Origin of the sequence: Sediminibacterium sp. KACHI17, assembly GCF_040362915.1 — a bacterium.
Classification (GTDB): domain Bacteria; phylum Bacteroidota; class Bacteroidia; order Chitinophagales; family Chitinophagaceae; genus Sediminibacterium.
Genome location: NZ_AP029612.1, coordinates 865,071 through 1,095,756, shown reverse-complemented (window position 1 = coordinate 1,095,756; position 230,686 = coordinate 865,071). Strand labels below are relative to the sequence as shown.

204 protein-coding genes, 2 tRNA genes and 1 other RNA gene (1 of these 207 running past the window's edge) are annotated in these 230,686 nt (G+C 40.5%); 112 read left to right on the top strand and 95 right to left on the bottom strand.

Translation table 11 applies throughout. From position 1 onward, the window contains the following. The first annotated feature begins 41 nt into the window (after positions 1-41). The 5 genes from ABXG83_RS04745 to ABXG83_RS04725 are packed head-to-tail and all read left to right on the top strand — an operon-like array spanning position 42 to position 3,749. On the top strand, positions 42-545 hold the full coding sequence (locus ABXG83_RS04745) for a hypothetical protein (RefSeq protein WP_353550341.1): 504 nt from the start codon (positions 42-44) through the stop codon (positions 543-545). Between the two features lie 4 nt (positions 546-549). After that, entirely contained in the window at positions 550-1,101 is a 552-nt protein-coding gene (locus ABXG83_RS04740) for an NUDIX hydrolase (protein ID WP_353550340.1), read from the top strand. 14 nt (positions 1,102-1,115) lie between these two features. Then, positions 1,116-1,865 carry a 23S rRNA (guanosine(2251)-2'-O)-methyltransferase RlmB gene (gene rlmB, locus ABXG83_RS04735; protein WP_353550339.1) on the top strand — a complete coding sequence of 250 codons (750 nt, stop codon included), beginning with the start codon at positions 1,116-1,118 and terminating at the stop codon, positions 1,863-1,865. Positions 1,866-1,877: 12 nt separating this feature from the next. Continuing rightward, positions 1,878-2,738: a hydroxymethylglutaryl-CoA lyase gene (locus tag ABXG83_RS04730; RefSeq protein WP_353550338.1), complete on the top strand. Its 861-nt coding sequence runs from the start codon at positions 1,878-1,880 to the stop codon at positions 2,736-2,738. Between the two features lie 6 nt (positions 2,739-2,744). Beyond that, positions 2,745-3,749 (top strand): GSCFA domain-containing protein, encoded by a 1,005-nt coding sequence (locus ABXG83_RS04725; RefSeq protein ID WP_353550337.1) that lies wholly within the window; start codon positions 2,745-2,747, stop codon positions 3,747-3,749. A 5-nt stretch (positions 3,750-3,754) separates the two neighbouring features. On the opposite strand, the gene ABXG83_RS04720 is transcribed toward ABXG83_RS04725, so the two are convergent. Continuing rightward, on the bottom strand, positions 3,755-4,363 hold the full coding sequence (locus ABXG83_RS04720; RefSeq protein ID WP_353550336.1) for a tRNA-(ms[2]io[6]A)-hydroxylase: 609 nt from the start codon (positions 4,361-4,363) through the stop codon (positions 3,755-3,757). Positions 4,364-4,476: 113 nt separating this feature from the next. Between ABXG83_RS04720 and ABXG83_RS04715 the strand changes: the two genes are divergently transcribed. Then, positions 4,477-5,523 (top strand): aminotransferase class I/II-fold pyridoxal phosphate-dependent enzyme, encoded by a 1,047-nt coding sequence (locus ABXG83_RS04715; protein ID WP_353550335.1) that lies wholly within the window; start codon positions 4,477-4,479, stop codon positions 5,521-5,523. Positions 5,524-5,525: 2 nt separating this feature from the next. Here the strand turns inward: ABXG83_RS04715 and ABXG83_RS04710 are convergent, their stop codons facing one another. Further along, a complete protein-coding gene (locus tag ABXG83_RS04710; RefSeq protein ID WP_353550334.1) occupies positions 5,526-6,707 on the bottom strand; it encodes a cytochrome c peroxidase in 1,182 nt (393 codons plus the stop codon). A gap of 153 nt (positions 6,708-6,860) precedes the next feature. On the opposite strand from ABXG83_RS04710, the gene ABXG83_RS04705 reads away from it, so the two are divergent. The 5 genes from ABXG83_RS04705 to ABXG83_RS04685 all read left to right on the top strand — a co-directional run bounded on the left by ABXG83_RS04705 (position 6,861) and on the right by ABXG83_RS04685 (position 14,505). After that, positions 6,861-9,323, top strand: a complete 2,463-nt coding sequence (locus tag ABXG83_RS04705) for a penicillin acylase family protein (protein ID WP_353550333.1) — start codon at positions 6,861-6,863, stop codon at positions 9,321-9,323. A gap of 10 nt (positions 9,324-9,333) precedes the next feature. Next, positions 9,334-9,687 (top strand): hypothetical protein, encoded by a 354-nt coding sequence (locus ABXG83_RS04700; RefSeq protein WP_353550332.1) that lies wholly within the window; start codon positions 9,334-9,336, stop codon positions 9,685-9,687. A 112-nt stretch (positions 9,688-9,799) separates the two neighbouring features. Beyond that, positions 9,800-12,268 (top strand): DUF5686 and carboxypeptidase regulatory-like domain-containing protein, encoded by a 2,469-nt coding sequence (locus tag ABXG83_RS04695; RefSeq protein WP_353550331.1) that lies wholly within the window; start codon positions 9,800-9,802, stop codon positions 12,266-12,268. 65 nt (positions 12,269-12,333) lie between these two features. Further along, a complete protein-coding gene (locus tag ABXG83_RS04690; protein ID WP_353550330.1) occupies positions 12,334-13,281 on the top strand; it encodes a tetratricopeptide repeat protein in 948 nt (315 codons plus the stop codon). A 189-nt stretch (positions 13,282-13,470) separates the two neighbouring features. After that, positions 13,471-14,505, top strand: a complete 1,035-nt coding sequence (locus tag ABXG83_RS04685) for a rhodanese-related sulfurtransferase (protein ID WP_353550329.1) — start codon at positions 13,471-13,473, stop codon at positions 14,503-14,505. Between the two features lie 24 nt (positions 14,506-14,529). Here the strand turns inward: ABXG83_RS04685 and ABXG83_RS04680 are convergent, their stop codons facing one another. Continuing rightward, the gene (locus ABXG83_RS04680) at positions 14,530-15,462 is read right to left on the bottom strand and encodes a phosphoribosylaminoimidazolesuccinocarboxamide synthase (protein WP_353550328.1); all 933 of its coding nucleotides are present in this window, start codon (positions 15,460-15,462) and stop codon (positions 14,530-14,532) included. A gap of 144 nt (positions 15,463-15,606) precedes the next feature. Between ABXG83_RS04680 and ABXG83_RS04675 the strand changes: the two genes are divergently transcribed. The 4 genes from ABXG83_RS04675 (at position 15,607) to ABXG83_RS04660 (ending at position 23,020) form a co-directional block, all read left to right on the top strand. Next, entirely contained in the window at positions 15,607-18,525 is a 2,919-nt protein-coding gene (locus ABXG83_RS04675; protein ID WP_353550327.1) for a TonB-dependent receptor, read from the top strand. Between the two features lie 194 nt (positions 18,526-18,719). After that, the gene (locus tag ABXG83_RS04670; protein WP_353550326.1) at positions 18,720-19,706 is read left to right on the top strand and encodes a pyruvate dehydrogenase complex E1 component subunit beta; all 987 of its coding nucleotides are present in this window, start codon (positions 18,720-18,722) and stop codon (positions 19,704-19,706) included. A 74-nt stretch (positions 19,707-19,780) separates the two neighbouring features. Beyond that, a complete protein-coding gene (locus tag ABXG83_RS04665; protein ID WP_353550325.1) occupies positions 19,781-21,835 on the top strand; it encodes a TonB-dependent receptor in 2,055 nt (684 codons plus the stop codon). A gap of 33 nt (positions 21,836-21,868) precedes the next feature. Further along, on the top strand, positions 21,869-23,020 hold the full coding sequence (locus tag ABXG83_RS04660) for a sigma-54 dependent transcriptional regulator (RefSeq protein WP_353550324.1): 1,152 nt from the start codon (positions 21,869-21,871) through the stop codon (positions 23,018-23,020). Positions 23,021-23,177: 157 nt separating this feature from the next. Here ABXG83_RS04660 and ABXG83_RS04655 read toward each other — a convergent pair whose 3' ends face one another. Then, positions 23,178-24,053, bottom strand: coding sequence for a MerR family transcriptional regulator (locus ABXG83_RS04655; protein WP_353550323.1), 876 nt, complete (start codon positions 24,051-24,053; stop codon positions 23,178-23,180). Between the two features lie 145 nt (positions 24,054-24,198). On the opposite strand from ABXG83_RS04655, the gene lepB reads away from it, so the two are divergent. Both lepB and ABXG83_RS04645 read left to right on the top strand, forming a co-directional pair. Then, positions 24,199-25,707 carry a signal peptidase I gene (lepB, locus tag ABXG83_RS04650; RefSeq protein ID WP_353550322.1) on the top strand — a complete coding sequence of 503 codons (1,509 nt, stop codon included), beginning with the start codon at positions 24,199-24,201 and terminating at the stop codon, positions 25,705-25,707. 196 nt (positions 25,708-25,903) lie between these two features. Further along, positions 25,904-26,389, top strand: a complete 486-nt coding sequence (locus ABXG83_RS04645) for a cytidine deaminase (protein ID WP_353550321.1) — start codon at positions 25,904-25,906, stop codon at positions 26,387-26,389. A 245-nt stretch (positions 26,390-26,634) separates the two neighbouring features. Here ABXG83_RS04645 and ABXG83_RS04640 read toward each other — a convergent pair whose 3' ends face one another. Next, entirely contained in the window at positions 26,635-27,132 is a 498-nt protein-coding gene (locus ABXG83_RS04640) for a methylated-DNA--[protein]-cysteine S-methyltransferase (protein ID WP_178889932.1), read from the bottom strand. Positions 27,133-27,196: 64 nt separating this feature from the next. After that, entirely contained in the window at positions 27,197-27,526 is a 330-nt protein-coding gene (locus tag ABXG83_RS04635) for a tRNA-binding protein (RefSeq protein WP_353550320.1), read from the bottom strand. Positions 27,527-27,561: 35 nt separating this feature from the next. Here ABXG83_RS04635 and ABXG83_RS04630 point away from each other — a divergent pair, with 35 nt between their 5' ends. Beyond that, positions 27,562-27,972: an OsmC family protein gene (locus ABXG83_RS04630; protein WP_353550319.1), complete on the top strand. Its 411-nt coding sequence runs from the start codon at positions 27,562-27,564 to the stop codon at positions 27,970-27,972. 196 nt (positions 27,973-28,168) lie between these two features. Here the strand turns inward: ABXG83_RS04630 and ABXG83_RS04625 are convergent, their stop codons facing one another. Continuing rightward, positions 28,169-29,041, bottom strand: coding sequence for a transglutaminase family protein (locus ABXG83_RS04625; RefSeq protein ID WP_353550318.1), 873 nt, complete (start codon positions 29,039-29,041; stop codon positions 28,169-28,171). A 222-nt stretch (positions 29,042-29,263) separates the two neighbouring features. Between ABXG83_RS04625 and ABXG83_RS04620 the strand changes: the two genes are divergently transcribed. Next, positions 29,264-30,340 (top strand): acyl-CoA desaturase, encoded by a 1,077-nt coding sequence (locus ABXG83_RS04620; RefSeq protein ID WP_353550317.1) that lies wholly within the window; start codon positions 29,264-29,266, stop codon positions 30,338-30,340. 206 nt (positions 30,341-30,546) lie between these two features. On the opposite strand, the gene topA is transcribed toward ABXG83_RS04620, so the two are convergent. Both topA and ABXG83_RS04610 read right to left on the bottom strand, forming a co-directional pair. Continuing rightward, entirely contained in the window at positions 30,547-33,108 is a 2,562-nt protein-coding gene (gene topA, locus ABXG83_RS04615; RefSeq protein WP_353550316.1) for a type I DNA topoisomerase, read from the bottom strand. Positions 33,109-33,468: 360 nt separating this feature from the next. Beyond that, the gene (locus tag ABXG83_RS04610) at positions 33,469-34,329 is read right to left on the bottom strand and encodes an alpha/beta fold hydrolase (RefSeq protein ID WP_353550315.1); all 861 of its coding nucleotides are present in this window, start codon (positions 34,327-34,329) and stop codon (positions 33,469-33,471) included. 11 nt (positions 34,330-34,340) lie between these two features. On the opposite strand from ABXG83_RS04610, the gene ABXG83_RS04605 reads away from it, so the two are divergent. The 7 genes from ABXG83_RS04605 (at position 34,341) to ABXG83_RS04575 (ending at position 40,047) form a co-directional block, all read left to right on the top strand. Further along, positions 34,341-35,111 (top strand): DUF2520 domain-containing protein, encoded by a 771-nt coding sequence (locus ABXG83_RS04605; protein WP_353550314.1) that lies wholly within the window; start codon positions 34,341-34,343, stop codon positions 35,109-35,111. A gap of 95 nt (positions 35,112-35,206) precedes the next feature. Further along, entirely contained in the window at positions 35,207-35,542 is a 336-nt protein-coding gene (locus tag ABXG83_RS04600) for a 2Fe-2S iron-sulfur cluster-binding protein (RefSeq protein WP_353550313.1), read from the top strand. Between the two features lie 297 nt (positions 35,543-35,839). Continuing rightward, positions 35,840-36,079, top strand: coding sequence for a Fe-S cluster assembly protein IscX (iscX, locus tag ABXG83_RS04595; protein ID WP_178889627.1), 240 nt, complete (start codon positions 35,840-35,842; stop codon positions 36,077-36,079). A gap of 384 nt (positions 36,080-36,463) precedes the next feature. Continuing rightward, positions 36,464-36,979 carry an HAD family hydrolase gene (locus ABXG83_RS04590; protein ID WP_353550312.1) on the top strand — a complete coding sequence of 172 codons (516 nt, stop codon included), beginning with the start codon at positions 36,464-36,466 and terminating at the stop codon, positions 36,977-36,979. Between the two features lie 47 nt (positions 36,980-37,026). Then, positions 37,027-37,959, top strand: coding sequence for a geranylgeranylglycerol-phosphate geranylgeranyltransferase (locus tag ABXG83_RS04585; RefSeq protein WP_353550311.1), 933 nt, complete (start codon positions 37,027-37,029; stop codon positions 37,957-37,959). Positions 37,960-38,158: 199 nt separating this feature from the next. After that, entirely contained in the window at positions 38,159-38,737 is a 579-nt protein-coding gene (locus tag ABXG83_RS04580) for a Maf family protein (RefSeq protein ID WP_353550310.1), read from the top strand. A 53-nt stretch (positions 38,738-38,790) separates the two neighbouring features. Continuing rightward, a complete protein-coding gene (locus ABXG83_RS04575) occupies positions 38,791-40,047 on the top strand; it encodes a DUF2851 family protein (protein WP_353550309.1) in 1,257 nt (418 codons plus the stop codon). Positions 40,048-40,199: 152 nt separating this feature from the next. Here the strand turns inward: ABXG83_RS04575 and ABXG83_RS04570 are convergent, their stop codons facing one another. Next, positions 40,200-40,607 carry an OsmC family protein gene (locus ABXG83_RS04570; RefSeq protein WP_353550308.1) on the bottom strand — a complete coding sequence of 136 codons (408 nt, stop codon included), beginning with the start codon at positions 40,605-40,607 and terminating at the stop codon, positions 40,200-40,202. Between the two features lie 45 nt (positions 40,608-40,652). Between ABXG83_RS04570 and ABXG83_RS04565 the strand changes: the two genes are divergently transcribed. Then, positions 40,653-41,474 (top strand): hypothetical protein, encoded by an 822-nt coding sequence (locus ABXG83_RS04565; protein ID WP_353550307.1) that lies wholly within the window; start codon positions 40,653-40,655, stop codon positions 41,472-41,474. Positions 41,475-41,541: 67 nt separating this feature from the next. Beyond that, positions 41,542-42,480: a lipoyl synthase gene (gene lipA, locus ABXG83_RS04560; RefSeq protein WP_353550306.1), complete on the top strand. Its 939-nt coding sequence runs from the start codon at positions 41,542-41,544 to the stop codon at positions 42,478-42,480. Between the two features lie 16 nt (positions 42,481-42,496). On the opposite strand, the gene ABXG83_RS04555 is transcribed toward lipA, so the two are convergent. The 4 genes from ABXG83_RS04555 to ABXG83_RS04540 are packed head-to-tail and all read right to left on the bottom strand — an operon-like array spanning position 42,497 to position 48,321. Then, positions 42,497-44,788, bottom strand: a complete 2,292-nt coding sequence (locus tag ABXG83_RS04555) for a DUF2357 domain-containing protein (protein WP_353550305.1) — start codon at positions 44,786-44,788, stop codon at positions 42,497-42,499. 3 nt (positions 44,789-44,791) lie between these two features. Continuing rightward, positions 44,792-46,789: a hypothetical protein gene (locus ABXG83_RS04550; RefSeq protein ID WP_353550304.1), complete on the bottom strand. Its 1,998-nt coding sequence runs from the start codon at positions 46,787-46,789 to the stop codon at positions 44,792-44,794. Then, positions 46,786-47,892, bottom strand: coding sequence for a DNA (cytosine-5-)-methyltransferase (gene dcm / locus ABXG83_RS04545; protein ID WP_353550303.1), 1,107 nt, complete (start codon positions 47,890-47,892; stop codon positions 46,786-46,788). The genes ABXG83_RS04550 and dcm overlap by 4 nt, the downstream gene beginning before the upstream one ends. Beyond that, positions 47,893-48,321 carry a very short patch repair endonuclease gene (locus tag ABXG83_RS04540; RefSeq protein ID WP_353550302.1) on the bottom strand — a complete coding sequence of 143 codons (429 nt, stop codon included), beginning with the start codon at positions 48,319-48,321 and terminating at the stop codon, positions 47,893-47,895. A gap of 823 nt (positions 48,322-49,144) precedes the next feature. Here ABXG83_RS04540 and ABXG83_RS04535 point away from each other — a divergent pair. Continuing rightward, positions 49,145-50,101: a phosphodiester glycosidase family protein gene (locus ABXG83_RS04535; protein ID WP_353550301.1), complete on the top strand. Its 957-nt coding sequence runs from the start codon at positions 49,145-49,147 to the stop codon at positions 50,099-50,101. A 1,325-nt stretch (positions 50,102-51,426) separates the two neighbouring features. Continuing rightward, the gene (locus ABXG83_RS04530) at positions 51,427-51,714 is read left to right on the top strand and encodes a GIY-YIG nuclease family protein (RefSeq protein ID WP_353550300.1); all 288 of its coding nucleotides are present in this window, start codon (positions 51,427-51,429) and stop codon (positions 51,712-51,714) included. A gap of 676 nt (positions 51,715-52,390) precedes the next feature. Here ABXG83_RS04530 and ABXG83_RS04525 read toward each other — a convergent pair. Together ABXG83_RS04525 and ABXG83_RS04520 are read right to left on the bottom strand one after the other, a co-directional pair. Beyond that, complete coding sequence (locus ABXG83_RS04525) at positions 52,391-53,368, bottom strand: ROK family protein (RefSeq protein WP_353550299.1); 978 nt, start codon at positions 53,366-53,368, stop codon at positions 52,391-52,393. Between the two features lie 25 nt (positions 53,369-53,393). Continuing rightward, a complete protein-coding gene (locus ABXG83_RS04520; RefSeq protein ID WP_353550298.1) occupies positions 53,394-55,085 on the bottom strand; it encodes an MFS transporter in 1,692 nt (563 codons plus the stop codon). A gap of 127 nt (positions 55,086-55,212) precedes the next feature. Here ABXG83_RS04520 and ABXG83_RS04515 point away from each other — a divergent pair, with 127 nt between their 5' ends. The 9 genes from ABXG83_RS04515 to ABXG83_RS04475 all read left to right on the top strand — a co-directional run bounded on the left by ABXG83_RS04515 (position 55,213) and on the right by ABXG83_RS04475 (position 65,502). After that, positions 55,213-56,628 carry a glycogen synthase gene (locus ABXG83_RS04515; RefSeq protein ID WP_353550297.1) on the top strand — a complete coding sequence of 472 codons (1,416 nt, stop codon included), beginning with the start codon at positions 55,213-55,215 and terminating at the stop codon, positions 56,626-56,628. Between the two features lie 156 nt (positions 56,629-56,784). Then, positions 56,785-58,068: a glucose-1-phosphate adenylyltransferase gene (locus ABXG83_RS04510; RefSeq protein ID WP_353550296.1), complete on the top strand. Its 1,284-nt coding sequence runs from the start codon at positions 56,785-56,787 to the stop codon at positions 58,066-58,068. Positions 58,069-58,164: 96 nt separating this feature from the next. After that, a complete protein-coding gene (locus ABXG83_RS04505; RefSeq protein WP_353550295.1) occupies positions 58,165-59,553 on the top strand; it encodes an MFS transporter in 1,389 nt (462 codons plus the stop codon). Positions 59,554-59,780: 227 nt separating this feature from the next. Further along, positions 59,781-61,649: an alpha-amylase family glycosyl hydrolase gene (locus ABXG83_RS04500; RefSeq protein ID WP_353550294.1), complete on the top strand. Its 1,869-nt coding sequence runs from the start codon at positions 59,781-59,783 to the stop codon at positions 61,647-61,649. A gap of 5 nt (positions 61,650-61,654) precedes the next feature. After that, on the top strand, positions 61,655-62,041 hold the full coding sequence (locus tag ABXG83_RS04495; RefSeq protein WP_353550293.1) for a VOC family protein: 387 nt from the start codon (positions 61,655-61,657) through the stop codon (positions 62,039-62,041). A gap of 288 nt (positions 62,042-62,329) precedes the next feature. Further along, positions 62,330-63,535, top strand: coding sequence for a cation:proton antiporter (locus ABXG83_RS04490; RefSeq protein ID WP_353550292.1), 1,206 nt, complete (start codon positions 62,330-62,332; stop codon positions 63,533-63,535). Further along, a complete protein-coding gene (locus ABXG83_RS04485; RefSeq protein WP_353550291.1) occupies positions 63,516-63,878 on the top strand; it encodes a hypothetical protein in 363 nt (120 codons plus the stop codon). Before ABXG83_RS04490 ends, ABXG83_RS04485 begins: the two co-directional genes overlap by 20 nt. A gap of 10 nt (positions 63,879-63,888) precedes the next feature. Then, positions 63,889-64,824 carry a hypothetical protein gene (locus ABXG83_RS04480; protein ID WP_353550290.1) on the top strand — a complete coding sequence of 312 codons (936 nt, stop codon included), beginning with the start codon at positions 63,889-63,891 and terminating at the stop codon, positions 64,822-64,824. 108 nt (positions 64,825-64,932) lie between these two features. Next, on the top strand, positions 64,933-65,502 hold the full coding sequence (locus ABXG83_RS04475; RefSeq protein ID WP_353550289.1) for a PepSY-associated TM helix domain-containing protein: 570 nt from the start codon (positions 64,933-64,935) through the stop codon (positions 65,500-65,502). Between the two features lie 85 nt (positions 65,503-65,587). Here the strand turns inward: ABXG83_RS04475 and ABXG83_RS04470 are convergent, their stop codons facing one another. Together ABXG83_RS04470 and ABXG83_RS04465 are read right to left on the bottom strand one after the other, a co-directional pair. Then, positions 65,588-66,325: a GLPGLI family protein gene (locus ABXG83_RS04470; protein ID WP_353550288.1), complete on the bottom strand. Its 738-nt coding sequence runs from the start codon at positions 66,323-66,325 to the stop codon at positions 65,588-65,590. A gap of 12 nt (positions 66,326-66,337) precedes the next feature. After that, positions 66,338-69,106 carry an outer membrane beta-barrel family protein gene (locus ABXG83_RS04465; protein WP_353550287.1) on the bottom strand — a complete coding sequence of 923 codons (2,769 nt, stop codon included), beginning with the start codon at positions 69,104-69,106 and terminating at the stop codon, positions 66,338-66,340. A 120-nt stretch (positions 69,107-69,226) separates the two neighbouring features. Between ABXG83_RS04465 and glgB the strand changes: the two genes are divergently transcribed. Together glgB and ABXG83_RS04455 are read left to right on the top strand one after the other, a co-directional pair. Then, positions 69,227-71,254, top strand: a complete 2,028-nt coding sequence (gene glgB, locus ABXG83_RS04460) for a 1,4-alpha-glucan branching protein GlgB (protein WP_353550286.1) — start codon at positions 69,227-69,229, stop codon at positions 71,252-71,254. 95 nt (positions 71,255-71,349) lie between these two features. Beyond that, positions 71,350-72,018, top strand: coding sequence for a head GIN domain-containing protein (locus ABXG83_RS04455; RefSeq protein WP_353550285.1), 669 nt, complete (start codon positions 71,350-71,352; stop codon positions 72,016-72,018). 127 nt (positions 72,019-72,145) lie between these two features. Here the strand turns inward: ABXG83_RS04455 and ABXG83_RS04450 are convergent, their stop codons facing one another. Next, entirely contained in the window at positions 72,146-72,667 is a 522-nt protein-coding gene (locus tag ABXG83_RS04450; RefSeq protein ID WP_353550284.1) for a GNAT family N-acetyltransferase, read from the bottom strand. 101 nt (positions 72,668-72,768) lie between these two features. Between ABXG83_RS04450 and ABXG83_RS04445 the strand changes: the two genes are divergently transcribed. Next, positions 72,769-73,077 (top strand): hypothetical protein, encoded by a 309-nt coding sequence (locus tag ABXG83_RS04445; RefSeq protein ID WP_353550283.1) that lies wholly within the window; start codon positions 72,769-72,771, stop codon positions 73,075-73,077. Here the strand turns inward: ABXG83_RS04445 and ABXG83_RS04440 are convergent. Both ABXG83_RS04440 and ABXG83_RS04435 read right to left on the bottom strand, forming a co-directional pair. Then, positions 73,034-74,206 carry a HAMP domain-containing sensor histidine kinase gene (locus tag ABXG83_RS04440; protein WP_353550282.1) on the bottom strand — a complete coding sequence of 391 codons (1,173 nt, stop codon included), beginning with the start codon at positions 74,204-74,206 and terminating at the stop codon, positions 73,034-73,036. The genes ABXG83_RS04445 and ABXG83_RS04440 overlap by 44 nt on opposite strands. Positions 74,207-74,461: 255 nt before the next feature. Further along, positions 74,462-75,436 (bottom strand): hypothetical protein, encoded by a 975-nt coding sequence (locus ABXG83_RS04435; protein ID WP_353550281.1) that lies wholly within the window; start codon positions 75,434-75,436, stop codon positions 74,462-74,464. A gap of 42 nt (positions 75,437-75,478) precedes the next feature. Between ABXG83_RS04435 and ABXG83_RS04430 the strand changes: the two genes are divergently transcribed. The 3 genes from ABXG83_RS04430 to ABXG83_RS04420 all read left to right on the top strand — a co-directional run bounded on the left by ABXG83_RS04430 (position 75,479) and on the right by ABXG83_RS04420 (position 77,855). After that, positions 75,479-76,192: a ribonuclease H-like domain-containing protein gene (locus tag ABXG83_RS04430; protein ID WP_353550280.1), complete on the top strand. Its 714-nt coding sequence runs from the start codon at positions 75,479-75,481 to the stop codon at positions 76,190-76,192. Between the two features lie 161 nt (positions 76,193-76,353). After that, a complete protein-coding gene (holA, locus tag ABXG83_RS04425) occupies positions 76,354-77,352 on the top strand; it encodes a DNA polymerase III subunit delta (protein WP_353550279.1) in 999 nt (332 codons plus the stop codon). Between the two features lie 62 nt (positions 77,353-77,414). Next, entirely contained in the window at positions 77,415-77,855 is a 441-nt protein-coding gene (locus ABXG83_RS04420; RefSeq protein ID WP_353550278.1) for a YHS domain-containing (seleno)protein, read from the top strand. Between the two features lie 12 nt (positions 77,856-77,867). Here ABXG83_RS04420 and ABXG83_RS04415 read toward each other — a convergent pair whose 3' ends face one another. Further along, positions 77,868-78,812 carry a bifunctional riboflavin kinase/FAD synthetase gene (locus tag ABXG83_RS04415; protein ID WP_353550277.1) on the bottom strand — a complete coding sequence of 315 codons (945 nt, stop codon included), beginning with the start codon at positions 78,810-78,812 and terminating at the stop codon, positions 77,868-77,870. 256 nt (positions 78,813-79,068) lie between these two features. Here ABXG83_RS04415 and ABXG83_RS04410 point away from each other — a divergent pair, with 256 nt between their 5' ends. Next, positions 79,069-80,247, top strand: coding sequence for an AIR synthase related protein (locus ABXG83_RS04410; RefSeq protein ID WP_353550276.1), 1,179 nt, complete (start codon positions 79,069-79,071; stop codon positions 80,245-80,247). A gap of 73 nt (positions 80,248-80,320) precedes the next feature. Further along, complete coding sequence (locus ABXG83_RS04405; RefSeq protein WP_353550275.1) at positions 80,321-81,007, top strand: ATP-binding cassette domain-containing protein; 687 nt, start codon at positions 80,321-80,323, stop codon at positions 81,005-81,007. A gap of 66 nt (positions 81,008-81,073) precedes the next feature. On the opposite strand, the gene ABXG83_RS04400 is transcribed toward ABXG83_RS04405, so the two are convergent. Both ABXG83_RS04400 and ABXG83_RS04395 read right to left on the bottom strand, forming a co-directional pair. Continuing rightward, positions 81,074-82,207, bottom strand: coding sequence for a glycosyltransferase family 4 protein (locus ABXG83_RS04400; RefSeq protein ID WP_353550274.1), 1,134 nt, complete (start codon positions 82,205-82,207; stop codon positions 81,074-81,076). Next, positions 82,208-83,287, bottom strand: coding sequence for a glycosyltransferase (locus ABXG83_RS04395; RefSeq protein WP_353550273.1), 1,080 nt, complete (start codon positions 83,285-83,287; stop codon positions 82,208-82,210). A 239-nt stretch (positions 83,288-83,526) separates the two neighbouring features. Between ABXG83_RS04395 and smc the strand changes: the two genes are divergently transcribed. Both smc and ABXG83_RS04385 read left to right on the top strand, forming a co-directional pair. Further along, positions 83,527-87,048: a chromosome segregation protein SMC gene (smc, locus tag ABXG83_RS04390; protein WP_353550272.1), complete on the top strand. Its 3,522-nt coding sequence runs from the start codon at positions 83,527-83,529 to the stop codon at positions 87,046-87,048. A 90-nt stretch (positions 87,049-87,138) separates the two neighbouring features. Then, entirely contained in the window at positions 87,139-87,576 is a 438-nt protein-coding gene (locus ABXG83_RS04385) for a hypothetical protein (protein ID WP_353550271.1), read from the top strand. An 11-nt stretch (positions 87,577-87,587) separates the two neighbouring features. Here ABXG83_RS04385 and ABXG83_RS04380 read toward each other — a convergent pair whose 3' ends face one another. Beyond that, on the bottom strand, positions 87,588-88,421 hold the full coding sequence (locus tag ABXG83_RS04380) for a hypothetical protein (RefSeq protein WP_353550270.1): 834 nt from the start codon (positions 88,419-88,421) through the stop codon (positions 87,588-87,590). A gap of 112 nt (positions 88,422-88,533) precedes the next feature. On the opposite strand from ABXG83_RS04380, the gene ABXG83_RS04375 reads away from it, so the two are divergent. The 3 genes from ABXG83_RS04375 to ABXG83_RS04365 are packed head-to-tail and all read left to right on the top strand — an operon-like array spanning position 88,534 to position 94,192. Then, a complete protein-coding gene (locus ABXG83_RS04375; protein WP_353550269.1) occupies positions 88,534-89,658 on the top strand; it encodes a DUF3667 domain-containing protein in 1,125 nt (374 codons plus the stop codon). Between the two features lie 17 nt (positions 89,659-89,675). Beyond that, positions 89,676-90,452: a nucleoside triphosphate pyrophosphohydrolase gene (mazG, locus tag ABXG83_RS04370; protein ID WP_353550268.1), complete on the top strand. Its 777-nt coding sequence runs from the start codon at positions 89,676-89,678 to the stop codon at positions 90,450-90,452. Beyond that, positions 90,449-94,192 (top strand): HAMP domain-containing sensor histidine kinase, encoded by a 3,744-nt coding sequence (locus ABXG83_RS04365; RefSeq protein ID WP_353550267.1) that lies wholly within the window; start codon positions 90,449-90,451, stop codon positions 94,190-94,192. Before mazG ends, ABXG83_RS04365 begins: the two co-directional genes overlap by 4 nt. Before the next feature lie 35 nt (positions 94,193-94,227). On the opposite strand, the gene ABXG83_RS04360 is transcribed toward ABXG83_RS04365, so the two are convergent. The 4 genes from ABXG83_RS04360 to rplU all read right to left on the bottom strand — a co-directional run bounded on the left by ABXG83_RS04360 (position 94,228) and on the right by rplU (position 96,894). Then, the gene (locus ABXG83_RS04360; protein WP_353550266.1) at positions 94,228-95,904 is read right to left on the bottom strand and encodes a helix-hairpin-helix domain-containing protein; all 1,677 of its coding nucleotides are present in this window, start codon (positions 95,902-95,904) and stop codon (positions 94,228-94,230) included. 95 nt (positions 95,905-95,999) lie between these two features. Beyond that, positions 96,000-96,194 carry a hypothetical protein gene (locus ABXG83_RS04355; protein ID WP_353550265.1) on the bottom strand — a complete coding sequence of 65 codons (195 nt, stop codon included), beginning with the start codon at positions 96,192-96,194 and terminating at the stop codon, positions 96,000-96,002. 73 nt (positions 96,195-96,267) lie between these two features. Further along, positions 96,268-96,534 (bottom strand): 50S ribosomal protein L27, encoded by a 267-nt coding sequence (rpmA, locus tag ABXG83_RS04350; protein ID WP_178889867.1) that lies wholly within the window; start codon positions 96,532-96,534, stop codon positions 96,268-96,270. A 54-nt stretch (positions 96,535-96,588) separates the two neighbouring features. Then, positions 96,589-96,894, bottom strand: a complete 306-nt coding sequence (rplU, locus tag ABXG83_RS04345) for a 50S ribosomal protein L21 (protein ID WP_353550264.1) — start codon at positions 96,892-96,894, stop codon at positions 96,589-96,591. Between the two features lie 266 nt (positions 96,895-97,160). Between rplU and ABXG83_RS04340 the strand changes: the two genes are divergently transcribed. From ABXG83_RS04340 to rseP, 3 genes are all read left to right on the top strand, one after another. Beyond that, positions 97,161-98,657: a GH3 auxin-responsive promoter family protein gene (locus ABXG83_RS04340; RefSeq protein ID WP_353550263.1), complete on the top strand. Its 1,497-nt coding sequence runs from the start codon at positions 97,161-97,163 to the stop codon at positions 98,655-98,657. Between the two features lie 158 nt (positions 98,658-98,815). After that, on the top strand, positions 98,816-99,973 hold the full coding sequence (locus ABXG83_RS04335; RefSeq protein WP_353550262.1) for a 1-deoxy-D-xylulose-5-phosphate reductoisomerase: 1,158 nt from the start codon (positions 98,816-98,818) through the stop codon (positions 99,971-99,973). 82 nt (positions 99,974-100,055) lie between these two features. Then, positions 100,056-101,408 (top strand): RIP metalloprotease RseP, encoded by a 1,353-nt coding sequence (gene rseP / locus ABXG83_RS04330; RefSeq protein WP_353550261.1) that lies wholly within the window; start codon positions 100,056-100,058, stop codon positions 101,406-101,408. 49 nt (positions 101,409-101,457) lie between these two features. Here the strand turns inward: rseP and ssrA are convergent. Continuing rightward, positions 101,458-101,830: a transfer-messenger RNA gene (ssrA, locus tag ABXG83_RS04325) on the bottom strand. A gap of 119 nt (positions 101,831-101,949) precedes the next feature. Continuing rightward, the gene (locus ABXG83_RS04320) at positions 101,950-102,552 is read right to left on the bottom strand and encodes a polymer-forming cytoskeletal protein (RefSeq protein ID WP_353550260.1); all 603 of its coding nucleotides are present in this window, start codon (positions 102,550-102,552) and stop codon (positions 101,950-101,952) included. 216 nt (positions 102,553-102,768) lie between these two features. Between ABXG83_RS04320 and ABXG83_RS04315 the strand changes: the two genes are divergently transcribed. Together ABXG83_RS04315 and ABXG83_RS04310 are read left to right on the top strand one after the other, a co-directional pair. Then, a complete protein-coding gene (locus ABXG83_RS04315; protein ID WP_353550259.1) occupies positions 102,769-103,200 on the top strand; it encodes a polymer-forming cytoskeletal protein in 432 nt (143 codons plus the stop codon). Between the two features lie 9 nt (positions 103,201-103,209). Then, positions 103,210-103,710 carry a cupin domain-containing protein gene (locus ABXG83_RS04310; protein WP_353550258.1) on the top strand — a complete coding sequence of 167 codons (501 nt, stop codon included), beginning with the start codon at positions 103,210-103,212 and terminating at the stop codon, positions 103,708-103,710. A 4-nt stretch (positions 103,711-103,714) separates the two neighbouring features. Here the strand turns inward: ABXG83_RS04310 and ABXG83_RS04305 are convergent, their stop codons facing one another. Continuing rightward, entirely contained in the window at positions 103,715-104,074 is a 360-nt protein-coding gene (locus tag ABXG83_RS04305; protein ID WP_353550257.1) for a hypothetical protein, read from the bottom strand. Then, positions 104,074-104,637, bottom strand: a complete 564-nt coding sequence (locus ABXG83_RS04300; protein ID WP_353550256.1) for a sigma-70 family RNA polymerase sigma factor — start codon at positions 104,635-104,637, stop codon at positions 104,074-104,076. The genes ABXG83_RS04305 and ABXG83_RS04300 overlap by 1 nt, the downstream gene beginning before the upstream one ends. A gap of 71 nt (positions 104,638-104,708) precedes the next feature. On the opposite strand from ABXG83_RS04300, the gene ABXG83_RS04295 reads away from it, so the two are divergent. After that, the gene (locus tag ABXG83_RS04295) at positions 104,709-105,470 is read left to right on the top strand and encodes a C40 family peptidase (RefSeq protein WP_353550255.1); all 762 of its coding nucleotides are present in this window, start codon (positions 104,709-104,711) and stop codon (positions 105,468-105,470) included. Positions 105,471-105,518: 48 nt separating this feature from the next. Here ABXG83_RS04295 and ABXG83_RS04290 read toward each other — a convergent pair whose 3' ends face one another. The 4 genes from ABXG83_RS04290 to ABXG83_RS04275 are packed head-to-tail and all read right to left on the bottom strand — an operon-like array spanning position 105,519 to position 107,141. After that, complete coding sequence (locus tag ABXG83_RS04290; RefSeq protein ID WP_353550254.1) at positions 105,519-105,671, bottom strand: hypothetical protein; 153 nt, start codon at positions 105,669-105,671, stop codon at positions 105,519-105,521. Between the two features lie 43 nt (positions 105,672-105,714). Then, positions 105,715-106,155 carry a sulfite exporter TauE/SafE family protein gene (locus ABXG83_RS04285; RefSeq protein ID WP_353550253.1) on the bottom strand — a complete coding sequence of 147 codons (441 nt, stop codon included), beginning with the start codon at positions 106,153-106,155 and terminating at the stop codon, positions 105,715-105,717. Positions 106,156-106,161: 6 nt separating this feature from the next. After that, on the bottom strand, positions 106,162-106,710 hold the full coding sequence (locus ABXG83_RS04280; protein WP_353550252.1) for an inorganic diphosphatase: 549 nt from the start codon (positions 106,708-106,710) through the stop codon (positions 106,162-106,164). 29 nt (positions 106,711-106,739) lie between these two features. Then, positions 106,740-107,141 (bottom strand): hypothetical protein, encoded by a 402-nt coding sequence (locus ABXG83_RS04275; protein WP_353550251.1) that lies wholly within the window; start codon positions 107,139-107,141, stop codon positions 106,740-106,742. Positions 107,142-107,272: 131 nt separating this feature from the next. Between ABXG83_RS04275 and ABXG83_RS04270 the strand changes: the two genes are divergently transcribed. The 3 genes from ABXG83_RS04270 (at position 107,273) to ABXG83_RS04260 (ending at position 109,476) form a co-directional block, all read left to right on the top strand. Then, the gene (locus tag ABXG83_RS04270; protein ID WP_353550250.1) at positions 107,273-108,274 is read left to right on the top strand and encodes a fatty acid desaturase; all 1,002 of its coding nucleotides are present in this window, start codon (positions 107,273-107,275) and stop codon (positions 108,272-108,274) included. Between the two features lie 188 nt (positions 108,275-108,462). After that, entirely contained in the window at positions 108,463-108,666 is a 204-nt protein-coding gene (locus tag ABXG83_RS04265) for a hypothetical protein (RefSeq protein ID WP_353550249.1), read from the top strand. Between the two features lie 96 nt (positions 108,667-108,762). After that, positions 108,763-109,476 (top strand): TlpA disulfide reductase family protein, encoded by a 714-nt coding sequence (locus ABXG83_RS04260; protein ID WP_353550248.1) that lies wholly within the window; start codon positions 108,763-108,765, stop codon positions 109,474-109,476. Here the strand turns inward: ABXG83_RS04260 and ABXG83_RS04255 are convergent, their stop codons facing one another. Further along, the gene (locus ABXG83_RS04255; RefSeq protein WP_353550247.1) at positions 109,477-109,923 is read right to left on the bottom strand and encodes an acyl-CoA thioesterase; all 447 of its coding nucleotides are present in this window, start codon (positions 109,921-109,923) and stop codon (positions 109,477-109,479) included. It abuts the gene before it with no gap. A 53-nt stretch (positions 109,924-109,976) separates the two neighbouring features. On the opposite strand from ABXG83_RS04255, the gene ABXG83_RS04250 reads away from it, so the two are divergent. Continuing rightward, positions 109,977-110,426, top strand: coding sequence for a DinB family protein (locus tag ABXG83_RS04250; protein ID WP_353550246.1), 450 nt, complete (start codon positions 109,977-109,979; stop codon positions 110,424-110,426). 18 nt (positions 110,427-110,444) lie between these two features. On the opposite strand, the gene dnaG is transcribed toward ABXG83_RS04250, so the two are convergent. Further along, a complete protein-coding gene (gene dnaG / locus ABXG83_RS04245) occupies positions 110,445-112,379 on the bottom strand; it encodes a DNA primase (RefSeq protein ID WP_353550245.1) in 1,935 nt (644 codons plus the stop codon). 154 nt (positions 112,380-112,533) lie between these two features. Between dnaG and ABXG83_RS04240 the strand changes: the two genes are divergently transcribed. From ABXG83_RS04240 to ABXG83_RS04225, 4 genes are all read left to right on the top strand, one after another. Next, positions 112,534-113,280, top strand: coding sequence for a DeoR/GlpR family DNA-binding transcription regulator (locus ABXG83_RS04240; RefSeq protein WP_353550244.1), 747 nt, complete (start codon positions 112,534-112,536; stop codon positions 113,278-113,280). Between the two features lie 371 nt (positions 113,281-113,651). Then, complete coding sequence (locus ABXG83_RS04235) at positions 113,652-116,792, top strand: SusC/RagA family TonB-linked outer membrane protein (protein ID WP_353550243.1); 3,141 nt, start codon at positions 113,652-113,654, stop codon at positions 116,790-116,792. A gap of 38 nt (positions 116,793-116,830) precedes the next feature. Beyond that, positions 116,831-118,474: a SusD/RagB family nutrient-binding outer membrane lipoprotein gene (locus ABXG83_RS04230; protein WP_353550242.1), complete on the top strand. Its 1,644-nt coding sequence runs from the start codon at positions 116,831-116,833 to the stop codon at positions 118,472-118,474. Between the two features lie 22 nt (positions 118,475-118,496). Further along, a complete protein-coding gene (locus tag ABXG83_RS04225; protein ID WP_353550241.1) occupies positions 118,497-119,285 on the top strand; it encodes a DUF4397 domain-containing protein in 789 nt (262 codons plus the stop codon). Positions 119,286-119,335: 50 nt separating this feature from the next. Here the strand turns inward: ABXG83_RS04225 and ABXG83_RS04220 are convergent, their stop codons facing one another. Together ABXG83_RS04220 and ABXG83_RS04215 are read right to left on the bottom strand one after the other, a co-directional pair. Next, the gene (locus ABXG83_RS04220) at positions 119,336-119,968 is read right to left on the bottom strand and encodes a DnaJ domain-containing protein (protein ID WP_353550240.1); all 633 of its coding nucleotides are present in this window, start codon (positions 119,966-119,968) and stop codon (positions 119,336-119,338) included. 84 nt (positions 119,969-120,052) lie between these two features. Continuing rightward, positions 120,053-120,451 (bottom strand): STAS domain-containing protein, encoded by a 399-nt coding sequence (locus tag ABXG83_RS04215; RefSeq protein WP_353550239.1) that lies wholly within the window; start codon positions 120,449-120,451, stop codon positions 120,053-120,055. A 91-nt stretch (positions 120,452-120,542) separates the two neighbouring features. Between ABXG83_RS04215 and ABXG83_RS04210 the strand changes: the two genes are divergently transcribed. Further along, positions 120,543-123,095 carry an ATP-dependent Clp protease ATP-binding subunit gene (locus ABXG83_RS04210; RefSeq protein WP_353550238.1) on the top strand — a complete coding sequence of 851 codons (2,553 nt, stop codon included), beginning with the start codon at positions 120,543-120,545 and terminating at the stop codon, positions 123,093-123,095. Between the two features lie 128 nt (positions 123,096-123,223). On the opposite strand, the gene ABXG83_RS04205 is transcribed toward ABXG83_RS04210, so the two are convergent. From ABXG83_RS04205 to ABXG83_RS04195, 3 genes are all read right to left on the bottom strand, one after another. Further along, on the bottom strand, positions 123,224-123,790 hold the full coding sequence (locus ABXG83_RS04205) for a UbiX family flavin prenyltransferase (RefSeq protein WP_353550237.1): 567 nt from the start codon (positions 123,788-123,790) through the stop codon (positions 123,224-123,226). A 162-nt stretch (positions 123,791-123,952) separates the two neighbouring features. Further along, on the bottom strand, positions 123,953-125,605 hold the full coding sequence (gene glgP, locus ABXG83_RS04200; protein WP_353550236.1) for an alpha-glucan family phosphorylase: 1,653 nt from the start codon (positions 125,603-125,605) through the stop codon (positions 123,953-123,955). A 194-nt stretch (positions 125,606-125,799) separates the two neighbouring features. Next, positions 125,800-126,750 carry a hypothetical protein gene (locus tag ABXG83_RS04195; protein ID WP_353550235.1) on the bottom strand — a complete coding sequence of 317 codons (951 nt, stop codon included), beginning with the start codon at positions 126,748-126,750 and terminating at the stop codon, positions 125,800-125,802. Positions 126,751-126,853: 103 nt separating this feature from the next. On the opposite strand from ABXG83_RS04195, the gene ABXG83_RS04190 reads away from it, so the two are divergent. The 3 genes from ABXG83_RS04190 to ABXG83_RS04180 all read left to right on the top strand — a co-directional run bounded on the left by ABXG83_RS04190 (position 126,854) and on the right by ABXG83_RS04180 (position 130,720). Beyond that, positions 126,854-127,513 carry a metal-dependent transcriptional regulator gene (locus ABXG83_RS04190; protein ID WP_353550234.1) on the top strand — a complete coding sequence of 220 codons (660 nt, stop codon included), beginning with the start codon at positions 126,854-126,856 and terminating at the stop codon, positions 127,511-127,513. Position 127,514: 1 nt separating this feature from the next. Then, positions 127,515-129,395, top strand: coding sequence for an Nramp family divalent metal transporter (locus ABXG83_RS04185; RefSeq protein ID WP_353550233.1), 1,881 nt, complete (start codon positions 127,515-127,517; stop codon positions 129,393-129,395). A 92-nt stretch (positions 129,396-129,487) separates the two neighbouring features. Continuing rightward, complete coding sequence (locus ABXG83_RS04180; protein WP_353550232.1) at positions 129,488-130,720, top strand: NADP-dependent isocitrate dehydrogenase; 1,233 nt, start codon at positions 129,488-129,490, stop codon at positions 130,718-130,720. Positions 130,721-130,795: 75 nt separating this feature from the next. On the opposite strand, the gene smpB is transcribed toward ABXG83_RS04180, so the two are convergent. The 4 genes from smpB to ABXG83_RS04160 form a co-directional block, all read right to left on the bottom strand. After that, on the bottom strand, positions 130,796-131,236 hold the full coding sequence (gene smpB, locus ABXG83_RS04175) for an SsrA-binding protein SmpB (protein ID WP_250685852.1): 441 nt from the start codon (positions 131,234-131,236) through the stop codon (positions 130,796-130,798). Positions 131,237-131,262: 26 nt separating this feature from the next. Continuing rightward, complete coding sequence (gene accD, locus ABXG83_RS04170; RefSeq protein WP_353550231.1) at positions 131,263-132,180, bottom strand: acetyl-CoA carboxylase, carboxyltransferase subunit beta; 918 nt, start codon at positions 132,178-132,180, stop codon at positions 131,263-131,265. Positions 132,181-132,309: 129 nt separating this feature from the next. Further along, positions 132,310-133,377 carry a class II fructose-bisphosphate aldolase gene (fbaA, locus tag ABXG83_RS04165; protein ID WP_353550230.1) on the bottom strand — a complete coding sequence of 356 codons (1,068 nt, stop codon included), beginning with the start codon at positions 133,375-133,377 and terminating at the stop codon, positions 132,310-132,312. A 138-nt stretch (positions 133,378-133,515) separates the two neighbouring features. Beyond that, the gene (locus tag ABXG83_RS04160; RefSeq protein WP_353550229.1) at positions 133,516-134,313 is read right to left on the bottom strand and encodes a helical backbone metal receptor; all 798 of its coding nucleotides are present in this window, start codon (positions 134,311-134,313) and stop codon (positions 133,516-133,518) included. A gap of 157 nt (positions 134,314-134,470) precedes the next feature. Between ABXG83_RS04160 and ABXG83_RS04155 the strand changes: the two genes are divergently transcribed. Continuing rightward, positions 134,471-136,897 carry an outer membrane beta-barrel protein gene (locus ABXG83_RS04155; RefSeq protein WP_353550228.1) on the top strand — a complete coding sequence of 809 codons (2,427 nt, stop codon included), beginning with the start codon at positions 134,471-134,473 and terminating at the stop codon, positions 136,895-136,897. A gap of 67 nt (positions 136,898-136,964) precedes the next feature. Here the strand turns inward: ABXG83_RS04155 and ABXG83_RS04150 are convergent, their stop codons facing one another. From ABXG83_RS04150 to ABXG83_RS04130, 5 genes are all read right to left on the bottom strand, one after another. Then, entirely contained in the window at positions 136,965-138,320 is a 1,356-nt protein-coding gene (locus tag ABXG83_RS04150; protein WP_353550227.1) for a pyridoxal-phosphate dependent enzyme, read from the bottom strand. 188 nt (positions 138,321-138,508) lie between these two features. Continuing rightward, positions 138,509-138,694 (bottom strand): hypothetical protein, encoded by a 186-nt coding sequence (locus ABXG83_RS04145; protein ID WP_353550226.1) that lies wholly within the window; start codon positions 138,692-138,694, stop codon positions 138,509-138,511. Positions 138,695-138,990: 296 nt separating this feature from the next. Continuing rightward, entirely contained in the window at positions 138,991-139,935 is a 945-nt protein-coding gene (gene plsX / locus ABXG83_RS04140; RefSeq protein WP_353550225.1) for a phosphate acyltransferase PlsX, read from the bottom strand. A gap of 34 nt (positions 139,936-139,969) precedes the next feature. Then, complete coding sequence (gene rpmF / locus ABXG83_RS04135; protein WP_078830450.1) at positions 139,970-140,164, bottom strand: 50S ribosomal protein L32; 195 nt, start codon at positions 140,162-140,164, stop codon at positions 139,970-139,972. A gap of 28 nt (positions 140,165-140,192) precedes the next feature. Beyond that, positions 140,193-140,738 carry a DUF177 domain-containing protein gene (locus ABXG83_RS04130; protein ID WP_353550224.1) on the bottom strand — a complete coding sequence of 182 codons (546 nt, stop codon included), beginning with the start codon at positions 140,736-140,738 and terminating at the stop codon, positions 140,193-140,195. Between the two features lie 123 nt (positions 140,739-140,861). Here ABXG83_RS04130 and ABXG83_RS04125 point away from each other — a divergent pair, with 123 nt between their 5' ends. Further along, on the top strand, positions 140,862-141,983 hold the full coding sequence (locus ABXG83_RS04125) for a DUF3810 domain-containing protein (RefSeq protein ID WP_353550223.1): 1,122 nt from the start codon (positions 140,862-140,864) through the stop codon (positions 141,981-141,983). Then, positions 141,970-142,443: a TspO/MBR family protein gene (locus tag ABXG83_RS04120; protein WP_353550222.1), complete on the top strand. Its 474-nt coding sequence runs from the start codon at positions 141,970-141,972 to the stop codon at positions 142,441-142,443. Before ABXG83_RS04125 ends, ABXG83_RS04120 begins: the two co-directional genes overlap by 14 nt. Before the next feature lie 131 nt (positions 142,444-142,574). On the opposite strand, the gene dcd is transcribed toward ABXG83_RS04120, so the two are convergent. Further along, positions 142,575-143,111: a dCTP deaminase gene (dcd, locus tag ABXG83_RS04115; RefSeq protein ID WP_353550221.1), complete on the bottom strand. Its 537-nt coding sequence runs from the start codon at positions 143,109-143,111 to the stop codon at positions 142,575-142,577. 70 nt (positions 143,112-143,181) lie between these two features. Here dcd and ABXG83_RS04110 point away from each other — a divergent pair, with 70 nt between their 5' ends. Further along, positions 143,182-143,805 (top strand): 4'-phosphopantetheinyl transferase superfamily protein, encoded by a 624-nt coding sequence (locus ABXG83_RS04110; RefSeq protein ID WP_353550220.1) that lies wholly within the window; start codon positions 143,182-143,184, stop codon positions 143,803-143,805. Between the two features lie 50 nt (positions 143,806-143,855). Here ABXG83_RS04110 and ABXG83_RS04105 read toward each other — a convergent pair whose 3' ends face one another. The 4 genes from ABXG83_RS04105 to argS all read right to left on the bottom strand — a co-directional run bounded on the left by ABXG83_RS04105 (position 143,856) and on the right by argS (position 148,406). Further along, on the bottom strand, positions 143,856-144,962 hold the full coding sequence (locus ABXG83_RS04105) for a hypothetical protein (RefSeq protein ID WP_353550219.1): 1,107 nt from the start codon (positions 144,960-144,962) through the stop codon (positions 143,856-143,858). After that, positions 144,955-146,208: a DUF2130 domain-containing protein gene (locus tag ABXG83_RS04100; RefSeq protein ID WP_353550218.1), complete on the bottom strand. Its 1,254-nt coding sequence runs from the start codon at positions 146,206-146,208 to the stop codon at positions 144,955-144,957. The genes ABXG83_RS04105 and ABXG83_RS04100 overlap by 8 nt, the downstream gene beginning before the upstream one ends. A gap of 259 nt (positions 146,209-146,467) precedes the next feature. Continuing rightward, positions 146,468-146,553: transfer RNA gene (locus ABXG83_RS04095), tRNA-Leu, on the bottom strand. A gap of 74 nt (positions 146,554-146,627) precedes the next feature. Beyond that, a complete protein-coding gene (gene argS / locus ABXG83_RS04090; RefSeq protein WP_353550217.1) occupies positions 146,628-148,406 on the bottom strand; it encodes an arginine--tRNA ligase in 1,779 nt (592 codons plus the stop codon). Between the two features lie 56 nt (positions 148,407-148,462). Between argS and ABXG83_RS04085 the strand changes: the two genes are divergently transcribed. Continuing rightward, positions 148,463-148,957, top strand: a complete 495-nt coding sequence (locus tag ABXG83_RS04085) for a GtrA family protein (RefSeq protein WP_353550216.1) — start codon at positions 148,463-148,465, stop codon at positions 148,955-148,957. Here the strand turns inward: ABXG83_RS04085 and ABXG83_RS04080 are convergent. Further along, entirely contained in the window at positions 148,947-151,160 is a 2,214-nt protein-coding gene (locus ABXG83_RS04080; protein WP_353550215.1) for a right-handed parallel beta-helix repeat-containing protein, read from the bottom strand. The genes ABXG83_RS04085 and ABXG83_RS04080 overlap by 11 nt on opposite strands. 200 nt (positions 151,161-151,360) lie before the next feature. Here ABXG83_RS04080 and dnaK point away from each other — a divergent pair, with 200 nt between their 5' ends. Next, complete coding sequence (gene dnaK, locus ABXG83_RS04075; protein WP_353550214.1) at positions 151,361-153,274, top strand: molecular chaperone DnaK; 1,914 nt, start codon at positions 151,361-151,363, stop codon at positions 153,272-153,274. 53 nt (positions 153,275-153,327) lie between these two features. Here dnaK and ABXG83_RS04070 read toward each other — a convergent pair whose 3' ends face one another. Together ABXG83_RS04070 and ABXG83_RS04065 are read right to left on the bottom strand one after the other, a co-directional pair. After that, positions 153,328-153,561: a hypothetical protein gene (locus ABXG83_RS04070; protein WP_353550213.1), complete on the bottom strand. Its 234-nt coding sequence runs from the start codon at positions 153,559-153,561 to the stop codon at positions 153,328-153,330. Between the two features lie 109 nt (positions 153,562-153,670). Then, positions 153,671-154,621, bottom strand: a complete 951-nt coding sequence (locus tag ABXG83_RS04065) for a class I SAM-dependent methyltransferase (RefSeq protein ID WP_353550212.1) — start codon at positions 154,619-154,621, stop codon at positions 153,671-153,673. 98 nt (positions 154,622-154,719) lie between these two features. Between ABXG83_RS04065 and ABXG83_RS04060 the strand changes: the two genes are divergently transcribed. Continuing rightward, positions 154,720-156,351 carry a M14 family metallopeptidase gene (locus ABXG83_RS04060; RefSeq protein WP_353550211.1) on the top strand — a complete coding sequence of 544 codons (1,632 nt, stop codon included), beginning with the start codon at positions 154,720-154,722 and terminating at the stop codon, positions 156,349-156,351. A gap of 20 nt (positions 156,352-156,371) precedes the next feature. After that, on the top strand, positions 156,372-158,117 hold the full coding sequence (locus tag ABXG83_RS04055; RefSeq protein WP_353550210.1) for a M14 family metallopeptidase: 1,746 nt from the start codon (positions 156,372-156,374) through the stop codon (positions 158,115-158,117). Between the two features lie 54 nt (positions 158,118-158,171). Here the strand turns inward: ABXG83_RS04055 and ABXG83_RS04050 are convergent, their stop codons facing one another. Together ABXG83_RS04050 and ABXG83_RS04045 are read right to left on the bottom strand one after the other, a co-directional pair. Next, positions 158,172-159,362, bottom strand: a complete 1,191-nt coding sequence (locus tag ABXG83_RS04050) for a pyridoxal phosphate-dependent aminotransferase (RefSeq protein WP_353550209.1) — start codon at positions 159,360-159,362, stop codon at positions 158,172-158,174. Between the two features lie 164 nt (positions 159,363-159,526). Beyond that, entirely contained in the window at positions 159,527-160,777 is a 1,251-nt protein-coding gene (locus tag ABXG83_RS04045) for a serine hydrolase (RefSeq protein ID WP_353550208.1), read from the bottom strand. Positions 160,778-160,901: 124 nt separating this feature from the next. Here ABXG83_RS04045 and ABXG83_RS04040 point away from each other — a divergent pair, with 124 nt between their 5' ends. Then, positions 160,902-162,329, top strand: a complete 1,428-nt coding sequence (locus ABXG83_RS04040) for an L-serine ammonia-lyase (protein ID WP_353550207.1) — start codon at positions 160,902-160,904, stop codon at positions 162,327-162,329. 54 nt (positions 162,330-162,383) lie between these two features. Here the strand turns inward: ABXG83_RS04040 and mqnE are convergent, their stop codons facing one another. Then, the gene (gene mqnE, locus ABXG83_RS04035) at positions 162,384-163,535 is read right to left on the bottom strand and encodes an aminofutalosine synthase MqnE (RefSeq protein WP_353550206.1); all 1,152 of its coding nucleotides are present in this window, start codon (positions 163,533-163,535) and stop codon (positions 162,384-162,386) included. Positions 163,536-163,769: 234 nt separating this feature from the next. On the opposite strand from mqnE, the gene ABXG83_RS04030 reads away from it, so the two are divergent. Further along, positions 163,770-165,089, top strand: a complete 1,320-nt coding sequence (locus ABXG83_RS04030; RefSeq protein WP_353550205.1) for a nucleoside permease — start codon at positions 163,770-163,772, stop codon at positions 165,087-165,089. A gap of 102 nt (positions 165,090-165,191) precedes the next feature. Here the strand turns inward: ABXG83_RS04030 and trxA are convergent, their stop codons facing one another. After that, on the bottom strand, positions 165,192-165,509 hold the full coding sequence (gene trxA / locus ABXG83_RS04025; protein WP_353550204.1) for a thioredoxin: 318 nt from the start codon (positions 165,507-165,509) through the stop codon (positions 165,192-165,194). 281 nt (positions 165,510-165,790) lie between these two features. On the opposite strand from trxA, the gene ABXG83_RS04020 reads away from it, so the two are divergent. The 4 genes from ABXG83_RS04020 to ABXG83_RS04005 all read left to right on the top strand — a co-directional run bounded on the left by ABXG83_RS04020 (position 165,791) and on the right by ABXG83_RS04005 (position 168,641). Beyond that, positions 165,791-166,855: a nickel-binding protein gene (locus tag ABXG83_RS04020; RefSeq protein WP_353550203.1), complete on the top strand. Its 1,065-nt coding sequence runs from the start codon at positions 165,791-165,793 to the stop codon at positions 166,853-166,855. A gap of 102 nt (positions 166,856-166,957) precedes the next feature. Next, positions 166,958-167,356, top strand: coding sequence for a DUF4242 domain-containing protein (locus ABXG83_RS04015; protein WP_353550202.1), 399 nt, complete (start codon positions 166,958-166,960; stop codon positions 167,354-167,356). 109 nt (positions 167,357-167,465) lie between these two features. Then, on the top strand, positions 167,466-168,134 hold the full coding sequence (locus tag ABXG83_RS04010) for a DNA alkylation repair protein (RefSeq protein WP_353550201.1): 669 nt from the start codon (positions 167,466-167,468) through the stop codon (positions 168,132-168,134). Positions 168,135-168,290: 156 nt separating this feature from the next. Then, entirely contained in the window at positions 168,291-168,641 is a 351-nt protein-coding gene (locus ABXG83_RS04005) for a VOC family protein (RefSeq protein WP_353550200.1), read from the top strand. Between the two features lie 80 nt (positions 168,642-168,721). Here ABXG83_RS04005 and ABXG83_RS04000 read toward each other — a convergent pair whose 3' ends face one another. Together ABXG83_RS04000 and dnaE are read right to left on the bottom strand one after the other, a co-directional pair. Beyond that, a complete protein-coding gene (locus ABXG83_RS04000) occupies positions 168,722-169,969 on the bottom strand; it encodes a DUF418 domain-containing protein (protein WP_353550199.1) in 1,248 nt (415 codons plus the stop codon). 121 nt (positions 169,970-170,090) lie between these two features. Beyond that, on the bottom strand, positions 170,091-173,762 hold the full coding sequence (gene dnaE / locus ABXG83_RS03995) for a DNA polymerase III subunit alpha (protein WP_353550198.1): 3,672 nt from the start codon (positions 173,760-173,762) through the stop codon (positions 170,091-170,093). A 284-nt stretch (positions 173,763-174,046) separates the two neighbouring features. Between dnaE and ABXG83_RS03990 the strand changes: the two genes are divergently transcribed. After that, positions 174,047-174,772: an NlpC/P60 family protein gene (locus ABXG83_RS03990; RefSeq protein ID WP_353550197.1), complete on the top strand. Its 726-nt coding sequence runs from the start codon at positions 174,047-174,049 to the stop codon at positions 174,770-174,772. Between the two features lie 32 nt (positions 174,773-174,804). Here ABXG83_RS03990 and ABXG83_RS03985 read toward each other — a convergent pair whose 3' ends face one another. Further along, positions 174,805-176,070, bottom strand: coding sequence for an aspartate kinase (locus ABXG83_RS03985; protein ID WP_353550196.1), 1,266 nt, complete (start codon positions 176,068-176,070; stop codon positions 174,805-174,807). A 184-nt stretch (positions 176,071-176,254) separates the two neighbouring features. Between ABXG83_RS03985 and ABXG83_RS03980 the strand changes: the two genes are divergently transcribed. The 6 genes from ABXG83_RS03980 to ABXG83_RS03955 all read left to right on the top strand — a co-directional run bounded on the left by ABXG83_RS03980 (position 176,255) and on the right by ABXG83_RS03955 (position 180,417). Beyond that, positions 176,255-176,752: a CAP domain-containing protein gene (locus ABXG83_RS03980; RefSeq protein ID WP_353550195.1), complete on the top strand. Its 498-nt coding sequence runs from the start codon at positions 176,255-176,257 to the stop codon at positions 176,750-176,752. Between the two features lie 174 nt (positions 176,753-176,926). Next, entirely contained in the window at positions 176,927-177,931 is a 1,005-nt protein-coding gene (gene fbp, locus ABXG83_RS03975) for a class 1 fructose-bisphosphatase (RefSeq protein ID WP_353550194.1), read from the top strand. A gap of 173 nt (positions 177,932-178,104) precedes the next feature. After that, entirely contained in the window at positions 178,105-178,509 is a 405-nt protein-coding gene (locus tag ABXG83_RS03970) for a hypothetical protein (protein WP_353550193.1), read from the top strand. A gap of 2 nt (positions 178,510-178,511) precedes the next feature. Continuing rightward, complete coding sequence (locus ABXG83_RS03965) at positions 178,512-179,276, top strand: ABC transporter ATP-binding protein (protein WP_353550192.1); 765 nt, start codon at positions 178,512-178,514, stop codon at positions 179,274-179,276. A gap of 56 nt (positions 179,277-179,332) precedes the next feature. Continuing rightward, the gene (locus ABXG83_RS03960) at positions 179,333-179,860 is read left to right on the top strand and encodes a YfiT family bacillithiol transferase (RefSeq protein ID WP_353550191.1); all 528 of its coding nucleotides are present in this window, start codon (positions 179,333-179,335) and stop codon (positions 179,858-179,860) included. Beyond that, positions 179,860-180,417 carry an NUDIX hydrolase gene (locus ABXG83_RS03955; RefSeq protein WP_353550190.1) on the top strand — a complete coding sequence of 186 codons (558 nt, stop codon included), beginning with the start codon at positions 179,860-179,862 and terminating at the stop codon, positions 180,415-180,417. Before ABXG83_RS03960 ends, ABXG83_RS03955 begins: the two co-directional genes overlap by 1 nt. A gap of 15 nt (positions 180,418-180,432) precedes the next feature. Here ABXG83_RS03955 and ABXG83_RS03950 read toward each other — a convergent pair whose 3' ends face one another. The 9 genes from ABXG83_RS03950 to ABXG83_RS03910 all read right to left on the bottom strand — a co-directional run bounded on the left by ABXG83_RS03950 (position 180,433) and on the right by ABXG83_RS03910 (position 189,500). After that, complete coding sequence (locus tag ABXG83_RS03950) at positions 180,433-181,728, bottom strand: folylpolyglutamate synthase/dihydrofolate synthase family protein (RefSeq protein ID WP_353550189.1); 1,296 nt, start codon at positions 181,726-181,728, stop codon at positions 180,433-180,435. A gap of 87 nt (positions 181,729-181,815) precedes the next feature. Beyond that, complete coding sequence (locus ABXG83_RS03945) at positions 181,816-182,697, bottom strand: hypothetical protein (protein WP_353550188.1); 882 nt, start codon at positions 182,695-182,697, stop codon at positions 181,816-181,818. Positions 182,698-182,902: 205 nt separating this feature from the next. Continuing rightward, entirely contained in the window at positions 182,903-183,670 is a 768-nt protein-coding gene (locus ABXG83_RS03940) for a TSUP family transporter (RefSeq protein ID WP_353550187.1), read from the bottom strand. A gap of 25 nt (positions 183,671-183,695) precedes the next feature. Further along, positions 183,696-184,898 (bottom strand): MFS transporter, encoded by a 1,203-nt coding sequence (locus tag ABXG83_RS03935; RefSeq protein ID WP_353550186.1) that lies wholly within the window; start codon positions 184,896-184,898, stop codon positions 183,696-183,698. A gap of 8 nt (positions 184,899-184,906) precedes the next feature. Next, positions 184,907-185,824 (bottom strand): DMT family transporter, encoded by a 918-nt coding sequence (locus ABXG83_RS03930; protein WP_353550185.1) that lies wholly within the window; start codon positions 185,822-185,824, stop codon positions 184,907-184,909. Between the two features lie 23 nt (positions 185,825-185,847). Further along, complete coding sequence (locus ABXG83_RS03925; protein ID WP_353550184.1) at positions 185,848-187,161, bottom strand: radical SAM protein; 1,314 nt, start codon at positions 187,159-187,161, stop codon at positions 185,848-185,850. A gap of 81 nt (positions 187,162-187,242) precedes the next feature. Next, on the bottom strand, positions 187,243-187,815 hold the full coding sequence (locus ABXG83_RS03920; protein ID WP_353550183.1) for a hypothetical protein: 573 nt from the start codon (positions 187,813-187,815) through the stop codon (positions 187,243-187,245). Between the two features lie 4 nt (positions 187,816-187,819). Then, complete coding sequence (locus ABXG83_RS03915) at positions 187,820-188,854, bottom strand: agmatinase family protein (RefSeq protein ID WP_353550182.1); 1,035 nt, start codon at positions 188,852-188,854, stop codon at positions 187,820-187,822. A gap of 109 nt (positions 188,855-188,963) precedes the next feature. Beyond that, a complete protein-coding gene (locus tag ABXG83_RS03910; RefSeq protein WP_353550181.1) occupies positions 188,964-189,500 on the bottom strand; it encodes a hypothetical protein in 537 nt (178 codons plus the stop codon). 103 nt (positions 189,501-189,603) lie between these two features. Here ABXG83_RS03910 and ABXG83_RS03905 point away from each other — a divergent pair, with 103 nt between their 5' ends. From ABXG83_RS03905 to ABXG83_RS03895, 3 genes are all read left to right on the top strand, one after another. Next, a complete protein-coding gene (locus tag ABXG83_RS03905) occupies positions 189,604-190,023 on the top strand; it encodes a cytochrome c maturation protein CcmE (RefSeq protein WP_353550180.1) in 420 nt (139 codons plus the stop codon). Positions 190,024-190,070: 47 nt separating this feature from the next. Continuing rightward, entirely contained in the window at positions 190,071-192,527 is a 2,457-nt protein-coding gene (ccsA, locus tag ABXG83_RS03900; RefSeq protein WP_353550179.1) for a cytochrome c biogenesis protein CcsA, read from the top strand. Between the two features lie 178 nt (positions 192,528-192,705). After that, complete coding sequence (locus ABXG83_RS03895) at positions 192,706-193,287, top strand: DUF4294 domain-containing protein (protein WP_353550755.1); 582 nt, start codon at positions 192,706-192,708, stop codon at positions 193,285-193,287. Positions 193,288-193,360: 73 nt separating this feature from the next. Here ABXG83_RS03895 and aat read toward each other — a convergent pair whose 3' ends face one another. From aat to ABXG83_RS03875, 4 genes are all read right to left on the bottom strand, one after another. Beyond that, positions 193,361-194,005, bottom strand: a complete 645-nt coding sequence (gene aat, locus ABXG83_RS03890) for a leucyl/phenylalanyl-tRNA--protein transferase (RefSeq protein ID WP_353550178.1) — start codon at positions 194,003-194,005, stop codon at positions 193,361-193,363. 97 nt (positions 194,006-194,102) lie between these two features. Further along, complete coding sequence (locus tag ABXG83_RS03885; protein WP_353550177.1) at positions 194,103-194,408, bottom strand: ATP-dependent Clp protease adaptor ClpS; 306 nt, start codon at positions 194,406-194,408, stop codon at positions 194,103-194,105. A gap of 330 nt (positions 194,409-194,738) precedes the next feature. Next, positions 194,739-194,813 (bottom strand) — tRNA-Val (locus ABXG83_RS03880). Positions 194,814-194,882: 69 nt separating this feature from the next. Beyond that, a complete protein-coding gene (locus ABXG83_RS03875; RefSeq protein WP_353550176.1) occupies positions 194,883-195,173 on the bottom strand; it encodes a hypothetical protein in 291 nt (96 codons plus the stop codon). A gap of 135 nt (positions 195,174-195,308) precedes the next feature. Here ABXG83_RS03875 and ABXG83_RS03870 point away from each other — a divergent pair, with 135 nt between their 5' ends. Further along, the gene (locus ABXG83_RS03870; RefSeq protein WP_353550175.1) at positions 195,309-195,641 is read left to right on the top strand and encodes a DMT family protein; all 333 of its coding nucleotides are present in this window, start codon (positions 195,309-195,311) and stop codon (positions 195,639-195,641) included. A gap of 70 nt (positions 195,642-195,711) precedes the next feature. Here the strand turns inward: ABXG83_RS03870 and ABXG83_RS03865 are convergent, their stop codons facing one another. The 3 genes from ABXG83_RS03865 to ABXG83_RS03855 are packed head-to-tail and all read right to left on the bottom strand — an operon-like array spanning position 195,712 to position 197,412. Then, positions 195,712-196,095, bottom strand: coding sequence for a hypothetical protein (locus ABXG83_RS03865; protein WP_353550174.1), 384 nt, complete (start codon positions 196,093-196,095; stop codon positions 195,712-195,714). Between the two features lie 56 nt (positions 196,096-196,151). Then, positions 196,152-196,361 carry a hypothetical protein gene (locus ABXG83_RS03860; protein ID WP_353550173.1) on the bottom strand — a complete coding sequence of 70 codons (210 nt, stop codon included), beginning with the start codon at positions 196,359-196,361 and terminating at the stop codon, positions 196,152-196,154. 4 nt (positions 196,362-196,365) lie between these two features. Next, positions 196,366-197,412, bottom strand: a complete 1,047-nt coding sequence (locus ABXG83_RS03855; RefSeq protein ID WP_353550172.1) for a YCF48-related protein — start codon at positions 197,410-197,412, stop codon at positions 196,366-196,368. Between the two features lie 140 nt (positions 197,413-197,552). Between ABXG83_RS03855 and ABXG83_RS03850 the strand changes: the two genes are divergently transcribed. After that, positions 197,553-198,284 (top strand): tRNA threonylcarbamoyladenosine dehydratase, encoded by a 732-nt coding sequence (locus ABXG83_RS03850; RefSeq protein ID WP_353550171.1) that lies wholly within the window; start codon positions 197,553-197,555, stop codon positions 198,282-198,284. 114 nt (positions 198,285-198,398) lie between these two features. On the opposite strand, the gene ABXG83_RS03845 is transcribed toward ABXG83_RS03850, so the two are convergent. Continuing rightward, positions 198,399-199,565, bottom strand: a complete 1,167-nt coding sequence (locus ABXG83_RS03845; protein ID WP_353550170.1) for a DUF1343 domain-containing protein — start codon at positions 199,563-199,565, stop codon at positions 198,399-198,401. Between the two features lie 74 nt (positions 199,566-199,639). Then, the gene (locus ABXG83_RS03840) at positions 199,640-200,209 is read right to left on the bottom strand and encodes a YkgJ family cysteine cluster protein (RefSeq protein WP_353550169.1); all 570 of its coding nucleotides are present in this window, start codon (positions 200,207-200,209) and stop codon (positions 199,640-199,642) included. A gap of 130 nt (positions 200,210-200,339) precedes the next feature. On the opposite strand from ABXG83_RS03840, the gene ABXG83_RS03835 reads away from it, so the two are divergent. From ABXG83_RS03835 to ABXG83_RS03820, 4 genes are read left to right on the top strand one after another with little or no spacing between them, the layout of a single operon-like run. Beyond that, positions 200,340-202,229, top strand: coding sequence for a DNA topoisomerase IV subunit B (locus ABXG83_RS03835; protein ID WP_353550168.1), 1,890 nt, complete (start codon positions 200,340-200,342; stop codon positions 202,227-202,229). Between the two features lie 22 nt (positions 202,230-202,251). Further along, positions 202,252-203,094 (top strand): DUF1835 domain-containing protein, encoded by an 843-nt coding sequence (locus tag ABXG83_RS03830; protein WP_353550167.1) that lies wholly within the window; start codon positions 202,252-202,254, stop codon positions 203,092-203,094. Positions 203,095-203,138: 44 nt separating this feature from the next. Continuing rightward, positions 203,139-203,510, top strand: coding sequence for a hypothetical protein (locus ABXG83_RS03825; protein WP_353550166.1), 372 nt, complete (start codon positions 203,139-203,141; stop codon positions 203,508-203,510). Between the two features lie 34 nt (positions 203,511-203,544). Further along, positions 203,545-206,058 carry a DNA gyrase/topoisomerase IV subunit A gene (locus ABXG83_RS03820; protein ID WP_353550165.1) on the top strand — a complete coding sequence of 838 codons (2,514 nt, stop codon included), beginning with the start codon at positions 203,545-203,547 and terminating at the stop codon, positions 206,056-206,058. A gap of 91 nt (positions 206,059-206,149) precedes the next feature. Here the strand turns inward: ABXG83_RS03820 and ABXG83_RS03815 are convergent, their stop codons facing one another. Beyond that, positions 206,150-207,055, bottom strand: a complete 906-nt coding sequence (locus ABXG83_RS03815) for a hypothetical protein (RefSeq protein ID WP_353550164.1) — start codon at positions 207,053-207,055, stop codon at positions 206,150-206,152. Positions 207,056-207,181: 126 nt separating this feature from the next. Here ABXG83_RS03815 and ABXG83_RS03810 point away from each other — a divergent pair, with 126 nt between their 5' ends. Next, on the top strand, positions 207,182-208,021 hold the full coding sequence (locus ABXG83_RS03810; RefSeq protein WP_353550163.1) for a S1-like domain-containing RNA-binding protein: 840 nt from the start codon (positions 207,182-207,184) through the stop codon (positions 208,019-208,021). 23 nt (positions 208,022-208,044) lie between these two features. On the opposite strand, the gene ABXG83_RS03805 is transcribed toward ABXG83_RS03810, so the two are convergent. After that, entirely contained in the window at positions 208,045-208,464 is a 420-nt protein-coding gene (locus ABXG83_RS03805) for a hypothetical protein (protein ID WP_353550162.1), read from the bottom strand. A 101-nt stretch (positions 208,465-208,565) separates the two neighbouring features. Between ABXG83_RS03805 and ABXG83_RS03800 the strand changes: the two genes are divergently transcribed. Next, the gene (locus ABXG83_RS03800) at positions 208,566-209,756 is read left to right on the top strand and encodes an acetyl-CoA C-acyltransferase (protein WP_353550161.1); all 1,191 of its coding nucleotides are present in this window, start codon (positions 208,566-208,568) and stop codon (positions 209,754-209,756) included. A gap of 4 nt (positions 209,757-209,760) precedes the next feature. Then, the gene (locus ABXG83_RS03795) at positions 209,761-210,285 is read left to right on the top strand and encodes a GNAT family N-acetyltransferase (RefSeq protein WP_353550160.1); all 525 of its coding nucleotides are present in this window, start codon (positions 209,761-209,763) and stop codon (positions 210,283-210,285) included. Positions 210,286-210,303: 18 nt separating this feature from the next. Here the strand turns inward: ABXG83_RS03795 and ABXG83_RS03790 are convergent, their stop codons facing one another. Together ABXG83_RS03790 and ytxJ are read right to left on the bottom strand one after the other, a co-directional pair. Continuing rightward, positions 210,304-210,948 carry an NAD(P)H-binding protein gene (locus ABXG83_RS03790; RefSeq protein ID WP_353550159.1) on the bottom strand — a complete coding sequence of 215 codons (645 nt, stop codon included), beginning with the start codon at positions 210,946-210,948 and terminating at the stop codon, positions 210,304-210,306. 41 nt (positions 210,949-210,989) lie between these two features. After that, the gene (gene ytxJ, locus ABXG83_RS03785) at positions 210,990-211,328 is read right to left on the bottom strand and encodes a bacillithiol system redox-active protein YtxJ (RefSeq protein ID WP_353550158.1); all 339 of its coding nucleotides are present in this window, start codon (positions 211,326-211,328) and stop codon (positions 210,990-210,992) included. A 288-nt stretch (positions 211,329-211,616) separates the two neighbouring features. Between ytxJ and ABXG83_RS03780 the strand changes: the two genes are divergently transcribed. The 4 genes from ABXG83_RS03780 to ABXG83_RS03765 all read left to right on the top strand — a co-directional run bounded on the left by ABXG83_RS03780 (position 211,617) and on the right by ABXG83_RS03765 (position 215,577). Continuing rightward, positions 211,617-212,993 carry a Mur ligase family protein gene (locus ABXG83_RS03780; protein ID WP_353550157.1) on the top strand — a complete coding sequence of 459 codons (1,377 nt, stop codon included), beginning with the start codon at positions 211,617-211,619 and terminating at the stop codon, positions 212,991-212,993. A 23-nt stretch (positions 212,994-213,016) separates the two neighbouring features. Continuing rightward, entirely contained in the window at positions 213,017-213,787 is a 771-nt protein-coding gene (locus ABXG83_RS03775; protein WP_353550156.1) for a 3'-5' exonuclease, read from the top strand. Positions 213,788-213,888: 101 nt separating this feature from the next. Further along, positions 213,889-214,635: a polyprenol monophosphomannose synthase gene (locus ABXG83_RS03770; RefSeq protein ID WP_353550155.1), complete on the top strand. Its 747-nt coding sequence runs from the start codon at positions 213,889-213,891 to the stop codon at positions 214,633-214,635. Between the two features lie 57 nt (positions 214,636-214,692). After that, positions 214,693-215,577 carry a DMT family transporter gene (locus tag ABXG83_RS03765; RefSeq protein WP_353550154.1) on the top strand — a complete coding sequence of 295 codons (885 nt, stop codon included), beginning with the start codon at positions 214,693-214,695 and terminating at the stop codon, positions 215,575-215,577. A 1-nt stretch (position 215,578) separates the two neighbouring features. On the opposite strand, the gene ABXG83_RS03760 is transcribed toward ABXG83_RS03765, so the two are convergent. Further along, positions 215,579-216,913: a PAS domain S-box protein gene (locus tag ABXG83_RS03760; RefSeq protein WP_353550153.1), complete on the bottom strand. Its 1,335-nt coding sequence runs from the start codon at positions 216,911-216,913 to the stop codon at positions 215,579-215,581. 270 nt (positions 216,914-217,183) lie between these two features. Here ABXG83_RS03760 and ABXG83_RS03755 point away from each other — a divergent pair, with 270 nt between their 5' ends. Next, positions 217,184-220,102: a prolyl oligopeptidase family serine peptidase gene (locus tag ABXG83_RS03755; RefSeq protein ID WP_353550152.1), complete on the top strand. Its 2,919-nt coding sequence runs from the start codon at positions 217,184-217,186 to the stop codon at positions 220,100-220,102. A gap of 98 nt (positions 220,103-220,200) precedes the next feature. Here ABXG83_RS03755 and ABXG83_RS03750 read toward each other — a convergent pair whose 3' ends face one another. From ABXG83_RS03750 to ABXG83_RS03740, 3 genes are all read right to left on the bottom strand, one after another. Continuing rightward, positions 220,201-220,920 carry a hypothetical protein gene (locus ABXG83_RS03750; RefSeq protein WP_353550151.1) on the bottom strand — a complete coding sequence of 240 codons (720 nt, stop codon included), beginning with the start codon at positions 220,918-220,920 and terminating at the stop codon, positions 220,201-220,203. Between the two features lie 143 nt (positions 220,921-221,063). After that, positions 221,064-222,542, bottom strand: coding sequence for a dihydrolipoamide acetyltransferase family protein (locus tag ABXG83_RS03745; protein WP_353550150.1), 1,479 nt, complete (start codon positions 222,540-222,542; stop codon positions 221,064-221,066). A gap of 210 nt (positions 222,543-222,752) precedes the next feature. Beyond that, on the bottom strand, positions 222,753-224,009 hold the full coding sequence (locus ABXG83_RS03740; RefSeq protein WP_353550149.1) for a competence/damage-inducible protein A: 1,257 nt from the start codon (positions 224,007-224,009) through the stop codon (positions 222,753-222,755). 42 nt (positions 224,010-224,051) lie between these two features. Here ABXG83_RS03740 and dacB point away from each other — a divergent pair, with 42 nt between their 5' ends. Next, positions 224,052-225,440, top strand: coding sequence for a D-alanyl-D-alanine carboxypeptidase/D-alanyl-D-alanine-endopeptidase (dacB, locus tag ABXG83_RS03735; RefSeq protein WP_353550148.1), 1,389 nt, complete (start codon positions 224,052-224,054; stop codon positions 225,438-225,440). A 51-nt stretch (positions 225,441-225,491) separates the two neighbouring features. Next, positions 225,492-225,920 (top strand): DUF6526 family protein, encoded by a 429-nt coding sequence (locus tag ABXG83_RS03730; RefSeq protein ID WP_353550147.1) that lies wholly within the window; start codon positions 225,492-225,494, stop codon positions 225,918-225,920. Here ABXG83_RS03730 and ABXG83_RS03725 read toward each other — a convergent pair. Next, complete coding sequence (locus ABXG83_RS03725; protein WP_353550146.1) at positions 225,917-226,330, bottom strand: thioesterase family protein; 414 nt, start codon at positions 226,328-226,330, stop codon at positions 225,917-225,919. The two genes, ABXG83_RS03730 and ABXG83_RS03725, sit on opposite strands and share 4 nt — an antisense overlap. A gap of 161 nt (positions 226,331-226,491) precedes the next feature. Here ABXG83_RS03725 and ABXG83_RS03720 point away from each other — a divergent pair, with 161 nt between their 5' ends. Together ABXG83_RS03720 and ABXG83_RS03715 are read left to right on the top strand one after the other, a co-directional pair. Next, positions 226,492-229,533 carry a tetratricopeptide repeat protein gene (locus ABXG83_RS03720; RefSeq protein ID WP_353550145.1) on the top strand — a complete coding sequence of 1,014 codons (3,042 nt, stop codon included), beginning with the start codon at positions 226,492-226,494 and terminating at the stop codon, positions 229,531-229,533. A 10-nt stretch (positions 229,534-229,543) separates the two neighbouring features. Continuing rightward, on the top strand, positions 229,544-230,686 hold the 5' portion of the coding sequence (locus ABXG83_RS03715) for a hypothetical protein (RefSeq protein WP_353550144.1). The gene runs 600 nt beyond the window's last position; only the first 1,143 of its 1,743 coding nucleotides appear in the window; it begins with the start codon at positions 229,544-229,546; the stop codon falls past the right edge of the window.

The following is a 230,686-nucleotide window of genomic DNA, read 5'->3' as shown; positions in this document are numbered from 1 at the left end:
TGCGGAGGTTTTTTATATTTAGGATATCTAAAACCATCCTAATGAAGAAATCATCCCTATACTTTTTGCTTGCATCTCTTTTTTCCATCATCATGATCATTGTTTTAAGATGGCAAGGAAAAGAACTGATACAGCCTTCTACACCTTCCGGAATATTGGCATTGGAGTTTGCCAATACACCTGAAAAATTAAGCACAGTTTTATCGGTATGGAATAAAGAAATGGTGCGGAATAATATTTTACTTGATTTTATTTTTATTGCTGCCTATACCTGGTTTTTTGTTGTAGGGGTTGCCAGGAGTACGGCTCAATGGACCCATCGATTCATGCAGCAATTGGGTGCTGCAGGTATTCGAATGGCTTTTCTTGCAGCAATATTGGATATCACAGAAAATATATTAATGCTGCAGTCTATCAATGGGTATCATTCAGTATCATCATTACAATTAACATGGTATTGTGCGGCCATTAAGTTTATGATCGTAGTGATCTTACTTTTGTTCATGATAGCGACAGTCATTCGCCGACTCATTATCAGAAACTAGCTATATGGAAAAGAATCCCTGGAAGATCATCAGTGAAAGAAATATCTATGAAAATAAATGGATAGGACTAACGGAATATGCGGTGCTTAATCCATCAGGTGGCCAAGGGATTTATGGAAAGGTCCATTTTAAAAATACAGCAGTAGGTGTGGTAGCATTGGACAAGGATGAGCAGTTATGGCTGGTAGGTCAATATCGTTTTACATTGGATCAATATAGTTGGGAAATTCCAGAAGGGGGTGCGCCGATCGGTACGGATCCACTGGACAGTGCGAAAAGAGAGCTAAGAGAAGAAACGGGGCTCTCCGCTACAACTTGGCAGCATTTACAGACCATGCATTTATCTAATTCGGTATCCGATGAATTGGCGATCATTTATTTGGCGACGGGGTTAGCGCAAGGGGAGGCAGAGCCGGAGGATACAGAGGAGTTACATTGCAGGAAAGTATCATTGGATGAAGCATGGCAGATGGTTGACAAGGGCATCATCACTGATTCAATGTCCGTTGCCGCTATTACAAAAATTAAATTGATGAAGGTTTTGGGTCAGCTTTAGTAATACCTTTGCAGATGCCTGTTAAAAAGAGTTCATTGATCATTGGTCGCCAGCCTTTATTGGAAGCGCTGGAAACGGGAAGACCGATCGATAAAATTTTATTCCAAAAAAATATATCGGGAGAAGCCATTGCTGAGATCCGTCAACATGCAAGGGAAAAGAATATCCCGATACAGTTGGTTCCCCAAGAGAAACTGCATGGCATGACTCGTGCCAATCACCAGGGTGTGATTGCATTTGCAGCCTTGGTTCAATACATGGACCTACAACAAGTGATCGATCATGTAGTATCCAAAGGTGAAGTGCCTTTGTTTGTGATGTTGGATGGTGTGACAGATGTAAGAAATATTGGAGCCATTGCTCGAAGCGCGCTTTGTTGCGGGGCTCAGGCTTTGATCATTCCTGATAAAGGAGTGGGTGCTTTGAATGAGGAAGCAATGAAAAGCAGTGCCGGCGCATTGGAACATATTCACGTCTGCAGGGTCAATAGTTTATTGAAAGCCGTAGATACACTACACTTGAATGGCATTCAGGTATTTACCAGTGAAATGCGTGCGGATAAAAAAGTATTCGATCTTACATTCAATGATCCTTGTTGTGTCATTATGGGTGATGAAGGCAAAGGCGTACAGCCTTATCTCGCAAAAGCAGCCGACGCATTTTTTACCATTCCAATGGCTACCAAATTCGATTCGTTCAATGTGTCGGTAGCAACCGGTATCATTTTATACGAAGCAATGAAACAGCGATTGCACTCATCATAATAACAGCTTTACATGTCTTTTGATCGTCAAATACAATTGGTGGAATGCCCTCGTGATGCCATGCAAGGTTGGAGTCATCAAATTCCAACATCGGTGAAGGTGAATTATTTGAATGCATTGCTGAAAGTTGGGTTTCATACACTAGACTTCGGAAGTTTTGTATCACCGAAAGCCATACCGCAAATGGCTGACACCAAAGAAGTGATTCCTCAACTGGTAATCAATGATCGTACAAAGTTATTAGCCATTGTTGCAAATCTTCGCGGTGCTGAAGAAGCAGCTGTATATGATGAGATCAGTTATCTTGGATTCCCTTTTTCGCTTTCTCCCACCTTTCAGCAGCGCAATACCAATAGCACTATGGAAGAAAGCATGGATAGAGTCAAAGCGATTCAGGAATTGTGTGTAAAGACCCAAAAAAAATTAGTAGTATACCTTAGTATGGGATTTGGTAATCCATATGGAGATGTATACAATGAAGATATATTACTCCATTGGACAGAAGTGATGGTCAAAGAGGGAGTTGAAATTATTTCCTTAGCAGATACTGTTGGACTGGCCAGCCCGGAACAAATACGTTTTGCATTGACAACATTGATTCCTCAATATCCTGAAACTACTATTGGTGTTCACTTGCATTCTACTGCAAAGAATTGGGAAGAGAAATTATTAGCCGCGTTCGAATCAGGCTGTAATCGCTTTGATGGGGCGATGAAAGGAATCGGAGGTTGTCCGATGGCGCAGGATGATCTGGTCGGTAATATGGATTCAGAAAAAATGATCCCTTTCTTTCAGTCAAAGCAATTATTACAAGACTTAGATCCGGATGCACTGATGCGAAGTAGCAACATGGCATTACAGGTGTTTCAATAAACAGGTATGAAATTTCATTACGAATTCGATATTCAGTCTCCCGACAAACTGATCAGTCATCAGCAACAGTTGCTATTGATCGGTTCTTGCTTTACAGAAAATATCGGAGAGAAATTATCAAAACATAAGTTCACCGTATTAGAGAACCCGAATGGAATACTATTCAATCCGGTAAGTGTATCAGAAGCTATTACTCAATACATCGAAAACAAAACCTTTGCTGTCGAGGATCTTTTTACACTCAATGAAAGTTGGCATAGCTGGAAACACCATAGTCGTTTTTCAGGCATCACACCGGAAGACGCAATAGAGAAGATCAATCAATCAACAAAAACAGCTCATGAATTTTTAAAGCATGCCGATCAGGTTATGATCACACTCGGTTCTGCATGGGTCTATACCTTAACCGAAAAAGCAGTGAATACAAGAAAGGGAGCAGTTGCAGCCAATAACCACAAAGCTCCTGCAGATTGGTTCGCAAAGAAATTATTGACCACTGAAGAAGTATTAAGTATGCTGGATCATATGATCCATCGCTTGTTTCACTTCAATCCTAAACTACAGATCATATTCACCATCAGTCCGGTGCGACATTTGAGAGAAGGGGTGATCGAGAACAATAAAAGTAAAGCGGTATTGATTCAGGCCGTACATCATTTGGTGGAGAAATTTGACAGGTTGTATTATTTCCCGGCTTATGAATTAGTGATCGATGACCTGCGCGATTATCGTTTTTACGCTGAAGATCTTGTTCATCCAAACTATCATGCTACACAATATGTATGGGAGAAATTGGTGAATGCATGTATGTCTGAAGAAACAAGAAGCTTACTCAAGGAAATTGATGCGATCAGATTAGCAGCACAACATAAACCTTTTAATCCTTCTACACAGCAACATCAGCAGTTCCTGCAAACATATTTGAACAAAGCGGTGCAGATGGAGAAACAATATCCATTTATCAGTTGGAAAGATGAGATAGTTTATTTTGAATCTTGTTTAAAAAAATAAAGCAGCTAGTGAATTCTATCTCCTCTGAGTTCCAATTCCTGCATGATCTCTGATTCATAATCCAGCCATTCCTTCCAGCGTTTACGAACAATGGCTTTATCAATGTATAGCTCTGATAATTCGATGAACAAAGTATAGTGACCTGCTTCACTTTCCATGAAGCGGCGATAAAAATTACGGAGATATTCATCTTGTAATCCCTCGCTTAATCTTTTGAACCGTTCACAGCTTCTGGCTTCGATCAATGCCATCGTGAGCAGTTGATCTAAAAATCTTCCTTCTTCACTGCCACCTTTTTTTTGAAACTCGATCAGTTTGTTTACATACAGGTCTTTTCGCTGGGTCCCCAATTGTAAGCCTCGCTTATGTAATTCATGCAATACCAACCTGAAATGTCCCCATTCCTCCGTAACGATCGGAGAGAGTTGTTTCACCAGTTCTACACGCTGAGAATAACGCTGGATCAGTGAAATACAGGTCAGTGCAGCTTTTTGCTCGCAATAAGCATGATCGGTAAGTATATCTTCTAAACGAATGCTCGCCAGATCTACCCATCGTGGGTCAGTCGGTAATTGAAGTCCTAGTATATTTTTTGTATGCTCAGATAATTCCATGCTGCATCATTTCACCTGCAAAGTAAATACTTGAAGCGGTTAGATTTTCTTTTTGCCTTAGTTTTACTTTCATGTATCCTGATGATTTTCTCCGCCGGAAACTAGATGAACGTGTGTCCAAGCAGTCATTACGCCAGCTTCAGCAACATGCCGGTGCTATTGATTTTTGCTCCAATGATTATTTAGGGATCGCTACCCATCATTTGTTGAATCAAGGATCGAAATCACAAGCTTCCGGTTCTACAGGGTCAAGATTGCTCGCAGGTAATTACCCGCTGATCAATGAAACCGAAAAAAAGATCGCCCTGTTTCATGAAGCAGCAACGGCTTTGATCTTCAATTCTGGCTATGACGCCAATGTCGGACTCTTGTCTTGTGTTCCGCAAAAAGGCGACACAATATTATATGATTACCTCTCACATGCTTCTATAAGAGATGGTATTCGTTTATCTTTTGCCCGTTCTTTTTCCTTTGCACACAATGATTTGAATGATCTTGAAGCAAAACTGAAACAGGCTACCGGTACCATTTTTATTGTTACTGAATCTGTTTTTAGTATGGATGGAGATACTTGTCCACTAGAAGCATTGATCCATCTCGCACAACGTTATGAGGCACATCTCATTATTGATGAAGCACATGCCACAGGTGTGGTTGGTGATAAGGGTGAAGGGTTGGTACAACAACTGGGATTTGCATCACAGGTTTTTGCACGCATACATACATTTGGAAAAGCATGTGGATGCCATGGTGCAGCGGTGTTGGGTTCGGAACAATTAAGAACCTATCTCATCAATTTTGCCAGAAGTCTGATGTACTCCACTTCATTACCCGAGCATGCTGTAGCAATGATCAGTAGATCTTATGATGTCTTTCCAGCGATGCATCAAGAAAGAGCCTATCTGAAAAGCCTTGTAGAACTGTTTCAATCCTCAGATATACGCTATGAAAAATTGATCTCTCATACACCGATACAAGGGGTTGTAGTTCCGGGAAATACAGCGGTAAAAGAATTGGCAACACAGTTACAATCCCATCATTTTGATATTCGCCCCATCTTATATCCAACAGTACCGGAAGGGAAGGAGCGGCTTCGATTAGTGCTCCATTCATTCAATACGATCGATCAAGTGAATCAGTTGATCCAACATCTGAGTTGAGATCATTTAAATGGGTTACTCCATTTTTTATCGGTGTACAGATTCGTTCCGGTCAATGTTCTTAAAAATGCCATCACTGCATTCACTTCAGCGGCGGTAAGATTCAATTGTTGACCATTACCATTCGGTCTGAGTCTGGGATCTAGTCTGTTATTGCCTGGAGCAATATTGATATTGCCATAGTGACCTATCACAGATTGTAATGAAGTCAGTGAAGCAGTATGCATCATATTTCCATTGAGCGAGCCGTTTGGATTTACCAAATCTCTCAGTGATGGTGCTTTTGTGTTCGTAATATCAATGCCTGTACCACTGATTCTTCCGATGATACCATTATTACCACTATTGGGGTCGATATCAAATTCAGGAGCTCTATGACAACCGCCACATCCCAGACCACCACCGGTTCTCACACCATTCTGATCGAATGCCGGAGGTGCTAGGAATAAATTTTTACCCTGATTCTCCTGTGCCGTAAAGTTGGGGAAGTTTTGATTCTCATTATTCACCTGCGCTCTACCTGCATCATACTTTGAATCAAAGGATTGAATACTTCTGATGAATTGAGCCAGACATTCCTGCAACTTCTGTTCAGTAATGGTTGTATTGCCATACGCAAATTGGAAAAGATCCTGATAATAATTGATGCCCTGAAGCTTAGTCAGCAAGGCTCCGATGGCCGGTCTTCCATTCTGTCCACTGAAACCCATTTCCGCATGATCTTGTATGGGTTGTGTGGTTTGCAGTTCTAAAGTGCCTGCTCTTTCATCCCAGAAGAATTTAGCCTCAGCAGAAAATCTTGCATTGACCAAACGCATGGAATGTCTGCCCGTAAGTCCACCACTAACCCCATTACTGGCTATTGCCGTATCACTAAATGCAAATTGCTGCTGATGACATGAGGCGCATGAAATAGTATTATCGATACTTAAATTTTTGTCATAAAAAAGAACCCGGCCAACAGTTGCTTTAGCATTGGTAATCGGATTTCCTGCTGTATTATCTTTTGTGATATAGGCCGGAACTGCCTGGGAAGCATAATTCTCAAGTTGATTGAGGTTGATGTTGGTGCCAAATGCATTGGTGACAGATTCATACGTGGGAGCAGCGCTGTCCTTGCTTTTGCAGAATTGGAGTAAGGTGATCGATACGATAAACAATCCAGTAATCAGGGCTTTTTTCATGTCAGGGCTTTTGGGTAAGACCCAACGAATACCAATAGGTTTAATCGAAAGAATCTTTCTGGCTTATTTTTATGATCTTATAGCGGAACCTTAGATGCATCGCCTGAACAACTATGCCCTAAATCCCTTAAATTCATCACTCAAATTGATGCTATGCGAATTGTTCCTATGTTGGTTTCGGTGATTGCCACAACCGGACTTATCATCACCCTCAATACCCAACTTCCAGTAGGGGGTAGTAAAACACCTCGACTAGGATATTTTCTCTCTCCTCAAAAAGGTTTCTGGCAAAACGCAGAACCCGCTGATGCTTCTCATAATGCAGAGATCACTTTAACGGGGATCAAATCAAAAGTAGAAGTGTTCATGGATGAACGACTTGTGCCGCATATCTATGCAGAGAATGATGCGGATGCTTATTATGCACAAGGATATCTTCATGCAAAATACCGTTTGTGGCAAATGGAATTTCAAACCCATGTTGCCGCTGGCAGATTGAGTGAGATCGTTGGCCCTGATCGCATAGATACCGATAAATATTTTCGCAGAATGGGCATGGTATACGCTGCTGAAAAAACCATGCGCGAAGCTTCAAAGAACAAAGATATCACAGCAGCTATGGAGGCTTACGCCAACGGAGTGAATGATTATATCCGTTCACTCGAACCCCATGAAATTCCTTTTGAATACAAGTTATTGGACTATCAACCGGAAGAATGGACACCGTTCAAAACCTATCTTTTCCTGATGTTCATGTCCTATGATCTTACCGGAAGAGGCATTAGTAGTGATCTTCAGATGACCAATGCAAAAAACTATTTTGGGTATGAAGATTTTGATCAACTGTTTACCAATGTTCAAGACTCTTTAGATCCGATCATACCCAAAGGAACAGTCTACCCAGCCGCCGCCATACCGGTAACCGCACCTGCTGATGTGGATTCTGTTTATTTAGGCAAGACCAATACATTCAATACTGCAACACCACCCATGATTCCGGATAAAAATAATGGAAGCAATAACTGGGCGGTTTCAGGAACTAAAACCAAAAGTGGCAGACCAATATTGGCGAATGATCCTCACCTTGGTTTAAATCTTCCTTCACTTTGGTATGAGGTACAGATCACAACGCCTACACATAGTACTTATGGCGCAAGCTTTCCGGGTTCTCCAGCAGTGATCATCGGATTCAATGATAGTATCGCCTGGGGTGTGACCAATGCCGGTAGAGATGTGATCGATTTTTATGACATGAAATTCAAAGACAGTACCCTTGAACAATATTGGTATAATGGATTATGGAACAAAGCGGATATCAAAGAAGAAGTGATCAAAGTAAAAGGGCAGCCCGATATCATTGATCGCGTTGCATATACAGCCCTGGGTCCGGTGATGTATGATGCTTCTTACAAGAATGATAATACGGTTGGTAAATATTTAGCTGTTAAATGGACGGCACATGATGGCGGACAAGGTCTACAGACATTTTATGAATTGAATCATGCAAAAAATTTCGATGATTATTTGAATGCCATTAATAAGTGGACTTGTCCGGGACAAAACTTTGCTTTTATTTCCAAAACCGGAGATATTGCTATTAAACAACAAGGTGCATTTGTTGCGCGATGGAAGCGACAGGGAGATTTCATCATGCCCGGTGATGATACCAGATACATGTGGCAGGGAATTATTCCGAACGAAGAAAATCCAATGCAGAAGAATCCGGAGCGTGGCTTTATCAGTAGTGCCAATCAAAGATCAACAGATGATACCTATCCCTATTATTTAGGAGCAGCTGCTGATTTTCCATTGTATCGTGGCATCATCATTAATAAGCGATTGGCTGCGATGAGTAATATCACTGCAGAAGATATGCAGCGATTGCAAACTGATAACTACAACGTTTTTGCTGAAATGGCAAGACCTGCCTTGATGAAGTTTGTAAATGAAGCCGCCTTAGATGCTGATGGAAAAAAGTATCTATCTATCCTCAAAGATTGGAACCTGCGTAATGATATTGGAGAAAAAGGCGCCACTGTTTTCCGTGCTATTTGGGATAGCCTTGAAACTACAGTTTGGAAGGACGAGTTTGAAAAATCAAAACTGGCATTACCATGGCCTGATGAACCTGTTTTATTGGAAGTGATGTTACGTGATAGTGTTTACTATTTCGCAGATAATGCCAATACGCCTGATAAAACAGAAACCTTGTATGATGCTGTAATGACGGCGATTAAAAAGGCAAGTATCAAATGCAAAGAATTGGAAAAAAAGAATGAACTGGAATGGGGTAAGTTCAAAGACACACGTGTGAGTCATTTATTGAAAATTGATCCCTTGAGTAGATTGCATCTTCCTATTGGCGGAGGCGTACATATCATCAATGCTACAACCAAAGTACATGGTCCAAGTTGGCGCATGATCGTGCATATGACGGATGATATTGAAGCGTATGGTGTATATCCGGGTGGACAAAGCGGTAATCCAGGTAGTAAGTATTATGATAGTTTTGTAGATAGTTGGGCAGCGGGTAAATATTATCGCATACTGTTTCTTAAAAAAGAAGCCGCTGAAAAAAGTAATCAAATCAAGTGGCGTATCACTTTCAACAATTAAATCTGATGCAATGAAATTTTTATCTGCTGTAATATTAACCGCATTATTGGCATTTGCTGCCGGCTTGTATGGCATGTTACCTTGGTGGACTTTCTCCATCACTTCTTTGATCGTAGCAGTGACCATTCATCAGAAAGCGGGAAGAGCTTTTCTGGCTGGGTTCACCGGATTATTCTTGTTATGGTCAATCTTGGCATTGCTAAAGGATAGCGCCAATGAACATTTGCTGGCTACCAAAGTAGCTCAGATACTACCATTAGGCGGATCTTATATTGTATTGATATTATTGACCGGAGTTATTGGTGGACTGGTATCCGGTTTGGCTGCGCTTACAGGTAGCTATCTTCGTCAAACGAACAAGTAGCTTGAATACTGAGCTGACTTTTTCATTAATATTTAGTTAAAGCCCCTTAATTGGGGCTTTTTGTAATGAATAAGGGATCAGTGCTACTTATTTTCGTTAGAACTTAACCTGTATGAGAGCAATTTTATCCGCAATTATTTTGATTGTAACGCTGATCGATGTTAAAGCACAAACGATCACGGGAACGATCACAGATCTGAATAAAGAAGTTTTACCTTTTTCTTCTGTGCTGGTAAGAGGCACCACACAAGGTGTTTCTGCAAATAGTAAGGGATATTATAGTATTCAATTGGCTCCCGGGAGTTACACATTGGTTTGTCAATACATAGGCTATCGATCAACCGAAAAAAAGATCGTTGTAGAACGAGGAGTGAATCAGGTGATAGATTTTCAGTTAGAGCAGCAACAATATAATCTACAGGAAGTAATGGTGAATTCTGCAGGGGAAGATCCTGCATATGCGATTATCCGAAAAGCAATTGAGAAAAGAACCTATCATCAGAAGGAAATCAAAAAATTTACTGCGGATGTATATCTAAAAGGACAATTGCAATTGCGTGATTATCCCAAACGATTGTTTGGTCAGAAAGTAGATTTTGAGGATGGGGATACCAGTAAAAGAAAAATGCTATTCCTCTCAGAAACCATTGCCAAGTATTCTGTTGAAGAACCAAAGAATGAAAAGATAGAAGTGCTCTCAAACAAAGTGAGTGGCAGAAGTGATGCATTTGGGTTTAGTAGTCCGCAAATCATTTCATTTTATAATAATACCATACAAGTAGGAGAGAACCTGAATCCCAGAGGGTTTATTTCCCCGATCGCAACCAATGCGATCAGTTTTTACCGATATAAGTTTGAAGGAACATTTTATGAAAATGGGGTAGAGATCAGTAGAATCAAAGTGATCCCGCGTAGAAAATATGAGCCCCTTTTTCATGGCTATATCAATATCATCGAAAATGAATGGCGCATTCATAGTTTACGATTGAATTTGGTAAGAGATCAGCAAATGCAATTATTGGATACGCTGACCATTGAACAACTGTATGTTCCTGCCTCCAATCTTTGGGTCATAAAAAATCAGGTGATCTATCCTTCCGGTAAATTATTTGGCTTTGATTTTTTTGGAAGTTTTGTTCAGGTCTATGATCGCTTTGATTTGAATCCGGTATTTGCCAAAAAGTATTTTGATAATACGATCATTAAAGTATACGATAGTGCCAATAAAAAACCGATGACTTATTGGGATAGTATTCGACCACTCCCTTTATTGAGCGAGGAAGCGCTTGATTATAAAAAGAAAGATAGCCTGGAGCAAATACGAAAAGATCCCAAGTATCTCGATTCTATTGACCGAAAAAGAAACAAGTTTTCGATCAGCGGATTATTGCTTACCGGACAATCGATCAGTAAGCAGAAAAAGAAAACATTCATCAATTTTGATCCACTGATCAATACACTGAACTATAATACGGTAGAAGGTGGGGTACTGCACTTCTCGCCAACATGGCGTAAAAATTATGAGGGTAGAAAATCGTTACAAATCACACCTTATTTCCGATATGGTTTTGCAAACCAACATTTTAATAGTCATGTGACAGCCCGTTATAATTTCGGGAAAAAGTATTTTAATAATTTCAGTTTCGCAGCCGGTAGAAGAGTGTTTCAATATAACAATGCGCAGCCTATTACATCCAGGATCAATACGTACACAACTCTTTTGTACGAGAATAATCATCTAAAGATCTATGAAGCGAATTTCTTTAGGATCGCACATTCAGCAGGTATCGGAAATGGATTAACTGCTGCCTGGAGTTTGCAGTTTCAGGATCGATTTGGGTTGAATAATTTAGCTGATCCTGTGAGCTGGAAAAATATAGCAGGAAGAGTTTTTACGCCTAATTATCCGGTTGAACTTACCAATACAGTTATGCCGAGAAATCAGGCAACAACGCTGACCGCTTCTTTGAATTGGCGTCCCGGTGGTAAATACATAGAACTTCCTGATCGCAAAATCGGAATCGGATCTGATTATCCCAACTTCAATTTGGCAATCACACAAGGTATCAAAGGTCTTTTTGGAAGTGATGCAGACTTTACCAAATGGCGTTTGACCATCACCGATGATCTGGATATGAAATTGGGTGGTGCATTCAGCTATCGTGCAACGGTTGGTGGATTCCTGAATGCAAAACAAGTATTCATACCAGACTATCAGCATGTGCTGGGTAACCAAACTGTTTTAGCGAATGATCCTTTATCCGGATTTCAGCTTGCACCTTATTACCGGTATAGTAACACGTCAAAACTTTTTGTTACCGGACATGTGGAATATCATTTGAATGGATTGTTGACCAATAAAATACCGGGTTTCAAAAAACTCAATTGGTTTCTTGTAACAGGTGCCAATCTATTGCACACACAAAAAGGTAAAAATTATTACGAAGCTTTTGTCGGATTGGAGAACATACTAAAAATCATGCGAGTAGATTTTGTAAAGGGATATGAAACGAACGGTCCATCACCAACCGGTATCAGGATCACTGTTCCTTTTTTTCTGGAGAGCAGGAACGATGACTGATGAATAAGTGTTTGAAAGGATAGCAGGATGTTTTATCTTTCCTATTCATCCTTACACGCACCATCATGAAAAAAAGGGATTGCTTTTTATTATTTGCAGTTACATTTCTATTCGGTTGTAAACAAGTATCAAAAACGGATACGGATCTTCTATTTACACCTTTATCCGATAGTGCCCAGGCTGTTTCTTTGATGGGAGATACTTTGTATCCCCATTCACCTTATGAGAATGTTTTGCTGAAGTTTGACAGTGCCCGCCTCGCGTATGAAGCATCTCCTGGTGATGCAGATAAAATCATCTGGTACGGTCGATGGGCAGGATACAAAGGTGATTTCAGAAAAGCGATCACGATTTTCTCAGAAGGGATTGAAAAATTTCCTCAGGATGCAAGGATGTATCGTCATCGTGGACATCGCTATATTTCAATCCGCGAATTTGATCGGGCTATTGCAGATCTTGAAAAAGCAGCAACATTGATTCAAGGAAAGAAAGACGAGATAGAACCTGATGGACAACCTAATGCACTGAACATTCCTATCAGTTCATTACACTCTAATATTTGGTATCATTTGGGTTTGGCATATTATCTGAAAAATGATCTGTCAAAAGCGTTGCCTGTTTATGAGAGAGCGGTGAAAGAATCGGAGAACGATGATAAACTGGTATCAACCACTCATTGGTTATACATGGTGTATAGAATGACAGGCAATGATTCCGCAGCACAACGCATCCTAAGTCCGATACAAAAGGAGATGAAGATTATTGAAAACAATGCGTATCAAAAGTTATGCTTGTTATACAAAGGATTACTTCCTGTTGATTCCGTTTTGATGGTAAACGGTAGTGTCACGAGTAATGATGCAGTGACATACGGTGTAGCCAACTGGTACCGATACAATGGTGAAACAGAAAAAGCAAAGACCTACTATGAACAAATACTAAAAGGAAAAGTATGGGCATCCTTCGGCTATATTGCATCTGAGGCTGATTATGTGAGGTACTATAAAAAGTAATACAATTTTATGGCAGATCTCAGATGGCAGATGTCAGATATATTTTACATCTGAGATCTGCCATCTGACATTAGAAATATCCTCTTATCTTCGCACCGATTTTGACCACCCTGCAAGTGGTTCCATTGTTCATGGATCCTGTTTCGGCTCGTTTTAAACGAGAAGAGATGGGGCTGAAATTTGAAAATTATGCCTGTTTTACACAACCGTGTATCCAACGAAGAGTTGAAGCAACGTTTGATGGAAGAGACTTTCCATCGTGTCACCATTAGTTTCTACCAGTATTTTCCGATTAAGAATCCGCAAGAGTTCAGAGATCACTTGTATAAGCAATTGAATGCTTTAGGGGTCTTTGGCAGAATCTATGTGGCAAAAGAAGGGATCAATGCGCAGATCAGTGTGCCAGAGCACTATATGGAAGCATTCAAAAGTTTTTTATATGGTATTGAACCACTGAATGGACTTCGTCTCAATATAGCAGTTGATGATGATGGAAAAAGTTTCTGGGTGCTAAAGATCAAAGTGCGTGATAAGATCGTGGCGGATGGTATTGATGATCCTGATTTCAGCATGGAAAGAAAAGGACGTTATGTGAATGCTGAACAAATGAATGAATTGCTGAAACAGCCGGATACGATCGTGATCGATATGCGTAATCATTACGAATATGAAGTGGGTCATTTTGTGAATGCGAAAGAAGTTCCATCCGATACTTTCAGAGATCAATTGCCGATGGCGGTAGATATGATGAAGGGAAATGAAGACAAGAACATTATCATGTATTGTACCGGTGGAATTCGATGTGAAAAAGCAAGTGCTTACATGTTGCACAAAGGATTTAAGAATGTTTTTCATCTGGAGGGTGGTATCATCAATTATGCACGACAGGCAAAAGAGAACGGATTGGAAAGCAAATTCATTGGAAAGAACTTTGTTTTTGACAATCGTTTAGGTGAACGTATCACTGAAGATGTGATCGCAAAATGTCACCAATGTGGGAAGCCGGCTGATACACATACCAACTGTAAAAACAATGGTTGCCATCTGTTATTCATACAATGTGAAAGCTGCGCTGCTGCTTATGAAGGCTGTTGCAGTCAGGAATGCAAAGACACCATACACATGCCCGTAGAGCGCCAAAAAGAATTACGCAAAGGCATTGAGAACGGACAAAATATTTTCAATAAAAGTAGGGTGAGGTTGAGGCCGAGGTTGGGGGAGTAGTCACCATTCACTATTCACCATTCACTACTTTGCCCCGATCTTATTCAATGCCTCTGACACCAAGGTCACGATTTCATCATCAGAGGGTTGTTCGGGGATAAAGGTTTTACCGGTTACTTTTTCGAATAGTTCTATATATCTTTTGCTGATGGTGTCAATCCATTCATCAGACATTTCAGGAACAGATTGTCCTTCTTTGCCCATGAAATTATTGGCGATCAGCCATTCTCTTACAAATTCCTTGCTCAGTTGTTTTTGTTTTTCGCCGCTGGCTTGTCTTTGTTCAAATCCATCTGCATAGAAGTAGCGTGAAGAATCCGGTGTATGTACTTCATCCATTAAATAAATGGTATCACCGATCTTGCCGAATTCATATTTCGTGTCAGCGAGTATCAATCCTCGACGTGCAGCAATTTCTTTGCCTCGAGCAAACAATTGTAAGGCATATGATTCGAGTACCTCCCAGTCTGCAGCACTCACCAATCCCTGGCGAATGATCTCTTCTTTGGAGATGTCTTCATCATGTCCCTCCGCTGCTTTGGTGGAAGGGGTGATAATAGGTGATGGGAAAAAATCATTTTCTTTCAACCCTTCAGGCATGGTAACTCCGCAAAGTGTTCTTTGACCGGAGCTGTACGTGCGCCAGGCATGTCCTACAACATTGCCTCTTACTACCATCTCGATTTTATAAGGGGTGCATTTTTTGCCGATGGATACATTGGCGGCGGGTACATCAACGAGCCAGTTCGGGCAGATATCCTTCGTAGCCTCCAGCATAAAAGCCGCAATTTGATTTAAGACCTGCCCTTTATAAGGGATGGGTTTGGGTAATATTACATCAAAAGCAGATATGCGATTACTGGCTACCATTACCAGCCAATCCTGACCAATGGTGTATACATCTCTTACTTTTCCATGATAAACATTTGTCTGCTGAGGGAACTGGAGGCTCTTCATGGCGTAAAATTAGCCAGTGCATTGAATAATAAAGCTGAATACCATTCGTTTTTCTTAACAAAGCATTGATTTTGTGGACAAATTAAATTTTCAGATAAAACTAACAATTGCTATTTTGCTCTATAATAACTAAATCTTGCCAATATGAGAAGATTCTACAGTAAATGTCTGTCTGTGGCCCTAGCCTCTGCCATTACTATCCCTGTTATGGCACAACAGACAACTACCGTTTCCGGTAGTGTAAAAAATGCCAGCTCCAAGGAAGCGCTTTCTGCTATCTCTGTCACTATCAAAGGAGGAACAGTTGGAACCTTTACTGACGATAAAGGTAATTTTCGTTTTACTACCGTTCAGAAACCACCGTTCACTTTGGTGATATCTTCTGTTGGTTATTCAAGCAAAGAAGTTACTGTAAAAGGTAACAATGAAGTTGTAAATGTGGATCTGACTCCTGCTTTTACATTGGGGGATGAAGTTGTAGTTGCAGCATCAAGGGTTCCGGAACGTATTCTGGAATCTCCGGTTTCTATTGAAAGAATCAGTACTGCTGCGATCAGAAGTACTCCGCAAGCGAACTATTATGACATGTTGACCAACCTGAAAGGTGTTGACGTTGTAGCTGCGAGTCTTACATTCAGAAGTGTGGGTACACGTGGGTTTAATAGTAGTGGTAACACTCGTTTGAACCAGATCGTGGATGGAATGGATAACCAAGCTCCTGGCTTGAACTTCTCCGTTGGTAACGTGATCGGTTTAAGTGAATTGGATGTTGAAAATATGGAATTACTTCCCGGTGCCTCTTCAGCACTGTATGGTCCGGGTGGTATGAATGGTACTGTATTGATCAATAGTAAAAACCCTTTCAAATATCAGGGATTGAGTTTCCAGATCAAGCAAGGGGTGAATCATATTGACTCAAAGCAACGTCCTACTGCTCCTTTTTATGACTGGAGTCTTCGTTGGGCGAAGAAAGTAACAGAAAAGTTTGCTTTCAAAATCAATGCTCAGTTTGTACAAGCACAAGACTGGTTGGCAAATCAGGGCGAAAACTATTCTCGTATCATTGGTACTCCTAACGGATTCAAAATTCCGGGAGACAGAAATACCGATCCTAACTACGATGGTGTTAACTTTTATGGAGATGAAACATCGCTGAGTATGTCAGCGATCGCATCTCAGGTATTTGCAGCTGCAGGTCTTACTTCAGGACAACTGGCCGCTTTCAATGGCTTCTTAGCAGCGAATCCGGGTGCACGTTTGGCTCAGTTCAATCAGTTCTTGACACTTGCTGGTGCGGGTGCATTAGTAAATGCAGGGGTATCTCCATTGATTTATGGTGCATCTCCTTCAAGAAACTTATTGGGCAATCAGTTTGTTAGCCGTACCGGTTATTATGAAAGTGATGTGGTGGATCCAACTACTGTCAATGTAAAATTAACAGGTGGCCTGCATTACAAACTGACCGATAAAATTGAAGCTTCTTTCAATGCTTATTTCGGAACCGGTAATACTGTTTATACAGGTAGCGATCGTTACTCATTAAAAGACCTGCGTATCGCTCAGTTTAAGTATGAACTGAAACATAAGAACTGGTATGCTCGTTATTATTCTACACATGAAAATGCGGGTAACTCATTCAACGCAACTATTACCACTCGTTTGTTCAATGAAGCATGGAAACCAAGTTCGGCTTGGTATCCTCAATACATTGCTACTTATGTAACATTCATGGACGGCGGTGGGGACTTTAATACATCAAACAATTTGGCAAGAGCATTTGCAGATCAAGGTCGTCCAACCGGCTTTATCGGTAACAACCCATTGTTCAAATCTGTAGCAAGAACTCCTATCTCTAAAGGTGGTGGTTTATTCTTAGACAGATCAAGACTAAAAGTATTTGATGGTCAATACAATCTTACTGAAGATCTTGGTCTCGCTAAAACAAATACTGATTGGTTGATCGGCGTAAGTGCTAAACAATATGTACTGAATTCAGAAGGTACTTTATTTGCAGATACTGCAGGTGTGATCAGAATCAATGAATTTGGTGCTTATACACAAATTTCTCAGCGTCTTTTTAATGATGTACTTAAGTTGACCGTTTCTGGTAGATATGATAAAAACACCAACTTCAAAGGTCGTTTTACACCAAGAGCATCAGCGGTAGTTAAATTGGCAAAAGATCATAACCTCCGTTTCTCTTATCAAACAGCTTACCGTTTCCCAACCACTCAAAATCAGTGGATCAATTTAACGGTAGGTGGTGGTACCAGATTATTGGGAGGTCTGCCTCAATTACGTAATTTCTACAAGTTCAGCACAAACCCTGTTTTCACATTGGCAAGTGTGCAAGCTTTCGGAGCTAGTGCTTTAGCGGGTGCACCAAACCCTGCACTGTTACAACAACAGACTTTCGGTGAATTCAAGCCTGAATCTATGAGATCTTTCGAAGTAGGTTATAAGGGTCTTGTTGCACAGAAATTATTGATCGATGTATATGCATATTGGGGTCGTTATAAAGATTTCTTGAGTGGTGTTACAGCTATTCAATCAAGAAATGCTACTACGTTCAACCCTGCTGATTTACTCAATGCAAATACAAGAATCGCGTACAGCATTTCTGTAAACGCTCCGGGTGAAGTAAAGACTTCAGGTTGGGGTGCTTCAGTTGAATACTTGTTACCAGGTAACTTCTCTTTCTCTGGTAATATTTATCATGATGAAATCGGAGATGTACCAACCGGATTTGTATCTTATTTCAACACACCAAAATACCGTGTAAATGCTGCCCTGAATAACTCAGGTTTTGGTAAGGGTAAGCGTTATGGTTTCAATATCCAATACAGATGGTCTAATTCTTTCCTGTATGAAGGTACTTTCGGGACAGGTGTAGTACCATATATGAGAACGGTAGATGCAGTATTGAGCTATAAATTACCTGCTACTAAATCTATGATCAAGATTGGCGGTACCAATATCTTCAATAACTACTATCGTACCGGATGGGGTAACCCACAAATTGGCGGATTGTACTATGTAAGCTATGGCTGGAATGTATTCTAAGCCCTAGTCGTTACCAATATTGTTATTCAATAAGGAGTGAGAAAGTGAAAGCTTTCTCACTCTTTTTTTGGGGCATATACCCGGCTTTCCGCCCCTTGCTTCTTGTTACTTGAGCCTTGTTTCTTCATTTGGGTTTCTTTTTTCTGATTCCTTAGAATCTGCTATTTTTGCTCCTCATTTAACAAACAGACAATATGCGTTCAATTGCTTTCAGAGAGGCTTTAAGAGAGGCCATGAGTGAAGAAATGAGAAGAGATGAAAGGGTGTTTCTGATGGGTGAAGAAGTAGCTGAATACAATGGTGCTTACAAAGTGAGCCAAGGAATGTTGGCCGAATTCGGAGCCAAAAGAGTGATCGATACCCCTATCGCAGAACTTGGTTTCGCAGCGGTTGCTGTAGGAGCAGCTCAAAATGGACTTCGCCCGGTAGTTGAATTCATGACCTGGAACTTCGCCGTATTGGCAATGGACCAGATCCTTAATACTGCATCTAAGATGCTGGCGATGAGCGGTGGTCAAATCGGCTGTCCGATCGTATTCCGCGGCCCTAATGGTAGTGCCGGTCAATTAGGCGCGCAACACTCTACTGCTTTCGAAAGCTATTATGCCAATATTCCCGGTATCAAAGTAGTATCACCTTCCAATGGTTATGATGCCAAAGGGTTGTTGAAACAAGCCATCCGTTATGAAGAAGATCCTGTGATGTTCATGGAAAGTGAAGTGATGTATGGCGATAAGAGTGATATTCCTGATGAAGAATATTATATTCCACTCGGTAAAGCAGATGTGAAAAAATCAGGTCGCGATGTAACCATCGTATCATTCAATAAAATGATGAAAGTAGCATTAGGTGCTGCTGCTGAACTGGAAAAAGAAGGCGTAAGCGCTGAAGTCATCGATTTACGCACCATACGTCCACTTGACTGGATGACCATCCTTGAAAGCGTGAAGAAAACCAACCGACTGGTGATCGTGGAAGAGCAGTGGCCATTTGCATCTGTTTCTTCTGAGATCTCATACCGCATACAGAAAGAAGGATTTGATTATTTAGATGCTCCGATCCGTCGTATCACAAGTGCAGATGCACCGATGCACTATGCACCTAACTTAACATCACTGGCAATTCCGGATGTTGCGCGTACTGTGAAACTGGTGAAGGAAGTGATGTACATGAAAAAGTAAACAAGGATATTTATGATAAAGCAAACCCAGAGTCTACAAACTCTGGGTTTTGTTTGTAAGTACAAAAAGTTGATATGAAGCGTATAAAACTTTTATTACTGGCTTTAGGATCTGTAATAACAGTTGCGTTATCAGCACAAGATTTTATAGATACATCTTCCGTACTAAAGGAGGTGGTGGTACAGGCATTTCATGGTAAAGCCGGATGGAAAGAATTACCCGCATCCATTGCCATCATTCAGAAAAATGAACTTCGCAATAGTCCTTTGCCCAACTTCATCCCTGTCTTCAATGCGATTCCGGGAATTCGTATGGAAGAACGCTCGCCCGGTAGTTATCGTTTATCTATAAGAGGAAGTTTACTTCGCTCTCCTTTTGGTGTTAGAAATATTAAAGTCTATTGGAATGGATTGCCATTAACCGATGGAGGCGGTAATACCTATTTGAATTTGATCGATATCACACAAGTAACCGGTGCTGAAATTTTGAAAGGTCCAGTGGCTGCTGCTTATGGTGCAGGAACAGGGGGAGCTGTATTATTAAAAACCAATCCATCAGAAAATATACAGGGGAAGCATCATTTCTCCGGTGGATTATCAGGTGGCTCATTTGGATTGTTTCAATTGCAGGGTGGTTGGGAATACAAATCCGGTTCATTCAATAGCACGATTAAACAGATACACTTGCAATCTGATGGATATCGTCAGCAATCAAGAATGAGAAGAGATGGGTTTAATTGGCATGCCAGTTGGCAAAAGAAAAAGCAAGTGTGGCGATTGTTGGCAATGTATACAGATCTTTTTTATCAAACACCCGGTGGTATCAATGAAGCCCAGTTCAATATGAATCCTCAGCAGGCCAGACAGCCAGCAGGAACATTGCCCGGAGCTGTACAACAGCAAACAGCCATTTATAATAAGACAGGTTATGTTGGTGTACATCATGAATGGACAGTCAACGAGAGCAATACCATTCGATCTTTTGTAACAGGTAGTTTAACCGCATTCAAGAATCCCTTTATCACCAATTTTGAAGAACGTGCAGAAGATAATGCAGGAGCGGGAACGCAATGGCAGTATAAGTGGGGCAATGATATACATCAGTTACAATGGAACACAGGAATCGAATGGCAATATCAATTTGCAAACATTGATAATTTTGGAAACAGAAGAGGCATAAAAGATACTTTGCAATATAGTGATCGGGTGCATGCTTCACAATGGTTTGTATTTACACAACTGCAGTATCGCTTCAATCATAAATGGATGCTTCAGGTGGGTATCAGCTCTAATGAACAATCATATCGTTATAAGCGTGTCAATATTGCGAATACTGATTATACCCAAAAAACCATACGATCTGTAGTAACTCCCCGTATTGCATTGTCTTATCAAATAACACCCTCCACAACATGGTATGCCCTTGCTGCAAAAGGTTTTTCTGCACCTACATTGGCAGAGTTTCGTCCATCAGACGGAAATTTTTATGGTGATCTGAATGCAGAAACAGGATGGAATTTTGAAATAGGATGGAAGGGATATGCTTTCAATGAATATCTGCAATTTGATCTATCCTGGTATCGCTTTCGATTGAAAAATGCCATCGTTAGAAGAAATAGTGCTGGCGGAGCAGAATATTTTGTGAATGCGGGAAGTACTATGCAGCAAGGCTTTGAAGGAATGCTGAAAGCTAAGCTGATAGCAAGAAGAACCAAAGGGATCAGTCAACTATATCTCACATCATCCATTAGTTATCAGCCGTATCGTTTTGAAAATTATCGTCAGGGCAATACAGTGTATGATGACAATCCGTTGACAGGAGTGCCACGATATACATGGGTTACAGGGGTACAACTTGAAACAATAGGAGGCTGGTACCTGCATGCAGCCCTCAATGCCACTGCAGCCATCTCTTTGAATGATGCGAATGATGCAAGTGCCGCACCTTATCAATTACTACAAGGCAGAACAGGATACCGTAAAAAAGGCATTGAGATATTTTTGAGTATGGATAATGGGTTGAATCAGCTATACAGTCTCGGCAATGATATCAATGCAGTAGGAAGGCGCTATTACAATGCTGCAGCCCCCAGAAATTTTACCTTCGGCATGAATTTTGGTCTACGCTGAAAACCGAATCATTAACTTAGCAAAAACTGTATTATGCCTACCATTCTGATCATAGATGATGAAAGAGCTATTCGTAACGTATTAAAGGATATTCTTTCCAATGAAGGCTTTAAAGTGGAAGAAGCAGCTGATGGCGAAGAAGGGTTGAAAAAATTTCAGGCAGGTTCTTTTGATGTGGTTTTATGCGACATCAAAATGCCCAAACTGGATGGTATTGAGTTCCTTCAAAAAGTCATGGAAACAGGATCAGATACACCGGTGATCATCATCAGTGGACATGGAAATATTGAAACAGCGGTAGATGCGGTTAAAAAAGGTGCTTTCGATTATATTTCAAAACCACCAGACCTGAATCGACTGTTGATCACGATTCGCAATGCGATGGATAAGACCACGCTGGTACAGGAGACCAAAGTACTCAAGCGTAAAGTATCTAAAGTGCAGGAGATCATTGGTGAGAGTGAAGCGATTGTACGTATCAAAGAAACCATTGATAAAGTAGCACCTACTGATGCCCGTGTATTGGTTACTGGCGGTAATGGAAGCGGTAAGGAATTGGTAGCAAGATGGCTTCATGAAAAAAGCAATCGTGCATCAGGTCCATTGGTAGAAGTCAACTGTGCCGCGATTCCCGGAGAGTTGATCGAGAGTGAATTGTTTGGTCATGAAAAAGGTTCTTTTACATCTGCGATCAAACAACGCATTGGTAAGTTTGAACAGGCGAGTGGTGGCACCTTGTTCCTGGATGAAATAGGCGACATGAGTCTGAGTGCACAAGCCAAAGTATTAAGGGCTTTACAGGAAGGAAAGATCACCAGAGTCGGAGGTGATAAAGAGATTGCTGTTGATGTACGTGTAGTAGCTGCAACCAATAAAGACCTGTTGAAAGAAGTAGAAGAAAAGAATTTTCGATTAGACCTGTATCATCGTTTAGGCGTCATCCTTATCCATGTACCATCACTGAATGAAAGAAGAGACGATATCCCCTTGCTCGTAGATAAATTCCTGGATGATATTGCAACGGAGTATGGACAAGCCAAAAAAGGAATCGAGAAAAAAGCGATCGATACACTCAAAAATCATGACTGGACAGGTAATATCCGTGAACTCAGAAATGTGGTAGAAAGACTCGTGATCCTATCCGGCAAAGAGATCACCGCAGCGGATGTGAGTGCGTATGTGTAATAGGGGATAGCGAATGGGAAATAGCTTATAGCAGATGTGAAATATCGTATTTAGGATGTTGGAAAAATAAGTATAAGTACAATAAGGTACATCTGTCAAAAGTTTTTACCCAGCACCCAGCACCCAGCACCCAGCACCCAGCACCCAGCACCCCCGATCACCTCTTCGCGAATTCCAGCATCTCCGGCATGGATCTAAGCAGTGTAACACCCGGAATATCTTTCGTTACTTCTCTGGTGAGTGGTCCGGACATGATAATTTCTTGCTGACTGAATTGTTGTTTCAGGTGTTTTAATAAATCATCTATCGGTTGTTCGTAAAGATGGGTAATGGCATGGAAATATAAGTACTTGGGATTTTTCAGTTTTACATAAGTTTCGAGGTCATCAAAAGGCACATCCACACCCATATACACACATTTTTTTCCACTTACTTTCATCAAATAATGATTGAGCAGTAATGGGATTTCATGTTGTTCTCCTTCAGGCGTAAAAAGCACATAACTGGGCGAACTCGTGGAAGGCTTTGTTTTCAAAGCATCCAAAGCAGCAATGATCTTTCTTTTGATGATATTACTGGCAAAATGTTCTTGTGCGGGTATGATATGATCGGTCAGCCACAATAAACCGATTCTTTCCAGAAAAGCATACATCACATCAATGATCGTAGCTTCCAATCCAAATTGCTTCATGGCCTGCTCAAATAAATCTTCAAATCGATCTTCATCAAAGTCAATAGAAGCCTCTATCAAACGATGGATATAAATATCTGTATTCTGTTTGCCGATCGGTTGTTCCATGGCCATTGAGCGTATGGAAGAAGCGGGTAATTGAGCGATCTTGGATATCTTGACACCGTTGTGGTATAATTGAGAAATACGAAGGATATGTTTCAGGTCCTCATTGTCGTAGTAGCGGTGCTTACTTTCCTTCCTTTTGGGAATGAACAACTGATACCGTTGTTCCCAAATACGCAGGGTATGGGCCTTAATGCCGCTCAGATTCTCAATGTCCTTGATCGTAAAGTGATTCATGAATAAGATTTGGAGTTCTGATACCGCTCAGGTGTATAAAAATACAGCATTCAGCAGGATTTCATCCGTTTTAGCAAAAGTTTTAATCTGATTGCTTCAGTATCTGTCTGAAAAGGATATTTTTGTTTCTAGCAAAAAACAAAATATGGGTTTAACTCTATTCATCGTTGGCATCATTGGTTGGCATCTGGGAATGTGGGGCATGTTCAAAAAAGCAGGTATTGAACCCTGGAAAGCCTTGATCCCCTTTTATAACACCTGGCAGATCGTTGAGAAATGTCATATTCGTAAATACTGGTTCTGGTTGCAATTGATTCCGATCGCCGGACAATTCATCACAATTTGGATCACCATCATCTTCGTGATGCATTTCAAACGATTCAATCTTATTCATCATACAGCTACTGTACTGTTGCCTTTCATTTATTTTCCTTATCTCGGTTTTTCCAAAGAAGAAAAATGGCATGGTGCAGAAGCATTCAAAGCCTATAAAAAACCTGGTTCGAGAGAGTGGGTGGATGCAGGTGTATTTGCAGTGGTTGCCGCAACCATCATACGTACCTTTGTTTTTGAAGCGTATGTGATTCCTACTGAAAGTATGGAGAAGACCTTATTGGTGAATGATTTTCTCTTCGTGAATAAAATGAGTTATGGTGCAAGAATTCCACAAACGCCATTGTCTTTTCCTTTTGTTCATAACACAATGCCATTTTCTCAAACCACACCTTCTTACCTGAAATGGATACAGATACCCTATAAGCGTTTACCTGCATTCACCGAAGTGAAAAGAAATGATGTCGTGGTCTTCAATTTCCCGGCCGGAGATACCATCATCAATAGACCTGAGTTCGGAAGTAAAGTAACCTACTATGATGTGTTACGATTTACATTCAAAGGCAACAGACAAGAACTGTTTGCCAGTCCTGAATATCCGATCATCGTTCATCCGATGGATAAAACAGATAACTACATCAAACGTTGCGTAGCGGTAGGTGGAGATGTATTGCATATCCGTAACGGACAGTTATATGTGAATGGAGAACCTGCCATGGTGCCGGGTGGCTCACAAACAGAATATGTTGTTGTGACCAATAAAAAACCTTACGATCCAGACTTCTTAAAAGAAGAATTGGGCATTGATCTCGATGATACGAAGCAACAACTGGAAATGCTGAGTGATAGCAGCTTTAAATTCAATGTTACACCAGATGAATTAGCGAAGCTTAGGAAGTTACCCAATTTCGTATCGGATTCACCTTATACAGAGAATTATATCGGCATGACTTTCCCTGCAGATGAAGCGAATTATCCTTGGAGTATTGATAATTATGGTCCATTACGTGTACCTGCAAAAGGAGATACATTGTTATTGAGCCAACAAAATATCTCTTTGTATCGAAGACTGATCGCAACTTATGAAGGCAATACTTTAGAAGAGAAAGACGGACAGTTCTTCATCAACGGACAAAAAACCAATACCTACGTTACAAAATATAATTACTACTGGATGATGGGTGATAATCGCCATCGCAGCCAGGATAGTCGTTACTGGGGTTTTGTACCCGAAACACATATCGTAGGAAAAGCATCCCTCATCTGGTTCAGTTGGGATAAAGGTCCGAGATGGAAGAGATTGATGAAGAGCATTAGATAATAAGAAACAAGAAATAAGGAATAAGAAATATGAAATGAGTATGTGATTCTCACTTTCTGATTTCTTATTTCTTATTCCTTATTTCTCATTTCTTTCCTCTTTAACATATTTTTTTCTGAAATTTTACTAACTTTCCTTACCAAATAGGTCCTCATGGCGTAAGCTTTGAGGACTTTTTTGTCTAAAAGCGTTTTTTATGAATCATCAACAGTACAAACTAGATTATGAAGTGTATGCTGATGCAAGTGCGTTGAAACAGGAAGATGCAACATTGTTGAATCATGCAAGAGAAGTAACGAGTCAGGCATATGCACCTTATTCTGCCTTTAAAGTAGGTGCCGTTGCGAAATTGGCCAATGGGGCATTGGTAATAGGCACCAATCAGGAGAATGCCAGCTTTCCGGTAGGCATTTGTGCAGAGAGGGTACTATTATCTGCTGCAGCAACCTTACATCCCGGAGTTGCCATTGAATCGATTGCCATTAGCTATGATAATACAAAAGGCAAGAGTAATCACCCGATATCACCTTGCGGTATCTGTAGACAAAGTTTACATGAATATGAGCTGCGCGTAAAAAATCCAATCCGCCTCATACTCGCCGGCCTCGAAGGAAATGTCTACGTAATACCCCAGGCAGGAAGCCTGTTACCGCTAAGTTTTACAAGTGAGGATATGAAATAGCGGATGGCGTATGGTTCATGGTCCATAGTCGATGGTCCATAGTCCATGGTCCATGGAAAGAAAAGAGGTAATTAGACTATTTCATATCAACCGTCAACTGTCAACAAACATCTCACCCCAATTACCCAATCACCCGATTTCCTGATCACCCGATACCCTGATCACCCGATCACCCGATTTCCTGATCACCCGATACCCTGATCACCCGATCACCCGATACCCCGATCACCCGATACCCCGATCACCTAAAACAAAGTCTGCACCCCATGCGTAATCTTAAACTCATGTTGCAGTAGCCATTTCTTACGCCACATGCCACCGGAATAGCCGATAAGGGAGCGGTCGCTGCCGATCACACGATGACAGGGAACGATGATCGCGATATTGTTTCTGCCATTGGCACTGGCGGCTGCTCTGATGACTTTAGGGTCGCCAAGGCGTTTGGCCATGTCCATATAGCTGATCGTTTTTCCATAAGGGATCTCTGTTAATTCACTCCAGACTCTTTTTTGAAACTCAGTGCCTTCCTGATGAATAGGAACGGTAAACTGTTTTCTACTACCATGAAAAAATTCGATGAGCTCTTCGGTGCATTGATGCATGATCTCGCTGATACCGGGTTCTCCATAAGTCAACTGATCAGGGTTATCCACAAAGCTCAGTTCGCCGATGTATTGATCAGTGCCGCCAATCTTGAGCAAGCCTACCGGACTTTCATAATAAGTATAATAGAGTTCGCTCATGGTGTAGATGTTTTGGGAAGGGTAGAACTGTACAACAATATACAAATCCTTTTGAATAGACAGATCAACCGATCAATTGACCATTGTCTACTTTACGTTCAGGTTGTAACAATACCACCTGGTGATCCTGATCATAGACACCCAATACAAGACACTCACTAAAAAAATTGGCGATCTGCTTGGGAGGAAAATTGACCACTGCAACGATCTGTTTGCCGACTAGTTCAGCAGCAGTATAGTGATGTGTGATCTGTGCAGAAGATTGTTTGATACCCAATGGACCAAAATCGATCTTTAGCTGGTAAGCAGGTTTTTTGGCTTTGGGAAAATCAGTAACTTCAAGAATCGTTCCGCTGCGTATTTCTATTTTTTCAAAATCAGCCCAACTGATCATAAAAACTATTTTTCCAAATCTAAAAAATAATCATCATGAAACGTCAAGCAACAGCCGTGTGGAATGGTTCAGGTAAAGAAGGCAATGGCCATTTGACCACACAAAGTACCACATTGAACAAGACACAATATTCTTTCAACTCCCGATTTGCAGAAGGTGTAGGAACCAATCCTGAAGAACTCATGGCAGCAGCACATGCCGGATGTTTCACGATGAAGTTAAGTTTTGTATTAGGTGCTGCCGGCTTCACACCGGAATCACTTGAAACAAAATGTACCATTACATTAGAAGACGGAGTGATCACTTCTTCACATTTACAACTCACTGCAAAAGTACCCGGTATCTCTTCCGAAAAATTCCAAGAATGCGCCGCCGACGCCAAAGCCAACTGCCCCGTCAGCAAAGCGTATAATATGGCGATTAGTTTGGAAGCGGTGTTGGGGTGATTGGGTGTTGGGTGCTGGGTGCTAGGTACTAGGTGTCGGGTATTGGGTCATGTAAATGTCTTTTTGATGCGGGGAAAATTTTTTCTGTATCCGAAATAAAAAAAGAGAGCAGTACAATAAATCATGTACTCCTCTCTTTTCTTTTACCCAGCACCCAGCACCCAGCACCCAGCACCCAGCACCCAGCACCCAGCACCTATTCCTCCAACAACCCCGCCAACTGCAGCAGCTCAGCATGTTTGTATGCATTCACAGGGCTGTCAAAACATTTGGCGACTTCTTCGATGAGTTGCTGAATGAGTCGCTTGTGGGATTGAGGTTTGAAATAAGATGCAACAGGAGGAACAGATATGCGCTTGAAATAACTTTCAATATCTGCATGTGAAAATGCTTGTCCGGTAGTGCCATCTACATAGAAATGAATTTTTTCCTGTGGATGTCCCGGATGCATGGCCGGATCAAAATCAGAATGGAAAAAAGCAATGATACATTGCTTGGGAATATTGATGATCCGCGCATTGATATCTAACTGATCACAAAGGATCTGATAGATCAATCCATTGGAAAGTGTATTACCTTTTTTGCTTTCTAAAACTTTATGCAAAAAGAATTCATCCGGTTTTTCATAATTGATCTCCGATCCTTTCAAATTGCAATAGTTGTATAGGATGCTGGAAAGTACATTGGCTTGTTCAAGAGGTGTGAGAAAGCTATTCAGTTCAAGCCAGATATTTCTTCTGATCTTTTCGATCTCTTCTAAAACCGGACTGGTTTGCAGATCAGGATATTGAAATTTAGAAACCAGTAAAGCACCAAAAAGAAGATCATGATATGCACTATTCTTCCATTCTGTAAAATCATTACACAGATCTGTGAAATGAAGTTTATGAATGATCATTTCAATTCTTTCCTGAACATCTTCACTGGGTGTGGTTTCCCATAAATGCTCCAGATTAGGGATAATGCCCTTACCATATTCAACGATTTTCTCAGAGATGGTAGAATAGACTTCCTCATCCGGGTCGTCTATTAAGGTGAATAATGCGTGTATTTCCTTGGTTTCCTGCATAGCTGTGGTACTATTCCTATCCTTTATAATATCAAACTAAATTAAAATCCTTGTATTTGTCAATAACAAGTTATTCAGTACCTGTGGAAATATCAGTTGTTTGTAGAATAATATTGACAACATTTCATCGTTCATTGCCACAGTTTCGTAAAAAACAGGTTTTAACAGTGAAGTGTAAAAGAATTAGCGTTATTTTGTTGATTATCATTTTTTAGTATTCTCATGTCACAGGTCACTACACCCAAATTTCCCTCGGTTAAACAATCGCTTCACACAGAATTAAAGAAAAGAGTTCAGCAGTATTTTGATGAAAGAGGTATACCGGCAACGGGTACCCCAAAGCTTTTCACAAAAGCCATCATCATGGTGATCGCTTTTGTTCTTGTGTATCTACATCTGTTATTAATGACACCGGTTTGGTATTTAGCCGTACTGGAGTGTATCATATTAGGCGGACTCGTTGCTGCTATCGGATTCAATGTGATGCATGATGGTAGTCATGGTAGTTTCAGCACTAATAAATGGGTGAATCGCATTGCGGCTTCTTCTATCAGCATGTTAGGAGCGAATCACTTTATGTGGAATATGAAACATAACATGATCCACCACAGCTTCACCAATGTAGATGGGGTAGATGATGATATCGAAGTAGGTATCCTCATGCGTATGGCACCTACACAAAAACATTATAAAATGCACAAGTTTCAGCACGTGTATTTCTGGATCTTATACATGCTCCTGTATGTATTCTGGATCTTCTTTGCTGATTACAAAAAATATTTCTCACAAAAGATCGGTTCTGTTCCTTTGAAAAAAATGAATTGGAATGATCATGTGGAGTTCTGGAGTGTGAAAGTATATCATGCCATCGTTTTCATCGTGCTGCCAATCGCAACAGTTGGTTGGTTGTATTGGATGATCGGTTTCATTATCATGAGCTTCTTTGCAGGCTTTGTTTTGAGCATCGTATTCCAGTTAGCACATACCGTAGAACATACCGAATTCCCGATCGCAGATATTGATACCAATAAACTGCCTGATGAATTTGCAGCACACCAGATCAAAACAACTGCCAACTTCGCTACCAAGAATAAACTGGTTAGCTGGCTGGTAGGTGGATTGAATTTCCAGATCGAACATCACTTGTTCCCTAAAATATCACACGTACACTATCCCGCCATCAGCGAGATCGTACGTAACGTATGCAGAGAATACCAACTACAATACATCGAATACCCCACCATGCGTAAAGCCGTTGTAGCACACGTAAGGTTTCTTCGTCAGATGGGGAGGCCGTAGGGGGGATCGGGTTATCGGGTAATCAGGTTATCGGGTAATCAGGTTATTGGGTAATCAGGTAATCGGGTAAAAAAATTGCGGGGTACATTATTAATGTATCCCGCAATTTTTTTAGTACTAACAAAAAGAAAATTCATCTCACCCCAATACCCAATTACCCAATAACCCAATAACCTGATTACCCGATAACCCGATTACCCGATAACCTACTTCTTCTTCGCCACAGCCTTCTTCCCCGCCTTCTTCGCTGCTTTCTTTACTGCTTTCTTCGCAAAGGCATTTGGCACCTGGGCTTCGATCATTTGTTTGATGGGGTCTAGTTCAATGGTGGCAAGCTCTTCGGCAGTGTATTTTTCTCCGTTGGCTTTACGGCCCATTTTCAACATCTTTTTATTGAAACGAATGAAAGGACCCCAACGACCATTTTCTATGCTGATCTTTTCCGCAGGCCATTGTTGAATGAAGCGATTGGCTTCTTTCTCCATTTTCTTCTCGATCAGCTCATTGATATTTTCCTGTGTAAGATTGTCAAAATCATAAGCCCTTGGAATGTTGATGAACATATCATTCCATTTAATGAATGGACCAAAACGGCCTTTGCCTTTGGTAACAGGCAATTCATTATAGTAGGCAACAGGGGCATCTGCTTGTTGCTTTTCTTTGAGCAATTCAATGGCACGTTCCAGTTCAATGGTATGCAGATCTTCACCTTTAGGAATCGAGATGAATTGATCACCCAATTTTATATATGGACCAAAACGTCCGACATTCACCGATAATTCCTGGTCTTCGTACATACCCAATACACGCGGCAAAGAGAACAGTTCCATCGCCTCTTCATAGGTAATGGTCTCAATGCTTTGATTGGCTTTCAGTTTAGCGAAGCGAGGCTTTTCTTCATCTTCCGCATTGCCGATCTGTACCATCGGACCGTAACGGCCCATTCTGGCAATTACTTTCTTACCACTCTCTACATCCACACCCAATTCTCTTTCTCCTTTGGCTCTTTCTGCATTCTCAAGGGTATGCTCAATGTTTTCGTGGAAAGGTTTATAAAATTCATCGATCATGCTGCTCCAGCGTGTTTTGCCGGCAGCGATCTCATCAAACTCTTGTTCAATACGGGCAGTAAAGCCAAAATCCATCACTTTACCGAAATGTTGCTTCAGGAAATCTGTTACTACCATACCCAGATCGGTAGGGAAGAGTTTTCCTTTTTCAGCACCTGTATTCTCCGTCAGGATTTCTTTTTCTAATTCCTGTTGCTGTGTAAGACGCAATACATTCACTTCTCTCTTCACACCTTCTTTATCACGCTTCTCTACATAGTTTCTTTTAATGATGGTAGAAATGGTAGGTGCATAGGTAGAAGGACGACCAATACCCAGTTCTTCCAGTTTCTTCACCAAAGAAGCTTCCGTATAACGTGGTGCAGGACGGGTAAACTTTTCAGTAGCTGTCATCTCACGGAAGTTGAGTGTTTGTCCGGCCGCCAATGGAGGAAGGATGCCTTCTGTATCATCTTCATCTTCATCATCTTTCCCTTCGAGGTATACTTTCAGGAAGCCATCAAATTTCATCACTTCACCGGTAGCACTTAATGTATCATTATTGGTAGAGATGGAAATTTTAGCAACGGTTTTTTCGAATTCAGCATCGCTCATTTGAGAAGCGATGGTTCTGCGCCAGATGAGTTCGTAGAGTCTGCGTGTATCTTCATCAGCCACCGTTCTGTTATTCATATAAGTAGGGCGGATGGCTTCGTGAGCTTCCTGCGCACTCTCATTTTTGTTTTTGTATTTACGCGGCTGATAATAATCCTGACCATAACTGCTTTCCACTTCTTTTCTGATATCAGCCATTGCCGTATCACTCAAGTTGATACTGTCTGTACGCATATAAGTGATCTTACCGCTTTCATACAGTTTCTGTGCCAGCAACATGGTCTTACTCACACCATACCCTAGTTTACGGGAAGCTTCCTGTTGCAGGGTAGAAGTGGTGAAAGGAGCTGCAGGTGTGCGTTTTGCCGGCTTAACGGTAACATCAATGACTTTATAATCTGCATGCTTACAGCTCTTCAGAAAATCAGATGCTGTTTGTTGGGTGCTGATCTTAGATGGACCATCTGCCTTGAATACCACATCACGCTGGTTGATGTCTTTCGCAGCAAAAAGCGCTTCAATTTTATAACTACTCTCCGGAACAAAATGATTGATCTCTCTTTCCCGTTCAACGATCAATCTCACCGCCACACTCTGTACACGACCGGCACTGAGACTACGCTGCATACCGATCTTACGCCATAATACCGGACTCAATTCAAAACCTACCAATCTGTCCAGAATTCTGCGGGCCTGTTGTGCATTCACCAGGTCCATATTGATGAGACGAGGTTGCGCCACTGCTTTTTTGATGGCAGGGGCAGTGATCTCATGGAATACAATTCGTTTAGTGGTTTTAGGGTCAAGGCCTAATACTTCAGCCAGGTGCCAGCTGATACTTTCTCCTTCACGGTCCTCATCCGATGCCAACCATACTTCATCTGCTTTTTTGGCCAGTTGACGCAATTCCTTTACCACACGTTCTTTATCCTCAGGTACAATGTAGCGGGGTTGGTATTGATTGTTGACATCAATACCCATATCATCCTTTTCCAGATCCCGGATATGACCATAACAGCTTTTTACCTCGAAATCAGATCCGAGGATTTTTTCAATGGTTTTGGCCTTTGCCGGAGACTCAACGATCAATAAATTCTTTGCCATGTACTAGTTCCGTTTCCGCCCTCAGGCAGACTTTAATTTGTCATCATTCGTAGATAAATCCGCCTGATTCATACCTATATATATGGTATCAAATCGGGCTTTGCTACCCTGCAATATTAGGTGAAACCATGAAAACACAAAAAATGTGCACAAATTCAGGAGGTAGTACGGAGTGTTTCTTCCCGATTTTCGGGAGATAAGTACCTGTATTTAACTGTTGATAATGAATGATGATGGAGGGGTATGGAACGCAGATTTTATAAGATTTGTTATGATTGGTTGTTTTATCAGCTAAAATCATAACAATCATAAAAATCTGCGGCCCATCAATTACGTAACATGGAGTATCTCAGTTGCTAACTATTCCTCTGTCAAGAAACCAATCACTTTTTTAATCACCTGCTGATCCCGGTAAATTTTGTTATGACCCAATCCTTCCGTGATATAAAAATGAATATGTGGATGTCCGGCTTTTTGAACAGGTAGAGTATCTGCATACGGACAAATACGATCCTGTTGATCATGGACCCATAAAACAGGCAGCTGGATATTACCCATCACCCTGGCAATGGAAAAGTGATCCAATGGTTTACCGATGATGCGTTGGATCATTGACTCAAATTCCTGCTGAACCGGCTCTTTGATTTTAAACATCCTATAAAATCCATTTACCGCAGTTCTGGTTTCGGTAGCAGGAGCGATCAATACCAGTTTTCTTTTTCCCTGTACTTCTTCCGCCAAGAGGGAAGTGGCGAGTCCACCCAAAGAATGGGCGATAAACGCATCCATTTGTCCGAACTGCTGATCGATTGCAGTCAAGAATCTTTTATAGATCAGTGCGTTGATGATCTTTCCTTCACTCAAACCATGTGCAGGCGCATCAAATAAGAAAACTTCGAATCCGGCGGATAACAAAGGTTGAACGTATTTCTCAAACTTATAACTGTAACTGCTGAAGCCATGCACCACCAATACTTTCTGGCCATTGGGTTTTTCAGGAAGCCAGTGAAAACCTTGGATCTGCAAATCTTCAAATGACCAGTTCTTGACATGTGCTTTGTGAAAAATAGGAGGTTGTTTTTGATGTACCCCTTTGGTATACGGTGTACAGAATATTTTAAAAGCCTGCTCAGCAGCCATCCGCGGAGAGACTATACCGATGGTACGTAGTTTGGTTTTATAGTAGCCGATCACAACTCTTTGTGCTAATTTCATTTCCATAATATAAAGATATGGACGTCGTACTGATAGGAGCCGGTAATGTAGGAACGGTATTGGGAAGAACTTTCCAACAGGCCGGACATACCATCAAAGCCATCTGGAACAGACATCCTGAAAAAGCCCGTCTGTTAGCGGATGAACTGGGAACGGTGGCTGTTGAAAATCTGCAAGCTTTACCACAAGAAGCGGATCTGTTTGTAGTATCCGTGAGTGATCGGTCAATCCAGGAAGTAGCGCAACAACTCATTATCAAAAAAGGGGTATTGGTACATGCGGCGGGTGCGGTATCAAAAGAGGTATTGAATGGCATAGCGGATCAATATGGCGTATTATGGCCGATGAAAATGATCCGAACAAACATGCCAACTTTAGGTCCGTGTGCGATCATGATCGATGCCAATAAGGATCAGGCATTACAAGTGATCCGTGAACTGGCAGGCAGTATCTCCGATCAGGTGCATGAGGCAGATGATGCCAAGCGATTAAAAATGCATTTGATCGCCGCCATCACGTCCAATTTCACCAATCATTTATACCATCTGGCAGCCGATTATAGTCAGGAGCAAGAGATCCAGTTTTCCTGGTTTTATCCTTTGATAGAAGGAGTGATCGCTCAGATCAAAACCCAACATCCCCAAAATGTACAGGCCGGACCCGCATTCCGGGGAGACCGCATAACGATCGAAAAACACCGGTCTTTATTGGCGGATGAGCCGGTTTTGTTGAAAATCTATGACGAAATGACCCAGAGTATCCTGCACAAATTCGGACATATACGCTAGTCAGTTGCGAAAACCGATGATTTAGCCCTAAAAATCAGATTAGATGCCCATAAGAAACTGATTTGAGATACTTTTGCACTCCAAACGGAACCGATATGTACACTATTAAGGTAAAATTTGAACAGAAAGGACTGGAGCCCGTTACTTTAACAGGTATTGAACCTGATCAAAGTTTATTGGAAGTTTGTCTGGATAATGGGATCGAATTACATCATAACTGTGGAGCCGTATGTGCTTGCAGTACCTGTCACCTATATGTAGAAAAGGGGATGGAACATTTAGAAGAGTTGAGTGATAAAGAAGAAGATTTCATCGATCGAGCCATTAACCCGCGACTGAATTCCAGATTAGGATGTCAGTGTGTTTTGCAAGATGGATCAGGTGAAGTTGAAGTGACTTTGCCGGATCAGACGCAGTTTTTGGGGGAGTAGTGAGTAGTGAATGGTGAATGGTCAATTGTGAATAGTGAGTAGTGAGTAGTGAGTGCTGAGGCGGGATAAAAATGATCATTCTTAATCAGTCCCTGTGGACGGGCCTCATTGGGGTCGGTGTCGAGCGTAGCGAAGACAGATCAGAGCTCGCGAAGCGGATCTGATCAGAGGCCAATGCAGCCCGGAAACAGGGACGGGGCCCCGTGGCCCAGGAACAAAAAAGTTATCAAACGAAACCTGATTGGTTATTAAGGCTTGTTACACACAAGTAGAACAATGCTTAAAAGTTAAATTACCATGAGTCATTTTGAACCTCCGATACATTGGGCAGATCATGAAGATATTGCCATGAAATTATACGAACGTTTTGGGGATGATTTTACAGAAAGTAAAATCTATCGCATACGTTTCACCGATCTGCTGGAATGGATCCTTCAAATCCCTAATTTCGAAGGAAAGCGCGAAGAAAGCAACGAAGGACATCTCGAGATGATCCAAAGTGCATGGGTGTATGAGTGGAGAGACAATCAAAAATAAAATCATTATTAAATAGCACGGGGCTTAAGCCTCGTGCTATTTAATAATGGGTACTCCATGTAATCTAGAAAACAGAATATAGGTTATTACAAATTGTTTACGTTTTCGGCCTTAGAAAAAAAGCGTTAAGAAATTTACGCAATGAAGCGTTAAGCAATGGATGATGCTTGGCTTAGTACCACAGATGAAGTGCAGATTCGTTACATTTATAACAAAAGCTTGGTTTTAGACTTCATCCATTGTAGCGCAACGAAGAAACCCTGAGCTTGTCGAAGGGTAGCTTTTTTTCTAGAGCCTTGACTTTTTTTGTTACTTTTTTGTGTCAAGACAAAAAAGTAAATAGAGAGTAGCCTTTAGTAACGAAGATCCAAATCCCAATAATTCATGCTAAATACCTTTCAACATATCACCACATTCGTCTTCGACGTAGACGGCGTATTAACAGATGGAACACTGTTAGTATTACCCAATGGCGTGATGGCCAGAAAGATGAATATCAAAGATGGCTATGCCTTACAACTCGCAGTAAAAAGAGGCTACCGCGTATTGATCATCTCCGGTGGTGATTCTCCGGAAGTACAAGAGCGATTGAATAAGTTGGGGGTTACAGAAGTGTGGATGAAAGCGCACAACAAACAACAAATACTCGCCGATTATCTCACACAACACCAGATACCCAAACAAGAAGTCTTATACATGGGTGATGATATCCCCGATCTGGAAGTTATACAGCTGGCAGGTTTACCGGCTTGTCCGGCCGATGCCGCACAAGAGATCAAAGACAAAGCCTTGTATATCTCACATCTGACAGGAGGGATGGGTTGTGCGCGTGATGTGATCGAGAAAGTGCTCAAACTTCGCAATGACTGGGGTGATGATACCAGTGTAGCATCGAAATAACGATTTGTTTTTTCTGCATTACTTATCTTGTGTCATAAATTTCACTATTGAAAATACTCGCTGCATTTTTACGACTCATCCGATGGCCCAATATGGTATTCATCATACTCACGCAATTATTGTTTGAGTACTGTATCTATGAACGCATTTATGGTCCGGATGAACCCGAGCACAGACAGCAATTCTGGTTCATAGTCATCGCTTCTGTTTGTATCGCAGCTGCAGGAAATATCATCAATGATTATTTTGATCTCAATATTGATCAGGTCAACAAGCCGAATAAAGTAGTGGTGAATACCATCATCAGCAGACGATGGGTCATCTTCTGGCATATGCTGTTAAGTATGCTGGGATTATTCTTCACCGTATATGCATTGCCTGTTTCATTGTACTGGCATCTCGTATTGGCGAATATGGGAAGCATTTTATTACTCTGGTTTTATTCCACCAATTTCAAAAAGCAATTATTGGTGGGGAATGTAGTCATATCATTGTTGACAGCCTGGGTACTATTGATACTTTTCTTTTCCAAACAACCATTACAGATCAAACAACTACTGTCTGTCGGACATGCAGAAGTGCGTTTCTTCAGACTGACCATGCTCTATGCTTCTTTTGCATTTGTGATCTCACTCATCCGAGAAGTGGTGAAAGACATGGAAGATATAGAAGGTGATAGAAAATACGAGTGTAGAACTTTGCCGATCGTATGGGGCGTCAATGCAGCGAAATTATTTGTAGCAGTATGGTTAGTAGTATTGATCGCAGCACTCGTTATCTTACAGTTCTACGTATTACCCATGGGATGGTGGCATAGTGCTTTATATTGTTTCATCGCCATCATTGCACCCCTGATCTGGATCTTGACGCGACTATTCAAATCACACACCCCCGCCGATTTCCACCGCCTCAGCACAATCATAAAATTCGTCATGCTAACAGGCATCCTGTCGATGGTGTTCTTTCGCTTGTACGACTGAGGGGGAGATGGTTGATGGTCCATAGTCCATAGTCCATAGTCCATGGTCCATGGTTCATGGCAAATAGGTCATAGCAAATAGTTTATAGGCGATGGGCTATAGTCCATGGCAGATAGAAAAAATAAAAAAAATATAACCCCAGTACCCAGTACCTAGCACCCAGCACCCAGCACCCAAAACCCAATAACCCGATCCCCCAATGCCCCAATCCCCCATCATCCTCGCCTCCCAATCCCCCCGCAGAAAAATGCTTCTTGAGTGGGCTGAAATTTCTTTTGAAGTGATTGTGCAAGCAACGGATGAATCTTTTCCTGCAAACATGGCCATAGAAGAAGTGCCTGTTCATATTGCACGTAATAAAGCGAAAGTCATTCGTGAACAGTTGTCGGCAGAAGATCAGCGTTGGATATTGGCAGCTGATACCATTGTGGTATTGAATGATGAAGTGATCGGCAAACCGGTGGATAGGGAGGACGCCATTCAGATTCTGCAACGTTTATCCGGACAAACACATCGTGTCATCACAGGAGTGGTGGTGATGAATGGAGTAGAAGAACATGCGTTCTCGGATATTACAGAGGTCGTGTTTCATCCTTTGACTGCAGAACAGATCCATTTCTATGTTGATAAATACCAGCCTTATGATAAAGCCGGTGCTTATGCCATCCAGGAATGGATCGGTGTAGTAGGGATTCATTCCATCCAAGGAGATTTCTACAATGTGATGGGATTACCTGTGAGCAGGGTCGTGCAATTGTTAGAACGCATACAAGCTTAAATCAGGTAGAAACCGCAATAGCGACACATTTATTTTCAGGCAAAACCTGAACAATGAATGAACGCTTATTACAATACATCTGGCAGTTTCAGTATTTCCAATCCCAACATTTATTGACCACAAGTGGAGATCCTTTACTGATCCTTCATCCCGGCACTTTGAATACCCATCAAGGACCGGATTTCTCTGCGGCTAAAATTCGGATTGGACAAACGATCTGGGCCGGACATATCGAATTGCATATCCGCTCATCCGATTGGCATCGACACAATCATTCCAGCGATACACATTACAACAATGTGATCCTGCATGTCGTATGGACAGATGATGGTGCTACACCCACACATATTCCGGTACTCGTGTTAGCCAATCGGGTCTCCACATTATTGCTGGAGCGTTATACCCACATGATGCAAACGATCAGCACCGTAGCTTGTCATCATCACCTGCCCGTATTGAATGAATTGACATGGTTTGCATGGAAGGAGAGATTGATGATCGAAAGACTCGAAAGAAAATCGCAACAGATCTTCCAGATGCTACAACAAAATCAACAACATTGGGATGAAGTGTTCTGGTGGCAACTGGCATCCGGTTTTGGTTCTAAATTGAATGCTGCTTTTTTTGAACGAGTGGCAAGATCCATTCCATATGCAGTGGTGAAAAGACATCGGCATCATCTCGATGAAATAGAAGCACTCTTATTCGGACAAGCCAAACTTTTACACGCAGAATTGAAAGACCCTTATGCAAAAACATTGTTGCGTAATCATCGTCACCTGAAAAAGAAATATGCATTGGAGGCAGTAGATGGAGGTCCGGTATTTCTGCGCATGCGACCTGCTTCTTTTCCGACCATCCGTTTAGCGCAATTGGCGATGTTAGTGCATCAGCGGGAACATCTCTTTGATCAGATCAGACAAATGAATACTGCAGAAGAAGTGATGCGTTTATTTCAAGTGAAAGCCAGTCACTATTGGAACATGCATTTCAATTTTGATGACCCCGTATCGCAGGAGCCACGTTTTGTGGGCGAGCAAATGAACCTGCATCTCATGATCAATGTAGTAGTACCCATCTTATTCGCATATGGACATGAAAAAGGCAACACACCATACAAGGAAAAAGTGGTTCACTGGCTCTACCAATTAGCACCGGAACAAAACAAGATCACCCGCTACTGGAAATCCGCCGGCATCCCCAACCGCAGCGCCCTCGACACCCAATCCCTCCTCGAACTTCACACCCAATATTGTGTTAATAAAAGATGTTTAGATTGTAGCGTAGGCAACAGATTGTTGAGAGGATGAGTCATGGGTGCTGGGTACTGGGTACTAGGTACTAGGTAAAAGGTAAAAGGTGCTTGATAAGAATACTTAGCGTAATGTAAAACAATATAAACATCACCCATCACCAAGTACCCAGCACCCAGTACCTAGTACCTAGTACCCAGCACCCAACCCTAACCCCAATAAAACGCCATATCCAACTCCATCTCCGGATGCAAACTCCGTTCCACGGGGCAAGTGCGGGCGGTGCGTTCTAGGAGTTCTTTGGTTTTGTCGTCGAGTTGGAGGGTGGGTGGAAAATAAACATGGGCAATGATCTTACCGATTCTGCGGGGATCACTTAACATGATCTTGGTCGTATCTACACGGGTGCCATCGAGATCAATGTTGAGGGTGCGGGCTTTGATGGCCATGGTGGTAACCATGCAGGCACTCAACGCAGTGGCAACAAGATCAGTGGGTGAGAAGCGTTCACCTTTACCCTGGTTATCAGTAGGTGCATCGGTTTCAATACTGGTGCCACTCTGCAGATGGGTAGCGATGGTACGTAATTCACCTTTATAAATAATTTGTGAAGTCATTGCGTCAATTTTGCCATAAATTTACAAGTAACAAATCAAATGGAAGTGAAGAAGCTATTCATCGTTGTGGGTCTCCTGAGTTCAATGGCTGTTGTTGCACAGCAACGTACACAATCGCCCGCTCAAATGGAGAAAGCCCGGAAAAAGGCAGAGAGAAAGGAGAAGATCAATCAAATGATCAAACAGGAAGAAGAAGGAGCCCTCGTATATAACAAACAAGGTGCATTCGGTTTTAAATTCAATACCGATGGATGGGGTATGTTCTATGAAAGAGGAAAATACAAAACCATCAATAAAACCAGTTTATGGTGGATTGAATTGGGTGAACACAAACATCCCAAAGAAGAAAAAGTACCCACCATCAGTGCTTCCGGTGGATTCCTCATTGTTTCCAGTTATATCTATGGCAAACGCAATAATTTCTATAACCTGAAACTCGGTTTCGGTGAACAGCGTTTGATCGGTGGTAAAGGCAACAAAAATGGCGTGGCCGTTTCTGCCATCTATGGTGGTGGATTAACCGCAGGCATGCTGAAACCTTATTATATCGAGATCCAAAACCCCAGCACCAACCGCCAGGAGCAGATCAAATACGATAATAACGATAATCTCTTCCTCGACCCCACCATTATCCTGGGCAGGGGTGGACTCACCAAAGGCTTTGGAGAAATGAAATTTGTACCCGGAGCACACGTTAGAACCGCACTGCGTTTTGATTATGGCCGCTACAATGAAGTACTCTCAGCCCTCGAGGTGGGATTGAATGCCGAATACTATTCCAAGAAAATGCCCATTTTACTGCTGAACCCCGAAAAATCATTCTTTTTCAACGCCTATGTCGCCCTCACTTTTGGTAAACGAAAGTGACCTATTTTTGTTGTTTCATAGTGAGAGGCAGTCCAGGTCCGGAAACTGTCGTTAAAAAGAGGTGTACATGCAAGAGTTACCAGTAGTTGCGAAAGTAGATCCTACCAGTTCCAAGATACAAAAGCCATCCTGGCTTCGTGTGAAATTACCCATTGGTGAAAGCTATAAACACGTTCGTGGTTTAGTAGATACCCATAAACTGCATACCATTTGTGAGAGTGGCAATTGTCCGAATATGGGCGAATGTTGGGGTGAAGGCACGGCAACATTCATGATCCTCGGAAATGTATGTACCCGAAGCTGCGGCTTCTGTGCCGTAGCTACCGGTAGACCCGCACCCGTGGATTGGGATGAACCCCAGCGTGTAGCAGAAGCCATTCACCTGATGAAAGTAAAACACGCCGTACTCACCAGTGTGGATCGTGATGAACTGAAAGATGGAGGTTCGATCATCTGGTACAACACCATTAAAGCCGTTAAAAACCTCAACCCCGATACCACCCTTGAAACATTAATCCCCGATTTTAAGGGCAATGCTGATCAGGTACAACGCATCATTGATGCGGCCCCTGAGGTGGTGAGCCATAACATGGAAACGGTGGAACGTTTGACCCGACAGGTAAGGGTGCAGGCGAAATACCATCGAAGTCTGGATGTATTACGCATGCTCAAAGAAGGCGGAATGCGCACCAAAACCGGTATGATGCTCGGTCTCGGTGAAACCAAAGAAGAAGTGGTACAAAGCATGAAAGACCTCGTGAATGTTGGTTGCGATGTACTCACCCTCGGACAATACCTGCAACCCACCAAAAAACACTTACCTGTACAACGCTTCGTGCACCCCGACGAATTCGCCGAACTCCGCGAAATCGGCTACGACCTCGGTTTCGATTATGTAGAAAGCGGTCCATTGGTACGCTCTTCTTACCATAGTGAGAAACATGTGATTAAAGGTTGGGGAAGAGGGAAGTGGATGGAGGAGAAAGCTTTACTAAAGAGTGAATAGTTAGTAATAGTGACTGTTATTTGACTTTATTCTTCATTAATTCTGTTAGACTTGTAGTAAAAGGAAATGCTGAAGAATTTCCCGTTGAGTAATTACTAAGTTTTCTAAAATCCCAATTCGTATTTTCAAACTCCTTATCAAATACACGCTCTATTTCAACTACAAGATAATTGTCTTGCGATGGGGAAGATGGATAGCCTTTTTTCATTAAGTCGTCTTTTGAATATACTCTTGGTCCCTTACTCACAATTTTCCATAAGTCGCCTGATGAATTATCACCTCTGGTATGAAGTAATAAGTACTTTGAACTTACAGTTTCTTTATCAAGTATAATAGAACCATTTCCTGTACCCATTCTGAAATTATAAAGTCTTGTTTTTTCAATCCAATCGTGCTGCTCTTTTGAATTATAATATCCTATTAGCACATAAGTCTCGTCAGGTATTAAGTCCCTGTTATTGTTATAAGGCTCGGGTAATGCTTCTTTAACCATATTCTCAGCCTCAGGGGGACTTTTATATACGTCAAAGACTCTATAAGCAATTTTCTCTCTCTGTGAAGCTCGGTTAGTAAAGTGTTCGATGACATCAAGAATGAAAGCTTTTAATTCACCAATCCCATTGTCTGTTTTTGAAGGTTTTACCGGAAATGCACCAAGCCCTGGAATAATTTCATGAAATCCTTTTTGGTTAATGGATTTGTCACCTGGATATAAAACATATGCACCGCCAGTTCTTCTAATGGCATCCTTATAAGCATGCATCTTTAGCAAGTCGGCGTTTTTGTAAATACCTTTTCTGTTCTCTACCTTTTCTTCATCAAGGTCGGTTATTGTGTTTTGTTCCAGAAAATCAGACAGGTTGGCAATTTTGTATTTCGCATCAAAATGTACATGCACAATTAACTCTTGCTTTTCTGCTTCATCCTCGGTAATACCAAAGGGCCAAAATGAAAGTGTATAGTCTGGGCGTAAAGTGCTGGTCCAACTGCCTGAATCGGGATACTTTTTCTTTCCACTGAAGGAACGATTGTAGTTGAAACGAATATTTAGCCTTCTACTCCCTGAATCATAAATGCCTTGAAGTGCTGTGAATTCACCCTGTTTTATTTGCAGGCTTAAACCATCAGGTGTTTCTTTTATTAAATCTGAAATGTCTTTGGGTTCAATTTCGAATAAAGACTGAAATAAGTCAAGTAATTTGAAGAAAAGCCAATATTCATATAATGTGGCAACATCTTTTTTCCCTCCGCTATATATATCGTCTCCTCCTTTCCAGATGAGTTTCGCTGCAAGGTCAAACATGAGCCAGACACGTAATACTTCACGGTAGCCCTCTTTACGCTGCAATACCGGGCTATTCAATTTTAAAGTTGTTGGTCTTGAAATGTCTTTGAAAAAAGTATGGTGTAACTGACTTTCAATTTCACGAATCATTAAGTCTGATTCGGTTTCCATTTTCTTGTGACCAAATTCTTTTGCTTTGTCATTGATTCCTGTACAAAATTGTAAAAAGTTCTCAAGAACATGTTTTATAAAACGGTTTTCAGGCGTATCAACGGAATCTTTCTTTCTGGTGGTAGTGATTCGTTCCGGCAACGTATCAATGCCGTAGCTTCTCAGATAATGTGTATCCGGTAATTGGGTTCGCTTGCAGCCTTTTAGTATTTCCTTAATGTTCGCATTTGAAAATCTTTTTACATTCCGAATATCCTTTTCTTCTGTACTTTCCGTCCATTTTGTTACAGGTGCCGTAACAACACGATGTATGGCTTCGGCAAATTCATCAGTACTAATTACCGATCTTATGAAAGCAAATTTCTGATAAAGTGTTTGGCTGTCTTTGGTATAATCAATTTCAAAATGTTGCGAAACTGGTGAGTTGGCCTGCAACAGAAGATCGGTACATTTTTCAGTAATGAGTTCCAGCATATCCCGGTAATCATTGCGATAGCCCGATTTTACAGACTGAACTTCAAGATCAATTTTACAAAGCTCTTCCGAAGTATATCTGTCAAGCAAGGGAATAGAAAGTGTACCCACGAAAATATTGGGTGCAATAATCCCAAGGTTTACAGTTCGTTTATGCGGTTGAATTATATTTTCTCCAATATCACCAAGTATAATTCCTGAATCACTGATCTGGTAATAATAATAACAACCTTCCACTAGCTGGTACCTAGCTTCATTATTTTCAGATGCGGTTTCTTCTGCATCAAATAATGAATTGGGTCTGCTAGCATCTATCAATAGCCGTAAACCTTCTTTTACGGAATCAAGCCTGATTTCTATGTTTGAAACTGATTTCATGTATTAAGCTTCGGCAAAACTTGCAAATCCGTTTTCAATGGCTCCTCGGTACATACGGGTAATTTTTTCAAGTGAAAGCGGATATAGGACATTAGTTCCTGTGTAGTCAAAGTCAATTTTATCGAATACGTCCTTAATAATACTGGCATTACCCGTTATGCAGAAAGAGCCCAATGTTTCCAATACAGGGCACAACTTCCTGCGTGAACCATGCAGCTTGGGTAAAAGTTTCTGCATAATGGCAAAATCAATCTTTTGTTGGGTGGTAAGCGTATTGTCCAAAATGCTTAGTTGATGAATAAGGCGTAGGATTTCCGTTGCACTGCGGTAGCCAAATTCGGCACCTGTTTTCTTTAACTCACCAAAGAACCGAACAAGAACAGCATTAATTTCGGTAATATCTGATGTGACAAATTCTCTGTTTGCAGCCATTTCCAGAAAGTTTTTGGCCATGCCTGCACCTTTGCCGTTAAGAGCTTCCATGTTAATATCTCTAATATTGTCAAGGAAGTTTTTTATTTCAACTTGAGTTACACGGAATTCAATCGTATTGGATCTATCCAGCACCTTCGGGCTGAACATGTTGGTAGTTTCATCAATGTTCACAGTGCCAATGATAAAAAGATTAGAAGGGACTTTTAGTTTCGAAGGAACTCCGTTTTGCATAGATCCTTCGGCATACAGGGGAATTTCTTCTTTTGATTCCATCACACTCAGGAAGTCTGCAAAATATCTTTCAACATGACTCAGATTCATTTCGTCCAGAATTAGGAAGTGTAGTAGTTCGGGCTGCTGGTTGGCCTGAATAATTAAATCCAGCACTCCACTATCGGGCTTTACATATTCATCGGGTTTAAGAGCGTTGGGATAACCAAGCAAGGGTTCGCGGTTGGTCCAATCAGCTCCCACAGGGACGATACGGTACTGACTTTCATCTTGACAAATCCACTGCACAAAGGCTTGTGCCAGTTTGGTTTTACCCGAACCGGAAAGGCCAGTGAGAATAACAAATGGTTTGGTAAGAAGTGAGGCGGTGAATCTTGTGATTAAATCACTTGAATAGTTTAATCCGGAGACTTCTAGTACTGCACGGAGATCTTCGATTATAAATTTAACATTGGGAATATTTTTAAGCTTAATCAGATAATAAATCCCGTCTTTTCTTTTAATGCGAAATTCTGGATATCTTTTCTCAAAGAAGTATTTCAAGTTGGAAAATGAAAGGCTATAATCACCTTCGCCATTCCATTGAGTTGTAAAATAATAGAACTTATTGTTTTCAATAAAAATGGGGTCCTCAAAGTACCGAGGAGTGTTTGAAGATGTAAGAGATTCTTTAGTTTGTAGTACCGAAAATTCGCCAATCAGTCTCTTAAATATGTCAAAATCATGGGAAATGAAATTATCTCCATTAATTACAGATGTAGTTTGTTTTGTGTAGTCAAGTATTTCATGCCAAGCATTTCCAAAAAAATATGTAAAAATATACCTTGCGAACTCTCTTATCGAAGTCGCTTTATAAGCAATATCTTCTTGTTGAATTGTTGAGTTTGCTGATTCATGTTTTGGTAAATATAATTGGGCTAATTTTTCTAGTTTGTCAATTGCATTTTGAAGAGGAGGATCTTCTATTTCCATAAATTGATCAGTATCGATATTTTCTAATTTAGGAGTATTGGCCCAAGCAATTATTTTACTTATTGTTGTAAATAATGGTTTAGTTTGAACTGTTGACATTGCATTCGCAGGCCCATCCGAATAAAATTGACTGCCTAAATCTCGCCATTCCTTTTCAATATAATTTTTATGAACTCTAAATGAATTAATATTCGACTTAATATCTTTAATAATTGCAATAAAAGAATCAAGTCCAAGAGTAAATTCTTTTACGGTCCCTCGTTTACCAGAATTACTAAATGTTATATTTCCACCAACATCACTAAGTGAAGCTGTGAATGCAGATGATAAGTTTTTGCTTTCTAAATATTCTTTTAGTGTCATATTGATAAAAGTTGACTTAAAATTTCTTTTACTAATGTTTTTACAACAGGAACTGAAACACTATTCCCAAATTGTTTGTAGGCTTGGTTATCCGATACAGGTATCTCATACCAGCTGTCAATTGGGTAGCCCTGTAGTTTCGCGGCCTCAAATGGATGAAGTTTACGTGGTCTATGAGGTCTCCCATTTGCCCCTTTTTGTTCTATGAGGATTTCACTACCATCTTTATAATACCTAGCTGAAATAGTACTTGTGTAAGGTGATTTAGAATTGAACATTGAATAGCCAAAGCCATTTCCCTTTTCAGCATGCTCAATTCTTCTTCTTTTATGACCAGCCCATAGTTTTTCTGATATTGTATATGATTTTTTATCCCGCTTCTCAAGTTTTTCCAAGTCTTTATCTTTCAAAAGGATATCCCCGACACAAATTCGTTTTGCTTCTTTATCGCGTTTTTCTTTTTCAAAAATTACTTTATTTTTTTCATCAAGGCCATACGGGAATTTGAAATCTGTTTTTTTTATGGTCTCTCTATGCCATGCTACAATAAAAATTCTTTCTCTGTTTTGTGGCACACCAAAATGTTTGCTGTTTAGTACTTCAGCTGCAACTTCATAACCCAATTCATTTAGGGTGCGTTTAACAACCCTAAATGTGTTTCCTTTATCGTGATTTTTGAAACCTTTTACATTTTCAAGCAAAAGTATTTTCGGGATAGCAACCTTTTTATTGAGCTTATTCGCTTCAATTTTAGCTCTCACAATTTCTTTTATGTTGAAAAATAAAGTACCTCGTGTATCATCAAATCCTTTTTTTAGTCCCGCATGCGAAAAAGGCTGACATGGAAAACCTGCGCAAACAATATCAAAATCAGGAATTTTAGAATAATCTAAATTTGGGTCTGATATATCCTGATTGAAGTTTCCGTTCTCAAAAATATCAGGGGAAATCTTTTTGAAGTTATGTTCATACGTCTGACGTGCAAATTTATCGATCTCTGAGGCAAAGACGCATTTGCCGCCATTTTCATGCATTGCTATGTGAAAACCTCCTATCCCTGCGAATAAGTCAATAAATCTAAAGTTGTTTTTATTTTTCCCCATTTACTTTTTAGCTCCTTTTAATATATTAATTAGTGTTCTTTTAAGATTTTCCTCTCTTTTATTCGGTTTTAGTTCACACTCCCAAATTACAAGGGGGGTCCACCCGTTCTTTTTTAGTTTATCTAAATTTTTTTGGTCTCTTTTTTTTGTAGATACAATTTTATTTTTCCACCATTCTGTTCTTGTTTTTGGTAACACAAAGTATTTACATTTTTTATGTCCATGCCAAAAACAACCATTAACAAAAATGACAGTTTGATATTTTCTTAAAGTTATATCTGGTTTACCAGGAAGCTTTTTATTATGGAGCCGAAAACGCAATCCTTGAGAATGAAGATAGCTTCTAACTACTGTTTCAGGTTTTGTATCTCGCCCCTTGATTTGGCTCATATTATAACTTCGAGTTTCTTTATCATGCACATCTGTCATATAACGAAGTTAAATGAGGTTTGGGAAATTGATTTCTTTGATTTTATTCAAGCCTGCGACAAATACTAATAAAGTTTATGTCTCATGATATTGCAAATGAAAACTGACGGGTGACTGAATATACAAATTTATTTTAATTAGATAAATCCTTGTACAAGCAGACTGTGTATTCATCTTATTTAACCCTTTTCGAATATCTTATAGACCATCTCCGCACCATCGCCGCATATCCTTCGAGATTTCTTCGAGGTTGCTTCGAGATTTCTCGAAGGATTCCCGAAGCAACCTCGAAGAAATCTCGAAGGATGTGTTGTGATGGTACGGCTGAAGTCTCTGCATATTACTACCCCAAAAGCAAAACGCATTTTTAGCCTCATACAGCCACTCAATTTCAAAACAGAGTAAGACTCCAAAAAGAAAAGATCCTCGATTTTTATTCGATAAAACTACCCTTCGCATCATGGTTGTCAATAAAGGCAGTTATCTTCTCCCTTTGATATAGTACACTTCACCCTATGATACCCAACCCATACAAAGGGGATACTCAGGGGATACGGAGGGGATACCGTATACATACGGTATTGTAGTCCTTATCTCTTTTAGCAATTTTAGCAAAATGCAAAACCGGCTAATACTTTTAGCGACAAACCGAAGATTTTTATAAATGAGGATCGTTAATAGATCAATAAACTCCTACGCCCGATGTGCAATCTCTCCAGAGTATTTTTGGGCTTGAGAAACCTTGTTCCCTGTTCCCTGTTCCCTGTTTCTTATTTCTTGTTTCTTATTTAACCCCTACATTTATCACCCTTAAAATCGCATCATGAAAAAAATGAAGTGGATGATCCTGATACTTTTTTGCATGAATACCATGCTGCATGCGCAACTACAATGGATCAATGTAGATAGTCTGTATCAACCCTTACCATCTTCCATTCATGTCTATAAAACCACCACACTATTAGACGGCAAACCCAATATTGCCTATTACGTTACTGCAGACTTACGCAACAAACAATTGGAGTTCACCACAGCCGTGGGTAATGGCAAACGCTATACACCCACGCAATACTTTGAACAGGATGGGGCAAGTCCGTTATTGGTAATGAATACCACTTTCTTTGAATTTGTGCGCAACAGTAATCTCAATGTGGTCATTCAGAACGGACAATTATTGGCCTATCAACAACACAGCATTGCCGGCAGGGGAAAAGATACTTTAACGTATCGCCATCCATTTGGAAGTGCGATTGGTATTACTAAAAAAAGAAAAGCCGATATCGCCTGGTTGTATACAGATACTGCAGCTCGTTATGCCTATGCCAGTCAGCAACCCATTGCTTTTTTCAAAGACAGTATTGCAGATCCATCCGCCTCATTCATGCTACAGAAAGGCCCTTTCAAAAAATGGAAAATGCAAACCGCTGTCGGTGGCGGACCCGTACTCGTGCAAAATGGAATGATCAAAATCACCAACAATGAAGAGATCAAATTTGCAGGCAAAGCCATTGATGATAAACATCCCAGATCAGCCATGGGCTATACCGCAGATGGACGACTCATCTTCTTAGCAGTCGAGGGAAGATTCCCCGGCAAAGCAGAAGGTGCCACCCTCACACAACTCGCACAAATGCTAAAAGACATCGGCTGCACCGAAGCCCTCAACCTCGATGGCGGCGGTAGCAGTTGTATCCTCATCAACGGCAAACAAACCATCCAACCGAGTGATAAAGAAGGGCAGCGGGCAGTGCCGGCGGTGTTTGTGGTGAAGAGGCGATGAGGAGGAAAGCTGCAGGCTGCGAGCTTCAAGCTACAAGTTCTTTCGTCTTCTACACGATGTCACCTCGGCGCAGCCGTCACCCCGACGTCAGGAGGGGTCTCCCACCTCCAACAGGTAAGTAAAAAACAAAACGATTAGCGTACACCCGAGCGGTGAGAGATGCCTCCTTCGTCGGCATGACGCAGCCGTCACCCCGACGTCAGGAGGGGTCTCCCACCTCCAACAGGTAAGCAAAAAACAAAACGATTAGCGTACACCCGAGCGGTGAGAGATGCCTCCTTCGTCGGCATGACGCAGCCGTCACCCCGACGTCAGGAGGGGTCTCCCACCTCCAACAGGTAAGCAAAAAACAAAACGATTAACGTACACCCGAGTGGTGGGAGATGCCTCCTTCGTCGGCATGACGCATACGTCACCCCGACGTCAGGAGGGGTCTCCCACCTCTAGCAGGTAAGCAAAAAACAAAACGATTAGCGTACGCCCGAGCGGTGAGAGATGCCTCCTTCGTCGGCATGACGCATACGTCACCCCGACGTCAGGAGGGGTCTCCCACCTCTAGCAGGTAAGCAAAAAACAAAACGATTAGCGTACGCCCGAGCGGTGAGAGATGCCTCCTTCGTCGGCATGACGCATACGTCACCCCGACGTCAGGAGGGGTCTCCCACCTCTAGCAGGTAAGCAAAAAACAAAACGATTAGCGTACGCCCGAGCGGTGAGAGATGCCTCCTTCGTCGGCATGACGCATACGTCACCCCGACGTCAGGAGGGGTCTCCCACCTCTAGCAGGTAAGCAAAAAACAAAACGATTAACGTACACCCGAGCGGTGAGAGATGCCTCCTTCGTCGGCATGACGCAGCCGTCACCCCGACGTCAGGAGGGGTCTCCCACCTCCAACAGGTAAGCAAAAAACAAAACGATTAACGTACACCCGAGTGGTGGGAGATGCCTCCTTCGTCGGCATGACGCAGCCGTCACCCCGACGTCAGGAGGGGTCTCCCACCTCCAACAGGTAAGTAAAAAACAAAACGATTAGCGTACACCCGAGCGGTGAGAGATGCCTCCTTCGTCGGCATGACGCATACGTCACCCCGACGTCAGGAGGGGTCTCCCACCTCCAACAGGTAAGCAAAAAACAAAACGATTAGCGTACACCCGAGCGGTGAGAGATGCCTCCTTCGTCGGCATGACGCAGCCGTCACCCCGACGTCAGGAGGGGTCTCCCACCTCCAACAGGTAAGCAAAAAACAAAACGATAAACACGCCAACTTCACCTCAGATTGAGACTTCAAATAGTACGTAGTACTAGGTATTATTTTTAACGTGAATGTCTAAAAGGGGATACATATACTTAATGACAAACCTCACTAGAACTGTTGTGTACATAGGTGTTACCTCAGATCTCAACAAGAGAGTTTGGCAGCATAAGAATCATTATTTCCCTAATAGCTTTACTTCAAAATATGTTGTAACAATTCTTGTCTATTTTGAAGAGTGGCCTAGTTTAAGAGATGCCATTTTCAGAGAAAAGGAAATTAAAAAATGGAGAAGGGAAAAGAAGCATTGGTTGATTGAACAAGGGAATAAAAATTGGGAAGAGATTGTTTTGGAGTGATTTGTTTTATTCTAACATTCAAGCGGTGGGAGATGCCTCCTTACGTCGGCATGACGCGTTCGTCACCTCGACGTCAGGAGAGGTCTCCCATCTCCGGCAGGTAAGCAAAAAACAAAACGATTATCATACACCCAAGCGGTGGGAGATGCCTCCTTACGTCGGCATGACGCGTACGTCACCTCGACGTTAGGAGAGGTCTCCCACCTCCAGCAGGTAAGCAAAAAACAAAACGATTATCATACACCCAAGCGGTGGGAGATGCCTCCTTACGTCGGCATGACGCGTTCGTCACCTCGACGTTAGGAGAGGTCTCCCACCTCCAGCAGGTAAGCAAAAAACAAAACGATTATCATACACCCAAGCGGTGGGAGATGCCTCCTTACGTCGGCATGACGCGTTCGTCACCTCGACGTCAGGAGAGGTCTCCCATCTCCAGCAGGTAAGCAAAAAACAAAACGATTATCATACACCCAAGCGGTGGGAGATGCCTCCTTACGTCGGCATGACGCGTTCGTCACCTCGACGTTAGGAGAGGTCTCCCACCTCCAGCAGGTAAGCAAAAAACAAAACGATTATCATACACCCAAGCGGTGGGAGATGCCTCCTTACGTCGGCATGACGTGTAGCTTGAAGCTTGTGGCTCAAAGCTCACAACTCGCCACTCACCCCTCACCCCTCACTGCTTCTCCCACACCAACGCCGACGCCCCCAAAATAGCGGCATCCGATTCTTTCAAATGACTCACCAATATTTTCACTTTATTCTGGAATACCTGGATCAAATTTTCTTCCATGCTTTCACGTGTCGGTTTTAAGATCAGGTCACCGGCTTTGGTGAGACCGCCGAAGAGTACGATGGCTTCAGGACTGGAGAACATCACAAAGTTGGCGAGTGCAAGACCCAATATTTTTCCCGTGTATTCAAAGATGGATTTAGCGAGTTCATCACCTTCCATCGCAGCATCGTATACTTTTTTGGAATCGATCTCATCAACCGGCACATTACGCAACCAACTGGGCTGATCACTTTTTTCGAGTAACTCTAATGTGGTTAATCGAACACCGGTAGCAGAAGCATAACTTTCCAAAGAACCTTTTTTACCTGTGCCTTCGTGCATGCGACCATCAGGGATGATGATGGTGTGACCGAGTTCACCGGCGAAGCCATCATGACCGTATACAAGTTTGCCATTGGCAACAATACCACTACCCACACCGGTTCCCAATGTGATCATGATAAAATCATTCATGCCTTTGGCAGCACCATACATCATTTCACCAATAGCAGCAGCGTTGGCATCATTGGTAAGTGTCACCGGTAGTTTGAATTTATCTTCGATCATTTTCGCCAAAGGAATAATCCCCTTCCAGGGAAGATTGGGTGCATACTCAATGGTACCCGTATAGTAGTTGCCATTAGGAGCACCCACACCAATACCTTTCATGCGACCCACACCTCCGGCTTTGGCGATGAGGTCGGAGAGATGATTGTAGAGTTCATCAATAAATGTTTCTACTTCTGCATGTTTGCGGGTAGACATTTCATTCGAAAACAACACATTACCTACGCGGTCAACAATACCAAATTTGGTACCTGTTCCACCGATATCAATTCCTATTGCAAGAGGTTCCATTGCAGCAGATGTAGTAGCCATACACAACAATTTTTATTCAAAAGAATTAATGTCCGCTTCCGGTAGACTTTTCCGTTTCATAATCGATACCCTGTTTGCGCAGGATACCTTTTACAACGATAGCAAAGAAAACGAGGTAAGCAAAACAAAGTAAACAAACCCAATAAGATTGGTGAATACCATAACCAGCAGTGTTCGCATTCGAAGATTGCAGGTAGTCGGCCATCTTACCCTGAATAGGCGGAATGATACCACCACCCAAGATCATCATGATCAAAAATGCAGAACCCTGTGTGGTGTATTTACCCAAGCCGGCAATCGACAAAGAGAAAATACAAGGCCACATGATCGAACAACACAAACCACCACTTAAAAATGCATAAGTGGCAACAGTGCCTTTGGTGAAAATACCAATGGCCATTGCTGTTACACCCAGCACGCTAAAAATAAGCAGGGTACGAGCAGGTTTATCTTTACTGATATAAAACGCACCGATCTGAATCAATACACAGATGATGTACCAATAAAGCGGAGTCATATCATATTGAGCCACACTATTCGCACCGATCACGATACCAAATGCCACCAATGGCACGATAAAGGTCATCACTTTATGCGTAGAGCTTTTCAATTCAAAAGCACTGATGGCACCGGCCCAACGACCGATCATCAAGCTACCCCAATACATAGAAATAAATGGAGCGATCTGTGATGATTGATAGCCACCAAAATCCGCTTGCTTCAACAATTCACCCAAATTACTTCCGATCGATACTTCCACACCTACATAAACGAAGATGCCAAGCATACCCAATACCAATTGCGGATATTTCATCGCACCCCATCCGTCTGATTTTTTCTGAGCGGTGTAATTCGCAGCGATCAATCCCACCACTACTACAGCCAATGCACCAAACAACCATTTCATACGATAGGTCTCCAACTCATGTTGTGCAGCAGCACTCAGATCAGGAGCCAAGTCTTTGTAACTATTGAAGATGGGAACAAACATCACCACCAATAATCCGGTCATGATGATGAGTGTGGTCAATGCTTTATTTGCAGGTTCTGTTTTTTCTTCCATGATACCCGCTGGTACTTTTTTGGAAAAATGAAACAGTGCAGCGGCAGCAATGAATAATCCACCTACACAACTATAGAGAACGATCACTTTACTCAAACTCAATCCTTTGATCTGCTCATCAGTGATCGCAGCTGTTGTACCAAACAATGCAAGTGCAACAACGATCGGACCGATGGTGGTACCAAAAGAATTCACACCACCACCCAGGTTTACACGGCTGGTACCAGTAGAAGGATCACCCAATGTAATAGAGAAGGGTTGAGCGGCTGTTTGTTGTAAGGAGAAGCCCAATGCCACAATAAACAATCCCACCAACATGCCTGCAAACGTATTTGCATTCACCGCAATGATCATGGCAGCAGCGCCGATGGCAGAGAATAAAAGTCCATATACAATACTTTTCTTATATCCCCATTTTCCCACTAAATCCTTTCCACCGAAAGCACCATAGGCAAAAAGTCCGAGTGCACCGAGGTAATAGGCGAGATAAAATGCAAAATCGATCAGCTGACTTTGAAATTGATCGAGACTGAAATAATGTTTACAAAAAGGAATGAAGACACTATTACCTGCAGCAATGAAACCCCAAAAGAAAAAAACGACAACGAGGGTAGTCAATGCGCCGGTATTGGTCGGTTGCTTTGGTTGGGTCATAACAATCGTGGGTTTTAATGAAGGATGTAAAATAATGAGAAAATGAAGATGTAAAAATTTTAAAAGTAGAATTTGATGGTAGCATTTTAGTTCTTAAATTGAGAGCAAACAAGACAAACTGCAATTCATGGAGATTATTCATGTCAGCGCCGAGTGCTATCCGGTTGCCAAGGCCGGAGGATTGGGAGATGTAGTTGGCGCCCTTCCTAAATACCAGGTCAAAGCCGGACATGTGGCCAAAGTGGTCATGCCCATGTACCGTACTAAATTTCTCTATGAAAATGATTGGGTCGTAGATTTCAAAGGACAAACCAATTTGGGTAACTGGTTCTTTGATTATACCGTGATCAAAGAACCTACTAATAAATTAGGCTACGATCTATACCTGATCGATATCAATGGACTACTGGATCGTCAGAAGATCTATGGGTATGATGATGATGCAGAACGTTTCACCGCCTTCCAGATCGCATTTGTGAATTGGCTGGCCAGTTGGGAACATCGTCCTGATGTAGTGCATTGTCACGATTATCATACAGGTCTTATTCCTTTTATGATGCAGTATTGTTATGATTACAATACACTCAGGTCTGTTCCTACTGTTATCACCATTCACAATGCACAATACCAGGGATGGATGGGATGGGACAAGAGTCGCTACATACCCCGTTGGGATCTTTGGAAAAGAGGGATGTTGGATTGGAATGAAACCATCAATCCATTGGCATCGGGTATCAAGTGTGCAGCGAAAGTTACCACCGTGAGTTGGAGTTATATGGATGAACTCAGAAGTAACTCGAATGGATTGGAAAAATTGTTTGAATATGAGCGGGGTAAATGCGTGGGTATCTTAAACGGAATCGATAATGAAGTTTGGAATCCCGCAACAGATAAATACCTTGAACATCATTTCACGGTGAAAACGGTGGCGGCCGGAAAAGAAAAAAATAAACAGATACTCTGTGAACGATTTGGATTAGATCCTGCAAAGCCTTTGTTTATTTTCATTGGACGTCTCGTTGGAGAGAAAGCTGCAGATATCTTACCGCATGCCATTCGTATGGGTATTGAACAAACACAAGGACAAGCCAGCTTCTTAGTATTAGGTAGTGGCGAAACCAGTGTAGAATGGGAATTTCAACAAATGGCAGAACCTTATAAAGGCGTATTCAATGTAGTGATCGGTTATGATGAAACATTGAGTCATGTGATGTATGCAGGTGCAGACTTTTTATTGATGCCCAGCAGGGTAGAACCTTGCGGACTCAATCAGATGTATGCAATGCGTTATGGAACAGTGCCGATGGTAAGAAGTACCGGAGGTTTACAAGATACGGTAGTTGATATGGGTGATCCGGATGGATTTGGCATTCGTTTCGATCAGGCAACAGCCAATGATGTTACTTATTCCATCAGCAGAGCTGTATCAGTATACCAGGACAAAACACATTTCAACTGGATGCGCCAACACATGATGCAGATAGATCATAGTTGGGAGAGCACAGTGGATGAGTATACGAATGTGTATAAAAGCCTGAGGTGATCTTTGATTTTTTGATCTGTGATTTCTTGATTTAGTAGAGAGGAAATCAAAAATCAAAAATCAAAAGTCAAAAGTCAAAAGTGAAAAAAATTAAGAAATCACAGATCAAAAAATCAAAGATTTAAAAAATCAAGAAATCAAAAAATCACAGATCTCATGAATAGTATCTCAAAATCCGTATTAGCAGTGATCCTCGGTGGTGGGGCGGGTACAAGGTTGTATCCATTGACAGCAAGCAGATCAAAACCTGCGGTTCCGATTGCCGGTAAATATCGTTTGGTGGATATTCCCATCAGTAACTGTATCAACAGCAATATCAATCGCATGTTTGTATTGACGCAGTTCAACTCTGCTTCATTGAACAAGCATATCAAGAATACCTATCACTTCAGTGCGTTCAGTACGGGGTTCGTAGATATTCTGGCAGCTGAGCAAACACCTGATAATCCGGGTTGGTACCAGGGCACAGCGGATGCAGTGAGACAATCTCTGCGTCATATCTCTAATATGGAGTTTGAATACATCCTCATCTTAAGTGGTGATCAGTTGTATCAGATGGATTTCAGTGAGATGCTGGAAAGTCATAAAGCAAAAGGTGCTGATATTTCTATTGCTACCATTCCGGTAGATGAAAGAGATGCACCGGAGTTTGGTATCCTCAAAGCCAATGATGAAAATTTCATCACCTCCTTCATTGAAAAACCTAAGAAAGAATTATTACCGGAATGGGTGAGTGATACAGGTGCTGATATGCAGAAGGCAGGAAGAAATTACCTGGCATCAATGGGTATTTATATTTTCAGTAAACATGCACTCTATCATTTGTTGAACAATGTACATCCGAATGCGACGGATTTCGGTAAAGAGATCATTCCGGATTCTATTGAGAATTATAAAGTGATCAGTTTCCAATACGATGGTTATTGGACCGATATCGGAAATATCTATTCATTCTATGAAGCCAACCTGGCACTCACACAAGAGATACCACCATTCAATTTATTTGATAACAATAAAACGGTATACAGTCGCGCACGCATGCTGCCACCTGCCAAGATCAGTGGTACTACGCTGGAGAAAACCATCATTGCAGAAGGATCGATCATTCATGCAAGTAGGATAGAGCAGAGTGTGGTGGGTATCCGTTCACGTATCGGACATGGAACAACGGTAGTGAACAGTTACCTGATGGGTAATGATTATTATGAAACCATTGAAGAGATGGCATCCAATACGGCGAAGGGATTACCCAAGATCGGTATCGGAGAGCGGTGCTATATCAAAGATGCGATCATTGATAAGAATTGTCGCATCGGTAATGATGTGCGTATCAATGGTGGGGCGCATTTGCCTAATACCGATCATGCTCTCTATACAGTGAAAGATGGCATTGTAGTGGTGAAGAAACTAGCGGTTCTTCCTGATGGTTTTGTGATTTGATTTTTTCTTTAGCCACAGATTCACAGATTAGTGATGTAATCTGTAAATCTGTGGCTAAAATTCATACTTAACAACAATTATACTTAAACGATTGTCATGGCCAGTTCATCCCCCGTATCTAGTAGTTCTGCGGGTCTCATGCCCAAACCACGTTTGTCGCTGACGCAGATATTTTTCATGAGTTTTGGTTTCTTAGGTGTTCAATTCGGATTTGCATTGCAGAATGGAAATACCAGTCGTATCCTCCGTTCATTTGGAGCGGATGTAGAACACCTGCCCATGTTCTGGATCGTAGCACCATTGATGGGGATGATCGTACAACCGTTGATCGGTCATTACAGTGATCGAACCTGGAATCGTTTAGGAAGACGAAAGCCTTATTTTTTATTGGGAGCATTGTTATCCTCAGCCGCCCTGGTCTTTCTTCCAAATTCTGCAGCGATGTCATCCATCATTCCTGCTTTATGGATCGGTGCCGGTATGGTCATGATCATGGATGCTTCCTTCAATATTGCCATGGAACCTTTCCGTGCATTGGTAGCAGATAATTTACCCGACTCACAAAGAACGAGTGGATTTGCTGTACAAACATTTCTGATCGGTATCGGAGCGGTGGTAGGATCTGAACTGCCTTCTATTCTAGCCAAGAGTGGATTCTCACAAGAAGCAGGTGAATCAGGTGTTGCAGACAATATCAAATATGCATTCTATATCGGAGCCGCGGTATTTATTACGGCCATTCTGGTAACAGTATTTCTATCGAAAGAATATCCACCGGAAGAGTATGAAAAATATCATGGCAAACAAGATGAAGCTTCTAAAAAAGAAGGACTCAGTGCCATCTTCAAAGATTTTAAGAACATGCCCAAGACGATGAAGCAATTGGGATTGGTGCAATTCTTCTCCTGGTTTGCATTGTTCAGTATGTGGGTATTTACAACCGATGCGGTTGCAACACACGTGTATGGATTATCACCCGATGATGCAAGATCAGTTGCTTACAATGATGCAGGTAATACTGTGAGTTCTGCATTTGGTACCTATAATTTAGTAGCAGCGATCTATGCATTGTTCATACCGGTCGTAGCAAAGTTTCTGGGAAGAAAAGGAACCCATGCATTCTCCTTGATTGCGGGTGGCGTAGGATTGATCTCAATCTATTTCATCAAAGATCCGGCGATGTTAAAGTATTCGATGGTAGGGGTAGGATTGGCATGGGCCAGTATTCTGGCGATGCCTTATGTGATCTTATCCGGATCTATTCCTGCAGGTAAGCTGGGTATTTATATGGGGATCTTCAATTTCTTCATCACCTTACCACAAATCGTGAATGGTATTGGTGGAGGATGGATCGTAAAAAATATTTATGGCGGACAACCCATCTATGCCATCGTACTCGCAGGCTTCTTAATGTTATGCGGAGCAGTGAGTGTATTGTTTGTGTATGATGCAGGTGCCATCCGCATCAAGCAAGAAAAAGCATAAACGAAATAACCCTGAGCAGGTTAAACAAATAATTTTACATCAGTCCCTGTGGACGGGCCTCATTGGGTTAGGTGTCAAGCGCAGCGAAGACAGATCAGATCCCGCGCAGCGGATCTGATCAAAAGCCAATGCAGCCCGGAAACAGGGACGGGGCCATACGGCCCAAGAGTAAAAAAATTATAAACAGTAGCGTGTTGAAATAAACACAACGCTCATGATTAAATATTATGAAAAAGTTATTCAGTACACTGGTTGCAAGTTGGATGATCTTATTGGTACATGCACAAGAGCTAAGCATGTACCCCACACATTGGTTCGCAGGAATGAACAGAGATCGTGTGCAGTTGATCTTAAAAAGTGAAGACAGTAAATTCTTTCTTTCTACGGTTCGGGTGCAATATCCCGGTGTGAGTTTAGTACGCACCCATCGTTTTAGCAATGGCAAATACCTGGTGCTGGATCTATCCATTAGTAAATCAGCGCAGCCCGGTAATGTATCCATCATTGCAACAGCCAATAAGCAATCCAAAACATATATCTGGACACTTAAAAAAAGAAGAGAAGGAAGAGGAACGAAGTTTGCGCAAGGCGTTACATCAAAAGATCTGATCTACCTGATCATGCCCGATCGCTTTAGTAATGGAGATCCCTCCAATGATCAATTTGCTAACCTGCATGACAATATCAGCGATCGGAAAGATGTTTTAAAAAGACATGGCGGCGATTTAAAAGGTATTCAAAACCATATTGCCTACATGAAAGAGTTGGGTGTTACTTCTCTTTGGATGACACCCGTGATTGAAAACAATATGCCACTGAACAAAGAAGCAGCAGGTATGATGAGTGGCTATCATGGCTACTGGTTTACGGATCATTACAAAGTGGATCCTCGTTTGGGTGGGAATAACAGTTACAAAGAACTCTCCGATTCATTACATGCAAATGGAATGAAACTCATTCAAGATGCAGTGTACAATCATATCGGCTCACATCATTGGATGGCGCAGGACCCACCTTCACCTGATTGGGTAAATCGCTGGGACAAGTACACCGGTAGCAATCACCGTGATGAAGCTTTATTTGGAAGATATGCCAGTGAAAAAGATAAAAAGCAAATGCTCGATGGTTGGTTTGTACCACACTTGCCGGATGTGAACCAACGCAATCCATTCGTCGCTAATTTTTTGATCCAACATGCGATCTGGAGTACGGAAGAATTTGGAGTAGATGGATGGAGAGTGGATACCTATAAATATTGCGATGAGCCATTTCTGAATCGCATCAATGATGCTCTATTGAGAGAGTATCCAAAACTCACCATCTTCGGAGAAGCCTGGACGAACACTGTTACCGGTAGTGCCTATTTCACCAGAAACAATATGGATGTTCCTTTCAGACACAATGCAGAAGGCGTGACGGACTTCCCATTGAACAGTGCTATCATGGCGGCATTGAATCAGCCCTTTGGATGGACAGAAGGCGTGAACAAGCTCTATATGACATTGGCGCAAGACATTTTATACCAAGAGCCTAAGAACAACTGCATCTTCCTGGATAATCATGATATGGATCGATTTTTATCAGTGGTGAATGAAGACATGAATCGATACAAACAAGGAATTGCATTGCTACTTACCTTAAGGGGAATTCCTCAGTTGTATTATGGAACAGAGATACTGATGAAGAATTATAAAAATCCAAGTGATGCAATGGTGCGATTGGATTTCCCGGGAGGCTTTCCGGGTGACGCGGAGAATAAATTTGTTCCACAAGGCAGAACAGCAGCTGAACAACAGGCATTCGATTATGTGAAAACCATCGCCCAGTATCGAAAAAAATCTTCCGCGATCACAACCGGTAAGAGCATGCATTACCTGCCTGTTGATGGACTCTATGTCTATTTTAAATATGATGATCAGCATACTGTGATGTGTGTGATCAATACTTCTGCTGCGGCTAAAAAATTATCGATGGCTGATTACAATGAACGCACCAAAGGGTTCTCTAAGGGGAAAGATATTATTTCAGGTACTACAGTTGGTGCCGATTTTGAAGTAGCGGCAAATGGTACCATGATTATTGAATTATCGAAATAATACATTTGGCACAACAGATCGCACATATCAGTTTAGTGGTAAAAGACTATGATGAAGCCATTCGTTTTTATGTGGATACCCTTGGGTTTGAATTGCTAGAAGACACAACACTCTCAGCAACCAAACGCTGGGTGCGCGTGGCCCCTAAAGGTGCTGCTACCTCTTTATTGCTTGCAAAAGCAGATGGGCCAACACAAGAACCATACATCGGCAATCAAACCGGAGGTCGCGTATTTCTCTTTTTATATACCGATGACTTCGAACGTGATTTTAATTTATACACCAACAGGGGAGTAGAATTTGTAAGACCTCCCCAAAAAGAATCCTATGGTACAGTGGCCGTGTTCAAAGACCTGTACGGTAATCTTTGGGATTTGATACAACCTGCATGAAGCAATCTAAATTGCCTTTTAGTTTATTAACAGGTCAAGAAAAATAATTTTTCATCAGTCCCTGTGGAAGGGCCTCATTGGGGTCGGTGTCAAGCGTAGCGAAGACAGATCACATTGCGCGCAGCGAATCTGATCAGAGGCCAATGCAGCCCTGAAACAGGGACGGGGCCATGCGGCCCAAGAGCAATATGAGTTGACAATTGTAGCAAGATTATTTATCTAGACAACTTGTGAATCTATTAAGATATACTTCTATAAAAAACAATTTTCAATTCTTATATTGCAAGTATGACCACATCTATCATCATTACACTATGCATACTTATTTTATTAGCATACCTGTTTGATCTTAGTGCAGCAAAAACAAGAATCCCATCTGTGATTCTGTTATTACTGCTTGGCTGGATCATCAAACAATTAACCATCTTCTTTCAAGTAGTGATACCTGATCTTTCAGCATTACTTCCCATATTGGGTACGATTGGATTGATCCTGATCGTATTAGAAGGTTCCCTGGAATTAGAATTGGATCGATCGAAGCTGCCCATGGTGAAGAAAGCTTTTTTTGTTTCCTTCTTTCCCATCCTTGCGGTTGGATTATTACTCGCGGGTTTATTGAGTTATTATAGTGGTTACGGTTTTAAGCAAAGTCTGGTGAATGTAATACCCTTAGCAGTGATCAGTAGTGCTATTGCGATACCTACTGCGAAGAACCTCAACAGTTATAACCGTGAATTTGTAACCTATGAGAGTAGTTTGTCTGATATCGTTGGGGTGATCTTTTTCAATTTTATTGCTTTGAATGCCGTTATTAATGGACATGCATTCTTTGAATTTGGATGGCAGCTATTACTGATATTGATCGTTTCTTTTTTTGCAACAGTGGGTTTGTCGTATTTATTGGGAAGGATCAATCATCATATCAAATTCATTCCCATTATGGTGATGTTGATCTTGATCTATACCGTTTCTAAGATCTATCATTTACCTTCCTTATTATTCATTCTCTTGTTTGGTATTTTTCTGGGGAATCTGGATGCACTCAAGCAATACAAATGGATCGCATTATTGAAACCGGATAGTCTGGATAAAGAAGTACACAAATTCAGAGAAATAGCAACAGAAGCAGCTTTTGTGATACGCACGTTCTTTTTCATCCTCTTTGGATACTTATTGGAAACTGCAGACCTTATCAATTTGCAAACACTGTTGTGGGCAGGTATAGTAGTAGCTGCGATCTTTTTGATCAGGGCCATCCAATTGAAACTATCAGGATTGCCGCTATTTCCTTTATTGTTCATTGCACCAAGGGGGTTGATCACGATTCTTTTATTCTTATCCATTGTCCCGGAAGACAGAATACCCATGGTAGATAACTCACTCATTATTCAAGTGATCGTATTGACCGCATTGATCATGATGATCGGAATGATGGGAGTGAAGAAAGAAAAACCAGCTGAACACAAGCCGATACATGAAGATACGCATCCATGAAATTGAAATGGGATCCGATGATCTGACTAACACCACATCTTTCTTTAAGACGCTGGGACTTCACCCTGCAATCGAACAAGCAGCATTGACAGTTTTCAATAGTGGACAGCAAGGCGTCGATGTGAATGTATCCAAACATCTGGCAAAGGGCATTACACAGATCAGTTTTATCACCGATGACCTGAAAGCCATGATGCAGCATTTGACAACCCATCAGATCAGCTTTCAAGGCCCTTTTGAATCACACTTGGGGATGTTGTGTATTCGATTGATAACGCCGGATGGGATACCAGTCGTGATCAATACCCCAACAGATAGTTCTCCATCCTGGTTACAGGTTTAAATAATTGAAGATGTTTCGATTGCTTTTGTTGATAGGGAGTTTATGGATGTCGCTGTCGGTGCTGGCATCGCCTGGTAAAGGGTTATGGACAGTGGTCATTGACCCTAGCGGACGGTTTATTGTGACCGGCGGGGATGATCAAACCATCAGATTGTATCAATACAAAGATTTGAAACTGCTCAAGACATTTCCTGTTCAATCCATGATCCGAAAAATGGAATGGCAACCCAATGGACAATTATTGGCTGTTGCCACCCATGATCGTAATATGCATTTGAGGAATATGGTAACCGGAGATTCAATACCCTTATCCGGTGCAGAATTTGGTGGCAGGGGGATCAGTTGGAGTTACAATGGAAGATTTTTAGCAGCTACAGATAATCACCTCATCAAAATATGGAATGAAAGGGGACAATTGATCCGAACCATTCCTAAAGAAGACAATAACAGTTATTTCGATCTGGATTGGCATCCCTCAAAAAATCTATTGTTGTTGAGTGGGGATGATATTCGTTTGTATGAAATGAGTGGAAAGAAATTAGCCGTACTGAAACACAGAGAAGAAGCAACAGGTGTATTAACAGTGGAGTGGCATCCGAATGGACTCTTTTTCGTTAGTGGTGATTATGGACATGAAGAAGAAGGAATGCCTACGCTGTTGCAATTCTGGACTGCAGAAGGAAAGTTATTCAAGACCCTCAAGAAAAGCAAAACCGAATACCGGGATATGAAATGGAACCATGATGGTTCATGGTTGGCTACTGCTAGTGATCGGTTGCGTGTGTGGGATCGGGAAGGTAATATATTGTATACCGGTGGCGATGGTAAACATAACTTATGGGGAGTAGCATGGAATGCTTTTGAGAAGGAATGGATCACTGTTAGTTTCGATGGTACATTGGATAAATGGAGCGCTAAAGCAGTTTTACTGAAGCATATCGAATAACTTTTCACTTGTTTGCATTGAATAGGATGCGGTTAGTCCAGCCAACACAAAATAGCCAATGTGTTAACTGATAATGGATATATTTAGTGTTTCAGAAAAATTGCGATCATGTCAGATAAGGTTACAAAACGGCAAGAGCAGGCCAAATTGTTGAGGGTATTCAGAAAGATCCACAGGGTTACCGGTGCTTTACTCTTTGCATTCTTTTTTATCATCGCAGTTACCGGATTATTATTGGGATGGAAAAAAAATAGTGGCGGTGTTTTATTGGCCAAATCCTATAAAGGCAGTTCAACTGTATCCAAAGACTGGTTGTCGGTAGATAGTTTGAGTCAACAAGCGGTTCATTATTTGAAGCAGTTCGATAATACGATCTCAACTACCATCGATCGCATTGATTTCAGACCGGAGAAGGGGATGGTAAAGTTTGTCTTCACCCATCATTTCACTGCAGTACAGTTAGATGCTACAACCGGTGCATTGTTACACATCGAAAAGCGAAGGGCTGATTATATTGAGAAGATACATGATGGATCTTTGGTAGATCATTACCTGCATATTCCATCCGGTAGTTTTAAATTGATCTATACTACGATCATGGGATTGGCCTTATTACTTTTTACCATTACCGGATTCTGGTTATGGTATGGGCCGAAAAGGATGAGGGCAAATCAATAGTTTTTATTGCCACTGAAGGCACAGAAAAGCACTGAATTGTTTATTGCTGTATTCCTCTGTGCCTTCAGTGGCAATCTTATTTCCATCAAAGCAAAGCACTCCACAAAATTCTATCAGCCCCACGACCCCAATCTTTCATCGCTCTATTCAGGTCTGCAGATACTTGCTGCCAGGTAGCTTTCTTTCCTTTTTGAGCAGGAGAGAGTTGTGCAGGTGTGGGTTCTATCAATTCAACTTTTGTAGCAAACCAGGTAGTGTGTAATCTGGGAACGGCCAGACCTAAGATCATGCCGGGTAAACCACTAAAGCTTTCAGGTCCGCTGTTCACGAGAATCTGATCGGTATAAAAAGCCACTACGTAAACAGAATCACAAATACGCGTAACTGCTTTTTTGCATTCGAAACCCGCAATGGTTCTCGTTTCATCGGTGATACGCCATTCCAGTTGACGAAGACTATCTTGTATGATATAGGTTTGTTCAAATACGTCTCTTTGAATCGATAAAGTTCCTTTCACCAGATCTTTCACAGCAATATCTGATTCATTGGGTTTGCTGGACCATAAATATTTATTGTCAGGATTTTCTTTCATCAGTTTATACACTGATTTTTCCTGATTGAATTTCAGTTCATAAAAATCAGTCACCATCTTAGGGTAGTTCTTTTTCATCTCAGCGATCCAGATGCCTTCTTCTTGTCCTTCAAACTGACTATGCTGATTGTATTTTCTTTCAAATTCAATTCTGCCTGCACTTATGAATCTTGCTTGTGAAAAGCTGTTCAAAGCGACGAGTACGAATAATAAGGTGATTAACTTTTTCATAAAAGAGTTTATTTAAAATCCATCAGTTGGTTTTCCGTTTTTACTAAAGTTGTAAGCGATCGTAAATAACCAAAAGCGCTGGATATTTTGTTGAATGGTTTCAGTGATGAAGTTGGTACTGATATTTCTTCGGATATTCTGATTGTTATTGAAGATATCGTTCACAGAAACTTTAAGTTCCAGTTTATCTGATTTGCCAAATGTTTTCTTTAAGGAGCTATTCACGAGATACACATTTGCTGTATTGGCAAATTGTTCGGTTTTCTGATACATGGTAAGCTGGCTGTTCAGTTGGAAGAATAACTTAGCAGGCAGTTTTAAAGAAACATCGGCGTAGGAAGTATAGGTCCAGAATTTCGTTACAACATTCGGACGGATCGATGATTTGGACTGATTATGCGTAGCGCCAAAGTTGAAATAGAAACTTAACTTTTTCTCAGACCAGTGTCCAAGATTGATATCAAACCTTACATTGGTATTTGTACTTACGTTCTCAAGTCCATTTACACGATTCACAAATCGGTTAAAGCCCGGACTCACACCAAATCCAAGATTATAAGAGGGGAAGATGTCAAATCCATAATTGCTCCAAACATTACCATTGTAATTGCCGTTTACATTGATCGCCTGATTCACCCTTCTGCCAATACTGTCGATAAAGTTGGCATTGGTAATGGCATTGTTAACGGTGCTGAAGTTTGCACTGATGTAGAAGTTCTTACTCTTTAATACTTTATAATCACTAAACGTAAAATTCATGTTGTGTCTGAACTCCTGCTTTAAATTCGGATTACCGATTGTAATGTTCAGTGGATCTATATTATCAATAAAGGGCTGAATTTGTTGTAATGTTGGATTCCGTGTTGTTCCATTGTAATTGAATCTGAACCTGGTCTGTTTTTTAGGATTGAATGTAAGTCCGAAAGTGGGTAAGAAGTTGGTGAATTGAATACTTCTTTTTGCACCGGTATTGATATCATCTAAATTGAATCTGGCAGATCCAAGTGAAGTACCTACAGAGATACTATACTTTTTCTCATTCAGTCTAAATGTAAAACCACCTGTATGGTTGTTGTTGTTGTAGATAAAGTGGTTGCTCAGTGTGTCAATGACATTTTCATATTTACCACCCGGTACAGTACGTTCCAAAGTATTTCTTTCAGCATCATTTCGATTGAATGCAAAGCGATAGTTCAACTCAAGGAAAGTATTTTTCCAAAGTGGTTCCGTATAAGCAAGACGACCATTCACACCGGAAAGATTTTCAGTGTTGGTTTTGAACTGGTCTAGGTTATCCTGACGAACCAAGGTTCCATTTTTATCATAGAAATCGTTCTTTGCAAATAAAAAGCCATCATTCTTTTTATTCATGATAGAGAAATCTCCATTGAAGGATAAGGTCCGGCCTTTTTTCTTCAAACGTTTCTGCCATTGTAAAGAGCCTAATAGATTTCTATCTTCTCCATCATTGGTGGTAGTACGATCAGATTGGTTGATCAATTGACCTTCTTCACTGATGGCTTTCCCTAAAAAGCTATTGGCATTTCTGTTACTGATAATGGAACCGGTCAGTGTCATTTTCAGCGTGCTGGTAGAATCAAGCTTCACTTCATACTTACTGGTGATACGGTTACGTTTTCTATCACTCACAAAATTCTGATCCTGTGTATTGAAGAAAGTAGTATCCGGTAAGATGGTTTGTGTGCTGGTTCTGTTTCTACCGCGCACATTCAGGTTATTGTATTGATAGGAATTGTTGATGTTGTGCTTGTCCTGGTTCCATTTATTGCTAAATAACAATCCACCGGTTGTAGAAGTCGGTAGACCTTGTCCATAACTGAAATCATCTCCACCATCAAAAATTGCGATACCGCCATCATCCATCATCACCATATTATCTGCACCGCCACTGTAGTTGTTACGTTCGTTCCAGTTCAATGATTCAAACTTGGTATTATCGTTGGTAATAAATGCTGCAAACTTTCTTTTGCCTTTGAATGCATTCAACATACCCTTGCCATAACGATATCGGTCGAAATCAGCTCCAGCCTCTACTTTACCGAAATACCCTTTTTTGGCATCTTCCTTCATTTGTAAGTTGATGGTTTTGGCGGTTTGACCATCATCGATACCGGTAAATACAGCCTGATCACTTTTTTTATCAAACACCTGCACCTTGTCAATCGCATCTGCTCGTAAGTTTTGGGTAACAACCGCAGGATCATCACTAAAGAACTCTTCTCCATCTACCAGTACTTTCTCCACTTTTTGTCCTTGTGCGGTGATCTCACCCTTGCTATTCACTTGGATACCCGGCATTCTTTTCAATAGATCTTGTACGTTGGCATTGGGGCCTACATAAAAACTATCTGCACGGTATTCTGTGGTATCTCCTTTCATACGGATAGCAGCAACACGTTGTTTTACGATCACTTCTTCCAACAAATGAGCTTTGGTAGTAACATAGATATTACCCAATGATTTCTGCGGTGAAGCTGAGAGGTCGATATCATCGAGATAATCGGCATAATCAGGGTAGGAGATCATTACAATGAACTTGCCTGCGGGCAGGTTATTGATCTCGAAACTTCCTTGTGCATTGGTTCTTACAAACTTTACCAATACCGAATCCTTGGGACGTAATAAGGAAACCACAGCATTGTGGAGATTTACTTTATTGGTAGAGTCAACAACCGTACCTTTAAGGGAACCCGTTTGGGCGTAGCTGAAGGAGATGGTACAGAAACCGATCGCCAGCAGAAGAGCAGTTAGTTTTTTCATTGTTTGGTGCTTGCGGTGTTAGATGCTTCTTACAGCAAAATCCATAAAAAAATCTTAATAACTAAGAATATAGTTGTAATTTAATGTTAATTATTTTTTTAATCTGATCTCTTTGAACCTATGAACGATAAAAATAAAAAGTCAACTTCCGCCTCTAGATCAAATCTTTTAGAAGGAGACAATGGAGGACAAAAGGTTGGGAAATCGGATAAGAAATTTGAAGAGATTCATTTTGTAGACACCCAGCAACCTGTTTGGAACTATTCGTTGTTTTCTGATGAAGATATCCGCAATTTTCAGCAGGGAACACATTATAGGCTCTATGATTTTTTTGGGAACAAGCAGCTCACAGTATTGGATACACAAGGCACTTATTTCGCCGTATGGGCACCCAATGCCACATTCGTAAGTGTTACCGGTTATTTTAATGAATGGAATAAAACATCGCATCCATTAAAAGTGCGTTTGGATAATTCGGGGATTTGGGAAGGCTTTATTCCTGGCGTCAAAGCTGGCGAAGCCTATAAATATCATATCCATGGGTTTAAAGGAATCAAACTAGATAAAGGAGATCCCTTTGCGCATTTCTGGGAGAAACGTCCATATACAGCGTCCATTACCTGGCAAACTGATTATGAATGGAAGGACCAGGAATGGATGAAAAAACGTTCCAAACACAATGCATTGGATGCACCTTGGTCTGTATATGAAGTACACCTGGCCAGTTGGATGCGCCCTGATAAAAACAATGAAGAGGTGTATAATACCTATCAGCAAATAACTGAGCGACTGGTACCGTATGTGAAGGAAATGGGTTTTACGCATGTAGAGTTCATGCCTGTGATGGAACATCCTTTTGATGGAAGCTGGGGTTATCAGGGTACGGGTTATTTTGCACCCACTTCACGCTTTGGCACACCACAAGATTATGCTGCGATGGTAGATGCATTTCACCAGGCAGGTATTGGCGTGATATTGGATTGGGTGCCTTCTCATTTTCCTTATGATGCGCATGGTTTGTTTATGTTTGACGGAACACATACCTATGAGTATGCCGATATGCGTAAAGGGTATCACCCGGATTGGAACTCTTATATCTTCAATTATAAAAGGGGAGAAGTCAAATCATTTTTGATTAGCAGTGCGCGGTTTTGGTGTGATCAATTTCATACCGATGGTTTACGCGTAGATGCCGTGAGTTCAATGCTTCGTTTAGACTACAGCAGAAATGCGGGTCAGTGGGAGCCGAATGAGTTTGGTGGTAACGGAAATCTGGAAGCCATTGCATTTATCAAAGACCTCAATGAAACCTTGTTCCGCGATTTCCCCGATATTCAAACCATTGCCGAAGAAGCCACAGACTGGCCAAAGATCAGTAAACCCACATTTGAAGGGGGGCTGGGCTTTGGTATGAAATGGATGATGGGATGGATGCATGATACATTAGATTACTTCAAAATGGATCCCATCTACCGACAGTTTCATCAGGATAAGTTTTCATTCAGCATGATGTATTTCAATGATGAAAATTTTATGTTGCCATTGAGTCATGATGAAGTGGTGCATGGTAAGAGTCCTATGTTGTATAAAATGCCGGGAGATGAATGGCAAAAATTTGCCAACCTCCGTATTCTATATACTTACATGTTCACACACCCCGGAGCCAAATTGCTATTCATGGGTAATGAATTTGGAGCCACAAGCGAGTGGAATTATAAAAGTGAGTTACAATGGGAATTATTGCAGTTTGTGAGTCATGGTGGCATGAAATATTGCGTACAAAAACTCAATGAGTTGTACAGAACAGAACCAGCCTTATATGAAAAACAATTTGAGCCGGATGGTTTTGAGTGGGTGGATCTGAATCATAGAAGTGAATCGGTAATGGTGTACAAACGCAAAGGAAAAAAAGAGCAAGATGATGTACTTGTAATCCTCAATGTAACGCCAGTAGTAAGACATGACTGGGAGATCTTTGTTCACGGAAAAGGAAAATGGCAAGAAATATTTAATAGTGATGCCAAAGAATTCTGGGGAACCGGAGATGTCTTCAATCCCGAAATAAAATCTGAGCTGGTAGATAAACCTTCAAAATGCTACCGCCTGAAAGTGCATTTGCCGGCTTTAGGGGCAGTGGTGTTGAGATAGAAGCGGCAAGCATCAAGCAGCAATAAAAACACTTGCGGCTAAAGTCATTGTAACATTTCCTCTCTTCCCCCGTTACACTCAAAAACAAATCATTCATGAAAAAGATATTGAGTAGTTTATTAGCGCTTACCATGTTGTTTTCCATGGCTTTAGGTCAGGAAGTGGTGACCGGGGAAAATGTTCAAAAAAGAAATGTGGGTGCCTTTCATGCTGTTAAGACTTCAGCCGGTATTCAGGTGATCTTGACCAAAGGCAGTAAAGAAGAGTTAGCGGTTACCAGTAATGATGCTGATCTGTTAGACAAAGTAAAAACAACAGTGACCAATGGTGTATTAAGAATAGGTAGAGAAAATGATGACTGGAAATTCTGGGAAAGAAGAAGAAACTGGAAAATTGTGGTGTATGTTTCTTATACCAAACTTGATGGACTCGATGCCAGCAGCGGTGGTTCTATTCAAGCCAAATCAGTGGATCTTGATCGATTATCAGTAGATGTCAGCAGTGGTGGTACCATCACGGTCATGGGTAAAGCGAATGAGTTAAATGTAGATGGTAGCAGTGGTGGTATCTTTCGTGGATATGATCTGAATGTAACTTATTGTAAAGCCGATGTAAGCAGCGGTGCAGGTGTTCAGATCACAGTAAATAAAGAAATATCAGCAGAAGCCAGCAGCGGTGGTTATGTAAGATTCAAAGGCGAAGGCTTGATCCGTAATATCAATGTAAGTAGCGGCGGTACCGTGAAAAGACAATCAGATAAGTGAGATAGCAAATAGTTGATAGCTCATGATAGAATATCAGATCTCAGATTTTGACTTTTGACTTTTTAATTTTTACTTATTTCAAAATATAGCAGTGAGCATTCAAAACTGTTCGCTGCTTTTTTATGGCTTAAAGTGTGCAGATCATATCTATATTCTCCTTTCCATTATATGAATATGATCCTATGGGTATGAAATTATTTTTATGATAGTACTTTACTGCGATGGTATTATTCGTTTGAACTCCACCCCAAAGTATTACACGTTTCTTATTTGAGCGTTGTAAATACGCTTTTACGGTGTCCCATAATAAGTTGCCGATTCCTTTTCCTTGCCAATCATCTGCTAATGAAGGAGCATAAGTAGCATCGCTGATATGATCAGGTTGAAAATGATAACCAAGCAATCTTGGATGATCATGTTCAAGGAATCCCATTTTCACAATGGCATATCCTATAATATAGGTGCTGTTGTTTTCTATTAAAACGAAGCCTTTGTAATCGTGATGATGATATAAATGATCCAGCGCTTCCCGGGTAAAAGGGTGAGGACCAAAACGATCTTGTGTCTCTGCTTTTAAATGATGCAGGTACAACAATAGATTTGATAAATCACTTTCTTGCCATTGTCTACAGGTTATAGAATAAGCCACAGATTCACAGATTATGCACAAAAAAATCGAGTAACAATTCCTTTACAATTTAATCATTGTATGGTTATGTTACAGTTGTCAATTGCAATAAATTATGAACGATGAAAACACGTTATTGTGCATTGCTGGTCAATGCTACCGGACAATTATTACAGCAACATGCTTTTGATCATTTGTCGGATGAAAAATTATCTCGGATGAACAGTTGTTTGCATCAATTGGGTAATCTGCAAAGCAAATCCGATCTCAGGAAAATTGAACATGAATTATTGACCTATTGTCGGGAGGCTAATTTGTATGCAGACACTACAACCCCTCAATCATTGCAACAATGGTATACGGTAATGAGTAGTTATGGGGAGTCGCTTATGCCTGTGATGGAGTCTCATCTGCAGGAAGAGGCAGAATGATTCGGAAGCTTGTTCCTTTGCCGCTCTCACTCCAGCGAACAAATAATTTACCGCCATGGTATTCTTCCATGATACGTTTACTCAGCGGAAGACCCAGGCCCCAACCTCTTTTCTTTGTGGTAAATCCGGGCTTGAATACTTTGTTGATGTTCACGCCACTGATTCCTTTTCCTGTATCCGTTACATCAATTTGAAGTTCTTCGCGCGTAGTATGCGCTTCAATAGTGATGGTTCCTTTTCCCTCCATAGCATCCAATGCATTTTTGATCAGATTTTCGATCACCCAATCAAATAATGGGGCACTGAATTTAGGCTGAACAGACAACGGCTGTTTGGTGAACTCAAATTGTACTTGTCCGCCGGATCTTTTTTTCATGTAAATGATCATCTGTTCGATCTGCTCGAAAGGATCACCGGGTTCCAGTTTGGGTTGGCTACCTATTTTGCCAAAACGATCTGTGATCAATTGTAATCGTTTCACATCTTTAGCGATCTCAGGAATAATCTGTTCATTTTCCTGATGTTGTTTCAGGATCTCCAACCATCCTTCCAAACTTGAAACGGGAGTACCGAGTTGATGTGCTGTTTCCCTTGCCATCGCAGCCCATAATTGGTTTTGTGCACTTCTGTAATGAGACTGAACAGCCATAATCGCAATGGCGATGAATAGGGCCACAATGATCAATTGGATCAATGGGTATAATTTCACTTCTTTGAGTAGCTTACTCTGACCATAGTAATAATGATTGGCAGTGTATGGACTGTCTTTCATCACCAATACAATCGGCTTATTGTTATAGCGACGAAACTCTTCAAGCTTACTCTGTAAATAAGTGCTGTCGGACGCAACCAATGTACTGTCGAGATTCAGGTAGTTGCCTGTGATACTGTCTTTTTCATTGGTTTCAATGATGGGGATCTCCTGGTTTTCTGAAGAGATAAATGTAGCCAGGTTTAAATTGGCAGTATCATAAGAATTGAGAATGGTTCTTTGTGCTTCCACCCAAACGGTCACATACATTCTTTCTTCTGTGGCAATTTTTCCTGCCACATACTGCGAATAAAAGATCGTTCCGCTCACCAGAATCACCGCAATCACCACCAATATGATCCGCCAGTTTATACGCATGGGAAAGTTTGGGTGAAGATAGTGAATAGTCCATGGTCGATGGTTCATAGTCGATGGTAAAGAGGGATTTTTCTTAAGCCCTTATACTTCCTAACTATTGGCCATTGACCATGGGCTATGGACCAAAAAAGGCACCCTTTCGGATGCCTTGGTTGTTGCTTGCTAATATTACCCCCCGGAAATATTACATGCTCAAATTTTTCCTGTCTATTGTTCCTTGTTCCTTTCTTGTTTCCTGTTCTTTTCTCTTGTATCTTAACTAAACAATCCACCTTTTTTCAAAGTCTTTACACCTTCGCCGATTTTGAAACCGTTGTTATAGATCTCGATCTTGTAATTACCGGTTTGGTATTTAGTGCTTTGCTTCCAGTCAAAACTTACCGGAGTAACTTTGCCTTGTTCATAGGTTACGGATACTTTGCTGGTATAAATTTTTTCACCTTCTTCACGAGTGATGAATTTGGTTCCTTCGCTGATCACTTTGCCATCAGGTCCGGTAACACATACATAAATATCTTTTACACCACTAGGAGCAATACGATTTGGATCCAATACAAATGAGATGCGCATCAGGTCCGCTCTTTTAGCGGTAGTGGTTGCTTTTTCATTACCACTGTTACGGATATCGATGGCAGTGATACCAATGTTGGAAGCGTGTAGGGTAGAAGCTACGTCTACTTTTTCATCTAACTCCTTTTTGGTAGCACTCAGGTTTTGCTGAAGATTTTCCTTTTCAGAAGTCAGCTGTGTTTTTTCCGTGCTCAGCTGCTCGTTAGCGGCTGTCAATTGCTTGTTCTCACCTTGTAACTTTTCGATCTCAGCAAACAGACCATCGATCTTGCCATTCAGTTCACTGATCATTTGTTTTGCCTGAGCCAGTTCAGCATCAGAAGCATTCTTGCGTTTCAGGATATTGCTGATGCTTCCTTTGAGTTTCTGGATCTCAGAACCGCGGTCTGCCAATGCACCCTGTAATTGAATATTGTTTTGAGTCAGGGAATCAGCTTTGGCTGAAACCTCTAAAAACTCCTGCTGAATCGCATTACGCGCACTATCCACATTGGTGATACGTGTTTCTAATTGATCGATGGTTTCAGTTGTACGGCTCTTATCATAGAAGATATAGGCCCAGGTAGCCAAAAGGGCTACTATCAGAATACCGTATATTACTTTACGGTTGTCTTTCTGCTCTGGTGCAGCATTCTGATCGTTGGTGTTGATGTTGTTCATACGATGTGTTTTTTCAGTTAACGGAATTTTTAAACAGTGCTTATGCTCAAGGATCTGTTATTACTTGATATTGAAACAGTACCCGCCGTACCATCCTTTACAGAACTGGATTCTGTATGGCAAACCCTGTTTTGCGACAAAATATCTAAAACCGTGCCAGAAGATATGGAACCGGAAGAAGCTTACCGAAAAAAAGCAGGAATATTGGCCGAATTCGGTAAGATCATCTGTATCTCAACCGCTTTTTTCCATCAAAATGAAGAAGGTCAGTGGTGCCTTAAAATGAAGACGATCGCCGGAGATAATGAGGTAGAAATACTGAGTATTTTCACTGAATTATGCGATAAACTCTACCGGATCAACCCATCTTTTCAGTTTGCCGGACATAATATCCGCGAGTTTGATATCCCATATATAGGTCGTCGAATGCTGATCAACCATTGTCCCTTGCCTCCCTATCTAAGGATTCAGGATAAAAAGCCCTGGGAGCTAAAAATGGTAGATACGATGAATTGGTGGAAGTTTGGAGACCATAAAAACTATGTATCACTGCATTTATTGGCTACGGTATTAGGGATACCCACTTCCAAAACCGATATCGATGGCAGCATGGTTCAGGATGTATATTATCTGGAAAAAGACCTACAGTGCATCATCAACTATTGCCAGCAAGATGTAGTGGTTGTCGCCAATATCATCCTCCGCTTCCAACATCTACCATTACTCAACCCCGAAAATATCCAAATCGTAGTCTGACTATGGCAATAATGGCCTTGGCTTTTGCGTTTTGTCATAGCTCATAGCTCATAGCTCATAGCTCATAGCCTATGGACTATTAGCCATCAGCCATAAGCTATGTTCATAACTAAACCCTTGCTCATTTTTTAAATCCTTCATCATCCTTCATCTTTGCACCCATGTCGGCGGAAAAGATCATAACAGAATGGAAAAAGGGAGTCTATAAGCCCATTTATTGGCTGGAAGGAGAGGAACCTTACTTTATTGATCAGGTTGTGAACTATGCTGAACATAAGATTCTGGCCGAATCTGAGGTCGGATTCAATCTCACTGTTTTCTACGGAAAAGATGCAGATTGGGCTTCCGTGGTAAATGCCTGTCGCCGATACCCCATGTTTGCTGAACGACAAGTGGTGATCCTAAAAGAAGCGCAACAGATGCGCGATATTGATAAGCTAGAACCCTATATCGAAAATCCACTGCCCTCCACCATTTTTGTGGTGAGCTATAAGGATAAAAAAGTAGATGGCCGCTCAAAACTAGCCAAGACCCTCAAGACAAAAGGGGAAATGCTGACCACTAAAAAAATGTATGAGAGTCAGTTGCCTGAGTGGACAATGGAGATGGTGAAGAAACATCAATTATCGATCAACCAGAAAGCGTTGATGTTGTTGGTGGATCATGTGGGGAATGATCTCAGTCGAATAGAGAATGAAATTGAAAAGCTCGCAGTGAATCTGGCCGGCAGAACCAATATTACAGAAGATGATATTGAAAAATACATTGGAATCAGTAAAGAGTTCAATGTATTTGAATTACAGGAGGCAATCGGAAGAAAAGATCTGTCTAAATCCATTCGTATCATCCAATATTTTGAAGCCAACCCAAAAGCAGCGCCCATTCAACAGGTCTTACCGGCTTTGTATAATTACTTCAGTAAAGTGTATATGTTATTCGGTTTGCAAAATCCGGATGAGAAATCTGCTGCGAGTGCATTAGGGGTGAATCCATATTTCATCAAAGACTATCTCAGTTCTGCTCGTAAGTATGAATATACGGGAGTGGAAAAAGCATTGCTGTTACTACATCAGTACAATCTTCGAAGTGTAGGTGTTCATGATGCCGGAACTTCTGATGCCGGGTTGATGAAAGAGATGGTGGTGAAGATGATGCATTAATATTCTTCGTACACGCTGTAAGTTTTTCTTTTAAGGTTCGTCCATTGTACAAACCTTACATCATGAAAAAAATTATAGGACTCTTATTGATCTCTTTAATAAGCTCCACTGCAATACTCGCTCAGCAATCAGAAATTTTTACAATCAACGGAAAAGCCATTCGTGGATATGATGTTGTTGCTTTCTTTACTGCATCAAAGCCTGTGAAAGGAGAGGAACAGTTTTCACATGTATGGAAAAATACCACATGGCTATTTAGTTCCCTTGAAAACCAAGAACTGTTTAAAAGTAATCCCGAAAAATATGCTCCTCAGTATGGCGGCTATTGTGCATTTGGAATGTCAGGCGGTTACAAAGCACCTACTATCATTGAAACCTGGAAAATTATCGATCAAAAACTTTACTTCAATTATAGTTTGAAAGTTCAAGATATGTGGAACAAGGACATTTCAGGACATATCATAAAAGCAGATTACAATTGGCAAAAGATCAAGAATCAATAATAGTTGCCTTACTTAAACAATAGCTAAAGCTTGTAGTTTATCGTTACCTAATTGCGTTTTTAGAGCTTCTAGTCCATCAAACTTGATCTCGTTCCGCAATTGTTTTAATACATGAATACGCAATTGTTGTCCGTAAATGGTTGCATCAAAATCAAAAATATTTACTTCGATCACTCTTTTCTTTCCATCAATGGTTGGACGGATGCCAATATTCATCATGCCTCCCAGTTTTTGTGAAACGTTAGCATCATCGGATATAAGTTCAACATGCACTGCGTATACGCCATTACCCGGTATCAGTTTTTCTTCACTGCCGATATGCAGATTGGCGGTCGGGTAGCCAATGGTACGTCCTAGCTGATTGCCTTCGATCACCAATCCTTCAAAAAAGTAAGGATAACCCAAAGCTGCATTGGCAGTGTCAATATCATTTTCAGCAATGGCTTTGCGTATCCGTGTTGAACTGACTGCGATCTCATTCAGCAATTGTTCTGTGATCTCTTTTACTTCAAAACCTAATTGTTTACCATAGGCTTCCAATAGGTGATAGTCGCCTGTTCTCCCTTTTCCAAAACGATGATCATACCCTATGATGATGGTATGTGGATTGAAATATTTGTAAAGAAAATCTTTTACATATTCATCTGCAGATTGATTGGCAAAATGGTGATCAAAAGGAACAACCACCAAATGATCAATACCTGCTTTCTCCAGCAGTAATTTCTTTTCAGATAAAGTATTCAACAGTTTTACATCACCTGGAACAGATGATACGATCTTTCTGGGATGTGGGTGGAAAGTAATGATGATGGTCTCACCGTTGATCCGGGCCGCTTCTTCTTTCATTTGAGCCAATATCTGCTGGTGTCCTTTGTGCACGCCATCAAATGTGCCAATGGTTACTACAGCATTCCTAAATTCCGGTAAAGAGCCCGCCAGTTCACGATGTACTTTCATAGCGGTGCAAAAATACAGAGTTCGAAGGAGATGGTTGTTGGGATATTGGGTGATTGGGTGATCAGGAAATCGGGGAATCGGGGAATCGGGTTGAGAAAATATTTGCGAATGCAATAATGCAAATCAATATTCAGTTGGTCTTATCACCCAATCACCCAATCACCCAATCACCCAATCACCCAATCACCCAATCACCCAATCACCCGATCTGCCATCCATTACTTACCTTTGCCCGGAATCACAAATCTCACAATTCATGTCTCTTTACGCTCAACGTGGTGTTTCTGCTCAGAAAGAGGAAGTTCATGCGGCCATTCAAAAACTAGATCAGGGGTTATATGCACATGCTTTCTGTAAAATTTATCCTGATTTTCTTTGTGGAGATGAGCAGTGGGTCAACATCATGCATGCGGACGGGGCCGGTACTAAAAGTATTCTTGCCTATTTATATTGGAAAGAAACAGGCGACTTGTCTGTTTGGGAAGGGATCGCTAAAGATGCGGTTGCCATGAATATCGATGACCTGCTTTGTGTGGGTGTGACAGACAATATTCTGTTTTCTTCTACGATCGATCGGAATAAACTCCGCATTCCCGGAGAGGTCTTGCAGGCAGTGATCAACGGAACACAATCTTTTTTTGATCAGCTGAAGCAATATGGGGTGAATATCCATTATCTAGGTGGAGAAACAGCAGATGTAGGTGATGTGGTCAGAACGATCGCAGTCAATGGAACCATGACCAGTCGCTGGCCAAAAAATAAACTGATCACCAATGAGAAGATTTCAGCCGGAGATGTGATCGTTGGTTTTGGCAGTGCAGGTAAAGCCGAATATGAAACCGAATACAATAGTGGATTAGGGAGCAATGGTTTGACCAGCGCTCGTCATGATGTATTAGAGAAATATTATGCGACCCACTATCCGGAAACTTTTGAACCGCAGCTTTCAGATGCGGTAGTATATATCGGCAAGAATAAAATGACCGAACGTCTTTCTGTACCTGGCTTTGGTGAGTTAGAGATCGGCAAATTATTGTTGAGTCCAACCAGAACCTACGCCCCATTGGTGAAACAATTGCTTGATCATCATTTTGATGCGATCCATGGTATGATCCATTGTAGTGGGGGTGGACAAACAAAATGTATGAAATACCTGCCGGGTAATTTTAAGATCATCAAAGATCAGTTATTTGAGATCCCACCGATCTTTCATTTGATCCGGGAAAACTCCGGCGCAGATATGCGTGAAATGTATCAGGTATTCAATATGGGACACCGCCTGGAGGTATTTACCCCTCAAGCATCGGCCCAAGCTATGATCGATATCGCCACTGCGTTGGGTATTGAAGCTAAAATTGTGGGAAGGGTAGAGCCGGCAACAACATCGTCACTGCATTTGCATACCATTGAAGGAGAAATTGTTTACCAATATTAACAGGTTGGCAATCACATGATCCTTATTTTTGAAGAAGGTACATCATCAATACACGGAAAAGTAACTTAGTAACATGTCTGAAACAGTAGTCTCTATACGCAACGCCAAGATCTATCAAGGAAATAGTCTGATCCTGGAAGATGTCAATTTTTCTGTCAACAAAGGAGAATTCGTTTATCTGGTCGGTAAAACCGGTACAGGTAAAAGTAGCTTGCTGAAAACCCTTTATGGTGAATTACCCTTGACGGAAGGAAGTGCATCTGTGGTTGGATTTAACCTTCGCGAAATGGATTGGAAAAAAGTTCCATTCCTGCGTCGTAATCTGGGTGTGGTATTCCAAGACTTCCAATTATTGACTGACCGTAATGTGCACGAAAACCTGCGCTTTGTTTTGAAAGCAACAGGTTGGCAAGATGAAAGACTGATCGAAGAAAAGATCAATGATGTTCTCGATAAAGTTGGATTGAAAAGCAAAGGGTTCAAAATGCCTTTTGAAATGAGTGGTGGAGAGCAACAACGTGTAGACATTGCACGTGCATTACTCAATTCTCCTAAGCTGATCTTAGCAGATGAACCTACCGGAAACCTCGATCCGGAAACCAGTGATGAGATCATGCAATTATTGATTCAGATCGCCCGTGATTATGGTACAGCGGTGATCATGGCTACCCACGATTTCATTGTCATCAATCGATATCCATCCCGTATTCTGAAAACTGAAAAGGGTAGGGTGTTGGATAGTGCTGCAGTGGAGAATTAGGTGTTAGGTACTGGGTGCTAGGTTCTGGGTTCTGGGTGATGGGTGATGGGTTCCTTTTTTGTTCACTCAACTTTCTCCCCAGATCCATCCAATTTGTTTCTTGGCGTTTCTTTCGTTGTTGAAAAGATGATCCGTGAGTGATCTCCTGTGTGCTGTTTCTGTAGAGGTGAAGGGGGTGAAGAACAGTTCCTCTATTTTATTTGCAAAGGCTTCCGGCGTTTCAGCAATATGACAAGTGGATTCAAGTCCTGAATTGTTTACCGTGGCATGATTCACCAAACAATGTCTTCCATTAAAAATGGCATTCACCAATTTGATCTTGATGCCGGTGTGTGTATAAGAAGGTAAAATATTGATCTGCGCTTTTGCGATCATGTCCTGCATCTCTCGCTCTGATGGGTTCGCCACTAAACAGGTATGTCCTTTGCTATGCGCCAACTCTTCCAGTTTTTTGGATGGATTTTGTCCTGCGATCACAAACGGTATCTCCACTTTGTTGAATACTTTTTCCAGCAGCCATGTAGCTGCTTTTTCGTTGGCATCAATACTTAAATCGCCATGGTATAAACAGAAACTACCGTTCCCTACTTTTTCTTTTACATGCCAATGTGGTGGCACATACAGGGGAAGTTGTTCAATGTTTTTACAACCAAATTCTTTTCGATACACATCATCATCTGCTTCGGTCATTCCCCAGAATGTAGCTCTCTGAGCGATCTTACGCTCATAGCTTTTCAGCATGATGCTTTCACGTTTGAAATAAAGTTTACGAAAAGCGGTGGATGCATTTCTGTACAGATCGTTATAGTACTGGTATTCTACATTGTGCAATCGCACAAACAATTTTCTTTGATTGAAACGTTCATCAACAATGGGGTATGTGCAATGCACTCCTTCCATAAAAATGGGATATTCATCCTGCAACAAACGTTGCACCAGGTCCTCGTTTTTTCTGGAGGCAACGATATAGGGCAGTGCCGTAGAAATACCTTTATGTCCGGTATGACGCTGATAATAATGAACCGATTCACAAAACTGATTCAACTCCGGTTGCTCTCCTCTTCCATAATCAAAACAATGCAAATGGATGCGTACACCTTGCTGCTGTAAAGCTTGCAGCTTGTAGAATACATCATACACTCCCCCCTGATTTACAGGGTAAGGCACCGTGTAGGAGATGATGTGCAGATGCTTGTCCATTTACAATTGATTATAAAACGCCCTCAGTTTCAATTCCTCATGTTCCCAGTTCAGCACAGAACGTGCTTTTAATGCATTTTGTTGTAATTCTTGGTATAAAACACGGTCGCGCAGCATTTTGTTCAATTCCTGGGCAATAGAAATGCTGTCAGGTTCATCAATCAGATGGGCAAAACCATACTGGCTATTGATCTTTTGGTATTCAGGATAATTGACACAGAGTTGTGGAATCCCTGCCATCATATAATCGAAAAAACGATTTCCCAGTGATTGATACTGGTTAAGTCCTTTCAGGCTGAATAAAGTGAGTCCGATAGCAGCTTTTTGTGTGATTTCTCTTAACTGATGCGGTGCGACCATTCCCTTTAGCAGTACTTTGTCTTCTAGTTTGTATTGGCGGATCAACAACTTTGTCTGTTCAAAAAAGCTGCCATCACCGCAGATCCATAACGGGGCTTGAACTGATTGCATGGCCGGTATCAATGTTTCAAAACAGCGGCCTTCATTCACTGCACCCTGATAAAGAATATATCCTTCCGGATTGTAGTTTTCCAATGGATAGCATATTGGGAGGTTTCTGATAACGGTGTAGGTTACGCCATATTTGTATTGGAAATGATCTGCTATGAACTGATTCACCGTGTATCCCCATGTAAACCTTGGAACGGCAAAAGCCTCGATCCATGACCAGATCTTTTGTACTGTGGGTCTGCGAATGATCTCTGCCTGCTCGGTAAAAAGTTCATGGGCGTCATAAACCCTTTTTTGCTTTTTGAGACGGGAAGAGAAATAGCAGGGCAGGATGGTATCAAGATCGATCGCGCAGAGAATATCGGCACGGGTAAACAAAAGAAATAGGAACAGTCGGAGGTTGTATTCTGCATAAAACAAAAAGCCCTTTTCAAAAAAACAGGAAAGTCTTTTTTGTTGGAAGGGTTGATCCTGTAAAATAGTGGAGGAGGCTTTCTTTCTTCCCACCAATAAAACCGAGTATCCTTGCGCAGATAAACTACCGGCAATTCTTTGCATGCGCTGGTCGTAATTCAGGTCATTGGTAACGGTAAAAATGATCCTTTTCAATGGGTATACTTATCCAACAAATATAGGCTTGCAAAATGGAACAAGAAGTCGCTAAAATAAGTGATTTTTTATTCGATATGACCCTGTTTAAATAATTGATTGTCAGTTTGTTTTGAAAATTTGAAAAAGATTATTTTTTTTCCTTATTCTTTTTCTCCACGTCTTATACACAGGGGTATAATCTTTCCAAAAATTCTTCCTCTTTTCACGTATGTTCGCAGGTACTAAATTGAGGAAACGTGAGATTAAAATCATTAGAAATCAAAGGGTTCAAAAGTTTTGCTGATAAAACTGTGGTGAGTTTCGATGAAGGGATAACCGGTATCATCGGACCTAACGGTTGCGGCAAGAGTAATATCATTGACAGTATTCGTTGGGTTATAGGTGAACAAAAGATATCGGCATTAAGAAGTGAAAACCTGGAAGCATTGGTTTTCAATGGAAGTAAGACCAGAAGTCCGAGTGGTCTTGCAGAAGTTAGTCTCACTTTCGAAAACACAAAAAATTTACTGCCCACAGAATTTAGTACGGTTACCGTTACACGTCGATTTTACAAAAATGGAGAAAGTGAATATCGTCTCAACGATGTGACCTGCAGATTGAAAGATATTCATAACCTGTTTCTGGATACCGGTGTCAGCACAGATAGTTATGCCATTATTGAATTGGGAATGGTGGATGATATCATCAAAGACAAGGAGAACAGTCGTAGAAGAATGTTGGAACAGGCTGCCGGTATTACCATTTACAAAACGCGTAAGAAAGAAGCTAAAAATAAACTGGATGCCACCGAACAGGATCTGGCACGTATCGAGGATCTGTTATTCGAGATCAACAACCAATTGAAGACCCTCGAAAACCAGGCAAAAAAAGCGGAGAAGTATTACGAGATCAAAAAAGAATACAAAGAGGTTTCTGTAGAACTCGCGAAAGCTGCTTTGGAAGGTTTTAATATCACTTACAAAGAGCTGAATGAACAACAGGAACTGGAGATCAATAAAAAAGTACAACTCGATGCAGAGATCGCCATTGAAGAAGCGGCTATCGAACAGGAAAAAGTAGGCTTTATCGAAAAAGAAAGAGCCTTACAGAGCATGCAGCATGAGTTCAATGATCTGTTGCAAAATTTACGTAGCAAAGAGAACGAAAGAAACCTGGCTACCCAAAAACTGCATTACCTCAAAGAGAAAGAAACTAGCCTGAAAGATTTTCTGGAAAAAGCATCCGGACAATTAAAAACGATTGGTGATTCGATTGAGTATACCCAAATGCAGGTGGGAGAAGAAGAAGCCAAATTGAGTGAATTACAAGACCGGGTTGAAACGGCTAAACTGGATATCGAAGACAAACGTCGTTTATTTGATGAGCGCAGAAGCGGTGTTGATGCACTTCGTAATCAATACCAGCAAATTCAACGCAATCAGTTTGATGCGGAGAAAAAAGTAGCAGTTGCGGATACTTCTATTCAAAACCTGCAGCGTGCACAGGCGCAATTATCTGAAGAGAAACAAAGCCGTGAAGCGCAGTTAGAGCAGCTGCAAAAAGAGTTGGTTGAAAAAGAAGAAAGTCTCGAAGCCCGTAGGATCGATCTGCAGCAGTTACAGGAACAGCATGACCGTACACGTGAAAATATTTTTGAAACACAGGCTCAGCTAGAAGTGTTGCGTAATGAACTGGCAGAAGAGAATCGAAAACTGGATGCCAAGCGTAACGAATATAACCTTTTGAAAAGTTTGATCGACTCAATGGAAGGTTATCCGGAGAGTATCAAATTCCTGCACAAAAATCCAAACTGGAATCACTCTGCACCTATTCTTTCTGATATCATTTATGTAAAGGAAGAGTACAGGGCTGCTGTTGAAAATGTGTTGGAACCCTATCTGAACTACTATGTGGTGAACAACCTGGAAGAAGGATTGCAGGCGGTTCATTTATTGGATAATAACAATAAAGGGAAAGCCAACTTCTTCATGCTGGATAAGTTTAACGACCTGCGTGTAGAAACGCACCAGCCCGCCCATACGATCCGCGCGATGGAAGTGATCGAAGTGGATGATCAATACCGCAAACTGGCGGAGTACCTCTTGGGCAATGTCTATATCGCTGAAAATGACGAAGCGATTACCAACAGCAATGGCGCTGTAGTATTGGAGAAAACCGGTAAATATGTGAAAGGGAAATACACCCTTACCGGAGGTAGTGTAGGATTGTTTGAAGGAAAGAAAATCGGTCGTGCTAAGAACCTGGAAAAACTGGCTGAAGAAATTCAGGATCAGGAATCTGTGGTGAGTTTATTAAAAGCAGATATTCAGGCTAAGCACAATGAAGTGATCGCTTTCAATGAGCAATTGAAAGAAAATGCCATCAAGCAAACCGAAAATGAGATCAATCAGTTGACCAACCAGGTATTTGCTACTAAAAACAGGATCGAAAACCTGCAAGCCGCTCAACAAAATGCTGTTCAGCGTTTAGCAGATCTGGATACCCGTTTGCAGGACGAACAAGATGCTATTGCCGCAACACGTGAAGAACTGCATACCCTGAACGATCAATTGCTGCAAACAGGTGAGCAAATGAAAATGGTAGAGCAGGATTATCAATTGGCAGAACAAGAATACAATTTTGCATCTGTTCAGTACAATGAGATCAATCTTCAATTGACACGTCAGCAAAGTAAGATCACAACATTGAAACAAGAGTTGGTATTCAAAGAAAACCAATTAAGTGAATTACACCAGCAGATCGAAAGCAATACAGCACAACTCTCTGAAGCAACCGGTAATATTGAAGAAGGTGAAAAAGCCTTGATCGGTTCTGAAGAATTATTATTGGAGCTGATGCGTAAGAAAGAAGAAGAAGAAAAGAAATTGAATGAAGCCGATCAGGCATACTATAATCTTCGAAATGCTTTACAAGAGAAAGAAAGTGAGTTGCGTCTGAAAGTGAAGAGTAAAGAAATGATCGATCACCTCGTTACCGAGATCAAGGATAAGCTGAATGAGCTCAAACTCCAGCTCGCGGGAATGAAGGAAAGATTGAGCGTTGAATTCAAAGTAGAACTGGATGAGATCTTAGATCAGGCCAGAACTACAGATACTACACTCGAAGAGTTACAAGCTACGAGCGATAGGATGAAGAAGCGTTTGGAAAATATGGGCGAAGTGAATCCTACCGCGATCGAGGCATTCATGGAAATGAAAAAACGTTATGAGTTCATTCTGGAACAAAAGAATGACCTTGTTTCTGCCAAGGAGAGTTTATTACAAACAATCCAGGAAGTAGAAGCTACCGCTAATCAGCAATTCCTGGATACCTTCAATCAGGTTCGTGAGAATTTCCAGAAAGTATTTAAAGCCTTATTTACCGAGGAAGATACTGCTGATATGGTACTCGTTGATCCTACCAATCTTGCTGAAACCGGTATTGAGATCATCGCTAAGCCTAAAGGGAAACGTCCATCTTCTATCACTCAGTTGAGTGGGGGAGAGAAAACCCTGACCGCAACTGCATTGTTGTTCTCGATCTACTTGATCAAACCCGCGCCATTCTGTATCCTGGATGAGGTGGACGCTCCATTGGATGATGCCAACGTTGGTAAGTTCACGCAGATGATCAAGAAGTTCAGTGATAACTCTCAGTTCATTATTGTAACGCACAACAAGCAAACCATGGGTGCTGTAGATGTGATTTATGGTGTTACAATGCAAGAACCTGGTGTGAGCAAGTTGGTACCGGTGGATTTTAGAAGTCTATCCAATTAATATTCTTGAAAAGTGAAAGGTGAAAAGTGAAAGGTGGTTGTTTTAACCCATTTCACTTTTCACCTTTCACTTTTTTATATCTTATCTGCTATGTATAAAGGTGTCTTCATACTCTACCTTGTTTGTTTTGGCTGTTACCTGTTGTTTACCAGGCAGCCTGATTATTTTGATGGAGTACAGGTGCCTGCTATTGTTAGGAAAACAGTCAATATAACTGATGGAAAACCTGTTCTGAAGGCAGTTTTTAATACCGGGACAAAAGAGTTCGCGATTGATCCGAATTATATTTTTCGAAACATTGAGGAAGGGCAAAAACTAACTGTCATTTATGAGACCGGACTTCCTGAAAAAGGCGCTGTATATACATTTTGGGGCTACTGGATCTCATGGGGAGAGCTGGTGATGTCTGTAGTACTCTGTTTCGCTTTGTTTCAAATCGCAGTTTCGGTAACCAATAATCCAAGTCCCGAATCCTTGATCGAACAAATGGAATTCAAGGAAGAGAAAAAGAAAAAATACCTCGACTAGCTGGAAAATAATTATAAGCTGGTGTATTGATATTCGATTCTGCCAATCTGGAGTTTGCTTTTATCACTACAAGTCTCTTCAATTTTGAGCCCTTTATCATTGTACTTGTATTTCCAGACAAAATAATTACTGCTGCCCAGTGAAAATTGTGTCATCTGACTTAATTGATTGGAAGTATTGTATTCATAAATAAAATCGGGCAGTAACTTCTTGGCTTTACTGTTATATCGTACAATATCTGTAAGCTGTCGGTTATTATTGTAATAGTAGTAGTAACGTTCAACGACACGGTCATTTTTCTTCCATACTTCTTCACCAATATTTTGCTGATCATCTTTGATGAACTGAACGATGATCGTGTCAGTATTGTTTTTGATTCGCAGCATTTTTGATGGAGCACCATATTCGTCATACGACCATTCGTGCACTTCAGCGATCGTACTGTTCATAAAAGTATCTACAGTAGATAAATGAACTTTTTGGATACGCCCTTGGGCATCATAACTGTAATCAGTTTTATTGCTGATGTTTTTATTGTTAGACTGGGTCCGCTTTAGGATGCCCATATCATAGTTATTGACGGTGGTGCCGGTTTGATTATTATTGGTTGTAGTGATGGTCACTTTCTTGCCGTCGCGGCTGATTTCTTGTGTAACAGAAAAACCCTCTGTAAGACTATTATCCGGCTCATATGAAATGGCTTTCACACTTGCGATCTTTTGACTTCTCAATAACCGATATTGATCATTCCCCTGCTTGATGGAGATGATATCATTGAAATAATATTGAGCATTGGCACTAAAAGCCAGCAACAGATAGATGATTACCGGAAGTCTTTTTATCATGGTGGTAAAATTACTTAAATCCTGCTGTTCATTTTTCAACATTCAGGCAACATCGCCGCTTAGCCACTTGTTGCATAGGATTAGTTCTGTATTTTTAGTCAAACGTTAACAAGTGTCACATTTACCTGAAAGGAAAGAAAAAATCTGTCTTAACTGCGGTGCCGCCCTTCACGGGCGATTTTGTCATTATTGCGGTCAGGAAAATATAGAACCCAAAGACAGCTTTTGGCATCTTGTAACTCATTTCGTGTATGATATCATTCATTTCGACGGTAAATTTTTCAGTACACTTAAATACCTGCTTTTCAGACCCGGTTTTTTATCCCATGAATATCTTCGGGGGAGAAGGGCTGATTATCTCCATCCCATCAGGATGTATGTATTCACCTCTGCATTTTTCTTCCTGATATTCTTTAGTTTCTATCAAAAAGAAGAAGCGATCGATATCAAAGAGAAACGAGATACGCTAGAGGAAGTGATCGAAGACCTGCAAAATGAAAAAACTCGTCTGGAAAAAAAGATCCAAAAAGACACCGCTTCTTTTGCTGCTGAAAGATTAAAGGAGAAGCTAAAAAATGTTGAAGCAGAACTTGCAATGGTTCAAAAAGACAGTTCTTTAATAGACAGTGTTAAGTCTTTATCCAATGGAAGCTTTACACTGGTGTCTTTTGATAAAGAAACAAAATATCGAGAGCTGAAATCGGTTCAGCAGTATGATTCAGTTCAGGCCTCATTACCAGAGCGTGAGAGGGATGGATTCTTGAAGCGGGCGGTAAAACGTCAGGATATCCATCTCAATGAAAAATATAACAACGATGGATCAGCGATTTTAAAGGCAGTGACCAATAAGTTCATTCATTTCTTTCCCCAGATGCTCTTTTTGTCTTTGCCTTTATTCGGTTTTTTACTGTTGCTGCTTTATTTCAAGCATAAGCAGTTCTATTATGTAAATCATGTGATTTATTCGATACATCTGTATTGTGCTTTATTCATTATTATCCTGTCGGGGCTTTGGCTGAATAGTATACTGACCATGATCTCTCACCAGGAGCAGGACTGGATAGGCGGTGTATTTACATTCGCAGGGTTCTTCTATTTATATAAATCCATGCGTAATTTTTACGGACAAAGAAGAGCAGTCACAATCCTTAAATACATGTTCCTTCTGTTCTTATCCTTGTTTGTGATGCTTTTATTGTTTGGGGTATTTTTCCTTTTCTCTGCTTTTACTTTATAATGTTGAAATGAACGATTATGAAAGAATTGAGTGATAGCTTTTTAAAATTGGTAACCATCATGGATGAACTGCGCGAACAATGTCCATGGGATCGTAAGCAGACCATTCATACGCTGCGCTCAATGACCATTGAAGAAACCTATGAGCTGGCAGATGCCATCGATGCCAACGATTGGAAGGGTATCAAAGAAGAATTGGGCGATATGCTGCTGCATATCCTTTTTTACAGTAAGATCGGCACTGAGCAGCAGCAATTTGTATTGCAGGAAGTCATTGATGGTATCGCCGCTAAATTGATCAATCGCCATCCACATATTTATGGAGATGTACAGGTGAAGGATGAAGAAGACGTAAAGAGAAATTGGGAGCAGATCAAAATGAAGGAGGGGAAGAAATCCGTATTGAGTGGGGTTCCAAAATCACTTCCCGCTGTTGTGAAAGCAGCTCGTATCCAGGAAAAAGCAAAACAGGTAGGGTTTGAATGGGACAATCGCGAAGATGTATGGAAGAAAGTACAGGAAGAAACAGGGGAACTGCTGGAAGCCGTTGAATCAGAACAAAAAGATGCCATTGAAGATGAATTTGGAGACCTGCTCTTTAGTTTGATCAATTATGCACGGTTTTTGCAGATAGATGCCGAGGCCGCTTTGGAGCGTACCAACAAAAAATTTATGTATCGTTTTCAGGAGATGGAAAAGATGGCTGCGGAGAAGGGGCTACAACTAGGGAGTATGTCATTAGAAGCCATGGATGAGCTCTGGAACGAGATCAAAAAGAAAAAAGTAGCACCTTGATCAGTACACTACAAAAAGCGATTTATAAACATGGTTATTTGATCATTACAGCAGCATGGCTGTACACTTTTTCATTTATATTCATCAACTACTGGAGTTATAACGCATCACCTCAAAAAGTTCAATCAAAATTATCACAACGAATTGTCCGGCTGGAAGAAAAGCTGGAGAAGTTAGTGGATGATACCGCTCGGATCAATGCACTGATCATATCCAAGAACAATGAGCAGAAGGAAAAAATGGTCAAAGAAGGATATGGTTTATTTATTTATGAACTCAATGCTGTTGCTCCTCCTGCATTATTGTACTGGAATACCAATCAGTATTATACAGTACCGGATGATCTATACCGACAAGATAGTAGCTGGTTCTCTGTAAAAAGAAATGGAGAATTTGAGATCATAAAACGAAAGATTTCACTAAATGACCGTGACTTATTGATCTTAGGTATGATACCCATCCGGTGGTCTTACTTTATCGAAAATAAATACCTCCACAGTGATTTTGCCGGATATGACGGATTGGATGAACAATATGAGTTGATAACAGTGCCCGGTGAAGATGTACTACCCATCTATAATAGCGAAGGGAATACATTATTCGGAATTCGCTTGAAGCAAGGGAAATCATTTTTATCTTATGATGGCGTTACTATTTTATTACGGGTATTAGCGATCGTTTTTTTACTCGTCTTCTTTCATTCCATTTGTGTGGAAGTAATGCAAAGAAATGGATTCCGGATTGGCTATGCTTTATTGGTTGGCTTGGTTTTATTGATTCGATTGATCGCTTATCAATTCAATTTTCCATTTGATTATTCCAAACTGCCCTTATATGATCCATCGATCTATGCTTCCAACGCATTGCATCCATCATTAGGAGATCTCTTGGTCAATTCGGTCTTGTTATTCTGGTTGATCGGCGTATATAAGAATTATACTGATGGTAAGACATGGTTTATAAAGCCTCTGCCGGTTAAGATCAGGAACTATGGAGGCATTTCTTTACTCACTTTGATGGGCTACCTTATTGTAGATGTCATCAAAAGTTTGGTTCAAGATTCCAAAATATCGACCGATGTAACGAATTTCTTCAGTCTCGATTTTTATAGTGTTATTTCTTTTGTGATCCTGTGTTTTCTCGTTCTTAGTTTTTTTGAGTTTTCTCAGATCGTTCTCCGTCCGATCACAGAACGTAAATTCCCTTTATTTGAACAAGCCATTACTGTTGCAATCAGCGGTTTTCTTTGCTTGCTCTTATCTTATTCCAATAAAGAGATCCCATCCGGGTTGGGTATACTTATATGGTTGATCTTATACCTGGTCATTCTTCACTTGCGCAAATCTGATCTTAATCTGCCCTTGCTGCGATCGCCTTTCTTTATTTTTTGGGTGATGTTCTTTACATTCTCTATTGCTGCTGTTGTCATGTATGAGAATAGGATCACCGAGTTCGAACAACGGAAAAGAATCGCACAGAAGCTGGCTCTGCAGGTAGATCCATCCGGAGAAAATTTATTGAATATTGCTGCTACCAATTTTGATGATGAATTTTTAAAGCAAAACTTTTATCGCTTTCAAAGTGAGTATACCAATAAGTTCATAAAGGATAGTCTCATCAACCAGAACTTTTCGGGATACCTGAATAAATACGATACGCGTATCTATACATTTGACAGCCTCTATCATCCTTTATATAATGAGGATTCTACAGATTATGCAGCTATCAAGACCATTGTCTTGAACCAGGCCCGACCTACAGTTATACCGGGATTATACAGCTATGATAATACAGGTGAAGGGTTTAGTTATCTCTATCAAAAGGAAGTAAAGGATCGGAAAAATACCCTGGGGTATATTTTTGTCATCGCAAAATCCAAGCGATATAAGAGTGAAGCTTTATATCCTGAGCTATTCAACCAGGCACAGGACCTGTCATCTGACCTGAATACGAATTACGCCTACGCCATTTATAACAAGGGTAGTTTGATCAATTATTTCAATACCTATAGTTTCCCTTCAAGACTGAATAAAAAGGAAGTACCTGAGTTTGAATACACATATAAAGTGGTAGGTGATTACAGCGAACTTTGGTATAACAGTGGAGATGATAAACAAGTGCTTTTGGTAAAGCGCAATACATGGCTAGTTGAATCATTGACCTTGTTTGCATATTTATTCTGTTCATTCTTATTCATCGTTTTTATTTTTCATACAGGGGGACAATTATTGAAAGCACGATTTAAATGGCGTGAGATCAAGAAACTGTTTCGTTTTAATATTCGTACACAGATACAGTCGACCATTATTTTCTTGAGTGTCTTTTCATTTGTTGTGATTGGTATCGCCACTATTTCATTCTTTATTATTCGATTCAACAGAAGCAATGAAGACCGTTTATCGAAGGCCATACAAGTGATGGGTAATGAGATCAATAGTAAACTGAATTCACAGTTTAGTTTTGACGATGTATTGACCGTTCAGAATAATATTCTTACCAAAACACTGGAACGAGATATTGCTGAAGTTTCTGATTTGCACAATGTAGATGTCAATTTTTATGATATCAATGGGAACCTGTTGGTTTCAACACAGCCTTATATATACAATAAGCATTTGCTTAGCACACAGATGGAGCCAAGAGCCTATCAGCAATTGCATTATGATAATAATATTCGCTATATACAATCCGAAAAAGTGGGTGATTTTGAATATCTCAGTATTTATGTACCTCTTTCGGATGAGTCTGGAGATAATTATGCATACCTGAATATTCCATATCTGAATTCTCAAAATGAATTGAATCAGGAGATATCTGGATTTCTGGCAACACTGATCAATCTGAACGCCTTTATCTTCCTGGTAGCCGGAGCCATTGCCTTCTTTTTAACCAGTAGGATCACTGCATCATTTAGTCTGATCGGTGAAAAAATGCGTCAGATGAATATTGGTAAAGACAATCAGGAAATCATCTGGACGAGAAATGATGAGATCGGATTGTTAGTAGCGGAATATAACAAAATGGTGAAAAAGCTGGGAGAGAGTGCTCAGGCATTGGCGAGAAGCGAGCGGGAAGGTGCATGGCGGGAAATGGCCCGACAGGTAGCGCATGAGATCAAGAATCCGCTTACACCCATGAAACTAAGTATACAATACTTGCAGAAAGCTATTTTGAATGGAGCTCCCGATGTAAAACAGCTAACATCCAATATGGCTGTTACGTTGATTGAGCAGATCGATCAGTTATCAAAAATAGCGGGTGATTTTTCACAGTTTGCCAATATTGGAAATGCGCAGATGGAGACATTAGATCTTCAGGAAGTCATTGAATCTGTTGTACGTCTTTATCGCACGCATCCCGGATTAAATATTCATTGGGAGCCTTCGACCCATTCTGTTCGAGTGTTGGCAGACCGAGTTCAAATGAATCGTTTGTTGACGAACCTATTGCAGAATGCATCAGAAGCCAGATCAGGAGATGAAATGGTGGATGTTTTTGTGTCGCTGGAAACAAAGGATGAAACAGTATTGCTTTCAGTGAAAGACAATGCGGGCGGTATTCCTGAGTCCATGCAATCGAAAATATTTACACCCAACTTCACTACAAAATCTTCAGGTACCGGCTTAGGTCTTGCAATGTGTAAAGGCATCGTAGAAAATGCCAATGGACGTATCTGGTTTGAAACACAAGAAGGTACGGGCACTACTTTCTTTATACAGTTACCTCTCGTAACTAAATAAGCTATTGTAGTTGAAAATGATTGAACTGTATTCGCTTATGGTCTCTTCGCGTGTTGCTGAACTAAAAATGCTTCAAATTGATCTTTAGAAAAACTGCTAAGATTTTGATCTTTGGTCAGCCCGGCTTTTTGAGCAGCCAGTACACCATATTTACAGTCTTTAAATCCATCGATAGCATGGGCATCGGGGTTAATGGATATCAAGACACCTTTATCTAATGCTTTACCGATCCAACGCCAATCAATATCCAATCTTCGTGGATGAGCGTTCAGCTCAATGACCACATCATTGGCGGCACAAGCATCAATGATCTTCTCATGATCAACGGGATATCCGTTTCTGCTCAGTAAAAGTCTGCCGGTCATGTGCCCGAGAATACTGGTATATGGATTTTCAATGGCTGTGATCAGTCGCATCATTGCTTTATCCTGTGGCATTTTCAGGTTAGAGTGGATAGAAGCGATGATCAGATCAAATGAAGCCAGCACTTCGTCCGGATAATCGAGACTACCGTCGTTGAGGATATCGCTTTCAATGCTTTTGTATATTCGAAAGGAGCCTAATTGCTGATTGAGTTCATCGATTTGCTCATGTTGTGCCAAGACTCGCTCGATTTCTAATCCACTGGCATAAAAAGCAGATTTAGAATGGTCGCTGATGACCAGATACTCCAGGCCTTGTTCTTTTGCTGCTTTGGCCATTTCTTCCAGACTATGGCTGCCATCACTCCATTTACTATGACTATGAATGATGCCTTTGATATCATCTGATTGAATAATAATGGGTAATTTTTTCTCTTTTGCTTTTTCAATCACAGCTGGATCCTCACGATAATAGGGTGGTATATAGGCGATACCGGCACGCTCAAAAATGGCTTCTTCGGAAGTATATGCAATAGAAGCATCAAAAGGGTAAGATACTTTCCAAGCCGATAAAAATTCTTCGCTACAACTTGTTTCAAATTGTTTTTGAAAACATGAATCGATAGTAGAAATATAAAAGCCGAGTGTTACATTTTCTATCGCTCTTACAGATAAGTAAGAACTGTTTTCTGAGACGATGGTAAATTGTTGTTGGATAAAAAATGACTTCAATTGTTCCAAAGAAGTGGTTGTAACCCATTCAAGGATATCCACAATTTCATGCTGTTTTCGATAGGCGCCTGTGGATAAAAATGTTGCTCCCGGGAAGCTTTCCAATAGCTTTTTGGTGGCTTTTGGTTCAAATTCTTCCATTTGCTGATAGAGATAACTTCCGAGTGCATTGAAATAAAATTCAATAGCGTCTCGAATATTGTTCTGTGTTTTTTCACCAAAGCCTTTGTAAAGTGTTAGACGATTTTCGTTACAGGCGTATAATAATTCTCCCAGTGTTTCTATTTCCAGTTCTTTCCAAATCGTAGCAATTTTCTTAGGGCCGATACCTTTGATGTTCAACATTTCGATGATGCCTTCCGGTGTTTTTGCGAGGTATTCATCGAGAATGGCAAGTCTGCCTGTTTCTAATTGTTCAATGATCCTTTTCCCTGTACTTTCTCCGATCCCTTTCTGAATAAAAATTTTATCCTGAGAAAGGGTAGACAATTCTACGGGTAATTTATCTATGCTGAAAGCCGCGCTGGCGTAGGATTTGGCTTTAAAAGCATTGTCACCATGGATGTCCATGAGCTTTGATAATAGAGAAAAATTAGCGGCAATGGCTTCGTTGGTCATAGTCAATAGATATAAGAGAGGAGTGAAGTTAGGACAAAAAAAGTCCCGCAATTTGCGGGACTTTTAAATCTATTTTAGCAGAAGCTAAACTAAGATTACTTCTTTTTAGCGGCTTTCTTAGCAGCTTTTTTAGCAGCCTTTTTAGGAGCAGCTTTTTTAGCAGCTTTTTTAGGAGCAGCTTTCTTTGCAGCCTTTTTAGGAGCAGCTTTCTTTGCAGCTTTTTTAGGAGCAGCTTTCTTAGCGGCTTTCTTTGGTGCAGCTTTCTTAGCAGCTTTTTTTGCAGTTGCCATGTTTTTTAGATTTAATGGTTAGTAAATAATACATTAAAAATAAAAACTTATTTGTAACTACAAAAAATTTTTTTTATGCAGTCTCTGCAACCGGACTAACTGAAACAGTTGTCTTGTCGTTTTTTCCTTTTTTAAATTCAACGATACCGTCTGATAATGCAAACAAAGTATAGTCAGATCCAACACCAACATTTTTACCAGGATGGTAAACAGTACCTCTCTGACGAACAATGATATTACCAGCGATAGCAGGCTGACCACCATAAATCTTTACACCGAGACGTTTGCTCTGTGAATCGCGGCCGTTCTTTACACTACCTTCACCTTTTTTGTGTGCCATGGTTTATTGTTTTAAAATCTGTTCCACTCGAATGAAACAAGATCATGTTTTTTACTAAGCGATGCTTTCGATTTTGATACGGGTATAGTGGGTTCTATGACCATGCTTCTTGCGGAAGCCTTTCCTTCTTTTCATTTTGAAGGCGATCACTTTATCACCTTGTACCAGATCACTGATGATCTCAGCTTTAACGGTAGCTTTTACATTACTACCCGCCGCAACGGTACCTGCATTGTCTGTAAACAACACATCGGTGAACTCTACTTTATCTCCGGTTTTACCCTGCAGGTGAGGAACATACAGGCTTTGTCCTTCCTGTACCTTAAATTGCTGACCTGCGATTTTTACAACTGCTAACATAGCTATCCAAAATTAGGACGGCAAAGGTAGGGATTTGAAGGGGAATTTTGCAAAGATTTTTGAAATAATTCTATTCACCTGCGTGGATAAAACGAAAATACAACCTATTTGTCTTTTAAATCATGTAACTATTTCCGCACTAAGTGAACCTGATTTCTGCATCTGCTTGATTTTTAATTATTTATAATATTAGCATCCTTTCTCCCCATAAACCCCAACTTCTGTCTATTTTTGTCCATACCGGTCTTCAAGACCGCTCATTTGATATGAACCTGAAATCCTTATTGGCAAAACCTTTTGCCCAATACATTCATAAACAGATACGTAGAAATAGTAGTAATGCCCTTTCAGACCAGGATGCGATCCTCAAACAGCTCCTGAAAGTGGGGAAAGGGACTGTTTTTGGGAAAGACCATCTATTAGAGGCTGTTCATTCTCATGAAGAACTCCGGCAGGCTGTTCCAATACGGGATTATGAGTTGCTAAAACCATATATCAATCAGGTAAAAGAAGGGAAGGAAAATGTACTTTGGAAAGGGAAACCGATCTATTTTGCCAAAACCAGTGGTACCACCAGTGGGGTGAAATATATTCCTATTACCAAGGATTCAATACCCAATCATATCAATACTGCACGGAATGCGCTGCTATGTTATATGGCGGAGACCGGGAATAGTGCATTTGCCGGTGGTAAAATGATCTTTCTAAGCGGCTCTCCCGAACTGGAAAGAGTGGGTGGTATTCCAACAGGCCGCTTGAGCGGGATCGTGAACCATCATATACCTAGTTATCTCCGCACCAACCAATTGCCCAGTTATGAAACCAACTGTATCGAAGACTGGGAAACCAAATTGGATAAAATAGTTGCAGAAACCATTCACAAAGACATGAGTCTGATCAGTGGTATTCCACCTTGGATGCAGATGTATTTTGATCGTCTCATTGAAAAGAGTGGGAAAAAAGTAGGGGAGTTATTTCCCAACTTTAGCGTGATGGTACAGGGCGGTGTCAATTTCGAACCTTATCGTGCTAAACTTTTTGAGAGTATCGGAAGAAAGGTAGATTCGATAGAACTGTTTCCTGCCAGCGAAGGTTTTTTTGCTTTTCAGGATAGTCAGGAGGCAGAAGGACTTTTACTCAATACCAACAGCGGTATCTTTTTTGAATTTATTCCCGCAGGTGAGATCTTCTCAGAAAATCCAACCCGTTTGAGTTTGAAAGATGTGAAAGTAGGACAGAATTATGCTTTGATCATTAATAGCAATGCCGGTTTATGGGGATATAATATTGGGGATACCGTAAAGTTTCTCAGTACAGAACCTTATCGGTTAGTAGTAACGGGTAGGATCAAACATTTTATATCAGCATTTGGCGAACATGTGATCGGAGAAGAAGTTGAAGCCGCTTTACTGAAAGCAGCAACAGCAACAGGCGCAAGTATTGTAGAGTTCACTGTAGCACCTATGATCGCTCAGGGAGAAGGGAAAAGTTATCATGAATGGTTCATTGAATTTGAAAAAGAACCGGATGATATGGGCGCATTTATTGAACAGACGGATAATAATCTGCGGGAGAAAAATGTGTACTATGATGACCTGATCAAAGGCAACATATTACAACGATTACAGATCACCAAGATCAGAAAAAATGGGTTCATTGATTATATGCGATCTATTGGAAAATTGGGTGGACAAAATAAAGTACCCAGGTTGAGCAATGATAGAATCCTGGCAGATGGATTATCATCTTTTATCCATCAATAATGGAGTTAGAAAAAAAGTCACAGCCATATATTGTGGATCTATTTTATCGCATATAAAATTTAGCAGAAGATTTTAAAAGGGATCTACGATCGCATTTTATCTGCACTCATTTTTAGCATATATTGTGTAACTATGCCCGCAAATTGCGGATCATTTCTATGAATCAGAAAAGAATAGCCATATTTGGATCTACGGGATCTATTGGAACACAAGCGCTGGATGTAATTGCAGCGAATCCCGATTTATTTTCCGCAGAAATCCTCACTGCGCAAACCAATGATGAATTACTGATCAAACAGGCTTTACAATTCAATCCCAATTTGGTGGTGATCGGTGATGAAAGAAAGTGCCAGACTGTAAAAGATGCTTTATCCGGTACCGATATCAAGGTCTTTGCAGGTGAGAAAGCATTGGTGGAAGCCGCAGCAATGGATTGTTATGATATGATGCTGGCGGCTATTGTTGGATATGCAGGATTGAAGCCTACACTCATGGCCATCTCGAATGGTAAAGCGATCGGACTTGCCAATAAAGAAACATTGGTGGTGGCAGGAGATATTGTGATGCGTATGGCATTGGAAAAGAATGTGCCGATCATTCCTGTAGATAGTGAGCACTCAGCGATCTTTCAGTGTTTGGTTGGAGAAGGAAGAAATAAAATTGAAAAAATTGTTTTGACTGCCAGTGGCGGTCCCTTTTTAGGAAAAAAACCCAACTTTTTGGTCAATGTTAAAAGAGACCATGCTTTGCAGCACCCGAATTGGAGTATGGGCGCTAAGATCAGTATCGACTCTGCAACGCTGATGAATAAAGGGCTTGAAATGATCGAAGCAAAATGGCTTTTCAACCTTAGACCCGATCAGATAGAAGTGGTGGTACATCCGCAAAGTATTATCCATAGCTTGGTTCAATTTGAAGATGGAAGTATCAAAGCGCAGATGGGCTTACCGGATATGAAATTGCCGATTCAATATGCGATGGCATTTCCACAAAGGATACCCAATGCCTTCCCACGATATGATTTCAAAAGACCCAACACCCTTACTTTCGAAGAACCGGATACCAAGACCTTCCGTAATCTGGCATTGGCAACGGAAGCATTGCACAAGGGTGGGAATATGCCTTGTATCCTGAACGCGGCTAATGAGATCGCTGTTTTTGCATTTTTGCGTAATCGAATAGGCTTTTTGGATATGACGGAGGTTGTGGAACAAACCATGCGTAAAACTGCTTTTATTGAGAATCCAACGCTGGAAGAATACTTTGAGAGTGATGGCGAAGCCCGGAATTTCGCAGCCACTTTAATTCACCTGTAATCTTTTTCCTATTTTCACCACCAATTCATTATAACTGCACGGGAGAAAGACTTTTGTAATTTAAAACACAGCAGAAACCTGTATGACTTTATTAGCAATTGATTGGAGTAGTGTGGCGGTCAAGGCCGGACAATTCATTTTATCCTTTTCTATACTTGTAGTTCTTCATGAACTCGGGCATTTCTTACCTGCCAGATGGTTTAAATGTCGCGTAGAGAAATTCTACCTGTTCTTTAATCCCTGGTTTAGTCTTTGGAAGACCAAAAAAGGAGAAACAGAATACGGTTTGGGCTGGGTACCTTTTGGCGGTTATGTGAAGATCGCGGGAATGATCGATGAAAGTATGGACAAGGAGCAGATGAAATTACCTCCACAACCATGGGAATTCCGTGCAAAACCGGCCTGGCAAAGACTCATCATCATGATCGGTGGAGTAGTAGTGAATGTGATATTAGCCATTGTCATTTTTATAGGCATCACTTGGAAATGGGGTGAAGAATATTTACCGGTTAAGAATCTGAAATATGGTATTCATGCGGATTCATTGGCAAAATCAATCGGTATTCAAGATGGAGACAGAATTGTGGGGATCAACCAAAAAGCAATTGAAAATTTTGGCACACTGGAATCAGAATTGATGCTCAATGATGCACAAAACATTCAGGTTGAAAGAGCCGGAGCTACAATCGATGTAAAGATTCCCGAAGGTTTTATCAAACAATTGGTAAAGAATAGAAGAACAGGAGGAATGATCATTCCGCAATATCCTGCGATCGTTGATTCTGTTTCATCCAAAGATGCAGTGTTCACCAAGAATGAATTACGCAAAGGTGATACATTGATCGGATTGAATGGAACTGCTTTTAAATTCTATCATGAATATCAACAGTTGGTGAAGGGGTATGAAGATTCTATCGTTACCATCTCAGTATTACGCGGCGCAGATACGATCGATGTCAGAGCTCGGGTAAATGATAAAGGAAAGCTTGGTTTTTTTGCAGTATCACCTTTGACATTATTTGGTACAGTTACTAAAGAATTTACTTTGATGGAAGCCATTCCTGTTGGTTTCAATCGTTGTTGGGAAACCTTGGATCGTTACATCACAGGTATCAAACAAATCTTTACCGGTAAAGTAGATGCGAGTGATTCTTTGGGAAGTGTGATCAGTATCGGAAATACATTCCCCGGTGTATGGGATTGGGAACGCTTCTGGACCCTGACAGGAATTTTCTCGATCGTTCTTGCATTTATGAATATCCTGCCCATACCTGCGTTGGATGGAGGGCATGCACTTTTCACGCTGATTGAAATGATCACTGGTCGTAAACCGGGTGATAAATTCATGGAGTATGCGCAGATGGTAGGTATGATCTTATTATTGGGATTGATGGCCTATGCATTGGGATTGGATTTCTGGCGATTATTCAAATAAGTAAAATAGCAAATCATAAAAAAGCTCCGGTCTTACGATCGGAGCTTTTTTGTGGAGTCGAGGGGAGTCGAACCCCTGTCCAAACATCGCTACCATTAGCTTTCTACATGCTTATTTCATGATTATTTGTCGGTGTATTGCCGGACATGAACAAACCAACAATACACGTAGCTGGATGGTCTTAAGCAACAGTCACAGCCTTCTGTTGCAGCAACCTGTGTTTATTTTGAGTCGGCGGCGGCACCTGGTAACAGATCAACCTGTGCGGCGGCCCAAATGACTAACTAATCACTGATTAGGCAGCCATGGCATACTGTGTATTGCCAGTTAATGTTTGAATATTCAGATTAAAGTGCTAATTATCCAACGCACTGCATGCTTACACCAACCGTACCATATGCTGTCAAAACCAGTACGACCCCGTGCGTCTGCAAAGTTACGATTATTCACTGTGAACTCGTTCTTTGCTGTTGTTAAAGATCAGCGGATAAAAAAAGCCATCTGCTTTAGGCGGATGGCTTTTCTCAATAAGATTTTGTGTTTATGATGGATCCGTTTCGGTCAGGTTATTATCCTCCTGACTTTCGGTAGAAGGAGGATTCGGAGCTACATAAATCGTTTGATGATAAAACTTATTCGAAGGTTTTACCTGTGACATTTTCTCCTGGAAAATATTCAGGTAGTTATTGTCCTTATTGTTCTTGCCAAATATTTCTTTCAGATGGGTATACAGATCCATTGAGCTGGATTCAAATGCACTGGTCTCCAGACTGATCAATTTGATATTGGCATCCACATACTGGTTCATTTCAGTATTGATGATGGTACAATGGATATTTCCTTTTAACACAGAGTCTTTACAAAGATTGACTCTGAGACCAAATACAGAGCCTTCGAATTCACCTTCTACTTTGATATCATTACAGATAATCACCCCATTCATCACACCTGAAGGAGTGATGTGTACTGTTTTCTTGCTGTACAACACTCCGGTGAAATTGCCATCCAATACAATATCATTCTCTGAATCCAGCACACCTGATACATTGGTAGACTTGGTGATCACCAGTTTTTCTTCAGAAAAAGACTGATTGCCAAAATTGGTATTGGGGTCATGCAATAGCTGCTCTCTGAACTTGTTCATAGTAAAAACGGCTTAAAAATGTTGAATTTATGACTTAAAATGAAGATAATATTACAACATTATTCCATTCTGAGTCAATAATATTTTTGTGTAAAGCCTGACAATAAAGCCTGTTTCCGATCAAACTATCCAAAAAAATGGGCTAACTTACTCTTCCCGCTTTCATCAAATAGCGGACATCCTATGTTTTCTCTGAAAAAAAGTAAAACCGAGCCTATGCTTCCGGCCGTTCAGGTAGTTTCCGGAGGTTTCTATTTTGGTATTATACGTACCATATCACCCATTCGTATCGAAGGCGATTTTAAGGGGATTATCTTTTGCAATAACAAGGTCATCATCGATAGCAAAGCCACTGTTAATGGGGATATTCTTTGCCACGAAATCGTCATTGGAGGACTGGTAGAAGGGAATGTGATCTGCAAAAACAAATGTCTGCTAAAGGAAAATGCAGTTGTAAGCGGTGTTGTACGTACGGCTCAATTTGAAAATGAAATGGATAGTTCTGTATCCGGGCCGGTGTATGTCAATAAAGAAAACAAGCACATCGATATTGATGAGTATTATGATCTTTTCAATAAAAAAGAGAACCTTGAAAAAATCAAAGCAGAATATTTTTCATTACCTCAAAAGTTGATCCTGATCACCTGATATTTGTACATGCATCCGACAGTTAGCACACTTGTTAAACGTTTTGATCTGAAGCCGCATCCTGAAGGCGGTTTTTATAGTGAAAGTTATCGAAGTGCAGAAACCATACCTCACAAGGGATTGCCTGATCGTTTTACCGGCGACAGGTATTATTCATCTGCTATTTACTTTTTGTTGGAAAAAGGAAATTTCTCAGCCTTTCATCGAATCAAAAGTGATGAGTGCTGGCATTTTTATAGTGGGGATCCCTTATGGATACATGTACTTTATCCTGACGGCACTTGTAAGACCATTACCCTCGGCAATACCGAAGAAGCCGTATTCCAATTCATAGTACCTGCGGGCTGTTGGTTTGCATCTGAAACAGCCCCGGGTGGTAATTTTTCATTGGTCGGGTGTACAGTAGCTCCTGCATTTGATTTTGCTGATTTTGAATTGGCAAATGCGGAGGAACTCATTCATGATTTTCCAAATCACAAGGATTTGATTCAACGTCTGTGCAGATCATGACAATTTATCGTTCGCTATAAAACATCCGAATGATCTGATAGGCTAGAACACAAAGCAGAAGGATCGTAACAATGCTGATCAATACCCAGTTTTGATCTTTAATGGCCCTTTTGAGTTTGCGCTTTTTTTCTTTTACCGTTTGTTTTCTTAACTGAATGTTCAGCTGCGCAGCATATTGTTGTAGTTTCTTTTTGTCCTGAAAATGCTGAAGACCTTCTACCGCATCATTTACAAAATCTGAATCTGCCATTTGTTTTTCAATAGCGAACCGTTCTTCCGGTGTGGCATTACCCTCCAGATAGCGAAGCAGTTCTTCCTGATTCATCTCTTCGTCGTGATGTAATATATCTTTCAGATCGGTCATTAGTGTTGTTTCATTTTCTTTTCAACGGATATTCTAAGATTTCTTTTCCCGTTTTGGATATGACTTTTTACTTGCAGTAATGTATATCCTGTCTGGTCCACAATTTCCTGATAGCTCATTTTTTGGAGATAGAATAAAGTTACGCATGTTTTCTGCTCTTCGTTCAATTCCTGTAAAGCTTGCTCTAATAAGCCGAGACTATGCTCTTTATCTAGCAGGCTCTGCTTGTCGGTTTCAGTGGATGTGAGTTCTTCATGCGCATCAGCAGATACAAAAACATGCTTATCGCGCAATTTCATCAGGCAGTGATTCTTGGCTACCATGTAGAGCCAACTTTTGATGTAGGCTACTTTATATTTCGCCAGTTCAGTGATGGCTTTCAGAAATATTTGTTGTACTGCATCTTTTGCTTCTTCTTCATTCTTGAGGTATTTCATACATACACCCAAGAGAAGAAATGTGTATCGTTCAAGTAGAATTCCCAGCCACTCATTATTCCCGTCCGTGTAAAAACGTTCCAATAATTCTGTATCGTTGATATGGGAATACTTCTCAAAATGCACAATTCAAAATAGGTATTTATTATTAGATGCCCAACCTGTAAATTTCCATATCTTGATCATAAATTCATTGCATGGGTTATGTTATTCCGATCGTAGCAGTTTGTCCAATGCGTCTCCAGTCCTCACACCGCAGTGAAATGGTGAGTCAGCTATTAATGGGTGAAGCCGCTCAGATCCTTGAAATGGAAACAGATTTTATCAAAGTACGATCAATGTATGACGAGTATGAAGGATGGTGTCAGAGAAGTCAACTAGCAATACTTGAAGCATTGCCTTCGCGTGAGCAAAGATCATTGTTGAGTAAAGGATACAGTAGTGTTGTGATGGTGGATGACATATCGGTTCATATTGGTGCAGGTACCCCTTTACATTTTCTTTTAGATCATGAATGGGGTGGATACAAATTCCGTTATGAAGGTGAGGTATGGGAAGTTGCCAATGCAGTGTTTGATGAAAAGACGATTCTTGAACTCACTGCATTATACCTCCATTCACCTTATCTATGGGGTGGCAGATCGGTCACAGGGATAGATTGTAGTGGCTTCTCACAACAGGTCTATCACTTTTTTGGGAAATCATTACCCAGAGACGCATATCAGCAAGCAGCATTAGGGGAGTCGGTTGGATTTTTACAAGAAACACGATGTGGTGATCTCGCTTTTTTTGATAACGCCGAAGGAAAGATCACGCATGTAGGTATTTTACTTGCTCCCGATAAGATCATTCATGCATCCGGACAAGTGCGTGTTGATGCCATTGATAATATGGGAATCATTCATAGTAAAACAGGCATGCGCACTCATCAGTTGAGGATCATTAAACGATACACATAAAAAAATGCAACCTTTTGGGTTGCATTTTTTTATGTGTATTGGGATGGATTACATGATATCCATTGCTTTTGCGAAATAAGTCACTGTGCCCGGAAGAGCCAGCCAGAAAAATTCACGATACACAAATAACAAAGTGATCATAGCGGCTAACCAGAAAAAGCAGAGAGCCCAGTATTTAGCAGTGGATTTTTTTGCTTCCATTTGTTATAAATTTTGGCAAAGATAAGGGCTGGATCATTCCAATTCAGCCTTTATGATTGTTTTTTTCAGTAACCGTTGTTTGATGTCCCGATAAGCCTGTTTTTTTATCCGGTGCTTTATCAAAAAAGAGCATTTTTAATGAGATCAGAAAGAGCAAGACGGCAAACACTTTTTTCATTTTCTCATCGCTCAGCGATAATGCCAGCTTACTACCCAGAAAACCACCCACTACAAAAGCGGCTGCTACGATCAAAACATAGTTCACATTTAAGTAGCCTTGTTTGTAATACTGAATAACAGCTAAGATACCGATAGGAAGAAGCATGATACCCAAGGAAGTGCCCTGCGCCTGCTTCTGTGTAAAACCTAATAACAGAACAAGGGCCGGAACAATGATGATACCTCCGCCGATACCCACCAGCCCGCTTAAAAATCCGGCAGCAAGTCCAATGATGATCAGCAGAATAATGGTGGTTGTGTTCATAGTGTTTTATTTAGAACCAAAGTTCTTTTTATAAAATTCAATGGCTTCATCTACGATGCTCAGGGCTTTTGCTTTGTCTCCAAAATCTTCTACCACAACAGATTTATTTTCGAGTTTTTTATATTCTTCAAAAAAATGTCGCAGCTCATCAAAGAAGTGCTTGGGTAGTTCTTCGATATTATTGTAATGGTTTACACCGGGATCGGTAGCGGCTACAGCAATGATCTTATCGTCCGGATCTCCGCCATCAATCATTTGCATCACACCGATCACTTTGGCATCCATCAGTGTCAAAGGTTGTACCGATAATGAAGTGATCACAAGAATGTCCAAAGGATCTTTATCGCCTCCATAAGATTGAGGGATAAAGCCATAATTGATAGGGTAGTAGAAAGATGAAAAAATTACCCGGTCAAGTTTCAACAATCCAGTTTCTTTATCGATTTCATATTTACAACGTGATCCTTGCGGGATCTCTATGACTGCATTTACGACTCTTGGGGCATTTTCACCGTAGTGAACACCATGCCAGGGGTGAAGAACATTTTGTTGCATGATTGATTGCTTTATTGTTGCGTCTTATATCAAAGATTTGGATTGAAGGTATACTTAAAATCAACCAGCCATTCCTCTTTTTGTTTGATCACTTTGATCTTTAATGGCTGTTGGTCAAAAGAATTACTGTAATAGATGATGGTTTGAACCGTATCAATATCACTTACCTCACTGATATTGATCGAAGCAGTTCTAAGTTGTTGTCTGCCTTCTTTGTCTAAGCCTCTGAATTTTGTTTCTGCACGGTTCAAATGTCCCAGATTGGTGCTATCATCCAGCATATAAAATTTTGCTTTAGAAAAATCACCTTTTAAACAAGCGTCTATGAACTCTCTGCCTGCATCAAGGGCGTTTTCTGCAGGTATATAAGTTTGTTGTTTGGAAGCACAGGCACTCAGCCACATGACAGCGATCAAAAACAGGTATTTCAATTTCTTTTTTGTGTAAAGGTAAGTCCGCGACTTGAATCAGGTATATAATTCATGTAGAACCTGGATGGGGGTACTTTCTCCATTATCTCAACAATTTATTGGTTTATAATGATTTAGGCCTATATTGGATGATGACTGCTACCAAAACCGACTTTGTCTATTCACAGACATCTGAGCCTCATCGTTGCCGAACAAAAGCCATCCTGAAAGAATTCCCCCACATCAGAAATCTGATCGGAAAAAATCCTTACACGATCTTGCCGATCATAGGGTTGGTAGTATTTCAACTTTCCGGAGCTTTTCTGCTGTCTGATCAACCTTGGTGGGCAGTGATTGTTGCAGCGTATTTACTGGGTGCTTTTGCAGATCATGCGTTGTTCGTGATGATCCATGAATGCTCACATCGATTGATTTTTAAATCGCCGGTTGCCAATAGACTATCCGGCATATTTGCCAATATTCCCTTGATCTTCCCTAGTTCAGTATCATTTGAACGTTATCATATCAAACATCATTCGTTTCAAGGAGTGCATGAGTTGGATGGAGATCTGCCCAATCATTGGGAAGCCAAACTCATCAATCATTATTTTATTGGTAAAGTGATCTGGTTGTTATTCTATCCTTTTTTTCAACTGTTCCGGATATCCAGATTAAAAGAGATCAAGCCATTTGATGGATGGATTGCATTGAACTGGCTGGTTCAGATCATTTTTGTTGGCGGTATAACTTTTTTATGGGGACCAAAAGCGTTGTTGTTTCTGGTATTCAGTTTTTTCTTTTCAGTAGGGCTGCATCCTTTAGGAGCAAGATGGATCCAGGAGCATTATTTAACACATGGAGAGCAAGAGACCTATAGTTATTATGGCGTATTGAATCATGTAGCGTTTAATGTGGGATACCATAATGAACACCATGATTTTCCTTCTATTCCCTGGAACCGCTTGCCAGATATCAGAGAAACAGCCCCGGGGTTTTATAATTCATTGGCATACCATACTTCATGGACCAAACTATTCTTTCGATTTCTATTTGATAAGGAGATTAGCTTGTATTCAAGGATCGTGCGCAAAAACAGAGGTGCAGTACCACTTACTGACCAATCAACACCAGATATCGCCACTCAGCACGTGTAAAGACCGAATTAACAACTAATTGACAGTTTTATTTTTCTATGAAAATAAAACGCTGTACTTTTGCACCCTGAAAATGAGCAGGTAATAACATCTCGCGGGTTTGCTTTGATTACTGCACCAACGATTGACTACATTTCCCCCTGATTCTGCTCAGCTAAATTTTATTGTAAAGAATAAAACGAAATATTATGAAGAGTAATGTTATGCCTTCTATTATCCAATTAGAAGCAGAAGAACTGAAAGAATTGGTAAGAGAGGTAAAAGAAACGGTAGCTGTTGATGTGATCAACACAAAAAAAGCAATTGAAAGTGCTCCCTTCGGAGCGATTGACCTCTGGAAAGTGCGCAGAAATGTAAAAACTGCACGTGCTTCTTTCCATTGGGAGTATTAATCTCTTAGCAAATTCATTCTATTAAGTCCTTACAAATTGCGTAAGGACTTTTTTTATTTTCAAAAACAAGGTACATTGTATTAGAAAAATGTATCTATGAAAATCCTTTGCAGTATTTTATTCTTCTTGAGTACCCTAGTACTCTCTGCTCAGATTCCGACGTCTAATATAAGATTGAATGCAAGCTCTATTGTAAAAGATTCTTCAGGGTTAGTGTATCCATATGCAATTTGGCAAAAACTGATACAATCTGGAGAGTATAGTATCCGTATCATCGATATAAACGCAAATCCCCTCGAATTTTTGTTGGTGAGATTGAGTGAGGCAGAAAAATATACGCGTGATGAGAAAATGCCCAAACCCAACGAAAGTAGATTTTTCAGAACGGGTAATACTATTTCCAATGTGAAGTTGGTGACTATGGATGGAAAGAAATATGTGTTGAAAGATATGAAAGGGAAGGTGGTAGTACTCAATTTCTGGTTTATCAATTGCCCGCCATGCCGAATGGAAATCCCACATCTAAATAATATGGTGGAAGCTTATAAAGAAAGAGAGGATGTTGTTTTTCTGGCCGTAGCATTGGATCAATCCTATGAACTCAAAGAGTTTTTAAAGGAAATGCCATTTCAATATGGTATTGTGGATGCGGGTTCTTACGTAGCATCTCGGTACGGTATCAATTTGTTTCCAACGCATGTTGTCATAGATAAAGAAGGTAAAGTCATATTCCATACATCCGGTTATGGTATGGGCACAGTTCCTTGGCTAAAGAAAGCCATCAATGAGGCATTGATACCAAAGATCTGATTACTTGTTTTCTATCCAAACAAAATCGTCGCTCTTGGGAATGCTATCAAATATTTCTCTGAAAGAATCAGGCGGTACAGCAAGTTTTCGTTTATGCGTATCCAGCCATGCACCGTCGATATGTAAGATGGCACTGAGGGTGTCTTTGTTTTTCCAAATCTCGTGTTTCATGGTCCAGCGACTCATATCACGTGTAGACTTACATATGTGTAATGTGAGTTCAACTTGATCATTGAAACTGATCTCTCTTTTAAAAACACATTCTTCTCTAAACAAAATCGGGCCAATCTGATATTGTTGTAAAAGAGAAGGCGTAATACCGTTTTCTGTCATGAATGACATACGTACATAAGCGCCCCAATCATAATAAACTGAATGACGCAAATGAAAATTCGGATCTAAGTCGCTCCATCTTACTTCTACTTTTTTGGTATAAACGGCAGACATGGTGTATGGTATTTAGAAGAATTATTGGTAGGTTAGAATTATAAAACAAATGTATGCGTGAAACAGAAAGAATAGCTGATTTACTGAAAGCTTTTTATGAAGGCGACTGTTGGATCGGGTTAAATTTTAAACACGCCCTTAAAGATGTCGATTTCATGCAAGCTGCTCAAAAGAAGGAACCTTTCAATAACTCCATCTGGCAATTGGTCAATCATCTTATCTATTGGCGTAAAACGGTCATCATACGTTTGCAAGGCGTACTAGGCAATCCACCAATGAATGATTTTTATCAACCTAAGGAACCGTCTCAGAAAGCATGGGAAGCAACACTTGAACATTTTAAAGAAGTCAATGAAGCATTGATACAAGCTATTGTAATATTTTCTGATGATCGCCTTGATCAACCTTCACCTATGAAAGGACAAACTTTTCATGACCTTCTGATTGGATGCATGCAACATGATGCATATCATTTAGGACAGGTAACAATGCTAAAGAAGTAGGGGGGAGTATTTGATCTTTTACTTAACAATGACTGTTCCCAATTGATCTGTGATGGCTTTTTCTGCTTCCTTTAGTTCTTTATGAATTTCCAATAATTTTTTGAAGTCATCCATTGAGGCGTTTTCAATATCTCGTTGATTTTCCTCGATCATTTTTTTGATCCTTCTTAGTTTGTAGAAATAAATACTCATGATCACATCTTGCCTGCTGGTATCACGATTCACGATATTCATTCCCTCCAATACCTCATCCCATTTTTGACTCAATTCAAAAGGCGTTACTGAGATACTTATGATCAGATTTCGGATATTTTCATCATCATGGTAGAGCATAGATTTAGTAGTAGGCTCAAGACCTTTGTGATAGGCATCTTTATATGCTTCAAATGCCTTTTCTAAAATGGATGTTTCAAAATGGAAGTGCTCTAACTCCGAAAAAATATAATCAGCTACATTAGTTGTTTCATCCCAAGAACGAAGACCATACTCAAGTAATACGCGGAGAATATTTCGCTCATGTGCTTCATCCTGAATGAGAAGACGGCTTGTATCATCCAGTACGTCTTCCGGTTGTTCAGCCTGTTTGAGTTGTTGATTGAATTCTTCCTGTGCAAGTCCTTTCTTTTCTTCTTTAGAAATTTTATCTCGCTTGTACTTATTGACAAGATTGGTAAGTCCGGCTTCATCGATCTTTAAAAGTGAGGAACATTGGCGGATATAATCCTGTTGCCGGGTAAAATCTTCAGCCTTATTGATCTTACTCAATGTTTCTGCCACTTGATTCACCACTGCACTTTTCCTACTTACATCTGATCCGGCTTCTTTCAACATCACTTCAAGTTGAAAGATGATGAAGTCTTTTTTTGATTTCGCAACAAAATCATTGAAAGCAGTTACGCCTACTTTATGAACATAACTATCCGGATCTTCATTATCAGGAATCAACACAAGGCGGACGTTCAGTCCTTCTTCCAACGCCATATCCAGGCCTCGTAAAGCAGCTTTAACACCCGCACTGTCGCCATCATAAATAATGGTCAGGTTGTCGGTGTATTTTTTGATCAGTCTGATCTGATCTGTGGTTAAAGAAGTACCGCCACTGGCTACTACGTTTTCAATACCGGCCTGGTGCAGACTAACAACATCTGTATAACCTTCTACCAGTAAACATTCCTGGGCTTTATCAATGGCCATTCTTGCCTGATAAAGGCCATAGAGAATCCTGCTTTTTACATAGATCTCATTCTCTGGCGTATTGATGTATTTGGGGCCACGATCACTCTTGCCAATAACACGGGCACCAAAGCCAATGATCTTACCGGTATTGCCATGTATTGGAAAGATGATACGATTGCGATAGTTGTCTACCAGCTCTTCATTATTCCTAACTGCACTAAGTCCACTTTTCGGTAACAACTCACGATTGAATTGATTCGACAATAATTCTTGCGTCAGTCCGTCGCGGTGATCAGGATTATAGCCTATTTGAAATTTATGCAGGATGTCTTCTCTGAAACCACGCTCTTTCAAGTAGCTGAGTGCGATCATCTTCCCTTCCTCGGTCTCAAATAATTGACGGGTAAAAAATTTCTGTGCAAAATTATTGATGGCATAGAGACTTTCAGAAGTGAGTTGTAGTTGCTTTACTTCAGGACTGGTTTCTGTTTCTTCGATCTCAATATTATAACGGGCGGCTAACCATCGCAAAGCTTCAGGGTAGCTGTATTTTTCATGCTCCATGACAAAATCGATCGCGCGACCACTTTTGCCACAGCCAAAACATTTATAAATTTCTTTGGTAGGAGAGACCGTAAAAGAAGGGGTCTTTTCATTGTGAAAAGGGCAATTACCAATATAGTTCGTACCTCTTTTTTTGAGTTTCACGAATTCCCCTACAATATCAATGATATCGACGCGGTTGAAGATCTGTTGTATGGTGTTTTGGGAGATCATGGATGTGAATTGTGAATCGTGAATCGTCAATGCGTTAATTTGATCATTATTCACCATTGATCATTCACCATTCACGAAATCTGATTCAGAATGACGAAAATACAATTTTGCGACCATGCAATTTGGTAATTCAGGCATTTCCTTATTTTTAACCATGCTTAAGAAAGAACGACAAGCTTATATCATACAGCAAATCAATATCCATAATAAGGTATTGTCCTCTGATTTGAGTGTGCAACTGGATGTTTCAGAAGATACCGTAAGACGTGATCTTCAGGAATTGGCGGAAGAAGGTAAACTCATTAAGGTACATGGTGGAGCATTGTCCAAATCGTTTCACTTTACTTTAGAAACGAGCAGCATCTATTCATTACCGGAGAAAAAAAGGATTGCGTATAAAGCCGTAGAACTCATTAAAGACGGCATGTTTATACTATTATCGGGTGGTACTACCATTCGGGAATTGGTGAAAGCATTACCCCCTGATTTAAGTGTCACATTCATTACAGTGAGTGTGCCGATCGCATTGGAGTTATTGGAACATCCGACCAGTGAAGTAATTTTTTTAGGGAATAAATTATCGAAAACAGCACAGATCTCAGTAGGTGCTGAAGTGATTCAGCGACTGGCAGGGATCAAAGCAGATTATTGTTTTTTAGGCACCAATAGTATGGATGCCACAGAAGGTATCACAGATCTGGAGTGGGAGATCATTGAAGTAAAAAGAGCAATGATTCGTGGTGCGCAAAAAACAGTTTCACTGGCGATATCTGAAAAATTGAATACAACTCAGAAGTTGCAGGTCTGCAAGCCGGAAGAAATAGATATCCTGATTACAGAATTAGATCCCTCTGATCCCAAATTGAATCCCTACGTTCAGAAGGGGATTATGGTATTATAAACGTGCTTTTTTGATATTACGATCAACGAACGCTTCCTCTTAGTTCGTTTTTTAGCGTTTTTTTACCCCAAATGGAGCGTAAAGTCTTTGTTTTTGCCAGTAATGCAGTTTTTTGCGGAAATACACATCTATTACGGTTAGATGTGAAAAAAATTATGATTAAATATATTCGAAAATATCACATAAGAACTTTAACATTGCTTTATTATTCCGCTTTTCGATAAATCATTTGATTTTTTGCAGTTTTCTGCGGCATTAAAATTCATACTTGATGCATTGTTTTGCGGGAATTTATTGTCATAAGGAGGAAATGGGGTTGCCATACGAGGATTCCCTAATTATTCTCTGTTAACGAAACCAAAAAAACTGTTATGAGAAATTTCGTCTCAATCATGAAAGTAGCATTGATGCTGCTTTTGCTTTTTTCACTACCGGCCATTGCCCAGAGTCAGACAGTATCCGGAACGATTACGGATGCTGCATCTAAATTGCCTTTAGCCGGTGTTACCGTAAAAGTTGTAGGCGGTTCTGCTACTGCGCAAACCAATGAGCGAGGTGTTTTCACCATTCGAGCCAACAATGGACAATCGCTTCAGATTTCTTATGTAGGTTATGAGGGTAAGCGTGTTCCCGTAACAGGAGCGCAGCTGAACATTACCTTATCTGCTGAGGTTTCTGAATTGGAAGAAGTGGTAGTAGCCATGGACATCAAACGTAAACCTCGCGAATTGGGTTATTCCGTTCAAAAAGTTACAGGTAAAGAAATTGCGGAAGCGCAACGCGAGAACTTCGTCAACAGCTTACAAGGAAGGGTAGCTGGTTTGTCAATTACACCTACTGGTGGACAAGCAGGTTCTTCTTCATCTATTGTTTTGAGAGGATTTAACTCAATGGCGCTGAGCAACCAACCGCTTTTTGTGGTGGATGGTGTGATCGTTGATAATGGTTCAGTAAACGAGAGTGGTGGTGGTGCTACGATTGGTCTGGCTTCTGATCAACCCAATCGTGGACAAGACTATACAAACCGTATCTCTGATATCAACCCAAATGATATTGAATCAGTAACGATCCTGAAAGGTCCGGAAGCAACGGCACTTTATGGTAGCCAGGCAAGTTCCGGTGCCATCGTGATCACGACAAAGAAAGCGAAAGCGATCGGTAAGATCAGCGTGAACTACGATAACAGTTTCCGTATCCAGAAACTAACACGTACTCCGGATGTTTCTAACAAATACAGCCAGGGTAACAACGGTATATCGGATAACCTGGTATACTCTTATTTCGGTCCGGCATATGGAACGGATGTACAGTTGTATGATAACGTAAAAGATTTCTTCGAAACTGGTTTTGCACAAACACATAATATCAGTGCAGACTATGGTACAAAAAATGCATCATGGAGATTCTCTGGATCTGCATTTGATCAGAAAGGTGTTGTACCAAGTAACAAGTTCTCAAGATATAACCTTCGTATATCTAACAGCACTAAGATCAATAAATGGATCGATGTAGCTCCATCTATCAGTTATATCAGAACTACCAACTTTAAACCACAGCGTGGTGCAGGATCTTACCTGTTGAATTTATTAACATGGCCATCTAATAATGATGCAAGTCAGTACCTGACAGAAGATTCCAGAAAATTACGTTTGGGTAATGATGAGTTCGATAACCCTTATTTCAATGCTAACTATAACAGAGGTTACGATGTGAATGATCGTTTCTTGATGACATTGGGAGTGAATCTGAATCCTTTCCCATGGTTGAGTGTTGCGGGTCGTTTCGGATATGATACTTATTCCAATGATGGTTACTCTGTGATGGACTCAGCTTCATCAGCGAGACTCCCCACTACATTTGGTGGTGGTATCGTAAGAACTTCCAGAGGTTTCCAGGATAATTTCTATCGTAAATACAAAGGATACAACCATACTATTACTGCTACCGCACGTAAAAGTTTGGGTAATTTCAATGGCCGTTTGATGGTAGGTACTATGTGGCAGGACTATCGTACAGAAATGTATGCAGTTTCCGGATCACAGTTGAAAGGGAACTACCTGAATGGTATGGATAGTAACAATACCAATCCTGCTACCCGTATCCGTTTGAACAATGCGATCCGTAATGGCGGACCAAACTATGTATTGAGTCGTCAGGTTGCATTCTTTGGTGAATTTGCTTTGAACTACAAGAACCTTGCATTCCTGACCTACTCTCATCGTTTTGAAGAGTCTTCTATTTTCCCTAAGCAATTTAGAAGTTACAATTACCCTGCAGGAAGTATCAGTTTCATCATGTCTGATATCCTTCCATTCATCAAACGCGGTAATGTGCTGAATTACTTTAAACTGAGAGGTTCATTGGCACAAACTGCAAGATCCAGCGCGCCTTATGCCAACCAGTCTGTATTTAATTTCGTACAGTCTAGCGGTGGTGGATATGCGTATGGTTTCTCAAACAACAACTTCTTCCTAGAGCCTGAAATTCAAAAGACCTATGAAGTGGGTGCTGAATTCAAGTTCTTGAATAATAAGATCAACTTAGATGTGACTTATTATAACACACTGAATGAAAAGCAGATCGCTGAAAACTTCAGAGCTAGTTATGGAACAGGTTTCGTACTGAATACGTTGAACGTAGGTTCTACGCGTAATACAGGTATTGAAATCGCCTTGGATGCGACACCAGTACAGACCAAAAACTTCAGCTGGAGCACACGCGTAAACTTCAACAGAATGCGTAATAAAGTGTTGAGTTTACCTGCAAACGTTCCGGAGTTTTATATCTCTGATACTTGGGTATTTGGTAATGCTCGTGGTGGTTTGATCACAGGTGGTCCAAGTACTTCTATCACAGGTTTTGGTTATCAGCGTAACAATGCTGGACAGATCCTGATCGAACCAACAACTGGTCTTCCATTGATCGATCAGAGATTCTTGGTACGTGGAGATAGAAATCCTGATTTCAGTATCGGTTTCAATAACAACTTCCGTTACAAGAACTTTACTTTAAGCTTCCTGTGGGATGTTAAAGTTGGTGGAGACATTTTCAATGCCAACGAAATGTTCCTGACCGGTAGAGGTAAGAGTTTAAGAACAGAAGATAGAAAAACACCAAGAGTTGTTGAGGGTGTATTGAATGATGGATTACAGAATACCGCTAATCCTACAAAGAATACTATTGCAATCACTCCATACAATCTGCAGACCTATTATACTGCGAGAATGCCGGAGGAAGAATTCATTGAGAAAGATGTTAACTGGGTACGTTTGAGAGATATCACGATCAGTTACATGTTCCCTGCAAAAGCTATACGCAAAATGCAGTTCCTGAAAGGCTTGAGCCTGTTTGCAACCGGAAACGATTTGATTCTGATCACCAATTACACCGGAGCAGATCCTGCAACGAGTGCAAATACTTCTGCAACAAGAGGGGTAGGTGGTTTTGGATTTGATTATGGAAACATTGCAACTCCAATAAGTGTAAACTTTGGCTTAAGAGCCGCTTTCTAAGGAGCTAATAAAATCGTATAACCACAAAGTCAATTTTTATGAAATATACATTCTTTAAAAAACTGCTAGTCGGAATTACACTCACCAGTGTAGTAGCCGTTTCTTGTAGTAAGAAAATAGATGAAGCGTATCAGAATCCCAATGCGGATGTTAAAGTGCCACCTGAACAATTACTGCCGGGTCTGTTGGCCAGTATGGTTGGTAATGGTGCCGGACATGGTACTGCCAATGACGCTCGTTTTGCAGGACGATACATTCAAAACTGGCACTCAATTAATGCCGGATCAGCAGCAGATGCTTATGATATGATGGGTGGAACAACTGGTGCAAGCGATAATGCTGCATCTGTATGGAGAACCCATTATTATGATCATGGACAAAATTTATTGCGCATGATCGATTGGGCAGCAGAAGAGAAGAAATGGGATTATGTAGGTGTTGGACAAGCCATTTTCGCATGGAGTTGGTTGACATTGGTTGATTATCATGGTGAAGTGATCTTAAAAGAAGCATTCAATACCAATTTGATCACTTTCAAATATGATGAACCACAGGAAGTGTACACATATGTTAGACAACTTTGTCATACCGCACTTGCCAACCTGAATAAAACAGGTGATGGTGTAAGCCAGGCAAATCTTGCTAAAGGCGATCAGTATTTTTATGGTGGTGATGTGAATAAGTGGAAGAAGTTTGTTTACGGTGTTCTTGCCCGTAGCTTCAATCACCTGAGTAACAAAGCTTCGTACAATCCTGATTCAGTAATCGTTTATTCAAATCTGTCGCTTGCAACCAATGCCGATAATGCTACCCTGAAATATGCCAATACCGGTATCTCTGCTAACGCCAATTTCTTTGGTCCGTTAAGAGGTAATGTGGGCACATTGCGTCAAGGTGCATTTTCTGCGAACCTGCTGAGTGGAACCAATCCGCATCCTTCATTTACTGGTGTAGTTGATCCTCGTAGATGGTATCTTTTGAGACCGAACCTCAACGGTACTTTTGTGGGTCTAGAACCAAACAGAGGCAATGCAGGAATCAGTAACGTGAACGATCGTCCCGAAAATTTCTGGGGTGGTGGAAGTGCTATCACGACCGGAACCACTGCAAATGAGACTACCGGTAGATTCATCTTCACTAGTGGTGCTGAGTTTCCTGTTATGACTGCCAGCGAAATCCAATTCATGAAAGCGGAAGCGGCATTTAAAAAGAATGATAGAGTAACAGCACTCGCTGCATTTCGTCTGGGTGTTAGCCTACACTTTGATATGCTGACGGATAAATACAATACGAATGTTCCAGTGGCTAATCAAATCACACCGGCTATGAAAGCTGCATATATGGCAAGTACAGCTGTTCCATCAGATCCGCTTACTTTGACCTTAAGCCATATTATGTTGCAGAAATACATCGCATTATGGGGTTATAATACATTGGAAAGCTGGGTAGACATGCGTCGTTATCATTATACTGATATCGATCCAGCTACTACTTTACAGGTGTATACCGGATTCACTCCTCCAAGTGGTATTAACATGTATGTAGATAATGCCGGCAAATTTGTTTACCGTGTGAGACCTCGTTACAATTCCGAGTATGTGTGGAATTTCAATGAACTGGTTAGAATCGGTGCCGATAAATTAGATTATCATACCAAAGAAACCTGGTTTTCACAGAAATAATTACACCCTCAAAACTTAACCGATGAAAAAATTATTATCCTATACAGCTATACTCGCAGCGGGAATGATGGTGTTTGCATCCTGCGAAAAACAGGCTGATCGTACCGCTGAATATACTACGCTGGAAGACAAAGCATTTATCCGTGTGATACATGCATCACCTTCTTTCAGACAAATCTTTAATGCTCCCGATTCAATTAACCTGTACGTGAACAATGCCAAAGTCAATGGCCCATTGATCACTTATGGTGGATTGTTTCCTGCTGCTGCAACGACCGGGTTTGGTTATTTTGCAGTTCCTGCCGGACTCCAAACTTTAAAAGTTACGGTGGCAGGTAGAGTCAATCCTGATTCTATTCAACTGGCATTGTTTACCAATCTGGCTTTGAAAGGACAGCGTTACTCTGTTATTCTTACAGATGATGTTCGTTCTGCTAGAGACTCTTCTAAGATGGTGCTTCCAGATAATATCACACAACCTAATAACGGAAATTATCGCCTTCGTTTTGTGAATGCAATTGCTGCAGATACAGCAGGTACTACAGTAAGTATCTTCTCTGCAAGAAGAAACGGAAATATTTTTAACAGTGTAGCACCCGGACAGGTGGTTGATTTTCAAACCCTGCCATTCAACAGTCAGTTAAGTGATACCCTCTACGTGCGTAGACCCGGTAGCACATTTAATCTAGCCGTGATCAATGGTGCATCATTTGGTAACCAACGTTCTTATACCATGGTTTATCGTGGTTATGGTGGTACTGTTACAACAGGAACCAAAGGAAGAACATTGGTGACATATTTAGATGAGTGATTTTTGTAAAATAGTCAATCAAAAAGCGCACCCTTTAAGGTGCGCTTTTTTTATGAGCGATAAATGAAATAACAGACCAGGATGGCCATGATCAATGCCAGTATCATCTTGTACTTCTCCCAATAATGATTGCGTTGATACGATCGTAAAAACTGCGTGATTTGTTTTTTAGCTTCATCATCTAAGCCATATATTGCATACAGGGTATTTGTGAGTTGTAGACAATCAGATCTGTCTACATACTGCAGACAATACAGTATATCCTGTATCAGTAGCAAGGTTTGCTGTTTGTCTTTCCATTGCTCCAATAATTGAATATGGTATACAGATAGAACCGCTTCTATATCACTTACCAACTTGTCTCGATTGATTCTATCCGGGTTCAACAGTTTAATTCTTCTAACCAATTCCTTGCTCATATCTCTGACCTCTTCTGGAGTAGTAGCAATACGAGCAGTTACACGGTTGTCGGAAAAACGGATACGATCATACTTTTTTCTTTCGGCTGTATTACTCAAAATCGCATAAGCTTCTTTGATCAATGAGAACTGCTCTGCAGCAAGTATGCTGGGGTTTTTATCCGGATGAAATTCCATAGCCAATAGCCGATAAGATTTCTTGATCTCAGCCATGCTGGCCGTAGGTGGTACCCTGAGTATTTGATAGTAGTCTTTATTCGGCATAAGAGAGGGCATGTCAGATGTCAGATCGCAGATATATTTGTTGTTGTTTAAATCTGATACCTACGATCTGACATCATAGATATTTTACTCAGGTTTCTCAAACTCCATATCATCACCATCCATCAGCTCTCTTTCGATTTCTTCCATTTGTACAATGTCCCATGCCTCGCTTTCCGTTGGGGTAATATTCATGAAGTCCAGAAGTTCTTCTTGTTCGAAAACGGCCTCCAAAGGTTCTTTAAGGTTGCACAAAACAAAGGAGGCACTATTCTCATAGAAGTTTTGTTGAAGCATGGCCAGTGTTGTGGCGGCTTTAGGTTCAATTTCAGTAACGGGCTCCAGGTTTAAAACAATATTTTTTACAGTTTTAGACAAGAATTCGGAGCATGTTTCGGCCAGGTTTGCTGCTATATTGGCAGAAAGTACAGGCGTGACCGGTGTTACAACGGTGAATTTCTCTTTGGTATCAATTTTGACTTCCATTTTTACGTATGTTACGTTAACAGCTGTGTATAAGTGTTACACAACTTCGCTCAAAAATATTCGTTATAATTGTATAAATCCAATTTAGGTTATGGATAATAATTTTTCAGCACAGGTAAAAGAGATCATCTCTTTCAGCAGGGAAGAGGCTTTGCGGCTCGGAAACGACTTCATTGGCACGGAACACCTGTTATTGGGTTTGATCAGAGATGGCGATAATACCGCCATCAAAGTATTGAAGCAATTGAATGTCGATCTTTATGAACTAAGGAAGGAAGTAGAATTGGCTGTAAAAGATAAGACCGGTAAGAATATTGCCAATATCAACAGCCTGCCTCTTACCAAACAGGCAGAGAAAGTCATTCGTGTTACAGTATTGGAAGCGAAAGCTTTAAAGAGTCCCTTGGTAGAAACAGAGCACCTGATGCTCAGTATCCTCAAGAATAAAGAAAACATCGCTACACAGATATTGAATCAATTCGATGTCGATTATGATCTTTTCCGAAATGAACTAGGAATGGTTGGATCTACGAACCCCAATCCCAGAGCAGAGTTCAGCGATGAAGGAGAAGATGAATTTGATGAAGAGAAAAGAGGCTCCGGATACCAGCAACAAAAATCAGGCGCCAAGGCTGGTGGAAATGCAAAAAGTAAAACCCCTGTACTCGACAATTTTGGCAGGGATATCACCAAATTGGCAGAGTCTGGTTCTTTAGATCCTATTGTTGGCCGGGAAGAAGAAATCGAGAGAGTTAGCCAGATATTAAGTCGTCGTAAAAAGAACAACCCTATTTTGATTGGAGAACCTGGGGTGGGTAAGACTGCCATTGTTGAAGGATTGGCATTACGCATTGTTCAGCGTAAAGTGAGCAGGGTCTTATTTGATAAACGTGTGATCTCCTTAGACCTTGCAGCATTGGTAGCAGGTACGAAGTATCGCGGTCAGTTTGAAGAGAGAATGAAAGCCATCATGAATGAACTGGAAAAAAACAGAGATGTCATCCTTTTCATTGATGAAATACATACCATTGTTGGAGCAGGAGGAGCCAGTGGTTCTTTGGATGCCTCCAATATTTTCAAACCCGCTTTAGCCAGAGGCGAGTTACAATGCATCGGTGCTTCTACATTGGATGAATACCGTATGTACATTGAGAAAGATGGTGCATTAGATAGACGTTTCCAAAAAGTGATTGTTGAACCACCTAGTGTAGAAGATACTATTACCATTCTCAATAATATCAAATCAAAATACGAGGACTTCCATAATGTAACCTATGGTGATGAAGCGATCGATGCTTGTGTGAAGTTGAGTGATCGCTACATGACCGACAGATTATTGCCCGATAAGGCGATCGATGTATTGGATGAAGTGGGAGCTCGTGTGCACTTGAAGAATATCAATGTTCCACAAGAGATCGTTGAGCTAGAGAAGAAGATCGAGGATATTAAAAACGAAAAAAATAAAGTAGTCAAAAGCCAGCGCTTTGAAGAAGCGGCTGCATTACGTGATACTGAAAAAAGATTGGGGGAAGAACTGGAGAAAGCTAAAAATCTCTGGGAAGAAGAAAGTAAACACAAACGCTATCCGATCTCTGAAGAACATATCGCTGAAGTGGTAAGCATGATGACAGGTATACCTGTCAAGAGAATGGTTCAAGCGGAAACAGAGAAGCTGCGCAGAATGAGCGATGATATGATGGGAATGGTGGTAGGACAAGATGAAGCCATTCAGAAAGTGGTAAAAGCCATTCAGCGTAACCGCGTTGGATTAAAAGATCCCAAAAAACCGATTGGAACATTTATCTTCTTAGGTCCTACAGGTGTAGGTAAAACAGAATTGGCGCGTGCATTGGCTCGATACATGTTTGATTCCGAAGATTCACTGATTCGTATTGATATGAGTGAATACATGGAAAAATTCACGGTGAGCAGATTGATCGGTGCACCTCCGGGTTATGTAGGATATGAAGAAGGTGGACAACTGACTGAGAAAGTAAGAAGAAAACCTTATTGTGTGATCCTGTTGGATGAGATAGAAAAAGCACATCCGGATATCTACAATATCTTATTGCAAGTATTGGATGATGGTCAGTTAACAGATGGTTTGGGTAGAAAAGTAGATTTTAAAAATACCATGATCATCATGACTTCTAACATTGGTGTACGCCAATTGAAAGAGTTTGGTGATGGTGTAGGATTTGCTACCGCAACACGTATCCAGAATGCAGAAGAAAATAATAAAGCAGTAATCGAAAAAGCACTGAAAAGAACCTTCTCTCCTGAATTCTTGAATCGTATTGATGATGTGATCGTCTTCAACTCATTGAGCCAGGAAAACATCTTTAACATCATCGATATCCTGATGAAAGGTGTTTCTAAACGCTTGCAGAACTTAGGATTTTCACTGGAGCTGACAACAGCTGCTAAGGAATTCATTGCTGAGAAAGGCTATGATTCACAGTTCGGCGCCCGTCCGTTACATCGTGCGATCCAGAAATATCTGGAAGATCCTTTAGCAGAAGAGATACTCAATATGAATATCAAACAAGGAGATGTACTGATCGCTGACCTGGATAAAGAATCAGGAAAACTCAAATTTGATTTTCAGAAAAGAGTAGAAGAAGGGGAGAATGCACAAGTATAAGAGAAGGTAAGTACTCAATATAAAGGCTCTGCTGAAAAGCGGAGCTTTTTTGTGAATGGTGAGTAGTGAGTAGTCAATTGTCAATAGTGAGATATCCAGAGTTTATTCATACTCACTATTCACTACTCCTATTCACTTCTGCCCCATCTGAAAGAATGCTGCTCTAAGCCAGCAAGATCAAGAACACGATCAACTACTGTGGCGGCAACTTCTTCGATGGTTTTTGGCTTGCTGTAAAAAGAAGGTGTGGCAGGGCAAATAATACCTCCTGCTAGTGTCACTGTTTCCATGTTTTTGATATGGATCAGGTTATAAGGTGTTTCACGTACCATTAAGATCAGCTTTCTCCTTTCTTTTAAGATTACATCTGCAGCTCTTGTAACCAAGTCATCACTGACGCCCGCTGCGATACGTCCAAGTGTACCCATACTGCAAGGTGCAACAATCATTACATTGTATTTTGCAGACCCGGAAGCAAAAGGAGCATTGAAGTCATATTTATCAAAATAGCGAAAAGGGTAGTGGTTATAGTCTTCATTACCAAGTTCGGTCTTCCAAACCTCTTTGGCATTCTTGCTCATTACAATACCTACTTCCTGATACTGTTCAGGCATAGCCTGTAGTTTATCAAGCAGCAATTTGGCATAAACGGAACCACTGGCTCCTGTAATGGCTATGGCTATTTTGTTTTCCATACTTAAAAAACAAAGGTACACTGAAATAGTTCTGCAGATGATACTCCTTTCAGTGCCTTTCTGTGTATTCAGAGGCTAATTTATTTGTTGCCACTGAATACACAGAAAGACACAAAAAAGGCACAAGAATCGTCTTGTGCCTTTTTTTAATTCTTTTATCTTCTACTTGTACATGATCTCATAGTATTCATGAGCCATTCTGTTACTATCGAACTGGAATCGTACATCTCTCATGCCATTCTTGGTGATCTGTCTCCAGGTATCAAAATTGTCATAATACATTGGAATGATCTGTTGTTCCAGGATCTCATAAGCCTTGTTCAAGTCATATTCATCCTGATCATGTACGGTCATGTTTTCATAGTCAGCTTTTGGCACTACAAAGCCATTGTTGCCATGATTGATGAACTCTGGAATCCATCCATCATCAGTTGAAAAATTCACTGCGCCATTCATCGCTGCGGTCATACCACTGGTTCCGGATGCTTCTCTGGGCACACGTGGATTATTCAGCCAGACATCTGCAGCTTGCTTTAAACGTTTGCTCAATCCTAATTCATACCCAATCAATACAGCTACGTTCTTATAGTTCTTACTTAAATGAACGAGGTTATTGAATTGTGAAATGGCTGGATAATCTACAGGATAAGGTTTCCCTGCCCAAATGATCTGTACCGGACGCTTGATATTATTGAGCATTTTTTCAAAACGCTCCATATCATAGGTCAGCATGTCTGCACGTTTATAACCTGCAAATCTTCTGGCCCATACAATGGTTAATACGTTTGGATCGAAAACTTTACCTGTTTGATCCGCAACTATTTCAAACGCTCTTTTCTTCAAATATTTCTTCCTGTCATCAAATGCAAAATCATTGCCTTCTTCCATGGCACGATACATCTGTTTATCAGCCCAATATCGCCAGTTCTGGGCATTGGTGATAGAGGTGATCGGACAAATTCCTTCATGATTCTTCCACATTTCACGGCTTACATGACCATGCAGCGCAGATACACCATTGGCTTTGCGTGCAAAGCGTAATGCCGCTAATGAATGGTTGAACTGATCATCTTTGATGCCGGTAAGTTTACGGACTTCATCAATACTCAATCCACAGAAGTAACTCATTTTATGACATAAATAAATATCATGTTTTTCGTTACCTGCTTCTTCAGGAGTATGGGTTGTAAATACCAAATGTTCTTTTACTTTTTCTGCGCTCTTGAATTTATTCAACAAATAGAATGCAGAAGAAATTCCATGTGCTTCATTTAAATGATAAACATCAGGATTAAAACCAAGTTCATCAATAAGTTTAGCACCACCCACACCTAGTAGAATAAACTGCGCAACTTTTGTTGCCACATTTGCATCATATAAACGGTGCGTAATGGTTTGAGAAACATAATCATTCTCTGGTAAATCTGTACTCAATAAAAAGAGGGGAGCACTGTTAAATGTTTCAGGATTCAAGTAGTAAGCTTTTACCCAAACCGGATGTTCATGGATCAGAATTTGAAACTTAATACCGGTATCTTCCAAAAAGCTGTAGATCTTCTCCATGAAAGTTACCTGTAAAGTCTGATCCTGGTTTCTCGCTTGATCATAGTAACCATATTTCCACAGGATACCAATACCAATCATATTCTGCCTAAGTTCATAGGCACTTCTTAAATGAGATCCGGCCAGAAATCCTAAGCCTCCGCTATATATTTTTAAAGGTTGGTGAATTGCAAATTCCATTGAAAAATAAGCAGCTTTCTTGCTGTACTGCTCATTGATCTGATAAGGGACATGATAATTTCTAAAATTCATAAATGCTCGTTTGGTGATCGATTAGCGCTTGCAATATAGGGGTATTTCAATAAAATGTACTTTATACACATTAGAACTGTGGGTAATCAGTGGGAAGATAGTGTGCTTTGTACAAACAAACGTTAGGATTCAATGCAGAATGGCATTTGCAAACGTTTTCGGATCATTCATGCCATTACAATCAAAGAGATTTATTAGGATGATTTTTTCTTTTTTGTTTTCGGTTCTCTCTTTTTACGATAAGCATCATCAAAAAAACATTTGATCCCTCGATGATTGCCACAACTGCCTTGCTCTTTCACATTTACATAGTTACCCGAAAAATTAAAATCGATCACACAGGGATCACCATTTTGAAGATAGATGGCTGTTGTTCCTGTCTTTAATTTGAATTCACCTTTCAATTCTCCAACACATGACCCTTTGTCTTTTTCAAAATGAATAAAGAATAGGTAAGTGTTCAGGTCTTTTCCATCACGGATGGATATGTAATTTTTATCATTCTTTACATAATCGCCACTCCATTTATTCTTTCTGGGTAATGTATCTATCGGATTGATCACCGCTGTTTTTTCCGGATCTTCATTGCTATCGTTGATCACCAACATAAAAAATCCTTCATTGTTATACACCCATCCTGCACGCGTAAACTTTGCAGTATTATCCGATGACATCTTTTCACGATTGATCATGAATGTGGGTTCCTTATTGATGGAAACAAATCGATAGTACTGATCCGTTTTTTGATCTGTGATCAACTCTTTGGATGCGAGATAAGAAAGCTTTTTATCCGTTACAAAAACAACGGCTGTTGTTTTTTTCTGTTTGGTAAAGTTGAGTATCAGATAATTTTCATTTTCCTTTTCAATGATACCTACCGGACGGATCAATGTCTTTTTATCTTTCCCCACAAATGGTTTCAAAGCCGAATCCGGAATGAATTGTACCAGTGCTTTGTATCCAATTCTGGTTGTGTCAGCTTTGCGGACAAGGTTGGAATCCGCGATCAAAAAGGAGCCCGTGATCTTAGGGAATACAGTGATAAAATCTTCAGCTTTTAAAGGCACTTCTCCGGAAAAATCAATTTTCTTGTCTTTGCAGGCAAAGCAAATGATCAATAAAGAGAGCAGTACCCAGCGTTTCATGAACATAATTTGACTTAAAAATAGGGTTTTCAATGGAAGTATAACTATCTGTTGCAAATTAGCAGATTAAAATTTAGATTTGTCTAAAAATAAATTTAGGGTGATGAAGTTTACCATGGCGGAAGAGAACTATATCAAAGCTGTCTATCACTTGCAACATGGGCAGGATGTGGTGACTACCAATGCATTGTCTGCTGAGTTGCAGACCAGACCTGCATCCGTTACCGATATGTTGAAAAAACTGAAGGCTAAAAGGATCATCAGTTATGAGCCTTATCGCGGTGTAAAACTGAGTGCAGAAGGGAAGAAAGTGGCATTGGGGATCATCCGGAAGCACCGTTTATGGGAATATTTCTTGGTTGATAAATTGCATTTTGGCTGGGATGAGGTACATGAAGTGGCGGAAGAACTGGAACATATCAGTAGCCTGAAACTCATCGATAAATTGGATGAATTCCTCGGTCACCCAAAATTCGATCCGCATGGCGATCCGATTCCGGATAGTAAAGGAAAAATAACCGCCCAACCTCAGGAGCCATTAGCCACCATGCCTGTAAATACATTGGTAGAAATCACGGCAGTAGGTAGTCAATCTACCGAGTTATTGGAATTACTCAAACATAAAGGACTACAAATGGGAACCCGCTTGGAGGTCAAAAGATTGTTTGAATTCGATGGATCCATGGAATTGAGAATCAAAAATCAACAAACCATTACAGTGAGTCGGGAATTATCATCTGTATTATTTGTAAAAACGGTGTGAGATGAAACAAAGTAATGAATCGATTTCTTTAAGTGAGGTACACGAAACGGTAGACACAACAATACCCCGTAAAGGATGGAGACGCATATTGGCCTATTTAGGACCTGCCTATTTAGTGAGTGTAGGATATATGGATCCTGGTAACTGGGCTACAGATCTACAGGGTGGTGCGAAGTTTGGCTACCAGCTGATCTGGGTGCTATTGATGAGTAATCTCATGGCATTGTTACTACAAAGTTTAAGTGCCCGATTGGGTATTGTGAGAAGAAGAGATCTTGCACAAGCCAATCGTGAAACATATCCTCCGCTTGTTAATTTTTGTTTGTACATCTTAGCAGAACTAGCGATTGCAGCAACAGACCTGGCCGAGGTTGTAGGGATGGCCATTGGTCTGCATTTGTTGACCGGACTGCCCTTGATGTGGGGTGTGGCCATTACTGTATTGGATACTTTTTTGTTTTTATTGTTGCAGCGCTATGGTATCCGTAAAATGGAAGCCTTTATCCTGGCCTTGGTAGCAACCATCGGCGTCTCATTTCTGATCGAAATTCTTTTGGCTAAACCGGATTTAAGTGAAGTAGCAACAGGTTTTATTCCATCCATGCTGAGTGATGAATCTTTGTACATCGCAGTGGGCATCATTGGTGCAACAGTAATGCCACATAATCTGTACCTGCATTCAGCATTGGTACAAACACGAAAAATAGGTGCCGATTCGAAAAGTATCAAACGCGCATTAAAATATAATTTTATTGATAGCGCTATTGCATTGAATGCTGCATTTTTTGTGAATGCTGCGATTCTTGTTTTAGCCGCAACTGTTTTTTTTAAAACAGGAAATACTGAAGTAGCAAGAATTGAAGATGCACATCAGTTATTACAACCACTTCTGGGAACGCATCTGGCGCCTATTCTTTTTGCAGTCGCATTGATCGCTGCAGGACAAAGTTCTACAATCACGGGAACACTTGCCGGGCAGATCGTGATGGAAGGCTATCTACGCCTGCGTTTGAACCCATGGTTGCGTAGACTGATCACAAGGTTAATAGCGATTGTACCCGCTGTATTGGTGATCGGTATCTATGGTGATGGGAAAGTAGATGATCTGTTGGTTTTTAGTCAGGTGATATTGAGTTTACAGTTGGGATTTGCTGTGATACCCTTGATACATTTTGTAAGTGATAAAGAAACCATGGGTGATTTTGTGATCAAACCATGGGTGAAAGTTGCAGCATGGACAGTAGCATGTGTATTGGTATTCCTGAATGTAAAACTGGTAGCAGAAGAGGCATTGTCTGTTTATGATGCACAAGGGGAGTGGGGCCTGAAATTATTGGTAAGTGTATTGATCTTGATTTTTCTCTGGCTGTTTCTCACCATGACCTTTCTTCCCTTCTTCAAAAAACGCAGGGCGCAAAGAGATGCTGCTATGCATGGTGAATGGGCGGAGTTAAGTAATCTTTCTGTGAAAGCCACTAAAAAAATCGCCATAGCATTGGATTTCACCAAAGCAGATCAAAAACTGATCGCACATGCTTTGGCGCAGGGTAATAAAAATGTGTCTTTCCTGCTGTTACATGTGGTAGAAAGTGTATCAGCAAAGTATTTGGGAGATGCCAGTGATGATGATGAAACACGTTTAGATAAAAAACGACTCGATCATTATTGCGAACAATTAAAAATGCAAGGGTATCAGGCAGAAGCGATTTTAGGATATAAGAACCGCGTCACAGAGATCATACGAATAGTAAAAGATTCTGGAGCGGACATGGTGGTGATGGGGGCTCACAGACATAGTGGGTGGAAGGATTATCTTTTTGGAGAAACCATTGAAGATGTTCGGCATGCGTTGCAAATACCGGTTTTGATCGTAAATGTCTGATTCTGCATCGTGGATAACCAAAGGGTAGATTTATGCTGAAATAGCTTGAAATCGTTACATTTGTGCCCGTTTTATCATTAAAATAAACCGTAATGACGCAAAAAATCAAAGTAGCAAATCCCGTAGTAGAACTGGATGGTGATGAGATGACAAGGATCATCTGGAAATTCATTAAAGAGAAATTGATCCTTCCATATTTGGAATTGGATATTAAATATTATGACCTGGGAATGGAGTATCGTGATGAGACCAATGACCAGGTAACTATTGATGCAGCCAATGCAATCAAGCAGTATGGTGTTGGTATCAAATGTGCTACGATCACTCCCGATGAAGAGCGTGTGAAAGAATTCAAGCTCAAACAAATGTGGAAGAGCCCTAATGGTACGATCAGAAATATTTTGGATGGTACTGTTTTCCGTGAGCCGATCGTTTGTTCGAATGTACCAAGATTGGTGCCTAACTGGACTGCTCCGATTTGTATCGGTCGTCACGCTTTTGGGGATCAATATCGTGCTACAGATTTTGTAACCAAAGGAAAAGGAAAGCTGACCATTAAGTTTGAAGGAGAAGATGGAACGGTTCAAGAATTTGAAGTCTTCAATTTCAAAGGTGATGGGGTTGCTTTAGCGATGTACAATACTGATGAGAGTATCAAAGGTTTTGCTCGCGCTTGTTTTAATCAGGCATTGAGTAAGAAATGGCCTTTGTATCTGTCGACGAAGAATACCATTTTGAAAAAATATGATGGTCGTTTCAAAGACATTTTTGAAGAGATCTATCAGAATGAATTTAAAACTGCATTCACTGAAGCAGGCATTACTTATGAGCACCGTCTTATTGATGACATGGTAGCCAGTGCACTGAAGTGGAATGGCAATTTCGTATGGGCTTGTAAGAACTACGATGGTGATGTACAAAGTGATACCGTAGCACAAGGTTTTGGTTCTTTGGGTCTGATGACTTCTACACTTGTTACTCCTGACGGAAAAGTGATGGAAGCAGAAGCTGCACATGGAACTGTAACACGTCACTACCGTGAACACCAGAAAGGTAAACCTACATCTACCAATCCGATCGCATCGATCTTTGCATGGACCAGAGGTTTAGAGTTCCGTGGAAAACTGGATGGTAATCAGGAGCTGATCAATTTCTGTCAGGCACTAGAGCAAGTGTGTATTGAAACTGTTGAGAGCGGAAAGATGACAAAAGACCTGGCAGTATGTATCCATGGAAATAAAGTTAACCATGGTGAGCACTATCTGTATACAGAAGAGTTTCTGGAAGCGTTGGATCAGAACTTGAAAGTGAAACTCGCTAAATAGATCTTTGATTTTTTGATCTTTGATTTCTTGATTTATTTATTCAAATCAAGAAATCAAAGATCATCGAATCAAACTTTATTTTAAAAATCGCTTGATTTCTTTTTGAACATCCCTGTCTTTTATAGTCTCTCGCTTATCGTGGAGTTTTTTACCTTTTCCTAGTCCGATCTCTACTTTCACCAGGTTTTTATCATTCAGGAAAACACGTAGGGGAATCACTGTGTATCCTTTCTCTTTTAATTTGGCTTGTATCTTTTTTAATTCTCTTTTTTGTAAGAGTAGTTTTCTGTCGTGAACGGCAATATGATTATTGGCAGTGCCATGAGAGTATTCTGCGATATATAATCCTCGTACCCAGAGTTCACCATCATCAAACAAACAAAAAGCGTCATTGAAGCTTACTTTGCCATCGCGTATGGATTTCACTTCAGTTCCTAGCAATACAATACCGGCCACATATTTATCTTCAATGTGGTAATTGTAATAAGCCTGCCTGTTGTTCATTTCTTTTGCCATGGCAGTGTGTGGGTAACATTCTGTTCTTATTTTCTGAAATGCATGGCCAGTTGAGCCAGTTTCTGTTTCAGTTGTTTTCTCTCAACAATAAAGTCGAGGAATCCATGTTCCAATAAGAACTCACTTCTTTGGAAGCCTTCGGGAAGATCTCTTTTGATGGTTTCTTTGATCACACGAGGACCGGCAAAGCCAATGAGGGCACCGGGTTCGGCAATATTAAGATCACCCAGCATACCAAAGCTGGCAGAGATACCACCAAATGTAGGATCGGTGAGTAATGAAATATAGGGGAGACCCGCGTCACTCAATTGAGAGAGTTTTCCGCTGGTCTTGGCCAACTGCATCAGACTGAAAGCACTTTCCATCATACGTGCACCACCACTCTTGCTGATGACCAAATAAGGTAGTTTGTGCTCGATACAATAGTCTACAGCGCGACTGAATTTTTCGCCCATCACACTTCCCAATGAACCACCAATGAATTCAAAATCCATACATGCGATCACAAAACCTTCTCCATCCACTTTTCCGGTGGCAACACGCATTGAATCTTTCAGATCGGTCTTGGCATGAATTTCATCCAGTCGTTTCTGATAAGGTTTCAGATCGGTAAATCCGAGTGCATCCTTACTCTTGATCTGGTCAAACAACTCTGTGTATTCACTGTTGTCAAATAAGAAGTCGTAATAATCAGCACTTCCAATTCTGTGGTGGTGATTACATTTTGGACACACATACAGATTTTCAGAAAGTTCTGTTGTAGTACATATATAATTACATTCCGGACATTTATTCCAAAGTCCTTCCGGTGTTTCTTTTTTATCCGCAGTCGAAGTCAAGATACCCTTACGTATGCGCTTGAACCAACGAGGCTTGGTATCTTCACCCTGAGGGCCTTCTCCGGTTAAATTTGCTTCAAAATCTTCTTCACGTTCTTTTTTCATAACGAGGCAATAGATTGGGCGGCTAAGATAGGGAAAAGTGAGTAATGGGGGATAGTCCAAAGTTCATGGTCCATAGTCCATAGTAAAAAAATTTCCTACTATGGTCTATGGACCATGAACTATTAACTACTAAGCGTTTCTATTGATACAATTCAGATCCTCAAAAGCGACTTCCAGGCGCTTAGCGAAGTTTTCTTCGGCTTTGCGGAGCCATACGCGGGGATCATAGAACTTTTTATTAGGTTTATCAGCACCTTCAGGATTACCGAGTTGTCCTTGCAGGTAAGCTTCATTCTTCTTGTAGAAGTCTCTGATGCCTTCCCAGAAAGCCCACTGAAGATCCGTATCGATATTCATTTTGATTGCACCGTAGCTGATCGCTTCACGAATCTGGTGTTGCGGTGAACCACTACCTCCATGGAAAACGAAATACACTGGTTTAGGTCCTGTTTTCAGTTCCTGCTCAATAAAGAGCTGACTGTTATTCAGAATTTCAGGGCGAAGTTCTACGTTACCAGGACTGTATACACCGTGTACATTACCAAAAGCAGCAGCTACGGTAAAGAGCTTGCCCACTTTACTCAGTTCTGTATATGCGTATGCCACATGCTGTGGTTGTGTATATAATTTATCATTTTCGATACCACTATTATCAACACCATCTTCTTCACCACCGGTAACGCCTAATTCGATCTCAATGCTCATTCCAAGCGGAGCCATGCGTTTGTAAAACTCAACTGAAGTATGGATATTTTCTTCGATGGGTTCTTCTGATAGATCAAGCATATGTGAACTAAACAAAGGCTGGCCTTTTTCTTTATAAAACTGTTCACCCGCATCGATCAATCCACTCACCCATGGTAACCATTTTTTAGCAGCGTGGTCTGTATGTAACACTACAGGAACACCGTAGTGTTTTGCAACATTGTGAATATGTAAGGCTCCAGAAATACCACCGGAAATATTACCTTGTAATGCATCATTGGGCATACCTTTTCCGGCAACAAACTGAGCGCCGCCATTTGAAAATTGTATGATCACCGGAGAATTTACTTTAGCAGCTGTTTCCAATGTTGCGTTGATGGTATTGGTACCAATCGTATTTACAGCAGGCAATGCAAATTGATTGTCTTTTGCATCATTATACAATGCTTCTAATTCTTCACCGAATAATACCCCGGCTCTGTACTTTTTCATGGTTGGTTTATTTTAGATGTGAATTGTGAATAGTGAATGGTCAATAATAAATAGTAAGATATTTACAATTGACCATTCACCATTCACATCTATGGTCTTAAATCGGCGGCAAGATACTTTACAATCCGCAAACGATTGTTAGCTTTTTAGGGTTGTGGATGAACTGTTGATTGTGTTCCATAAACCGCAAAAATAGGCAGGAGAATGCTGTAATCTGCTCCCATACCAACTGAACATTTCTCCATCGGCGAGTAGGATCGTTGCACCGGGAACATGTGTTTGTAATTCAGCGATATGTTTTTCTTTAAAAGGATAAGGTTCAGAAGATAGTAAGATGATCTCCGGTGCCAATACTTGTATTTGCTCAATGGTGATAGAAGGGTAGCGTGTTTGGTTTGCAATAACGTTCTCAAGTTTACAACGTAACATCATATCATGGATGAATGTGTCGCTTCCAACAGACATGTAAGGATCTTTCCAGATCAGGTATAAACAAGTTTTGGTGCTTTGTTGCTGCAGTTGTGCTGAAAGTTTTATAAAACCTGTTTGAATATGTGTAATGATCTCTTTTGCTTTTGATAAGGTATTTGTGAGTTTACCTATTTCTTGTATCATATTACACGCATCTTCTAATGTACTGATATCTGTGGTATGAACAGGTGCAAGCGCAGCTAATGCTTCCACTTGTTCCTTTACATTTTCTTCTTTGTTAGCGATGATAAGTGTTGGTGATAAAGATTTGACGCGATCAAATTTTACATCTTTTGTACCTCCGATCCTGGCTTTATTCCTGAACCAATGATCTGGATGAATACAGAATTTGGTGATTCCTACCACCTCTTCTTCCAACCCTAGGTCAAACAATAATTCTGTTTGAGAAGGCACCAATGAAACGATTCGATTGATCTTATCGGAAAAGGTTTTCTGTAGACTCATAGTCGCTATACGTTGACTTTAACTCGAAGATGGTGATAATGTCAGTAACGTTGACTGAGATAGCACGATAGTAGTATATCAATATTGTAAAATTACCGCCAAAGCTGCTTTTTTTCAAAATGAAAAATTCTCGGCATTAAGGTTAAAAAACGCCACGATGAAAAAGATCTTACTGTTTACGCTTTTCTGTTATTGTTTTGATTGGTCGTTTGCGCAGTTAGCTACAAAAATGACGGGAACAGTTATAGACTCTATCGGACATCCGCTTCAATATGCCACTATTGCTTTATTCAAGGAAAAAAAAGAAAAGGTAATATCCATGACATATACAGATTCAAAAGGTAAATTTTTAATTACTCATTCCAATACAGGAGAGCATTGGCTGCAGGTAAGTCTGGAAGGATATGAAGTAAGCTGGAATCGTGTTATGCTGAATAAAGAGGATATGGATGTTGGGAGTATTATTTTAAAAACTTCAATCAAAGAATTACAGGGAGTAACGGTTACGAATACAAAGAGATTGGTTTCCATGCGCGAAGACGGGATTAGTTATAATGCTGAAAACGATCCGATGGCTAACTCGGAAAAAGCATTGGATCTATTGAAAAAAACACCCATGGTTAGTGTAGATGGAAATGGGAAAGTGATGATCAATGGACAAACTAGTTTCAGGGTTTTGGTAAATGGGAGAGAAACAGCACAATTTGCAAGAGATGCCAGTGAGGCACTAAAAAACTACCCGGGTAGTATTATTAAGCGGATAGATATCATCACGAATCCTTCTGCAAAATATGATGCAGAAGGCGTAGGAGGACTCATTAATATTATTACTAAGAAAAATGTCATAGGATACAATGCTTCCGTGGATATTTGGAACAACTACTTTAATCCTTTTGATTGGAGTTCAAATGTGGCGCGTGGTGGGAATATGACATTCAATATGAAAAAAGATAAAGTAGGTCTTGTCGTGGGTTTGCTTTATGACGGTAACCAGAATTTTATTTACCGTGAGAATGAAACTATCCGCTCATTATCCAGTGCTGCTTTTTCAAAAAGAACGAGTACTGGTATTTCCCAGAGTAGCACGTATTCACCTGAAGGCAATTGGGAGTTGACATATGAGATCGACTCTATGAACGCCATAAGTATTTATGGGACATTTGATCGAACCAGAAATGAAAGTGATAAAAGCAGATTGTTTACATTGGAAGGAAATCCAAGTACAACTACAATCCAAAGTGATTTTTTGAGTGTTCAGAATCAAAAATCCATTGATCTAAGTTCAGGAATAGATTATATAAAGAAGTTCAAGAGTAACCCTGCCAAAGAATTTACGATCAAGCTTTATGGTGTATTTGGAGATAATGATCTTAGAAATACAAGCGCTCAGTATAATAGCACAGGTAGTGACCGATTTATTTTGAATGATAATATTTCCAGTGATAAACAATACACCATACAAACCGATTACATCCTTCCCGGAAAAAATAAACGGATCTTGGAAATAGGAGCTAAAGCTATTTTACGTCGGGCTATTTCAGATTACCAGAGTTATATCAAAAGCACTGCTAGTGGTACTTATCAGCCTAATCCTTTGAACTCTGATAATTTTAATTATCATCAAAATGTGTATAGTACTTATGCAAGTAAGAGTTTCACATCCGGGAGGCTAAATTTTCGCATCGGATTACGGATGGAACATACAGTTATTAACGGTAATTTTATTTCTACAGGTACTGCAGTGCAACAATCTTATACAAGATGGTTGCCTAATTTCTTAGTAGGTGCTAGGACAAAAAACGGATCTTATTTTTCTTTTAGTTATAGTCAAAGACTTAACCGACCTTATGTGAACGCGCTGAATCCGTTTGTAAATAACATCGATTCCCTGAATGTATCAACAGGCAATCCAAATTTAGGACCTCAATTATCTCATGTAATGAATTTTCAGTACAGATTAAGTGGAAAGAAAATATTTACCACATTTAGCTTGGGATACAACTTTAGTAACAGTTACATCATCTATGGGTATTTCTTTAACAAGAGCACTGGTGTTACTACGTTTCAGCCTCAAAACGGAGGAACAAGCCGCATTGCTTTTTTGAATATTGGCCTTAATGCAACGCCATCGAAATCTGTCAGATTAAATTTCAATGGTAATATCTCATATCTCAGGATCGCAAGCCCAAGTTTAGGACAACAAACCAATCAAGGCTTCTCGGGCCAGACAGGTACTAATGGATCTTATGAAATCGGAAGTAAGCTTATAGCAACCTGGTTTGCTAATTATTATTTTCCGGTTTTATTGCTTCAAGGAAATGTCAATGCCTACTATGCCTATGGATTCGGTAGTCGGTATATTATTTCCAAAGGAAAATTATTTGCGAGTGTAAGTATCAATAATCTGTTCAATAAACGAGGAGAGTTTTTGAGGATCAGAGAATTTGCCGATGCAAATTTTGCCTCAGAAGTTAAAACGTTTAATCGATTCAGAGGTGTGACAATGTCTTTGACATGGAGTTTTGGAAAGCTTGATCAAAGCGTTTCAAAGAAGAAAGGGATTAGTAATACAGATCTGTTGTAGAATTGGAAACAGCGTTAGCAGCATTAAAAAAAGTCTAGGGTTTTAGATACCCTAGACTTTTTATTATTTACTTCGCCAAACTTTGAATCACATCATACTTCGTGATGATATGGAAATCTCCTTTCTCATCTTTCGCTAATACTGCACCATTTTCTTTATTGATCAGTGTACCGATCTTTTCAACCGGCGTAAGAAAATCAACAACAGGGTAGGGATGTTCTATCACACTTGCAACTGTAGCATCTTTTAATTCAGGGTTACTGAATATTTTTTGAAACAGTCCTCCTTCACTCAAAGAACCTTTGATCTCACCATCTTTCAATACCGGGATCTGTTCGATATCATATTTCTTCATCAACTCCACTGCATCTGCAACCGTATGTTCCGGTGATACCGTGATGAGTTTTTGTCCGCCTCTTCCGTTCACAATGTCTTTGAAAGTTTTTACATCCAGGAAACCACGTTCCATCATCCACTGGTCATTGTAGACTTTACCAACATAACGGCTGCCATGATCATGGAACACACAAACTACTACATCATCTTTTGTCAAACTTGCTTTTAATTGCATCAAGCCTTGTAAGCAACTACCTGCGCTATATCCACAAAACAATCCTTCTTCTTTAGCGATGCGACGGGCCATTACTGCTCCATCTTTATCAGTAACCTGCACAAACTCATCGATCACACTCATATCGTAGTTTCCGGGAACAAAATCTTCACCAAAACCTTCGGAGATATAAGGATGTACTTCATTCATATCGATCTCACCTGTCTTGAAATATTTTGTCAGCAATGAGCCGTATACATCAACTGCCCATACTTTGATATTGGGATTTTTTTCTTTCAAGTACATAGCTGTACCGGTGATCGTGCCGCCAGTTCCAGCGGTACACACAAAATGTGTGATCTTACCTTCTGTTTGTTCCCAGATTTCCGGTCCGGTGGTTTCGTAATGAGCCTGACGATTCGCCAAATTATCATATTGGTTCATGTACATGGAATTGGGAATCTCTTGTCCCAGTCTTTTGGCGACACTATAATAACTGCGAGGATCTTCGGGGAGAACGTTGGTGGGACAAACAATCACTTCTGCACCGACTGCTTTGAGGATGTCAACTTTTTCCTTGGATTGTTTATCGGTGGTAACAAATATGCATTTGTAACCCTTTACACAGGCTGCTAATGCCAATCCCATACCCGTATTTCCACTGGTACCTTCGATGATGGTTCCGCCAGGTTTGAGTTTGCCTTCTTGTTCGGCCACTTCCACCATTTTCAAAGCCATACGGTCTTTGATAGAGTTACCGGGATTGAAATAATCAACCTTGGCCAGCACGGTGGCAGGAATGTCTTTTGCTACTTTATTGAGTTTGATCAGGGGGGTATTACCTATCGTTTCGAGGATATTATTCAGCCACATGCTAAAACTAACGTTTGTTTGTGCAAAGGTAAAGTTTTGCTACGGCTGTTGAACAGTTCGGCCGTTTTTAATGCGAATATGTGAATAAACGATAGAGAAAAGGGTAGTGATGTACCTAAGAGTACCATGTAGCACCACTGCCCTTACTGATCTGCAGCGATGTACGTTGTTGCATCATATCTTTTGAATTAGAAGCTTTTCACTAAATGGATCATGCTTCCAGCATCTTGGATATTGATTCCTTTGCGTACGATTTCTGTTTTTTCTGATTCATCTTCAGTAGTTGCTTTATCCGTGTGCAAATAAGCAATAGTAATAGCAGGGATCAAAGCGATCATCGCGAAAATCTGGAGGTTGTTGACTAACTTTTTCATAACGGTTGTTTTTGTGTTTTTTAATTTGATAGAACAAAGATATGTCAACTTTTGGTACTATGCAACACATAGTACCATCTTAAGGAAAGTAATATCTGTTGCAAAATAGCTTAGTAAGCTTATTACATATTGATAATCAGTTGAATAGATTATTTATAGTCTATTTTCAGCGATTCTTTGAAAATGATGAGCGGTTGTAATTCGTGATGGAAAATGGTTTGCCACTGAGGGCACAGAGGGGCACTGAAGCGTTTCTGTGATCTTCTGAGTCTTCAGTGGCAATAAATAACTAGGAATTAAGCGCTAAAACTGCTGGTGATCTTACCGCAGAGATCGGTCTCGATCATTTTTTCAGCCAATGCGATCATGTTCTTGAAAGCGATATCATTACTGATACCATGACCAATAATAACAGGCTTAGCGACTCCCAATACAGGGGTGCCGCCATAGTTCTCATAGTGGAAGCGATTAAAGTAGCTATCTGAGGAGAGATTTCTTTCTACCGCGATATCGTAAATAGATTCTGCTAGTTTCAGAATGATATTACCGGTAAAGCCATCACACACCATTACATCGGCCTTATCCTGAAAGATATCGCGACCTTCTATGTTTCCGATGAAATTGATTTGTGTATTTTCTTTTAAAAGAGGGTAGGTGGCTTGTGCAAGAATATTGCCCTTGCCTTCTTCTTCTCCAACATTCACTAATCCTACAGAAGGATTGGTGATATTGAGAATATGCTGAGCATATAAACTTCCCAATAATGCAAACTGATTTAGTTGCTCTGGTTTGCAATCTGCATTCAATCCAACATCCACCAATAAACCGGTTCCGCCTTTCAATTTAGGGATGATGGTTGAAATCGTGGGACGTGCAACGCCTGCAATAGGTTTGATGCTGTACATCGCACCCACCAACATAGCTCCGGTATTTCCTGCACTGATGAATGCATCAATTTTACCGGTAGCAAGCAAGTGAAATCCGATAGCGATCGAAGAACGTTGCTTTTCTTTTAATGCCTTGGTAGGGTGTTCATGATAACCGATCACTTCCGGGGCATGTACCAAATGCAAATTAGGTGATGTAACCTGATGCTCCTCCAACAGAGGGTTGATCAGTGTTTCATCACCTATTAAATATAGTGAGGCAACAGGTGTACTGGTAGACAGATAAAGTTTCAGTCCCTTCACCGCTTCCAGCGGTGCAAAATCTCCACCCATCATGTCTATGCCAATATTCATGCGCGGTAAGCTTGGTTAAACTGTACTAAAAGGATTAAGCTTTCAATGGTGCTTTCTCAGCTACCAGTTTCCCTTTATAGAACAATTTACCTTCGCTCACGTGTGCACGATGGCGTACGTGTGTTTCACCTGTGGTGCTGTCTTTGCTCAATGTAACTTCCTGTGCTACGTAGTGCGTTCTTCTTTTTGCACTGCGCTGCTGTGAATGTCTGCGTTTAGGATTCGGCATATCTCGAATTTTAGAGTATCAATAATGTTTATTCTAAATCTTTAAATTTTTCTAGTCCCTTCCAAACCGTTTTGTGTTGGTCTTTTTGTGCTTCTTCTTCCATCTTCTTCAATTTCTCCAACACTTCTTTATTACACAGTGGACCACCCACTTCACTTTCCTTACACATTTTCTGGAGCGGAATACTGAGGTTGATGAATTCATAGATCCAATCGCTCAGGTACAGATGGCTTTCTCCTCGACTGATATAATACACATCAGGATCTTCTTCTTGCTCATTCATGATTTCAGGGTCGTCCACCATTTTTACAATGATGTTGAACTCATCCCAGAGTTGTAACGGCAATTGGTTTCCACATCTGTCGCAAGGAGTCTCCAATGTACCGTCAATATCAAACTTGAGTTGCATGAAGTTGTTATTCTTCTCCAAACTCAATTTTATATTGGCGATGCAGTTGTTGAAATCCTGCTCTCCATAACTCGTAAAGAACTTGTCCTCAATACGGTATTCGTATACATGAGTCCCCGGCTTTAAACCCACAAAAGCTATCTCATATTCCCGCCGATGACTCATAACCGATTTTTAAGGGCTTGCAAAGGTAGTCCATAATGGCGGAAATGCCAAGAGAAAATTGCCTTTCAAGGCTTTCTACTTATCAACAGACCTGAATCAAGAGGAAATCCCATATTTGTAACCATGAATGAAGGTCAGAAACCATCCCCTTTGATCTGGATAAAAACAGGATCGCTCCTTTTTATAGCCTTGCTATTGCATTTGCTGGGTTATTTTCCTTCAATTATTGAAAATTGGTACAGTACCGGAATCTACAAAGGTATATCCTATCTTCTAAGAGCCGTGACCAAATGGGTACCGTTCAGTGTGGGGGATGTTCTTTATATTCTATTCATTATCAGTCTAATAGTCGGACTTATCCGTTTTATTATACGATTGGTCGGGGGGAAGCTCAATCGACATTCTGTGATTCCCATAGCATTGAAATTATTTGGCAAAATATTGTATATCTATATCATTTTCAGACTGTTATGGGGCTTGAACTATGATCGGTTGGGGATCGCTCATCAATTGAAATTATCTACCAAAGAATATGAAACAGAGGAAGTGATTCAATTGACCAATCGCCTGATCGATAGTTTGAATGCCTGCCGTCTGCGATTATCGGATACCGTACTGCCAGAACCACCGGTAGACAGTATTTTTCGGATGGCTGGAATCGGGTATAGCCGATTGTCGGATCAATACTTTTTTCTGAATTATACACAACGTTCGCTGAAGCCGAGTCTATTTACCCCTATCGCTGACTGGTTGTCTTTTACCGGCTACTACAATCCATTTTCCGGGGAAGGACAGGTTCGGAAGGATATTCCTCGTGTATTGATTCCTTTTGTGTCTTGTCATGAGATCGGACATCAACTTGGATATGCCAGTGAGAGTGAAGCCAATTTTGTGGGATTTCTCGCAGCTTTATCAACCAATGATCCTTATTTCCGTTATTCAGCATTGAATGAGTTGTTTACCTATGCCCAACGAGAGGAGTTATTTATGCTGGCATTGGCAAAAGACTCTGTTCGATTCGAATCCGTTATTCAGCAGAATCGCGAGCGATTGGATACATTGGTGCGAAAAGATCGAAAAGAAATAAGGACCTTTTTTCAGCAACGTAGTAACAAGATATCACCTGCATTCAATGATCTTTATGAAAGATATCTGAAAGCCAACGATCAGGCCGAAGGTTTACGTAGTTATGATGAGGTGGTTGGATTATTAATAGCTTATATCAAGAAACATGAAAAAATCTGATCTCATAAAATTAATTACCTCCATTGTACTTTGTGTTTCGTTAGGTGCAGTAGGTGGATTGGTAACAGTGAATGAAATACCTACTTGGTATGCATCTCTCAATAAACCTTCATTCAATCCACCCAATTGGTTATTTGGTCCGGTATGGACAACCCTTTATTTCTTAATGGGTGTCAGCGCATACCTGATATGGAAACAACCTGTATCAAAAGCAAGAAATCAGGCATTACAATTGTTTATTTTACAATTCCTATTCAACTTCTGCTGGTCATTTATTTTTTTCGGATTGCACGCCACCGGATGGGCATTGATTGAAATGATCGCACTTTGGATCTTAATACTAATGACCATTTTGCATTTCGCGAAACACTCGAAGTTAGCAGCATGGCTTTTGGTGCCCTACATCTCCTGGGTAAGCTTTGCACTCTTGCTCAATGCAGCGATTTGGAGGCTGAATTGAGTGAGTAGTGAATAGTCAGTAGTGAGTTAGGCATTGTGAATGGTGAATTGTCAATGATCAATGAGTATGTTCTACATCTAAAACATATACTCACTACTGACTATTCACTACTCATAATTGACCATTCACAACTAAAATTTATTCTTCCACATCATACTCTCCACCGGCTTATTGGGTTGACCGCTGTATTTGGCGTTGGATTTCTGATTGTATTTTACTTCGATCTCTCCTTCAACAGGGAAGTAGATCAGCTGTCCGATCGGCATTCCATGATATACCCGTACAGGTTGTTTGCAAGAGATCTCGAGTGTCCAGTTACCACAAAATCCTACATCACCTTTACCTGCAGTTGCGTGAATATCGATACCAAGTCTACCTGTTGAGGATTTTCCTTCCAGAAAAGGTACGTGGGCATGTGTTTCCGTGTACTCAAGTGTAACGCCGAGGTAAAACTTGTGCGGCTCAAGCACATATCCTTCATCCGGAATATCAAAATATTCGATCTTATTGTGTTTTTTGGCATCCAATACTTCATCGACATATACTGCCAAAGTCTTTCCCAGATGAACATCATAGCTGTTACTGCCCAGATCGGCACGATTGTAAGGTTCAATTTTAATGGTGCCTTTATCCATTTCCTCAAGTATGCGCTTATCTGTCAGGATCATTATTCGTTAGTTTTTTGGGTTGGGATGCAAATAAATCTTAAATCTGCAATCTAAAACGCAATCATTCCAAGTGCCTCTGTTTTATCAACAAGATATCAACCACGATACTCGTTTAGCAGTATGGGAGATCACTGAGACCGAATCATTTTTTTTGGAGAAGGTTTCATTGAAAAAAGAAATCGCTCATCCCCTTAAACGCTTACAACATCTGGCGGGTCGCTATTTGTTAGGGTATTTGTTTCCGGATTTTCCTGCTGAACTCATTGAGATCGCAGATACGCGAAAACCGTTTCTTCCAGATGAACAATATCATTTTTCTATTTCGCACTGTGGAAATTTTGCAGCTGCTATTGTCAGCAAAACAGAAAGGGTAGGAGTCGATATTGAACTTTTAACGCCGCGTGTTGAAAAGATCAAACATAAATTTCTACACCTTGAAGAATTGCAGATGGTTGATCATGCGAGTGTTGATAGAATTCAATTACTCACTTTATTGTGGAGTGCGAAAGAAGCCATGTTCAAATGGTGGGGGAATGGAGATGTGGATTTTAGTGAGGTATTAAGAATTTGGCAAATGCCAAATGCTTTGGAAGGAAAGATCAATGCCTCTTTTCAAAAAAATGAAGTGGATATAGGATTGCAACTAGAATATCGTTTGATCAATGACTTGACTTTGTTTTGGATCAATTCTTAAATGTTGAAATTGAATGATGGGACAGGTTTTTCTTGATGATCTCCGTTCCTTTAATCATCAAATCTGCTTTTCGTTTTGGGAATCAGTAATAAGTTATTCTGTAATGTCTGTTTCAATTGTCTTTTGACCAATTGCCCCATCGTGCGGGCTTTCGAAAATGAAGCACCCGCTTTGAAGTGAAAAGATAATTCCGTCTTTAACTGCAATAATTTTTCTGGTGTTGATATAGTATCCTTACTCATGATGTCCAGTAGTTCTTTGATGCGATATCTTGAAGACACCAATCGATATGTCATCATGGTCCTTTCTTCTGCTTGATACTGTGCAATAGAATCAGTATTAAGGTGTTTTAAGACTATATCCACTAATGCACGATTCTCTTTGAAAAATTGCGGCAAGTATAAATTTTTTCTGCCTTCATAAGATTGTTGATCAAAGTCAATAGCACGAATACGGTATTGAAAATCTTCAATGTCCGGAATGATGTTCACTACGAAATTGTAAGAACGCATATCTCCCAGTAATTGCACAAAACATCGCTCATTGAATTTTACAAACTCTTTTGCAAGTCGAATGAGATTCGTATTGTTGCTGTGTAGATGATCAGTGATGAAAATATCTCCAGGTATGCCCGGGATATGTTCTTCAATTAAAGTATCTCGATCTGTAAAATAGGTCATGCGGTTAGGAGAGAGGAGGTGTTCCAATTCTAATCCATAAACCCTGCTCGCATCTGCTTGTTTAATATAATAATGATCGTAATTATCATTGAACTTATTTACAATGCGAATACGAAATGGCTGACTATTCCCGAAATAACAAAAATCAATTCTTGCCACATCCAGGTGATTGATATAGCTCATGTCACCTTCCGTTTTCAGAATGGCATAGATACGTACCAGATTTTCACGGAGGTAATTCCATTCATGCATATCATAAGAAACCTTCTCCCATGATGTGTCGTTCCCTTGTCTGTCTTTCAACGGAACAGAATAGGTATACCGCTGTAAATCTTTATAACTCACAGGCAATTTTACTTCACGACTGTACTGGGTAAGGTATTTTCTCAACTCATCATTGACCGGAAAGATGGGTTTCTTTTTAGAAGGTTTTTCTGCTTCTCCGGTCTTACTGATATGTCCGAATAAGTTATTCAAGAATCAAGGGGTCATTGTCTTCCAATAAATTAAGGTTCACAGCATCCGCTCCTGCGATTCCTTCAATAGAACCTTTGATATGTGCAGCATTCAGTAGTACTTTTTCCAATTGTTTTTCTCTGGCTTTCCAAAGTTTTTCCATGGCATCTCTTTCTTTCTGAATGCTCAGTTTCATGGTCATAAAACCTTCTCTGATGGCTTTCCATTGTTCACTGAATTCTGAACCGATCAGATAGTCGTATAACATCACCATTTTATCGCCTTTGTTTTCCTGACTTTTTTTAGCATCTGCAATTTTTAGCAATGCATTTCTCAACAACAAGGCTACACTTCTTACTTCGTTGAATGTGCAGATATATACACCATCTTTTTCACCAAAGCGATCCATATCTTTGGGAAGGGTTTGTGTAACGATCACGGCTACATCTGCACCCAGATTACGCATATCTGTTTTTAATTTTTCGATCCAGTCGATTGCAAAATCTTTGGTACGTTTACTTTCATAGATGATCTTTCCTGCCTCATTGCCAAATTGATTTCTGACAGTTTGAATACAATCAGCTCCGCGAACGCCTTTTCCTACTTCTTCAATTTTATCAAAAGGGAAAGTGGTTTGTAATAAGGATTCCAACATCAGTTCCTGCACTTCACCCTGGAGTTGCATACTTCCTTGCTCTGACTTACGGCGCATTTCTTCCACCAGTTTTTTCTGGTCTTCGATCTGCTTCTCCATTTCTTTCATGCGAAGCTGGTATTCCTGTTCTTTGATGCTAAGTTTCTCAGCTTCCTCTTTCGCTAATTGCTCTTTGAGTTTTTCTCTTTCTTCTATGAGTTGTCTTTGTAATGAAAGTTCTAATTCTTCTTCTTTGGTTTTGAGTGCTTGCTCTTTTTGTAAGAATTCCAGTTCCTTTTTACGGGCTTCTTTGAGCTTTTCTTCCTTTTCTTTATCTGCTTCCTGAAGCATTTTTAACTGGTTCTCAAAATCAGCAACAATGTTCTTTCGAAGCGATTCACGTAATTCTTCTTCGAGTTTCTTTTTTTCTGCGGCCAATTTTTTATTGGCTTCTTCTTCTTTTTGTTGAAGCTGTTGCTGAAAGACCAACTCTTTCTGTTTGAATTCCTCGTCTTTTTTCTTCTGCCAATCGATCACTTTGGCACGTAGCTCTTTTTCGATCTCATCTCGCATAGAATCTCCGGGATCGAATTGGTGGTTACAATTAGGACAGTGTATGATAAAGTCAGCCATTATGATACTTTTTTCAAGTTTTAAATGAAGCTACAAAATAAAAATTCCATTTAAGCTGCTTTGAGTTTTAATTCCTGACATCTTAAATGGGATAGTGCGGAAGAGGAGATTCGAACTCCCATCCCCACGGTACCGTGGGGACTATCAGCTCAAAGTAAAGCATACAACCATTCAGCTAAGAGAAGCACAATAATCCCATACTCTTCCGAAAGAATAATGTAAGAACAATAAAAAACCCAGAAATTATATCTGGGTTTAGTGCGGAAGAGGAGATTCGAACTCCCACGCCCGGTAAAAGGCGCTACCACCTCAAAGTAGTGCGTCTACCAATTTCGCCACCTCCGCATTCTTTGGGACGGCAAATATACAGTGATTCAGGAAATGATATGGCTTAGAACTCAAGATTTTTAAAGTCCTAATTACATCCGCTCCGGTACTCTGATACCCAGTACAGACATTCCATTTTTCAAGGTCAGTGCTGTTAGTTGCGATAAAGCCAGTCTCAATCTTTTTTTCTCCTCATTCTCCGCATTGGCAATCGAATGTTCCGTATAAAATGAATTGAAGGTTTTCGCCAAATTGAATACATAGATCGCCACTTTTGAAGGATCATGTTCAGAGGCAGCTTCATTCAGTACGGTTGGGAACTGCTCGAGGGTGAGGAGGAGTTCTTTTTCCAGAGGAAGTAGTCCATGGACCATGGACCATGAATCATGGGCTGCAGTATTTTTTCTCAGGATGCTCTTGATACGCGCATGGGTGTATTGAATAAACGGACCCGTAAATCCATGGAAATCGATGCTTTCTTCCGGATTAAAGATCATTTTCTTTTTGGGGTCTACACGCAGGAGGAAAAATTTAAGCGCCCCCAGTCCAATGATATCATAGAGTTCTTTCAATTCTTCCGCTGTGAAATCTTTTACCTTCCCGAGTTCTTCCGTTTTTTGTCGCGCAATATTTACCATTTCCTCCACCAGATCATCAGCATCCACAACCGTTCCTTCACGACTTTTCATTTTACCTGATGGTAATTCTACCATTCCATAACTCAAATGATAAATACCATCTGCAGAAGGCAGCTGTAATTTCTGACAGATCAGTTTCAATACCTTAAAATGATAATTCTGTTCATCACCCACCACATAGATACTTTGCTGTGCATTGAACTCCTTTTGTTTTTGCTCAGCCAATCCAATATCCTGTGTGATATATACCGATGTGCCATCTTTTCTTCGAACCAGTTTTTCATCGAGTCCATCAGCTGTCAGATCGATCCATACACTGCCATCTTCTTTTTGAAAAAACACGTCTTTGGTCAATCCCGTTTCTACCAGATCTTTTCCAAGCAGGTAGGTATTGCTTTCATAATAGGTCTTGTCAAAATCACTTCCGATTCGTTGATAGGTTTGGTTGAAACCCTCATATACCCAGCCATTCATGGTGCGCCACAATTCCATCACTTCAGGCTTGCCTGCTTCCCAATCGATCAGCATTTGTTGGGTATCTTTCATGATGGGTGCTTCTTTTTCAGCCTGTTCTTTCGTCATACCTGAAGCAACCAGTTCATCCATTTCTTTTTTATAGGCGTCATTGAATTTTACATAATAATCACCCACAAAATGATCACCTTTCATACCGGTACTGGCAGGAGTTGCACCATTGGCAAATCGTTGCCAAGCAATCATGCTTTTACATATATGCACACCACGGTCGTTTACGATACAGGTTTTAACAACATCATGACCGGTGGCCTTTAATATCTCAGCAATACTCCATCCTAAAAAATTGTTACGTAAATGACCTAAATGCAGGGGTTTATTGGTGTTGGGTGAAGAATACTCAACCATTACCTTTTCATGCTTAACAGTGTTGAAACCAAATGTTGGATTCGTATGCTGCTCTGATAAGAACTGAAACCAATAAGCGTCTGTAACTGAAAGATTCAAAAAACCTTTGATGATATTATAGTTGCTGAATAACAGGGGAAATTTTTCGAGCATTGCTTTGCCAATCTCTTCACCTAAAGCATCGGGTGACTTTTTAAGTTGTTTGACCAATGCAAAAAGTACGACCGTATAATCACCTTCAAATTCCGGTTTGGTAGCATTCACCAGTATATCGGCAGGTTGTATCTGTATTTGATACAACTCTGTGATCGTGGTAGCTGCTGCTGATTTGATCTGTTCTACAACACTCATATTCATAATGGTTTCGGGCGCAAAAGTAATTAATTAAGGCCTACCTTAGCGGCTTCATGCGAAACTTGCACGAACATATCCGGACGCTGATCCTTTCCGTGGTTGATTTTTTCTATCCGCTTTTTCGAAGGTTCATGCCATTGCAGACCTATCGTTATGCAGCCTGTGGCGGGTTCAATACCTCTTTGGATATCACACTTTTCTTTCTGGCATACAATTATGTATTTGATAAACAGATCATTCATCTGTCTTTTATATCAGTAAGTGCGCATATCGCCGCTTTTTTGGCAGCTTTTATGATCACATTTCCGGTAGGATTTTACCTGAGCCGTTATGTGGTATTTCAGGAAACATCAGTTGCTAAAAGAAAGCAGATCAGTAAATATTTCCTGGTAGTACTTGGATGTCTACTACTGAACTATGTTTTTTTGAAACTGTTTGTAGAAGTCTTCGGATGGTATCCCACGATTTCCAAGATCATCACTACTTTTTTTGTGGTGGCTTTTAGCTATTTCTCTCAAAAGAACTTTACGTTCAAAGCTAGTAGCTAGTGATCTTTTGCTGAAACATGATTTTATTTTCTTGTTTTTTTATAGGGTGGATATAAAACATCAATGTAGCAATGCCTGTTCTTTCTGCATGTATCACTTTGAATTCGTGTATCCCCTTGCTCAATTCCAATAATTTTCTTTGATGGGTCAGTTCATCCAATGTTGTGTATTTGGGGTCCCATGCATCGATGAATAGTTTTCCATCTACATACACTTTTACATAATCATCAGCTGTGATACCGATATCATAAAAACCTGCTTCTGTTTCAATATGGGTAGTTGCTACGGTTGCAAATGAATCTGCAGGTAAATTTTTTCCGATGGTTCCCCACCAGGTAAAGTCTAATTGATCATAAGTACTTTGATGAATGGGAGTGGAGCTAAGCAGTTGCATAAATGCATCTTCTTTTGTTAACGGATCGGTCGCTTCATTCCATGAAAACCATTGTATATCCCAATTTTGTTTGGGCTGGTATAGCTCGTATCCAAATGAACTGCCATTACCACCTGCTTTCCCAAACTGATCAATAAATACATCTCCCATGTATTCAAGTCTGATCTCTTTGAAAGCAGCGTCAGCGCTTGGTTTTGCAATCAGATATGATGGGAAACTGTCCACACCTTTATCTGTGATCTCAAATCCTAATGATCCATTCACTTTCCAGTTGCCTGATGGAGCCAGTACTTCAAAATGATAGCGTCCTGCACTATCAATTTTCTTCAGCCATAATAAAGGATATTCAAAATTATAAGGCCCCCATTGTGTGATACGGATATTGTCTTTTCCTTTGGGGAACTCACTCTCCGGTCTTTTGGTTGCAGGAACTTTTTTGAGTCTTTCATCCGGAACATAATCCATATCAAGTGGATCATCCTCTCTGGAAGTATCAATATCATGGGTTCTGTCGCCCAGCTTCAGACCGTTGGTATGTGCCATTTTCAAATTACCACTGAATGCTACGGTATCGGTTCCCATAATATCATATACGGTCTCAGTTGCCGTAAACTGATTCACTGCGATCCAATAGTTCATACTTCTTGTATCTCTTACCTGTGCATATTTCCAGTCGGATGGCTGTTTTTCCCTCGACCATAGTTTGATGGCCGTTTTGTCATATAAAAAACGGTTGAGTGCAATGTTGTTGTTTTGGCCATGCTCAATTGCAATGCCGATTCTATTGAAGGCAAAATCATTATCTGTAAAATCACTTTCGTAGCTATAGCCACCCCAAATACCATGGTCGCAATCACGTATCACATTTTTCATGATCAAGTTGCGACTGAAAGTAACTTCCACACCGTTTGTGGGCGCATAAGAAAAATCATTGCCGTATACAAAATTGTCATTGCAGCCGCCTTCACCCGTGTCCATAGTATGCTGTCCGGCCCAAAGAAAAAAACCATCGCCACTATGTGTAGCGCTGTTAAAGGCGAATATGTTGTGGTTACATTGTTCAAAAACCAAAAAGCCGGCACTGTCTTGCCCTCTTTTGTATTTACCATGGCTATACCCCCTCACATTCCAATCTACCCGGTTATGATAGATCAGATTATGACTACTTCTGTATAAACCAATACCAACCCCTGAATTGAACGAGAAATTGTTGTCAGCAACTGTTACACTATCCGATAACGTCATCATGAATCCGCATTGTCCGTTCGTGACCGTATTGCCAATGATCTTTGCATTATTGCATTTGCGTAAGTAAATACCTGCGCCATAACGGATCCATTCATTATGATCATTTTTGTGATAACTCATCCAGTCACTGATATCTTCTCTGTCAAGATTGCTTTTTAACTGTTGTCTGTAATTAAAGCTCAGATCGCATTGCTGAATGGAAAGACCTGTAACACTATCGGCCAATATGGCGATTTTATATCCATTGATACGAGCGTTTCGGATCTGTATATTCCTGGAGCCCGGCATGATCTTGATGGCGATTCCTGTAAATTCATCCGGTCGCTGCTCGTCTGTATTTCCTTTTAGCACAACACCTGTAAAGTCTAGTTGAATGTCATTCCCGGTAATTTCGATCAGCGCCTGATCTTCTGAGGTACTCAATTGGTACAATCCGGGGCTTATTCGAGCTGAGCTATTGATCAAGAGCCCTTTTTTCGGTGTGATCAAAGGGAGATCCTGAGCCGAGACTGAAAAAAAGGATATCACCAAGGATAAAAAAGCCGTCCATTTGATTCGCATACTTAAAACTAAGGTTTTCTCTCATTTGAGATGCCTGACGCTCATTTTTACATATGTTACTGTCAGAAACGCATTGATTTGTAGGGATTTCGGTAATGACAACAGGGGGGAATGCCATATTCTGACATTTTTTCACTTATTCCTGTCGTGGCATAATGATTGACAATAGAAAGCCGATTATTCACCTGAAATCAATAGTTATGGGCAAAATAATAGGCATTGACCTTGGAACAACGAATAGTTGTGTGGCCGTTATGGAAGGTAACGAGCCGGTAGTGATTGCAAACGATGAAGGTCGTAGAACAACTCCTTCCGTAGTGGCTTTCCTGAAAAACGGAGAGCGTAAAGTAGGGGATCCTGCCAAACGTCAGGCCATTACCAATCCGCAGAACACCATTACCAGTGTGAAGCGTTTTATGGGTCGTCGTCACGACGAAGTGACCGAAGAGATCAGTCATTGGAGTTATAAAGTAGCGAAAGGTGACAATAATACCGTTCGTGTTGCGATCGATGATCGTTTATATACCCCTCAGGAAATCTCAGCGATGGTGCTTCAGAAAATGAAGAAAACCGCTGAAGATTATCTTGGACAGGAAGTGACAGATGCAGTGATCACTGTACCTGCATATTTCAATGATGCACAGCGTCAGGCTACCAAAGAAGCCGGTGAGATCGCCGGATTGAATGTGCGCCGAATTGTGAATGAGCCTACTGCTGCGGCACTGGCTTATGGATTGGATAAGAAAAATGCGGATCAGAAGATCGCAGTGTTTGACTTGGGTGGTGGTACTTTTGATATTTCTATTCTTGAATTGGGTGATGGCGTTTTTGAAGTAAAATCTACCAACGGTGATACACACCTTGGTGGTGATGACTTTGATAAAGTGATCATGGACTGGTTAGCGGATGAATTCAAAACACAAGAAGCAATCGATCTGCGTAAAGATCCGATGGCATTACAGCGTTTGAAAGAAGCTGCTGAAAAAGCAAAAATCGAATTGAGTTCTTCTGCAGAAACAGAGATCAATCTTCCTTATATCACAGCGGTGGATGGTGTTCCTAAACACCTGGTATTGAAACTTACCCGTGCTAAGTTTGAAGCTTTGGCTGATAATCTTTTTGCACGTTGCTTGAAGCCTTGTGAAGCAGCTTTAAAAGATGCCGGTTATTCTACTTCTCAAATTGATGAAGTGATCCTCGTAGGTGGTTCTACACGTATTCCTAAAGTTCAGGAAATCGTAGAGAAATTCTTTGGAAAGAAACCTAACCGTGGCGTGAATCCGGATGAGGTAGTAGCTGTAGGTGCTGCAATTCAAGGTGCGGTATTGACCGGTGAAGTAAAAGATGTGTTGTTGTTGGATGTAACTCCATTAGGATTGGGTATTGAAACCATGGGTGGTGTTATGACAACCATGATCCCTTCAAATACAACCATTCCTACCAAGAAAACAGAAGTGTTCTCAACAGCCAGCGATAATCAACCGGGTGTACAGATCCATGTACTGCAGGGTGAGCGTCCGATGGCAAATCAGAATAAGAGTTTAGGTATCTTTAATCTGGATGGTATTCCACCTGCGCCAAGAGGTGTTCCTCAGATCGAAGTAACATTTGATATTGATGCGAATGGTATCCTGCATGTAAGTGCGAAAGATAAAGGAACAGGTAAAGAGCAGAAGATCCGTATCGAAGCGGGTAGTGGCTTGAGCAAAGAAGAGATCGAAAAGATGAAAGCAGAAGCAAAAGCCAATGAAGCTGCAGATAAAGAAGCTCGTGAAAAAGTAGAGAAGCTGAATCAGGCAGATAGTCTGATCTTCCAAACCGAGAAGCAATTCAAAGAGTTTGGTGATAAGATCCCTGCAGATAAAAAAGCTCCGATCGAAGCAGCACTCACCAAACTGAAAGAAGCGCATAAGAACCAGGATATTCCTGCGATTGATGCTGCTATGGCTGAGATGAATACTGCTTGGACAGCTGCCAGTGAAGAAATTTACAAGGCACAACAAGCTGCCGGAGCACAGCCCGGAGCAGACGCTGCTCAAGGTGCTGCAGATCAGTCAAACGGTAATGCTAAAAATGATACCGTAGAAGACGCACAGTTTGAAGAAGTGAAATAAGCTGAACTGAAAACGATACAAGCCCTGTTCCGATGATTCGGAACGGGGCTTTTTTATACCTGCTGAATCTTTGTGCTATTGCCATGTATTTTGATGACATCAGTGAGGTGGTCTTTGGCATGGAGGATTTGATACTTCTCATTTGGACTTAAACGCTTCCACCAGTCTTTGGCAGTTTCACCAAACAAGATCAATGCTTTGATCTCCATAAATAATAATTCACTGGTAGAAAACACTCTCGCCTCATGATATGGCTTGTATGAAGAGGAGGGTCTGTATGTATACATGTTGCATGTTTTCTCAAAACTATTTTCTTTCGATATCACTTCCGGAAGCACCTTAAAAAACAGGTATAAATACCGATAGAGATACTTGAGATAGCAACGTGTTTGTTCGTTATTTAGTGATTCTGTAACACCAACGCTTGAGCTTGCCTTCAAAGTCGAAAGGAGTGGTCGCTTTCGTAATATCTTTTATCTCACTGGCTTTGATCTCTTCGGCGGCCAATATGAACTTAGTAAAATTCGTACTGAAAAAAAGGGTTCCTCCTTTGGTCATGGCAGCTAAAACATCATTGATGAGTTCTACATGATCTCTTTGAATATCCAGAAAGTCCTTCATCCGCTTACTATTGCTAAAAGTGGGTGGGTCCATGATCACCAGATCAAAACTTTCGGGCTTTAGTGTTTTCAAATATTGCTTTACATCTGCATGCACAAAGAAATATTTCTCCTTATCCTTAAAACGATTGATGACCATATGATCTTCAGCCCAATTCAAATAGGTTTTGGATAAGTCAACAGAAGTAACGGTAGCTGCGCCACCTGCGGCTGTATACACCGAAAAAGAGCCGGTATAACAAAATAAATTCAAGACCCTTTTTCCCGCAGCCAAATCCCTGGCCATTTGTCGGGTCGTACGGTGATCAAGAAATAAGCCGGTATCCAGATAGTCGGTCAGGTTCACCAAAAACTTCAATCCATTCTCTTCAACGGTAAAGAATTCCTTTTTGCTGTCGATCTTCTCATACTGCTCATCTCGGTGAGACATTTTTTTTCGTTGTCTCACAAAAACATGCTCTTTCTTGATGCCTGTGATCTCACTGATCACTTCAATACAGGTATCTAACCAAGCATCATGTTCTTCATCGGTCATGCCATGTCTTCGCAAGTACTCAGCCAGATAGATCCTGTCTTCATAAAACTCAATCGCAAAAGGAAATTCTGGAAGATCATGGTCATATACTCGGTAGCAGGAGATATTCATGCGCTTTGCCTGCTTATGTCTGTGCTTATACACTTTCAATAAACGATTATGAAACATCTCCAGTTTTGGGTTCGCTGACATATTGCAAAGATACTATTCGGTTGAGCTTCGTCCATTCAAGTAAAATGAGTTTTATCAATCAGGGTTTACACTATATTTAGAATCCAAAATTTAATTGCATGCGAAAACTTATGCTTACGGCAATGTTGTGCTGGGCAGCAGGTACCATATCTGCCCAGGATTACAGCAACGCCACTGAACAGGCCGGCAGGCTCAATGCCCTGGTGAAAGCCTATCCTCAAACAAGTTCTCTTAGATCGCTCGCTAAAACCAATGGTGGGAAAGACATTTGGCTATTGACCATTGGCACGGGTAAAATAGAGAATAAACCGGCGATCGCTGTTATCGGTGGTGTCGAGGGAAATCATCTTCTCGGAACAGAATTAGCCATTGGCTTTGCAGAACAACTGCTGAAAGCTTCCGGAACAGACAGTATCAAAAATTTATTGGCACGTACTACTTATTATGTATTCCCGAATATGAGTCCGGATGCGATGGAGCAATACTTCTCCAAATTGCGTACAGGACGTACAGGCAATGCTACGCTTACCGATGATGATCGCGATGGTAAGACCGATGAAGATGGATGGGAAGATCTCGATGGTGATGGTAAGATCACTTTCCTACGCATTGAGTCTGTAACGGGTGATTATAAAGTACATCCTGATGATGCCCGAGTACTGATCAAAGCAGATATTAGCAAAGGTGAAAAAGGTAAATACAAATTAGTATCAGAAGGTACCGATAATGATAAAGATGGTCAGTTCAATGAAGATGGAGAAGGAGGTATTGCTTTTAATAAGAACCTGACTTATAATCATAAGACTTTTGCTCCTGGAGCAGGTGATTATCCCGCATCAGAAAAAGAAACCAGAGCCATGCTTGATTTTCTGTATGATGCATTCAATGTGTATGCAGTGGTAAGTTTTGGCAGCAACAATAATCTTTCAAATCCTATTGCATACAATCCGCAGGCAGCTGCACAAAGAATCGTAGCAGGCTTGTTAGAACCTGATGCGAAAGTCAATGGTATGGTAAGTGACTTGTACAACAAAGTTACTGGAACCAAAGATGCTCCGAGGAATAACACAACAGGAGGAGATGTTCTTTCTTGGGGTTACTTCCATTATGGTCGTTACAGCTTTAGCACACCGGGTTGGTGGGTACCTAAGACCAGACCTGATACAGCCAAAAAAGAAAAAGCATTCACTGTAGAAGATGTAACCGCTAATTATTTACGCTGGGCAGCTCAACAAGGCATCGCCAATGCATTCACAGAATGGAAAACCATCCAGCACCCTGATTTCCCCGGACAAAAAGTAGAAGTAGGTGGTGTGGATCCTTATGCAATGATGAATCCACCTTATAAAATAGTGGAACCTGTTGTAAAAAAACATACAGACTTTTTGGTGAAACTTGCTTCACATCAACCTGAAATTGATGTGGTGAATTTGAAAACAGAAAAACTTGCAAACGGATTGACAAGAGTTAGCTTGGATGTGGTGAACAAGGGTGGATTATCTACGCATAGTAAATTAGGAGAAAGAAGTTATTTCATTAAGAAAGTAAAAGTAGCTGTTCAAACTTCAGGAAAACAAGAAGTAGTGGGAGGTAAAAAAATCCACTTGCTGAATAGTATTGATGCCAATGGGTCGGAATCATTCAGTTGGGTCATCAAAGGAACCGGTAAGTTGGTTATTGAAGCCGGTTGTCCAACAGCAGGCAGCAAATCTATTGAGGTTACTCTTTGATCATCACAAATCATTCAACTATGAAACGTTTTAGTATAAAAATATTCGCAAGTCTGCTGGTGCTTATTACCGGTATGACCGCTCATGCACAATTGCCTGATCAGGTATTCAAAGCTGCAGGTTCACCTGTAAATCCCAAAGTAACTGTTACCTGGAATCGGTATTATGATCATGCAGGTATCAGTGAGATCTGTAAAAAGATCGCAGCTGCTTATCCGGATCTGGCTAAACTACAATCCATCGGTAAATCATTCGAGGGCAGAGATCTCTGGTGCTTGACCATCACTGATTTCAAAAAAGGGAATCCGGATCGTAAGCCCGGTATGTATATCGATGGCAATATTCACTCCAATGAAATTCAAGGTGCTGAATTCGCTTTGTATACTGCATGGTACTTAACTGAATCATTCGGCGATACGAAATTCATTCAGGAATTATTAGAAGATAAAGTATTCTATATCGTTCCTACCATCAACCCGGATGCAAGAGACAGCTATATGCACAAACCCAATACCGGCAGTTCACCCCGTTCTGGTGTGATCCCGGTTGATAATGATGGGGATGGACAAGTGAATGAAGACAGTTATGATGATATCAATAATGACGGGCACATCACCATGATGCGCAGAAAGAATCCTAATGGTCGTTGGAAATTGGACCCTAAAGATCCTCGTAACATGATTCAGGTTGGTCCGGATGAAAAGGGCGATTATGAATTATTGGGTATTGAAGGTATCGATAATGATGGGGATGGAAGAGTGAATGAAGATGGCTACACTTTTGAATATGATCCTAACCGTGATTGGGGTTGGGGATGGCAGCCAAACTATATTCAAAATGGTGCTTACAAATATCCATTCTCTTTGCCGGAGAATAGAGCGGTGATGGAGTTTGTAATGAAACATCCCAACATCGCTGCAGCACAATCATTCCATAATGCCGGAGGTATGATTCTTCGGGGTCCGGGTGGACAAGAAGATATCGGTACTTACAATGCACAGGATATTGCGGTGTATGATGCGATCGCAAAAAAAGGAGAGGAGTTGATTCCGGGATATAAATACCTGGTTGTGTACAAAGATCTGTATTCGGCTTATGGTGGTGAGTTGGATTGGTTTTATGCAGGAAGAGGAATCTATACGTATTCGAATGAATTGTGGACTCCTTATCTGATGTATATGCGTGATGCTACTCGTGATCCTTTTGATAATACCAGTTATAGCTTTGATCGTTATCTGTTATTCCAAGATGCATTTGTTTCTTGGAAAGAATATGATCATCCGCAATATGGTAAAATTGAAGTGGGTGGTATGAAGAAAAATTTTGGTCGTGCGCACCCCGGATTTTTACTGGAATCAGATGCACACCGTAATATGGCTTTCAGTATTTATCATTGCTTCCATACGCCTAAACTGGAAGTGTCTGAGATCACCGAAAAAGATCTAGGTGATGGATTGAAAGAAGTAACAGCAGTGATCTATAATGGCAGGCTGATGCCTACACACAGCAGTCAGGATGCTAAAAATAAAATTGAACGTCCGGATTATATCACGCTCACTACTTCCGGTAAAATACTCAGTGGTATGCAGGTAGAGAACAGAGATCTGAACCTGAGTAAAGAACAACAGAACAATCCTCAAACCATTGAAGTATCGAATATTCCCGGTTTAGGGACGGTGACAGTGAAGTGGATCGTACAAGGAGGAGGGAAGTATACCGTTAATGTGGACAGTAAAAAAGGCGGTACTGCTACCGCCTCAAAATAGATTATCTAATCTGTGAATCTGTGGCTACTATGAATGCCACAGATTCACAGATTTTTATTTCAGTTTTGCCAATGCTTCTTTGATTCTTCCCCAGGCTTTTTCAATATTCCCCATACTATTCGCAAAAGAGAATCGCACACATTTTGGTTCACCGAATGCATCACCCATTACAGAAGACACATGTGCGTTGTTGAGAATATACATACTTAAATCAGCCGCATTCTGAATGGTATTTGTTCCATCTGATTTACCATAATACGCACTTACATCCGGAAACACATAAAAAGCTCCTTCAGGTTCAAAACATTTGAATCCGGGTATTTCACTCACGAGTTGAAGTGTTCTTGCTCTTCTTCTTGTAAACTCTTCTGTCATTTCCATAGATGGACGAAGATCACCGGTCAATGCGGCTACAGCTGCTTTCTGTGTGATTGAGTTGGTGCCACTGGTAAATTGTCCTTGTAATTTCTCACACGCTTTAGCGATCTGAGCACTCGCAGCAATGTATCCAAGACGCCATCCGGTCATTGCGAAACCTTTACTCAGTCCATTGATCAAAACAACTCGGTCTTTCAGATCTTCAAACTGTGCAATGCTCTCATGTTTACCTACAAAATTGATATATTCATAGATCTCATCAGAGATGATCGCAATGTTTGGATATTTGCGAAATACTGCAGCCAATGATTCCAATTCTGCTTTGTTATACACAGCGCCGGATGGATTACATGGTGATGAGAACATGAATACCTTAGTTCTCGGAGTAATAGCGGCTTCTACTTCTGCAGCGGTTGCTTTGAAATGATTTTCGACACTGGTTCTGATCTCCACTACCTTACCCCTGGCTATTTTTACCAATTCTGAATACGTAACCCAATAAGGGGTGGGGATGATCACTTCATCACCTTCATCTACCAAAGCTAAAATGGCATTGGCCAGACTTTGTTTCGCACCTGTGGAAGTAACGATATTTTCAGGAGCATAGTCAAGATTATTATCACGTTTGAGTTTGGTGCAAACTGCTTCTCTCAGATCCAGAAAACCGGGAACAGGAGTATAGTGACTCCAGTTATCGTTGATGGCTTTGATAGCAGCATCTTTGATATGCTGTGGTGTATCAAAATCAGGCTCACCTAAACTCAGATCAATGACATCAATACCTTTGGCTCTGAGTTCACGACCAAGCTTGGCCATCTTAAGGGTTTCCGGTTCATTAAAACGATTGAGAAGCGATGATAATTCCATGATGCTTTACATTAACTAAAATCTGTACATGAATTTTTTGCGAGCGAAAGTTCGTAAAAACTATGCAAACGCCTGTAAGTTTTAACTAGAATGCCCTGTTTTGGTTAAAAAATGTGTAGTAATTGTGTATCTATAAAGGTTAGCAGGCTTTCACTATGATTGTATCAATAGGTCAGAATGAATTTACTCAGCTCCGGAATTCGCTTTTTCTTTCTTTTGAGCTCATGTTCATAGATCAGTTGTCCAAGGTCTCTGAGAAAAGGATATCCAATACTCTCATACTCATAACGGTCATCATTAAAAATCCCGTCACTGTTGCAATGTATGGTGGCACTCAGCATGAATTCAACTTTATTCTCTTGGTCAACGATATAGGCGATGTCTGTAAGAAATCCATAAGCACCCCCAATTTTATTAAAGATGCGAATATGCTTTGGCCGATCACCCTTTGCTGCACCATAAAGCAGAAATTTCACAGAAGCATCCCAAACAGCTTCCTTAGGATATACAGGATATTTACTTTCGGGAGGGAAACAACTCATAGCAGCATGCAGAAAATCATAGTCGCTTTTTTTCAGTTTAAATCTGGATCTTTTTGGAAAAGACTCCGGAAACAACACGGATTGTAATATGCGATGTAGATCACTCAAGTAAATGCGATTTTTTTCAGAGAAGTTAAAAGGCTCTTGGATTAATGTATTGCCGGACATATACCCTTTCCCCAACCTGCTTTCAAAAGAAGGAAAAACAACTTGGCTCTTCAGGGAGGGTTGCTCATGTAACACTTTGCCATTTTGATCAACAAAATATACAGGATGTGTCGTTCTGTTTTGCAGCTCTGTTCTGCTTACACTTAACCAATGTCTGATCACTGCATTGGGATACCCTTTTTCTGTTAACTTTTTATGGATGTATTCCTGTCCGAGAAACTCGTACAATCTGTTGTAAGCATCATTGTCGCTTACTAAAAATATTTTTCGGATGAATAATGCAATACAAGGGCGTTCTAGAGATTCATCGGATAGTTGTTTGCCAATATATTTTGATGCATCATTACTATCAGTGACCATCGTTGTATGAAGATCGACTCCTGCAATATTCAATTCATTTAACTTTTCAAATGCAAGAAATGCTAGTGGCATTTTCACGGTACTGGCAGGATAAAAATATTGCTCCGGATCAAGATTGAAATCGTAATCTTTGAATTGAGGTCTATTCTTTCGATCCCTATCTATTTGCGTATACCTGATCTGTACGATCCAATCTTTTGAATGCTGCAGTACTTGCCCGAATAGATCGGGTTTTGTTTGCATCAACTGTTCTAATAAAGCCATCTTGTTATTGGATAAATTTTGGGACTGCACATTGGTAGCAGATACAATCATGCAAAGGCCGAATAACAAGAATTGACGCATACTCAAATGTAATGAATGCGATAGAAATGATTCTTGCCCATATTGGGATATTACCCACAACCGGCATACTTGTATGGGATAGACTATCACTATAAGTCTTACATTTGAAGCACAATTTTTTTGCATGCCACACGAAGCGATCTCGGTATTTGATATGTTCAAAATTGGTGTCGGACCTTCCAGTTCCCATACACTTGGTCCATGGAGGGCTGCCATGCGTTGTGTAGATACCATTCGGGCAAAGGGTGGATTGGATCAGGTTCTTTCTGTAACGGTATTGTTATATGGTTCTTTGGCCAAAACAGGGAAGGGGCACGGCACTGATATTGCTGTGATGTTGGGGTTATGCGGCGAAGATCCTGTAACAATCGATGTCAATAGCATTCAACCCAAAATACAACACATACAAAACTCACAGCAATTGTTGTTGGGTGGAACCTTGAATATCCCTTTTATCCTGCCTGATCATCTTCAATTCCTGCATCAGGAAACATTGCCTTTTCATCCGAATGGACTATCCTTTCTGATCGAATTGAAAAATGGTGAACATTGGAGTGAAACATATTATTCCATCGGTGGTGGATTTGTTGTGAAGGAGGGTGAAGATAAAAATGCACAACAAACTGTTGATCTCCCTTTTCCGGTTAACACAGCAGATGACCTGTTACACTGGTGCATGAAAACGGGTATGTCGGTGCATGAAGTTGTGATGGAAAATGAGCAGGCCTGGCGCTCCGAAGAAGTGACTCGAAATGGTGTGTTGAATATCTGGCATACCATGCGTGATTGTATCTATCGTGGCTGTCATACCAAAGGTGAATTACCGGGTGGATTACAAGTAAGAAGAAGAGCATTTGATCTGAATAAAAAACTTATCCAACAAAATACTTACACAGACTACACATCGTGGGTTGAAGCGATCAGAAAAGGTGGGCATGATTTTAAATATATTTTAGATTGGGTCAGCTGCTTTGCGTTGGCAGTAAATGAAGAGAATGCCTCATTCGGCAGAGTAGTTACAGCACCTACGAATGGTGCTGCGGGCGTAATTCCTGCAGTGCTGCAATATTTCATTGCTTTTTGTGATGGATTGGATGATGAAAAGATCATCCGTTTCTTACTCACAGCTTCCGAGATCGGTAGTATTTTCAAAAAAGGTGCTACGATATCTGCAGCGATGGGTGGTTGTCAGGCTGAGATCGGAGTGTCTTCTGCAATGGCGGCTGCTGCACTCACTGAATCATTGGGTGGAACCCAACGTCAGACACTGATGGCTGCTGAAATTGCAATGGAACATCATCTTGGACTGACTTGTGATCCGATCGGCGGATTGGTACAAGTGCCCTGCATCGAAAGAAATACAATGGGTGCTATCAAAGCGATTACTGCTTCACAACTAGCGCTTCAAAGCTCGCCTGATTACGCAAAAGTAAGTTTGGATAAAGTCATTAAAACCATGTGGGATACTGCATTGGATATGAGCAGCAAATACAAAGAAACTGCAGATGGCGGACTAGCCATTCATATACCGATCAGTTTGCCGGAGTGCTAAGTTTGATTTCTTGATCTGTGATTTTTTGATTTGAAAAGATCAAGAAATCACAGATCAAAGAATCAAAGATTCAGAATAATCTTTAATCTCATTATACAAAGTTCCTCTCTCCACCGGTTGTCTGTTCACTTGTTTGATCAGGCGTACCAATTCTTCAGTAGACATGGTAGGGGTTTGTTCCTCACTGCCGGCCATTGCGTAGATCTTGGTTGAATCATCAATGGTACCATCAATATCATTTACACCAAACGATAAGGTCAGTTGCGCATTTTGTCTGCCCAACATTGGCCAATAAGCTTTGATATGAGGGAAGTTATCCATGTACAAACGTGATACAGCATACATGCGCATATCTTCTACAACGGATGATTCAGGAATATGACTCATGTCGTTGTCCTTATTGCGGAATTTGAGTGGGATAAACGTATTGAATCCACCTGTCTCATCCTGTAACTGGCGTAATCTTTCCATATGATCGATACGGTGCCAGAATTGTTCAATATGCCCATACAGCAAAGTGGCATTACTATGCATACCAAGTTGGTGTGCTGTTTTATGAATATGTAACCATCCATCAGCATCTACTTTATCTTCACAGATCTGTTTACGAATCTCAGGATGGAAGATCTCAGCACCACCTCCAGGTAAAGAATCAAGTCCCGCTTCATGCGCCAATCGCATTCCTTCTTCTACACTTACCTTGGCTTTGCGGAACATATAATCAAGTTCAACAGGTGTAAAGGCTTTGACATGTAGATCCGGACGATGCGCTTTGATGGTTCTCAATAATTCAAGGAAAAAATCCAAATTCATTTTGGGGTGAACGCCACCAACAATGTGCACTTCAGTTACAGGCTTGCCATCATAACTCTTAACGATATGCATCATTTGTTCAATGCTCAGTTCCCATCCTTCTTCACGGTGTGCATATAAGCGGGAATAGGAGCAGAACTTACAAGAGAACACACAAACATTCGTAGGCTCAATATGAAAGTTTCGGTTAAAATAGGTCTTATGCCCATGTTTTTCTTCTCTTACCCAATTCGCTAAAGCACCCAAATAGGATAATGAGCCTTTTTCAAAAAGGGTAACACCCTCTTCAAAACTGATACGGTCTTTTCTGAGGATCTTTTCTCCAATATTTTTTAAGTCGTAATCTGACTGTGTTGCTACCAAAATAAAGGGGTCTGAAATTCGTGCGCTCATCTTCACTTAATTTGACTGCAAAAATACGATTATAGTTGCCACTGAAAGCACAGAATATCACTGAATCGTTTCTGTGTATATCAGTGCGCTCAGTGGCAATCTCTTTCTAATTTTTAAGATTATAATCCCTATAAAACCACCAAATGCGAAAGTTCATGAATTTTATATAGATTCGTTGGTCTTGTTGAATAAACAGCATAACAGATAGATGGTTCATCACTAATTGTATAATCTATGTCAATTAAACTCAGGCTGACTTTTTTAAGTTTTTTTCAGTTTTTTGTTTGGGGAGCCTGGCTCACAACTTTGGGGTCTTATGGATTCGGGTTTAAAAACTGGACAGGTGCCCAATTTGGTGCTGTTTTTTCAACCCTCGGACTCGGTTCCCTGATCATGCCGGCGCTGATTGGTATCATAGCTGACCGTTGGATGAATGCTGAAAAGCTGTACGCTTTGTTGCATATTCTTTATGGATTGACATTGTTTGTACTACCTTTTATTGATGAGCCCAATACATTCTTTTGGGTACTCTTGGTGAGCATGTGTTTTTATATGCCAACCATTTCACTGTCCAACTCGCTTTCGTACAGAATTTTGATCGATAATCAAATGGATGTCGTAAAAGTATTCCCTCCCATTCGTGTGTGGGGGACGATTGGTTTTATTGCAGCTATGTGGACCACCAATCTGCTCAGTGACCCACAATCGCCATGGGAAGCCGGTAAAGCTGTTGGGGAACAGATTGCGGCTTTTACAGGTCATGCTATTAATGCGAATCAATTTTATATCGCCGGGGTATTCGCTGTGGTACTGGGTATCTATTCTTTCTTCTTGCCAAAATGCCCTCCTGAAAACAAAGGAAGAGGTGCTGGTTCTTGGATGGACAACTTAGGCCTAAAAGCTTTCAAATTGCTGGGTAATTACAAGATGGCCATTTTCTTTTTGTTCTCCATGTTTCTGGGAGCTGCTTTACAGCTGACCAATATGTATGGGGATACTTATTTGAAGGATTTTGAAAAGATCGAGCAGTATAAAGATTCTTTCGTAGTGGAATATTCAACGATCATCATCTCGATCTCTCAGATATCTGAAACACTCTTTATTCTGGCGATCCCATTCTTTATGAAAAGATTCGGGATCAAAAAAGTGATGTTGATCTCCATGTTTGCATGGGTATTGAGATTTGGACTTTTCTCTTTCGGTAATCCGGAAGGATTCTTCTGGATGATCATCCTGTCGAATATTGTGTATGGTATGGCATTTGACTTCTTCAATATTTCTGGTTCTTTATTCGTAGAAACTTCGATCGATCCGGAAATACGTTCTTCAGCTCAAGGATTGTTCATGATGATGACCAATGGTTTTGGTGCTATCATGGGAAGTGTACTGAGCGGCTGGATGATCGACGGATATTACCTGCTACCTGATGGTAGCAAAGATTGGTCCGGCATCTGGATGGTCTTTGCCATCTATGCATTATTCATCGCCATCTTCTTTGGGTTACTCTTCCGACATAAACACAATCCTGCGGAAGTCAAGAATATGTCACACTAATAGGTATAACTAATAGATATATTGAATAATAAAAAAGCAACTGAATTTGATCAGTTGCTTTTTTATTTGATAAGCTATCAACTTGAAGCTTATAGCTGCAGCTTAAATATGCGCCTGAATCTTTTTATCCAATACAGATTTAGGAACTGCACCAATTTGTTTGTCTACAATTTGTCCGCCTTTAATGAAAAGGATCGCAGGGATAGAAGTGATACCATAATTCACACTCAGGTTTGGATTATGGTCAACATTTACTTTGCCCACATTTACTTTACCATCGTATTCCTTGGCCAGTTCTTCAATAACGGGTCCGATAGCGCGACAAGGTCCGCACCACTCAGCCCAAAAATCCACTACTGTCAGTTTATCACTATCCAGCACCGTCGTCTGGAAATTCGCGTCTGTTAATTCTAAAGCCATTTTGATTTTATTTTTAGATGTTTATTGTTTGAAAAGCTTTGATGATAGCGTATAGTTCATGGCTAATGGTAGAGCCATGTGCTATGAACCATAAGCTATAACCTACTAGCCAAGAATCAAATTTAAGCCCAATCCGCTTTCTCTGCCCCTTTGACTTTTCCACCGTTGTTATTAATGACGTAAGGGCAGGGGAAACCTGACAGTGGGGCATTATTGTATTGTTTATATCCGGAATATTTGTAATTTGTTAGTACGAGATACATTTCACAATGCCTATTTACATGGATTTGCATATCGTTCCTGGAGTTAATGCAAAAGATGTTGCAATAGCTCATAGCCAAGATGTTTATCTTGAAAAGGACCACAATTGTAAATGCCTCACCTACTGGGTTGATGAACAGAAAGGGCATGTGTTTTGCTTGATCGATGCGCCATCCAAAGAAGTTGTGTATGAACTTCATAGTAGATCTCATGGATTGGTGCCACATAAGATTATAGAAGTAGAACCTGGTCTGGTACAGTCTTTTTTAGGCCGTATTACCGATCCTGAAGTAGACGAAAAAACAGAAGACGGTTTATTACTAGTGAAAGAAAGTTCTTATCGGATAATGATGCTAATCCAACTTCCTGATCCAATCTTGTATCAGTATAAACATCAAAATGGGAGTTTAATACAGCAAAAAATAGCTGCTATTAAGGAAAAAGTCATTACAGGAGGAGGGAGAGTCGCATTGCTTCATTCAGAAGGCATTATTGGGTCTTTTGTTCAGGTAGAAGAAGCGATAGAAGCGGCGATGCACATTATGACCTTAGCGGAAAAAGACTTTAGCATAACCATTGGGTTGCATGGGGGAGAACCTGTAACTAAACATGAGAAATTTTTCGGGGATACAATTAGCCTGCTTAAATATCTATGTTTCTTTGCTCATCAAAGTCCGATACGCATAAGTAATGCGTTACGGGAGATGATGATTCATAAACAGCTTACGAAACAAGACCGGTCAATATTGATTTTATCTGCTTCGGATGATCTGCTTATCAATAGTATAATCATATTGTTAGAAGAAAGATATAATGACCCTACGCTTCAAGTTGAAGATATGTCAAGAACGCTTGCATTGAGCCATTCGCAACTCTACAGAAAAATAGTAGCACTTACAGGATATTCTCCCAATGATCTATTGCGATCTTTCAGATTAGAGAAAGCTAGAAAGTCTTTGCAAAAAGGAGGGAAGAATATCACAGAAATTGCTTTTGAAAATGGATTCAATAGCCCATCTTATTTTACAAAATGTTTTAGAGAAAGTTTTGGAATAACTCCTCATGAATATGCTGGCTTACAATAAGTCCTATTGCAAGAAATTTACCAATTTTTGAAAGAAATGAGATAATAAAGGGCTTATGCGCTATCTAATTTTGGATTATTCAATCATCCAAAATCTATGGTTATGAAACAAGTTAAAATCCTTTTCAAATCACTACTTATTGTGTGTTTATTTATGCTTCAACAAGAGGCAAAGGCTCAACAAAAGTCTTCTACCGATGCAACAAAAGAGAGCAGTCAAAGTAGTATGAAATTATTCCTAATTGAAAGAGATATTCCCGGTGCGGGTACATTGACACCTGTAGAGTTAAAAGGGATCTCGCAAAAATCTTGTACGGTACTCACATCCATGGGGCCAAAGATAAAATGGGTCCAGAGTTATGTTACGGGTAATAAGATATTTTGTGTGTACCAAGCTGAAGATGAGAAATTGATCAAAGAACATGCACAGAAAGGTGGGTTCCCGATCACTAAAATTACGCAGATCAGTTCTACGATTAGTCCTGCCACCGCTGAACAATAAATGCGTTTTATTTGATAAAAAATTAAAGCTTGGCATTTATTGCCAGGCTTTTTTAGTGATGAAATATTGGGTGTAAAATAATTATCTTGTATTCCTTTTAACTAATGATATGACCCTCGAAGACATTCTTTCTGTATTACAATCACTCGGCAACGAAAAAATGATGGCGATCAACACCAAAGCCGGTGCTGGGGAAAATCAGTTCGGGGTAAAAATGGGTGATATTCGAAATATTGCCAAGAAGCTAAAAACCAATCATACACTGGGGTTGGAACTATGGAATGCCGGAAATATTGAAGCTCAGTTTTTAGCCATTCTTATTATGAAGCCTGATCAATTATCGGTTGAGCAGTTAGACCAAATGGTAGAACAAATTGATTTTACCCATGTAGCAGATTGGTTTAGCAATTATATTTTGAAAGATCATCCGGCAAAAGAAACGCTTAGGATAAAATGGCTTAAGTCAAACAACAAGTGGGCATTGAGAGCAGGATGGAGTTTGATGGCTGGTAAGATCGCCAGAAATGCTGATGATATTGATTTAGCGGCGCTATTAAAACAATTACACAAAGAACTGCCTCAAGCAGCACCTGAAGTTCAGTGGACCATGAATTTTGCGCTTGCATATATTGGTATTCATCATCCTGCTTATAGAAAACAAGCATTGGACATAGGAGAGGAGCTGGGAATCTATCGTGATTATCCTGTTTCAAAAGGTTGCACTTCTCCATTCGCACCCATATGGATCAACGAAATGGTCAAAAGACAATCCAAATAAAATATCGTGAAACGTTGTGGTAAAATAATCAACACAGTATAACGCAGTGTTTAAACAAGAAGTTGTGTAGAGGAAATATTGAAAAAATATGAGTAACGGTTGATTTTAGTTGCACCTGTTCTAGTAAATCCCGAGTTTGCAATCAAATTCATCTAAATGCTGACACAGATCCATCCCAAATTACCCATGCGGGATAAAGCAACGACCAAATCCTATTATGTTGACCAATTGCAGTTTCGTGAAATAAGTGATTATGGTGATTACTTGATCCTTCAAAAAGATACTATCGAAATTCATTTCTTTAGCTTTCCAACATTGAATCCTTTGGAGAATTATGGACAGGTGTATATCAGGCTAGATGAGATTGAAACTTTTTATCAGTCATTACTAGACAGAAAAGTAGCGATTCATCCCAATGCTCCTTTGACTGAAAAACCTTGGGGGCAAAAAGAATTTGCACTCCTAGATCCTGATCATAATCTGCTCACTTTCGGACAGTCAATTTAATCTCAGTGTAATCTCTGTTCTGTTTTTCTCTGCGGTGCATTTATTCGAATATTCACCGCAGAGAAAAAGAGCGTGGTATTTTACGCGGAGGCTTGCTTTTTTCGGAAAGGTTGTATTTTAAAATATGTCAACGATCTCCACAGCCACTCTACCGGGCCGAAGTAGAATTTTTTAAACCACCATTTGCATGCTATTGCCTGGAGTATGAAAAATGCAAGTGCGATCAGCCAGTTGAGCCAGGGAGCTGTTACGCCCACTAAACCAAATCCAAATCCAAAAAACAAAACAAGACCAAGTGCTGTTTGCAGTAAGTAACTGGTCAAAGCCATTTTTCCGATAGGTGCTAATGGGTATAATAAGTTTTGCCAAAATTTTCGGTTCATTAATAAAGTAATTCCTGTAACATAGAAAACCACGAGGGCTGCATTATTGAGATTATACAATGTGCCAAAAATGAAGCCTACCAATGGACTGCTTTCCCAGCCGAGTTTAAAACCTTCATTCAATCCATAGATGCCAACCCCACCTAAGAGTGTTACCAACACAACCCAACCGGACTTATTTTTTATTTTTTTAAAAATGGGTTTTAGTGCTTCCGAACTCATAGCAAACCATCCCTTTCTGCCACTATACATTCCCAATAAGAAAAATCCGAGTGTAACATAAATACGACCACTGCCAAATTGGAAATCAAATTTTTCTCCAATGCTGATGATGTTATTCTTCATCATACTCCAGATATCGCTTTTATAGACTGTTTTGAAAAATGCTTGTGAAGGATCAGGTCCCGGAGGCGGACCAGATGGAGGAGGTGGTGGTGGCGTAGTAGAGGTCAATTGTTCAATGAGTCCTGGCAACTGCATGAGTAAGCTGGGTAAATTGATCGCTAATAGAACACCTATGATCAATACAGCGCGGTTGCTGAGTTTGCGCATGGGTAAAAGAATAAAACCCAGGGGAGCATAAATGGAAAGAATATCTCCTCTCCAAAATGCATGATGTATCAAACCAATTATTCCCATGATCGTGATACGCCAAGCATATCTCCAAACAAAGGGTCTGCCGCTTTCTTCCATACTGTTCATCTGGAGGAAAAAACTCAATCCAAATAAAAATGAAAAGAAGGCGAAGAATTTACCGGAGATCAATATTTCATTCACGATACCAATAATACCACTTGCAGTATCATTGTGTTTCTCGAAAATAGATCCGGGTAAAGGTCCGGCATTGTACCAATAGATCATGTGCGCCAGAAGGATACCTAATAAGGCAAATCCACGTAGTGCGTCTACTGTTATAATACGTTGCTTCAGGGTTTCAGATGACATAAGGTCTGTTTTGGCAACAAGAAGCTATTTTTTCTTGGTAAAAAACAGACAAAAAAGGATAAGCAGCGTTTTTGAAAGATAAATGGCGATTAAGACTCACTAATTGATCAACTCCCTGTCATTATCCTACAACTCCCACAGTCACATCCAAATCCGGGTTCTCTAATAAGAAGCTAGCCATTTCTTCATTCATCATGAATCCTTTCTCCAACGAATACATACTCACTTTGAGTTGTTCCCTAGGTTCATAAATATTGAAACGCAAAGAAGATTTTCCGGGATGCTCTCTCACATTTTTATCAATGAAGGATACAAAATCAGGAGTTACTGAAGCCGGATGCATGTTGATCTCAATACTGCGTGTCAAGTTTTGTTTTACTGTTTCCAGTAAAGACATCACATTCACCTTAAATTCAAAATTATTAGGTTGATTGAAGCGCGAACGAAAGAAGCCGGTAAGTAAAATGTTTTGCCCCTTCTCTAAATAATTCTGGAACTTGATATAATCTTCACTCCACAAAATGAAATCAGTTTTACCGCTAAAATCCTCAATGACAAAAGAGCCAAAATTCTTCCCCGTTTTTGTTACCCGATGCTGAACATCGATCACCAAACCGGCTACACGGATCTGTTTTCCGGGATTAGGCTGTAAATGCAGCGTTTGTTTGATCTCATTAAAATCATTGATACTGGTGATGCCATAATACTTCAACTCAAACTTAAAATGATCCAGTGGGTGTCCGCTCATGAACATTCCCGTTACATCTTTTTCATGATCCAGTAGCTCTGTGAGTGTCCATGGTTCTACATTGGCGATCTTGGGTATCGGTACCTGCATGGCTGAAGACATATCTCCAAACAATGTATTGGTACTCGCGGCTGCTGCAGATTGATTGGCTTGACCATAGTTGATGATCTTCTCTAATCCTGATATTTTTTCACCATCTGCAACATGAAAATATTGAGCACGATGAAATTCCTTGAAACAATCAAATGCACCTGAATATGCCAAACTTTCTAAGGATTTCTTATTGACACTTCTTTGGATCACACGTTTGATAAAATCAAAAATGTTTTGGTACCATCCATTTTTTTCTCTCTCGGCAATAATGTTTTCGACTGCAGCTTCACCCACGCCTTTTAAGCCCCCTAATCCAAAACGGATCTCGCCATTTTTGTTTACGGCAAAGCCTTTTAAGGATTCATTGATATCCGGTCCCAGCACTTTAATCCCCATCCTCTTACATTCTTCCATAAAGAAGGTGATCTTCTCAATGCTGCCTGCATGATTCAGCACGGCAGACATGTATTCACCCGGATAATGTGCTTTTAAGTAAGCGGTTTGATATGCTACAAAAGCATAACAGGTGGAATGTGATTTATTGAAAGCGTATTGTGCAAAGGCTTCCCAGTCTGTCCATATCTTTTCCAATTTATCCGCAGGATGCCCCTTCGCAGTAGCCCCTTCAATAAATTGAGTTTTCATTTTGTCAAGAACTGATTTTTGTTTTTTACCCATGGCTTTACGCAGCACATCTGCATCACCTTTGGTAAAACCACCTAAACTCTGACTCAGCAACATCACCTGCTCTTGATATACAGTGATACCATAGGTCTCTGCCAGGTATTCCTCCATTTCAGGAATATCATAGGTCACAGGTTCACGACCATGTTTTCTATCAATGAATTTTGGAATGTAGGCAATCGGCCCGGGACGATACAGGGCGTTCATCGCAATGAGGTCATCGAACTTATCCGGCTTGAGATCGCGGAGATATTTCTGCATGCCTACACTTTCAAACTGAAAAGTGGCATTGGTTTCTCCACGCTGGTATAAGTGAAATGTTTTTTCATCATCCAACGGAATATTATCCAGATCAATGGTGACTCCATGGTTTTGCTGAATGAGTTCCAATGCTGTTTTCAAAATGGAAAGGGTCTTCAGACCCAGAAAGTCCATCTTGATAACACCGGCATCTTCAATAATACTTCCCTCGATCTGTGTTACCCATAGATCTGAATCTTTGGCCGTGGCAACAGGGATCAATTCCGTAAGATCTTTCGGAGCGATGATGATTCCCGCAGCATGAATGCCTGTATTACGAACAGACCCTTCTAGTCTTTCCGCTTCTTTTAATACTTGTGCACGGATATCATTGCCCTGATAGATCTCTCGTAGTTTTTTTACATTCTCAATATCTTCTTGCTGATAAGCTTCTTTTTCTTCCAGTGATTTTTCACCATCTTTTACAGTTAATGGTGCATGTAATACGCGTCCCAGTTCAGTTCCGGGCTTATCCGGAACCAGCTTGGCCAACATATTGCTTTCGGCAAGCGGGAGATCCAATACACGGGCCACATCTTTAATACTCATCTTGGCGGCCATGGTACCGTATGTGATGATCTGTGCCACCTGTTGTTTCCCGTATTTGTCAACCACATAATCGATCACTTTCTGACGGCCTTCATCATCGAAGTCCGTATCGATATCGGGCATGCTCTTACGGTCAGGATTGAGGAAACGCTCGAACAGCAAATTGTATTTGATCGGATCAATATTCGTGATACCGATACAATAAGCCACCACACTTCCGGCAGCAGAACCACGACCCGGACCTACGAATACACCTAATTCTCTTCCTGCTTTGATAAAATCACTCACGATCAAAAAGTATCCGGCAAAACCCATGGTCTTGATCGTGAACAATTCAAAATCGATACGTTCCTGTATCTCCGGTGTAAGGTCTGAATAGCGCATTTTAGCGCCCTCCATGGTAATATGACGCAGGTATTCCCACTGATTCAGGTTGGCGTCGGTATGTATCTGAAACTCTTTTGGAATTGGAAATGCAGGAAGCAGGATATCCTTTTTAAGATTCAATACTTCCACCTTATCTACGATCTGATTGGTATTATCCAGTGACTCGGGAATATCACTGAACAGTTTTTCCATTTCCTGTGTCGTCTTGAAATAAAACTGATCGTTAGGAAATTTGAATCGTCTGTTTTTGATCTGTGCATCATCGTTTACGAAGTCATCAAAACCCGGTGTGCTTTGTTTTTCTCCGGTATTGATGCATAAAAGAATATCGTGTGCATTGGCATCATCTTGATCTACATAGTGACTGTCATTCGTTGCAATAACAGGGACGTTGTATTTCTTGGCAAACTTCAATAGAGTTTGATTGATGAGTTCCTGTTCTTTGATATTATGACGCTGTATCTCGATATAATAATCTTCACCAAACAGGTCCAGCCACCATTTGAATTCCTGTTCCGCCTTTGCTTCACCATCATGTAAGATGGTCTGCGGCACATAGGCACCAATACAACAAGTTGTTGCGATCAGTCCTTCATGATATTGCTCGATCAGTTCTTTATCGATACGTGGATATTTACTATACATGCCTTCAATGAATCCAAGGGATGTAAGTTTGACTAGATTCTCGTATCCTTTTTTGTTTTTGGCTAGCAGAACCTGATGGTATCGTTCATCTTTTACCTCTTTTGTGAAAGTTTTTATATGTCTGTCTTTCACTACATAAAACTCACAACCCACGATCGGTTTTATCACAGGGGCAGTGATATCTTTTCCATTGGCATCTTTTCCGATCACCTTGGTATTCTTCCAGGCCTGACTTACAAATTCAAAAGCACCAAACATGTTGCCATGATCTGTAATGGCCAGGGCAGGCATATTATCTTTTGCTGCTTTTTTATACAAACTATCGATCGCTGCAGCACCATCGAGCAGTGAATATTGTGTATGAACGTGGAGATGAGAGAATGCCATAGAAACAGTTCGGAAGTCTGATGTCGGAAGCCTGATTTGGGATGGCAGATATCAGATCGCAGATGTCAGATGTATAATCTCTGATGTCTGATATCAGATGTCTGATTTTATTGGGTCAGGCTTCCATATTCCGAACTCCAAATATCCAATTTTGGAGGGGTTCTCTTTACTACCAATTATCCACATTGGCTACTTACTATCAGCCATTTGCTATGAACTATTGACCATCCGAGATCTTTTCCACATCGCTTGGCATAAAAACCGCAGCAGGGTATATTGCAGGTATGATGAACAGATCTGTTTGGATGATAGGAATGATCAGCTTATTGAGCTTCACGAGTTGTAAATCATTGAGTAAGCTGACTTCAAGGGATAATTCTACGGCTAAAACAACAGCTGCCAAAACAACCGGATCAAAAGAACGCACTTTTCTTGACCAGATCGAAGTAACACCGGGCTCTGTGGTTACAACAGGACATAAGGCCAGCACTACCAACGCAAATATGTCATCAGCCAGTAATACCGGCAAGCGAAATAACACCGGATCATCTGATATGAATGCGTTCAATATTGAAAGAGCAGGTTATCTGCAATTAAAATACGCTGTGATCATTGACGCTACTGTCGAAAAATTAACGAATATAGCCCTGCTCGAAACCATCGATAAATGGTGGGGAACGAAATATTGTTTGGGAGGAAGTACAGAAGATTGTATCGATTGTTCTGCATTCACGCAGGTGATCATGCGGGATGTATTTAATACTACCTTGCCAAGAACAGCTCAAGAGCAATTTGACAATAGCGAGAAGATCGAATTGGCAGACCTGCAGGAAGGGGATCTGGTTTTCTTTCACACAACGGGTCGTAACCGTGATATCACCCATGTAGGCGTTTATCTGCTCAATAATAAATTCGTTCATGCTGCCACCAGTGGTGGTGTAATGATCAGCGATCTGAATGAAAAATACTGGCAACCGAGGTTCAGAGGCGCCGGTAGGGTAGTAAAATGATGGTTGATGGATCAACAACAATCATGAAAATATTACCTGAACAAAGCTTGTACTGTTTCTTTGGTCTTTTGTAAGAGTACTACGTCCTTTCCCTCCAGCATTTTATTGAGTAAAGATTCCTCATAATGTCTGATGGTAAGTAATTGAAGATTTTTTTCTACCTGTACATCAAATAACATTCCTGACTGAGCTGCGAACTGATCTGTTTTATCCTGTTTATCATCCATACAGATCTGAACACCAATAGCGCCTGTTTGAATCAGATTCGGCCTGATGCGGGTTTGTCCGAAGATGCCATATAGTTGTCGCATAGGTTCTTCTCCCATAAATGAGAAGTCACGACTTTTCAAATGGATCAATATCTGTTTGTCTTTGATCACAAAAATTGGAGGGAGCCCTTTGATATTTTTTTTGTGGATGATAGTGCCCGGTAAAGAAGGATCCAGAAAGCATTTCACATACATTGGGATGCCCTTATTCTGTAGGGGCTTAATCGTTTTTGGATGGATGACCTGTGCTCCATAAAAAGCCATTTCGATCACTTCATTGAAATTCAATTCCTGGATCAATTGCGCTTCCGGAAATTGTTTGGGGTCTGCATTCATGACTCCCTCAACATCTTTCCATATGGTCAAACTTTCAGCATTGAGCATATTGGCAAACAATGCAGCAGTATAATCACTTCCCTCACGTCCGAGTGTGGTGCTTTCATTTTCATCAGTAGATCCGATGAAACCTTGTGTTACAATAATGTTCTTTCCTTCACCAACTGTCAGTTGCCAGCTCTCTGCTATTTTCTTTTCTGTGAAAGCAATATCTACGCCTGCGTCTCTGAAATTATCATCTGTACGAAGGATGTCACGAACATCGACCCATTCATTTGCGATATGTTCCTCATTCAGAAAATGGCTAATGATCGAAGTACTTAAGAGCTCTCCCACACATACAACCTGATCATAGTAATAATCAAACTCTCTGACCGGTTTATCGTGTAAAAGCCATTCCACTTCTGTAAAAAAATCATTGAGTTTGGATGCACAACTATTGTATTCTTTTACCAGCAAATATTTAGCAGTTGTAAGGTGCTGGTTTTTGATCACTTCAAATAGTTGAAGCGCTTCCTCTTTTTTTCCTGCATAAAAAGCTTCCACCACTTTTTCAAGTGCATTGGTGGTTTTGCCCATCGCAGAAATGATGATGACAAGTGGGGACTGACGATATTGTTGAACAATAGATGCCAGATTTTTGATGCGATCTACACTATTGACACTGGCTCCGCCGAATTTGAATACTTTCATTGAAATAGATGTTCTAAAGCAAAACTAAGGGTAAGACCGGTGTAAACAACGGTCAAAATCAAAGGGTGTATAACAAGTGCATAGTATTTGTTTCCATAGGTTTATACTTTTCTTGGGAGATTTTGTAATCTGATGATTGTAATTTGGTATAGTTGTTGTTTTAAAGGAGAAAAAATATATGCGAATGATTCGTATTTTATTTACTGTGCTGGGTATATTCCTGCTGCCTTTATTATTGCTCTCCTGCAATCGTAATTTATCTGCGATCGAAAGATCCAAATCCGATCCTGTTATTGTTAATGCATTTACCATGTCCAACGATATTCTTTATCATGTGAATGAATATCGTAAAAAGAAGGGGCTAGGAATGCTTAAAGGGATCGCTGCTGCCGATGAGCAAGCAGCATTACACAGTAAAAATATGGCACTCAAACGAACCGCTTTTGGGCATGATGGATTTGAAAACCGTATTCAACGAATCACAAAATCAACAGGAACTATAATGGCAGCGGCTGAAAATGTAGCTTATGGAAAGTTGTCAGCTGAAGAAGTGGTGAAAGGATGGATTAATAGTCCGGGTCATCGAAAAAATATTGAAGGCAATTATACCCAGACGGGTATTGGTGTTTACCAGGATGCAAAAGGTGTGATTTTCTTTACGCAGTTATTCATCCGTCAATAATTGAACAGACCGTGCCATTCATGCCAGCAATCTTAAAGGGATAGATAAGTTCTGTTCTTTACGAAGAACCATCTGTATAAGGAATTTGATAGTGTAATTCTTACACGACTTTATAAATTTTGTGAGAACCATTTTCAAATTAAATACCTTCGTGCAAACGATTGCCCTTAAGCCATGACAGTAAACAGAAGAATCCTTACACTGGATGAATTTACGCTGCAACAATTGAGACAATTTCCTACCGCAACTGGTGAATTAAGTAGTTTATTAAGAGATATCGGTCTAGCCGCTAAACGTGTGAATGTTGAAGTAAATAAAGCCGGACTGGTGGATATTCTTGGAGACGCCGGCACCATCAATGTGCAGGGTGAAGATGTAAAGAAACTGGATATCTATGCCAATAATCAATTCATGGGTGTTCTGCAGCATGGTATCAGCTGCGCAGGTATTGGCAGTGAAGAGTTAGATGATTTTGTTGTGTTTGATGATGAAGTAAGTAATCAGAGTAAGTATGTTGTCATGTTCGATCCACTGGATGGTAGTGGTAATATTGATGTGAATGTTTCTATCGGAACCATCTTTAGTGTATATCGCAGGGTAAGTGAGCGAGGTAAGCCTTGTACCAAAGAAGATTTTTTACAGCCCGGTAATCGACAAGTAGCTGCGGGATATGTTATTTATGGTTCGAGTACCATGTTCGTATATGCTACCAGAAGAGGTGTAAATGGATTTACTCTGGATCCGTCTATCGGAGAATTTTGTTTGAGTCATCCTGATATTAAATGTCCACCTACCGGCAAATTCTATTCTGTGAATCACGGTAATTTCTTTCAATACGATGAAGGTGTCAGAAAATACATTGATGCTTGTCAGCGAAAGACAAAAGAGACCGGTGGTCCATACACACAACGATATATTGGAAGTATGGTGGCAGATGTTCACCGAAACCTCATCAAGGGGGGCATTTTCATGTATCCCGGCACTACTGAGAAACCAAAGGGTAAGTTGAGGTTATTGTATGAATCCAATCCGTTTGCCTTTATTCTGGAAGTGGCTGGTGGACGCGCTACAGATGGAAAGCAGCGTATTCTTGATATACAACCAACTGAGTTACATCAACGAACACCACTCTTCATTGGTAGCAGGGAAATGATGGATGAACTCGAAAGCTACTTGTAATACATCAGCAGAGAAATATCAATTCAGCAGTTGATATTTCTCTGTTCATCGGTGAGATTAGGTCTTTGTTTTTGCTTATTTTGTGCAAAAAAATGTACCGCCTCCTTTTTATTAGTTCCTTTTTACTGATTTGTTCTTTCGCACAGTCTCAGCAACGTCTTGATCCGGGGCAGATGCAGTACATCATCAATCCCAAACCTAATAATATTTTATACCGGGATACGCTGTACAGAGGAAGCAAACAATTCATGCATTTGTTTTACCGTACACATGATCAACAAATCATCGGCTTATACCAGAAGCACCAGTCGAATAAAGTGGCAGGACAAATCTTAGGCTTGGCAGGAAGTTTTGCGATCATATTCGGCGTTGGAAATCTATCTGATGAAAATAGAAAAGGTTCAGGTTGGGCATTGATCGGAGGTGGTTTTGCATCACTGATGACAGGAGGGTATTTATCCTTACAAGGACAAAGAAATCTGGCTTTAGCTGTAACTTTATTCAATCAACGTCATAACAAAGCGGTTTTGGGTGTTGGTGTTTCTCAACAACAAGCCGGGTTTGTGTATAAATTTTAACCATGAGTCAGCCAATCATTAAGGTTACCAACCTGCATAAAAAGTATGGAGATTTTGAAGCGGTAAAAGGGTTAAGCTTTGAGGTATTACAAGGCGAGATCTTTGGTTTACTGGGTCCTAATGGAGCGGGCAAATCAACCACGCTTGAGATCATTGAGACACTTCGCGAAAAAACAAGCGGTAATGTATGGGTAGATGGATTTGACCTGGATAAACAACCCAATGAAATCAAAAAAATCATTGGAGTTCAATTACAAACATCCGGGTATTATCCGGGTCTGAATCTGGTAGAGTTATTACAGCTATTTGGTGGCTTATACAATCGCGCAATTGATCCTTTGTCTTTACTTGATATGGTGAATCTCCGTGATAAAGCCAAAGCGAAATTCAAAGACCTGAGTGGTGGACAAAAACAACGTTTTTCCATTGCAACAACACTGATCAATGAACCACATATTATATTCCTTGATGAACCGACCACCGGTCTTGATCCGCAGGCGAGGAGAAATTTATGGGATCTGATCCGACAAATCAGAGATAAAGGCACCACGGTGATCATTACTACACACTATATGGATGAAGCAGAGATATTATGTGATCGCGTTGCCATTGTTGATAAAGGAAAGATCATTGCATTGAATTCGCCGGATAAGTTGATCGATGAATTGGTCGCTACCGGTTTTGAAAAACCCAAAGAAGTGAAGCAGGCCAATCTCGAAGATGTATTCATCCATCTTACCGGACATGCTTTGCGCGAAGGAGCATAAGAAACAAGAAAAACCCTTTACTATAACCCATAAGCCATAATCTATAATCTATTTCTATGACTAAAGATCCACGTTATCCGATCGGGAAATTTGAACCTAAGCCTTTTAGTGAGCAACAAAAAAAAGAATGGTTGGCGGATATTCAGTTTCTTCCGGAAGAAGTCGAACGTGCTGTTTTGAATTTAGATGCAGCGCAAATACAGACACCTTATCGTGACGGTGGCTGGACCGTTCAACAGTTGGTACATCATATTGCGGATAGCCACATGAATGCGTATATCCGTTTTCGTCTTGGCTTAACAGAAGATAATCCGGTGATCAAACCCTATGATGAAAATGCCTGGGTTCAATTGGCTGATATTGAGAAAGTGCCCATCAATGTTTCATTAACCATTTTGCATGGGGTACATCAACGTTTGTTAGCAACGATCAAAGATTTAACTCCAGAACAATGGGAGAGAAAAGTTACACACCCTGAGCATGGTAGAGAAATGTCTATGTGGTTTTTACTGGGACTGTATGCTTGGCACGGTAAACATCATACAGCTCATATTACAACATTACGTGAAAACAAAGGTTGGTAATGCGAGAATTGAGGTGGAAGAAACTGGCATCCCAAAAAGTATACAGCGATCGCTGGTTCCAGGCTCGTGCAGATAAGTGTGAGTTTCCCGATGGCAGAATCATCGAACCTTATTATGTAGTGGAGCTCCCGGATTGGGCCAATATTTTTGTGGTAACAAGTGATGAAAAAGTGGTACTGGTTCAGCAGTACCGATATCCTGTGGATCAGGTGACCTATGAATTGCCCGGAGGTGTGATTGATTTGGGCGAAGATCATAAGACAGCTGCTATTCGTGAGATGCAAGAGGAGACAGGATATCATTCAGATGAAGTTGAATTTCTTTGTCAGTTGTGTCCGAATCCTGCCATCAATAACAATACGGCCTATTTCTATCTTGCTAAAAATGCAATACTGGGAGAGAAGAAAAGTTTTGATGCATTTGAAGACATTGAAATTTGTCTGTTTACAAAAGAAGAATTTCTGCAATTACTCCGCGAAAATAAAATACAACATGGGGTGCAGTTAGGCCCAATCTATGAAGCACTACTCAGACTCAATTGGATAGCTGCACGATAAGAGATGATTGAGATACTAGAAAGATGTATTCACTTCTCCTACCAGAAATACACTTCCACAAACAAGGATCAGGTCTTCAGGATCAGCATTCTTGATGGTTGCTTTCAGTGCGGTATTCACATCATCAAATCGATCTCCGATCAAACCAAATTGAGCAGCTTGTTCTTGTAGACTGCTTGCATCCAGCGCCCTGGGAATTTGAGCTTGTGTAAAATGATAGATCGCATGCTTCGGTAAAATGGCTAAGACGGCATCAATGTCTTTGTCTTTGACCATTCCAATAATGATGTGTAAGTTTTTATAAGTAACATGTGATAATTGTTGATTGATGGCTTTGATTCCATCTTCATTGTGTCCAACATCAAGTATCACAGCAGGATTTGTTCGAATGATCTCCCATCTGCCGTGCAGTCCTGTAAGTTTTTTTACTTGCGATAAAGCTTTTTGAATGATCGCTATTCCGGTATTCCATCCGCTATGTGCCAATTGATCAGCGGCTTCCAGCACCGTTAGGATATTCTTCAATTGATACATGCCGGGAAGGTCGATGCTAAATGTATCGCTTTCTTTTGTTGTCTGATGTAACGTTGTTACTTGTAGCTGATGATGCGCATAATTCCAATCAAGGATCGATCTTTCTCTTTGTGCATAGATTAAAGGCGAAGATACCTTACCTGAAGTATTCTCAAAGACCTGTTGTGTTTCAGGGAGTACTTCTCCTATGACACAAGGAATTCCAGCTTTCATGATACCTGCTTTTTCCCCTGCGATAGCGGTCAGTGTATTACCAAGCATGTTCATATGATCCATGCCGATATTTGTAATAACACTTAGCTCGGGTTGAATGATATTGGTACTGTCTAATCTTCCGCCCAGTCCTACTTCAATGACTGCAATGTCTACCTGTTGTTCAGCAAACCAGCTGAATGCCATTGCAACAGTGATCTCAAAAAAAGAGGGCTCAATTTCTTCGATCAGTGGTTGAATTTTCTTCGTAAAACGAATCACAAATTCCTCAGAACACATTTCTCCATTGATCTTGATACGTTCCCTGAAATCTTTTAAATGTGGCGAAGTGTACAATCCTGTTTTATAACCGCCTGTCTGTAAGATAGCAGCCATCATATGACTCACAGATCCTTTTCCATTGGTACCTGCTATATGAATGGATTTGAACTGATGATGCGGGTTTCCCAATGCTTCACATAAACGTATCGTGTTGGTAAGGTCTTTTTTGTAAGCAGCAGCCCCAATACGGCTGAACATGGGCAATCGGGTAAAGAGATAATCGATCGTTTCGGCGTAGGTCATTGTAGACTCAAAACTGTTGGCGACAAATGTATGAAACTATATGATTGAGATACTGAAGCCGTCGATTCGACTTATTTGCCAAAATGATTAACCTTTTAATTTGAAACTAAAGACCAATGTACCTGTTTGCTCATCTGCATTGCCTGCATTTAATTTGAGCGATCTGGCCTTACGCAAGGCAATGTTTCTGATATTTTGATTGGTAGTGGTAGTGCCTCTTGGATTGACAACGGCCATGGTTACATTACCTGATTTATCGACAGTGATATCAACCGCTACTTTTGCATTTTCATTAAAGTCGTCCTCAAAAGAAGGGATACTTCTGAAACTTCTTCCGGTTAATCCACTACGGATACTGACCCCTCCGGATCCTCCTGAACCACCATTGCCACTCGCGGCATTGCCTTTGTAGCTATCAGAGTTCGGATTGCCATTTGGATTGCCTTGATCTCCCTTTCCTCCTGCAATTCCTTGATTTTTTACACCATTATAGCTGTCTGCATTATTGCCACTCGTAGTAGTGCTCGTACCACCCTGAAATACAGCTTTGGGTTTTGGAGCTGGTGGAGTGGGGTTACTAACCGTGTTATTCGTTGGCTTCGTTATCGCAGGTTTATTCTCACTCAGTGGTTTTGTAACAGGTTTGTTGATCGTTTTATTGACTACCGGAGCATCGTCTGCTTCATTTTCATCGCCGGTAATATTGGGTTGATCAGTAGTAGGGGTAGATTTGGATGGAGTATTGGCATCCTGCGTTTCAGAGGGGGCGCCGGGTATTTGTGGAGCTATATCGCCCAATCCTGTTTCACTGTTACCTAGATTGACTTCAATTCCTTCGCCAAAATCCGGTTGTGGAATCTGCGGTAAACTCCATTGCAGCATGAAGAATAGTAAAAACAAAGCAGCGCAAATCACCAATGTGATCAATGATGCTTTGATATTTTTTTCTTTCTCAAAATCAATTGTCATGCTTGCATGGTTATTCATATAAAAATACAGCTATGCTTTCAGTCATTGAAGAATGTTGAAAATTACAGCCATAACCATGCAGTAATCCACTTTTGGGGTATAAAGAAAGGTTAATTGTATGGTAGAAGAGGTCTCATGACTAATGGTTCAGGGGATATGGTAGGGGCGACTAGTGATAAATTAAAAATATTTGTTCCATTGGCCATTAGCCCACAAACACATCATAGCCAAATCTCAGCAGCGTTGCGATCACAATAATGAGAAAGAAGATTCGAATGAACTGATTCCCTTTCTTAATGGCTAAGGAAGCTCCGATCATTCCGCCGACGGCATTACTAATGGCCATGGGGATGGCCACTGTCCAGAGAATGCTTCCTTTTAACAAAAACAAAACGATCGATCCCAAGTTGGTGGACAGGTTCACAATTTTTGCATTTGCACTCGCCTGTAAAAAATCGAATCCGAGTATTGCAATAAAGGCCACTACAAGAAAACTACCTGCACCCGGACCAATGAATCCGTCATAAAATCCAATGACAAGACTGATCAATATGCTAAGCCTGATCACTTTCTTATCGGAGTGTTTTTTATGTACTTGCTGACCAAAATCTTTTTTGGTATACGTATAAATCGCTACAAGGATCAGTACTATAAAAATAACCGGTTTCATGTACTTGTTGCTCACCAATGTCAATAATTCTGATCCTGCAAATGCTGCGACAAAAGCGGTCATACACATGACAAATGTGAGTTTCCAATTGAGTTGTACTTTTTTGAGATATTGTCTGGCAGCGAAAAAAGTGCCGCTAAAAGAAGGTATTTTAATAGAGCCGATCACTGTTGAGACAGGAAGATCAGGCAACAGCACCAATGCAGCCGGTGTTTGTATCAATCCACCTCCACCCACGATCGCATCTACGAATCCTGCAGAGAAAGCGGCAACACATAATAGGATCAAAGTAAAAGTATCCATGCTAGGGTGAAGATATGATTGTAGGTTAGTTTTTTTTCAGAAGTGTCTTCATTTTAGTCAATCCAAAAATGGGGCCTGCTGCTAATAGTGGCAAAAGCCAATACTTATCGATCGTTGCTGATGTCCAATTATCCCATATCAGATTCAATGTTTCAATACTAACAATGGTGATCGCGAAGCCTATAGATGTCACAAGTGTAAGTGCTGTTCCTTTGGTCTCCGGAGCTGCGGTCTGAGATACCAATGCAGAAAATTGCGGTGAGTCAGCGATCACAAAACATCCCCATACCAATAAGCCTGTAATAAAAACAACAGGAGAGGCATAGAAAAATAGAGGGGATAGCAGACAACACATACCTGAAATCATTAAAGATGCCCAGGCCACTTTAGCGCTGCCAATTTTATTTGAAACAGCACCGCCGATCACACAGCTGATACAACCTATTCCTATGATCACGAATGAAAAGAATGAAACTGGTATTGTTGTAGCATGTAAATGATTATACCATGTGATCATCAGTGGAACAAATGCCCAGAACGTGTACAGTTCCCACATATGTCCGAAATACCCGAATGACGCAGCTTTGAAAGGTTTGTTGTGAAACAATGCCAATATGTTCATGCGTTTAAGACCGGAGGCCTTACTACGATTCGGACCATCTTTTAAAAATAACCCAACAACTATTCCGCCAGCAGCTGCGAAGCAAGAAGTAAGGATCATAACTTCCGACCAATTGGAAATTGCTATCGTGCTTTTGATCAGGTGTGGTAAAGCTTTACCTGCCACCAATGCCCCTACCAAAAATCCTAAGGCTTTACCTAATCCCTTTGCATACCAATCAGCAGCGATCTTCATACCAACCGGATAGACACCTGCGAGAAAAAATCCGGTAAGTAATCTTAATGTTAATAGCAAATACATGTTATCGCTGACCGGTATAACGAGTATGTTGAACAAAGCAGCCATTAATGCACACCACATGAAAACTTTTACGGGGGAGAATCGATCTGCGATACTTAGTAAAGCAAATACCAATGTACCAATGATAAATCCTGATTGAACAGCAGTCGTAATATTTCCGAGCAAACTGTCTGGTAAATGATATTGCAATTGTAATGCCGGTAAAATTGCATTACCTGCAAACCAAACGGATGTTCCCGCAAATTGTGAAATAACGATCAACGGAAGAACATATGGTGGAATAGTGGATGATGCAGGTTGCTTCATACCGTAAATTACTGTTTTATGCGATGACGGTTTTGCATAGTATTGGCGATAATGAGTCCGCCAATGACCAATAACCCACTCATGAAATGAATGGAGTTGATTTTTTCACCCAATAACCAAACAGCTTCCAGTGTGCTGAAAATAGGGATGAGATTCCCAAATAGAACCGTGGTACTTGCACCTAACTTGTGTAATGCAGCATTCCAGCAAAGAAAGGAAATAACAGAAGTGCCAAGCCCTAAATAAATGATGGACCCAAATAGATATCCATTCCATTGAACAGGACCTGTAATATTGAACTCCACTAAATATGCAGGTAGCAATAAGATTGATCCGAATAAAAAAATGACGAATAAGAAATTAACGGCGGAAATACTGGCAGGTTTTTTTCTGACAAGTATATTGTAGATCGCAAATGCCAATGCACCTGCAAGGACCCAAAGATCACCTACCGCAAAAGTGAATGATGCAAGATTAGCCCAACTTCCTTTTGACAAGAGTAAGATGATACCTGAAATGCATAAAAGAATGCCAATGATTCTGAATGCATTTAATTTTTCTTTCAAAAAAGCAACCGCCATAATGGTGGCAAAAATGGGAGAGGATGTGGTGCCTATCAATGCCATATTGATGGCAGAAGTATAATGTCCGGCAACATATACAAACGTATTGAACAATGTGATGCCTGTCAGTGCTACCCAGAACAGGTATTTCCAGTGACTGCGAATGACTTCTTTTTCTTTTTTGAATTGATGATAAGCCAACGGTGCGATCAGAAGTGTTGCCAGTGTCCATCTGTAAAAGGCAAGACTGACCGGAGGGATTTGCTGACTTACGCCTCTGGAGATCACAAAATTACCTGACCAGATCAACGTAGCTAATACTGCCAATGCAATACCGGTGTAATAATCTTTTTTTGCAACCATTCTGTTATTGGTTCTGTAAAATGCTATTGGTATAATTCAGCACCAGCAAAATGCTGATCATAGTTTCCTTTGATTCGCTCCATCGGTGGATTGAAATATCCGAATTTCACTTTGGGGAATTCTTCTGAGATCAATGACATCAATTGTTTTACACCTAACATTTCACCGGTCTCATGAACGCCTATTTTACCCATGTACCAATCTGGGTCAATATTAAAATTACGCCACTGGATCATTGAGAGATCCGTATCAATGATCAATTGACGCAATGCTTCATATTCTTCTACACTATCAGTCATTCCAGGAAATACGAAGTAGTTGATACTTGCCCATCCTCCATAACTGCGTACGACTTTCAGACTTTCAATGATATCTTCAAAGCGATAGTTATTAGGACGGTAATAGGGTTCATAAATATGTTTGCGTGCAGAGTTGGTACTCACACGAATACTGTTCAATCCTGCTTCACATAAGGCTTTCACGGCATCCGGTTTAGAGCCGTTGGTATTGATATTGATACTGCCTCGGTCTGTATGTTTTCTGATTTGTAGAATCGCTTCACGAATGGTCTCCCACATCAATAAAGGTTCGCCTTCACAACCCTGACCAAAGCTTACGATCGGAAATGGAGCATTCATTAAATGGGGGACTGTAAACTCAACGATCTCTTCCGCCATGGGTTTAAAAGTGAGACGATCTTGTGTAGATACGATCGTTTCTTCTTCAGGTTGAAAAGAGATACAACCAACACAATTGGCATTACAAGCAGGAGAGGTAGGTACAGGACATTCCCATCTGGAAAGAGAGAAGTTCCTGGCTGCCGGACAATTGTATGTCATACAGCAGTTCTCCATCAGGTGTTTTACTAAGCGGTTATCAGGATAATTATTAAGTAATTGATGCGTACCGGTTTCGATCTTCTTTGCATCATAACCTGCGCATTCTTGTCTGATGTCTTTTTCAATTCTTACTGCCGGTACATAGATCTTTTCATTGTACCATCCTGCAGCAGTGTAACAAAACAATGGAAGTGTGGGTGCATCGGGTAAGGTTTCATAGGCTGCAATGTATAAGCCTGTATGCGCAGGCGGGATGAATGCCGCTACTGCCCAACCTTTTTCACATAAACGCATTTCACCTGTGACCACATCAATGCCAATACCTCTTCGGCCGGGGAGTTCGTATAAGTTTCCACCATCAGGCAATTCGATCCATTCATCTGAAGGAACCGGGAATGCATCCCAACCTGCTCTTCCAGTGGCATACAGGCTGGTATCTTCAAAGATATTCCCATTACCATCAGAGTAAAGTATGTATGGAGATTGTGTCATTGCCATGATTATTTGATTTATGATAGCCCCCAATATTAAAGAACATTTATGAAAGCATCCGGTAAGTACAGGTCAAGCCCCGCTATTCTATTTCACTTCTACTTTAGATATTATCGATCTGCAGAACTCATTGAATTCTTTCTCTAACTGAGGGGTAGTTTGCGAATCAATTTCTTTCTGTAGTAATTTGTTGTTTTTGAAATCAAGGGTCAATAAACCATCTTTCAAAACAACATTGCTCAGCTCATTCCACTTGTAATGTTTACGAGGAAAAGTATTGAATACTACTTCATGCTCATCAAAAGCGATCTCTCTTGGAAATTTTACTTGTTTCTCCATTACAGCAGCAATAACATACACGGCGAATATCCATACATAAGGAGACTTCAGTGTAATGAACAAACCCCATGCGGCAAATAAAAGCCCGATCCTGTAATATCCAACCTTGTCATTACTTTTTCTTGCATAAGTGAAAATGATCCAGCCCAGTATCAGTGTTGCGATCGTGAATGGCATCACAGATGCATTGGAAAAAGGGGTCAAGGCATCTTCTAAAAGAACGATCACGGCCAATAACAACATCATGATGCTGATATTGTCTACCAATTTAAAACTGCGTTGTTTTAATACAACAATATAATCAAAGGTCTTTGCCGCCATCTTATTATTTGATCATCAGGTTACAGAGTCTCCACAATAAACGAGCTCCTACGTTGCTATCCCAATCTGTTTGTCCGACTCCGATCTCAACCAGATCAAATCCGATCAATTGTCTGCCACTCTCTTTCACCTTTTTGAAAAGATACAATACTTCTTCTGTTTCAAATCCACCTTGTACCGGCGTACCAGTATTTGGACAGTATTTGCGATCCAGTCCATCGATATCGAAACTGATGTATACTTTTTCAGGGAGTTGATTTACGATCTCATCTGCGATATGTTTCCAGGTATCACCTTCAAATTTTCTTTCTTGAATGTTCTTATCGAAGTAAGTAATAACTCTAAAGTTGCTGTTGCAGATATAATCCCATTCTTCTTCACAGAAATCACGAATGCCTGCTTGCACCAATTTGGTAATCTGTGGAATTTCATTCAATGCATTGTACATCACTGACGCATGGGAATAAACGAAATTCTCATATGCTTTTCTAAGATCGCAGTGTGCATCTATTTGAAGAATACCAAAGTCGCCATGTTTTTCAGCGAGAGCTTTCATGAAACCAAGAGGGGTGCTGTGATCACCGCCTAATAATCCAACCAATTTGCCTTTGTCCAACAAAGCTTTTGTTTCTTCATATACCCACTGGTTCATCATTACACTGCCTTCATTGATCTCTTTAAGGCTTTTGCACATGAACTTATTCTTTTCCACTTCATCGCCGTGAGAGATATAGTCGATGTATAATTCAGCCTCTTTACGCAGGTAATCACTTTTCAACAAGATCTTTTTGTTGGTCTCTTTCATGTAATAACCCTGTTTCCATCCACCTGGAACATCAGCGTCAAAGAGATCCACTTGAATACTGGCTTTTAACACATGCTCTGCTGCGCGTGCTGTGCCGGCACCATAACTCACGGTTACTTCCCAGGGAACAGGAAGGATCACGAGGCGTGCATCTTCTTCAGAAAAAGGGAGTCCGAAAATGTTGTTGTTGGGATTACCAACCGTGTTGGGGTCAAACTGTGATAGATCGGTCATGATATTTCTTAGATTGCAAACAGGGCGCAAGTTAGGCGCATTTTTCGGAATTATGACTGTTTGTGCCGCTCAGCATGGATAATTTGAGCATTGCGTATACCATTCAGGGTTATTTCGGCTCATATTTCTCCATGAATGACTTGAACAGGTATTCCCATGCGATAAAGGGTATCAGGTACAAGGTATAACCCGGAATGGCTTTTACAGATAGTGGTAGCCACCAGGCATGAAGTAATAGACTGATCAATAAGATCCATTTGAGTCCCAGCCATCCTTCCAAAAACCAGCGGTCGGGTAGTGCAAAAGGGATTAAGACCCATACAAAAGCCGGATTAAAAAGGGCACGTCCGGTGTATAAATAGGTATAAATGAAAAATCCCATTAAAAAAGCAAGTATAATGGCGGTATAACGCCCGGGGAGGATCAGAAAAATGAGTAGAAAGGTGGAAGTAAAGATCCATTTCCAGACATCTACTTGGAAATAACTTGGGTCTATGAATCCGGGAAAATCTACATGATCAAAGGGGAGGGCATTGGACATCCAAAGACATAAAAAGATCAGGAATAACCAACCGGCAATGATCCTGGCCATGAATTTTTTATATTCCTGTAATGTGTTTGTTTCTGAAGGGTTCTCCTGCTCCATGTCCTAAAATTGTGGAAAGAAATCTGTTTTAACAAGATTGCCAGACAAACATCAGGCGTTGCTTGTTCATTTTGGGCTACTTTTGCAGCGTAAAAAGGTCGACATGAAAAAAACACATATCATCATATTGGTTCTCATTGCAGCTGCTATTGTAGTATTGATCAGTTATACAGGCGATTTGACCACGTATGAAACCATTGCATCTGCCAAGCAGAAAGAAGGAAAGTTTGTGAACCTGATCGCTAAGTTGGATAAAACACAGCCTTTGGAATATGATGCAGTGAAAAATCCGAATTATTTGACTTTTACAGCTGTGGATACCTTGGGTAATAGCATTAAAGTGGTGTACCATAATAATAAACCCACCGATATGGAGAAAAGTGAACGTCTTGTTTTAAAAGGAAAAATGCAGGGCGATCATTTTGAATGCAAGGATATCCTGTTGAAATGTCCTTCGAAATACAAGGATGATCCAAAAGCCATGCAACAACAGCCTGAGATGAACAAAGAAGTGACCAATTAAGTTATGAAGGTTCCTGATTTTTATTCCCTGACAGAATTCAATTAATCATGCAATATTTAGGAGAACATTTACTACCCGGACAGGCAGGTCATTTTTTTGCAGTTTTATCATTGGTAGCATCACTGATCGCTACCATTGCTTATTTTAAGGCAAGTCGTATCAGTCTGGATAGTGAGAGAGTTGGTTGGATCAGAATGGCACGTGTGGCATTTCTGGTAGAGACGATCAGTGTTCTTGCCATGTTTGGTATTTTGTATTATATCATCTCCAATCATCTTTTCGAATATAAGTATGCATACAACCATAGCGACAGAAGTCTGCAGATGGAATATCTGTTGAGTTGTTTCTGGGAAGGACAAGAGGGGAGTTTCATGTTGTGGAGTTTTTGGCATTGTGTATTGGGCTGGGTATTGATCTGGCGTGCCAAAGCCTGGGAAGCAGGGGTGATGACGGTGATGAGCTTTGCACAGTTTGCTCTTGCCACCATGTTATTGGGTGTATACATTTTTGGCGTGAAGATCGGAAGTAGTCCTTTTGTGTTATTGCGCAATGAGTTTGATTGGCCGATACTCGAAAGACCTGATTATCTCAGTTTGATCAAAGATGGTACGGGACTGAATACATTATTGCAGAACTATTGGATGGTGATCCATCCGCCGATTCTGTTCTTAGGTTTTGCATCTACTATCGTTCCCTTTGCTTATGCAATTGCCGGTTTGATGAGTAAGAAACATGAGTGGGTAAAGCCATCACTACCTTGGGCTTCTTTCTCTGCAGCCGTATTGGGAACAGGGATCATGATGGGGGCTGCATGGGCATATGAAAGTTTATCCTTTGGTGGTTACTGGGCCTGGGATCCGGTAGAGAATGCTTCATTGGTGCCATGGTTAACTTTGGTGGCCGGTTTGCATACCAATCTTATTTATCGTCATAGCGGTTATTCGCTCAGACCTACTTACTTTTTTTATATCATTACGTTCTCACTCATTTTATATTCAACTTTTTTGACCAGAAGTGGAGTGCTTGGTGATACTTCAGTACATGCTTTTACAGATCTGGGTATGAATACTCAATTACTATTGTTTGTATTGGTGTTCTTTGTACCTGCATTGGCATTGTATTTCAAAAGCTATAAATCAATTCCATCTATTCAAAAAGAGGAGAACACATATAGTCGTGAGTTTTGGATGTTCATCGGGTCATTGGTGTTGTTCTTATCAGGTATGGTGATCATTGCAAAGACCTCTACACCTGTATTCAACAAATTATTCGGAACCAATATTGCGCCTCCGGAAGACCCGGAATTCGCGCATAATCAGATACAGATATTTGTTGCGATCATCATCGGGGTACTGACTGCTTTAACACAATACCTGAAATACAAAGACACACCTAAACGTTTTTTTGGTAAACATATTTGGATACCTACACTGATCACTGTGATCATTAGTTTATCTATTAGCTTCTTTGGTGAGATCGGATATGATAAAAAAGGTCCAGGATTTTTATTCGCGATTCATTTGGCTATTTTTTCAGCTGTGTATGCGGTTGTAGCCAATAGCTCTTATATCTTCTTAGGATTGAAAGGGAAGCTAAAAGCTGCCGGAGCTTCAGTAGCACATATTGGATTTGGATTGGTGCTCGTGGGAATATTGATCTCATCTGCTAAGAAAACGGTACTGAGTTGGAATACAACAGGGGTAACACCGTTAAGACAAGAAGATGCAAAAGAACGTGGTAACCCTGCAGGGAATCCTGCTGAAAATATCACGCTTTTCAAAGGAGTGGCTACAGATATGGGTCGATATATGGTGACCTATGTAAAAGATACTTTAAATGAAAGAGACCGTAAACGTTATTACGAGATCTCATTCAAAGCAAAGCAAGGGGATGATTCTTTTAATCTCTATCCCGATGTTATCAAGAATAACAAGGGAATGGAGGGTTTTGCTGCCAATCCGGCTGCGAAACATTACTGGCATAAAGATATTTTCGCTTACATCACTTCTTTCCAGGAAAACAGTTCTGAAGACACAACCAGTTTTACCAATCGAGAGATCAGTGTCGGTGATACTTTGTTTTACAGCAATGGCTTACTCGTTCTGAATAAAGTATCTGTTAACCCTACAGAGAAATCTCAACTATACGCGCAAGGTGAAACAGCGTTGTTCCTTGATATAGCCGTATTGTCTAAAGATGGTCGCAGGTACACAGCTACTCCGGGAATTGCAGTCACAGGTAATGAGTTCAGGGCTATTCCGGATACGGTTACCGCACAAAGTCTGATCCTTAAATTCAATAAGGTAAAGGATGAGAAGAAAGGCTTATTGGAGATAGGTATCAAAGAAAGCGGCGCTATTACGGATCTGATCACATTGAAAGTGTATGAATTCCCGATGATCAATGTACTATGGCTCGGTATCGTGATCATGGTGATCGGTTTTGTAATGTCTATCATTCAAAGAAATCGTCAATCGAAGAACACCTTAAAAGTGGCTTCTTAAATCGTCCTCATATACGGTTGCTGCCTGCTGTTGATTTTGATTGGCATCAAGCAGCAACCGATTTGTTAAAACTGTTCCATCTCCCGGGTTACTTTTCTTCACAGGCAGCATTAATTAGAAAAACTAGTTCTATTTTTAAGTAATGCGTGTCCCTGGCAAAAATATTATGTTGAGCATTGTGCTCATTTTGCTGACCTCATTGTGCCTTTCTGCACAAGAACGGGGGCCCTATGATACCGTACGTGTATATGCTTATATCACACCCGAAGGAGATACGATCCCTGAAAGTATTTTGCCTCCCGTAGAAGTCATTGGTAAGTTGACCGGCAAATGGAAACGTCATTGGGCTGAGTGGACACGTTTGCGTAATGCAGTATACGTTACTTATCCCTATGCTATAGCAGCCAGTAAAGTGATGAATGAGATCAACGCAAGACTCGTGAATGTATCTGATAAACAAAAGCGAAGAGCCATTATTAAATCAAGAGAAAAAGAACTGAAACGAGAATTTGCCGATCAACTAACGAAGCTTTCGGTGTATCAAGGTAAAGTGTTGATGAAATTGATCTATCGTCAGACCGGGAATAATTGTTATGAGATCATCCAGGAATACAAGGGCGGATTCAATGCTGCTTTTTGGCAGACCATAGCAGTGATATTTGGCAGTAACCTGAAGCAGAATTATGATCCCTATAATAAGGATCGCGATATGGAAACGATCGTGCGTGATGTAGAAGTCATGTACGGTTACAAAAGCTAAAAAGCTTCTCAGCGTTCTCGTATTCTCTGTGGCGAACTACTCGAATATGTACCGCAGAGAACATGAGTGAATGCTAGATATGTTGTTTAAGCAACCGAATAAAATGCGCTCTCGGAATCATTTTTGCACCAAGGCTTTCCAGGTGGTCGGTATGTACCTGGCAATCGATAAGTATTATCCCTTCTTGCTGTAATTGTTTTACCCAATGAATGAAAGCAAATTTGCTGGCATTACTCACTTTGCTGAACATGCTTTCTCCGAAAAAGAAAGGTCCCATTTTAATACCATACAAGCCGCCTACTAATTCATCATTGACCCATGTTTCCGCAGAATGTGCATGTCCAAGTTGATGTAGTTCAATGAAAGCCTCTTTTAATTCCTCAGTGATCCATGTCCCATCTTGGCCTTTTCTAGGGAGTGATTGGCAATGCGTAATGACATCACCAAAAGCAGTATTGGTTTTGAATGTAAATGTTTTCTTCTTGATGAGCTGTTGCATGCTTTTGCTTACTTTCAATTCATCAGGTATCAATACAAATCTTGGATCGGGGCTCCACCATAATGGGGGAGTATCATCATACCATGGAAAGATACCATTGCGATAGGCCAGTAACAATCTTTCAACGGAAACATCTCCACCCATGGCCAATAATCCATCTTCCAAAGCATCTGAGACAGGAGGAAACCAGAGAGTGGAAGTGAGAGCGTGTAAAGGCATAAATACAAAATGAGAAATAAGGAATATGAAATAAGGAATATGAAATGATATTAGTTGATTAATTGAAATACTTTCTCATTTCTCTGTTTCTTATTTCTTATTTTATGTTTTCTATAGTTGCACCAATACCGCGGTCTGTGATGGCATCACACATGGGTTTGAGGGTATCGTAATCGCCTTTTTTGACTGCGTATTTACCCTGAAAGTGAATGATAAGCGCGCTTTGTTCTGCTTGTTCATGAGAATGTCCGCAGACTTCCATCAAAGTTTCGATGACCCATTCGAAAGTATTCACTTCGTCATTCCACACGATCAACTGATAAGGGGTGGTGGTTTCAACCATCACATCTTCATCCTGTGATTCCCATGGACGTGGGGAAGTCGTATTCACAATTACGGTCATAATGCAAAATTATAGATCGAATCAATAATGAAACCGTAAAAATGGATGAATAAAAAAACATCCGTCAAAGGGAGATATTTTTTTGGTGGGAGCACACGGGTTCGAACCGCGGCCCCTCCCGACTGAAGTCGGGATGCACTAAAGAAACTGAGTTTATGCTGGGCATAAAAAAACCATCCACAAGAAGTGGATGGTTTTTTTTTATTCTGTGGGAGCACACGGGTTCGAACCGCGGCCCCTCCCGACTGAAGTCGGGATGCACTAAAGAAACTGAGTTTATGCTGGGCATAAAAAAACCATCCACAAGAAGTGGATGGTTTTTTTATTCTGTGGGAGCACACGGGTTCGAACCGCGGACCCTCTGCTTGTAAGGCAGATGCTCTAAACCAACTGAGCTATGCTCCCGTTTTGTTGGGAGTGCAAAAATAGGGTCTGAAACATTACTGCCAAAAAAAGTTTTGAGATTTTTTAAAATTAGTTGAGTTGCAGTGCGGGTAAACGATAATGCTGGCTATCATACACGAATAATTCCTCGATCTCATAGGTCCAGTATTTATACAAAGGAGATTTGACCAAAACTTGGTCTGCCGCTTCTTTGCTCTCTGTATTCATGGTGATCCAGCAGGTTTGACTTTCCATACTCACCGCATAGCTGTCGAAAACGCCCTTGTTCAATAAGAAATTGACATAAGTACGATGGGGGGGGACCAGCGTCATGAAATCATCATCCATCTGAAACTTAATGATCGCCTGAAACTTTTTCATACTTGCCTGTTTTAATTGATTGAAGTACCTATACAATATCCATGCTGATTTTCCGAGCGTGGCAATCTGGCAACCTAGATGTTGTTTTCCTGCTGATATTGCAGTTATTTACTGCCACATTCAAATCGAATCTATATGATCAAAACCATTTTATTACTCTTAGTATCCAATGTCTTTATGACTTTTGCCTGGTACGGTCATCTCAAACAACAGGGTATGCCATTATGGAAAGCGATAGCCATTAGTTGGGGGATCGCTTTTTTCGAATATTGTTTAATGGTTCCTGCAAACCGTGCCGGTTATGCAAATGGCTTCACAGGCTTCCAATTAAAGATTACCCAGGAAATCATAACGCTGCTTGTATTTACCATATTCGCAGTTTTTTATCTGAAAGAACCGTTTCAAACCAAATATTTGATCAGCTTTTTATTTATCCTCGGAGCGGTATATTTTGCTTTTAAAAAATAAGGAGTACTGATCCGCACAGTACTCCTTTTCCGTATTCAAAAAAAACAACAATGAACTAAATGGGTTGGTGTCATGATCCAATTCTTCTACGCAACATTCTTTTATGACCGGGATTCAAACTGTCAGCTCTGTTCTTGGCTTTTTCTTTGAGCGCTGCTTTTTGCTCGGGTGTTAATTCTTCATAACGCTTGCGCATATTTTCACGCATCGTTTTTTTCTGCTCAGGAGAAAGACTGTCGTAACGAGCCCTCATTTCTTTTTTTCTTTCAGGAGATAGCTCATATCGGCCATGTTTTCTTCTTTCCTGTAATCTTTCTTTTTGCTCTGGGGTAAGACTGTCTGTACGTTGACGAATTTTTTCTCTGATCTCTTCTCTATTCTGTGCAACAGCAGTATTTGTTTGAATGGCGATGCAAAACAAAGCCGCCATACCAATGAGAAAGGTCTTTTTCATGTCTTTAAGTTTTTAATAAGACATGAGCAATACCTCGGAGTTTAATCGATCAAAAATTATTTCAGGCTTTTAACTTTTTCTATGATGGCAGTACCAAAAATGCAGAGCCCGCTATTAAAAACAATGAGCGAAGCAGTACCATACCAGAACCAATTACCTCCACTTGCTTTAACAGCACCAGCATCAATGGCCATCGATAATCCTGCGCCTACCAATACAAGTCCGATCGGCGCCATGAACAACCATTTCTTTTGATGTGTATTCATAGTATTAAGGTAAGATCAGTTGAGCAATTCTTCCATTCCCGCCGGCAAGAAAAATGGCCTTGCCGTTTCTTGCTTTTTGTACAACATGGAAACTTTCCTTCGAAATGAGTTGCCATGTTTGTCCGCCATCTTTGGAAACATCGATACCGGATGTACCACAAGTGACCAATTCATTTTCATTCAAATAGATCACACAAGAGCGATATCCATGAGGAGGAACGGAAGGTTTTGAAAAGATGGGTTTACCATTTTTGAACTGAACCAATACACAGTTGTCTATGGCAATGGTATCTTTCGAAAAGTCACCTCCAACTATCACTGCGAATTTTGTTTTACTCCAATAATCGATAGAGTTAGCTCCTGTAGATGTACCACCCTGGATCATCGGTAGAGAGTCATTGAATGAATAGTTGTATACATCTTTAATGCTTGCTTTACTTCCACCAGTCACTAAGAGTGTAGGAGTGCCGAAATCTTTTTCAGGGATCAATTTGATGTTTGTACCACTGGATGCAAACATAGCTTCGGTGTCTTTGACTTTGCGCACATCTTTTTTTCCATCTTTAACAGGCATGATTTGCCAACTATTGCCATTATCCATAGACATCGCTGTAAATAGATGCCCTTGAATGGGATCACCTACAACGATCATTGATCCGTTTGGGGATCGATCCATTGCATCCAAAAACATGCCCTTGGTCGTATCTTCAAAAACCTTCCTCCAATTTTTACCACCGTCCGTGGTTTTCAAAATCACAGCAGGCTCAGCGATGGCCATGATCACAGCGGTATCAGCACTTAAAGCTTCTATGTCTCGGAAATCCCTTTTTTCATAACCCGGAACAGAAATCCACTGCAAGTTTTTACCTCCATCCGTTGATCTTACGACGGATCCATTACTACCGCTTGCCCAAAATACTTGGTCGCTCACTACACTTAGTCCACGAAAGCTCACTCTTTTACCCGATTCCAATACTTGAATCTGTTGAGTCTTACCGGAATAAGTAAATAACAGGAATAAACTGCCAACAATTATTTTATAAAACCGCATGAGTACTTCATTTTTGCTCTTTGAAGATAGGGGAAATAAGAAACAAGAAATAAGAAACAAGAAATAAGAAACAAGGAACAAGAAAAGGAATCAAGAAATCAAAAATTCAAAAAATCAAACATCAAATGATACCTTACTGGATGAGTCGGACCCAACTTTTATTGGGTGATGAGCCGATCGAAAAGTTAATGACAAAAAATGTGCTGGTGGTTGGACTGGGGGGTGTTGGTGGTATTTGTGCGGAGATGATCGCTCGTGCGGGAGTGGGTAAGATGACGATCGTTGATGCCGATACAGTGGATCTCAGCAACTGTAATCGTCAGATCCCCGCTTTACATTCTAATGCAGGGAAGCTAAAAGCAGAGGTTATGGCAGATCGTCTAAAAGATATCAATCCTGATCTTGATCTGACCGTCCTCACAGAATTTATACGTGATGAACGTACCAATGAAATCTTAGATCAAGGCAAATTTGATTATGCAGTTGATTGTATTGATACCCTTTCCCCGAAAGTATATTTCATCAAAGCTTGTATAGACCGTGGTATTCCCATTGTTACATCTTTGGGTGCAGGAGGTAAAGTAGATCCATCGCAAGTGATGGTTACAGATATCTCTAAAACACACCAATGTAACCTCGCAAAATACGTTCGTAAAAAATTACATGGATTTGGAATCTATAAAGGATTGAAGGTTGTGTTCAGTCCTGAAAGAGCTGACCAAAGTCGTATCATTGAAACCGAGAAAGCCTATCCAAAAAAATCCATCATTGGCACTATCAGTTATATGCCAGCTATTTTTGGATGTGTTGCAGCTAGTGTCGTGATAAGAGACCTTTATGGGGATGGGAGATCGCAAATGTCAGATGTATGATGTCAGATCGCAGATATCTGATGTATGATTTGGGATGTAGTTATTTCTCTCTATTTATCCTGAAACACAAAATCTAATACCACACATCTGACATCTGCGATCTGACATCAAACATTAATACAAGATCGCTTGCTGTACCATTTCTTTCCATGCCCTCGCGTGGGTTTGCTTTGTGATGGCTGTAATGAAAGCGGCAAATGGGAGATCGAACAATTGCTCACTACCTAAGATGCCCGTTAACTTATCCAAATGATTTTTTCCTGATGGATTGACATTTGTTGGATAGATATCCCATTCAAATTGTTCCGGATGTAATGTTTTGATCAGCTTGACACAGATCATACCCGTTAATACGGGTCGAAAACTGATCCTGTCATGTATTTCCAAACGAACAGCCTTACAAAGTTGGCCGTTGAATTTACTATGCTCGGGTGTGAATGTTATTGCATGCGCACTGAATTCACCTCCTGAAATATCATTCAACATGGCAGCAACTCGTTCAGCTTGTAACCATGGCGCGCCTATTGCAGTAAAACTATAAGGGGTACCTCTTCCTTCCGAAAGATTTGTAGCTTCCAATAAACAAAGACCCGGATACAATAACATTGATTCAAATGACTGAATGGCCGGTGATGTAGGAATAAAAGCTAGTTTCCAATCCGGTTGAAACAACTCTCTGTTCCATCCTTTACAACGGATCACGTCTATGTTCGCAGCTATCTTTTTGGTCTCATTGAAATACAATGCCAACTCGCCTAATGTTAAGCTATGTCGAATGGGCATTTCCCATCTTCCAATAAATGAACTGTTTACTTCATCTAAAAATGGACCTTCCGCCAATTCCAGTATGCCCGAAATAGGATTGGGACGATCTAGCACCACCAACTTTTTTTCAAATTTTGTAGCACCTTCCATCACATGTGTAAGCGTCCACAAATAAGTGTAGAAGCGACTTCCAACATCCGGTACATCGAACAATAAGATATCCAGCTCTTTTACATGTTCAGCTTCCGGCGCTAGTCTTTCGCCGTAGAGGCTTATGACAGGTAGGCCGGTGAGTGTGTCTGTTCCGTCACTCATGGCATGTCCATCAGCACCTGTTACATCTAAGCCATGCTCTGGTGAAAACAAGATGGTAATGTTAAATCCATTATCTAGCAGAGCTTTTCTTGAAGCTATTCCATCACGTGTTTGGGCTGCTTCATTAGTGATCATCCCAATGCGAAGTTGCTTCCAGTTTGGATTTTGTTGAAGGACTTGATCTATTCCGAATTGTAGCATAGAAGAATTAAAAGTAAAAAGTCAAAAGTGAATGGTGAATGGTGAAAGAAAATTGATAATTCACCATTCACCATTCACACCTCTCTCTCAAATCCCATTTCATCTTTCATTTCTTCCACGATATTAAAAATGATGGGACAACGTCCGTAGTGCATAAGGGTTGTGAATAATCTTTTAGAGAATCCCGGTAAGTGCATGGCAGGAAATTCCCTGCATCCTTCAAAACGATGTTCATACACATTACAACGATTCGCTTCTAAAAAAGTACAGGGGATCGCATTCATCAACATCATACCATTGCTTCCTTTTTCCAAATAAGTGTCATCAAAAGAGGCTCTGGATACTTGAAGGTGTGAGGACAGATTGTCTGCTTCCAATTCCGAAACATTGATCATCAAACTACGGCAACAATTACCACAAAGGGTACAATCTATTTGGCGTTCGATATTTTTATTGAGTCGGTGAACCACTGCATCCATCTGGTCAGCGGAATTGGCTTTCACTTGTCGGGCAAATCGATCATTCTCCTCCAGTCGCTCAGCGGCAAGAATAGCGATCTGTTGCAGATCCAGAATGGGTTGTTTTTGAAGGGTGTTGATGCGGTAAAGGTAGGCAGAAGGGGGTAAAATTGCTAAAATCAACATTTTTTAATGTTTTATCCACATGAAAACGGCATTTGTAGAAAAGAAAAATTGTGTCGGGTGTACAGGTGGTTAGATTTGCGGGTTGGAGGGATGTTAATGTGTGGAAGTCAGTGTATTAAAATGAAGATTTATGGCAGAACAGAAGAATTTGAATGAGTACAATGAAGAATCGATACGGTCATTAGACTGGCGTGAGCATATACGTCTCAGGCCGGGGATGTATATCGGTAAATTGGGTGATGGTTCAGCAACAGATGATGGTATTTATGTACTGATCAAAGAAGTGATCGATAACTGTATCGATGAACACACCATGGGCTTTGGTAAGCAAGTGGAAATTACGATCGAAGGCAAACAGGTAAGTATACGTGATTATGGTAGGGGTATTCCTTTGGGTAAGGTGGTAGATGTAGTAAGTAAGATCAATACCGGAGCCAAATACGATAGTAAAGCGTTTCAAAAAAGTGTGGGTTTGAACGGTGTGGGTACCAAAGCGGTGAACGCCTTGAGTCAGTATTTCAAAGTAACTTCTCATCGTGATGGAAAAGAAAAAACAGCTGAATTTGAAAGAGGGGTTCTTGTAAAAGATCACAAAGAACAAAAGACCGATGAACCCAATGGAACATTGGTATCTTTTATTCCTGATGAAACCGTATTCCGCAATTTTCATTTCATCCATGAGTACCTGGATAGCCAGCTTTGGAACTATTGTTACCTCAATGCCGGCTTATCCATTCATTTCAACGGGAAGAAATATGTAAGTAAGAACGGATTATTGGATTTGTTAGAACGCAAGACCAATGCTGATGAGCTCCGTTATCCAATCATTCACTTAAAAGGGGATGATATTGAAGTAGCCGTTTCTCATAACAATGATTATGGAGAAGATATTTTCTCTTTTGTAAATGGTCAGTATACCACACAAGGTGGAACACACCAACAAGCATTCAGAGAAGCATATATCAAAGTCATCCGGGATTTTTACAAGAAAGACTATGATGCTGCAGATATCCGTGGTAGTATCGTTGCGGCTATTTCTGTGCGTGTGCAAGAGCCTGTGTTTGAAAGCCAGACCAAGACCAAATTAGGCTCGCAGAATGTATCAGAGGGCGGTCCATCCATGAAAAAGTTTGTAGAGGAATTTCTGGCCAAAGAACTGGATAATTATCTACATAGAAATCCAACAGTAGCAGAAGCCCTTCGCAAAAGAATTGAGCAGAGTGAGCGTGAAAGAAAGGAGTTGGCAGGCATTAAAAAACTCGCAAATGAAAGGGCTAAAAAAGCCAACCTGCATAATAAGAAGCTAAGAGATTGCAGGGTGCATTTGAATGATGATCTGCCTGCAAAGAACAAAGAAGAATTCATAGCCTTACAAAAGAATTCAACCATCTTCATCACCGAAGGTGATAGCGCCAGTGGTAGTATTACCAAATCTAGAAATGTTGATACACAGGCAGTATTCAGTTTGCGCGGTAAGCCATTGAATGCGTTTGGACTCACTAAGAAAGTAGTGTATGAAAATGAAGAGTTCAACTTGCTGCAACATGCATTGAATATTGAAGATGGTATGGAAGGGTTACGTTATAACAACATTGTAATTGCAACGGATGCCGATGTGGATGGTATGCATATTCGTTTGTTGATGATGACCTTCTTCCTGCAGTTTTTCCCTGATCTGGTAAAACGTGGACATGTATACATTCTGGAAACACCACTTTTCCGTGTAAGAAATAAACAGGAAACCATTTATTGTTATGATGAATCAGAAAAGCAGGCTGCAATCCAGAAACTGGGTGGAAAACCTGAGATTACACGATTCAAAGGATTAGGCGAGATTTCTCCTGAGGAATTTGGAAGATTTATCGGTGCGGAAATGCGTGTTCAGCCTGTGATATTAGAACAAGGTGATCATATTCAGCAACTGCTGGAATACTATATGGGTAAGAATACCATGGAAAGACAGGATTTTATTATTAATAATCTTAAAGTAGAATTAGATCTGGAGGTAGCAGCCAACTGATCTAAGTATTAAATAGCACAAGATGATTCATATTGTTTTCGAAACTGCGAATATCGCCGTACTGCAACAAGCCATGGAGTTGGATGAAACCATTCAAGGAACGATCCTTGAGATCAAAGACGATTATGCTGTAGGTCCATTGGGCGATATCTACGAAGCAGAAGGATACCAGCAACGTCGTGACTGGTGGAAAGACCTGCTGACCTATTCTCCTTATACCGAACAACTTGATCTGGTCGATGATAAATTGACCGTACATCATTTGATCAAACAGTTATCAGAAGAGCCTGATACGGAAGTATGGATATGGATGGCTCAAAATGCACATGATGTTTGTGGTTATTACTGGTTGATGAGTCAATTGAAAGATTTTCAAGGAAAAATACAGGTCTTGTATCTGAATAACCTTCCATTCATTAATGAGAAAGGACAAATTTTCTATCCTTCTTATCTCCATGAAATCCAGCCCAAAGAATTTTTAAAAGCGAAGCGGCTGGCCAGACCTATTACTCTCAGTGAATTTGAGGTAGATCCTGATGAGTGGAAAAAACATTGTCAGGAGTCTGCAATGGTCCGTTTTCTTGAAGGTGGGAAAAAATTGATCGGTAAGGAAGTCAGTTTTTTTGATAAAGATATATTGGCGCATATCAATTCAGAACCACAAAAGCTGAGTAAGATATTAACCAATACCTTAAGTAAGATGAAAGTGAAAACAGGAGATGTCTTTTTAGTGTGGAGAATCAGAGAATTGATCAATGAAGGAAAATTAGAAGCGATCGGTGATTGGAATAAATCATGGAAAGATATGAGTATCAAGACCCAGGGAGGAAAGAGTCAGGATGCAAGTATTGAAGCGACTGAATAAAAAAAGCGGATTGCAAATTTTAGAAGACAGCTCAAACAGCACCTATGGTTGAAATCATACAAGTAGCTAAAATAGGAGAAGATGAAAGAGGGGCTACGCACTATTTTGATACAGATAGAACCGGACAATTCATCATTGCTTACAGGAAAAAAGGGAGTGCCAGTGGCCGACATTACCACAAGGGTACCGCTCCTACGAAAAATCCAGAGCAATTGATATTGATGCAAGGAGAAGCAACGGTGAATTGGTTTGATGTAAAAGGAGCAGCGAAAGGATCTGTTCAAGTGAAAGCACCGGCTAAAATATTCATTCAACCATGGGCTTGGCATGAAGTGATTGCAGATACAGATATCATCATGTTCGAGTTGAATGGGTTAGAAGATGCTAAAGACGATACATTCAGAATTGAGAAATAGGGTGTAATAGACACCATTAACAAATGACGAGAAGATGGCGAAGGAAAAACAGCCCAATAGGGTTTTTGAAAATCAATCAGGCGTACAAGGGCAATACCGGAACTGGTTTCTGGATTATGCTTCCTATGTAATATTGGAAAGAGCTATTCCTGCTATTGAGGATGGTTTGAAACCTGTACAACGCAGGATATTACATGCAATGAAAGAAATGGATGATGGTCGCTTTAACAAAGTAGCGAACATTATCGGGCAAAGTATGCAGTACCATCCGCATGGAGATGCAAGTATTGGAGATGCATTGGTAAATCTTGGTCAAAAAGACCTGTTAATTGAAACACAAGGTAACTGGGGAGATGTAAGAACAGGTGATGAAGCGGCTGCTTCAAGATATATTGAAGCACGTTTATCGAAATTCGCACTTGAAGTTGCATTCAATCATAAGACAACACATTGGCAATTAAGTTATGATGGCAGAAAGAATGAACCCATCACTTTGCCTATGAAGTTCCCATTACTACTGGCTCAAGGAGCTGATGGTATTGCAGTAGGTTTATCTACTAAAATTCTTCCCCATAATTTCTGTGAACTGATCGATGCTTCGATCAAATACCTGAAAGGGAAAAAATTTGAGATCTATCCTGATTTTCAAACAGGAGGAATGATCGATGTATCCAATTACAATGAAGGGAAAAGAGGCGGTAAGGTTCGGGTGCGTGCACATATTGAAGAATTGGATAAAAAGACATTGGTTATTCGGGATGTGCCTTTTGGCGTGACCACAACTCAATTGATGGAGAGCATTACCAAAGCCAATGACCAGGGTAAGATCAAGATCAAGAAAGTGACTGATGTAACGGCACAAGAAGTGGAGATCCATATTGATCTTGCTGCGGGGATATCAACAGATATTACTATTGATGCTTTGTATGCTTTCACTGATTGTGAAGTAAGTATCTCTCCGAATGCTTGTGTAGTGGTGGATCAAAAACCTCAGTTCCTGGGGGTACACGAATTATTAAAAGTATCTGCTGATAACACCAAGACTTTATTAGGAAGAGAATTGGAGATCAGACTGGCAGAGTTGGAAGACAAATGGCATTATACTTCATTGGAAAAAATATTCTTTGAAGAAAAGATATACAAAGAGCTGGAGCAAAAACATGCTACCTGGGATCTGGTGATCGAGGCGATCAGTAAAGCCTTTGAGCCATTCAGAAAAAAGTTGAAGCGCGCTATTGAAAGAGAGGATATCCTGAAGCTCACTGAAAAACCTGTACGTAGGATTTACCGCTTAGACATCAATGAACTCAATGAGCAGATCAAAGGAATTGAAGCCGAGATCAAACAAGTAAAATTTGATCTGGAGCATTTAACAGAGTTTGCGGTTGCATACTTTGAAAATTTGCTGAAAAAATTTGGAAAGGGTCGGGAAAGAAAGACCGAGATCAAAGAATTTGATACCATTCAGGTAAAACAGGTAGCGATCGCGAATACGAAATTGTACCTGAATCGAGCAGAAGGTTTCATTGGTACCTCTTTGAAAAAAGATGAATTTTTATGTGACTGTTCTGATTATGATGACATCATTGCATTCACTAAATCCGGCACCATGAAAGTGGTGAAAGTTGCGGATAAGATCTTTGTAGGGAAAGACATCATTCATGCTGCTGTTTTCAGAAAAAATGATGAGCGTACCACTTACAATATGATCTATTTAGATGGGGCAAGTGGAACGAGTTATGCCAAACGATTCAATGTAACAGGGGTAACACGTGATAAGGAATATGATCTTACCAAAGGGTCTGATAAAAGTAAAGTGCATTATTTCACTGCCAACCCAAATGGCGAAGCTGAAGTGGTGAAAGTAGTGCTGAGTCCTAATTGTACTGCCCGTAATAAAGAGTTTGATTTTTATTTTGAAGAATTAGAGATCAAAGGAAGGAGCAGTATGGGTAACCAGGTAACGAAATACCCTATCAAGGCAGTTAAATTAAAAGAAGCGGGTAAGAGTACTTTAGCAGGTGTTAAACTTTGGTTCGATGATAAGTTCGGTAGACTGAATACAGAAGAAAAAGGACAATACCTTGGAAGCTTTGAAGATGAAAAATTATTGGTCATTTACAATGACGGTAGTTATGAGCTGACTGATACTGAAATGACCCAGCGTTTTGATCCGGAGAAAGTGACATTGATCGAAAAATTCGATGCGAATAAAATCATTACTGCGGTTTACTTGGATAATGATAAAGGACAATTCAATATCAAACGTTTCAAAATTGAAACCAGTACTTTGAAAACCCAGTTCCTATTCATCAAAGAAGGAGACGGGAACCGATTAGAAGCGGTTACAACTGATGAAGAGCCGATCTTGGTGGTTCAAACGGGCAGAGGAGCTCAAGTACGCAAAGCCAAATTCAAAGTTGCAAAAATGGTGGAAGTCATGGGTTGGAAAGCAGTTGGTGCGAAACTTACAGACTTCAATAAAAGTATTGAAATGGAATGGGAGCAAAGACCCAAAGATGAGAATCCAATGCCGGAATTGTTTTAACTGATCGCTGATCGGTCATACCAGATCGTGAGTCCTAATTGATTGTGCCGCGATTAGCTATGATCGATTAGCCATCAGCTACTCTTATGCTTCACTTGATCTTTCTTCTTAAACGGATTGTCGCGGTATTCTTCAGGTCACTGGTTAAAATGATTTCATGTCTTCTATTGCCATCATAGATGATCATGATCGCAGTGTTGGGAGGGATGCTGCCTAAGTTCTCAGCATACATACTGATCTCATTCACTTCTATAGTTGAATCGAGGAGTACGGTTCTTCTGAATGCACTTTGTGTGAGTGGTACATCTTTGTATAAGAGTCGGTCATTACTGAAAATCGAAATGGTATCATGATCAATAGTGCCATTATCATACAATTCAATTCTTAATGCGGTTTCACTGACCTCGATTTCTTTAAAGATCTTTTTTTCTCTTTTCAAAAAATCGGGATCGATCATTACAGCTTGCATTTCTTTCCGGTCAGTGATCGTGCGTGTAGCTATTGTGTCAGATGGTACATCTATCGCTGATGAATACAGTTCGGCCTTCTGCGCTACTGTATCTGTTGAAGACTTAAAACGATACTGAATAGCAGGTGTTGTATATCTATGTGCTGCATCACTTTCAAAAGCGCCGGTCAATATAGATTCCGTACGATTGACCAATAATGTGAAATTCCCGGTCAGTATACAATCAATACCTGTTTTAGTGCTGGTTGATAAATAGTAGATGAATGGGATCGGCTTAAAAATCAGTTGTCTCGTATTACTATTAAAACTACCAGTGACTTTTACCTTGAATAAACTATCCCTGAAATAATACTGTAATTCGCCGACAACAGCAGCCCCTTTTTGTTTGAGGGTCAATTCAGATAAATAGGAGCTATGTTCCCCCGGAACTGCCACTTTACCGATGCCATACCAATGACCAGAAACTGTTTGCGCAAAAGCCTGGAGTGAGAGTGTACACAATACAACTATCCCTATAATCCCTTTCATGCGATGAAAATATTAAAGCCTTAGGGATCAGTCTTTTAAAGTTGCTAACAGTAGTGGATACCCATGGTAATTGCTTATTTTAAAGCATTCGGATAAACTAACCTATTTTTGCCGATTAGGATTTTTATGGAAAAAGTTAATGTAGGGCAATACAATACCCTGAAAGTATCACGAAAAGTAGATTTTGGATTTTACCTCGAAGATGGAGGTGATGGCATTTTGTTACCCACCCGTTTTGCTCCGAAAGGACTTCGTATTGGAGATGAAATAACGGTATTTGTATACCATGATTCAGATAACAGATTGATCGCTACCACGCAAAAAGCCAACGCCTGTGTGGGTGAGATCGCTAAAATGAAAGCTGTTGCAGTTACAAGACAAGGCGCTTTTCTTGATTGGGGATTGATGAAGGATCTGTTCGTTCCCGCTTCCAAGCAGTTGGGTGGTATGCGTGTAGGAGGAGAGTACCTGGTGAAACTATATATCGATCAAATGACTGGTAGGGTAGCTGCCACAGAGAAGATCGAACAATTGCTGAGTAATGATGAACTTACTGTGAAGGAATTAGATCAGGTAGATTTATTGGTATACCGTCAATCGGAACTGGGTTTTGTGGTGATCATCAATAACCTGCATACTGGTATCATTCATACCAACGAAATATTTACAGAACTGAAGATCGGTGATAAGCTGAAAGGATTTATTAAGACGATTCTTCCGGGTAATAAAATTGATGTGGTCTTAGGTAAACCCGGATTTCAAAAAGTAGAAGATGAATCAGAAAAGATTCTACGCCTGTTGCAGGAGAACAATGGTTATCTGCCATATCATGATAAGTCTGATCCTGAAGCCATCTATGCATTCTTTGGCATGAGTAAAAAAACATTTAAAATGACGACCGGTAATCTTTATAAACAAAGAAAAATAGAGTTTACACAAACAGGCTTTAAACTCATTGCGGAATAAATAACATCCTTTGCAATCATCCATTATTTTCTGGCTACCAGCCAGGTAGTATCTGTAAATACACTCATGCCATTTGATGCTTTAACCGTGGTTGTGCCAATATAATAGTCATCAGCAATCTCTTTGATGTCAAAGTACAGGATGGTGTTTTCATAGAGCCTTTTTTCTGCTTCATTTTTGGGTCCGGCGCCCGATAAGTAGGATGCCGCAAATCTGCAATTCCCAAGCCACTCTATTTTCCAGTAAGTCGTGTCTTTTGTTTGCGTATTTACATCCTGTTGAATGCCGTCAATTCTGGTGATCTGTATATGATCGCCTTTCTTTGTATAGCTATGGAATCGGCCTGTCTTCAAAGCGTTGCAATCAGGAGGAGTGGCCATAAATGAACAGAACAGCACTAGTATAAGCGAGAATACAACCAAAAAAGAAAAGAGATTGCGCATAACTTTTTTGCTAATATACATCGGTTTGCTGCTTAGAATTAACAACCGAAGCTAACGATTGTTAGTATGATTGCCCTATATTTGCGCTTCAATTCAATCATATGTCGAATAGAACCGTATATATCGTATCAGCCGTGAGAACTCCAATGGGCTCATTTGGTGGTAGTCTTAAAGATTTTTCTGCGCCTCAGTTGGGTGCGATTGCCATCAAAGCTGCTGTTGAAAGAGCCGGTATTCAACCGGATCAAGTACAGGAAGTATTAATGGGTTGTGTGATTCAAGCCAATACCGGACAAGCACCTGCTCGTCAGGCAGCAAAATTTGCAGGGCTACCTGATAGTGTCATCTGTACCACCGTTAATAAGGTTTGTGCCAGTGGCATGAAAGCAATTGCACAAGGTGCGCAGGCAATTTTATTGGGTGATGCGGATGTAGTGGTTGCAGGAGGTATGGAGAGTATGAGCAATGTGCCCTTTTATTCTCCCAATCTTCGTTGGGGAAACAAATATGGCAATGTTCAATTAGTAGATGGTTTAGCGAAAGATGGATTAACCGATGTGTATCATAATTATGCAATGGGGAATGCAGCTGAACTTTGTGCAAAAGAGTGTAATATCTCACGTGAAGAACAAGATGCTTTTGCGATTGAGAGCTACAAGCGCAGTCAGGCCGCATGGAATAATGGCAGCTTTGATGCGGAAGTAGTTCCTGTACCCATTCCGCAGCGAAAAGGTGATCCGATCTTGTTTGCAAAGGATGAAGATGCATTCAATGTGAAATTTGATAAGATCCCTGAATTAAAGCCTGCTTTTGTAAAAGACGGTACTGTTACTGCAGCCAATGCTTCTACCATGAATGATGGAGCAGCAGCAGTGGTATTGATGAGTAAAGAAAAAGCAGATGCAATGGGTATTAAACCATTGGCTGTGATACGCAGCTATGCAGATGCAGAGCAAGCACCGGAATGGTTCACAACAACACCTGCTATGGCAGTTCCCAAAGCAGTGGCGAAGGCTGGATTGGAAATGAATCAAATTGATTATGTAGAGTTGAACGAGGCATTCTCAGTTGTTGGAATCGCCAATATCCAGAAGATGAAACTGGATCCTGCCAAAGTGAATGTACATGGTGGAGCGGTTTCTCTTGGACATCCATTGGGTTGTAGCGGCGCAAGGATCATCGTTACCTTATTGCATGTATTGAAACAGCACGGTGGTAAGATCGGAGCTGCCGGTATTTGTAATGGGGGTGGTGGTGCCAGTGCCATGGTCATTGAAAATATCCCTGCTTAATACATTGAAACGCTTAGAAATTCAAACTGCCACGGCTGATGATGCATCCTTGATCGCAACCATCAGCCGTGAAACTTTTTACGACAGTTTTGCCGACCAGAATACTGCCGAAGACATGCAATTGTTTCTGAATACTCAATTCGCTTCAGAAAAATTGATGGCTGAAGTACTCGATCCTCTTCATATTTATTTTATTGCTTTTTTGGATGATCAGCCGGTGGGTTATTGTAAAATAAAACCCGGAGCTCATTCACAAATGGATGGTTCAGCGGAAGCGATTGAAATATGTCGGTTTTATGCACGCAAGAACAGCATCGGTAAGGGGATAGGTAAAGCAATGATGCAGCATGCTTTATCTTATGCTGCATCATTAGGTAAAAAGAAAGTATGGTTAGGTGTTTGGGAAAAAAATCATCGTGCCATTGCTTTTTATCAATCTTTCGGCTTTTCAAAATTTGGAGAGCATGATTTCTTATTAGGCACCGACCTTCAAAGGGATTGGTTGATGATGAAAGAATTGAAGTCTTGATCAGTTACATTCTCTGGATTATAATCTGCTAATTCCTACACGTTGTTTCAAGTACTGCTGTTCTCGTATACAGGCAATCATGCAGTGCGCCAGATCTCCTGCCGCTATTTGATAATGATTCGGCTTGGGTGCATAATTCGCGGCGGTAATGTATTGTCCGGTTCCCATTTTATTCAGAATATCAGGAGAACAGATAAAGGTCCAGTCGAGAGCAGATGCTGCCAATGACTGATAAGCCAATAAATGCTCTTTGCCAACAGCCAGGTATGCTTCGGGATAGCCCGTTTGTTCAATCAATAAACCTTCTTCAGGCTCATCCGCATTCAGGATACCCATTCCTCCAAGTGTAACAATTCGTTTTACACCTGTTAGTTCCATTTGTGCGATGATGTTCTTCATCCCGAGACTTCTGGTCTTATCACTACCATCCATATTGCCGCCCAATACAGATATGACAGCATCTGCACCACTAATGGCATTCCTTACATCATTCGCATCAAAAACATAACCCTGTATGGCGGTTAGTGCATCATGATTGAGATCATGATCGATCAAATCCGAGACATTTCTTCCAAATGCACGAACCTTATATCCCAATGCTAATGCTTGTGATACAACAAAACGTCCAACCTGTCCGGTCGCACCAAAAACGGTGATGATCATGTGATTTTTTTCAGCAATTTACAAAAAGCAGACATGCTTTCCTATGCTGTTTGAGCGGCTTGCTCTGCTATTTCATCCATACTGATACCATGATGGCTTTCATCATATACGCATTCGCCATTTTTGATCAGTAACACCTGGGGAGATTCATGATAAACCGCAAAATCGGTAGCTATTTGATCGGAGATCGGACGATAAGCCAGTAGATCGAGATAATGAAATTGCACCTGCTCAGGAGCATCACTTCTTTCCAAACGATTTAATACCATGGAGCTAATACTACAACGGGTACTATGCTTGAATATAACTTGCGGTGATTGAAACGATGCTTCTTTGATTTGCGCCAGCTGATCAATAGAAGTAATAGGATTCCAGTTCATCTTTTTTTCTTAGAAAACAATACAAAAGTCAATAGGTTCACAAACCTTAGGGCTTGAAATAGCGCGGATTGGTAGTAGGACAGCCTCTGCTTTTGGATGACGTACAGGAACTGATAAACACTGCGCTCAATACAAGTAAGAACAGAATAGCGGTTATCTTTTTCATGTGTTACGTTTTAGGTTAGCGTTTTGACTGTATTTTGCGCTATAACAAAGATACTGATTTGACTGAAATTGTTGCTTTCGGACAGTTAATTTGCATAAAACGGTTGAAATCAAACATTTATTATGAAGGTTCACTTTATTTCGATAGGGGGTAGTGTGATGCACCAGCTGGCCATCGCACTCCATAAAAAGGGTTATCAGGTTACCGGAACAGATGATGAAATATTTGAACCTGCAGCCTCCAATTTGAAGCAACACGGGCTTCTTCCTGTTACGATTGGGTGGGATCCAGGGAAGATAACGGCTGATTTAGATGCCGTGATCTTAGGAATGCACGCGAAATCAGATAATCCTGAGTTGCTAAAGGCGATCGATCTGAAATTGAAGATCTACTCCTTTCCTGAATACATCTATCATGAGAGCCAACAAAAGAAAAGGGTAGTTGTAGGTGGCAGTCACGGTAAGACTACCACCACCAGTATGATCATGCATGTGCTGAAACATACTCGTCAGCAATTTGATTATCTCGTAGGCGCAAAAGTGGAAGGCTTTGATCAGTCAGTAGATATCACGAACGCCCCGGTGATCGTTTGTGAAGGTGATGAATATCCTGCCAGCGCGATCGAGAGAAAGCCCAAGTTTCACTTTTTGTTTCCACATGTTGCTATTCTGACCGGCATAGCCTGGGATCATATCAATGTGTTTTCCACGTTTGAATTTTACCTGGAGCAATTCATCATTTTTATCAATAAGATAGAGGTGGGTGGATTGCTGATCTACAATGAGTCTGATCCGGTATTAAATAAATTGGTCACTGAACACAGCAGAGCAGATATTCGCTATCAGCCTTATTCTATTCCTTCACATAAGATTACAGCAGGTGCTACAACAGTTACACTGGAAGGTGTATCAGGTGGCTTGAAAGTATTTGGTAATCATAACCTACTCAATTTGCATGCGGCCTTTTATGCATGTAAAGAATTGGGATTAACAGCGCAGGATTTTGTACAAGCGATCGGATCTTTCACAGGTGCTGCTAAACGATTAGAGTTATTATCCAGTAGCAAGGATGCAGCTGTTTATCGTGATTTTGCACATGCCCCCAGCAAAGTAAAAGCAACGATCGAGGCTGTGAAAGAACAGTTCCCTGATCGAAAACTGATCGGCGTATTGGAGTTGCATACTTATAGTAGTTTGAATGAGGCATTCATGAAAGAATACAATGGTGCTTTGGAACCTGCAGATCAAGCAGTGGTGTTTTATTCTAAACATGCACTGGCGATCAAACGATTGCCTGATCTGCCTGAAACAGCAGTGCAAGAAGGCTTTAATAAATCGGGCTTACTCGTTTTTACCGATGCCGCTTTATTAAAAGAATGGTTACTATCCGCCAATTATCATAACAGCAATCTTTTATTGATGAGCAGTGGGAATTATAATGGGATGGATGTAGTGGCACTGGCACAGGAGATCATTCAAAAGACAGATACCGATAATTAGAATTATTATATTTACTTCGTACCATGAAATTGCAACTCACACGCCCGCTTGCTTTTATTGATTTGGAAACAACCGGTGTTAACATCAGTCTGGATCGTATTGTTGAGATCGCTATTGTGAAGATCAATCCTGATGGAACTCAGCAAGTCAAGAGAAAACTCATCAACCCCATGATGCCGATTCCTAAAGGGGCAAGTGATGTGCATGGCATTACCGATGATATGGTCAAAGACGCGCCTACCTTTAAACAGGTAGCCAATGAGATCAAACAATTTATTGATCATTGTGATATAGGTGGCTATAACAGCAATCGTTTTGATATCCCCATGCTCATCGAAGAATTCTTACGTGTAGGGATCGATTTCTCTACTGATGGCAGAAAATTAGTCGATGTGCAGAAGGTGTTTCACATGATGGAGCAAAGAACCCTTAGTGCTGCATATAAATTTTATTGTCAAAAAACCTTGGAAGGAGCTCACAGTGCAGAAGTTGATGCAACTGCAACTTGGGAAGTATTGGAAGCTCAGGTAGAGCGTTATCCACAAATCGGTAATACGGTGGAGAGTATCGTCAAATTCACCGGTGAAGACGATATTGTTGATTTTGCGCGTCGATTTATTCGGGAAAATGGAGTAGAAGTATTCAATTTTGGTAAACATAAAGGAAAACCTGTAACACAGGTCCTCAAGGAAGAACCGCAGTATTATGATTGGATGATGAAAGGAGATTTTCCTATGAATACCAAGCAGAAACTCACGGAAATCCTGAATCGAACTTTGTTAAAGAAAGGATAACTCCCAGTATTTTTTCGAGTATTTTCCGCAAATATTCAGACGGCATAACGATTAATCGTTATGAGTTGTATTTTAGCAGAGCAACCGAATATCCCCATTGATTGGAAAAATTAGTCATCATACCAACCTATAACGAGAAGGAAAATATTGCGTCGATCATCACAGCTGTATTTGACTTACGAGCAGATTATCATATCCTAGTCATTGATGATGGTTCTCCTGATGGTACCGCATCCATTGTGAAAGAGTTGATTCAGCAATATCCCGGTCAATTATTTTTGGAAGAAAGAAAAGGAAAGCTGGGATTGGGAACAGCCTATATTCATGGATTTAAATGGGGTATCAGCAGAAAGTATGCATATATTTTTGAGATGGATGCAGATTTCTCTCACAACCCCAAAGATCTGGAACGGTTGTATGATGCATGTAAAAATGGTGGTGCAGATCTAGCTGTTGGTAGCAGATATGTACCCGGAGGCCGTACTGAAAACTGGCCATGGGATCGTCAGTTATATTCACGGGGTGGTGCATTGTACACCAAGATTCTCACCTGGATGCCCGTAAATGATCCAACAGCAGGCTTTGTATGCTATAAACGTCAGGTACTTGAAGCGATCAATTTAGACGAGATAGAGTTTGTTGGATATGCTTTCCAGATAGAAATGAAATTCGTTTCCTGGAAACTGGGCTTTCGTATCAAAGAAGTGCCCATCACATTTATAGATCGAAAGATAGGCGTGAGTAAAATGAGTAAGGGTATCATCAAAGAAGGTGTGCTGGGTGTTTTGAAAATACAGTGGCACAGTCTTTTCAAAAGTTATAAAAAGCGCGTTTCTAGTGCACCCTGATAATCGCATTTCATCACTGCATACTATTTTCCATTTCTTTGAATTAGCTTTAGTGCCATGAAAGATGCACTCATCAAGCTACACATTTCTGTTTTTTTAGCTGGATTTACGGGGGTATTGGGAGTACTGATTCATATGAATGAGGGATTATTGGTGTGGTATCGCATCATGATCACTGTAGTTACACTATTTGCACTATTGAAATGGAAGAACCAATTGCAAGAGGTTTCTTCTCACATGGTATGGAAACTATTAGGGATCGGAACGCTGATCGCATTGCATTGGGTATTCTTTTATGGAAGTATTAAAATGTCCAATGTCTCTATCGGACTTGTTTGTTTCGCGTCGACCGGATTGTTTACTGCATTATTGGAACCTGTATTCAATGAACGTCCATTCAGCTGGCCGGATGTAGGTTTGGGATTACTGAGTTTATTAGGGATCATTCTTATTTTTCAATTTGATACAAGGTATCGGGATGGGATCATCGCAGGTATCGTTTCTGCAATCTTAGCTGCATTATTCTCTGTATTGAATAAGCGACAAGTACAAAAAGTTGAACCAAGAACTATGATGATCTATGAGTTAAGTGGCGGATTACTGATCCTCACTTTGTTGATGCCGATATACCTTCATTATTATCCGGTTGAAACGATCTTTCCTTCTTTATCAGATTGGTTTTGGTTACTGATCTTAAGCTGGCTCTGTACCGTATTGGCCATGGATCTGATGCTTCAGGCACTCAAGAAAGTTTCTGCATTCACCCAGAATTTAAGTCTCAACCTGGAACCTGTATATGGAATTTTATTGGCCTTTATTTTATTTCAGGAAAATGAAAAACTCAATACGAGTTTTTATGCCGGGGTGGCATTGATTACAGTATCCGTGTTATTTCAAATGATCAGGGTGATAAGAAAACACCAGCAAAAGAGCAACATTTGATTTATTCATGTCTGGTATTGGATACGATCTTTTGAATCACGGTATCCAATCGGGATGCACTCACATTCAATAATTCCAATACTTGTACAATTTCAGGGTCATTTGTTTTTTCAGTGTACAACATCAAGACGTTGATCAATCCAAGAATATTACTTAATGGAGCACGGGCTTCATGTGATTGTAAATAAGCGATCTCACGCATGCGATCATATTGCTGTAACAATTTCATTTCTGCTTTTTTCCGGGCATCGATATTGGTGATATTCATCGCAACTCCCAGCATATCACCGGCTTCACTATAAACAGGATAGTATAGGAACTCAAACCATATCACATCTCCATTCAAAAGTGCAACGGGGCGCTCAGTCGTAAGTTTTTCTCCGGCTAGTGCTCTTTCAAAATGTTCTCTGAAGTAATGCCCAAGCTCTTTCGGTACATACTTGTTGAAATCAGCGCCAATAAAGAGTTGTGCATTAAAATACTCTTTAGAAAGTAGATCGGCGGTACGGTTAAAGTTCAATACTCTTAGATCTGCACTGATCAAGATATTGATATCCGTTGTACTGTCAAGAATGGCTTTCAGTTTGATCTCATTGGCGAGTAATTCCAGTTGTTGTTTTTTCTGTAAAGAGATATCAATGAAATAACAAATGATGCCTTCTTTAGATGGGGTAGCAGAAACAGCAAAATGATGATCCGGGGGCCAGGGTTGTTCAAATGTGATCGTTTCTTCCAGATCGAAGGCTTTACGCATGGCTGCGGCATATGGTTGATCTTCTGTATCGGGAAAAAAATCCCAGAAACTTCTTCCGATCATCTCTTGTCTGGATAAGCCAGTAACCGATTCAAAGAATCGATTCACTTTTAAGAAAATCCAGTTACGGTCTAATGCAAAAAAGCCATCACTAACACCATCCAGATATTCATTGAATTGATGTAGATATCTTGAAGCAGAAAAATCGTCCAAAGGATCTCCGCTCAATAATACTCCCATGGCTTGTATCTGTTCTTCTCCCTCTTCATCTTTACTACTACAAACTTCCCACTGTATCGTATGCTGGTGCTCATCTATCAGATAACGGGCAATAACCGAAAATTTTTCGCCCGGGTGTTGAAGAGCCTGATGTACCTGTTGCCTTAAGAAATCTACATCTGCATAGTGTATCTGCTCTTCATATCTTCTGGAACCGATCATCGATCTGTCCCAACCCGTGATCGTTGACATCTTCTGATTGATATATCGGTAGTGCCCTTTTTGATCAATGATCATATACATGAACACATGTGAGTGCTCAAGCATGGCGATCATTTGTTCAATGGGAGAATGTGTATTCATACTAACCTTACAACAACCAATAATAAGTGAAGTAATATCACTTTTTTTATCAATATAACGCGCTGAAAGTGATTAAAATGCAATTAATTGTTTTTTGAGCGATTTGCATTCACAGGATATGAGGTGTTACCTGAATATTTCGATTTTTCGTTGCTAATGTAGGGCAAACATTCATAAATAATCACTATTCACCCATTGGTCATTTTATTATGTATTCTTTCAATACCTCAACATTGTTTGATTAACTTAGAAGCCACTAAAATTACCAATATGAGAAAACTAATACTCGCATTTTTGTTATTGCCGGGTATCTCTGTCCTTGCTCAAAAAAAACCGCTGGATCATTCTGTGTATGATAGTTGGGAGTCCATCGGTGAGCGAGTGATCAGTAACGATGGAAAATATGTCGCCTATGCCGTTACCCCACAGGAAGGCGATGGGGTTGTATATCTGCAAAGTACAACCGGTGATTATAAAGTGACCATTCCCCGCGGGTATAGTATTTCCATTAGCGAAGACAATCGTTTTTTGGTGTGCAGGATCCGACCATTCTATAAGGATACCCGCGATGCCAGGATCAAAAAACGTCGTCCGGATGAAATGCCGAAAGATAGTTTGGCATTCATTGAATTGGGTACAACAAACATCACCAAAGTTCCCAGGATCAAAAGTTATAAGATACCTGACGACTCCGGTATCTGGTTAGCTTATTTACTTGATAAGCCACTGCCTGAAACCAATAGACCGCAACAGCCCGATTCTGCAACAAGACTAAATAATATGCTGAAAATGGCGGATAGCTTGATGCGTGTTGCTGATAGCATTCGTAATAAAGCCAATGAAGCAAAAACCGCGGGCATGTCTGTTCTTCAAAACAGAAATGGAAGGAATTCTGTTCGTGCTAATACAGAACCTGTGGAAGAAGGTACGGTACTTGTTTTACGTAACCTTCATACCGGTGAGGAGCGCAGGTTTGAGTTGGTAAAAGATTATTTCTTCAATCGTAAAGGCAATGTATTACTGATAGAGACAACTCGCAAAAACAGCGATGATAGATCTCTGGCCACCGTTGTCAAAGTCAATCTGGATAATAATAGCACACGCACCATCTTCACTAAATTCAATGAAGCCAAAAGTTTCAGGATGGATGAGGATGGAAAGCAGGTTGCGTTTGTAGCAGAAAGAGACAGTAGCAGTAAGGCATTGCAGAAGTTCTTCAAACTTTATTATTACAAAGACGGAATGGATAGTGCGCGTTTGCTGGCTGACAATAAAACCAAGGGGTTACCTGCGAACTGGACCATCAGTGATAATGTAGGTAGTATTGTTTTCAGTAAATCCGGAAATCGTCTGATGCTTGGAACGTTACCGATATGGCCGGTACGTGATACGACTGTTCCTGAAATGGACAGAGTCAGCGTTGATGTATGGCATTATAATGATGATTATATACAGCCGGTACAATTAAGAAATCTCAATACAGAATTGAGAAGAAGTTACCTCGCTTATTTTGATCTGGATAAAAATGAGATCATTCAGCTCGGTAATGAAAAGCTACGCAATGTAATACCTACACAAGAAGGGGACGGATCTGTTTTTTATGGAGTTTCTGATTTTGGTAAAAGAGTCGCCACACAATGGCAAGGATTCAGTTTCAATGATGTATTCAGGATCAATCCATTGACAGGACAAACGCAGTTGGTGACCAAAGATCTGAAAGGAGGAAATTTACAACCTTCATATACAGGTAAATACCTGGTGTTCTTTGATGAGCGTAAGCAGAAATATTTTGCCTATAACAGTGTTACTGCGCAGGTCTATCAAATAGCCAAAGACATTAAAACAGCATTGGGTGATGAAGAAAATGATGTGCCGGATGATCCGAATGCTTACGGAGTTGTAAAATGGATGGAGGGCGATAAATCTGTTTTGATTTATGATCGTTATGATATCTGGCAAGTAGATCCGGAAGGAATCGCTGCTTCTGTTTGTCTGACAGCAGGCAGAAAGGATAAAACCATCATCAGATATGTCAATACAGATCCTGATGAGCGATTCATCAGTGCTTCACAAAGATTGCTGTTACGTTTATTTGATGAAAAAGATAAAAGTGCCGGACTGGCAACATTGGATCTCTCTGGTAAAACTTTCAATGTGCTGTTCAAAGAGAAAGTAGGTCTTGGTATATCTATTCAAAAAGCTAAGAATGCGGATGTATTAAGCTATACAAAGGAAACTTTCCAGCAATCTCCCAATGTATTTGTACATACAATGGGTGCACAAGCCAAACAACTCTCCAATAGTAACCCTCAACAAGCGGAGTACAATTGGGGAACTGCAGAGTTGTTCAAATGGAAAGCATATACCGGAAAAGAAGCAGAGGGTATCGTGTACAAACCCGAAGATTTTGATCCGAAGAAGAAGTACCCGATGATCGTTTATTTCTATGAGAGAAGTAGTCAGGGATTATATGGATATGTAGCTCCATCACCCACACCATCTCGACTGAATATTTCATTCTTTGTAAGTCGCGGGTATGTGGTGTTTGTACCTGATATCTGGTATAAAAAAGGATATCCGGGTCAGGGAGCTTATGATTATATCCTGAGTGGAACCAGGGCTGTGGTAAAACAAGGTTATGTTGATAGTACGAAACTAGGATTGCAAGGACAAAGCTGGGGTGGATATCAAATCGCACATTTGATCACCAGAACCAATTTATATGCTGCTGCATGGGCAGGTGCTCCTGTAGTGAATATGACGAGTGCTTATGGTGGTATCAGATGGGGAACCGGTTTGAACAGACAGTTTCAGTATGAGCAATCTCAAAGTCGTATCGGTGCAACTTTATGGGAGAAGCCTAACTTGTACATCGAAAATTCACCATTGTTCTATTTGCCAAAAGTGAAGACTCCTTTGGTGATCATGGCCAATGATGCAGATGATGCAGTGCCTTGGTATCAGGGAATTGAATACTATACTGCCATGCGCAGATTAGGTAAAAAAGTATGGATGCTGAATTATAATAATGAAGCACATAACCTGGTAGAACGTAAGAATCGAAAAGATATTCAAGTTCGCGAGCAACAATTCTTCGATCATTTCCTCAAAGGTGAAAAACCTTCCAAATGGATTGCAGAAGGTGTGCCTGCAACGATGAAAGGAAAAGATATGGGATTGGGATATTAGGAGAATGTCAGATCTCTGATTTGACATCGTTGAAAATAAAGCGGCGAACACTGTTTATGGTGTTCGCCATTTTATTTTCATTCCTTTCATCTGACAACTTAAGTCATCTGCGTAGAAATATATCTCACCAAGCTTCTTTTGGCGATGGGTAATAATGTTTCTTCCAAAGGCAGTGTTAATTCTGTTTCTACAGAGTATACGGCAGGGTTGGGGAGATCGGATCTGTTCCTGATCAGCTCAGCTTTGATATTTTGATAAGAGTTTACAATACTTCTCTGCCAAACATCTACAAATTCTGTTTTGATACTTCTATATTTTTCATCGTGTTTTTCGAAGATGCTGAGACGGTATTGATATACCCATGTATTTCTGCAAGCCCCTTCACATAAAAGAAAATAGCCTTCATTATGATCCAATGGGATCAAACCGATCGGCTCGATGGTTAATTTATTTTCCACGAATTCATAGATCTCTGTTCCACTGGTAATGGTTTTCTTCATGTTGGAAGAAGCATAGTTGATGATCTCTTCCAGTTCCTGCATCAGTTCATCATCTTCGACCATGGATTCATACAAGAGCTGTAATTTTTCGATCTGTAAACCGGTCAATCTTTTGGGAAACTGTTCCTGTAAGTATTGTTTGTTCTCTTTGAATGCGATCAGATTGTTATAATGGAAAATAATGTCCGCCAACTGCGGATACAATTTGTTCTGACAGAAGTAGCGATTGATTTCCTGTAAATAGGCGAGGAGGGTATATTTTTTTAATTCAAAATCAATATAACCATCCGCAAACCATGTTTGAGATAAGGTCTTCATACTGATCCGTTTTGTTTTCTGAATTTACTGATTCAAAAACAGATTTGTATGAGTTGTTTATTAACAGGATGTGAAAATGAAGGTGGTTAATAGACCATGGTCCATAGTCCATAGTCCATGGACCATGGTCTATGGACTATGGTCTACAAATATTGAAACCACTGACGTTCTGGATCCCACTTTTCGAACTCTTTGGCAACTTCTGTGAGGAAGCTGGCACCGATACTGCCATCTACGATGCGATGATCATAGCTTAAAGAGAGATACATCATGTGTCGGATACCAATTGTGTCGCCTTCTTTGGTTTCTATGACCATTGGGCGCTTTTTGATCGCACCTACGGCCAGGATAGCTACCTGTGGTTGTGAAATAATAGGGGTTCCCATCAGACTTCCGAAAGTACCTACATTGGTCAATGTAAAAGTACCACCGGTGGTATCATCAGGTTTGAGTTTATTGTTTCTTGCTGCATCAGCCAATCCATTTACTGCTTTACTTAAGCCTACAATGTTTAGCTGATTGGCACCTTTGATGACCGGAACGATCAGGTTACCGGAAGGTAGGGCAGTGGCCATACCAATATTGATATCTTTTCTAACAATGATCTTGTCTCCATCCACTGAACAATTGATCAATGGATATCTTTCAATCACACGAGCAATACACTCAATGAACATGGGTGTGAATGTAAGCTTGGTACCTTCTCTCTTCTCAAACTCATGCTTCACTCTTTCGCGCCACTGCACCATATGAGTTACATCTGCTTCTGCAAAGCTGGTTACGTGTGGACTGGTATGCTTACTGTCAACCATGTGCTTGGCGATCAGTTTACGCATTCTGTCCATTTCGATGATCTCTGTATTGCCATTCACAACAACGGCTGCAGGATCACTTAGTTTACCGGATGGGGTACCAACAGTAATCGTTTTGACTTCAGAAACAGGAGATGCTGAAGCAGTTGGTTTAGCACTCGTTTCAAATCGTGGTGAAGCCTGAACAGGAGCAACGGGGGCAGTAGGGGTAACTTCTTTAGTGCTAATCCCCGACTTCTTATTGGCTACATATTGTAGAATATCTTTCTTGCTAACCCTTCCATCGATACCTGTACCGGGAATTCTTTCCAATTCACTCAGGCTAATGCCTTCACTATTCGCAATATTCAATACCAATGGAGAATAGAAGCGATTAACCGCAGGCTTATCTAATAATTCTGTGGTGACAGCTGCAGGTACAAAAGGAATAGGTTCTTCAATCGGAGCTTCAACCGGAGTAGCGATGGGTTGAGGAGCGACTTCTTCTTTTGCAACACTAACCTGTTCAACAATTACTTCCTCTTTTGCGGGAGGAGCTGCTTCAGGAACAACAACAGCTGATCCATTAGCCGCAGTATTAATTCTGGCAATGACCGTACCGATAGGCACTACATCATTTACATTAAATAAAATTTCAGTTATCACGCCTTCCGCAGTGGAAGGTACTTCACTGTCAACCTTATCTGTGGCGATATCCAATACGGTTTCATCCTGTTTCACATGATCACCCACCTTTTTATTCCATTTCAGAATGGTGGCTTCCATGATACTTTCGCCCAATTTGGGCATCACCAGTTCAGCAATTGCCATACAGTTCGTAGTGTTTAAAATAATGATCGAAAAATCAGAAAACCCTTAACAATCTCTCCATGGTATCTCCCCGTAAAACTTACGCCTGTTTGTTTTCAGGGGGCAATATTAGTGAGAAAATAGACAATTTAAGGCTGAAAATCGAAAAATCTGTGGCTTCTTTATACACAGTATTTTCTAACCCAATATCCATAGGCTTTTCAGCGAAACTTACAGTTTTCCAAGAATGAGTTGCCTTAACAAATTCAATGCATTAATAGCGGTCAATTCTGTATTTCTGGATCGGTCAAATCGAAATTGAAAAAGTTGCGTGACTGTTTTTTCAGCCGATGCCGCAGCTACCCATACCATTCCTACCGGTTTTTGTTCTGTTCCGCCGCGAGGTCCCATGATACCGCTGACTGCAAGCGCATAATCTGTTTGCATGGTTGCACGAGCTGTTTCTGCCATCACTTTTACGGTCTCTTCACTCACGGCTCCTTGGGTCTCTAATACTTCATGTGGCACAGACAATAAACGCTCTTTTATTTCATTGGCATAACTGATAATGCTTCCCTGATAGTAAGCAGAAGAGCCATCATGTTTAGTGATGAGATGAGCAATATATCCACCCGTACAACTTTCGGCGGTTGTCATCGTTTGTTTTCGTTCTTTCAGTAATTTTCCAACAACCAGTTCCATCGGAATGTCGTCATCCGTAACTAAATATTTTTCAGTGCGTTGCAGTAGTTGTTGAAAATAAATATCGATCTCCTTTTGTAACACACTCGCATCTGTTCCTGTACCACTCAGTCGCAATCTTACCATGCCATAATTCGGTAGATAGGCGAGTTTGATATGACTTGGTAAAGCAGTTTCGATATCCTGTATCATTTCAGCCAAAAATGATTCCCCGATACCGGCTGTTAATAATGTCCGATGTCTGATAAAACCTGTGCTGAATCTTTTTTCGATCAGAGGAATGACATGTGCGGTCATGATCCATTTCATCTCATGCGGTACACCCGGCATTGCGATAAAGATCACCCCATCTTTTTCAAACAACATTCCAGGTGCGGTACCTCGCTCATTTTTCAAAACCTTACATACATCCGGTACTTCCGCTTGCTTTCTGTTGCGTTCGATCATTGGTCGCTTCAATATCCTTTCAAAAATATCGGTCACATGTGCCAGTGTAGCTTCATCCATGATCATCTTGCCGCCAAAATATTGACACAATAGCGGTTTGGTAATATCATCTGCTGTAGGACCTAGTCCGCCAGTGATCAATACTATCGATGCTTTTTTACTTTCTGTATCCAATGCATTCCAAATATCATCCCATACATCTCCAACGGCAACCCGATTTTTAACTAAAATGCCCGCTTTGTTTAATTCCTGTGCAATCCATGCGCTGTTGGTGTCAATAACCTGACCGATCAACAATTCATCACCGATCGTAATGATCGAGGCAAAAACTTTTTCCATACTTTACAGACGCTTAATTTTAATGCAAGTTAAAACGCATTTATGAGAAGACTTGTTTACTCGTGTATTTGTTTCTTGGGTTTGATGAATTCTTTGGCAGCCCAGCCTGTGAAAGAAAGGTTGAATAAGGCTTTTCAACAATTGCTCAATGATCCCCAGATGCGTTATGCTACAGTGGGGATGACGGTTGTGAACAGCGAATCCGGAACTACGCTATTTGAATACAATGGAAATGTCGGACTCGCCCCGGCGAGTTGTCAGAAACTGGTGACCAGTGCCACAGCCTTGGATCTATTAGGCATTGATTATCGATACAAAACCGAGCTTGGGTATAGTGGTGTGATCCGTGATGGAAAATTAACAGGCAACCTACATATCACAGGATATGGGGATCCGACATTGGGTAGCTGGAGATATGCCGGCACCAGCGATACAATGATCATTCAAGAATGGCGCAAAAAGATCCGCGATCTAAACATCAAAAAAATAGAGGGACAAATTTTTGTACATGCCGATCAGTGGGAGACAGCATCTGTACCCGGCGGCTGGCCTTGGGATGATATGGGGAATTATTACGGAGCCGGTTCATACGGACTTAACTGGAGAGAAAATCAATATGATCTTGTATTGAAATCAGGGCAAAATCCTGGTGATCAGGTCATGATCTCCAAAACGATTCCTGTATTACACAATATGTTCTTTACCAATGAACTCAAGGCAGGCAAAAAAGGAAGTGGTGATAATGCCTATATTTTCTCTGCCCCGTATAATGATCGCGTTTTTATTCGCGGAACCATCCCGCCAGCCCAAAAAGCATTTACTATTTCAGGTTCTATGACGAATCCTGCTATGGAACTGGGTTACACGCTTGCAGCCGCATTAACAAATGGCTCCGCTAAACAACCCGGTGTTAGAGAACAATCCGGTAAAACGGTGATCCTGCCCATCCATGTACAATATTCGCCTGTGCTTGACAGCATCAATTATTGGTTCATGCGTAAAAGTGTAAACCTGTATGGAGAAACATTGGTGAAAACATTGGCTTTTGAAAAAAATGGCAAGGGCGTAACAGAAGATGGATTGGAGATCATGAAGGAGTTCTGGAAAAATAAAGGTATCGAGCCCGCGTCGATGCGTATGATCGATGGGAGTGGACTGTCGCCACAAAATCGTGTGACCACCGGATCGTTGGTGAAAGTGTTGCAGTATGCCCGTTCAAGACCTTGGTTTACGCAGTATCTGTCTGCGTTCCCCGAGTATAATAAAATGAAATTGAAGAGCGGAACCATTGGCGGGTCAAAAGGATTCGCAGGATATCATACTTCCAGTGATGGTGTTACATACACGGTTGCCATCATTGTAAATAATTATGATGGCTCTGCGAACGAGATCGTAAAAAAAATGTTTTTGGTATTGGATGAATTGAAATGATCTATTTCATGCATTCGATATTGAGATAATATCAAAAAGAAAAACAGCTATATGAGTCAACAAAGCTTTACCAACCACACACGTTATGTACCATTATGGCATTATGTGACCGCTCCGGCCATATTCAGTCTACTGATCGGGTCATTTTACAATCTTAAAGATGCAAGTGATAGTAATCTCTATTCAGCCTCTTTGATCTGTTTGATCGCCGTGATACTTGTATTGGTTTTTTGGTATGTCCGCGCTTTTGCATTGAAAGCCCAGGATCGGGCGATTCGTGCTGAAGAACAGTTTCGCCACTTTATCTTAACGGGAAAGCCCCTGCCCAAAGAATTAAGGTTAAGACAGATCATTGCACTGCGTTTTGCTTCAGATGAAGAATTTCCGGCACTGGCAGCAAAAGCTGCGAACGAAAAGATGGGAAGCAAAGAGATCAAAGCTTCAATAAAACATTGGCGACCAGATTATAGCAGGGTTTAATTCATAAAATAAGGTAATAATTTTTCTCGAAGGGTTTCCGGCATGGAAGCCCTTTTTCCTGTCGCACTATCAATGAAGAACAAGGTTACCTTACCTGTCGTCAGAAGTTTTCCTTTCTCATTGTATACTTCATTGTAAAACGAAATGCTATGGTCTGTCGGGAGTTCTTTTAAGATCGTTTTGATCGTGATGAGGTCATCATAATGTGCAGGACGTAAGTAACGAACTTCCATTTCTACTACCGGCATGCGAATGCCCATTTCTTCCATCGTTTTATAAGTAAAACCCAATTCACGGATACATTCTGTTCTACCTACCTCAAAGTATTGTGCATAGTTGCCATAGTACACAATATCCATCTGATCCGTTTCTGCATACCTCACTCTTAAGTTTGTCACATGCGTGTACATAGTTATCCTGATTTGTTGACAAACTTACACCCTCTATCTGTTTTTCCACAAATGCATGTTAAGTCTTTCCTTACAAAACGCTAATACTACCTTTAAAACAGGGTTTTCGCTTTTCATTAAGAAAGAAACAAAAATCTTTGTTACCAAGCAGACCGAATATTATGAACAAATTCTTTTCTATATGCTTGCTTGCCGCAGGTTTTGCGGTTAGTACCCAAGTGAATGCACAGCTTAGCCAACAGTTACAGGATCCGGATGCTGAATTCAAACAGGCAAAGGAGTTATTTCAAAATGACCAATACGGATTGGCATATCCTGTGTTCAAAAAAATATATAGTCATGGTGCCGCAACCACCAATTTGTCTTTTACAGTACAGTTAGAGGCTCGCTATTACTATATTCTATGTGGATTGAAGCTCAATGATTCTACTGCTGCTCCCATGGCGGTTGATTTTGTTGAACTGGAGAATGATGTGCCTCATGTTCAAATGATGCGTTTTCATTTAGGGGAATATTATTATCGCAGAAAGATGTTACCTGAGGCTGTTGCCTGCTATGAAAAAGCCAATATCGCCAATTTGAGTAACCGTGAGATCGCTGATATGAAATTTCATCAGGCATACGGCTATTTCACCATGTTACAGTTCGATAAAGCCAGGCCTTTATTCAATGCCATACGTCAGATCCCTCAGGACCCTAATTATATCGATGCCAATTACTACTATGCATTTATCGCGTTCAATGATAAAAAGTATGATGATGCCATTGTGAGTTTTCAAATTGCAGAACAATCGAAGGATTATCAAAATGTCATTCCTTTTTATCTGACCGAGATCTATTATTTCAAAGGAGAAAGAAATAAAGCGCTTGAATATGGAGAAGCAGCTTTGAATAAAGGCGGACAATATTATGATCTGCAACTGAGACAGTTGGTTGGTCATTTGTATTTCGAAAAGCGTCAGTATGCAAAAGCGCTCCCATATATTGAAAAATACGTAGCGGGTACACCTAAAGTCAGAAGAGAAGACATGTACGAGTTGGCGTATTGTTATTATGAAGCCAAGAACTGGACAAAAGCCATTGAAGGATTAAAACAGTTGGGTGGAGGAGAAGATTCCTTGGCACAGAACAGTATGTACTTATTGGCAGATGCCTACCTGAAAACAAACGATAAGCAAAATGCAAGAAATGCTTTTCAATTTTGTGCGGACAATAACAGTAATGCCTTACAAAAAGAATTTTCTCTCTTCAATTACGCCAAGCTTTCTTATGATATGGGCTACATGGATGCTGCGCTGAAAGGGTTTCAGTCATTTACTTCGGCATATCCTGCTTCCACCATGTTACAGGAAGCGCGCGAATTATTAGTGAGCACTTTGGCCAATACCAGCAATTACAAAGATGGATTGGCATTGTATGAAAGTTTGCCGGTAAGGAGTGAGAATGCGATGAAAGTGTATCCCAGATTATTATATGGCCGATCTGTTGAATTGATCAATGATCAACAGATCAATCAGGCAGAGCCTTTGTTGAATCGATTATTAGAAGTGCCTTATAATAATAATCTGATCGCGCTCACACGTTTTTGGAAAGGGGAGATCGCTTATCGCAATGGTAACAATGAGGTCGCAATAGTTCAGTTCTCTGAATACATCAAAAATCCAATGACCAATGGTGAAGTGAATCTGGTGAATGCAAGGTACAGTTTAGGGTATGCGTTACTCAAAACAGAAAACTATCCTGCAGCAAAGGAGCAATTTGAGAATGTTGCTAAAAACATCACGATCAATTCTTCCAATATTGAAAAAGATGCATACCTGAGAGTTGCTGATTGTTATTTCATGAACAAAGAATTCAAGAAAGCTTTGGGCATGTATGATCAGGTATTGAATATGCAACTGAATACAGCAGATTATGCTTTGTATCAAAAAGCAGTGATCGCCGGAGCCATGAATCAAAATTCGGAAAAGCTGAAACTGTTACAAAGTCTGGAAAGCAGATTTCCTTCTTCATCCTATATCGCAGATGCTGCATTGGAGCAGGCCAATACCTATCTGGCCGATGAGAATTATGAGGCAGCATTAGCACCGCTCAATAAAATTTTGAAATCGGAAAAGGCGGCAAGTATTCATCCTGAAGCATACCTCAAATCAGGGATCGCTTATTTCAATTTAGATAAAAATGAAGAATCCCTGAATCAGTTTAAAACGCTGGTATCAGGGTATCCTAACTCAACAGAAACAGATGCAGCGGTAGAGTATATCAGAAACCTGTTCATTGAAAAACAGCAACCCGGTGAGTTTGTTTCATTCATGCGTTCCAATGGAAGACCTGTTACTTATAACGAAGAAGATTCTTTGACTTTTAAATCTGCCATGTTGCGATACGATGTAAAAGATATGTCAGGTGCTAAAAATGGGTTCAAAGATTATTTATCCAAATTCCCTGATGGCCGTTATGCCATCGAAGCCAACTATTTTTCAGCTGAGATCTTTGTAACTGAAAAACTCTTGAAAGAAGCTTTACCTTTTTATGCAGCAGTGGCAGAGAAAGGTGTGAGTTCTTTTGCTGAAAGAAGTGTATTGCAAGCAGCTCGTATTCATTATTTCGAGTTGAAAGATTATACCAATGCTGAAAAATATTTCAGTCAGTTAAAATCTATTGCTTCGCAGCAAGAAAATAAACTGGAAGCCATGCGCGGGTTATTGCGTTGTCAGTTCAAAGCCCAGAAATGGGTAGAAGCAGCCCCTAATGCAGAAGACTTATTGAAAGAAACCGGGATCGCTACCGATGATAAAATGATGGCCAATTTAGTTGTGGCAAAGAACTACCAGTTGAATAAGCAATCTGATCTGGCAATTGCTGCTTACAGACAGGTAATGCAAACCGGGAAATCTGAATATGGTGCAGAATCACAGTACCGGATTGCGGAGATACTATTTCAGCAGGATAAGTTAGCAGAAGCAGAGACTGCAGCTTTTGATGTGATCAAAAAATCAGGTTCCTATGAATTTTGGGTAACACGCAGTTATTTATTACTCGGAGATATATACTTCAAACAAAAAGACCTATTCAATGCGGAAGCAACTTTCAAGAGTATTGTGGATAATGCTACCATCATTGAATTAAAAGAGGAAGCGCAGCAAAAATTGAAGGTGGTATTGGAAGAGAAAAACAAAATCAATAAAGTAGAACAAGAATAAATTGGCATACATGAAGCGCATACTATATACATCTTGCTTAACATTCATTGCTCTTTGGATCGTAGGCAATGCGGATGCACAAAGGAGAAGAAGTACGAGAAAGAAAGTAACGGTTACAAAGAATCAGACCAAACCAGCAGTGGCAAATGAAACCCGCATGGATGCAGCTGCACTTGCTGATACCTCATCGCCAAGGGTCGTTACCATTACTTCGGCTTTTAAACCCTCACTTAAGAATGCTGCGAAAATCAATTTTACGGCAGCATCTACCTATGTGGATTCATCTCGTACACCGGTCACTTATGCAGTGCCTGCACAGAATTTATTTTTTTCTTATCAGCCGGTGCCGATCAAACCCCTAGCACTTCCGGTGGATACCGGATTTCATTGGCAAAATGATCACTCCATTCGTGCCGGATTGGGGAATTTCAATAGCTTCTTATTGGCCGGATCATTTTCTTTTGGAGATGGGAAAAAAAGCAACACCATCGTAAATGCAGACTATCTCTCCAATAAAGGTGACCTGTTTGCACAACAATATGCAAAGTTGGGATTGAGTGTTTTGTCTGTTTTTAATACCAATAACAATAATGAGTGGACGACCAAAGCTACTTATAAGAATACCACTCGTTATTTCTATGGCTTCGATAATACAGTGCCCAATTTCAAAAAAGAAGACCTGTTGCAGCGTTTTAATGAAGCAGGGATAGAGATCGGACTGAGGAATAAGAAAGCAAATGCTTTCAATATTACCTATGCTCCCAAACTCAGTTTGAAATATTTTGCTGATAATCGTCAGGGTAAAGAATACAATGCGATACTAGAAGCACCCTTGCGTAAGTCATTTGCAAATAAGTTTGCGATCGACTTGGGAATTGTAGCAGATATTGCTAGTACATCTGTTTCCATTGTTCCCAATACACTTAAGATCACGAACAATTTATTCTATGTGAGTCCATCGGTGCAGTTTCAGTCAAAAGCATTCAAAGTCAATGCAGGTATTCGGCCATCATGGGATAATGGGAAATTTGCCACCTTGCCCAATATTACAGCCGAAGCGAAAATCGGTGAAACAGGATTACTCGTAGAAGCGGGTTGGGTGGGATATTTTCAGAAGAATGGCTATCGCTCCTTAACAGATATCAATCCATGG

Bases quoted from the DNA above. Each gene is read 5' to 3' on its own strand.
- ABXG83_RS04745 (WP_353550341.1), top strand. From the start codon at position 42: ATGAAGAAATCATCCCTATACTTTTTGCTTGCATCTCTTTTTTCCATC.
- ABXG83_RS04740 (WP_353550340.1), top strand. From the start codon at position 550: ATGGAAAAGAATCCCTGGAAGATCATCAGTGAAAGAAATATCTATGAA.
- rlmB (WP_353550339.1), top strand. From the start codon at position 1,116: ATGCCTGTTAAAAAGAGTTCATTGATCATTGGTCGCCAGCCTTTATTG.
- ABXG83_RS04730 (WP_353550338.1), top strand. From the start codon at position 1,878: ATGTCTTTTGATCGTCAAATACAATTGGTGGAATGCCCTCGTGATGCC.
- ABXG83_RS04725 (WP_353550337.1), top strand. From the start codon at position 2,745: ATGAAATTTCATTACGAATTCGATATTCAGTCTCCCGACAAACTGATC.
- ABXG83_RS04720 (WP_353550336.1), bottom strand. From the start codon at position 4,363: ATGGAATTATCTGAGCATACAAAAAATATACTAGGACTTCAATTACCG.
- ABXG83_RS04710 (WP_353550334.1), bottom strand. From the start codon at position 6,707: ATGAAAAAAGCCCTGATTACTGGATTGTTTATCGTATCGATCACCTTA.
- ABXG83_RS04705 (WP_353550333.1), top strand. From the start codon at position 6,861: ATGCGAATTGTTCCTATGTTGGTTTCGGTGATTGCCACAACCGGACTT.
- ABXG83_RS04700 (WP_353550332.1), top strand. From the start codon at position 9,334: ATGAAATTTTTATCTGCTGTAATATTAACCGCATTATTGGCATTTGCT.
- ABXG83_RS04695 (WP_353550331.1), top strand. From the start codon at position 9,800: ATGAGAGCAATTTTATCCGCAATTATTTTGATTGTAACGCTGATCGAT.
- ABXG83_RS04690 (WP_353550330.1), top strand. From the start codon at position 12,334: ATGAAAAAAAGGGATTGCTTTTTATTATTTGCAGTTACATTTCTATTC.
- ABXG83_RS04685 (WP_353550329.1), top strand. From the start codon at position 13,471: ATGCCTGTTTTACACAACCGTGTATCCAACGAAGAGTTGAAGCAACGT.
- ABXG83_RS04680 (WP_353550328.1), bottom strand. From the start codon at position 15,462: ATGAAGAGCCTCCAGTTCCCTCAGCAGACAAATGTTTATCATGGAAAA.
- ABXG83_RS04675 (WP_353550327.1), top strand. From the start codon at position 15,607: ATGAGAAGATTCTACAGTAAATGTCTGTCTGTGGCCCTAGCCTCTGCC.
- ABXG83_RS04670 (WP_353550326.1), top strand. From the start codon at position 18,720: ATGCGTTCAATTGCTTTCAGAGAGGCTTTAAGAGAGGCCATGAGTGAA.
- ABXG83_RS04665 (WP_353550325.1), top strand. From the start codon at position 19,781: ATGAAGCGTATAAAACTTTTATTACTGGCTTTAGGATCTGTAATAACA.
- ABXG83_RS04660 (WP_353550324.1), top strand. From the start codon at position 21,869: ATGCCTACCATTCTGATCATAGATGATGAAAGAGCTATTCGTAACGTA.
- ABXG83_RS04655 (WP_353550323.1), bottom strand. From the start codon at position 24,053: ATGAATCACTTTACGATCAAGGACATTGAGAATCTGAGCGGCATTAAG.
- lepB (WP_353550322.1), top strand. From the start codon at position 24,199: ATGGGTTTAACTCTATTCATCGTTGGCATCATTGGTTGGCATCTGGGA.
- ABXG83_RS04645 (WP_353550321.1), top strand. From the start codon at position 25,904: ATGAATCATCAACAGTACAAACTAGATTATGAAGTGTATGCTGATGCA.
- ABXG83_RS04640 (WP_178889932.1), bottom strand. From the start codon at position 27,132: ATGAGCGAACTCTATTATACTTATTATGAAAGTCCGGTAGGCTTGCTC.
- ABXG83_RS04635 (WP_353550320.1), bottom strand. From the start codon at position 27,526: ATGATCAGTTGGGCTGATTTTGAAAAAATAGAAATACGCAGCGGAACG.
- ABXG83_RS04630 (WP_353550319.1), top strand. From the start codon at position 27,562: ATGAAACGTCAAGCAACAGCCGTGTGGAATGGTTCAGGTAAAGAAGGC.
- ABXG83_RS04625 (WP_353550318.1), bottom strand. From the start codon at position 29,041: ATGCAGGAAACCAAGGAAATACACGCATTATTCACCTTAATAGACGAC.
- ABXG83_RS04620 (WP_353550317.1), top strand. From the start codon at position 29,264: ATGTCACAGGTCACTACACCCAAATTTCCCTCGGTTAAACAATCGCTT.
- topA (WP_353550316.1), bottom strand. From the start codon at position 33,108: ATGGCAAAGAATTTATTGATCGTTGAGTCTCCGGCAAAGGCCAAAACC.
- ABXG83_RS04610 (WP_353550315.1), bottom strand. From the start codon at position 34,329: ATGGAAATGAAATTAGCACAAAGAGTTGTGATCGGCTACTATAAAACC.
- ABXG83_RS04605 (WP_353550314.1), top strand. From the start codon at position 34,341: ATGGACGTCGTACTGATAGGAGCCGGTAATGTAGGAACGGTATTGGGA.
- ABXG83_RS04600 (WP_353550313.1), top strand. From the start codon at position 35,207: ATGTACACTATTAAGGTAAAATTTGAACAGAAAGGACTGGAGCCCGTT.
- iscX (WP_178889627.1), top strand. From the start codon at position 35,840: ATGAGTCATTTTGAACCTCCGATACATTGGGCAGATCATGAAGATATT.
- ABXG83_RS04590 (WP_353550312.1), top strand. From the start codon at position 36,464: ATGCTAAATACCTTTCAACATATCACCACATTCGTCTTCGACGTAGAC.
- ABXG83_RS04580 (WP_353550310.1), top strand. From the start codon at position 38,159: ATGCCCCAATCCCCCATCATCCTCGCCTCCCAATCCCCCCGCAGAAAA.
- ABXG83_RS04575 (WP_353550309.1), top strand. From the start codon at position 38,791: ATGAATGAACGCTTATTACAATACATCTGGCAGTTTCAGTATTTCCAA.
- ABXG83_RS04570 (WP_353550308.1), bottom strand. From the start codon at position 40,607: ATGACTTCACAAATTATTTATAAAGGTGAATTACGTACCATCGCTACC.
- lipA (WP_353550306.1), top strand. From the start codon at position 41,542: ATGCAAGAGTTACCAGTAGTTGCGAAAGTAGATCCTACCAGTTCCAAG.
- ABXG83_RS04555 (WP_353550305.1), bottom strand. From the start codon at position 44,788: ATGAAATCAGTTTCAAACATAGAAATCAGGCTTGATTCCGTAAAAGAA.
- ABXG83_RS04550 (WP_353550304.1), bottom strand. From the start codon at position 46,789: ATGACACTAAAAGAATATTTAGAAAGCAAAAACTTATCATCTGCATTC.
- dcm (WP_353550303.1), bottom strand. From the start codon at position 47,892: ATGGGGAAAAATAAAAACAACTTTAGATTTATTGACTTATTCGCAGGG.
- ABXG83_RS04540 (WP_353550302.1), bottom strand. From the start codon at position 48,321: ATGACAGATGTGCATGATAAAGAAACTCGAAGTTATAATATGAGCCAA.
- ABXG83_RS04535 (WP_353550301.1), top strand. From the start codon at position 49,145: ATGAAAAAAATGAAGTGGATGATCCTGATACTTTTTTGCATGAATACC.
- ABXG83_RS04530 (WP_353550300.1), top strand. From the start codon at position 51,427: ATGTCTAAAAGGGGATACATATACTTAATGACAAACCTCACTAGAACT.
- ABXG83_RS04525 (WP_353550299.1), bottom strand. From the start codon at position 53,368: ATGGCTACTACATCTGCTGCAATGGAACCTCTTGCAATAGGAATTGAT.
- ABXG83_RS04520 (WP_353550298.1), bottom strand. From the start codon at position 55,085: ATGACCCAACCAAAGCAACCGACCAATACCGGCGCATTGACTACCCTC.
- ABXG83_RS04515 (WP_353550297.1), top strand. From the start codon at position 55,213: ATGGAGATTATTCATGTCAGCGCCGAGTGCTATCCGGTTGCCAAGGCC.
- ABXG83_RS04510 (WP_353550296.1), top strand. From the start codon at position 56,785: ATGAATAGTATCTCAAAATCCGTATTAGCAGTGATCCTCGGTGGTGGG.
- ABXG83_RS04505 (WP_353550295.1), top strand. From the start codon at position 58,165: ATGGCCAGTTCATCCCCCGTATCTAGTAGTTCTGCGGGTCTCATGCCC.
- ABXG83_RS04500 (WP_353550294.1), top strand. From the start codon at position 59,781: ATGAAAAAGTTATTCAGTACACTGGTTGCAAGTTGGATGATCTTATTG.
- ABXG83_RS04490 (WP_353550292.1), top strand. From the start codon at position 62,330: ATGACCACATCTATCATCATTACACTATGCATACTTATTTTATTAGCA.
- ABXG83_RS04485 (WP_353550291.1), top strand. From the start codon at position 63,516: ATGAAGATACGCATCCATGAAATTGAAATGGGATCCGATGATCTGACT.
- ABXG83_RS04480 (WP_353550290.1), top strand. From the start codon at position 63,889: ATGTTTCGATTGCTTTTGTTGATAGGGAGTTTATGGATGTCGCTGTCG.
- ABXG83_RS04475 (WP_353550289.1), top strand. From the start codon at position 64,933: ATGTCAGATAAGGTTACAAAACGGCAAGAGCAGGCCAAATTGTTGAGG.
- ABXG83_RS04470 (WP_353550288.1), bottom strand. From the start codon at position 66,325: ATGAAAAAGTTAATCACCTTATTATTCGTACTCGTCGCTTTGAACAGC.
- ABXG83_RS04465 (WP_353550287.1), bottom strand. From the start codon at position 69,106: ATGAAAAAACTAACTGCTCTTCTGCTGGCGATCGGTTTCTGTACCATC.
- glgB (WP_353550286.1), top strand. From the start codon at position 69,227: ATGAACGATAAAAATAAAAAGTCAACTTCCGCCTCTAGATCAAATCTT.
- ABXG83_RS04455 (WP_353550285.1), top strand. From the start codon at position 71,350: ATGAAAAAGATATTGAGTAGTTTATTAGCGCTTACCATGTTGTTTTCC.
- ABXG83_RS04445 (WP_353550283.1), top strand. From the start codon at position 72,769: ATGAAAACACGTTATTGTGCATTGCTGGTCAATGCTACCGGACAATTA.
- ABXG83_RS04440 (WP_353550282.1), bottom strand. From the start codon at position 74,206: ATGCGTATAAACTGGCGGATCATATTGGTGGTGATTGCGGTGATTCTG.
- ABXG83_RS04435 (WP_353550281.1), bottom strand. From the start codon at position 75,436: ATGAACAACATCAACACCAACGATCAGAATGCTGCACCAGAGCAGAAA.
- ABXG83_RS04430 (WP_353550280.1), top strand. From the start codon at position 75,479: ATGCTCAAGGATCTGTTATTACTTGATATTGAAACAGTACCCGCCGTA.
- holA (WP_353550279.1), top strand. From the start codon at position 76,354: ATGTCGGCGGAAAAGATCATAACAGAATGGAAAAAGGGAGTCTATAAG.
- ABXG83_RS04420 (WP_353550278.1), top strand. From the start codon at position 77,415: ATGAAAAAAATTATAGGACTCTTATTGATCTCTTTAATAAGCTCCACT.
- ABXG83_RS04415 (WP_353550277.1), bottom strand. From the start codon at position 78,812: ATGAAAGTACATCGTGAACTGGCGGGCTCTTTACCGGAATTTAGGAAT.
- ABXG83_RS04410 (WP_353550276.1), top strand. From the start codon at position 79,069: ATGTCTCTTTACGCTCAACGTGGTGTTTCTGCTCAGAAAGAGGAAGTT.
- ABXG83_RS04405 (WP_353550275.1), top strand. From the start codon at position 80,321: ATGTCTGAAACAGTAGTCTCTATACGCAACGCCAAGATCTATCAAGGA.
- ABXG83_RS04400 (WP_353550274.1), bottom strand. From the start codon at position 82,207: ATGGACAAGCATCTGCACATCATCTCCTACACGGTGCCTTACCCTGTA.
- ABXG83_RS04385 (WP_353550271.1), top strand. From the start codon at position 87,139: ATGTATAAAGGTGTCTTCATACTCTACCTTGTTTGTTTTGGCTGTTAC.
- ABXG83_RS04380 (WP_353550270.1), bottom strand. From the start codon at position 88,421: ATGATAAAAAGACTTCCGGTAATCATCTATCTGTTGCTGGCTTTTAGT.
- mazG (WP_353550268.1), top strand. From the start codon at position 89,676: ATGAAAGAATTGAGTGATAGCTTTTTAAAATTGGTAACCATCATGGAT.
- ABXG83_RS04360 (WP_353550266.1), bottom strand. From the start codon at position 95,904: ATGACCAACGAAGCCATTGCCGCTAATTTTTCTCTATTATCAAAGCTC.
- ABXG83_RS04355 (WP_353550265.1), bottom strand. From the start codon at position 96,194: ATGGCAACTGCAAAAAAAGCTGCTAAGAAAGCTGCACCAAAGAAAGCC.
- rpmA (WP_178889867.1), bottom strand. From the start codon at position 96,534: ATGGCACACAAAAAAGGTGAAGGTAGTGTAAAGAACGGCCGCGATTCA.
- rplU (WP_353550264.1), bottom strand. From the start codon at position 96,894: ATGTTAGCAGTTGTAAAAATCGCAGGTCAGCAATTTAAGGTACAGGAA.
- ABXG83_RS04340 (WP_353550263.1), top strand. From the start codon at position 97,161: ATGAACCTGAAATCCTTATTGGCAAAACCTTTTGCCCAATACATTCAT.
- ABXG83_RS04335 (WP_353550262.1), top strand. From the start codon at position 98,816: ATGAATCAGAAAAGAATAGCCATATTTGGATCTACGGGATCTATTGGA.
- rseP (WP_353550261.1), top strand. From the start codon at position 100,056: ATGACTTTATTAGCAATTGATTGGAGTAGTGTGGCGGTCAAGGCCGGA.
- ABXG83_RS04320 (WP_353550260.1), bottom strand. From the start codon at position 102,552: ATGAACAAGTTCAGAGAGCAGCTATTGCATGACCCCAATACCAATTTT.
- ABXG83_RS04315 (WP_353550259.1), top strand. From the start codon at position 102,769: ATGCTTCCGGCCGTTCAGGTAGTTTCCGGAGGTTTCTATTTTGGTATT.
- ABXG83_RS04310 (WP_353550258.1), top strand. From the start codon at position 103,210: ATGCATCCGACAGTTAGCACACTTGTTAAACGTTTTGATCTGAAGCCG.
- ABXG83_RS04305 (WP_353550257.1), bottom strand. From the start codon at position 104,074: ATGACCGATCTGAAAGATATATTACATCACGACGAAGAGATGAATCAG.
- ABXG83_RS04295 (WP_353550255.1), top strand. From the start codon at position 104,709: ATGGGTTATGTTATTCCGATCGTAGCAGTTTGTCCAATGCGTCTCCAG.
- ABXG83_RS04290 (WP_353550254.1), bottom strand. From the start codon at position 105,671: ATGGAAGCAAAAAAATCCACTGCTAAATACTGGGCTCTCTGCTTTTTC.
- ABXG83_RS04285 (WP_353550253.1), bottom strand. From the start codon at position 106,155: ATGAACACAACCACCATTATTCTGCTGATCATCATTGGACTTGCTGCC.
- ABXG83_RS04280 (WP_353550252.1), bottom strand. From the start codon at position 106,710: ATGCAACAAAATGTTCTTCACCCCTGGCATGGTGTTCACTACGGTGAA.
- ABXG83_RS04270 (WP_353550250.1), top strand. From the start codon at position 107,273: ATGACTGCTACCAAAACCGACTTTGTCTATTCACAGACATCTGAGCCT.
- ABXG83_RS04265 (WP_353550249.1), top strand. From the start codon at position 108,463: ATGAAGAGTAATGTTATGCCTTCTATTATCCAATTAGAAGCAGAAGAA.
- ABXG83_RS04260 (WP_353550248.1), top strand. From the start codon at position 108,763: ATGAAAATCCTTTGCAGTATTTTATTCTTCTTGAGTACCCTAGTACTC.
- ABXG83_RS04255 (WP_353550247.1), bottom strand. From the start codon at position 109,923: ATGTCTGCCGTTTATACCAAAAAAGTAGAAGTAAGATGGAGCGACTTA.
- ABXG83_RS04250 (WP_353550246.1), top strand. From the start codon at position 109,977: ATGCGTGAAACAGAAAGAATAGCTGATTTACTGAAAGCTTTTTATGAA.
- dnaG (WP_353550245.1), bottom strand. From the start codon at position 112,379: ATGATCTCCCAAAACACCATACAACAGATCTTCAACCGCGTCGATATC.
- ABXG83_RS04240 (WP_353550244.1), top strand. From the start codon at position 112,534: ATGCTTAAGAAAGAACGACAAGCTTATATCATACAGCAAATCAATATC.
- ABXG83_RS04235 (WP_353550243.1), top strand. From the start codon at position 113,652: ATGAGAAATTTCGTCTCAATCATGAAAGTAGCATTGATGCTGCTTTTG.
- ABXG83_RS04230 (WP_353550242.1), top strand. From the start codon at position 116,831: ATGAAATATACATTCTTTAAAAAACTGCTAGTCGGAATTACACTCACC.
- ABXG83_RS04225 (WP_353550241.1), top strand. From the start codon at position 118,497: ATGAAAAAATTATTATCCTATACAGCTATACTCGCAGCGGGAATGATG.
- ABXG83_RS04220 (WP_353550240.1), bottom strand. From the start codon at position 119,968: ATGCCGAATAAAGACTACTATCAAATACTCAGGGTACCACCTACGGCC.
- ABXG83_RS04215 (WP_353550239.1), bottom strand. From the start codon at position 120,451: ATGGAAGTCAAAATTGATACCAAAGAGAAATTCACCGTTGTAACACCG.
- ABXG83_RS04210 (WP_353550238.1), top strand. From the start codon at position 120,543: ATGGATAATAATTTTTCAGCACAGGTAAAAGAGATCATCTCTTTCAGC.
- ABXG83_RS04205 (WP_353550237.1), bottom strand. From the start codon at position 123,790: ATGGAAAACAAAATAGCCATAGCCATTACAGGAGCCAGTGGTTCCGTT.
- glgP (WP_353550236.1), bottom strand. From the start codon at position 125,605: ATGAATTTTAGAAATTATCATGTCCCTTATCAGATCAATGAGCAGTAC.
- ABXG83_RS04195 (WP_353550235.1), bottom strand. From the start codon at position 126,750: ATGAAACGCTGGGTACTGCTCTCTTTATTGATCATTTGCTTTGCCTGC.
- ABXG83_RS04190 (WP_353550234.1), top strand. From the start codon at position 126,854: ATGAAGTTTACCATGGCGGAAGAGAACTATATCAAAGCTGTCTATCAC.
- ABXG83_RS04185 (WP_353550233.1), top strand. From the start codon at position 127,515: ATGAAACAAAGTAATGAATCGATTTCTTTAAGTGAGGTACACGAAACG.
- ABXG83_RS04180 (WP_353550232.1), top strand. From the start codon at position 129,488: ATGACGCAAAAAATCAAAGTAGCAAATCCCGTAGTAGAACTGGATGGT.
- smpB (WP_250685852.1), bottom strand. From the start codon at position 131,236: ATGGCAAAAGAAATGAACAACAGGCAGGCTTATTACAATTACCACATT.
- accD (WP_353550231.1), bottom strand. From the start codon at position 132,180: ATGAAAAAAGAACGTGAAGAAGATTTTGAAGCAAATTTAACCGGAGAA.
- fbaA (WP_353550230.1), bottom strand. From the start codon at position 133,377: ATGAAAAAGTACAGAGCCGGGGTATTATTCGGTGAAGAATTAGAAGCA.
- ABXG83_RS04160 (WP_353550229.1), bottom strand. From the start codon at position 134,313: ATGAGTCTACAGAAAACCTTTTCCGATAAGATCAATCGAATCGTTTCA.
- ABXG83_RS04155 (WP_353550228.1), top strand. From the start codon at position 134,471: ATGAAAAAGATCTTACTGTTTACGCTTTTCTGTTATTGTTTTGATTGG.
- ABXG83_RS04150 (WP_353550227.1), bottom strand. From the start codon at position 138,320: ATGTGGCTGAATAATATCCTCGAAACGATAGGTAATACCCCCCTGATC.
- ABXG83_RS04145 (WP_353550226.1), bottom strand. From the start codon at position 138,694: ATGAAAAAGTTAGTCAACAACCTCCAGATTTTCGCGATGATCGCTTTG.
- plsX (WP_353550225.1), bottom strand. From the start codon at position 139,935: ATGAATATTGGCATAGACATGATGGGTGGAGATTTTGCACCGCTGGAA.
- rpmF (WP_078830450.1), bottom strand. From the start codon at position 140,164: ATGCCGAATCCTAAACGCAGACATTCACAGCAGCGCAGTGCAAAAAGA.
- ABXG83_RS04130 (WP_353550224.1), bottom strand. From the start codon at position 140,738: ATGAGTCATCGGCGGGAATATGAGATAGCTTTTGTGGGTTTAAAGCCG.
- ABXG83_RS04125 (WP_353550223.1), top strand. From the start codon at position 140,862: ATGAATGAAGGTCAGAAACCATCCCCTTTGATCTGGATAAAAACAGGA.
- ABXG83_RS04120 (WP_353550222.1), top strand. From the start codon at position 141,970: ATGAAAAAATCTGATCTCATAAAATTAATTACCTCCATTGTACTTTGT.
- dcd (WP_353550221.1), bottom strand. From the start codon at position 143,111: ATGATCCTGACAGATAAGCGCATACTTGAGGAAATGGATAAAGGCACC.
- ABXG83_RS04100 (WP_353550218.1), bottom strand. From the start codon at position 146,208: ATGGCTGACTTTATCATACACTGTCCTAATTGTAACCACCAATTCGAT.
- argS (WP_353550217.1), bottom strand. From the start codon at position 148,406: ATGAGTGTTGTAGAACAGATCAAATCAGCAGCAGCTACCACGATCACA.
- ABXG83_RS04085 (WP_353550216.1), top strand. From the start codon at position 148,463: ATGCGAAACTTGCACGAACATATCCGGACGCTGATCCTTTCCGTGGTT.
- ABXG83_RS04080 (WP_353550215.1), bottom strand. From the start codon at position 151,160: ATGCGAATCAAATGGACGGCTTTTTTATCCTTGGTGATATCCTTTTTT.
- dnaK (WP_353550214.1), top strand. From the start codon at position 151,361: ATGGGCAAAATAATAGGCATTGACCTTGGAACAACGAATAGTTGTGTG.
- ABXG83_RS04070 (WP_353550213.1), bottom strand. From the start codon at position 153,561: ATGTATACATACAGACCCTCCTCTTCATACAAGCCATATCATGAGGCG.
- ABXG83_RS04065 (WP_353550212.1), bottom strand. From the start codon at position 154,621: ATGTCAGCGAACCCAAAACTGGAGATGTTTCATAATCGTTTATTGAAA.
- ABXG83_RS04060 (WP_353550211.1), top strand. From the start codon at position 154,720: ATGCGAAAACTTATGCTTACGGCAATGTTGTGCTGGGCAGCAGGTACC.
- ABXG83_RS04055 (WP_353550210.1), top strand. From the start codon at position 156,372: ATGAAACGTTTTAGTATAAAAATATTCGCAAGTCTGCTGGTGCTTATT.
- ABXG83_RS04050 (WP_353550209.1), bottom strand. From the start codon at position 159,362: ATGGAATTATCATCGCTTCTCAATCGTTTTAATGAACCGGAAACCCTT.
- ABXG83_RS04045 (WP_353550208.1), bottom strand. From the start codon at position 160,777: ATGCGTCAATTCTTGTTATTCGGCCTTTGCATGATTGTATCTGCTACC.
- ABXG83_RS04040 (WP_353550207.1), top strand. From the start codon at position 160,902: ATGCCACACGAAGCGATCTCGGTATTTGATATGTTCAAAATTGGTGTC.
- mqnE (WP_353550206.1), bottom strand. From the start codon at position 163,535: ATGAGCGCACGAATTTCAGACCCCTTTATTTTGGTAGCAACACAGTCA.
- ABXG83_RS04030 (WP_353550205.1), top strand. From the start codon at position 163,770: ATGTCAATTAAACTCAGGCTGACTTTTTTAAGTTTTTTTCAGTTTTTT.
- trxA (WP_353550204.1), bottom strand. From the start codon at position 165,509: ATGGCTTTAGAATTAACAGACGCGAATTTCCAGACGACGGTGCTGGAT.
- ABXG83_RS04020 (WP_353550203.1), top strand. From the start codon at position 165,791: ATGGATTTGCATATCGTTCCTGGAGTTAATGCAAAAGATGTTGCAATA.
- ABXG83_RS04015 (WP_353550202.1), top strand. From the start codon at position 166,958: ATGAAACAAGTTAAAATCCTTTTCAAATCACTACTTATTGTGTGTTTA.
- ABXG83_RS04010 (WP_353550201.1), top strand. From the start codon at position 167,466: ATGACCCTCGAAGACATTCTTTCTGTATTACAATCACTCGGCAACGAA.
- ABXG83_RS04005 (WP_353550200.1), top strand. From the start codon at position 168,291: ATGCTGACACAGATCCATCCCAAATTACCCATGCGGGATAAAGCAACG.
- ABXG83_RS04000 (WP_353550199.1), bottom strand. From the start codon at position 169,969: ATGTCATCTGAAACCCTGAAGCAACGTATTATAACAGTAGACGCACTA.
- dnaE (WP_353550198.1), bottom strand. From the start codon at position 173,762: ATGGCATTCTCTCATCTCCACGTTCATACACAATATTCACTGCTCGAT.
- ABXG83_RS03990 (WP_353550197.1), top strand. From the start codon at position 174,047: ATGATGAACAGATCTGTTTGGATGATAGGAATGATCAGCTTATTGAGC.
- ABXG83_RS03985 (WP_353550196.1), bottom strand. From the start codon at position 176,070: ATGAAAGTATTCAAATTCGGCGGAGCCAGTGTCAATAGTGTAGATCGC.
- ABXG83_RS03980 (WP_353550195.1), top strand. From the start codon at position 176,255: ATGATTCGTATTTTATTTACTGTGCTGGGTATATTCCTGCTGCCTTTA.
- fbp (WP_353550194.1), top strand. From the start codon at position 176,927: ATGACAGTAAACAGAAGAATCCTTACACTGGATGAATTTACGCTGCAA.
- ABXG83_RS03970 (WP_353550193.1), top strand. From the start codon at position 178,105: ATGCAGTACATCATCAATCCCAAACCTAATAATATTTTATACCGGGAT.
- ABXG83_RS03965 (WP_353550192.1), top strand. From the start codon at position 178,512: ATGAGTCAGCCAATCATTAAGGTTACCAACCTGCATAAAAAGTATGGA.
- ABXG83_RS03960 (WP_353550191.1), top strand. From the start codon at position 179,333: ATGACTAAAGATCCACGTTATCCGATCGGGAAATTTGAACCTAAGCCT.
- ABXG83_RS03955 (WP_353550190.1), top strand. From the start codon at position 179,860: ATGCGAGAATTGAGGTGGAAGAAACTGGCATCCCAAAAAGTATACAGC.
- ABXG83_RS03950 (WP_353550189.1), bottom strand. From the start codon at position 181,728: ATGACCTACGCCGAAACGATCGATTATCTCTTTACCCGATTGCCCATG.
- ABXG83_RS03945 (WP_353550188.1), bottom strand. From the start codon at position 182,697: ATGACAATTGATTTTGAGAAAGAAAAAAATATCAAAGCATCATTGATC.
- ABXG83_RS03940 (WP_353550187.1), bottom strand. From the start codon at position 183,670: ATGGATACTTTTACTTTGATCCTATTATGTGTTGCCGCTTTCTCTGCA.
- ABXG83_RS03935 (WP_353550186.1), bottom strand. From the start codon at position 184,898: ATGAAGCAACCTGCATCATCCACTATTCCACCATATGTTCTTCCGTTG.
- ABXG83_RS03930 (WP_353550185.1), bottom strand. From the start codon at position 185,824: ATGGTTGCAAAAAAAGATTATTACACCGGTATTGCATTGGCAGTATTA.
- ABXG83_RS03925 (WP_353550184.1), bottom strand. From the start codon at position 187,161: ATGGCAATGACACAATCTCCATACATACTTTACTCTGATGGTAATGGG.
- ABXG83_RS03920 (WP_353550183.1), bottom strand. From the start codon at position 187,815: ATGGCGGCAAAGACCTTTGATTATATTGTTGTATTAAAACAACGCAGT.
- ABXG83_RS03915 (WP_353550182.1), bottom strand. From the start codon at position 188,854: ATGACCGATCTATCACAGTTTGACCCCAACACGGTTGGTAATCCCAAC.
- ABXG83_RS03910 (WP_353550181.1), bottom strand. From the start codon at position 189,500: ATGGAGCAGGAGAACCCTTCAGAAACAAACACATTACAGGAATATAAA.
- ABXG83_RS03905 (WP_353550180.1), top strand. From the start codon at position 189,604: ATGAAAAAAACACATATCATCATATTGGTTCTCATTGCAGCTGCTATT.
- ccsA (WP_353550179.1), top strand. From the start codon at position 190,071: ATGCAATATTTAGGAGAACATTTACTACCCGGACAGGCAGGTCATTTT.
- aat (WP_353550178.1), bottom strand. From the start codon at position 194,005: ATGCCTTTACACGCTCTCACTTCCACTCTCTGGTTTCCTCCTGTCTCA.
- ABXG83_RS03885 (WP_353550177.1), bottom strand. From the start codon at position 194,408: ATGACCGTAATTGTGAATACGACTTCCCCACGTCCATGGGAATCACAG.
- ABXG83_RS03875 (WP_353550176.1), bottom strand. From the start codon at position 195,173: ATGAAAAAGTTTCAGGCGATCATTAAGTTTCAGATGGATGATGATTTC.
- ABXG83_RS03870 (WP_353550175.1), top strand. From the start codon at position 195,309: ATGATCAAAACCATTTTATTACTCTTAGTATCCAATGTCTTTATGACT.
- ABXG83_RS03865 (WP_353550174.1), bottom strand. From the start codon at position 196,095: ATGAAAAAGACCTTTCTCATTGGTATGGCGGCTTTGTTTTGCATCGCC.
- ABXG83_RS03860 (WP_353550173.1), bottom strand. From the start codon at position 196,361: ATGAATACACATCAAAAGAAATGGTTGTTCATGGCGCCGATCGGACTT.
- ABXG83_RS03855 (WP_353550172.1), bottom strand. From the start codon at position 197,412: ATGCGGTTTTATAAAATAATTGTTGGCAGTTTATTCCTGTTATTTACT.
- ABXG83_RS03850 (WP_353550171.1), top strand. From the start codon at position 197,553: ATGAGTCGGACCCAACTTTTATTGGGTGATGAGCCGATCGAAAAGTTA.
- ABXG83_RS03845 (WP_353550170.1), bottom strand. From the start codon at position 199,565: ATGCTACAATTCGGAATAGATCAAGTCCTTCAACAAAATCCAAACTGG.
- ABXG83_RS03840 (WP_353550169.1), bottom strand. From the start codon at position 200,209: ATGTTGATTTTAGCAATTTTACCCCCTTCTGCCTACCTTTACCGCATC.
- ABXG83_RS03835 (WP_353550168.1), top strand. From the start codon at position 200,340: ATGGCAGAACAGAAGAATTTGAATGAGTACAATGAAGAATCGATACGG.
- ABXG83_RS03830 (WP_353550167.1), top strand. From the start codon at position 202,252: ATGATTCATATTGTTTTCGAAACTGCGAATATCGCCGTACTGCAACAA.
- ABXG83_RS03825 (WP_353550166.1), top strand. From the start codon at position 203,139: ATGGTTGAAATCATACAAGTAGCTAAAATAGGAGAAGATGAAAGAGGG.
- ABXG83_RS03820 (WP_353550165.1), top strand. From the start codon at position 203,545: ATGGCGAAGGAAAAACAGCCCAATAGGGTTTTTGAAAATCAATCAGGC.
- ABXG83_RS03815 (WP_353550164.1), bottom strand. From the start codon at position 207,055: ATGAAAGGGATTATAGGGATAGTTGTATTGTGTACACTCTCACTCCAG.
- ABXG83_RS03810 (WP_353550163.1), top strand. From the start codon at position 207,182: ATGGAAAAAGTTAATGTAGGGCAATACAATACCCTGAAAGTATCACGA.
- ABXG83_RS03805 (WP_353550162.1), bottom strand. From the start codon at position 208,464: ATGCGCAATCTCTTTTCTTTTTTGGTTGTATTCTCGCTTATACTAGTG.
- ABXG83_RS03800 (WP_353550161.1), top strand. From the start codon at position 208,566: ATGTCGAATAGAACCGTATATATCGTATCAGCCGTGAGAACTCCAATG.
- ABXG83_RS03790 (WP_353550159.1), bottom strand. From the start codon at position 210,948: ATGATCATCACCGTTTTTGGTGCGACCGGACAGGTTGGACGTTTTGTT.
- ytxJ (WP_353550158.1), bottom strand. From the start codon at position 211,328: ATGAACTGGAATCCTATTACTTCTATTGATCAGCTGGCGCAAATCAAA.
- ABXG83_RS03780 (WP_353550157.1), top strand. From the start codon at position 211,617: ATGAAGGTTCACTTTATTTCGATAGGGGGTAGTGTGATGCACCAGCTG.
- ABXG83_RS03775 (WP_353550156.1), top strand. From the start codon at position 213,017: ATGAAATTGCAACTCACACGCCCGCTTGCTTTTATTGATTTGGAAACA.
- ABXG83_RS03765 (WP_353550154.1), top strand. From the start codon at position 214,693: ATGAAAGATGCACTCATCAAGCTACACATTTCTGTTTTTTTAGCTGGA.
- ABXG83_RS03760 (WP_353550153.1), bottom strand. From the start codon at position 216,913: ATGAATACACATTCTCCCATTGAACAAATGATCGCCATGCTTGAGCAC.
- ABXG83_RS03755 (WP_353550152.1), top strand. From the start codon at position 217,184: ATGAGAAAACTAATACTCGCATTTTTGTTATTGCCGGGTATCTCTGTC.
- ABXG83_RS03750 (WP_353550151.1), bottom strand. From the start codon at position 220,920: ATGAAGACCTTATCTCAAACATGGTTTGCGGATGGTTATATTGATTTT.
- ABXG83_RS03745 (WP_353550150.1), bottom strand. From the start codon at position 222,542: ATGGCAATTGCTGAACTGGTGATGCCCAAATTGGGCGAAAGTATCATG.
- ABXG83_RS03740 (WP_353550149.1), bottom strand. From the start codon at position 224,009: ATGGAAAAAGTTTTTGCCTCGATCATTACGATCGGTGATGAATTGTTG.
- dacB (WP_353550148.1), top strand. From the start codon at position 224,052: ATGAGAAGACTTGTTTACTCGTGTATTTGTTTCTTGGGTTTGATGAAT.
- ABXG83_RS03730 (WP_353550147.1), top strand. From the start codon at position 225,492: ATGAGTCAACAAAGCTTTACCAACCACACACGTTATGTACCATTATGG.
- ABXG83_RS03725 (WP_353550146.1), bottom strand. From the start codon at position 226,330: ATGTACACGCATGTGACAAACTTAAGAGTGAGGTATGCAGAAACGGAT.
- ABXG83_RS03720 (WP_353550145.1), top strand. From the start codon at position 226,492: ATGAACAAATTCTTTTCTATATGCTTGCTTGCCGCAGGTTTTGCGGTT.